This window comes from Fulvivirga sedimenti (genome assembly GCF_020328055.1).
In genome coordinates this window covers 57,672-288,357 of record NZ_JAIXNE010000003.1, presented here as the reverse complement: position 1 = coordinate 288,357, position 230,686 = coordinate 57,672, and the positions used below count along the sequence as shown (strand labels likewise).

Genomic DNA, 230,686 nt, shown 5'->3' with positions numbered 1-230,686 from the left:
AGAAGTGACGAGGAAACGGTTTCAGAAGAACCCCAAAAGAAACCGGAAGAAAAGTCAAAGAAAAAGACAGATGAACCTGCTCCGGAAGAGAAGGGCGTAAATGTAGTGATCGATGTTGACGGTATTCAGCAACGTATAGTCCCGCTGGAGCTTCCCGACCGAAACTATGCCGGACTTGTTGCAGGCCCGGAGCATGTTGTATTTGTAGCAGAAAGTGTTCCCAATACTCCCGGGTTGACCATTCATCGGTATGATGTGAAAAAACAAAAAGCCGAAGACTACCAGTCGGGCGTACAGAGCGGCGTCGTGTCTGCCGATCGGAAACAAATGCTGATCCGAAAGGGCAACGCATGGAGTATTATCCCGACAACAGGAAAGGCAGATAACGGAACCTTAAAAATGGATGCGCGCATCAGGGTTGATCCGCAGCAGGAATATCATCAGATATTTCGTGAAGGCTGGCGGTATATGCGTGATTTCCTGTATGTGAATAACGTTCATGGGGCACCCTGGGATAAGATTTACGCGTGGTATTCACCATGGATCGATCACGTTCGTCATCGCAGTGACCTGAATTATGTTGTGGATATCATGAGCGGTGAGGTGTCCATCGGGCATTCCTATGTACGCGGTGGGGATATGCCTGATACAGAGTTCGTTCCTGTGGGTTTACTGGGGTGTGACTTTGCAGTGGTGGACGGATATTACCGGATTGCAAAGATTTATGATGGAGAGACATGGAACCCTAATTTAACTGCGCCTTTGGGTGTTCCGGGCATTGGGGTGAAAGAGGGTGATTATCTGCTGGCAGTAAATGGAATTGAACTGCGGGCCCCGATGAACCCGTACAGTCTGTTTGAGCAAACCGCAGGTCGGGCGGTGACCATAACGACAAATTCCAACCCCGCTATGAACGGAGCCAGGGAATCACTGGTGGTTCCTGTTGCCAATGAATCAATGCTTCGTGGTATGGATTGGGTGGAAGGTAACCGTCGCAAGGTTGATGAGCTTTCCGGTGGAAAGCTTGCATATGTGTATGTGCCAAACACCAGTGGTCCCGGATTCACCTATTTCAACCGGTATTATTTTGCGCAGCAGGATAAAAAAGGTGCTGTGATTGATGAGCGCAACAATGGAGGGGGATCCGCGGCAGACTATATGATCGATGTGATGAACCGTAAGCTTTTTGGCTTCTTCAACAGCAAGGCAAATGATAACCGGCCATGGACCACCCCAATGGCGGGTATTTGGGGACCAAAGGTAATGATCATCAATGAGCGCGCCGGTTCCGGGGGGGACCTTTTGCCCTACATGTTTAAAGAGGCTGAAATCGGCCCTTTGGTGGGTACACGCACCTGGGGCGGACTTGTAGGCACATGGGATACTCCACTCTTCATAGATGGCGGCCGCATGGTTGCACCCCGCGGCGGTTTCTACGACGCAGATGGAAAATGGGCTGTGGAAGGTGTTGGGGTAAGTCCGGATATTGAAGTTATTCAGGATCCGAAGCGCATTCTGGAAGGCCACGATCCCCAGTTGGAAAAAGCGGTTGAAGAGGCTCTTCGTCTATTGGAAAATAATGAATTCCAGCTGAAGCCGGAACCTCCGGCTCCGGTAAAATGGCGCCGTCCCGAAGGTATGAAGGAATAAATGAAAGCGGTTGTAATTTCTGAGCCGGGAGGCCCGGATGTTCTCGAACTTCGGGATGCACCTCTGCCAGATCCCGGCCCGGGGGAGGTTAGGATCAGGGTATACGCGGCCGGAGTAAACCGACCGGATGTTATTCAGCGGCAAGGGCGTTATCCGGCTCCCCCAGGTGTTCCGGCAGACATTCCCGGCCTTGAAGTGGCTGGAGTGGTTGATATGGTGGGTAAGGATGCCCCTCGCTGGAAAGTGGGTGACCGTGTCTGCGCATTGCTGGCAGGAGGGGGTTATGCAGAATATGTCACAGTTCCATCGGGTCAGTGCTTGCCCGTTCCAGCCAACTGGGATTTCATACAGGCGGCATCGGTTCCTGAAACGTTTTTCACGGTGTGGGCCAATATATTTCAGCGAGGCCATTTTCAAAAAGGCGAAACTGTGCTCGTCCATGGAGGTTCATCAGGCATTGGTGTGGCAGCCATTCAGATGATCAGCACTATGGGAGGGAAAATAATCATTACCGCAGGTACGGATGAAAAATGTGCTTTTTGCAAGCGGCTTGGAGCAGACAGATCAATTAACTACAGGACCGAGGATTTTGAATCGGTCATTCGTGAGGAATTCGGAGGCGTTGATATAATTCTTGATATGATCGGAGGGGATTATACACCGAAAAACCTGAACTGTTTGCGTGAAGAGGGACGGCTTATCATTATCAATGCGATGAACGGTCGTCAGGCAGAGGTGGATCTGATGCGGGTGATGGTAAAACGGCTTACGATAACGGGTTCGACGCTGAGGGTTCGTTCGCCGGAGTTCAAGCAACGGATTGCTGAAGAGCTGGAATCGAATATCTGGCCGCTGATGGCCGACGGATCCATTAAACCGGTGGTTTTTCGCACATTTTCGTTCGGTAATGCTCTGTCTGCACATAAACTCATGGAGACATCGGAACATATGGGTAAGATCGTTTTAGAAATGAATTAATTCTAAGATTTTGATTTGAATTGTTCTTTCCCGAATTTGAGTTAAACCAAAAACCAACCTAAAATGGAAAATCGTAATACCTCTGTAATGTCCATTCAGGACTGGATCATCACCATCCTGATCACTTCAATCCCGGTTGTAAATATTATTATGCTCTTTGTGTGGGCCTTTGGCAGTGATACGAACGAAAACAAAAAGAACTGGGCAAAAGCGACCCTGATCTGGTTAGCCATCATATTTGTGCTCTACTTGATCATTTTTGTATTTCTGGGTCTTGCCTTATTTACGGGCAGCAGATAACAATTAGTCATAGTTGAAAATCATGGAATACACCGGTTTTATCGGTGTATTTCTGTATGAATCGTTCAGACGAGAAGTGCATTTATTGCTTATTTAAGGACATACAGGTTCAAAATTTAATATCTTTGCAACAGTTACATTGAATGAATGGAGATGGGCAACCTTGAGAACATACGCCAGGAGATAGTAGGTATTGATCATAAATTTCAAACCCCCTTCGGTGAAAAGAAGATCATCTATGCCGACTGGATCGCGGGCGGCAGATTGTACAAGCCCATCGAAGATCTGATGACCCATCATTTCGGTCCGTATGTGGCTAATACCCACTCCGAATCCAGTTTCACAGGCGCTACCATGACCCAGGCCTACCATGAGGCGTTAAATCAGATCAAGCGTCATGTGAATGCATCGCAAGACGATGTTATTCTTGCGACCGGCACAGGTATGACAGGTGCCATTTCCAAATTACAGCGTATACTGGGCCTTCGTCTTCCTGAACAGGTAATTCAATATTGTGATATTCCCGATTCATTACGCCCGGTAATCTTTATTACTCACATGGAGCACCACTCCAACCAGACTTCATGGATTGAATGTATGGCTGATGTGGTGGTGATTCCTCCGGATGAAAACTTACTGGTTGATCCCGCGAAACTGGAAGATGCGTTGAATGAATATCAGGACCGGCCTGTAAAGATCGGATGCTTCACGGCATGCTCCAATGTTACGGGTATTCGTACACCCTATCATCAACTTGCAGGGCTGATGCACGCCCATGGAGGCTGGTGCTTTGTTGATTTTGCAGCATCGGCGCCATATGACGAGATAAATATGCACCCCGAGAATCCTGACGAGCGACTTGATGCCATATTCTTTTCGCCACATAAATTTCTGGGCGGACCGGGAAGTGCCGGAATTCTGATCTTCAATAAAGAACTATATCATAACACTATTCCGGATCAGCCGGGTGGGGGTACCGTGAAATGGACCAACCCATGGGGTGGGAGAAGTTATTTTGATGAAATTGAGATTCGTGAAGACGGTGGAACTCCGGGTTTTCTTCAGGCAATCCGGACGGCGCTTTGTATTAAGCTGAAAGAAGAATTGACCATTGAAGCGATTCACCAAAGGGAGGAGCAATTACTGAAATCTACTTTTCAGCGACTCAGAAAAATTAAAGGACTTCATATTTTGGCTGATCAGCCCGTTGCCCCTGAAGACCGGCTTGGTGTTGTGAGCTTTTATCTTGAAGGAGTTCATTATAATCTTGTTGTGGCGTTGCTCAATGATCATTTCGGTATTCAGGTAAGGGGAGGCTGTTCCTGTGCGGGTACGTATGGCCATTTACTGCTGAATGTCTCCAAAGACGTGTCGGATGCGATTACCTGTAAAATTGACCAGGGTGATCTGAGCGAAAAGCCGGGATGGGTGAGACTATCACTTCATCCTACAATGACCGATGAGGAACTCAATTTTGTTCTGGATGCCATCGAGCAGGTTGCATCAAATGCACCTGAATGGTCACTGGACTATAAGTTTGATGCACATCGCGGTGAATTCTTCCACAAGGATTATCCCGTTCGGTCAGAAAGTTTTGATTTCGACAATCTGTTGAAACAGGCGACAACTATCCATACCGGTAACTAATTAACATTACATATTTAGTGAGTCCAGCGAACTGAAAAGGAGGCTGATGAGTGCGACAACTCCGTACACCAGTAAACCGATCAAAAGGAGTGTGATTGCAAGTATTGTTATGATAATTCCGAATCCGCTGCCGGTATGTTTACCTTCCTGGTAGTGTTCTTTAAGCAGTTTTAAATTTCGAATATTCGCCTTGTACCAGACATCTGGTATGATTCCCACATATGGAATGGATCCAAATATTGCATCAAGTATTACGTTACCGATCATTTTAATTGCCAGTTTTCCGCTCGCACCGTTCTTGTACATTTCAATCACCAGGTATGCGCCCACCAAATAACCAATCAAACTTCCGGCGAAGGGTATTAGCCCGAGGATTGGATCCAGTCCGAACCGTATACCTGTTCCCGGGATTTCAAATTGCGAATCCATTAATTTGGAAACTGCTTCGATACGCTTAAGTGCGGTTTCTCTTTTTTCTGTCATGGTCATGTTAAAAATACCTGAATGTGTCAGATCAATCAATGAATCTTCAGGATATTGTATCTTCGCACTATGAATATTCTGCTGCTGACCTACCAGGGTGGTATTGCCGGATCAACCCTGTCTATAACGTACCTTGCCCGGGGATTGGCGGAAAGGGGACATGCAGTCTATGTTGGATGCCCGGCAGATGCCCTGCTGGCCGGTTACTTTGAAGACTCGCCTGTAACAGTGATTCCGATGGTCTTTAGGGGTAAGCTGGACTTCAGGAATGCCCGCAACCTGAAGAGTATCACGGATACCTATGATATTGATATTGTCAATGCCCAGTCTTCGCTCGACAGATACACCAGCCTGATAGCCAAAAAAATTTTTGGCATGAAATCAAAACTTGTCTTCACGCGGAGACAGGTTTCCAAAAGTATCGGGGGGCCACAAAGCTGGCTGTACCAATGGGGTGCCGACCGGTTTGTGGCCGTAAGCGACGGCATACGTGATTCACTGATTTCTGATGGTATCAAAGCGAAAAATATTTCGGTGGTTTATAACGGAACCCCTGCCTCCAAATACGATACTGTGGATACAAACGCAGCCGAAAATATACGCAGGAGGCTGAATATCAATCCGGACGATTTTGTGATCGGTTGTGTTTCCCGACTTAAGAACCAGTTGCAAATCCTGCAGGCCCTCGCACAAATTGATGATCCTGTAACCATGATCTTTGTAGGCGTTGAGGAAATTCCGGGTTTTGATATTCAAAAATTAAAAGAGAAAGGCCACCGTATATTTTTCGAGGGCAGGCTTCCTGCCAAAGACATATTGCCTTATTATCTCATTTTTGACATCATGATATTGGCATCAACGATGGAGGGTCTCTCGCAATCCCTTTTGGAAAGTATGTTCATGAAAGTTCCTGTGATAGCAACTGCAGCGGCAGGTAATCTTGACCTGGTAAAAGATGGTCGCAACGGTCTGCTCTTCAACGACCGAGATATTGATGCGCTTGTTGAAAAGATTGTGCTGCTACGCGAAAACCCGGAATTACAGGAAAAACTCGCAGAAGGCGGTTATAAAACTGCCCGTCTTGATTTTTCCATAGAAAACACCCTGGATGGTTATGAAAGGCTCTTCTCCAGTTTACTTGATGAATAAAGTGTCTTTCGCTGTTCCTCGATTGCTTCATCATTGATATAGTCATCAAATGACATCAGTTTATCAAGGTATCCGTTCGGGCCGATCTCAATGATCCTGTTGGCAACCGACTGGGTAAAGGTATGATCATGTGATGTGAATATGACCGTACCCGGGAAATCGGCCAGCGCGTTATTAAATGCCTGAATGGATTCCAGGTCCAGGTGGTTTGTAGGCTCATCAAGCATCAGGAAGTTTGCTCCTTTCAGCATCATTCGTGAGATCATGCAACGTACTTTCTCACCTCCGCTGAGTACAGTGGATTTCTTGAAAACCTCTTCCCCGGAAAACAACATTTTACCGAGGAAACCGCGGATATATACATCATCGGCTTCTTCGCCATCCGCATATTGGCGCAACCAGTCCATCAGGTTATGATTTGACTGGAAGTATTTTTCATTGTCATTTGGCAGATACGCTGTTGTAATGGTTTGACCGAAACGGAATGAGCCCGCATCCGGCTTGATTTCTTCAGCAAGAATTTTGTAAAAGGCCGAAGTTGCCTGACTGTCTTTTGAAATAATGGCGATCTTATCACCCTTGTTAACCATAATATCCAGGTTTTTGAAATAGGGCTTTTCTTCCCCAAATTTCGTAAGGCCTTCCACCTGCAGAATTTGGTCACCTGCAGTACGGTTCTGAGTGAAGATGATGGCCGGATATTTTCTTGAAGAGGGTTTAATTTCTTCCACATTGAGCTTATCAAGCAATTTCTTTCTGCTGGTTGCCTGTTTCGACTTTGACGCATTGGCTGAGAAACGAGCGATAAATTCCTGTAGTTCTTTTTTCTTTTCCTCAGCTTTCTTATTGGCAGATGACCGTTGCTGCAGGGCCAGCTGACTTGATTCGTACCAGAAGCTATAGTTACCCGTGAATAAACGAACTTCTTTGAAGTCGATATCTACAATATGGGTACAAACGGTGTCCAGGAAGTGACGGTCGTGAGATACTACGATCACAGTATTTTTAAAATCCAGCAGGAAATTTTCCAGCCAGGTTACGGTGTGGATATCAAGGTCGTTGGTAGGTTCATCCAATATGAGCACATCCGGATTTCCGAACAACGCCTGGGCCAGCAATACACGAACTTTCTGATGTCCGCTTAATTCCTTCATGTCGGTATAATGAAGTGATTCATCGATCCCCAAACCACTCAGTAATGCCGCTGCGTCCGATTCGGCGTTCCAACCGTCAAGCTCTGCAAATTCACCTTCAAGTTCGGAGGCCCTTACACCGTCGGCTTCTGAGAAATCGGGCTTGCTATAAAGTGCATCTTTCTCCTGAATGATCTGCCATAGCCGCTCATGACCCATCATGACCGTATTAATTACCGAAAATTCATCATATGCAAAGTGATTCTGTCGCAGCACTGCCATGCGTTTTCCTGGCTCCAGGCTCACATTACCACGATTTGGATCCTGTTCGCCGGAGAGTATTTTCAAAAAAGTTGATTTCCCCGCGCCATTGGCACCGATAACGCCATAGCAATTTCCCTGGGTGAATTTGATGTTTACTTCATCAAACAGGACGCGTTTTCCAAACTGTAACGATAAGTTGTTTACTGCAATCATAGAATCTCCATTAAAGGCGCAAAGGTACTTCTTTTTGGGGAAGTAGCATTGCCTAGTCTATAATAAACCTGATCGTCTGTGTTGCATGATCGCTTCGTACCCGGATGAGATACATGCCTGCAGGTAATCCGGCAAGCCAATGGGTAAGGTTCAATTCATTTGTTTCAATTCGATCATGCAGGGTTCGAAGGTGTTGCGCCTGGCTGTTCAACAAAGCAATCACCACGTTTCCGGGTTCGGTGCCAGGATAATTCAGAATGTAACGGTTCTTTCCGATCAGAAGGGAAGCATTTTTCCCAGGGGTTATTTCAGGCACACGGTCGGTCAGCAGAATTTCATAGTTACCCTTAAAACTAAGCTGACGAATACGAATATATTGAAGGTTGGAAGCCAAAGAGATTGTCTGAGAATAAAAACCTCCCGATGTGGCCGGAATAAAAGATAGTGAATCAAAGATGATTCCGGATTCCGATGACTCGAGGACAAATCCAAAATTTTCAGGACCAGTGGTTGTTTGCCAGGATATTTCCACCGAAGAATCATTAATGCGCCGCAAATTATAGGAGAGCAAATGTATCGGAAGAATCTGTTGCAGGTTCACTTCACCCATGGTATGATTGCCGGGCACCAGTATCCATTCAAAGCTATCGGCATGATCACCTTTTCCAATACGTTGAATGGATGATAAAGGAGGTGTTTCGCCGCTTTCTTCTGGCAATAGCGGCGAGGAATTAATGCCCGCTGCCGGTCCTTCAGACGCTGTAAAAGCACCCTCATAGGAAATAAATTCACTGGTGAACTCACCAAAGGAAAGTGCAATACCATCAGGTGATCCGTTCTGTATCCCTGAAATGGGAAACACAAAAAGTTGAAATCCAGGGTCATCCTTTTCTCCTGCCCATGCATCATTCAGGTCGAGGGAACGATACATAAGCCCACTGGATCCATTGTAAAGAGACAATCGTACTTTACTAAGATCATATCTTTCAGGATACTGGATTACGATTTCGACAAATTCAAGCGTGTCTGTACTTACATTGTCGTAGTGAAATTCATTGATCCACATGTTGGGGAGTTCAGGAATTCCTTCGGTTCCCCTGACAGCGATTTGCAGCGAGGTAATCCCCGGGGTTTCATGAACCACAAAATCATCATAGCTAAGGCCGTCCGGAGAAGGCGGTTTGAAGCGCACATAAATACGCTGGTAAGGAAGGCAATCGGTCGTTGCAGATAAAATCAGGGGCAGCAGGAACGTATGCGATTCAGCAAAATCCGGAAACAAAGAGATCTCATATCCGAGGGGAGGATAAACCGACACATCGGAAGAAATATTCACTGCGGTAAAGTCATACGACTGAACAGACGAACTCGTGCCAAATGGGACGATTCCAAAGAAAAGCGTGTCACTTCCAAATGAAACCAACGTTGGAGCGAAGGTTAACCATTGATCTTTGTTCAAGGTTCCGGGCGAGGCATTTGACTGGAACTTCCATGTAAAATGCGGTCCGCGGCTTCCCGGACCAGTTCGTTGAATGGAATAGGACAGGGGTGAGGTCCCCGTTTCCGACACCAAAACAGCTTCAAATATAAGTCCGGCTGCCGGCCCCCCTAAACCAGTAAAATCGCCTTCGTAGCTGAGAATATCGAGCACTCCCGAAGGAGTTGAGAGTGCAAACCCATCCGGTCCGTTTTGTATGCCCGGCTTAAACCAGACTGTCGCTTTGAAGCCCGGTGATACCGGGTGCCACGACAACGTATCCAGGAGTGCGCTGTCGTAGGGCAGGCCGTTGACGCCGTTGTACAGGTACAAAGTTAGATTGGCTATTGAATCCCCGGCAATGACTTCTATGAATTCCTGCGCATCAATGCCGGCGTTATCATAATGAAATTCATTGATCCAGGCAGTTTGAGCTGAAATTGAGTGGCTAACGAGCAACAGGAAATTTAGTATTCTCCACATAGGAACAATGTGGGGATTGGGGCGGACAACCTGTTACCGTTAAATGACCGGAAGAAAAAATTCAGGTGAAACCGTGATCTTTTTATAGTAAAATGTGTTATAACTTGTACTATTGACTACTACTACAGACATGCTTAAGAAACTGATTCGCTGGATTCAGTCTGTTGTTGGCAAACGGCCCAAGGAAACACCTGAGGAAACCCCATGGCTCGACCGCTCTAAAACCCTGAACGGCTGGGCAGACCGTAAGTAGCCACCCATCTGTTTTCTCATCAGTACCTTCTCTTTTCCAGGATAACCCCTTGTGCGATTTAAAAATACAGGGGTATTGTGTATATTCCGTTGGTTTGATGAAAAATGAATAATAGGGATCTTTACTTCAATATTATGAGGGACAAAAAACAAATGGGAATTGGGATGGCCATTGGAATTGCGATTGGCAGTGCGATAGGTGTTGCGTTGGATAATATTGGAACATGGATAGGCATAGGAGTGGCATTGGGAGCAGGAATTGGAGCACGACTTAGTCAGAGCAAAAGGGATGATGCATCGTAGACAATAAGATCCGGCATGAATTTGATTACGAGCAAAAACACAGGGTCCCGTCATTTACAAAAACCAATCATGATTTGAAGGAGGTATCATGAAACAAAATGAAGGAATTTTCCGATTTACGTACTTTACTGATAAATACCCGGAGACCTTTGATTTCTACGAGAACAAATTGGGCTTTGCCCTGGAGCATTCATGGGACCGAAGTGATGATGATAAAGGAGCACTTTTTAAGATAGGACAGGGTGTCATCGAAATTCTGCAACGGCCTGAAAATCCTCAAAATAATCATATTGCACTCGACTATCGCGTACCTCAGGGTGTTTTTACCGGAATCCAGGTTTCGAATATTGATGAATTATTCGGCATCTATAAGGAAAAAGAACTTCCATTTATTCAGGAGATCATTGATCAGCCCTGGGGGCACAGAAGTTTTTATATTCAGGAACCCAATGGACTGGTATTGGGCTTTTATCAGGAGCAATTTTAAACAATAAAAAGGTTATGGAATTTAGAAGTGCACGACATACGGATAACTTAGGGCGGATCAAAAATTTTTATACGAATGTTATGGGTCTCACCGTCCTGTTTTCCTTTGAAGATCATAACAGCTATAGTGGTGTATTCCTTGGCAAGGAAGGGCATGACTGGCATCTGGAGTTCACTACCTCCGGGGACAAGGCTGAACATAAATTTGATGCGGAGGATATATTAGTGTTTTATCCCACGCATCAGGAAGAATATGATGAGATAATTCATCAAATTGAGGCGAATAATATTGAAAAGCTGAAAGCCAGGAATCCATACTGGAATGACAATGGAATAATGATTCAGGATCCTGATGGATTTCATGTGATTGTCAGTAATTTAAAAATTAAATAATCAGGCGAATAAACCCTGATTTTCAAACGATACATTTTCAATGAAAAAACTCATTCCCGTTCTTTTTGTATTTCTCACATTTGCCGCATTTTCCCAGGATCAGGAGGGCTTTCAGAATTATGACTGGTTTCAGGCCAAATATGTCAAATTCAAACCGGGGAAAGCAATGGAGGCGCGGAGACTGCTCCAGGAATACCTTTACAGAGCCAATGAAATATCGGGAAGACTCGTACTTACATTTGAGTCTGATATGGGTGAATGGGATCATATCGCCTATTTGCACCTCAAGGATGGCCCGCAGCAATTAAGTGAGCCAAATGCCGATATAGAGACAAAATGGTGGAATGGTGTGGTTAAGCTTGCGGGTTCGGAGCAAAAAGCAAAAGAAATAATAGAGGCGTATACCAACTGTATTCTAACAGAAGAATATAACCTTGTCAGAATGCGGGATATGCAAAGTCAATTTAGCAGAAAGTGATAAAATTCTTCAGAAAGATCCGCCAGCAATTGCTTTCAGATGGCAAATCCGGAAAGTATTTAAAATATGCCCTTGGTGAAATTATCCTGGTTGTCATCGGTATCCTGATTGCCCTCCAAATCAACAACTGGAATGAGCAAAAGAAGATCGAAAGGTCCATAAAAAGTCACCTCGAAATTCTCAGGCAAAATCTGCAGGAGGATCAGACTCAACTGGAAAGCCTTAAGCAGAATATGACTGTAAATATTCAGTGTGCAGATTCCTTAATGCTCCAGATTAAGACCCTGATTCCGGTAAATAATAACGTAAAGAGATATCTGATTACGCTGGTTCAGGAATTTCAGTTCAGTCCGAATACCAATGCCATTGAAACCATTACCCAATCGAATGAGATGCCTTCCCTGGATATTGATTTACGTACAGCCATACTTGATCACTATGCGCTGATCGAAAAAACGAAGGAGCGGGAACATATATCCAATACACAGATCCAAACTAAATACGAGACTTATATTAACAACGAGTATGCAGATATTTTCCAATCTGACAATGACTGGGATTTTGTAAAATCATATTACGCGAATGATCCGCGGCCTGTGTATATGATGGATGCCGATAAGTTTTTAAAAGATAAAACCCTGGAGTCACAACTTGTTTCGCGATATTACCAGTGCGTAGCACTACAGAAATTTTATAGTGATTTAATCGAGTCCTCAAAATCTATCATCGCTTCGATAGATCAGTTGGAATAAAAAAGTGAACAATGAAATTTAGAAACCTCTTTACAGTTACAGTGATTTTCATCTGTTGTTTCACTGTTGGTATGAAGTCCAATCTGTCCAAAAATTTTGATCGGAAAAGGGATCTGCTGTTGGTACAGTTTGATTGCAAGACCGATGTGGATGACCTTCAGTCGGCAGCGGCTCTTGTCACCTTACTTAATCACCCTGATTATTCAGATATTCAATATCATGCAGTTGCCGGTACGTATGGGATTCAGGACGGACTATACGTGCCGCCTAATTCATTATTTCAATTGGCTTTTGGAGATAACTGGACCGATGCGCATGAAAATGTGAATGCGGCTGTTGATGAGGTGATGTCAGTAGTTATTAAAACACTGGATGAGAAGGGAGATATCTGGATCGCGGATGCAGGGCAGTCTGATTTTACGGCAATGCTTGTCCGAAGACTCCATTCTGATTTACCCGGAATTAATACCCGAAAACGGATTCATGTGGTGCAGCACAGTGATTGGAATGAAGAAGTCACTTCACCGGAAAAACTGAAGTTCGTGAAGGAAAACGCCGATTATCATAAAATTCCGGATGGCAACGCTGTGGGTAACGGTACACCCGGATTCCGGTCCCCGGATTACAACAAACTCATGGATATACTATCGGATCCAGGCCTTAGGGGTATCTGGCAGCTGGCCATTGATTTGTCAAACCAATATAACGGAAAAGAGGGTAGATATAATAATGAGGCCATAGCGGCCGGGGGTCTCGATTTTTCTGATTTATCGGAGGTTTGCTGGATTTTAGGGTTACAGGATATCAGGGATACTGAGGCCTTTTTTGAAATGTTTTCGAATTAATTATGACCGAGTTGACTAATCATCGGTTCTGCTTTTGATTATCCCAATTGATGCGTAATGATAAAAACCGCCATTTTCTGTCTTTTCCTGTTCCTGAATGTCCACTACTTAGTCGGGCAAACCTCCAAAAATAACAGGGTTATAATACTCACAGACATTGAGGCAGATCCTGATGATACTCAGTCGCTGGTTCGGCTGTTTTTATACTCCAACCAGATCGATATTAAAGGTATCATTGCTACAACTTCCTGTTGGCAAACTTCAGCGATTCACCCTGAGTCCATCCAAAAAGTAATCGACGCTTACGGCAAGGTTCAGCCAAACCTTTTAAAACACGAGCCGGGGTTTCCGGATGCAAAGGAATTATCTATGTTGATCAAGAGTGGCTTACCGATATATGGTATGAATGGGGTCGGTGAGGGTATGGATTCTGAAGGGTCGGAGTGGATTATTCAAACTCTTGAGGATGACGACGATCGGCCTTTATGGATCTCAACATGGGGCGGAGTGAATACCCTTGCCCAGGCGTTGCATAAGATAAACAAGACCAAAAGTAAAAAAGAGGCCGACAGACTTATTTCCAAACTGCGGGTTTATACCATTTCAGATCAGGATGACAGCGGTATCTGGATACGGGATAATTTCCCTGACTTGTTTTACATCGTGAGTCCGGGAGATGATTATGGTAGTGCGACCTGGACGGGCATCAATAGTTATATTCAGGGTATAGATAATACTACTATCAGCAATAGCTGGTTAGCGATGAATATACAGCAAAATCATGGCCCTCTCGGTGCTGCCTATCCGGATGTCGCCTGGGGAGTAGAGGGTGATACACCGGCGTTCCTTTCCTTGATTCAAAATGGACTTAATGATTCAGAACATCCTGAATGGGGTGGGTGGGGAGGTCGATATGAACTCTATAAACCTGACTTTTCAACAATGAAGGATGGAAGTTCAATAGTCACCATTGCTCCTGAAACAAGGGATATTTGGACAAATGCGGTGGATTTTTATCAACCTTATATTGACAATGAATATGGCAGGTCTTTAAAACAGGACACACTAACATTTCTGGATTTCAAAGCTACACTTTGGCGCTGGAGAGATGATTTTCAACATGATTTTGCCGCCAGGATGGATTGGTGTATCATGTCCGTTGAGCAAGCAAATCACCCGCCGGTCCCGGTCTTATCTCATCCTGCCCGCATATCGGTGGAGTCAGGCGCTGGTTTTATTCTGGATGCTTTTGAATCATATGACCCTGATGGTGATAACCTGAGCTTTTTGTGGTTTAATTATGCTGAGGCCGGCACGTATAAAGAACCGATAAAGGTTAACGGAGCAGAAAATGTGTACAAGGCATATTTCACAGCACCTGAAGTACGTGAGCAGAAAACGGCTCATTTCATTTTGAAAGTAACTGATAAAGGGGAGCCTCAGCTATCAAGGTATCAAAGAGTTATCGTAACTATTAATCCAAAATAGAAATTTCGTAAATGAGCTGTTATTTATCCGGATCAATAACTAATCAATGATAAACTTTTTCAGAAAATTCAGATATCACCTTATGGATAAAAACAAAACCGACACGCCTTCCTACCGGCCAGGCCGGTATATTAAATATGCCATGGGCGAGATCGTCCTTGTAGTAATTGGGATCCTGATCGCCTTGTCTATTAACAACTGGAATACGGAACGAAATAATCTTCAACAGGCTAAACAACACCTGTCCACAATCAATCTCAACCTTCTTGATGATGTTGCTCAGGCGGAAATGCTTTTGGCAGAAACCGATAGTGCCATGAAATTTTCAAGCATATTTTTAGATCAGTTCAAAACGAAAATACCGCCGGATAATAATATTCAGAAGTATTTGATCTATCTCATGTATGAACGCAACATTGAGGTGAATGACAGTGGAATAGGGGCACTGCTGAATTCCAATGGTCTGTCCTATATTGAAGAAAACCTGCAAACCAAAATCCTGGAGTATTACAGGCATATAGAGCAGCTGGAAAGCCGGGAGATAAATGCGAATGCAGAAATAAAAACGATGTTTGAGCCCTATGTGAAGGAAAATTACTACTGGATCTACAATAAAACGAATCCCTGGCCCAGCCAGGCGAATTTTTATGTGGATGATCCGAGACCCGTTGATAATATTGATTTGGCAAGTGTTATCGCTGACAAAAGACTGGAGATTATGGTGAATGGCAGAAGATATCAGGCAATCAGGCTGGCGCAGTTTTATTCAAAGACCATTTTACTGGCCAAAGAAATAATTTCGGTAATTGAAAATGGTCAAAGTTAATTCCCCAAATACCTTCCTGCTTAACATGGATAAACTATTATAGCAGTAAGAAAATATCGTTTGCCTGGCATCATTTGTCTTCTTCTTTGCCCTGTGATATGGAGCATGTGGAAGTGTCCGCTTCGTTAAGGTAACTACGATTTAATTATATTAGAAAGACGATAGAGATAGCATTGACTTGAAGCGGACGGCCTGGGAGGCGACCTTATCTTTAAAAGTATACTGAAGCAATATGAAATGGAGTAATGTCCATTTCATTACCGGGTAGAATGTTTATATTATCACCATTAATCAGTTCATTTTGTCTCGTAACAATACCAAGATATGACAGATCAGCGCAAGCTCACCCTTATTAATTTTGGTATCGTTCTATATTTTGTCCTGATTTACCTGGCCTATTATTTTCAGCTTGATTTTCAGCTGATTTCCGTGCTGGGAGAATTACTTTCGATCCCACTTCTCCTGGCACAGATCGTTTTCCTGGTCATCGGAATACGATTTGCTGTTCGAAAGAAAGCGGATATATTGATGATCGTAAGTCTTTTATTCCTGGGCATTTGTACCATCCTCACATTCAGCGGCTTCTTTTAACATGATTCAATTCTTCCGAAAAATCCGACAACGTTTACTGTCAGAAAGCAGGTTAGGAAAACCTGCCACGCCCTTTGGCAGGTATCTTGTATACGCGATTGGCGAGGTTGTGCTGGTAGTGATTGGGATTCTTATCGCCCTGTCCATCAATAACTGGAATGAAGGCAGGAAAGCGCAACTGATGGCCAGGGATGTGTATGCAAATCTGCTTACATCGTTAGAGCAGGATTCTGCTGAAGTGGAAAACATAATTCGTATTCAGACCCAAAGCCTTGAAGTCCACAGAAAGTTAATTTTAAGTGGATCAAACCAACTGCAAATAAACAGGGACAGCCTGGATCTTTTCGTTACACATATTGCAAGTGCTTCACTGAGTTTTTTTCCAAAGACAGGGGTCTATGATCTTATCGTTTCGAATGATGGCATCGATCTTTTGAAATCAGCGCGAATAAAGGAATTGTTGATAAACCTGTATGATTTTCAATACAAGCGGTATGAAAATGTGGATGCGATCATTGATCATAAATACCACTATCAACTTGGTCCGGTACTTCGTCAGAAGATTGGTTTTATTGGTGAGTACAACCCGGATTTTGTCATTCTGAGTCATGCTGATCCTGATCTCTTCAGGGAACACTATGTTGAGCTCACCAATGAGAGCAAGGATATCTTTGGCATTTTTTCAACTGGCAGAAATTATCTTGTTGAGATCAGTGCCTCCATCAATGAACTGTTGCGGCTGATCCGTATTGAATTGAAAAAATAAGCCTTTGTGATATCATGGAACAGTTGGAAATTAATACGAGCCCGGAGGTAGAGCGAATTTTTGACAGCTATCCTGACCACATCCGAAAAAAGATGGGCATTCTGAGAGAACTGGTATTCCAGGCAGCTCGCGAAACAGAAGGAATTGCAAGGCTTGAAGAAACGCTGAAATGGGGGGAGCCTTCCTATCTTACCAAACATGGTTCTACCATTCGGATGGACTGGAAGCCCAGATCTCCGGATCAGTATGCGATCTACTTTAAATGCACGAGCAGGCTGGTGGAAACTTTTAAAACAGTTTTCGGGAATACCTTCAGATATGAAGGGAGCAGGGCAATCGTTTTTGCTTTGAACGATCAGATTCCGGTGAGGGAATTGAAATCATGCATTAAGGCAGCTTTAACCTACCATAAGGTAAAACATCTCGATACCCTTGGGATGTGATATTCGCAGTTAAGTATCCGGAAAGTACTGGGTGCCGGGATGTCCCACATCACTTCTGTGGTGAACCGGGGTTATATCTGGACGCTGATGTTGGAATTTTAGGCGGTTTGCTCTCCGCTCAGAATAGTTACATGAAGTAATTGGCAACGCGGCCCATAAGGCGAAGTAAATTTATCTCTACTGCCTTCAAGGTAAAGAGGGCCTGTTCGCGGTTGTTACGCACGTTGATGAGTGTAAGCTGTACGACCCGGAAATCAACCCCGTTGATGGCCCCTTCATTCAGCTGGGCCCTTGCGACATCAAGTGCCCTGCCGGCAGAGATGACATTTTCATCGGCTATGGCCAACCTTTGGATCAAAGCCTGATAAATGATCATTTGCTGATAGATTTCCGCGCGAATATTCAGTTCTGCCGCCTCGCGGTTGAGTCCGGCCACATTACGCTGCATTTGCGCATTGCGAATCTCACGATTAATATTCCCGCCGTTATAGAGGTTCATCCGGATGCGGACTCCCACCTGGGGCCCATAGCTCCGGTTGGATTCCACGAATCCAATTTCACTTGTAGACCGGTTATAGGTATAATTTCCGAACAGATTTACCGTGGGGTATCGGTCGGATTGTGCAATGCGGATATCAGATTCTGCAATGAGTTCATTCAAGCGGGAAATTTCCAGATTCTGATTGTTCTCCATAGCAAGTGCTTCCATTTGTTCGCGCGATGGAAGATTCATCTCGAGCGGTATATCGTTGGTGTGCTGTAATGAATCATCAAGGTTCCGGTTTGATATCCGGTTGAGTTCTACTTCCAGCTGACGGATAAGTCCCTTCTGCTGGATGATCAGGCTGCTGTCGCTCCTGTAATCAACGAGGGCCTGGTTGTAATCAAGAGCGGTTCCTGCGCCCACTTGCTTTCTTGCATTTTCCAGTCTGAACCGGTATCGGGATACCTCGAGGGAGGACTCGAGGATATCAAGAACACGGTATTCCTTTACGATCTGATAATAGACGGCCGTCAGGTCTGCCACGGTTTGATCGATGAAAAAGCGAACGTTTGAACGCCCGATAGATTCGAGATATCCAAACCTGTCCTGATTGGCAAACATTCGAAAGCCATCGAACAGTGTCCAGTTGAGGCTTATATCTCCGTTAAGACCGGTATTTCGTGCGCCGGCTCCTTCTCGTGTTGATCCGTCGAAGAAATTCTGAACCGTATTATTTTCACTAATCTGGTATTGGCCACCGGCATCAATCACCGGAAGAAAGCCCGCATTGCCAGGAGTATTGTTGTTGGCGGCAATATCCGATTCAACACGTACGATCCGGATATCGTAATTAGCTTCAAGTGTTTCCTGAATAAAAAATTCAAGCGGTTGTGCGCCGGCTGAAATTGACAGGCAAAACAGGATCAGGAGAAGGAATCTATGCATTTGTCTTTTCCTCTAAATTTCTCGGTGCAGAACTGGCCAGGAACGAGTAAACCGCCGGGATAATATACAATGTGAGTAATAATGAAAAGAGCAGTCCGCCAATGATCGCAATTCCCATAGGTATACGGCTGGTCGATGATTCTCCCAATGCAAGTGCAATGGGCAATACACCCAATACCGTAGAAAGACTGGTCATCAGGATCGGCCTGAAACGCTGCTCCGCGGCCTCAATGGCAGCGTAGTATCGGCTCATGCCGGCATCGCGTTTCTGATTGGCAAATTCAACGATGAGTATACCATTCTTTGTTACAATACCGATAAGTACGATCATACCGATCTGACTGAAAATGTTCAGGGTATGTCCGAAGAAATACAGCGACAACATTGCACCGGCCAGCGCCAGGGGCACGGTGAACATAATGGTTAACGGGTCGCGGAAACTTTCGAACTGACCGGCAAGCGTGAGATATACGAGCGTGAGGGCAAAAACAAATACCAGCACGATATCGGCAGAGCTTTCCTGGAAATCAGATGAACTTCCTGCCAGTTCGGTACTGAACGCTTCACCCAGTACTTCATCTGCCAGGGATTCCATTTCTTCAATTCCATCGGCAATAGAGTATCCAGCAGCTGGCGAGGCTGATACCGTCGCAGATGAATATCGATTATACCTTAAAAGGCTGGGAGGGCGGCTGACTAATTCCATTTGCACCAGGTTATCGAGAGAAATCATGTCGCCCATATTATTCCGGACACTCATATTACGAAGGTCCATAGGCTCATTTCTGTTCATCATCTCCGCCTCGGCAATCACATAGTATTGCTTGCCATCTTTTACAAAATAACCGATCCGCTGTTCTGAGAGGTATGTCTGCAATGTCTGTGAAATATCCGCCACACTGATGCCCATTCCCAGGGCCTTATCACGGTTGATCTCAATCTTATATTCCGGCTTGTTAAACTTAAGGTCCATTGTAACAACCTCAAAGACAGGGCTTTGTCGGGCTCTTTCCAGGAATGTGGGTATTTTATCCCGCAGTTGTTCGAAATCCGGCGCCTGAAGAACAACTTGTACAGGCAGACTTCCTCCGGCACCACGGCTTGCGCTGATCGTGGGCTCCTGAATGACGAATGACTGGGCAAAGTTGTAATTTCTAAGCCGGGCATTAACGTCGGCCACAATTTCCATTTGTGAACGTTCACGATCCTCCGGAGGGGTGAGAGCAACGCGCACAAAAGATGTATTGGCAGAAGTTGAACTTCCGTAGGACGGAGCCGTTAATCCCAACAGATTTTCCCGCTCCGGCAAAGAATCCAGTAATTGCATGAGCTGTATCTGGTAGGCATCCATCGCGTCATATGATGTCCCTTCGGGTGCGGTGGATACAACTCTGAAACGCGCTTTATCTTCCAGTGGCGCAAGTTCCGAAGGAATGAACTGGGCAAGGAAGTAAATTCCACCAGCCAGAACCGCCACAACCGGGAATGCAATCCAGCGGTTTTTCATAAACCTTTTGAGTGTGTAGCCGTAACGCCGGCTTAGCTGTTTTACGAAATTCCCCAGCGCCTGTTGAATTTTGAGCTTCTGCTTGCTTTTCTTAAGCATTTTTGAGCTCATCATCGGGGTAAGCGACAGGGTTATGAAAGTGGAGATTACAATGCATCCCACGACCACCATAGCAAATTCACGGAAAAGCCGCCCCGTAAGTCCGCCCAGGAAAAAAATGGGCAGAAATACACACACCAAGGAAATCGAAGTGGCAATTACTGCGAAGAATACCTCGCGTGAACCTTCCATAGCTGCCTTTACGGGATTCATCCCATCTTCAATCTTAGAGTAAATGTTTTCCATTACCACGATCGCATCATCCACAACCAAACCCGTTGCGAGTACCAGTCCGAGTAACGTCAATATATTGATGGAAAAGCCCACTGCATACAATACAGCCATACTTCCGATCAGTGAAATTGGGATCAGTATAACGGGAATGAGTGTTGTGCGCCAGTTTCGGAGGAAAAAGAAGATCACCAGTACAACCAGTCCGAAAGCAAGAAATATCGTTTCACGAACTTCTTTCAATGCCTTACGAATAGGGGTGGTGGTATCCCAGGATACATCCAGCTGGATGTCCGCAGGCAAATCCTTCTTAATTTGCTCGATACGGCGAAATGCCTCATCAACAATTTCAATATAGTTAGATCCGGGTTGTGTCTGGAGAACCACGCCTAACATCGGGATCACGCCGTTCCCTCGCAGAACCGAACGCAATGAGGCAGGTTCGAGCTTTGCTTCACCCACATCCTTTAGGCGGATTAACGTATAACCCCTGTCGGAGATAACCATATTATTAAAGTCTTCCGGGGTATTCAGCCGGCCAACGGTGCGAACAGAGAGTTCTGTTTCACTTCCTTCGAGTCGGCCACTCGGAAGCTCAATGTTTTGCTGGTTCACCGCATTCCGTACGTCAAGTGGTGTTACGCGCAGGGCACGCATTTTTACCGGATCCAGTTTGATGCGCATTGCATACTCCTTATCCCCCCAGATCCCTACGGAAGAAACACCGTTGATGGTCTCCAATCGTTCTTTGAACAGTTTATCTGCAATACGTGTAAGCTCCAGCAGGTCGCGCCGGTCGCTTTGTATGGATACACCGAAGATATATTGTGAATCGGCATCTGACTTGCTTACGATAGGTGGTTCCGTATCGGGCGGGAGACTGCGAACCGCTTGTGAAACTTTATCGCGCACATCATTGGCAGCATTATTCAGATCGATATCGGTAAGAAACTCAACAGTTATTGTACTCCGTCCGTCAGTGCTCACGGAACTTAAGTTTTTAATTCCTGGAACCTGATTGATGGATTCCTCCAGTGGTTCAGTAATCTGATTTTCAATGATTTCAGCATTCGCACCCACATATGTGGTTGATACCGTAACTACGGGTGGGTCCACGCTGGGATATTCACGAACACCCAGGGAGAAATATCCTACGGTACCCAGCAGGACGATGACAATGGCGAATACCGTCGCCAACACAGGCCTGTTAACACTTAATTCTGATAGGGTCATGGCGCTAATGTATTTGTACCTTTAACCAGCGAAACGGGTAAACCGTCCTTCACCTGCAATAAACCGGTCGTGATGACCGTATCTCCGGGCGAAATGCCCGAAACTATCTGGACCATGTCCGAATTCCGGCCAGCCAGTTCAACTTCCCTCCGAATGGCTGTTCCATTCCTGGCTATATACACTGTTTGTACATTTATTTCCGGCACCACTACCTGTGTAGGCACCAGCAGAGCACTTTCCGATACCTGGGTTGGTAAAATCACAGTTGCAAAAACTCCGGGCCGTAGTGATCCTTTGTCCTGGTTCGAGATACGTGCTCTCGCTCGCAGTGTTCTTGATTCGGGATTAATGATCGGATCAATGGCATATATGGAGGCAGGGAACGTATCGGTATCAGCGATAACACTCAGGTCCATATTCAAACTCACTTCATCCTGGTAACGTTCCGGCAGGTTGAATTCAACCTTGAGTGACTGAACATCGGCGAGTGTGGTAATTTCGTCACCCTGGCCCATGTATGAGCCCACACTGAAATCACGCAATCCCACCTGTCCGCTAAAAGGGGCTGAAACATTAGCAAGTTGAATATTCACCCGCAGTTCTTCCATCTGTGCTTCTATTGAGGCCATTTCTGCGACAATTACATCGACCTCCTGCTGTGTAGCTCCTTCAACTTTCAGCAGAATACGCTTTCTTTCAAGGTCACTTTTTAACCGATTCAGTTCTGCCGCCAGTCCGCTGATTTGCGCTTTCCATGCCCTGTCGTCCAGCTGAATAATCGACTGGCCTTTCTGTACATAGCTGCCTTCCCTGAAATTAATAGCCAGAACTGTTCCGGAAACAGGAGCACGCAGCATAACCGCCTCAGAAGGAATGATTTCCGCCGTGGTTGAAACGGTGCTTTGAAAGTAAGTGGGCCGGGCTATAAAATATTCTACAGCCAATCCGCCCGATGACCCCTGTGATCGGGAAACTGTAGGTTTTTCTTTACTGCAACCGCTGAAGATCAGGGCACAGCACAGACCGAGAAATGGCAAATATTTCATAAAATCCTCATCGCTTTATGTAAAGATGAACAAATTACCAGCGCTTTTGTATGTGATTTTTCTGATATTCCGCCCCTTTTATGTAAACGGTAAAAAGGAGGTGTGGATTTATGCCGGAGGGGTATATTCAAGCTGTTTTACGGGCCATCCGGCAAGTTTGGCTCCCGCCCGATACGTCGATCTCAGAAAGTCAAGCAATATGGCATCTGTATTCTCATACCGAATCAGATCGTCGTACATCAGAACCGCCATAGGTGAGCCTGACGACATATCCCAGGCGGCCTCAGCGGGTGAAACAGGCTCCTTTTCTAAGCCGTCGGGTGAAGGGTAGGTATAACTGTAGAAAGCAGCGCCCCGCACCTGCTCATCTCCCGCCCAGAATCCAGCGCTGATCACTTCATGTGAATAGGCATCCCTGTCAGAAATGCGTGCAGTTTCAGGCATGGCTGGTGCCTCGTTGCCATTAAATCGTGCAACGGCGAGATCCATATGGTGCCAGTAGAGCTGCACAGGAGACACTTTACCCGAAAATTCGCCGGAAAACTTCTCAAATACATAGGCGATATGCCGTAGTACTTCCCAGTAGCGCTGTATATATTTCTTATCGTAGTGATGATGGGTGGTGCAAACATCAAATGGCTCCTTGCATGGATGATCAAACGGTACACCCACAATTGTTGGGTTGATATTTAATGAATGGAGTGAAGCAAACAGCTTATCATGGAAAAACGCCACTGACAATCCATCATGAAGAGCGAATGCCACTGTCCCGTTTGTGCTGGTGGTAATTCTTAGCTGATGATTTACAAGGTCAAAAAGAATCGTAAAATAACCTTCTGAATAGGGGACGGGTCCAGTCGTTAATCCCCGGTCGGTGAACTTGAAGGTCATATGCCACCAGTGATTCTTCCGCACATTCATGTCAAGCATGATCTTACCGACGATCTGAAGATACAAATGAAGGGTTATTTTGCTGTCTTCCCAGGCTTCAAGTGGTAATGGCGGATAGGTAAAATTCATATCAGAATGCGTTCATGTTATAATACTTATCGACATAGCAGTAAGACCAGTGTTCATTAGGTTCCGCGGAAATGATTACTTCGTGACCTGTACTATCAAAATGTTTTCGGGCGTGCTGATTCACTGATGAGTCACAGCACAGGGTTTGCCCGCAAACCTGGCATTTACGCAGGTGTACCCACTCGTCTCCTGATGGAAGGCATTCCTCGCAATAATCCTTATCAGGAGGGATAACCTTCAAATCTTTAAGATGACCACATAATACTGTTTTCAGAGGCATTCTTAAAAGATACGAACATTACGAACGTTCTGCTACTTTTTCGATTGAATATCCCGCCCTTACTACGGCATCGATAATTTCACCAGGCCGGTCCTCATCAGCGACAACAGTTAAAACGGTGTTGGGTGGATTCAGATCTGCCTGCCAGTGGTCGACAAAATCCAGTTCATTCAGAAATGGGGTGACCGTCATGATGCAATGCTGGCAGGTCATATTGGTTTTGAATTTATAGGTATACATTCAGATCTTACTTTTTTTAAGTCTTAAACTATTCAGTACAACAGAAACAGAGCTAAAGGCCATCGCGGCTCCCGCAATCATCGGGTTCAGTAAAATCCCAAAGAAGGGGTACAGTAAACCTGCTGCCACAGGAATGGCAATTATATTATAGAAAAATGCCCAGAAAAGATTCTGGTGGATCGTTTTAATACTGGATTTGGATAAACGTATCGCCGAAACAACATTCCCAATTCCCTGACCTACGATGGTGATGGAAGCACTTTTGATTGCCACATCTGTGCCTGTACCCATCGCTATCCCAATATCAGCTCTGGCGAGCGCGGGTGCATCATTAATGCCGTCACCAACCATGGCCACAATGTTTCCTTCCTTTTGCAGCCCTGCTATATACTGTTCCTTGTCAGCAGGCAGAACCCCTGCACGTACATGGGTGATGCCACTTGCTTCAGCCATGTGCCGCGCAGCCATCTGATTGTCACCGGTGAGGAGATGAACCTCCAGCCCCATCCTGTGTAATTCATCGATATGTTTCCGGGTGTCAGGCCGCAACTGGTCCATTAATGAGATAACCCCCATTACCTCGGTTTCATTCGCCAGGTAAACGATCGTTGCACCTTTTTCGCCGTCGCTGATTACCTCGTTCATCCAGACATCTTTCGTAGATAAACCGACAGAATCCATGAGGGCAGCATTGCCCGTATAGTAGGTATCATTATTAAATGAACACTTTAATCCTTTTCCGGTAACAGATTGAAAATCAGTAATATTAATTTCATTATAATCATTGAAGTGCTCGATGATCGCTTTTGACAGTGGATGTTCGGAATGTGTCTCCATGGTCTTCCACACCGCTGCGCTGGAGGCATGATCTGTGCCGGGTTTAAAAGCCAGATTTTGCACGGAAATTTCACCGGTAGTAATGGTTCCTGTTTTATCAAGGACGACTGTATCAAGTTTGCCCGCAATTTCGAGAACAGAAGCATCACGGATCAGAATTCCATTCATTGCACCCTTGCCGATTCCTACCATAATGGCCGTAGGCGTTGCAAGACCGAGGGCGCACGGACAAGCGATGATCAAAACAGTAATGAGTATGATGATTCCATGCGTAATCCCGGGTTCGGGTCCGAATACCCACCAGGTAATACCTGCCAGTATTGCCAGGACGATAACCACCGGCACAAAAACCGCTGCGATCTTATCGACCATTTTTTGAACGGGGGGCTTGGTTGATTGGGCTTCTTCAACGAGTTTAATGATTCCTGAAAGCATGGTCTCGCCGGCGATCCCGGTGGTGAAAATGCGTAAATGACCGTTTTGATTAATGGTTCCCGCATATACTTCATCACCCTTTTCCTTCGCAACAGGCACAGGTTCTCCCGTGATCATACTTTCATCAACAAAGGAAGAACCCTTCCTCACCTTTCCATCGACGGGTATTCTTTCTCCCGGTTTTATGATAACAAGGTCCCCAACCATGCCTTCTGTTATGGCAATCCGCATTTCTTCACCATTCCGGATTACAGTCATCTCATTTGGCTGAAGACCCATTAAAGCCCGGATAGCTTCTGTGGTTCCTTTCTTAGCCCGTTCCTCCAGGTATCGCCCCAGAAGGATCAGGGTAATAATGATTACTGCAGATTCATAATAGACATGAACGGGCAGACCACGGTCTGCCAGGAAGGAAGGGAAAAAAGTATTGAATGCACTAAACAGGAATGCGATGCCTGTACTCAACGCTACCAGGGTATCCATGTTGGTAGAGCCGTGCCGCAAGCGGTTCAAGGCATTGACAAAGAATTCGCTGCCGCTGTATATCATTACCGGGAGTGACAGCAGTAACAGCAGGAAGTGCGAGCCCTGAAATACGTTTGGAAAAAACATGGAAAGAATAAAAACAGGTACTGAAAATAGCACAGCCACGATGAGTTTTCTTCTCAGGGTGATCATCCTCGACTTTTCCAGTGTTTCCAGCTCCTGCTTTCGCGCATTGTCTTTCCCTGTGATTATATGATATCCAATCTCCCGGGCCTTGTCATCCAGTATTTGCGGGTTTACCTGGTCGGCATCGTATTCGATTCGAAGTGATTTGCCCGCATAGTTGACCGAAACGTTCAGCACACCCTTCACATGACTGAGGTAGGACTCAAGACTTGTGGCACAGGATGCACAGGTCATCCCGTCAATAGCAAATTGTTCTTTCGTAGCCTTCATGATTACTATGTAAAAGTACGAAGAATGGCTGAGGACGGTCTTTCAGAATACTGATAATAGTTTACGAAATTTTGTCTAAATCTCGTCGAGCGAGGACCGGGGCGGATTTTGCAGCGCCTTGAAATCTGACGGCGTCATTCCGGTTTCCTTCTTGAACTGGGAGGAAAGATGCGACACGCTGCTATACTCGAGTTGGTCTGCAATTTCGGTAAGGGTTAGTTCCTCATAGGTAAGTAGTTCCTTCACTTTTTCAACTTTCAGCCGTATGATGTAACGTTCAATGGTGATACCTTCAACTGAGGAGAAGAGACGGCTCAGGTAGCTGTATTCGTGGTTAAATAAATCCGACAGGAATGAGCTGAAATTAATGTGAATGGGAGTATGCGATGAATGGATTTGTTTTAGTAACGCATTCTTGATGGCCGTTACCAACTTGGCATTTTTATCCTCCAGTAACTCAAAACCTTCATTCTTTAATGAAACAGCCAATTTTTCGTATTCGCCTTCCTGAAGCGGCCGATCGATGATCACCTTTCCGAGGTCAATCTGTTTCACCGGGATATCCAGATTCAAAAATGTCGATTTAACCGCTTGAATGCAGCGGGGGCAGACCATATTTTTAATTACCAATTCTGTTCCTTCGATCATAAGGTAAAGGTACGCATTAGAATTTACTCGGCATTCGGCCAGGTTCTGAATTCGCCAAAGATTCTGAATCACAAGGAATGTCCGTTTACTGCCTGGTTTTTGCGCAATGAATCATGTGCCGTATTCAATTTTAGTTGGCCATCAGAGGATCGTTTCAGGATTTTCAGTATCTTTTGAATACTTCAGGTATTGAGGCGATTCCTGATTTTTGTAACCATTGAACTAAAAACAACGAATTGCAAACCCGCAGAAATTACTCCATTACCCAAACGATATTGTGGTCATCAAAATACCTGGTGATCATGTTTATTTATTCCAGCGTCGTTGTTGCCCTCTATGAATTATTGGGTAAAGACTGGCTGAAGATTCCCTGGTTACCGATGTCGGTGATTGGTGTCGCTGTTGCATTCTTCCTGGGATTTAAAAACAACGCTTCATACGACCGACTGTGGGAAGCCCGAAAGATCTGGGGTGCGATCGTAAATACGAGCCGTTCCTGGGCAATTTCAGTGCGTGACCTTATTACCGACACCTTTACAGACGTGGATCAGGAAGAACTGGATCGTATTCATAAGGAGTTGGTGTATCGGCATATTGCATGGCTTACTGCTCTCCGGCATCAGCTTCGTGAAAGGAGACGATGGGAGCACAGGAATAAAGCGAAGGAGGAAGCCTATTTCAAGGGAGTTGTTCCTGAATACAGGATTTCCCTGGAGGATGATCTTGGCAGTCTGATTCCATCAAAGGAAAGGGAATCCATTATCAAAAGTGCCAACGCTGCAACCCAGCTCATTTCAAGACAGAGTGAGCGTCTGAAAGTTCTCAGAAAAGAAGGGCTTATCGACGAGTTCCGCCATATGAAGTTGCAGGACCTGTTAATAGATCTTTATACTCAGCAGGGTAAGAGTGAGCGGATCAAAAATTATCCCTTTCCCCGGCAATATGCCACCTACAATACCATCGCGGTCTGGATTTTTGCGTTTCTGCTTCCACTTGGAATGATCGATACCTTTCACGATGTCAATGTATGGCTGGCCATTCCTTTCAGTTCTTTGATCGGTTGGCTTTACTTTACAATGGAAATGATTGGTGATTACAGTGAGAATCCGTTTGAGGGCAGCTATAATGATATTCCTATAACTGCCCTCAGCCGGACTATTGAAATTGATTTACGGGAGATTCTTGGAGAGGAAGATCTTCCCGAACCGATCAAACCGGTGCATGATTTTCTCTATTAGGGGGTTGTTTCTCCGGTGCCCTTAAGGTAGGTGTCCAGGAATTCCAGTACCTTTTGCGAGGCTTCAATATTATTCTCCTTCTTCAGGAATCCGTGTCCTTCATCATCGAAGATTACATATTCTACCGGAACACCATTCGCCCGCGCCGCTTCAACAATCTCGTCCGATTCCACCTGTAGCACGCGAGGGTCATTTGATCCTTGTAATACGATAAAGGGTTTCGTTATATTTTCTGTATGGAAAAGCGGAGACTTGTTGTAGAGCATAACAGAATCAGCTACCGGGTCACCCATTTCCGTGTAGAGCGCTTCTTTGAAGGAAGTCCACCATGGTGGAATGCTTTTAAGTGTTCTTAGCCAGTTCGTAACACCGAAATAATTTACGCCTACTTCGAATTCCTCAGGAGCAAACGCAAGGGCAGCCATTACCATGTAGCCCCCGTAACTTCCACCAAGAATTCCAATCTTGTCGGCATTAATGTAATCGAGCTGAGCCAGAAACTTCTTCGATTCAACACAGTCCTGAAGGTCATCCTGACCATGTTTACGGTCATCTGCCTTAAAGAATGATTTGCCATAACCGGAACTACCCCGGTTATTCACTGCGAGAACCGCATAACCGTGATTCACCAGGTATTGCAAACTCGCCGAATAATTTAATCGGGTTTGTCCCCCCGGACCTCCATGTATCCAAAGGAGGGCAGGAACCTTATTTTCAGCGCTGGCTGTTTTAGGCTTGTAGAGCAGCGCGGGAATTTCCATTCCATCAAATGATTTGTACCGGATCACCTCCCCGGACACCAGGTTGTCAGGATTGATTTCCTGATTCATGGTATCGGTTAATTTTTTTAATTCCCCGGTTTCGAAATTATACAGGTACAGATTATTGGGTGATTTCGAGTTACTCGCGTAAAAAGTCATGTATTTTTCGCTTTCAGAAATATTTACCGATGTTAAATCACCTTCCGGAAGGTCGGGAAGTTCAACCAGTTTGCCGGTTTTGGTATTCAATATTTCCATTTTGGTACGCGCATCTTCGTTGATCGCCGTTACACGATAGGTGCCGCCATGTGACAGGTATGAATACCAGATATCCCAGTCTGCTTTTTGAATGACCGATGTGCTGCCGTCCTTGAGATTATACGATTTCAGATACATGAATTCGTTATCCTCGTCTGTCAGGTATATCAATTCAGACCCGTCTGAACTGAAGTACTGTGGCTGATATTGAACATCACCTTCATGTTCTGATAATAGCCGGGTTTCACCAGATTCCGTATCCAGGAGATACATGTTGCTGTTGTTTGTGGTAATGGTTTCCACCAGGGCTATATAACGCCCGTCGTCGGAAATGGACGATGGGTCGAGACCTTTAACATTTTCATAGATGATACTCGACTGGGAAACATTGTCTTCGCCAATCTCATCAACATTCACCTGGTACATGTCAAAAAAACGCGGATCCCGCTTATTGGAGACCAGGTAGAATTTCTGACGGTCATGGCTCCAACCACCGAACATCGATTTGGCCGTGCTGTCAGGAGTAAGTGTAAGGGTGGATCCATCCGGTTCGCGGATGAATACCTGTGTAAGCTCATTGCCTCCCTGATCACTTGAATAAATGATCCGGTCATCCTCCGGGAAATAACTCTGTCCGAAAATTGCATTGTCTTCTGAAGAGGTCACCTGGGTAATCTCTCCCGTTTCGATGGAAATTTCGTACGCGTTGAATACACCGGATTTATTGCTGTTGATTAATATTTTTGATTCGTCCGGTGAAAACGAACTTCCGTTGATCGACTCTACATCCATGAATTGCTCGATGGTATACAACGGAATGTCTGCTGCTTTTTCGGAATTCTCCGTTTTGCTGCAGGAGAATAGCAGTCCGAATAACAGAAAGAAATAAATGTGTGATTTCATATGAATGGATTGTTGGTTAAGTAGGTTGATAAGTTAATCAATTTGTATCAGATCATGCACTGTGCCGTATTTGAAAGTTGCCGACCGGGGATTGTTCCATATGATAAATCGCTACAATCGTAAGTTTCATTAGAGTATTTAAAGCGCTATATTATCTGCAAATCAATACTCAACCTAACTATGAAATCTCTATTTACACTTAACTGGTGGGTTTGGCTGCTGCGCGGACTCTTGTTTGTGGTTTTCGGAATCATCGCATTTGTAAGTCCGGTAGTTACCGCTGCAACCCTGGCAATTTGGTTTGCCGCCTTCCTTTTCATTGATGGGGTCTTTGCCCTGATTCACACTTTCCGGCACTGGAAAGATAATGACGACAAGTGGCTGATGTTTGCCGAGGCGGCTATCAGCATTGTACTGGGTATCCTGTTGATTCGAAATCCCAGTATTACCTTATTATATGTATCGCTGATGCTTGCTTTCTGGTTTATTTATTCGGGTGTCGTTAAGATCGGTCTGGCGATCCAGGTTCGAAAGGAAATAAAGGGGGAGGGCTGGCTCATTGCCGGAGGTGCAGTTTCAGTTATTTTGGGAATTGTGTTACTCGCCCGTCCTGATATGGCCATTGCAGGACTCATCGGTCTGTTGGCATTTTTTGCCATTGTCATGGGGATTCTGATGATCGTGATTTCATTCAAGATCAGGAAAGGAAGCAAATGGATTGAAAATAAAGTGGATCATGCGCGTGAAAAGATTGAAGACGCGCGTGAAGCATTTGAACAGAGGGGCCAGGGTTAAGACTTTAATTCAGGTTTGAAAGGGGCTGGCGTCTGCCGGCCCTTTTTTATTTGGCGGGCCAAAGGATCGTATACATTAGAGAAATACTCACATAGTCATTTTTTGGATATTCATAGGTCTCGCCGGGCAGGGCCTGTGGGAAATTATACGTGTAGTTAATGAAGAGATTCCAGTTTTTCTCACTAATTGATATGGCTGTATTCAGCGCGAAGTTCATAATGCCATAGGAATTGTCGGTTGTGATCAGGTTTGACTCATAATCATCGTAAATGTTTTGTATGTCATTGTTTGTGAAGCCTTTTTCCCGTAGAAACTGGTAGGCTCTCAGATCATAACCCTGGTATATAAAATAGCTCAACCGCAAAAATTCACGGTCGCTGAGGGGAGGATAGGAGCCTTCCTGCAATACCTTGTACAGGTCCTGCAGCGGAGTTTCCGACTGGCGATAATAAATTACGTCAGAATTGCCCCACTGAACGGTTGCCCCGGGAATAATGCTGACCCGATCAATAAATCCAACATTTTTCCAGCTGATTCGCCCGTTGAATATACCCACTAACCGGTTGGCTTTCTCCCTGCCATAGAGATAGCGGTAGTCAAGCCCTGCCTCCCAGTTTTTTCGCTGATAAAATACCGATGCACGCGCGGCTTTATCAAACAGGAATTCAATTTCTTTATCGTAGAGCATGAAATCGTGGCCGATACTAAGGGTCCAGTAATTGCTGAAATTATGCCAGTACCCCAGACCAATATTTGTCAGATAGTAGGTCGGGTTATATTCGCTGTTCCAGTATCCTGAAAAATCCGCGAACATTCCTGAAGGGTGAAAGTAGGAGAGACCGGTGTTGAATCCATGCTGATCAATTCCCAGATCCCTGCCGGCCGTAAGTACATTGCTCATATAACCGGCACGCATTCCAAGACTGTGATATTGGATATCCATCAGACGCATGAGGCTGTCAGCCTTTTCCAGTAAGCCAATCGGCAGATCTGCTTCTTCAAAAAGCACATCCAGTTCGTCGTACAGTGAATCCAGGGCAGACCGGTCCTGTGACATAGCCCAGAGGGGTATGAATACAAGAAGAACGCCTGTAAAAAAGGCGTTCCTCAGGGGGAATCGGTTTATTGTATTGTTCAACAATTATTGATTATCAATCTGATCCTTTCGGTTTTGCAGTCTCTGCTGCATTTCACGTCGTTTTTCCAAACGCTCAAGGAGCATCCGTCGGAAGTCATCCTCTGCCTTTCGGAGTGCCAGCAACTGTCGGCTTGTAATGATTTTTGTTAGCCGTTCGGAATAGGTCTTCTCCATTCCGAGTTGCTGTTCCTTCATTTTCATCCCGAGTTCAAGAAGTCGCTGACTTTCTTCCTCTGTCAGGTCCTGCCGGCGAACATTTCCGCGTGCCTGTTGATATTCCTGGCGGAGACCATTCATCTTTTCCTGATATTCCCGATAGATCGGCCAGAATTTTTCGGCCTGATCTGGTGTCAGTTCAAGGCGTTCAGTGATCAGCGCTATTCGGGCGCTTTCAATTTTTTGCCGTGCTGCTTCGTCCTGCGCTACCAATCCGGTAGTGAAAAAAACAGCAAGTATAAGAGTGAATAAATATTTCATTTTCGTGCATTATTAAGTTTATAACTTATTGCTATCTAAGTCATAAAGACTATATTCTTCAAGCAATACATCAATTTCTTCGATCGTTAATTCAAGCGGATTCACCGTTTGCAGACTATCTGCCTCTGAAAGAGTAAATGAGGCAGCGTCCATGATTTCGTCGGCAGTAAGATCACTGAAGGCCAGGTAATCCACAATTGCATCGTCAGGGATGTCGGCCAGGATTTCTTCTGCGGTTGGGGCGGCATCCTGGTTGGTATTCAGGATAAAGAAAATCGCCAAAATTGAAATGGAAGCTGCCACGGCGTATTTAATCCATGTATTTATTTTGATCACCTTAGGGTTCGCTTCCTTCTTCTGCTCTTCCTCCACCCGGGCCATAATCCTGTCCTCGAGACTATTGAAATAGCCTTCAGGAACATTGAATGGCTGTTTTTTGTCAATATCGTTTAAGTCTTTTTTCATATCCTGCTTATTAGATGCTTTTCCCGGTTAATGGTTTAATCCCGCCTTTAAAGAATTTTCAATTTTTTTCACGGCATGATGATAACTGGCCTTCAGACCCCCCACGGAACCACCCATGATATTAGCCATTTCCTCATATGGAACTTCATCATAATATTTCATTATAAATACTGCCTTCTGCTTCTCAGGCAGTAATGCAATGGCCTTCTGCAGCTGAAACTGCACTTCATCTGCATCCAGTGATAATTCTGATTTCAATTTACGTTCGATCATGTTATCCTCTTCGTCAATTGGAATGAGTTGTTGCCGTTTCTTTTTACGAAGAAATTGCAGGGCTTCATTCACCGCGATCCGGTAGATCCATGTAAACAATTGAGATTCGCCATTAAAACTGTCGCGTTTTTGCCAAACCTTGACAAATACCTCCTGTACAAGATCATCCGTATCATCATGGTCAATGACCATTTTACGGATCACGTGGTACACACGTTCCTGGTGTGCACGAACGATCTCTCGAAAATTCTCGGTGGATATCGCGTTATACAAAAGTCTTAATTCTGGCCTAACATAAAAAATGGGTGCCGGTTAACTCCCGGCACCTCAAAAAACGCTCTCTGATAGATACTTATTCTTCGGTAATGGTAAACTCTCTTCCGTTGATTATAACGGTGATTGTATTATCGCAGATATCATCACCATAAAGAATAGTTCGTATACGTTCCTTGCTGAAGTTCTCATTTTTTCGGATCATTTCTATGATTCCGGCAGTCCGAAGGAACCCTCCCTGGGCTCTGCAAGCGAAACGGGCAATTACGGGTTCGGTGATCGTGTGGGTAAAGCGAACGCCGCGTGTTGATGTTCCCTCATATCCACCTGTAATCCGGATCACATTGGTTAAAGGATCCCCGTCACCCTCGCCTTCAATCCATTCTCTGAGTGTGCTGCCGTTTACAGTTACTGAATTTCCGTCAGGATAGGTTACTGTATACCCTACGAGTGCACGTGTTGCAGTAAGAAATCCTTCTTCACTGCGGTTAAAATTCCTTAGTTCAATTGTTCCGGAGATCTGACGATTGTTCACAACATAATTATCGAATGAGATTACCCTGTTGGCCATTTGATCATTGAACTCCCCTCCATAGGAAATAATGATTTTCCCACTGCGTGTCCGTCCGAAAGGTCCGATGCATTCCTCACCAAAATCTATGATGACCTGCTGGTTCTCTGCATCGCGGGTTACCACAGCACATTCAGGCAGGTGGTGATTTGACGTTTTCCCTCCGGAAATACTTGCTTCGGTAACGAGTTCAACCATTTCCAGGTCTTCGTCGGCTAACGTGTTGGTGAAACTTGCTTCTGAAACGATTTCCAGATCTTCTGCGCTGGTATCGGCCTGCACGGCATCTTCGTCGTTGTTACACGCAGTGAAGTAAGTTGCCGTAAGTAAGATGGCTATCAGGCGAAATGTGTGATTAACTGACTTTTTCATAATTTCTTTGTTTGATTTGGGTCTTTGATGCAGCCCGCAAACAAAGGTTTAATGAAAGCCTGAAAAAAATTATATGGTACCCGTCAGAACCCAGAGGTTTGGTTCCAGTTCAGACAGGATCTCAGTGTGAGAGTCGGTTTCCTTTCCAATCCGTATTTCCATCCTCCGGAATGTTTTGGGCCATTTTTCGTCGTCAGAAGCCAGTATATATGCCTGGTCACCTGATCTGCGAATGGCTTGTGCAGGCAATGATGGTTTGATCTCTTCGGAGATTAGTATGTCTGCCTCGATATACATGCCGGGTGTTAATTTTTCCTCATCAGATTCATTATTCAGGTGGGCATGTACCAGTGCAATCCTGTTATCCCCGCTAATATTTTTGCCTACCAGGTAAACGGAAGCATGGTAGGTAGTCGTATCACCCGCAGAGGGAAGCCTCATGCGGATTGGCTGTCCGATACTGATATTAGTAAGGTCCTTTTCAAATACCTGCAGTTCCAGGTGAATGTGATCTGAATTCACAATGCTGACCGCTGGTTGAGCAGGGGGCAGGTATTGGCCGATTACTGCCTGTACTTCGGTGATATGACCGGAAATGGGTGACCGAAGATGAACGACGGGTGTGAATTTTCCGCTGGTTACATCAGAGACGGAGATACCCAGCATGGTTAGTTTCTGCCGGAGAGCTTCCAGCCGGGCACGTGCATTTAAGTATTCTGATTCTGCTTTCAGGAAAGATTTTTTAGAAGTGATATTTTCATCCATGAGCGTCTTTTGTCTTTCATAATCATCTGATAGATAGGTCATTTGATCAAGTGTGCTCAAGTATTCTTGTTGCATTTCCAGGTATTCCGGGTTTTCAAGGGACATCAGAATCTCTCCCTTTTTAATTGTTTGCCCCGGGATTAATTCCAGCCTTTTTACATAACCGCCGTAGAAGGCGCTAACCGACGCACGGCCTTCCGGTGGAACATCGATATAGCCATTAACGCGAACGTAATTCCCAAAATTGAAATTATCAGGCTGTACTATTTTAAGGTTACGTGCGGCAAGTTGTTCTTCATTGAATGAGAGATCCTGAGTTGCCGGAATTATTCCCGCTGGTTCGCTCTTCGCCGGCTCCCCGTTTTGAGGTCCGCAAGATGCCAGGATTAGTATAAATAATAACGTTCCGTATTTCATGGTTTGTTAGTAAGGTATTGTAATTCAACAGCCGTCAGGTTATAATTCAGCAGGCTTTCAAGGTAGGTCATCTCAATGCGAACTGCATTGTCAATGCTTTGAATAAACTGAAAATAATCAATCTCGCCTTCCTGAAAGCTTCTTTCCGAGGCTCTGATTATCTCTCTTGACAGCGTTTGTCCGTTGTTTTCGTAGTAATCCAGTGATTCCTGGATCTGGGCCAGTTTATTTTGAAGTATTTTCTGCTGTGATTCCAGTCCGATCAAATAATTTTCTTTCTGTCGTGAATAAATGTTCTGCTGGATTCTTCCTGCACGGATCTGGCCCTTCTGCGTGCCGTAGAGCAATGGAACTGCGATACCTACTTCAAAGCCCTGATAAACCTTTGACTCCGGCTGATTATTCGTTCCCTGAAAATAGGATAGCTGCAAGTCGGGAAGAAGCTGATTCCGGGCGGTACGGGTTTGCCAGTCGGCCATTTCCTCATATGCATTCCAAATCTCGACTCCGGGATGAATCGAAAATTCAGCGGATTGGGGTGGTACTGTTTTCCTGAAACTGTCATCGGGGATACCGATAAGGCTGTCGGATTGGATACGGGTCTGAAGTTCGAGCCGGGCCGAGGCCAGTTCCTGACGGTTCTTGTTCATCATCAGTTCAACTTCTTTCATCTTCGCTTCTGCCGTAATCCGTTCCAGGTAATTGCTCTCGCCTGTTTCAAATCTTCTGCGGGCAGCTGTTGAGAAATTACGGTAGAGGCTGTCGAGGTAGACAAAACGTTTCTGGAGTTCGGAATAATATCCCAGTTGATGAAAAGCCCTGGAAACCTGTTTCTTCAGTTCGAATTCGCGCAATGTATATTCATGCCGGGTTAAGGAAACGTTTGCCATTAGTGCCTGCTTACTGGCATTATATACCGTTGGGAATGCAAAGGATTGCCGAACACCCCATACGCGTACCGGGAAACCATTCTCGGCGATGTTATTTTCATCGTAATGGTAGAACAGGCCTGTTTTATCCCAGTTGTACCCCTGGCGAACCAGTTCTTCCTGCCGGTCGACTTCAAGAGCACCGGCCCGAAGACTGGCATTATTCTGTATAGCAAGGTCAATGATTTCGGGCAGATCGAGGATGACGCTGTCCTGTTGCGCGGCAAGGGGTGCAGATACGGAAATTATCAATATCAGGATAAAGGTACAAGAGATCTGTTTATTCATGGGTATCCTGAGGTTTATGAAAATAGGAGTAAAGAATTGGAAGAACAACAAGCGTAAGCATGGTTGCGGAGATCAATCCACCGATTACTACAGTCGCTAGCGGACGTTGCACCTCGGCGCCGGCAGACCCTGAAACAGCCATCGGCAGAAATCCAAGTGCAGCAGCCGATGCTGTAAGCAATACAGGCCGTAAGCGCTCCCTGGTTCCCTTGATGATTCGTTTCCGCAGATCACTGTGGCCGTCATCCTTAAGTTTTTTAAAATGCTCAATAAGAACAATACCATTCAAAACTGCTATACCAAACAAAGCAATGAACCCGATACCTGCGCTGATACTAAAGGGCATGCCACGTATCCAGAGCAAAAGAACTCCACCAACAGCAGAAAGGGGTATGGCGCTGTAAACCATTAAGGCATCTCGCAGGGAATTGAAGGCAAGGTATAACAGGATAAAAATCAAGAGCAGGGCAACGGGAACAGCAATCATTAAACGTGCGCGCGCTGAACGCAGGTTCTCAAACTGTCCCCCGTAAGTGACAGAATATCCTACGGGTAATTGAACATTCGCATCTATGATACCGCTCACTTCCTCCACGACAGATTCCAGGTCCCTGTTTCGTACATTTACGCCGACTACAATCCGTCGCCGTGTGTTGTCCCTGGAAATTTTGGCCGGACCTGTCGCATAATCAATGGTGGCAAGCTCGCGTAAAGGTATTTGTCCGCCCGAAGGAAGCGGAACATATAAATTCCGCAGGTTATCAATATCCTTCCGGAAGGTTTGCTGAAAGCGGATCACCAGGTCGAATTGTTTTTCTCCCTCATAAACGCTTCCGGCCGTTAATCCCGCAAAACTTAGGGCAACCATTTGATTCAGGTCAGAAATATTCAATCCATACTGCGCGATCTTTGTTCGGTAATACCGGACGGTCATTTGCGGAAGGCCTACGACCTTTTCCGTTGTGATATCCGAAGCTCCTTCTACATTCTCTATCAGGCTTTCAACTTTTTGGGCCAGTTCATTCAGCACATCCATTTCCTCACCGAATATTTTAATGGCCAGATCGGCCCTAACCCCGGTTATAAGCTCATTGAAACGCATTTCGATGGGTTGGGTGAACTCATAATCGATTCCTGGCAAAGCCGATAAGGCCTCCTTAAATGATTCGGCAAGCCCATCTTTGGTATCGGCCGTTACCCAATTCTCTTTCGGAAGCAGTGTAATGATAACATCACATTCTTCCATTGACATCGGATCGGTGGGAACCTCAGCGGCTCCGATTCGGGTGACAACCTGATCCACTTCGGGGAATTGCCGGAGAATATTTTCAATGTCGGTCATAATCTCCACCGTCCGTTCCAGGGACGTGCCTGTTTTCAGTACGGGCTGGATCACAAAATCCCCTTCATCCAGTGTAGGTACAAATTCACCGCCCATGGTAGAGAAGATGAAGCCGGTAGCAACCAATGCTGCTGAAGCAGCTGCCAGTACCAGTTTCCGGTTTTTAAGTGAAAAAGTAATCACAGGCTCATACTGCCGTTGTATCCAGTGGATAAGTCGCCTTGAAATATTTTTATCTGTTTGTTTGCCGGGTCGGATGAACAACGACGACATGACCGGTACATACGTAAAACAGAGCAACATGGTGCCAATAAGCGCAAAACTGAAGGTAAGGGCCATCGGGCGGAACATTTTGCCCTCAACACCCGAAAGCGAAAGGATGGGAATAAAAACAATTATAATGATCAGCTGACCGAAAATCGCAGAATTCATCAGTCGTGAAGTGGCATTATACGTCACATCATCCATCGCGACGCGACGGTCGGCCTTATTTAAACCAGTAAGCTGATCAGAATTCTGGGCAATTCGAAATGCAATATATTCCACAATAATGACGGCCCCATCGATGATAATTCCGAAGTCAATGGCTCCAAGGCTCATCAGGTTTGCATCCACGCCAAAAATGAACATCATTCCCAGTGCGAATAACAGGCTTAACGGAATAATGGAGGCTACGATCAAACCTGATCTGAGATTACCCAGCAGGAGGACCACTACAAAAATTACAATCAAACAACCGAGTACCAGGTTTTCGATGATCGTATGGGTGGTTTTTTCTATCAGGACACTGCGTTCCAGGAATGGATTGATAAAAATCCCCGGAGGAAGATTATCCTGAATTTCAGCAACCCGCTCCTTAACACGCCCGATAACCGCTTTTGAGTTGGCATCTTTCAGCATCATAACCTGACCAAGAACTTTTTCACCCTCTCCATTGCCGGTAATGGCCCCAAAGCGAATAGCATTGCCATAACCTACCTCTGCGATATCATGGATATATACAGGATTACCAGCGCGCATGGTAACGACGATGTTGTTGATGTCATTCAGAGATTCTATCTGGCCTTCGCCACGGATAAAATAACTTTCTCCGCCCTTTTCAATATACCCGCCACCAGCGACGCTGTTGTTCTTTTGAAGCACACTAAATACTTCCAGCAAGCTGATATTCATCGACCTGAGCCGTTCCGGATTTATGGCCACCTCATATTGCTTCAGGTAACCTCCCCAGGTATTGATCTCAACCACGCCGGGTATTCCGGACAATTGCCGCTTTACGATCCAGTCCTGTATTGTTCGCAGGTCGGTAATGGAATACTGATCCTTGTATTCAGGTTCAACGTCCAGCACGTATTGATAAATTTCTCCCAGACCCGTTGTTACAGGTCCCATTTCAGGCGTTCCGAAACCACTGGGAATTATGGATTCTGCATTCTTAAGCTTTTCTGCGATTAACTGGCGCGGCAGATATGTATCCATATCATCATCGAATACAACTGTAACGACCGACAAACCAAATTTTGAAATAGAACGAATTTCCTTTACACCGGGCAAATTGGCCATTTCAAGTTCGACAGGGTAGGTTACGTATTTTTCAATGTCCTCCGTTGAAAGGCTTCTTGAAGTTGTAATTACCTGAACCTGGTTATTGGTCACATCCGGCACCGCACCAATTGGAATATTGTATATGGCGTAAAGTCCAAATCCCAAAATACCCGATATCATTAAAAATATCAGAAGTTTGTTTTTAAGACTGAAGCGTATTATTGAGTCGAGCATGTGGCGTAATTAGATCATAAAATTATAATATGAGCGTTGTCAATGGCCTTATTAATGCTTAAAGCTTTCTTAATTTTCACTTTCATTAAATATTAGTGTAAAGGAAATTGCATCAGCGCTGTCAAATTTTGGCTCAATTTCGATTTGCAAAACATCACAGACCTTTTTGGTAATCGATAATCCCAGTCCTTGTCCCGGACGGTGTTTTTTCTGGTGGGTAATGTTCCCGCGAAAAAAGGGTTGGAAGATATGTTCGCGATCCTCCATGGCAATTGAATTTCCTGAATTCCTGATACAGATGAAGGGTAGATCGTTCTTCCTTCCAATCACTATACTGATCTCCTCACCGGTTTCGGAATATTTTACGGCATTGGAAATCAGATTGTCCATGGCAATCTGAAGCAATGTGGGATCGGAAGTGACCGTGACCTGATCAGGGTCTGAAATTCTGATGGAGAGATTTGAGTTTTCAATTTCTGTTCTGAAGTGGAGGATACTTTCATCAACAATCTCATTCAATAGCACCGGATGCTTCTTAACCGATGTTGTCATGTTGTCAAACCGGGCCAGCAGGAGGAGCTGTTCCACCATGACGGACATGCGATCAACTTCATTGATCATTTCCGATATTTTTACCTGATATTCTTCGCTCGTCCGTGGTTTTCGGACCAATACTTCCAATGTTCCTTTCATAACAGAGAGAGGTGTTCGCAACTCATGAGAAGCATCCGAAGTAAATTGTTTTTCCCGGATCACAGCGCCTTCAATCCGGTCCAGGAGATCATTGATCGAATTGGTTAATGTATAAATCTCGTCGCGTGACTTTGGCAGTGGAATGCGCTCGTTTAGCTTTTTACGTGTAATCCGGTCTGCGGTACTTGTAATAGTCTGCACAGGCTCAATGCTTTTTCCAGCCAGCATGCGCGTGCTGAAAAACAGAAAAAGGAGAATAAGCGGGTAGGAGGTGAGTAAGATCCTTTTCAGACTGGATAAAACAAGCTGTGCATCTTCCAGTGGGATGGCCGCGATCAGATAGCCGGTTTCATTTCCGTCCTTTTCCAAAGGAATATACACCTGTCGGATGGGTTTGCCCTGAAGACTTGCACTGTGATGCTCATATGCTGGAATTTCCGTTCGAAGTGTTAATGAATCAGTTTTAAGATTGGGTGACTTATCGGTTATTGATTTCGTATCATCCAGTAATTGAATAAATACAGGATTAACCTGTACTTCGCGGTGTTCCCGTTCTTCCCATTCTGCTTTATTGATGAAGACTACCTGGTTATCTACGTACATCACCTCTTTCTCGTGTTTCCGGGCTTCGTATTCCAGGTCATTATCCAGGTGCTCATATACATTAATTCGAACTATCATGTAAACCATCGCGAAGACAAGTGCCATTATTAACGCGGTGGCGAGTAAGAAATTAAATGCAATCCTGTTTCTGTATGACATACCTCCTAATCCTCGATAATATAGCCCAATCCACGGACGGTTTTAATAAAGTCCCCGGAAACATCCAGTCCGAGTTTCTTTCTCAACGAGTTGATGTAGACATCGATCACACCCGTGTCGTATTCAAAATGAATGTCCCAAACGTCTCTGATGATATCCTTGCGCGAACATAATTTGTTTTTATTCTTCAAAAGGTATTCCAGCAGGGCGAATTCCTTCTGCGTGAGACTCACGGGCTTTCCATCATGATCTACTGAATGCTTTACCGTATCCAGGGTAAGGCTACCATGTTTGTATGCTTCCCCAGTTCGCTGGATGGGTCGCAATTGAACGCGTATTCGTTCCAGTAGTTCTTCAAAATGGAACGGCTTCTTGATATAATCATTTGCCCCTGATTTTAGTCCTGCAACGGTATCCTCCAGGGTATCCCGCGCAGTTACAAATATGATCGGGACGTTCTTGTCACGTTTTCGTATTTCTTTGCACAGATCCAGACCGGATAGTTTTGGAAGCATCCAATCGATGAGCATTATGTCATAGTTGGCAGACCGGCTCATTTTCAATCCGTCCTCACCGTCCCCTGCAAGATCCACGCTAAAATCCTCTTCCTCAAGTCCCTCCTTAAGAAATGACGCTATACCCGGTTCATCTTCCACAATGAGAATTCTCATATTCCAAAATACGCATGAAATAACCCGATGTCCAATCAGGACACCTTAATATTCCCTTAAAAGATCAAACCAAATCACTGATTCACATAATAATTTCCCGTTACCAGTTTCCGGGGTTGTTGCTTAAATCGAATGGGTATTGACTGGTCATCGTCGTGCACAGCGAAGTGAAGGTGTGGCATGGTTGAAAACCCGGAATTGCCACTTAATCCTATAGGGTCGCCTTCCTCAACCTTTTCTCCAATTTTCACCAATACGCCATTTTTCACCAAATGCACATAGAAGCCGATGGTTCCGTCATCGTGCATGATGAGGATTCTGTTCGCCTTGTTGATCAGGTTGCGGTCGTTGCCCCCTTCTTCAAACTGGTCCTCGGTCCAGACCACCATCCCGCCCCGTGCAGCGCAGACAGTATCTCCGACAGGCATCGAGAAGTCCAGCGCATACCTGCTGGCTTCTGAGTCATGTGAGAAAGCACCATTAAATCCCTGGATGAGTTTATAACGGCTTCCTTCCTTGAAAGGAAGCGTGTACCTATACCGTTTGATTTTTAACTGTTCTCCACTTCCGATCCGCACGGTGAAATTAAAAGAATCAAGAATGGCCGTAGTATCCGGCTGATTTTTCAGAGGCAACTCAAGCACAGTCTCAGGCACATTTCCGGAAGGTAATAAATATGTCTTAATATTTGTTGAATCTTTGATTATCAGTCTGATATCAACAGGTAATTCATTTTTAGCTTTAAGTATAAATTTCTCCTCTGAAATACTCTTTTCAAAAGTGACCTGCGAGAATGAGATATTACAGAGCGAAACTAATAACAGGAAAAGGATAATGCACTTATCCGACATTGGCAACTTCGGATACGGTTAATTTTCCGGTTGCTATTTTTTGAAAATAGCCTTGCAGGCGAGTCGTATTTGACTGAACCTGGCATTTAAAATATCCACCCCTTGGGCTGAGTTGAACCGCTTTCAGTTCCGTCTTCCCGAGGCGTTCTGCCCAGAATGGGGCGAGAGCAGCATGGGACGACCCGGTGGCATGATCCTCCAGTTGTTGAACATGGGGCACAAGTGTTCTGCTTACAAAATCCGCTACATTACCGGGGGCGGTTACAGCGTACCCAAAGACTTTGATTTGCCGCAGGGCGGCGAAGTCGGGCTCCATATTAAAAACGTCCTCTTCAGTTTCCAGAAGAACGATATCTTTGTTTGGAGTCGGGAAATACCCGACGATTTGTTTGCCAAGTGCTTCCTGAAGTCCGTCAGGGGCGTCAGTTTGTCCGCTCACCAGGATCGAATCGAGTTCCATGACTGCTTGCGATTCAGCAGTGATCTGACCGTATAATTTTTGTTCACCCGCAATCAAACGGACAGTTGTGCTGGTGTCATTTGCGAGATGAGCTATGGCAGCGAGCGTTCCATGCCCACACAATCCGATCTCTGCATCAGGTGCAAACCATCGAACCAGGTAATGAACATCGTCACCTGCAGGAGCAATGAAGGTTGTTGCAGGTTGATTCAGGTCGGCGGCAAGCCGTTGCATATAATCACCTGAAGGCATAATTTCCTGGTAAACCACTGCCGCCGTATTTCCGAGTAATCCCGCTTTGGGCTGATTAAATACCGTGTAAATTGAGAATTCTTCCATACCATTAAATTACTGGTAACTCAATTTCTCACCAAGGGTTTGGAAAAATAAAACGCCCCTTCATTCAAAGGGGCGTTTCCTAAACAAAAACCAATCGGTTTATCAGGTACCTTCATCACTGAAGGTGACAGCTTTGGTATTATCAGTCGGGTTACGGTCTATTAGTTTATTAATCGGGTCTATTCCCGCTTTTACCGGATCCTCATTCACTGTTATAGTAATCGTTTGTTCATTACTCTCAAACTTGTGTTTTTTGAGGTACGTAAGTTGTTCCTTGCCGTCCTTGAAGGTATATACCCCAATGTCGATCCAGTCCCGGATAGGAACCTCGGTTTCCGTACCAAGCGTATCGGCCTCGAGTTTTTTTGCACTCAAATCCAGTGTTACTTCCCATTCCTGATCTCCCTTCTTAACGACGGAAGCCTCATTAACCTTGTTCTCGAAAAGAACTATTTTTTCGAAGAGATCCGTAACAAGAAATTGCAGACTATCGGGAGTAACATCTCTGAGGTAGGGGATGAGGTCCTTGGTTGACGGATAACGGTCCTTGTCTCCATAGGCATGCCATTCTTCCACAAAACGCCGTAATGCCGTATTAACACTGTCTTCGCCAATATAATCCTGTAATGCGAACATGTTTACCGCACCCTTTCCGTAATGGATATAGTTTTGTGATTCCACCTTTGTAAGGGTCATTTCACGCTTTTGTTCGCCAGACCGTCCTGAAAGATACCTGTTCATCTCTTCCTTCAGGAACTCCTTCATATTTTCCATGGAGTATTCATTCTTCATTACCATAAGAGCCGAATACTGTGAGAGAGACTCAGAAAGCATGGCGGCTCCCTGCACATTCGCAGGTACGATCTGATGTCCCCACCACTGGTGAGCGAGTTCATGAGCCGTTACAAAATAGGCGACATCCACATCATCATCATCTTCTATCTCCAGCATAAAACCAATGCCTTCGGAAAAAGGAACAGTATTGGCAAATGACTGCGCAAAACTTGAATACCTGGGAAATTCCATAATTCGCATCTGACGATATTGATACGGCGAGAAATTTTCGGAGAAATAGGCGAACGATTGCTTCATGGCTTTCATCATACGGTCCAGGTTATATTCATGGCCCTTATGATAATATATTTCAAGAGCGATCTCCTTCTCACCACTGTCAAGCGGAATCGTCATTTTATCCCGCATCACTTCGTACCGTGCTGAAACTACATTGTAGAAATTGGCCATGGGTACATCCATTTTGTAGTGGAAGTATCGCCGGTCACCTTCTTCCCATTCTTTTTGCAGGTAACCCGGAGCAATGGCAATCTGGTCCGGGCTTGTGCTTACCACCATTTCGAACATAATGCCATCGGCGTCATCTCCGAAAAAGCTGTTTGCCAGCCCTCTTGGATCATCCCGGTCAAGATTCCTGTCCTTTGGTTTCAGATCATAATCCTTACGGTCGCTGTCGGAGAATAGTTCGAATCCTTCGTTATATCCGAGCGATGGGAATTGAGACGAATTGAAGAAAGTTCCGTTGAATACGACGGTGTTATTCGGACTGCCCTCAACGAATCCTCGTGTGATGAAAGAGGTCTTAAAATGCATTTCCATTTCTTCACCTGGTTCGAGTGCCTGATTCAATGAGTAAATCCGATACCCGAATTTGCTGAAGTTCTCAGATAATACTGCCGGTCTGTCGAAATAGATGGTATCGGTATGAATCTGGAAATCTGTACTCAGCTGAACATGAATGTCCCGAATAGGTTCATTACTTTTATTTTTCAATATATAGCTACCTGTTGCCTCATAATCACGATTATACGGGTAGATATCTACATCCATGGTAACATCGGTGATCTTGGGCTGAATCAGGTATTCATACTGTTTCAGCTCTTTTTCATAATCTGTCTGCAATTCCTCCTGGTCATCTGAGTTTTGATATTTATTCAGCATGTTGGTGTTATAAAATATATAACATCCGGAGAGCAGGAATACGATAACGGAGGTCATAATAAAAATAGATAGTGACCTTGATAGTCTGAGTTTTCCTATTCGGAATCGGATCTTCAGCAGTGCCTCAGACCCCCTGACAGCAAACAAAGTAGCGACTGCAAACAGAAGGGTTGCCAGGCCGAACCAGTAAACATTGAACCAGCTGAATCCGGGTACATAATGACCGAAACCGTTCATATCGGAGTAAGGACCCAGATCGGAACTGCCAAACCTGAATAACCGGTGTTCAACACCCAAATTCGTTAATACGAGGGTCGAAATAAAGAAAACGATCATCATCGCGTAACCGAGGAATTTATTGTTGACCATTACCTGGATGAAGAATGCCAGCATGGTAAACAGAATCAGGAAGAACAGTGTGTCACTAAATAGTGTCGAGAAATATACACCCAGCTCAAAGTTATAATATCCTCGTGCTGCCTGGATAATAATTGCCGTCACGATCAGTGCCAGCAGAAGTGTGACGTAGATCAGGACCATGCCAAAGAATTTTGCCAGCAAATTGGTCATATCCCGCACAGGCATGGCATCATAGATCAGGTTGATCTTTACTTCCCGTTCTTTCCATATGAGTTCACCGCTGTAAACGACCAGGATGATCATCATGAACAGTTGGAAACCGCTGATAAGCTCCAGCATCAGGTACGTTGTGGGGTAGGTATACGTACCAAATGTGCGACCCATGTAAAACGAATTCACAATCAGAATGAACATCCCGAAAAAGACGATGGCCTGAAAGGGAATACTTTTTAATACCTGGTTAAAATAGAACCAGGTCTGACTTGTGAGTTGTTTCAAAGTCGTTTTGAAGCCAAAAAGCTGTGTTGCTGCCGGAATCGGTATGGTGGCTGCCACCGCGTCTTTAACCGCCCTTTGAATTTTTCGGCCTTTTCGTGAGCGTACCACGTTAAAATTGAAAGCAAAGTATCCGCCGATCAGTGCCAGCACTCCAATGGTGGTCCAAAGAATCCGGTTTAACAGGAAATCCCCGGCGATTGGAATGGTAAGACTGTTCTTTTCATCCACTGTCCAGTATTGTGTTTCCACGTTTATGGTGCTGATCCCAAACGGATCAAGTATTGATGCGAGGCTCCGGTTATCTATCTCTTCGAAAAGAATGGCTGTAATCTGATATACAATGAATAAAATAATCCACTGGAGGTATACATACACCATTTTTCGCGAAAGCGCCCCGCTGACAAAAAAGATGGCTCCCGAGAAAAACAGACTCGGAATAACTATCCAGACGAAAGGATGGAGGTAATTCCAGAGACTGAAGGGAAGAAGTTTGTCAACATCTCTCCACCACATGAATTCACCGAGGATGAATCCAAACAGGATACCGCTGAAAACAAAAAGAAGCGTGATGAATGACCCTACAAATCGTCCTGCCAGGTAATCAAATTTTGAAATCGGATTCACGAACATGATGGAGGCCATGTCGTGTTCATAATCACGAAGGACAGCAACCCCCATGATGGCAGACGGGATCATCATGAAAATGGCGGCCAAAATGGCCATCATGGTAGCGATGGTTGTAGGCGCGTTCTCCTTTACCAGTCCGGCTCCACCGCCAATCTGTACCACGTCGGTGGATATTGCCAGGAATGAGAGCAGGAACAGTATGGCAAAATAAATATAGGTTGCCGGCCGCTTGAAGCGGTATTTGAGTTCGAAAGCAAGAATCTTAAGCCACATAGTTCTCCTCGTTTACGGTTGAGTTCTCCGACAGGATGGTTGTGAAGTAAACATCCTCAAGATGTGATTCCACCGCCTCGAAGGAGGGGTCCGGCTGAAGATCGCTCATTACACGTATTTCCGGCTGTCCGGCAAACATTTTTTCAGAAATGACGTGATATTGTGAACGGTAGCCCTCAATCTCACCTTTTTCAATCCGTTTCCGCCAGATCTTTCCTTTAATTGCATCAATAGCTTCCGCGGGGTTTCCTTTTAACAGTACCTGACCCTGGTGTATAATAGCCATATCGGTACATAGTTCACGTACGTCATCTACGATATGGGTTGACAGGATCACTACTGTATTTTCCCCCAATTCAGCCAGGAGATTATGGAAACGGTTTCGTTCCGCCGGATCAAGTCCCGCGGTAGGTTCATCCACGATGATCAGTTTTGGGTCTGCAAGCAACGCCTGTGCGATACCAAATCGTTGCTTCATTCCACCAGAAAAACCTCCCAGGTTCTTTTTTCTGTGTTGATAGAGATTGGTTTTCTTTAATAAAGCTTCCACAAGATCTGCACGTTCTCCCTTGTTTGAGATGCCTTTAAGAATTGCGAGGTGATCCAGTAAAACCTCGGCTGATATCTTAGGGTATACACCAAATTCCTGCGGCAGATATCCGAGTACCTTACGGACTTCATCTTTTTGCCGTAGCACGTCAATATCGCCGAGGGTAATTTCGCCGGAATCCGGTTCCTGGAGAGTGGCAATGGTTCGCATGAGACTTGATTTTCCGGCACCATTGGGGCCGAGTAATCCAAACATACCTTGAGGGATTGTCAGGGTTACATCCTTAAGTGCCTGGATGCCATTAGAATATGTTTTAGAAAGATTTGAAATGGTTAGCTGCATGGGTTCATATTTTCAGTTCTTCCGAACATACACCCAGAAACTTCATTTTCCATCGAAACTTTAGTGAACAGCCAATTTTAACCTGTGAACGGTGAGGTATGCTGACGATTCGTTGTTCCCGAAATAAATATTAACTTCAGGTCAGTGAAATCCTGTATACTATTTAGTGTAATCATAGTATTACTCTCCTTGAGTCGTTCATTAACAGCACAGGATAAAGTATTCTCTGATATTGATACGACGTATATACAAACATTTCCGGACCAGGTAACGGCCAGATTCTATTTTTCAAGGAAATACACGGGTTTCAATATTAGCTATCCATTATTGGTAGATCAAACGTTCAAATATCTTCCAAATACAACGCGTAATCTTGGTATTGGTGCCACCTATAAATGGGCTACGTTAAACCTGGCGTATGGATTCGATTTCATGAACCCCGATCAGGGCAAGGGTAAAACAAGGTATCTCGACCTGCAGGCACATCAATACCTGGGAAAAATGAATATCGATTTGTTCGGTCAGTTTTACCGGGGTTATTACCTGAAAGACTACACGACCGCATCCGGAGAAAAATATCTGAGGGAAGATTTACAGGTTCGTGAATTTGGCGCGGTTTATCAATACATTTTTAATCACCGGAAATTCTCTTTTCGGGCTGCGATGATGAATTCCGAATATCAGAAGCGATCTGCAGGTACCTGGATTCTGGGTGGAGACTTCTTTTTTGGAAAAGTAAAGGCAGACAGCAGTCTTATTCCTGGTTCATTTGAAGTAGAACAGTTAATTGAATATGATGAACTGGATTTTTTTAAAATTGGTCCGAACGGTGGTTACGCCCATCAATTTGTGTTGAAAGAACACTTTTTTTTCCTGATTTCAGCCACAGCGCACCTGGGTATTGGATACTATAAGCTGGGTGCAGAAAATGACGAATTCCGTGAAAGCTATGCTTGTATTGATCTGGGCTTAAAAACCGCTATCGGCTACAATTCCAACAGGTTTACGGTAAGTGCATTTTTCGTAACCCAACGCGTACAGGTTAGTAATAATTACCGAAACCTTCTGAATACAGGTAATCTGAGATTTATTGTAGCCTATCGCTTTCATAAAAATCAATGGTTCAAAAAGAATTCGCCGAACTGATTATCAATTACCAATCAATTCAATGAAAATTCCATCCGGATCCTGGATGAGCACAAAGCGGCGACCGTCGGGCAGCGAAGTGGGCGATTCGCCAAGTAATTCAATGCCAGCTGCTTCAAGTCTGTTCAGCAGTGTGTCGAGGTTGTTCACGAAAAGCGTAATGTATCGCATGCCCAGGTGATCCTGAATGTGATTATTCTTTGCCTGTCGTGCAGGATTTTTAAAACTCATTACTTTCCATTGACTGGCTGATGGATTATCCGAGGTTCCTAAAACCACCACATCGAAAGGCTCACCATTGCTTAGTCCGGAACGTTTGCCGAAATCCTCATCGATCGAGAATTCACCCGTTTTCACCATCCCCAAAACATTCGTATAGAAGTTCACCGATTTTTCAAGGTCACTGACGACCACTCCGACCTGTATGTCGCTCCGAACAAAATCAGGCTTCAGGTCGCGGCCCGGATAGGAGTCATAAATTTGTACCCGCTCCCAAAGGTGGCTGGCTTCCTCGATGAAGGTCAGGTGCACATCTTCCTTCTGGTAGAGATCCTGCAGCTCGGCGCTTTCGAAAGTTGCGACAAGGTTGAAGGTATAGGAATTATCAACCACCTCCCGCGGGGTACCTGCAGGTGGGGCAATGTGATAGGAAGTTATGTATTTACTGCTTTGTATGAATTTTTCAAGTGAAGCCAAAAACTCCTTCTTGTCGGATTCGCTGTCGGGGTTTTTCAGCCAGAAATAAACTGAGTGAACAAATTTTCCCGGAATAGGTGCAGGTTGTGAAAAGGCAGTCATACAGCAAACGCTAAGGATGAGAATGAGGCTGAATTTTAGCATAATGTAGTAGCTTGATCAAGGTTTAATCCCTAAAAATAGAAAAAACATCGACGATATATAACTATTTAATCTTGCCTTCAGAAATAAAGGACAAATGACTTGGGTTATTGGGCAGACATAAATATGTTATGATCCAATTAACATATTCTACGAATTCATAAATTCCACCTGATGATATTTAACCCAGGAAAGTATGTTCTGTTCTTTCTGTTGTTTTCGCTCTCAGTCTCAGGGTCAGGCCAAACGCTGAAGGACGGCAAACTCACCCTTAATGAAGACGGTACTCATTATGTGAAATTCACCTTGCTTGCACAGGTTTGGAACCGCTATCAGAAATTCAATCCGGGGACAACGGTATACGGGGAGCCGCAATCCGATGGATATGATATTGGAATACGGCGTTTCAGGATTCAGTTTTATGGGCAATTAAGCGATCGCGTATTTATTTACAGTCAGATTGGAGAGAATAACTTCAACTTTCTCAGTGACCGAAAGGCTGGTTTTTTTGTCCATGACGCCCTGGGAGAGTATGAGATAGTGGCTGATAAATTTACCATGGGAACAGGGTTGACTGCCTGGTCCGGACTTTCAAGGTTTTCCACCCCATCGATAACTTCCATTATGGGAATTGATGTACCGCTCTTCCTGCAGTCGACGAACGATATCACTGACCAGTTCCTGCGAAAGCTGTCAGTATATGCCAAAGGAAAATTAGGTCGTTTTGATTACAGGCTAACCATTGCCCATCCCATGGCGATTCAGAAATCAGGTTTTTATAATCCGGAGATTTCATCTGTATCAACTTTCTCTGCCAAACCTCCTAAAAAACAGTGGAACGGATACTTTCAATATCAATTCAGGGACTCTGAATCAAACAAAATGCCCTATATGACCGGAACCTATCTGGGCAAGAAGGATGTATTCAATATTGGGGCAGGGTTCATTTTTCAGCCCGATGCCATGTGGCATACCGTATCCCCGATGGATACCGTTACGACCGACTTGCTTAACGTGGCGGTCGACATTTATTATGACAGTCCCATTGGTAATGAAGGAAAGACATTAAGCTTCTATGGCGTCTTTACCCATTACGACTTCGGACCGAATTATACCCGGAACCTTGCCCTCATGAATCCGGCAAACGGGACCAGTGATAACACTCTTTTGAATGGGGGAGGAAATGGATATCCGGTGGGCGGAACTGGTAATATGCTGTATGGGCAGCTGGGGTATAAGCTTAAAGACAATGCATTGTGGAAAACTTCATTTATGCCATATATCGCCACTGAAATAGGGTTTTTCGAACGACTGAACGATACGATGGTCTTTTATGATGCCGGTATTAACTGGTTGCTCGATGCAAATACATCAAAGCTGACCATTGCCTATCAAAACAGGCCCTTGTTTCGCACCAACGGTGATCTGGATGGCAGGAGAGGAGCCGTTCTGTTACAATATCAGGTGTATTTTAATTAGTGAATTTTCCCGATCAGGATTATGATTCAGGAAATCCGGATCAGAGGAATATCCTCTGCCGGTGTCTGCAATTCACCGAAAGGCCACAAGTTCATTCCCTGCTTAGACATCACAGATTCAAACTCCTGCCGGAAGGCGCTGTCTACGGAGATTAGTAATCCTCCTGACGTTTGTGGGTCCGCAAGAATATCCAGCCAGTCGGTATTCTCTGCTAATATTTTATGTCCATAGCTACGCAGGTTGCGCTTAGTTCCGCCAGGAAAACATTTCCCGGCAATGTAGGGCTCCAGAAAACTAAATTTTGGGACCTTTTCGAAATCAATCATGGCACTTACGCCCGAACCTTCACACATCTCGACCAGGTGTCCGAGTAATCCAAATCCGGTAACATCGGTGAGGGCGTTTACATAGGACAATCCGGCCAGCATTTCCCCTGTTTTATTCAGTGTAAGCATGCTGTCACGAACCACTTTCAGGTCTTCATCGCGCACGATCCCCTTTTTTTGTGCAGTTGTAACGATGCCTACTCCAATAGGTTTGGTCAGGTATAGCAAGGAGCCGGGAAGTGCACCATCATTCTTTTTTATTTGCCCTGTTTTTATACGCCCTGTTACGGCCAATCCGAAGATCGGTTCGGGGGCATCAATACTGTGACCTCCGGCAAGGGGTATTCCGGCAGATTCACAAGCTGTCCTGCTCCCTTTTAATACAAGAGCGGCGATATCCGGAGAAAGTTTATCCACCGGCCATCCGAGAATCGCTATCGCCATGAGGGGAGTACCGCCCATCGCATATATATCTGAAATAGCATTTACAGAAGCGATACCACCAAAATCCTCCGGATCATCTACGATGGGCATGAAGAAATCAGTCGTGCTGATGATTGCTTCACCATTACCCAGGTCAAAAACGGCCGCATCGTCCTTCGTACTGTTCCCAACCAGGAGTCCAGGAAACGTTAAGGAGTTTGGATTATGCTGCAGGATTTGTTCAAGAAGGTCAGGGGCAATTTTACAGCCGCATCCCGCACCGTGACTAAATTGGGTTAGTTTTATTTTTTCCATTGTAGGATCGACGCATTTTGTTTATTGGGTATTTCCGAAAGGACGGATGCCGTCTCAGCAATTGAATCGTGCTGTAAGGTGAGAATATCAACTATATGCTGATTTCTTCGATTTTTAACATAGTCATATGACTTATCATAGTACGTAAGCAGAATTTCCGCAACTATAGCCAGTTCCCCTGATTTGAGTGCTTCCATGGCCCTTTTTTCATGTTGGCCGCCAAGTTTCTTTCCGATCTTCTGAATAGCTTCCCCAAGGGTGGCTCGATCAAATTCCCCATATTCATCTACGAGCCGGCGCACCCGCTCTTTTAGTGGAATATCCAGCATTACAACCGGCGCATGGGACATCTGTTTCCATAGGTCCTCAGGCAGGCCTACCTTCCCAATCGACGATGATTCATCCTCCAGCCATATGGGTTGATCATGATCCATGACATACATAGTCATGAATAATTCATTCTGAAATTGTTCAGTGGAAGGTTGCGGCGGGAGTCCGAGACTGCCAAAAGCAGATCCGCGGTGATTAGCAAGGCCCTCGAGGTCCACTACCTGATGCCCCTGTCGCATAAGTTCGAGAAGGATCTCGGTTTTGCCGCTGCCCGTTTTGCCACCGAGGATTATGATCGGAAGGGGTTGCGCGAAGTATTCAAGAAGGGCACGCCTGAATGCTTTATAACCATCTTGCAGAACCATGACTTCAAGGCCTGCGGTTTGAAGGAGCCATGCCATGCTTGCGGATCTCATTCCGCCACGCCAGCAATGAATCATCAGTTTATCACTTTTGAGCGCTTCCGCAGATTCAACAAAATGAACCATCTTTGGGCCAACCAGTTTGAGCCCTAATTTAATAGCGGCTTTTTGTCCTTCCTGTTTATAGCAAATGCCTACGCGCCGTCTTTCCAGATCTGTAAATAAGGGTATATTTATTGCTCCCGGGATATGGGCAAATGTATATTCCGATGGCGATCGCACGTCGATGAGCGGAATCTCTTGGATACTTTCCAGTACGTGTGTTACATCAATCTTCTTCATAGGAGCAGACTTCGCCTGACCAAAGATACAAGTAAATTGTGCAATCCCTGTTGCGATGAATTATCCGGGCTGATCAGAACGAAGTTGTTCCTTTAAGTTTTAGCGATGTGAATTTCGATCGACTTCGCTTACTTTCTTCGAAAGGAGAAAGTGCTATAATCAGATCGATTCGCGTCGAACTCATATCCTTCAAGGTTAAAACCCTTCAGATCTTCCGGATCGGTGAGTTTATTTTCCGCCATATATCGAACCATCAGTCCGCGTGCCTTCTTTGCGTAAACAGCAATGAATTTGTAGTCGCCCTGACTGAAATCCCTGAATTCAATATTGATGAGTCTGCCCTTTACTTTTTCAGCATCGACGGCTTTAAAATATTCCTGGGATGCAAGATTGATCAGCACAGGGTTATCCTGTTCTTTCAGGGCCTTATTCAGTTTACGGGTAATCTTGTTTCCCCAATATTCATAGAGATTTGAATAACCATTAACAGCTACTCTTGTGCCCATTTCAAGACGATAGGGCTGTATAACATCAAACGGACGGAGCAATCCATACAGGCCGGATAATATTCGAAGGTGCTCACCAACATAATTCCAGGCTTCTTCATCAAGTGATTCGATATCCAGTCCCCGATACACCTCACCTTTAAAAGCAAAAACGGCCTGTCGTGCATGTGCCGGGTGGCGCGTAAGGGAAAAGTTATCGAAACGTTCAACATTGAGCGTAGCCAGGTCTTCGCTGATGTCCATCATCGACTGCAGATCTCCTGCCGATTTCTGACGCATCTCTTTAACCAGCTTATTAGCCTCTGTTTTAAAGTCAGGTTTTGTCTGAACGAAATCGGTCTGATTTTCAAAGTCAAGTGTTTTAGCTGGTGAAATAATTGCAATCATAGAATAGGGTAATGAATTAAATTAGTTTTCAAGTTTAACAAGTGTTAGGCAAAATTGATCTAATTTTTGGCATATTTTCCTGCAATGCGTGAGAAAAGCATTTTGTCAAAGATCGCTTACGCATTTTCGCTTTTATAAACCACTATGCGAACTCCCGAATCAATAAAAGATAAGCCAGAATTGAAAGGATCTTTCAGGGCCCTGCGATTTATCCCCAGGTTTTTTATGGAAATCTGGCGAACAAATCGCTTTTTATTCCTGTCAAATCTGCTGTGCCGCCTGCTCAACGCCTTCGTGCCGATCGCACTATTATGGGTTGGGAAATTAATCATAGATGAAATTGTGCTCCAGGTTTCACTGGACGAAACAGATCTTTCTGCTTTATGGATGTATGTGGGTGCCGAATTAGTGCTCGCGCTGCTTTCCGACCTTTTAAGCAGAGCTATTGGTCTTACTGACGGCCTGCTCGGTGACCTGTATGCCAATGCATCATCGATCATTATTATTCGTAAGACCAAGGATATTACGATCAGTCAGCTCGAAGACCCTGATTTTTATGATAAGCTGGAAAGGGCAAGGCAACAGACGACCAGCCGCGTAAACCTGATGTCAGAATCTCTGACCCAGGTCGAAAACATCATTTCTATGATCTCGCTCATCGCCGGACTGATCTACTTTGAACCATGGCTACTTATTTTGCTCGTGTTAAGTATCATTCCATCATTTATCAATGAGATCAAATTCAGTTCCAGGCGTTATTCACTGGCCCGTTCATGGACTGCTGAACGTCGTGAGCTGGATTACCTGCGTTATATAGGAGCGAATGACCAGACGGCCAGGGAAGTTAAATTATTCGGAATTTCTGATTTCATAGCAGGGCGATTCCAAAAGGTTTCCGATGAATACTATCAACTCAATAAAGCACTAGCTATTCGTCAGACTTCATTTGGTGCCGTTTTTAATATGCTGGGTGTTCTTAGCTATTATGGAGCCTATGTTCTGATTATTTTACGGGTGATAGCGGGCGTTCTGACCCTGGGGGATCTCACGTTCCTGTCGGGCTCTTTTAACCGCTTACGGGGAAACCTGCAGGGATTTTTTCTTCGTTTTACACGTATCACCGAGCGGGCATTGTACTTACGGGATTACTTTGATTTTATTGATCTGGTCGTTGAGGATCCTTCCGATCAGTCGCTGCCGGTTCCCAAGGTTATCAGGGAGGGATTTAAGGTGAAGAACTTATCCTTTGCCTATCCCGGTTCAGCTCAGAACGTGCTGACCGATGTTAGTTTTACACTGCGGCCCGGTGAGAAAATGGCATTTGTCGGACAAAACGGGGCAGGTAAGACCACCCTCATCAAATTGTTTCTTCGGTTTTATGAACCAACATCAGGAGAGATCACCTTGGAGGGGGTTAACATCAGCCGCTACAACCGAGATCAATACCAGCAGCTCTTCGGCGTTATTTTTCAGGACTTCTTCAAATATGAATTTACGATGAGGGAAAATATTGCGGTCGGCAATATTGATGAACTTGAAAATATGGAGCGGATTGAGGTCGCGGCCGAAAGGAGTCTGGCAAGTGAGGTTATATCGGAGCTTGAACTTGGTCTGGATCAACAGCTGGGCAGGCGCTTTGCTCAGGGAAAGGAATTGTCTGGCGGACAATGGCAGAAGGTTGCTTTAGCGCGGGCATATATGAAGGACGCGAATGTGCTGATCCTTGACGAACCAACAGCGGCGCTGGACGCTAAAGCCGAGTACGAAGTTTTTCAGCGTTTCATAGGACTTACGCAGGACAAAACCAGTATCATCATTTCTCACAGGTTCAGCACGGTTCGAATGGCAGACAGGATACTGGTTCTTCGCGAGGGCCGGCTCGAAGAACTCGGCACCCACGAAGAACTCATGCAGAATAAAGGGCTTTATGCCGAATTATTCGAGCTTCAGGCGGCAGGATACAGATAGAAGTTATTCTGCCACCAGTTCGGCTGATTTTTCAACAGTTGTTGACAAAGGGATGCCAACATGAAGGATTCCCGATGGCTCTCCATTCACGTCTGTGATCATTGAATAAGATCCCTGGAAAGCAATTATCTTTCCCGTTGATGCAATCTTCTCAAATCGTCCGTGTAGTGGTTCTCCGGGACGCACATTTCGAATCAGTGCCTGGAAGGTATCAAGATCTTTTTCAGACGTGCTGATAAGTGAAGAATATTTCTGACCAAGAAGATCGTCCGGTGCAAAGCTGAGCATCCTGGCAAATGCCGTGTTGGTATTGATGATCTTACCGCTCATATCGAATTCAACGAATCCAAGATTACTTTCATTGAGCGCCTGAAAACGGCTTTCAAATTCCTTGGATTTACGCTGCATTTCTTCCTGTGTTGCGGATAATTCTTCCATGTTCTGTCGCATTTCTTCGTCCTGTGACCTTAACATTTCAGTCTGCTCCTGTGATTTCTCGAAAAGCATTTTTGTCTTGCTGTTTACCTTTGCAGAGGCAATTACTGAGGCAATACTTTCACATACCTTGATCAGGAAATCGATCTGGAACTGTTCAAAATCCTTGAATGTGGCTATTTCAATAACCCCTTCAATGATTTGGTCAGTTTTTATCGGGAGTACTGCCAGAAAGCGGGGAGAGGCTTCACCCAAACCGGAAGTGATATTGAGATAACCCTCGGGAATTTCCTTCAGGAGGGTTGGCTCACGCTCAAGGAAACATTGTCCAACCAATCCTTCTCCAATTTCTATTTTTTTGTTGAGGAACTTCTTGCGATTGTAGGCGTAGCATCCTTTTAGCTCAAGATATTCTCCGTCTTCATTCTCAGTGTGTATGAAAATAGCTCCCTGGTTCGCCTTCAGGTATTTGACCAGGTAACTTATTACCTGATATGAAAGTTCGTCCAGATCATTATCATGTGCACGGATAATTTCACTCAATTCGGCGATGCCCAGGTTTATAAATCGTTCTTCTTTTTCCCGCTCGCTGCTTTCCTTCAGGCTGTTGCGCATTTCCATCAGTGCCGCTCCTAACAAATCGCCTTCACGAAGTTCTATTTCAGTTTCCAGGTTTCCATTAGCAATCTCATTAGCAATTTCAATGTTCTTGGAAGTGATTGCATCGGAAGCGCGAAGCTTTAAGATATTTTCAGCATTTGAGATGGTATGTTGGGCAAGGTTATGCGCATAGATTGCCGCCAGTATAACACCAAAAGCATACAGCCCGGCATGGAACAGGAATGTTTGGAAATCCATGAACTCCAACTGGGTAAAATAGATTTGCTGATAAGCAATATTCTCATTGACTACTCCCAAATATTGTATGTATGCAAAGGCAGAGTGATGAACGACCACAAACAGCAATTGCGGCAGGAATGCCCATTTGTTCTGATATGTGATCATGGCTATGATGGCAATGAATGCAGTAAAATGCATTTCAAACAGCCCATGCATCTGATAAATGAATTGTGCCATGAATATTCCGAAGACAAGGCTGCCAACGTACTGAAGAATATAATTCTCCTTAAAAATTGCCTTCGTTCCGAAATAAAGTATCAAACAGAGTGATCCTACGCCGATACCTACGATCCAGGTGTCATAAAAGAATGACAGCAGGATGCCAAATGCAAAATATCCAAACAGGACTTTCTCAATAATACGGTTCGACTTGCCGTGAACCTCATTAAAAAATTGACGTATTTCCTTTTTCGTAGCCATTTTTAAAAAATTGATAAAAGGTTTGTACTGTTATTTGCTTCAGAGTTGGAGGGTAATTCGCAGCCATATGCGGTTAATGCCACTTCAGGGAAATAGGGAGGTTCTTCCCCATTGAGCATTGCATCCAGGGCAATTTCGGCAAACTTGGTATTGCGTGAAACGCAAAAGCGTGCCCGGTTGTAATTGCCTTTATAATAAATCTTATGGTCCTGTATTAAAACCGCCTGTGGTGTGCTGTAAATACCGAGGGCATCTGCGATGCTTCCATCCGGGTCATCGATTACTTCTATGCCCAGATCATATTTCTTTTTGAATTCTTCGATTTTCAGAGGATCCTGATCTTCGCTTTGCAATACCGCAATAAACTGAATGTCATCTGAATACCTGCGAACCATAGATTGGAATTCAGTGATGTTGAAACGAGAACACGGACAATCATAATTGTAAAAGTGAACGAATACTCCCTTTTTGCCGGGAAGCCGGGGCAGGATCGCTTCTACACTGTCGCCTGTTTCTACCTGTTTAAGGTTTTGCGGGATGGGTGTGGGAAGGGTATACTTATATTCCTGCTCCCAAAAAAGGAATCCAATACCGCCAAGTGCAGTAAGTGTGAGCGCAAGAAAAAGTAAAATTTTTTGCATATAAGTATACCAATTTAAAAGAGGCATAAATATAGGCCACACATACGTCCAATCGATTTAAATCAGACGTTCGAATATACTCATGTAATAAATGCCTCGGATTTGAGCATAAACGGGGTTTTAAGCAACAAAAAAGCCCTGTGTTTGAACAGGGCAAATGTGAAATGGTCAGAACCGGATAACTACTGTTCTTCTGTCTGTTCCAGGCCATTTTCATAATCGGCCATCACAAAGTCAAAATTTTCGGTGGTATTGATTTCTATGATCTTCATGGTGGTGTCACCGTCGCCTGTTTTAGAGACATAGTTCATTTCAAGCACATCACCTTCAGGAAGCTGGTCGAAATATGTGGCATATTTCTTTTTCATTTGCTGAGAGAAAAGGAAGTTATTTTTGGACCAGTAGGAGGAATATCCCTGAATAGGTTCTTCACTGACCCAATAGCGGGCCGTATACTCATCTGTTTCTGTCTGATATTCATTACATGTATAACCCATGATGGTTTTTGTATTACCTGTTTTGGTTATGTTAAAATCTGCAACCTTCATTGAATCCATGGTGCTTTCAATTGAAGAATCCATCATTTTACTCCAGTCAAGCCCATATGCCACACGGGATTTCTCGCCCTTCTTGTTTTCCAGTAGCATGATTGTGGCTTTATGAGTGTTATCAAAAATCATTACAGTTCTTTCCAGGTCCTTATCATCCGTTTCCAATTGCATGGCCCAAACCTCGGCGTTGGTACTCATAAAAGTTCTGAACTGTGTGGGGTCTATTTCTTTTCCCTTTTCATCAGTGCCAGAAATTTCCATATCTGTAAATCCTTCGAAATGATAACTATCTTCGGTTTCAACATTCAGGTCGATGCCCTTTAACATTTCACTGTAATCATATCCTGCACCCTCATACTGGGTTGGCGGTCCGAAAATTTGTTCCAGATAACGGTCTGTCTGTTTCTGAGCGGCCTTCTCTATTTCATGGGCAACACGTCGTTCTACAGCTTCCTGCACGCCATCCTCAGCCGCCTGTTTGAGTTTTTTCAGTAGCTGTGCATCGGCGGATGTTGTTATGAAGAATGCGGCTAACAGAAATAAAATGACGTTCCTGGTTTTCATGGCTTATGCGGTTTTAATCGTTAAAGGAATATACTTAATAGGCGATTAAATCTCTAATATTCAGACTGCTAAAAGAATTAAATCATGAAAATTCACTAGAATTAGGTAGAAATCTTTAATAGTTTTTTTAGGGTAAAGCTTACCGCATGTTTATTGATTTAATTATTAATTCTTCAATGATTGAAGTAACAGCCTGAATATCTGACGGGATGATAAGGGAGGAGATTATCTGTTTAAATTTGTCTACAAGTGTAATTCCGCCAATACTTATGAGCGCGTTTTTTGAGATTGGTATTTCACCAAAAATCTTGATATGGGGAACAGGTTCACAATGAACCGAATTGAATTCTAGATGAATGAATCGTTGAGGTCAGTTTTGCGACTATTTTAGAAAATTGTACACCGCCCTTCATGGAGGTCCTCAGCAGAAACGTTGAAAGCATTGCTTTCACATTGAAACTCCAGCTGGGCGCTTTCGCGCTGAAACAACTGTGCAATCCCGCAAAAGTCGGTGAGTACGGGGTTGGACCATATATAAATACAATTAACATGCTCCACATTCTCCAGACCGGAAAGAGATGTGAGTGTTTTGTTGTTCTCAATGTAGAGACAACTCATCCTTGTCGCATTTTCAAGTGCATAAAGGTCAATAAGAGATTTATTGTTGACAATATCTACATTATGAAATTCACGGATTCCCTGAAGCCCTTCAAGGCCGGTAAGTGATTCATTTTCATAGATGGTAAGGGCGACATGATCATTTGTAATATTTCGAAAAACACTCAGTGATCGAATCTTAGGATTACCATATACAAGGATACTTTCGCTTATGTTCTTTATGTTTTCTAATCCGGATAGCGAAGAGAGTGATTGATTGTTTACGATATGAACGCTGTTGGCGCGTACGATTGACCGGAGGGGAGTCAGGTCGGTGATGGCATTGGGATCTGTTGAAACAAATGCGCCGATCTGCAGCATACCATCCACACCGGTATAACAGGTATTAGCGAATTTGATTATGTCATTCTGAGTTTTCAAAATGACATCTCCCTCATAGGTGGCAGACCGGCAGGCTGTCTCATCGAGCTCGGGTGATGAACAGCCCGAGATTACGCCAAATGCAACCGCACATACCGAAGCCAGCAGTCTGAAACTGATTTTAGATCTCAACAAGTCTTATTTAGTAGTAGTGGTTTGAAGTTCCGCTTCAGGTCTTGAAAAAGGAACATTCAAGGTTCAATATACACAATTTTGATTTGAAATCACCAATATTAATTCTTTACCTGGGTAAATTAATATGATAATTATAGCCATCAGGGTGGCTTAGCGGCTCTTTTAGGCTTCGTACAGCTTCCTCATTACATAGTTATGCAATCCACTGGCCCAGCTTCTTGGCAAGATATATGACATGAAAAAATGAGATATTCTGTTCATTCTTCCAGGCATAATGAAGAGTTGCCCGCCAAATTTCCGAAGTGTGTATTCGGCAACGTCCGATGGTTTGGACGGGATTGGAGCGAGCCAGAAAGGCCGGGGTTTTGTGCCCAGGTAATTAGGTGTACCAATAGCACCGGGACAGCACACCGCGAACGTATATGGTTTGTTTTGGTATTCATAATGGAGTCCTTCGGTGAAATTCCATAGATAGGCTTTTGTGGCCGCGTATGGCACAACCAGCCGGGTTCCCCTGAATCCTGCCAGGCTGGATAGCAGTATTACGCCAGTTTTTTTATCCTGTCTTCCTTCAAGCCACATTTGTATAAGTCGCGTAGGGGTTCCCAGGTTAACGTTGATCGTGGTATCGATATCCTTTTCCGATAAATCCTTAAAAAGCCTTACCGGACCGAATGCGGCATTATAGATCAGCAAACCACAATCATGTTGCTCCATGACATCCCGAAGGAGTGAAGGACTGTCAGACTTTGCCAGATCCGTTATAATGGTCTCAACACGGATATTGAATACCCGGCACAGGTCTTTTTTTAGCGATTCAAGTGCAGATTCATTTTGATCAACGAGAATTAAATTCAATCCCCGTCTCGCCAGGCTTCGTGAAAATGCCGCGCCCAGGCCTTCCGCTGAACCGGCTACCATTGCCCATTGACCGAAGTTTGTGATTTCCACGTTTATTCTCTCAAAGTTCGCTGTTAAAGTATTGCTGCAACTTGTCCCGGTAACTATCCGAAACCGGTATTTCATGGCTACTAATTGTAAGGGTATTGCGTCCAAGGGTATTAACCTCGTCGAGATTGATGATGAAGGATCTGTGCACCCGCATGAATTTATTGTCAGGCAAGCGCTCTTCCAGGGATTTCAGGCTCATCAGTGAGAGCAGGGGTTTTGTCTGGTTTTTGATATGGACCTTCACATAGTCTTTCAGACCCTCGATGTACAGGATATCATCATGAAATACTTTGACATGCTGATATTCCACTTTGAACATGATAAAGTTGCTGGCTGGCTGTGAGGCGGAAGCCCTCGCATTGCGGAGGTTCAGGGCTTTAGTAGCTGCCTTAACAAAATCCTCGTAGCTGAAGGGTTTCAGCAAATAGTCAATCGCGTCTACTTTATAGCCCTGCAAGGCATACTGATCATAAGCTGTTGTGAAGATTAGTAAAGGCCTGCCCGTACCTTCCATACCACTTATAACGCGTCCGAACTCGAGCCCCGACAGATCATTCATCTGAATATCGGAGAAGATCAGATCGATTTTTTCATTTCTCACGATTTCAAGCGCTTCTATGGCATTTTCACATGTGCCAACGAGTTCAAGGAAAGGGGTTTTTAAAATGAATTCCTTAATTAAGGCCAGTGCCAGTGGCTCATCATCCAGTGCAATACACCGTAATTTTGTCATAATTCAATTTGCAGTGAGACTTTGAAGGTATTGTCTTTATCGTCAATCTCAAAATTATAACGGCTGGGATAAAGTAATTCCAGTCTTCTGCGGGTGTTGGCAATTCCAATTCCGTGTTCTTCGTGCTGTTCACCTGACTTTGGGAAAATCGGGTTTTCCACGTATAAGTCAAGAACATTGCCTGTCAATTGAATGGTAATAATCACTTCGCTGGCCACTGTAGAGGAGATACCATGCTTGAAGGCGTTCTCTACAAAGGGAAGGAGTAACATTGGTGCAATTGGCTGATCGTACGTACCTGATGGCTTGGTGAACTTCAGGGTAACCTTTTTTGAAAGGCGCAGTTTCATCAGTTCAATATAATTTTCGATAAAATTGATTTCATCGGAGACAGTGGCATGTTGTGAATCACCGTCATAGATAACATAGCGCATCATGGCGGATAACTTCAGTATCGCCGTACGGGATGCCTCTACATCGATAGATGTAAGCGCGTAGATATTATTAAGCGTATTAAAGAAGAAATGTGGATTGATCTGCGCTTTCAGGTAGGAAAGCTCTGTGCGAACCTGCAGCTGCTCCAGTTCCTTTCGGATCTCCTGTTCATTCTGTTGTTTGCGGACAAGAAAAATAATGACACCCAAACTGAGATCGAAAAGGATCAGGAAGAAGCTTGTAAAATCGAATGGACCTCGCCGGTTTTCCGGATTATAAGGTTTTTCAGGCCTGAATAACTCATGCATTCTTCGGGGTAATTCAATCTGGTCTTCAAAGAAATGTACCAGAAGAAGGATAGCTGTAATAACTCCGATTACAGACAAGCCGTAAATCAGGAATTTGTTCCTGTCCAGAAGTTTTGGAAGTAAGTATTGCGAGTGCAAAATATACCCGACGGTGAGCAGCAATGCCAGAAATAGCTGACGGTACCAAAATTCCACAGGCCAGTTGACATCCACGCTGTTCGGGGTAAGCGTTAGAATCAGTACCCACAGAATACCGACGGATACATATTCAAATCCTTTTTTTCGTTGCAACATAATGTAAGAACGCGATTTAGGGTTGAAAAGCTTCAATCCATCTATTCAAATCGACCAGAGAGCGTTCTTGATCGATGACTACCACACTTCCATAGATGAAGGGATTTCATAGGTGCTAAATGCCAAATGGTCGATACATTGGGCTCAACTGTCGAGTTTAAGGCACTCTCCATCTATCGGTGTAAACAATAAGGCTAATTATGCGTCTATACTGTTGACGAACAAAACAACTGATGAAAAAGATTAACATTAAATTACTTATTACGCTAAGCGCAATTTTTACTATGCTGGCCCTGGATAACGTTCAGGCACAGAATGGACCGCCTCCCGGCGTAACTCAACGTCAGCAGGAAAAAGTAGGATACGGCAAGATTTCCGGAACCATCCTCGATGAAAATCAGGAACCGGTACCATACGCGGCCATATCAATCGTTGATCAAAAGAGTAACCGGATTGTAGACGGAACAGTGGCTGATGACAAGGGGTCCTTTGTTATTCGAGACATTGTTGAAGGTACCTACACACTGAGCGTTACATTCATTGGTTTTCAGACCCTTGAGAAGGGGCCGTTTGAGATTACCGGAAAGGGAGAGTCCTATGATGTCGGTACATTGAACATCACAAGTGTAAGCACTCAACTGGATGAAGTTGTGGTAGAAGGAGAACGTGAGCTAATTGAAGATAAGGTAGACCGTATTGTGTACAACGCGGATCAGGATAAAACGACAATGGGTGGAGATGCAACCGACGTGCTGCGAAGAGTGCCCTTGCTTACAGTTGATCTCGACGGTAATGTTTCCCTGCGGGGAAGCAGCAATATAAAGGTGTTGATCGATGGAAGGCCCTCAACCATCACAGCATCCAGTATCGCTGACGCCTTAAAACAAATACCTGCAGATCAGATTAAGACAGTTGAAGTAATTACCTCGCCATCAGCTCGTTATGATGCTGAAGGAACGGGTGGAATTATAAACATTATTACCAAGAAAAATGACCTTCAGGGAGGATCATTGTCAGTCAATTCCAGCGCAGGGTTAAGAGGATCCAGCTTAGGATTGAATGCCAGTTATCGTACGGGTCGACTCGGTTTGTCCCTGGGTGGCTATGGCAGAGCCGGCTACAATGTGGTAGGTGAATTTGAGAATGAACAAACGACTAAGGATGAATTCGGTTCGATTGTTTCAACGACCAGTCAGTTCGCGGATACCCGTAACAACTATCTTTTTGGGCGTTATAACTTCGGTGCCGACTATGCCTTTAATAAATACAATTGGGTCGGCGCTTCTGTGAACCTGGGAATCAGGAATTTTAGTTCGAACCAGGATGGTCGTCTGACACAAACCAATAATTCAATGGGTCTGCGCTCATCAACAGAAGATGTGGGGATCGATAATCTTGGCAACCAGGTTGATGTTAGTTTGAATTACCTCAGGACCTTTGAAGAAAAAGGTAAAGAAATCAGCCTGCTTACGCTGTATAGCCAGAACAAGCAAACCAATGATTTTGACATTGCTACTCTTCAAAGCAGCGAACCGATAGATAACGCATTTATCCGGAATAATAACGACAGTTACAACAAAGAATTCACGATCCAACTGGATTATGTGGAGCCCATCAATGACAAGATCATCGTTGAAATGGGTGCCAAGAATATTATGCGTGATGTAACAAGTGATTTTCTGTACCTGGTGGGAGATGATGAAAATTCATTAACACCAGTAGAAGGTGTAAATCTGAGCAATAATTTTGATTACGTTCAGAATGTACTTGCTGGATATCTCTCTGGTACCTTTGATTTAGGTAAGGGTTACACGCTGATGGCCGGCGGTCGGTATGAGTATACAACGATTGCTGCGAACTTTTCGGATGAAGCAGATCTTGAGATTCCGGATTACGGAACATTCGTGCCCAGCATAAACTTCTCGAAGAAGCTGACTCCGTTGAAAACAGTTAAATTTGCCTACAATCGAAGAATCCAGCGTCCGTCACTACGCTTTTTGAACCCGAATATCGACGCATCCAACCCACTGAATATTTCACAGGGTAATCCTACACTTGACCCTGAATTCACCGATAATTTTGAAGTGTCTTACAGTACGTTCAAAAAAGGAACTTCGATCAATATTTCAGCATTCTGGAGAAATACAACAGGATCAATCCAGCAGGTACGTGAAACTATCGGACAGGATACGATATTCTCAACGTTCCAGAACATTGGTCAGGAAGATGCCCTGGGTGTGAGTATTTTCGCGAATGGCAAGATTGGTAAATTACAACTCAGCGGAGGTATTGATTCTTATTATGCCATGTTGGATAATAATTTGGAAGACCCACTCTTCAACGCATCTAACGAAGGTTTTGTCGTATCAGGCCGATTGTTTGGTAGTTATGAATTAACTGAGCAGTGGGCACTGCAGTTCTTCGGATTCATTCGTGGCCGTCAGGTACAGCTTCAGGGTTATCAGACAGGGTACTATGTTTACAGTCTCAGTTTGAACCGGATGTTCAAGGAGAAGCGCGGTAGTGTCGGTATTGGAGCTGAAAACTTCCTGAATAACGGAATGAAGATGACCAGTGAAGTGACAACGCCATTTGTAGATCAGTTTAATACCAACATCATGCGGAATATGAACTTCAAAGTGAATTTCAGCTACCGTATCGGTAAGCTCACAACCGGTCAGACACGCAGAAGACAGCGTAAGGTCGAAAATAACGATCTGAAAGATGGTGGTGGAAATCAGGATATGATGAATAACTAGTTTTCAAAATGATTCAAGAATCCAGGGTTGGTTTGGTTTAGGCACTGGGATTCACTGAGAAAGGGGCATTTGCCCCTTTTTTATTTGCCCCCATAAAAGTAATATTAGGTTATGAAAATCACGGTAAAATCCAGCCGATACTATTTTTCTCCTGTGTTACTGATCTTGTCAGTTCTTTTTTCATGTGATTCACAAAAAAAGGAATCTGAGTTGGATGAAGTCTATTTGAATTCACTGAGCAGTTATCGGGAGACACTTGCAGAAAAAAGCCGTATGGAATACCTACAGTTGATTGGTCGTTATCAACTTTTCCCGGATCAACAGAATTATATTGGTACCCGCCCTGACAAGGCCATTATGGTTGAATATGAGGATTTTCCGGAGGAATTGGGCATGGTACACTTCACTCCGGACTCATTGATTTTTGTTTCAGCCGGGTTTTTATTCGAAACTGCCGATGGATCCTCAGACTCTACCGTGCAACTGCCACGTACAGGCTGGTTCAGGTCGGAGGATTATCAATATGGCCGGTTCAGCTGGCATTTTTTAAACCGTGAAGGAAATTTCTTTTTACGGATCCGTGATCATGAACATCCTGAGGCAATGAATTTCAAAGGATATCATTGGTTTGAACCGAATGCAGAATTTATACTGGATGGAGAGTTTATATACTTCGATCAGCCCCTGATCGAGGAAGTTCCGTCGACCCTGGACTTCAAGGAAAATTCAGTCTTTATTGGACAGGTTAAATTTAATTATCGTGATGAGACTTATACACTGGATGTGGGGGAGGAAGGGTTCACCACCTTCGCCGATGAAACTTCGGCAGACCAAACATATGGTGCAGGACGGTATTTATATATTACACTTCCGGAGAAGAATGGTCCTGTACAGGTTGATTTTAACTATGCCTATAATCCCGCATGTATTTTCTCTGAGTTCACAACATGCAAATTTGCCCCTCCACAGAATCGCCTTCCATTCAAAATCCTGGCAGGTGAACTATCAGATCCGATAGACACCGGGATGGCCGGTGTTCATTAGTATTTAGTGTTAATCAAAAATTGCATGTTCAAAAATCAATTGTTTTTTTTACCTTGATCTGTTTAATTCAATAAACTATGAACAAAGATTACTTCAACCGTGTAACCGTTCTCACCATTACCCTTGCCGTGTCAGCTCTTTTCATTGCCATGATCAAGGGGTTTTTTATGACCATATTATTATCGGCCATTTTCAGCGGTCTGCTTTACCCGTTATTTCTACGACTTAAGAAACGGTTTGGCGGTCGGTCTTCAGGGGCGAGTATCGTCACCCTTCTGATTTTTGTTTTTCTCATTTTACTCCCCGTTAGTGGTTTGCTGGTTGTAGTCGTGGATCAGGCGATCAATGCCACTGAAACAATAGGGCCGATCCTCAAGGATAAAATTGGAGATCAAAGTACGTTGCTCGACCGGATCAATGATATTCCGATTGTGGAAAAGTTCTTCCCGGACCACGAAAAATTTGTCGACACAGTAGAGGGTCTCATTGCCGGTATCGGGAAATTCGTGATTAATAACCTTGGACAGATCTCTTCAGGGGCGGTGAGTTTGTTTTTTCATTTTTTCGTGATGCTCTTTTCAATGTACTACTTCTTAATCTATGGAAAGAATTATCTCGCCTGGGTCCTTTATATGCTTCCGCTCAATTCGGAAGAAGAGAATTTATTACTATCAAAGTTTATTACGGTTTCAAGGGCAACGCTCAAGGGAACCTTTGTTATTGGTGCAGTACAGGGAGCTATGGGAGGTGTGGCAATGTGGATTGCCGGAATACCTAATACACTCTTTTGGGGGGTTATTATGGCAGTTTTTTCCATTATTCCCGCGGTAGGACCGGCGATTGTCTGGTTGCCGGCAGGCATTTATCTGTTAATCACAGGAAACATAACCGCAGGAATAGGCTTATTGCTTTTTGGTGCAATCGTGATTGGAAACATCGATAATCTCATACGGCCTAAACTGGTTGGTAAAGAAACTGAATTGCCGGATCTGATGATATTCTTCAGTACACTGGGTGGTCTGGCATTGTTCGGAGCATCGGGTTTGATCATTGGTCCGGTCGTGGCTGCATTGTTTATAACCATGTGGGAGATTTACGGTGCCACCTTCAGTGATTCTTTGGATCCTTCGAGCCTTGTTGTTAAAGGCGAAAAAGTAATAGATCACATGGTTCCTGCCGGTGTTGAACATATGAAGGAGGGAATGCAACATCTGGAGGAGGAGGAAAATAAAGAACAGGGTAATTCAGAAGCCGGGCATCAGGATTAGGTGTTCATTTGATTCCTTTCATGGTACAATAGCAACAATGCGTAGTGGGCCGCCACTGCCACCGTTTATCTTCATAGGTAAAGCAATGATCTGAAAACCAGTTTCAGGCAGCTTGTCCATGTTCGCGACATTTTCAAATCCGGGAATGTTGGCGCTGAAGAGTATGCGATGTGATTCAAAGAGAGATGATTGTCCGTAATCAAGGCTAGGTGTGTCAATGCCTGTTGCCGAGATTTTACGATTTGTTATTAACCATTCAGCTGTTTCGGGATGGATGCCCGGGAAATGCAATTTCGCCACAGCGTCAGGTCCCTTTTCGTCGGTTCCCATATATCGTTTTGCATCCGGCCAGAATTTCCCAAACCCGGTTCGAAATAACAGGATGGTCTGATCTTTAATTGTGCCATGTTCCTTTTCCCACTGTTGTATATCTGCTATACTGATCTGGTAGTCTGGATTCAACACACAGGAGTCAGAAATATCAATTACGATGGCCTTACCTATCAGGTTTTCCAACGGGATCTCATCAACAGATTGTTTTCCTTCTGAAAAATGGACGGGTGCATCGAGATGGGTGCCTCCATGCTCAGCTGAGGAGAAGGAATAGGCTGAATAATAGAACCCCTTATCTGTAAGACCAGCAGATCCGGAGAGATGAAATCCATCGGCTGTAGGCCAAAACAAGGTTGTACTGTCAAAGGGATACGTCAGGTCGATAATGGTACCGTTCAGGAGGCTTCCATTTTTAGATTCTGAGTCAGACTTCTGCTCAGAAAAGCATCCGGTGAGGAGAATTATAAGAAATGTATACAATGCTGGTTTCATTCGGATGAGATTAGTTGATTTTCAATTTACGATGGCTGTCAATAAATTCAAACCTATGAATGATCATTCCACCAGTGGGCACCGGGACTGGTCTCCAGGTTGAACTGTTCGCCGAGGCGCGGGGTCAGGAATTTCAGGTTCTGTTCCATTGCTGCCTGAACAAAACGTTCCGCGGGATCTTTCCAGGTGTGCTGAGCCAGGGAGAAGGCACCCCAGTGAACCGGAACCGCTCGCTTAACACCCGAGTCCAATCCGGCCTGAACAGCTTCTTCAGGAAACATATGTATCTGTCGCCAGTGCTCATTGTATTGTCCGCATTCCATAAAACCAATATCGAAAGGCCCCAGGCGGGAGCCTACTTCTTTAAAATGATCTCCATAGCCACCGTCGCCACTGAAATATATACTGGAACCATTTTCTTTCAGAACCCATCCTCCCCATAGTGATTTTGCCCTATCTGTAAGACCTCTGCCGGAAAAGTGACGGGAAGGAGTAAAAGTGATCTGGATTTCATGAAATATTTCCTGGTCCCACCAATCAAATTCGGTTATATTTTTTCCTTGTACACCCCAGTATTTAAGATGTCTGCCAACGCCAAGGGCCGTATAAAAGTGTTTTACTTTGGGAATCAGCCGATGCATGCTATCCAGGTCAAGGTGATCATAATGGTCATGGGTGAGTAAAACCAGGTCGATTTCAGGAAGAGAATCGATGATCTCCAGTGACCCGGCTGAAAATCGTTTTGTGGCAAATGGCGCAATGGGGGAGGCATTCGAGCCAAACATTGGATCTATCAATATGGTCTTACCACTCACCTGCATCAGCAGTACTGAATGACCATACCAGATGAATTTGGGTGTCTCTGTTGGGGTAAGAAATTCACTGGCTCTGAAAGGCTGGATCGGAAGGGGAGACCCGGGCTCCCTTCCAGCTGTCTCAAAAAATTGCCTGTAAAGTATTTTGGGAAGGGTCTGGATGTTCACATCCATTGTTGTCTTTACCAGGTTCTGGAATTTGTTTTCCGACCAGTTGTCTGACTTCGAATATCGTTCCTTTAATTCCTGTGTTATTTTACCGCCGAATTGCTTCATTTCATTTCCTGTTTGCTGCGATAATTAAACAACAGATTCTGCCAATTGATTAATATCGCGGTTATCAAGAATCTTCTTTGTTGACGGGTGAAACAGCGTTGCGATCATCGCCAGCCCTAATTTCGTTGTGGTTGTAACGTTTTTCGACTTTCTCAATAGCGGGAAAAAAGGTTTAGCGATCTTGTATATTATATTGTAAAGCCTTGTTCGTGAGGTAATATCTTTTTCAGGCAGTATAAATCCGGGACGAAACGCATAGGCATCGTAAAAGCCTTTGGAAAAAATCATATTCTCGGTACGGCCCTTCACTCTTGCCCACATAATGCGGCCGTTCTCCGTACTATCTGTTCCCTGCCCGGACACATAAACAAATACCATCTTTTTATTCAGATCATAAAGTATGTCAACGAATGCTTTTGTGATTGTATAGGTTATTTCCGTGTATTGTTCTTCACTCAAACCAACCGCTGAAATTCCCATACAGTAGAAACAGGCATCATATCCGGCTAGCCGGTCCTGAATCTGTGCGATGTCCTGAAAATTCTCAAGAAGGATTTCTTCAATTTTCGGATGGGAAAGATGTATACTCTTTCGGTTTATGATGAGGACATGTTCAATTTCCGGATTGTCGAGGCATTCCAGCAGTACCCCTTTTCCAACCATTCCGGAAGATCCTGTGATGATCACTTTTTTCATATAGTAAGTTATTGAATAATTTGATCATGCACTTATATCATTTATCTGGCCGCAGGCATTTTCATGCCGGGGAAACCTTTTTTTAAGTATTAATTAACTTCAGTTAAACCCAGTTTATTGAGCAATAATTTATCCGGGATTTGATTAAAATATCCAGATCAGATTCAAAAAACAAGGAGAGCCGTTATTGCAAGGAGTACAAGAAACAGCACGCTAAAGATGATCAGCCGGATTCGAATGATCTCGCGTCGTTTTTCCCGTTGCCAGGTAATGAGCTTTTCGTATTCAGTTTTATTGGTATTTGATTCCCTCAAATCCTCCCGATACGGATCAGGTTGGGCAGCACCTTTCCCTCGCCTGAGAAGGTTCAGGCTTTTATCATTAAGATATTTCCCCAGTCCGGCAAATCCTATTCCATTACTCATGATCGGTATACTTAGTATTATAGTATACGAATATTAATTAAGTAATGTTCTGTGACATGATGTTTGAATCGGGCTGTTTGGCCGGGTTTTGCATTCTTATCAGGATTATTACAGCGGATACCAGGGTAATGATCGCTGTAAGACGTACGGAACTGAAGATTCCGAATTTGTCGGCTACAATACCTGTCAGAATTGCGCCAATGGCATATCCCAGGTCACGCCATAACCTGAAGACACCGATGCTCCTGGCACGCTGCAGTGGATTGGTATAATCTGAAATTGCCGCCATAAACGTTGGGTATACGATGGCGGTTCCTAAACCGAGGGTACAACTTAGTGCCAGGAACTGATTCAGGGTTAAGGCGAATGACATTCCCAGAATTGCAATTCCCTGGATCACCATTCCCCAAATCAACATTGATTTTTTATTGAGATGATCGGCAACTTTTCCTGTGACTAACTGACCCAGCCCCCAAACAATTGGATAGACCGCCACAATTTTCCCAACCTCTTCCAACGTAAAGTCTTTACTTACCAGGAGAATTGGAAAGAGTCCCCAGATCATTCCATCATTCAGGTTATTCACTAACCCTGCCTGAGTGATTGATCCAAGATTGGGGTTAAGCCATGTTGTATCCAGAAAAACGTTCCTAAGAAGAGGTACACTACTGGTTTCGGATTCGATACTCACATGATGAATGGTATCTTTAACCAGTAGGATACTTCCGAATAGCCCAATGAGTACAAATGCGATACCCATATAGAAAGGATAGGGGCGCAGGCCATATTCAGAGGCAATCCATCCTGTAAGAAAAGCTACGACCCCTACAGCGAGATATCCTGCCGATTCATTCAGGCCCATCGCGAAACCCCGGTTCCTGGGACCAACCAGATCAATTTTCATGACAATGGTGCTGGACCATGTGAGTCCCTGGTTTATCCCCAGTAAAATATTTGCTGCGATAATGGCATTCCAGCTGCCTGCATAGATCAGGATCAAGGGTACTGGCAAACCGAATAACCATCCCAGGACAAGAAGTCTTTTTCTTCCAAAACGGTTGGCGAATGCACCTGCATAGTAGTTGGTTATTGCTTTTGATACTCCGAATACAATGATGAAGGAAAGTATGGCTGTTTTGGCCGCAACCGCAAAATCAGCCTCCGCAATTTGAGGTAGGATCGTTCTTTCCAATCCGACCATTCCACCTACAAAAGCATTGATCACAAGAAGTATAGTGAATTGTTGCCAATTCCTCCGAAGACCCAGCGCAACTTTCATTTTAATTGAGAAGTTGGTATGTCGGCAAACTTCCGATAATTTATTGAACTTTCCCGTACATAGTAAACAATAGATTCATTGGGTTATTTGATACGAAAGAAGGTATGACGCTTAATTTCTTTGTGTTTCTAAGCCCCGCCAGTACTGGAAGAATTTTTCTATATTGATCGTGAAGTAATCCTTCCGTTATGAAAGATCAATATGTAGACCTGTCTACCCTCAAATTCCTGCTGTTTGATGTGCATAAGCTGAGTCGCATCCTCGAAATGAATCGTTTCAGGGAATATGACACATCGGCAATCAATGATTACCTCGATTCGGTAAAGGAGTTCTCAGATAAGGAAATGTATCCATACTTTCGCGAAATGGACCGGGACCCTGCATTTTACAGGGATGGTGAAATCATTGTTCATCCCCAGGTAGTCAGGTTTCTGAAACTGTGCGGTGAATCGGGATTCATAGGGGCAACTTTTGAGCAGGATACTGGTGGTTTACAGCTACCGAATATGGTGCTTTCAGCAGCTGCATTTATTAAGGAAACGGCAAATAATCACTTGCCGGGATATGCCGGACTAACTGCAGGAGCTGCAGAACTTATTCAGCACTTTGGCTCTGAGTCACTTAAAAAAATGTACGTCCCGAATATGCTGGCAGGTGAATGGTCCGGTACAATGTGTCTGACTGAACCACAGGCCGGAAGCTCATTATCTGATATTGTGACCTCAGCGGTGCCTGATGGGGAGGCTTATAAAATTCACGGACAGAAAATCTTCATTTCAGGAGGGGACTATCGGGGTGTTAAGAATGTTGTGCATCTTCTGCTCGCACGGATTGAAGGCGCGCCTGCAGGAACAAAGGGTATTTCCTTGTTTGTGGTTCCTAAATTACGACCCGAAAAAGACGGAACACTGCATCCCAACGATGTGAACACGCTGGGTGATTTTCAGAAACTCGGCCAAAAAGGTTATTGTACGACGCATCTGTCATTTGGTGACGGGGATGATTGCCGGGGGTGGCTTGTAGGAAATGCAAATGAAGGGCTTAACTACATGTTCAAAATGATGAATACAGCCCGTATAGCGGTGGGTAGGGGCGCAGCTGCCATAGCAACAGCGGCATATCATTCATCACTTACCTATGCCAGGGAACGTCCACAAGGCCGAAAGCTTTCTTCCTCAGGGGATAAGAACCCGCAGGAGGAACAGACGCTGATTATCAATCACCCTGATGTGAAACGCATGCTGATGTCACAGAGAGTTGTGGCCGAGGGCTCGTTAAGCCTTGTCCTGCTATCAGCCCGGTACCAGGATCTGGCTGAATCTCATTCAGATCCTGAAACCCGAAAGAAGTACAATCATCTCCTTGATATTTTGACCCCACTCACCAAGACATACCCCGCTGAAAAGGGTATTGATTCGGTGAGTGCGGGGTTGCAGGTACTTGGTGGTTATGGCTTTTGTGAAGATTTTGTGCTACAACAGTATTACCGGGATATACGAATATTCTCGATCTATGAAGGTACTACCGGCATACAATCACTGGACCTGCTTGGCAGAAAAATGACCATGGAGAATGGCATGGCGTACAAACTTCTCATGGATGAGATTCGCGAAACTGTCAGTCGGGCCTCCGAAACAGAAGTCCTGAAACCCGCTGCCGATGTTCTCAGATCAACAATTAGTTTAACGGATGAAATTGTGAATTTTCTCATGGAGTTTGCCCAAAAAGGTGACTACGAGCGATTTTTGTCGGACGCTACAATCCTTATGGAATATATGGGGATCATCGTAGTGGGCTGGCAATGGCTTGAAATTGCGTTGACGGCCATAGATCCGGAAAAAGGTGGTAACGAATCAACAGCCTTTACCCGCGCTAAATTACAAGCCATGAAATTCTATTTTCGATATGAAATGCCAAAGGCGATAGGTCTTTCCGTTACATTGATGGATAAGGAAGCGATTACACTCCAGGATGATTCTGAACTATTTTCATAGGACTTTAAGTATAAACCTGCATGACAAAAAATATTAAATCACAGTTTGATCTGGATGGAAGGGTCGCTATTGTTACCGGGGCATCAAAGGGTATTGGAAAGTATATTGCACAGGGCCTGGCGGAGAGCGGTGCACGCGTTATCATCAGCAGCCGAAAACAGGAGGCTGTCGACGCGGTTGCTGAAGAATTTAATGCCATGGGGCTCGAAGCCATCGGTATTGAATGCCATGTAGGAGATGCCAAACAACGGGAGTCCCTCATATCGGCAGCAATGAAGCATTACGGTCGGATTGATATACTGGTAAATAACGCGGCAATTAATCCGTTTTACGGTCCGCTGGAAAGCGCCGATGAAATGGTTTTTGACAAGATAATGGATGTAAATGTGAAGGCGCCCTGGATTCTTTCGAACCTTGTGTTACCGCATATGAAGGCTAATAAAGGGGGCAGCATCATCAATATTTCTTCAGTAGAAGGGATTCATCCCGGGTTTGGTCTTGGGTTGTACAGTGTTACCAAATCAGCCCTCATTATGCTTACAAAAAACCAGGCGAAGGAGTGGGGGCCCTATGGTATCCGGTCAAACGTGGTATGTCCCGGCCTGATAAAGACAAAATTCAGCGAAGGGTTATGGAAAAATGATAAACTCGTTGAGGGATACATGAGTGCGGTGCCCCTACACAGGATTGCTGAACCAGAGGAAATGGCCGGGTTGGTAATGTTGCTGGCTTCCGATGCCGGATCCTACATGACCGGCGGAGTATACGCTGCAGACGGGGGATACCTGATTTCAGGCTGATCTCACTTACCTGAATGAGAATGGATTTGTTGCCGGGATATTTGTTACCGGTATGTTCGGAAAATTTGCTCCCATCCACTCGGCCATAAATGCCGAACCCGGCTCTTCACTATCAGCATGACCGAGCACGATCAGGGATATGGAATCGCCTTTGGAACGTGCATCACGAATGTATTCTGCCGTTTCCCATTCGGATATTTCTCCGCATATCAGCACATCCGGCTTTTCAGCGCTCGTAAGTGAAATTTGCCGTCTTCCCCCTGAAGCCCCCGGCATAAGCAATATCCTGCTGCAGGATTGATCCGGATTTCCTATATAACGGACGGTCTTGATTCCGAGACTCTTTTTTAAATGTTCAATCAGTGATTCCAGCGTCATGGCAGGTATCCTGTAACGGTTTCGGTTGTCCGGGTCAAAGTAATCATTCCACTCCAGCCGATCGACTACTCCCTGCTGAACGCCGTCTGGATATAGAGTATGGACATAATCATGATTACGCCAGACCGACATGGCATACTTTTCCAGAAGTTCCTTTTTGTACAGGTAAACATCATCCTGCTCGAGCCATTCTGTATCATCGAGGTGGTTATAAAAAGTCGGCTCATGAGCAATGATGAAATTGGCATTCAGGCTGTGTGCCTTTTCAATAACATCGATGGTTGCGAACATGGTGGTCACCACACCGGTCACTTCCATATCCCGCCGGCCGGCTTTAAGTGTGTCTACCGTTTGTGAAAAGGGTGCACCTGATACCTCTCCGATAAACCGGTCGATGATATCACCCACCGTTGTTGACCAAATCGGGATCCCTCCGAAAACCCCGGATGGCAGTAGAAGGGAGGAGGCTGATGCGACTCCAAGTGATTTAATGAACATTCTGCGATTCGGGGTTAGTTCTTTCATGATTTGATTATTAAGCGGATTACAAGTTAATGCATATCGGTAAAGATTAAAATCTCACAAGCAACTGGTTTCTTCACTTACACATTTTGCTGAAAAAGAATTCGGTTTCTGTATTCGGACTGAATTGACTATTTTGTATCAGAATAATCCCTGTCCTATGATAATCAGAAATCTCTTTACAATCCTTTTTGCACTTATCGTGTTTGTTTCCTGTTCAACTTCGGAAGAATCACCCGAAGAGCCTCAGCGGCCAAACATATTATTTATCATGTCGGATGATCATGCCTATCAGGCCATCAGCGCGTATAGCAATCACCTCATCGAGACACCAAATATTGACAGGATAGCAAAGGAAGGTATGCTGTTCACGAACGCCAGCGTGACGAATTCGATATGCGCTCCTTCACGTGCAACGATCCTGACAGGAAAACATACTCACATTCATGGGAAGGTCGACAACCGGCGGCCATTTGATTCCACGCAGGTTACATTTCCGCAACTGTTTCAGAAGGCGGGATATCAGACAGCCATGTATGGCAAACTTCATTTCGGTAATAATCCGAAAGGTGTGGATGACTTTATGATTTTGCCCGGGCAGGGTAACTATATCAATCCGAAATTTATCACCCCGGAAGGCGATACTACCATTGAAGGCTATGTTACTGATATAATTACTGATCTGACACTCGGCTGGCTCGAAGAAGGCAGGGATAAGGAAAAGCCTTTCATGATGATGTACCTGCACAAAGCTCCCCACCGACCCTGGTGGCCTCGTCCGGATAAGTTTGCCGAATTCACTAAGAAGCAGTTTCCTGAGCCTCCAACTCTGTTTGATAACTATGAAGGCAGGGGTACGGCTGCACGTGATGCAGAAATGAATATCCTGATGCACCAGCGATATAGTCATGATTCGAAAATAAGACCGGAGACGCTTGAAGCTATGGGAGATGTGGAACCCTATGTGGAGCCGTTGCCCTGGGATGAATTCTACGGTCCGTATAACAGGGCCACTCCGGCGCAGAAGGCGTTGTACGACCCCACCCTTGATTCGATCAATTCCTGGTTTAAGGAGAACTGGGCAGGTCTCAGTATGGAAGATAAAATGCGGTGGAAATATCAGCGGTACATGCAGGATTATCTGGCATGCATATCATCTGTGGATGATAATATCGGCCGGGTGCTGGACTATCTTGAGGAAAGCGGGCTAGCCGAGAATACAATCGTGATATATACGTCAGATCAGGGATTTTACCTGGGTGAGCACGGCTGGTTTGATAAACGATTTATCTATGATGAATCATTCAAAACACCTTTGCTTATACGTTGGCCGGGAGTAGTGACGCCGGGCAGTCGGACCACCGAAATGGTTCAAAATCTTGATTTTGCCCAAACGATGCTTGAGATGGCAGATATTCCGGCGCCTGATGATATGCAGGGAGAAAGCCTGGTTCCGCTTTTAAAGGGTCAGAATGATCTGTGGACACGGGAGGAAGTCTATTATCATTATTATGAATATCCCGCAGTGCACATGGTAAAACGGCATTATGGCATTGTTACTGAAGAGTATAAACTCATTCACTTTTACTATGATGTGGATGAATGGGAGCTGTTTGACAGAAAGAAAGATCCCATGGAAATGCACAACGTCTACAATGATCCGGATTATGCCGAAGTGGTGGCAGATCTAACGATCCGCCTGGGTAAGTTACGCCAGAAATACGGCGATTCAGAAGCGCTCGACAGCATGTATATTAAGCTGCACTTTGAGGAGTAGATCAATTCTTTCAAATGCCTGAATACAGTTGTATATTTTAGTATATTTCCGTCATGAAATATTTTAAGTACCTGTGTTTAGTCATTTTTCTACAAGCCTGTAGCCAGGAACCCAATGATCTTCCTTCAATCCCGGTGAAGCTTATCGATGGCTCCACAATGCAAATGGATGAATTAGAGGGGAAGAGCATGGTTGTCCTGTATCAGCCAGGGTGTGATCATTGTCAGCGGGAAGCAGTTCAGATTCAGAAAAACCTGGAAAGTTTCAATGACTACCAGGTATACTTTGTATCAAGCTCTTCCAATTATGAGAACCAGCAATTTGCCATTGAATACAAATTGAATGGCCTGACCAATTTCCATTTTGGATTTGCGCTGCCCGAGCATATTGTTGCCCACTACGGATCGATACCCACGCCGTCGGTGTATGTATATTCGGGAGACGGGAAGCTTCAGAATGAATTTATTGGTGAGACACCCATAGATAAGATCCTTTCTGTTCTATAGATCGTGAAATGTATCCGGCACAAGAAACTACCGGATACGATTTTCTGATATTCAATGAAATTTGGGATTTTCATCCTTATCCCAGATACCCCAGTATGCACCAACGTCACCTTCTGCACCTACTTTCCAGGATTCATCAAAGGATGAAAAATAGAAGATCTCAATATCGTCTTCTTTGGACCATTGCTGGGTATTGATGAAGTAACTCATGAAATTCTCTTCTGAAGGATCTGCCCCGTTCAGACTGGTTCCCTGGCTCGGCCACCCGGTTTCGGTGATGATCACCTTTTTTCCTTTGCCCGCGTTCACCGCCATGTTGTACATTTCCTTCATGTACAGAAGGGAGTAATCGCTGTGGCATCCTTCCCAGAACGGATAGCAGTTGGCCAAAAGGACGTCACAAGCATCCGTGATTTTAGGCCTGTCGGCAAATTCGTAGTATGCGTCCACATAGCCAACCTGAACATCCGGGAGCGCTTCTTTCACCCGGTGTATAAATTGAAGCAATTCCTCTTCAGTCAGATCACCGCGGTACATTACCTCGTTACCTACGGCAGCGATATCGACATAGCCTTCTCTTGCTACCTTGATTAAATTTTCAATTTCCCGGTTATTGATCTCCGGGTCATCGCCAAGCCAGGCACCCACCAGGGTTTTAATCCCGTATTCCTTTGCTATTTTGGGAATGAGTTCATTTCCGTCGGTACAGGAAAACGACCGTACCCATTTGGTGTAGGGCTTTATGATTTCCATCCTGTGACGAATCTGACTTTCTGAAAGCTGATCTCCAGGTTGTTGCCCTTCCGTGTACGGACTGAAGCACAATCCATGCATTCCCTGTTCAAGGGTTTTTTTATACAATTCAATTAATTCCTGACGGTTCGCAGTTGATAGCTTTACAGCCGAAAGAGATAAGAATCGCTCTGAACGTTTTGACATCGTTAACTGTATTTTAATTTTTCATTTTTGTCCCAAATTCCCCATCGCTGGCCTACGTCACCTTCATGGTGAACTTTCCAGGATTCATCGAATGAGGAGAAGTAGAATACTTCGATGTTTTGTTTTTGTCGCCAGTTATTCACATTGACGAAATATTTCATCGCATTTTCAGGGGATGGTTTGGCGCTTTTGTGATCTTCACCACCTCCCGGCCATCCGGTTTCTGCAATAATAACAGGTTTTCCCTTTGAAACCTTGTTCACAACCTGATACATTTGATCGAGGTAGACAGTGGCCTTGTCAATGTCGCAATCTTCCCAGAAAGGATAACAGTTGGCAAGCAGAACATCACAGGCATCAGCCAGGTCCGGATGTTCGTAGAATTGATAATAGGTATCCACACATCCGACCTGGATATTTGGCAAAGCCTCTTTCACACGCTTAATGTAATGGATTAATTCATCCTTGCTTAATTCACCGCGAAGCAAAACTTCGTTCCCAACTGCAGCGATATCCACCACTCCCGACTTTGCCAGTTCAATTAGTGAATTGATCTCTTTTTCATTTTGTGCCTTATCCTTGCTGATCCAGGCTCCTACCATGGTCTTCAAACCCCTTTCACGGGCGACCTTCGGAATGAATTCATTACCTTCTGTACAGGAGAAGGAACGCACCCATTTGGTATATGGAGTAATCACACCCATACGTCGACGGATTTGGGATTCTGTTAAAATATCGCCGATATCCTGGCCCTCTTCATACGGACTGAAACACAATCCGTGCATACCCCTTCTTAAGGATTCAGCATAGTGCTGTTTGATTTCCAGATGGTTCATCGCAGCAAAATCCATATCCGTCTCAAGGCCATTTTTGATATCGAGCCTTACAAGAGACAGCAGCTTTTCCGCTTGATAATATGTGAGGGGTTTCTCTTCCGGACCTTCTTTACGTTTGTCAAGTTCTGCGCGAATTTCATGAGCTCGATCTTCAGTTACATCATAATTCCACATGACAATCATTGCAACCAATGTACCTAGTATGGGAACGCCAGAATAGAATGCTCTGAGTCCTATAATAGCTCCTTCAGTTTGAGATGCGGCATCCGGATCAAATCCAACAACGGATAGGATTGCACCGCTTAACAGTCCGGCAATGGCAAAGCCGAACTTCACCATCCACCAGTAAATTGCCCCGAATATACCCTCGCGTCGTTTTCCGGAGGTGAGTTCATCGAGATCTATCACATCGGCTGTCATTGACATCATCAGAACAAACAAACTGCCTATGCCGAAGGAGAAAAATGGCAACGCGAAAATGAACATGTATGGTTTGCCAGGTATAAATAGAAACCAAAGCATAATGTATCCGATAATGGAGATACCCTGCGAGATGAGGAAAGCTTTTTTCTTTCCTGTCTTCTTCGACATGCGCGCCACTACAGGTATCACAGCAAAAGTTGTGACCAGCGCGCCGATACTTCCGAAAAGGGTAGGCCAGACTCCTGCTGCTGCTGCATCACCGTTGAAAAGATAATAAACAACTATAAAGAAGGAGAATGCTGCAATCGTATTGAACGCGTTGAAGATGAAGAATGTGGCAATGCACAGTTTTCTGAAAGGCTTTATTTTAAATGATTCGACAAATCCATTTAAAATTTCCTTCAGACCTGTGCCGATATGCTTCAAGGTGAGAGGCGAATAATTTTCATTCAGCGTTGATCTGCTCTTAATAAATATGGCGGGCACCATAGCAAATATCATACAGATCACGCCAACCCAGATCGCAAGCGTTCGTGTGGCCACATCGGCAGATTCAAACCAGTCGGGGTCGTACATTACAACCCAGAACCAGGGTGCAATAACCCATGCCCACTGACCGATCCACTGGGCGACAGCCATTATATCGGTTCGTTCATGGAAATCGGTACTCATTTCATACCCCATGGCCACGTACGGAACACTGAATATGGTTAACCCGAGGTAGAATATGAATGACCAGATCAGGAAGAATGTAAAATTATAGGTTACACCGTTAACCCTGTACAATTGCCACATGATAATAAAGGAAATACCCATGACCAGGGCTCCCAGAAACACGTATTGTCTTCGTCTGCCCCATGTTGATTTAGTGTTATCGGAAATAAATCCCATAATCGGATCACTAAAGGCATCAAATACCCGGGGCAGAAAAAACAGGACGCCCCACATCCATCCCGGGAAACCCAGGTCCTGAACCAGAACAACCATGAAGATGCTCAATGCGGCCGGAAACATTTGGTTGGCAAGCATACCAATACCAAAGGCAACCTTAAGACCAAAGGGTACCTGTGCGACGCTTGTTTGGGTTGATTTAGTCATATTGTCGGGGGTTAAGGTGCTATTATGATGGTTTGAATGGCTTGTTGGTTAATAGAAATTAATGATGATTCTTCACCGATATTCAATGAAAAATTCTTCTTCTCTGTTGTTGGATTGAAAACCACTGCCACAATGGAACCGTCTGGATTCTTCGCTGCTGTTACCATCATCTCCTTATCTTCCGATTCAAATCCAATTCTTTTCGCTCCCGGTCTGATAAACCGGCTGAAATGGCTCATCACATAGTAGAGTGGTGTGAAGTACACTTCATCATTTTCTGTATCTGCAATTACCGGAGCAACGCACCAGTTCTTAAACCAGTTTGGACCGCCCTGGGTGTTCAACACCATATTCCAGTCAACCCATCCGTCCACCCAGTTATTGAGGCAACCAATGATGTCACGAGCATAACGATATGTTGGTACATACTTTGGATGAAGGTGCTTGTCTTCCTCCGGCGCCCAGTCCCAACCCCAGTCGGTGGCTTCCTTCGACCAGTACCAGGCATCATCCTTCCATTTGGGAACTTCAGCATCGATGCAGGCCTCTGTCTGTATCAGGTGTTTATCAGGAGCCTTTTCGTGGGCGTAGCGCAATTCATCCGGGAATACCTCGAAAGTGCTCGCATACCAGTGGATGGCCGTACCGCTGAAATATTTGGAGCTTTGCTCATTGCGGTACATGTCGTCTACCCATTCCCGAAGGTGCTCACGGTTTTGGTCGTAACCCAAAATCTTAATGTCTGCCTTTCCTTCTCTTTCCAGAATCGGACCGAGGTGATTTTGAACGAAGAGTGTCATCTCCCCGGGTGTAAAATGCATACTTTCCCAGTTGTTGCCATTTCCCAGTGGCTCGTTTTCGACAGTAAACGCCCAGATATCAATTCCCTCCGACTTCATAGAGTCTGCATATTTTGCGAAAAACAAAGCCCAGACATCATTGTATTCCGGCAGAAGTCTTCCTCCAACCCAGTTCTTATTGTCTTTCATCCATGGAGGGGCAGTCCAGGGCGAGGCAATGATTTTGAAGCCTTCCGTCGATTTCTTCATCGCATCCCTGATCATCGGAATGATGTCATCCTTATCCTCATCCAACGAAAAATGGGTCAGTTCCATGTCATTTTCCATTGGTGCGTAGGAGTAATTGCCCAGCGAAAAGTCACTGGAGTTCATGTGCGTCCGCGTGAGGGAATATCTGGCGCCGGAATCTCCGAAGTATGCTTCGAGTACAGTGTCCCTGTTTTGAGGACTCAGCTGATTGAGTACGTAAGCCGATGCCTCTGTAAATGATCCGCCGAAACCGGTAATGGTCTGATATTCATCTTCGGGGATCAGTTTGATAACCGATCTATTGCTTTCTTCATCAAAGGAGGTGAGCCGGGTAAGCTTATGGCCATCGGCAGAGGTCTCATATACTTCAATCGCAGGCGCTTTCATATCGGTTTTACATCCTCCCATCATGAGGATAGATAACAGGACGGGAATATATTTTGTGATCAATTTCATTTATTCATTTCAACTTCCGGATGGGAGGGTGGCACCATTACATCGGCAAACAATGCAGTGCTGTCACCATTATAAGTGTTTGAAATTCGGTTTCCGCCCCTTGTCAACTCACCGAAAACTCCCTTATCCACCAAATTCCACAACGGATATTTAGCATGGCCGTCCAGCGTAAACAGGCCGAAATGGTTTTCCGAACCCTTGGGATTTCCGGCATCTTTCCATTGTTCGTCAAAGGCTTCGAAATAGAAACATGAAATCCCTGCACTATTGGTCCATTCACGCATGTGTTTGTAATACAGCCCCTGTTTATATTCATCCGTTGCTTTAGAACCGTGCGGACCGTAATGACCGTTTGAAGTGGTTGCCCAACCTGTCTCGCCGATATGGATTGGTTTATTGACACCCAGACTCCTGACATACGTTGAAACCGAATCATACTGTTTCTGAGCAAACTTCAGTGCGCGCATCATCGCAGCATCAATCTTTTCACGGTCAGAGAGATCCACTTCTTCTTCGGGAACAAACCAGAATTCCGGGTTATAATGAGAGTTGTGATATGGATAGGTATGCATTGAAATATAATCGACCTCTCTGATCAGGTCTTCCAGATCTTTGGTGTGGTAAAGCGGGTCACCGCCACCCCAGGAGGCAAAATCATCAGAACATGTGATCCAGAGGCTTTCAGGTAATTTCCCTTCAGCTTTCAGCTTCTGAAGATGACGAACCCATTTCAGGATAACGCCGGGTTGTACATAATAGCTTTCCGCCCATTTCACCATCGCCTCATTTCCAACAGCCAGTATCTTTACGATGTCGGGGTACTGATTCGCAAGCGCAACAGCACGGGCGATTTCACCCTCATTCTGCTCGCTTTCCACATTATGATCCGGCGCCTGATCTGTCCATGCATTTTTGCAGTCGATCCATGCTCCCAGCATGACGTACATCTCAAAACCGGGATCCTCTTTCTTCAATTCACTGATCGCCTTCAATACATTGGAGGCGTGGGGAAGCTGGACATTGTATGTCCGAAGGATTTTTATTCCCATTGCCGACAAGATCAGCATATCTTCCTTCAATTGTCCCACAGTAGGCTGGATCTCCCTGGATTTCTCCCGGTATCCTCCAAAGGAAATCGCCTGGTAGTCGGGATTTCCCAATATATCTTTTGCAGTCACTTCGTTGGTTTTAGTCTCTTTCACTTGATCGGTTTCGCCTTTTTTTGGATTACACGCAACAATAAAGAACGCTCCTGCGATTATTAAATTTATAATCAGTTTCATAATAGTTCTTTTTTATCGGAGTTACCCATGTTGTTCTCATTTACATCATTTCAACAGAGTAACCTGTCTGGACTTATTTCTACGGTAATACTTGCTATCATTCCGTTTCTTTCAAATATATCTTTGCTCACTTGCTGGTCAAGTGCCAACCCAGAAACCTCACGGGTTGAGCCATCATTTAAATTCAGCCGGATCCCTTCAGTACTTGAAAGTTTATAGATTACAGGCACCTGGCAATATGTAAAACAAAGGCATCCCTTTTCCACCGCATGCTTATTCCAATTCTGATTTATATCGATATATTCAAAATCAGCACTTTGGGAAAGGAACTCTTCTTTCTTTAGAATACGCGGGTTAAAGCGCAATTTCCCATGATCTACCTCGATTCCCAGCTCTCCGATCCGGCAGAGGATATCTTCCTTAACCTGTCCGGTCATTCCAGGCTGTTGAGCACCCTTACCTTTTGGTGTATGCGAATAGGGATCAGTAGGAAATGCTCCATAAAGCTCGGGCGATTTATGGACTCCAATGCCGTCAAGAATCTCATAATAATGTGTAATGAGTCTGTCAATCACATCTTTGTTTTCATTTCCGTGAATGGCGGCAAGGCAACATTCCTGTACCGCGAGCAATAGCTTTGAAACCATATGCCAGTAAATGGAACCAAGGCCTTCGTATCCGTAGAAGGTGCCCGATCTGCCCGTAAATGCTTTGTGATTAAAAACCGCTTCAAATATTTGCAGGACTTTTGCCTTATCTGATTTAGCCAAATCACCGTACTTTCCGTCGCTCAGGCTGTTCAATGATTTTTCCAGATCTGCGGCATTCCTGAAATTGCCATTGAAGTGGAATGTTCCTTGTATGTCCTTTTCAATGATGTGCCTGTTTCCATCCTCTACAAGTTTCTTCAGGAGAGGAGATTCTGCAACGGCCGCTGCAGGAATATTATTCTTTTCCATAAATCCCGGAAGAGTTTTTTCCGGGTACAGAAGGTAACTGTTTTGATCCTCCCGGTATAACTTACTTGACTTCATAGCATCCAGCAAATCAGCTGTTTCTTCCGCGGAAAGGAGGCCGCTGCTTAGCACCGAGACCTGGCCTTCCAGCATTTCACTCAGATATGAGATCGAAACCTCATCCGAACCGTTAACGGACATCAAATTATAAGCATGATATAGTTTGTCGGCCCGCTTGTTTGACTGGAGTGACCTGATCAAATATTGCAGGCTAAGGTCATTAAAGTCTTTCAGCTGCCTAAGATCCAGCTCGGATTTCCTGCCATCGAAGGATTCTGAATATACCTTCTCCCTGAAGCTGCTTGCAGCAGAACCCAGGCCATCCAATACTTTTTTACGGTCTTTATCAGAGACAGATGTAGAAAGAATGCTTCTATGTTCACTCAGAACCTGATGCATTTGTTCCAGGAGCGAATTCACTTCAGCCGAAACATGAACTTTTTCGACATCGGTATTCTCCAGAAGGTTGTTGAAGAATTTTAAAAAGCGAATTAAGTAGTAGAGGGTGACCATTGAAACACCGTTTCCAACGAGGGCGTTATTCGCGTCATTCCACTCCGGTCGCTGCGTATTCATCCAGATTCCGCCATCGGGAATGAAATTAGACATTTTTGCCAGCACGGTGGCAAGTATTTTTTCGATGAAATTAACCTGGTAGATGTCACCATTTTTATCACTTAAAAGTGCACCATCCGCACCAATTTTTGATATTCTGCTCAGGATAGCCTCATCCTTCTTATGATCGAAATCAATGGTGTCTTTTGGGTTGGCTAAGAGTTGAGGATAACTCTTAATCTTATATGGAACATTGGCATAGACAAACAGGTCCTGGTTGAAGTAGCTGCTAAGTTTACCGGGATAGTGGGCCTCTGTAAATTCAAGGAATTTGAGTAGATAAATGATCTGGTGGTCACCCCAGTAGCCGATATACGACCATGGATCATCTTCCTCGATGCGTTCCCAGTCAATGCCATTCTTGGTAATGCGGTAAGGATTGTAACCGTCGAAAGTGGATGCGTTCAGGAAGCGGAAAATCATTCCCTCACTGAACTCAGGGTAGGAGTAGGCCAATGCTTCCCAGTTCTGGAAAATATCGCGCCAGTTGCCCTCATAGTCCAGTATTTTCGACCCGTCATTTTCATCCGTTGTATTGATGGAAAACTGGTTCCACGGACGACTAGGGTCTCCATGGCGCCGACTGAACTTGAGTGGCAGATATTCCAGGCATAGTCGTTTCAGAGTAGTGCTATCTGTCCTTGAAACGAGTTCAGTCAAGGAATCAAGAGAAAATACTTCCGGAAGATTGTCGAGCATGGTTTTACCCTGTTTGGCCACTTCCTTGTTGGCATTCGCCAGGTAACGGTACAAATCATTCTTTTCAATCAGATAATTCTGATCAAAAATGCCACCGCGCATGATATTGAATAGTGTATTCGAATAGTGCCGGGTGTTCCTGAATTTATCTTCTGAGAGTTGTAATGCATCTGCAGCAGCATTTAACTCAAGCAGCCTCCTGGTGCCCTTGTCGATATCGTTTTGAATTTTCTCTGCCAGATCACCTCCCTTTTTTATTTCTTCTGAAAGAGCCACAATAGCTGAAATAGACAGGTTCACGTTGGCCACAATCATCCAGTCTTTTTGTGATCCGCCGTTAAGTGTCATTTCACTGAACACAAAATATGCACCCTTCTCAGCCTTTACATCCTTTTCCTGGTGAATGGGAAGGCCTTTCCGAAATGAATCGAGCTGTAATGAAGAAAGCAGGTATGAAGGATTATCCATTCCTGCTGACCAGGCGATATTGGCTTTCAGCGCTTCACTTGGCTCAGCTTTATCTACAATGATTGAGCTGAGGGCAAAAATACCAATACCGCCCTCCCCGATGAGTTCATTGCGCTTGTAGGCATCAACGAGGTTACTGCTTGAATTTTGCACTGCAGCCCCAACACCGCTGGGCATAATATTCTGGATACCGTCCAAAACCTTTACTTCAACCGGGTCATTTGTGTTATTGGTGAGTTGAACTTTCTTCACAAAACCATAGATATCACTGGAGTTCCATTGATACCGATAGGCAAGACCGAGGTCATGATTGATCTCTTCGAATAGAATTTTGTTGCCATGAACATTCTTGTAGAGATTGCGGGTGGTGGAATAGAGATGTGCAAATCGGATTGAGAATGGCTCCCAGATATGATTTTTTCCGTTTTTAGTGACATTAAATATCGACTTGCTTCCGGTTATTTCTGCGGACTCGATGATCTTATCATCCGTATAATAAGGGAAGAGAGCATAATCTGAATTTTTCCTGCCTGCGCTTATTCCTCCATTGCTTCCAATGAACATCCAGTGATTTGAATCACTTACGATACTCATGAAAAATGGCCGCATCCTGTCTGAATTTGAAATGAAATAATACGTTTCATTTTCAAATTGTGCTTCCTTTAATTCAACGTTCCTGAATGTAGTCTCTGTCATTAATATGGTGTTAGTTTCCTGGTAGTTTTAAAAGGGTCCATTTCTGATTGAACGTGCCTGACGGCTGTGAGCTATCCACCCAGGTTTCAAAAACCAATATTGGCCGTCGACAAAAAAACCGACGGCCAATATATCATAATTTTGGTTTAGTTCTTAACCAGTTTGATATTATCCACCAGAACAACTCCACCGGCACCTACAACAGCTCCGCTTGCGATATTGAAATGTATCATCATTGTAGAACCCGCTGCGTCTACACCCGAAAAATCGAATGTCAGGCTTGTGTAAATAGATTCATTCAGACCCTGTGCATGAATTTCATAGTTGTTTGTCACGCCAACGCCAGGGATGTTGGTTTGGAGGTGAACAACGGCTGCAACAAGGGGAGCCCCAAGTTTCATATCAAACGTCAGCCGGACGTTCGACGCCCCGTCATAGTTCAGGTCCGTTAAATCGAGCTGGAAGATATATGCTTTTCCGGCTGCGTCTGTTGGATTAAGACCCGACAGCCTCATTGCTCCTCCCTGTACACCGCCGTCTGCAACCCACTCTATACTTGCTTCGTCGCTATTGGCATCGGCGAGGCGCATCCAGTTGGTAATGGATGCAGCATCATCGAAAGTCAGGTTAATGATGCTTCCGGATGGCATTGACTCCTCTTTGTAGAAGAAGATATTGTCGATGTAAACCTCTCCTGAATTTACAAGATCGATAACCAGTTGCTGGATATTGCTGCTTGCGGCAAGTCCGTTGCTTTGGAGTACCGAGAACGGAATATCGAACTGTAGCCACTGGCCCTTTTTGATTGCCGGGCTTGATGAAGCGTTTACATTGATCAACGCTTCAGATGTAACGGCTCCAAAATCCACCAGTTTCATCAGGAATGCCGAATTTGCATCCACATCATTAGGGAACCAGAGATCAAACCGGAAGTTGGTCATACCTGCTGCTGCAGCATCAATCTGGTTGGCGCCTCCAAGTTCAATTACCTGGAAGTTACCGCCATCCACTTCAGCGAAAGTATATTTCAATGCGCCGTTTCCGGAAATACTCACCTCTTCAAATGTTGCGTTTCCGTAAAAATTAAAGCCTTCTCTGGCTACGTCAGTATATGCGTCGCTGTAAATTGAGATTACATTAGCCGCAGATTGGGTAGGGGTAGGTGCCGGTGAAGTCGGAGGCACCGGTCCACTACTACCGGCAGGCTTATAGAAATAGATGTTGTCGATATACACTTCGCCTGAATTGATAAGGTCGACAACTACCTGCTGAATATTACTGCTTCCGGCGAGACCGTTGCTTTCCAGTTCAGTAAACGGAAGATCAAACTGGAGCCATGTGCCCTGGGCAATTGCCGGGCTTGATGAAGCATTGATGTTGATCAGTGCTTCAGAAGTTGTGGCGCCGAAGTCAACCAGTTTCATCAGGAATGCCGAATTCTCATCCAGTTCGTTCGGGAACCAAAGGTCAAAGCGGAAGTTTGTCATTCCTGCTCCGGCAGCATCTATTTGATTCGCACCTCCAAGTTCCATTACCTGGAAATTGCCGCCGTCCGTTTCAACGAATGTATACTTCAACGCTCCGTTACCCGAAATACTCACCTCTTCAAATGCCGCGTTTCCGTAAAAATTAAATCCCTCTCTGGCAACATCGGTGTACGCATCGCTGTAAATGGATATCACGTTCTCCGGAGCATCTGTAGGTGTTGGCGCCGGAGAGGTAGGAGGTATGGGGCCTCCGCTGCCTGCTGTTTTGTAGAAGTAGATATTGTCTATGTAAACTTCACCCGAAGTAAGCAGATCCACCACGATTTGCTGAATGTTGCTGCTTTCTGTAAGGCCATTCGATTCTAACTCACTGAAAGGGATGTCAAACGATAACCATGATCCCTGGGCGATTGCCGGGGATGATGAAGGATTCACGTTAATGAGACCTTCTGAAGTTGATGTGCCGAAGTTTACCAGTTTCATGAGCATTGCCGATGTTTCGTCAACCTCATTGGGAAACCAAATATCGAAACGGAAGTTGGTCATTCCTGCGGCTGCCGCATCAATCTGATTAGCACCACCCAGCTCAATAACCTGGAAGTTTCCTCCGTCGCCTTCCACGAAGGTGTATTTCAATGCTTTATTACCAGCAATATCAACTTCTTCAAAGGCTGCAGCACCGTAGAAATTAAATCCTTCAACCGGAACATCTGTATAAGCGTCACTGTAAACCGAGATCACATCCGATTCGGGCTGTGAAGGGGTAGGAGCTGGAGATGTAGGCAATACAGGTCCGCCGGAAGAAGCTGATTCCTGGATGATGTCGTCTATGTAGAATGTTCCCGCGGTAGTGCCCGGGCCGTCTACGAAGATGGTGAGGCGGTTATATTCTGCAATGGATGTGAAGTCAAATGAGATTTTTTCCCAACCGGATCCTCCGTGATTTGCAGTGGTTTCGATGGCTGCTGCTGTTCCTTCCTCAAGTTTCATAAGGACAGATATAGGAGCTTCCGACCAGAAATTCATGGATATTCTCTTGTCGGTGGTGAGATCGATAGATCTTCCAAGATCGAAAAACAACCCTTCAAATTCTTCGCCGTTGTTCGTTATGGCCCCTACATTGGTTTCCTTATCGTTTGATCCCGACTGGTCAGGATTGCTCACTACCTCAAAGGAAGTTCCACCGAAAACAGTTGGATCATAGTTGACACCACTGTTATCGAAGGTGATGGGCAGGGCAGCTGTTTCAGGAACCGCGATGGTAAAGGTGTCCTCAAAGGTATCGGATGCACCTGCAAAATTTATTGCTGTAAGCGTTACCGTGTAGGTTCCGTTTGAAAATGTACGTATCGGATTGATTTCTGTGGATGTTTCATCATTTCCAAAATCCCAGAGGTATTGGTCAGCATTTTCTGAAGTATTGAAAAATGTGACAGTTCCGGATTCCTGGTTGATCTTTTGCGTAAAACCTGCAATTACCTTGGGAAGATTGTCTTCGTCATCTTCCGAGCAACCGAAGAAATTAGTCGCCAGGATCAGGAAGGCAAGTAAGGTGATGTTTTTTAGTAGAGATTTCATGGTCATTTCGTATAGTTCCTAATTCTTATTGATATATCCGCACGTAATCAACCAGCATGGTTTGCGGGAAAACAGTTTCACTATTGGGCGGTCCAACGAATGATCCGCCAACGGCAAGATTTATAAGTATGTAAAAAGGCTTGTTAAATACCCATTCACCGGGTACATCGTCGGGTGTGATCTGATTGTACAGAACATCATCCACATAGAAATTCACAAATTTCGGCCCCCATTCGATTCCGAAAATATGGAACCCTGTATCAAAACGGTCGTTCTGAAGGTCATAGCTTTTCGTGATGGCATTACCGGCAGAATAACCCGGTCCGTGAACACTCCCTAACACAATAGTTGGAGCCTGGCCACGGTATTCCATGATGTCGATTTCGCCGGCTCCGGGCCACGGATTGGTGTCTATGTCTGCACCCAGCATCCAGAAGGCCGGCCACATGCCCTGACCGTAAGGCAGTCGCATACGCGCTTCAAACCGGCCATAGGTCTGCTCGAATTTGCCCTTGGTAATCAACCGCGCTGATGTGTATCCTGAGCCTTCAAAAGACTCTTTTTGTGCGGTGATCAGCAACATGCCGTTCTGAACTTCAACGTTTTCAGTTCGATCAGTGTAATACTGTAATTCATTATTACCCCAGCCATTGTTACCTGTGCCAATTTCATAGCTCCACAGGGACGGGTCGGGCGCGCCATCAACATCGAATTCATCCTGGAGGACGAGGTTTTTATAGGTAACGACGGTTTGCGTATCGTCGGAATTACATCCGGTTAATACTGAAATGATCAGTATCAGTCCGATTGATAAATACCGAAGAGATCTTAATCTGTCAGGTGTATTTTTACTCATCATCATAATTATTTATAGAAATACATGTTGTCGACCAGAATTTCCGTGATGTTGCCCGGAAGGGCAGGGTTTGTTCCGTCGGTGATAAAGAATATCTGGGCCAGATTATTTCGGCTTGAAAGACCAAAATCTGCCAGTGGGATATCAAAACTCAGCCAGGTTCTGGTCGATAATTCGTCAGCAGAAATTGTTACTCTTCCACTCGAGTCATCACCACCACCAAATTCTCCATCAGGGCCAAAATCTCCCAGCTCAATTGTAATGAAGTCCCCGCTTGCGATCGGGTTTTCTACCTGAATATCAACGTGCAGGTGTGTCATGCCTGATGCATTTACGGTCGGGTTCTTGAATTCAGTTGCAACAAAGTTCAGTTGCGTGTAACGGATAATGTTATCTCCACCGATATTCAGGTCTGCTCCGCCAAGGGTGGTCTGAAATGGTGCGAAGAAACCATTATAGAAGTCGACAGGTACATTGGTATAGGCATCGCTGAATATGGAAATAACATTTGCAGGGTCGCGTGTTGGGGTAGGTGCAGATACAAAATTTCCGAGTGATTCAATGGTAAGAGATCCTGCCGCCCGTACATTTCCCAACATTGCCGTGATGACGGCCTCACCTGCCCCTAAAATGGATACCTGTCCAATCTCATTAATCCTGGCCACATCCGGATTTGTTGATGTGAAGGTATAATAGGAGGGAGCAGGAGAAATAGTTTGATTCAGACCGTTGCCGAGATTGAAGGTTTGTGTCAGGCCAGGCATTGAGAAATTCACACCTATGAAGGCCTGAATGGACTCGTCGTTTCCATTCAGAATGGCAGGGCGGGATTGTGCGACTGTTCCAAGTTTTTCAAATTTCAGCTCATCAATCCAGAACGAATATCCCTGGCCATCTTCAGGTCCTTCGGCATACCAGAACATACCCTTCTGCAATGTCAGTTTAGATGGATCAGGAATGGGAATTGTATATTTCTTCCAGCCTGTACTTATTTGCAGATTGTTGATGGTTACCTGAAACTTGTTTTCTCCGAAATCATTTCCAAAGCCGATTTCATTGATCGTGGCGGCTTTACTGCCCCTTGCCCAGAAGGTGAGTGCGTCATAGCCCGTAAGGTTTCGGCCGCCGTAATCAGGGAAAATAGCCCCTGCAAATGACCCTGTAGGATCACCGACGTTGGGTACATCAAATCGCATGGAAGCGGAACCCTGATAGACTGTCTCATTGTCAACGGTGAAAGCATCGGGTTTGGAACCGTCAAAAGGAAGGTATTCCAGGCCTCCGCTGAATCCATCTATAAATACTTCAGGCCGATCCGGAAATTTAGCGAAATCCACATCATCTGATGGGTTTCGTTCGCAGCCCGAAAAAATCGCAGCGACGAATAAGACGGGGATACAAATGCCTGGTTTTAGAATTTTTAACTTCTTCATTGTCTGTCTACTTATTTCCCAATATTTATATTAACATATGTCCTGATTTCCCATTCATTTCCATTAGGAAATCCCACAGGGCTTACTATAGGAGCATTTGCAAATTCATTTGCAGTGGCATTCGGCAGGTAGCGGGGAGAATACTCATTTAATGAACGCCATGTAAATCGTAAGCCAAGCGTTGTGCTCGGTAATATGAACCAATCCTGCTTGGCGATTGAAGTTGATATATCAGCCATCACCTGAAGTGGGAAAGTGAGGTTGAAATCCCTGTGATAATCGAAAGGACCCCAATCGTTAAATTTCAGGTGTGATGTGAGTTTCATTGTTTTGTAAATCACCCGCACTTCACCTCCGTACCGCTCGACGGTTCGGGTATCAGGTCCGTTTGCCTGTCCGTTACCGCCATAGAGGTTGGCGATAATTCCTAATTCGGGATTGATTTTTGAAACAATTCTCGCATTCACTTCCCATAAGTCCAGTGCCGGGGGCGCTCCGTCGGCAGCAACAGGCACACGGCCGGTTCCGGGAAAAATAACGGCCGCATCCTGGGAGGTCGGCAAGTGTCGATAAACTACTCCTATACTCGCGGCAAATCTGGAATCTTCTGCCCTGTCATTGTCCCATTCGTACATCCATGTACCTGGTGTTGGGTCGAATGTCAGAAGTAATTCACCAGCAACTGTTTCCCTGTTGTTTCTAACCACAAACGGGTCATCCAGAATATTTCTAAGTCGTCCGGGATTTTGAACATCGCCTGGCATTGGGTCAACAAGAGGCTTTTGCCAGAGGAAATTTGGTGCGATTTGCCAGTTACCCACACTGTAGGTAAATCCGGTAAGGAAATTGTTTTGGTTTCCACTGCCGCTGTCCTTGAGTCTCCATCCTGTGAACGTTTGAGTATAGTCACCGCCACCGTTGGCTACCAATCCCATTGAAGCGGCCTGTGCATACCAGTTAATTTTACCAGCTGAATAGGACAGTTTAATTTTTCCGCCCCAGGTATCTGATGATTGAATTTTATCTACAAAGATTTCATAATCACCGTCACTTCCTCGCGTGAATTGGAATTCGCGTCCAACCAACGGCTGACCTCCCCAAATTCCTCCGGCTTGCACTTTCAATTTACCTAAAGAAGTTTCTACCGCCAGGGATGCCCGTCGTGTTCTCGGTTGCGGAACAGCAATGGAACTAACAGCTACCCCAGGCTCTTCAAGGTCCTCATGAAACATCCCTGAAAAGTTGAAATTCCCGACTTCCCGTGTGTATTTGAGCAAAACCGCAGGATTGGCTCCCCACCACAGTTCGCGGCCGTAGGCGACTTTCAAGCCTTCCAACATTTTCTTGCCTTCTATTTCCAGTCCCTGCGGAGCCAGTCCATTGTAGATGTCTATATTCGGACCGTAATTCGCTTCCGGATAGAGTCCGAAGAAATCACCTTCATATCCCCAGTGGTAATGCCCTGTACGGTAGAACCCGGTCAGGTTAAAATATTTGTTATTCCAACTGTATTCAGCCTGGTAAACCTGAAGTCGCCCGAGTGCGTCGAGTACAGCATTACCGGTAGGGGTGGTGACTGCCAGCGGCCTTCCCCGGTTTTCGTAGAAGATCTCATTAATGGGGTTTTGGGCCACATTACCGAGGATGTTAAAAGTAACATTTGCATGCACGTTGGCAGCCGGATTGGCTTCAACACCAACGAAAAAGGATTCCATATGATCGAACCCTAATTGGTTTGGAATGGTAGGGTTGTTCGGATCGGGTTGGTCAGGCGTTGTAATGAGTTTACCGCCGGTATTGTAGGTGCTGAATTCGGCACGAAGTTCACTTATACCAACGAGACTACCCCTTTCTCCAATCATAGCGGCTTTATCACCCCGGGCCCTGAGAACGGCATCCATTAACTGGATGCTGGAAAAATGATCTTCCAGCGTGCCCAATGTCACACCCTGTGCGAACGGATCAAAGGTATGTGCATCTTTCAAGGCGTAATATGCAGCTCTGGGATATAATTCATATAATCCCCGCGGACTCGTTTGCCCTTTTGCACATATACCAAACCACTCCTCATTCATATTATTCTCACCTTCAACCAAGTCAATTGTGTAGCCGCCGCCGACCCATGATGCATTATTATCATGAACATCGAGGTTCTTGGTTTGACCGAATTTCCACCAGCCATCACTAAATTGAAATGTGAAGCCGCCTATTGAATTGCCTACCTTACCTAATCCATAGGCATTTTCATAAATCTCTTTCCAGTTACCCAGCATATAATACGCCTGCGATTCCTGATCTTCCTGATTTTCTTTGGCATTGAAAGCGTCAGCGCCAAATTCAGTAAACATAATTGGTTTGTTCAATTGATCTTTCACCACCTGAAAGGCATCTCCAAATGAGATTCCACGGTACATGTTGGTGCCGTAAATGTCGATATCAGGGCATTCTTCCTTTATAATTTCAATGAAAAGCACATCCCCGTTACACATCGCGATGGGATGGGAAGTATCCATTCCTTTCATGGCCAGGGTTGCCTCATTAAACAACTTGTACATTGCTCTGGCACGTTCAGTGGATTTCCGGTCCTCTATAGGAATATCTTCGGTTTCCGCACCTCCCCAGAAAAGGCCATAGTTATTTTCATTGCCCAGTAGATACATCAAAAGGCCGGGTGTGTCCTTATAGTCATTTACCATTTGGGTTACTTCCGCCAGCAGTAATTCCCTGACACGTGGATCTGAATACTCTGTATTGGCCATCCATACACCATCTATCGTTAATCCATAGCGTCCAAAGGAGTGGTTGAGCATCGTATAAATGCCATAGTTTTCATAGATATACTGAATCCACCTGGCTGGAACACCTGTATATTGGCGGATTGTATTAACTCCCATGTTTTTGAGCATCGACATTTCCCGGTCCAATGCCGCTTTAATAATGTCATCCGGCTGATTCCATAGACTGTAGGAGAAGTTGGTTCCCACAGGGAAATAATCCCAGTTCATACCGTTGATCATGAAATCCTTGTCATTGACGACTAACTTCATGCCATTGCTATTTTCCAGGATGGTCACCCGATCAGCCTGTGCTTGCACGAATGTGGATGCCAACAGAAGAAGTAATGCTGAATAGATATTTTTCATATTCGGAAGGCGGTTTATTTTAAATTGATTCTATTCATTGCATTGAGACAAAACCTGTACGCCGTTAAATGCATATGTATAGAATTGATCGTAATTTGTTCTAAATTAACATCTCTTCCTAAAAAGAGACTACATCAATTTCCCACAAATACTACTACAAAACTATCACCAATAGCCCTTTATAAGGCTTATTTGCATATATTTACTATACAACATGTTATACATGAATGTGGTTATGAAATTTCTCAAGCAATTTTGTTGCGTAGCGATAATCCTTATTGGGGCCTTGAACATGCACGCCCAGGTAGGTAAGTACCCGATCAAGAACTTTACGCCTGAGGACTATCTTGCGGGTATCCAGAATATAGATTTCGCACAAAACCGGGACATGAATTTATTTGTGGCCAATAACCTTGGTGTGTTATCATTTAATGGAAGTGAATGGAAAACATATGCGCTGAACACTGGAAAAAAGCAACGGTCACTGGCATTTGATGAACATACCGGCAGGTTATATGTAGGGTCACAGGGTGATTTTGGCTATTTTGAAGGGAAGTGGAACTATGTTTCCCTTGTTGATGAGATACCGGAAGATGAGCGTGATTTTGATGAAGTCTGGAACGTATTTATCTTCAATTCTGATGTTTATTTCTGCACGTTTCAGGCAATTTTTGTTTTTGACGGCCAGTCTATTAAAACGATCCGTCATGAGCCTGGATTGAACAAGTCATTTTTTACAGGAAATAAAATCTTCACCCAGTCAGCCACCGGGAAACTGTTTGAAGTTAATGACCTTCAGCTGACGGAATCGTTTCCTCAAAAACGTCGTAATGATATAGTTGCCGGTATTATACCGAAGGACGAAGGGATTCTGGTGTTTTATAATTCAGGAGCCATAGAGTTCTCTGGTCCATTAGGTGTAGAGGAAGTTTTTCCGGAATTACAACAATCACTCGAAGGGAAATATGTAAATCATGTAACAGAATTATCAGATACACGGCTGGTCATTACAACACAACAGGAAGGAATTTATTTCTACGATCTGCAGTCAGGCGCCATTGAAAATATTTCGATTGAGGACGGCCTTCAGACTAATGCCTGTCTGAAAACTTTCCAGGATCATACGGGTAACCTATGGGTGGGTATGCAAAATGGTATTGCATTGATCGATATTAATTCAGCCTCAAGGCTGATTAATGAGGATATTAACCTGCAAGGCAGTGGCTACGAAGCATTTGAAACCGATGAGGGAACCTATTATACCACTTCAAACGGAATCTATTTCCTGGCAAATAATGCCGCCAGCAGTGTATTTCTTTCAGGTACGGAGGGGCCTGCCTACGGCATGCAGATTATCAATAATAAACTGTATGCAGGTCATCATACCGGATTATTTATTTTGGAAAATGGGCGTGCCAGACGGCGTGCCAGTACCGATGGATTGTGGCTTGTCCGTCAATTACGATCCAATCCGGGTTATGCTGTTGGAGGAACCTATTCCGGATTATTTCTATTCAGGTTCAATGAAAACGATGAGCTTGAAGGTGTTGGGAGGATAGGCGGGTTTAACGAATCAAGTCGATTTTTCGAGGAAGACCGAAAAGGGCGTATCTGGGTGGGGCAATTTTACAAGGGACTTTATCAACTGCAATTATCTGATGACCTTAAAACAGCCACGGTAAACAAAATTTCTGACTTGACAGGCTTACCTATAGACCGGCACTTGATTCTCAGCCGTATTGATGACGAGATTTATCTGGGAACTGAAAAGGGAATATACCGGCTTGATCAGACGACTGATGACATCGTAGAAGCTGATAATTTTAGTGAGGTGATTGGAAAGAACTGGGTCTATTTTCTGGCACAGGATAATCAGAAACATGTTCATGTATATACTGAAAATCTTGTTGGATTTTTTAAGCAGGTAAGTAAGAATAATTATGCCTACATTCCGTCATCTCTATTCCTTTTACGCAACTCTTTCAACAATGATCTGCTGAATGTGTCCAGGAATATTTCCAATGGCGTCGTGATGAATGCTAATGAAGGGTTTATTTATTATTACCCTCAATTTGAGACTCGTCTTGATCTGGAAAGAAAACCAATAGTCAAACAAATCTACAATGTGGGGGAAGATTCAATTTTGTTTGAACGACTGCCATTCAGGAATTATGAACCGGGATCTGATCCGATTTCCATTAGTCAGGGGACTAAGATTATTCAGTTCAAAGTAGAATCCTTCAACTTCAAAGGTGTGAATAATGCTCAATTCCGTTATTTTTTGAAGGGTTTTGATGATCACTATAGTGAATGGAGCAATACTGTTTTCAAAGAATACAATAACATAGGAGTAGGTGATTACGAGTTTTATGTGCAGACCCTCAATAATGTAGGTGAGCTTGTTACAAGTGACCCGATTTTTTTACGTGTTAGTCCGCCTTTTTACAAGAGTATACTTGCAAGGTTCATCTATTTGATATTAGCACTTGTCGGATTATATGTGTTTTATCGTCTTCAGCGGAAGTATTATAAATCCAAGGAGATAAAGCTGGAAGAGGATAAGAAAACTGCCCTGGCACAAAAGCAGTTTGAATTGAAGGAATTAAAGGAGGAACAGGTAAAGAGCGAGCTTCGACATGTGAACAACCTCCTGGCAGCCTCAACCATGAACCTGGTCGTAAAGAACGAATTCATGGAGAATATAAAAGAAGAGATCAAGTCGATCAAGGTGAAAGGTGATGTTGCAGAAACGCGCAAATCTCTTGACCGTTTAGTACGTGAAATTGATTCTACGCTGAAAGTTCAGGAAGACTGGAAGCAGTTTGAGCACCATTTTGATCGGGTCCATGGAGATTTTCTCACCAGGTTAACCACAGAATTCACAGACCTTACGCCGGGGGAGCAGAAACTTTGCGCCTTTTTACGACTAAATATGGATACCAAGGAGATTGCCAACCTGATGGGGGTCTCCCTCAGAGGCGTTGAAGTAGCCCGATACCGGCTTCGTAAGAAACTCGGACTCGATACCCATCAAAACCTTTCGAAGTTTGTGCTGGAATACTGACCAGAATTAATGATTTAATTCCTGGCCTGGCCACTGTATTAAATATCTTCCAGATTCCGCTTTCGCTTATCCCTGAGCTGTTTGTAGAACGTAGGGGTGAGTCCGGTAATCTTTTTGAATTGATTTGACAGATGGCCTACACTGCTGTAGTGGAGCATATTTGCAATCTCGGATAGGGTCAGTTCGTCATAAATCAACAGTTCTTTTACCCTTTCAATTTTATGTATGATAATATATTGCTGAATGGTAACGCCCTTTACTTCCGAAAAAATATTGGACAGATAGGTGTAGTCATAGTCTAATTTTTCAGCGATATAGTCGGAATAATTTACTTTCGGAAGTTCATCAGAATGATGGATCATTTCGATGATTACATTTTTGATTCGCTCAATCAGAATACTTTTCTTGTCATCCAGCAATTCAAGCCCCGACTTAAGAAGATTTGCTTTCAGAAGGGCCCGTTGTTCGGCCGTGATTTCCTCCAGTAATTCAACCACACCTAAATCTACGATCACATAATGAAGGCCGAGTTTTTTCAATTCCTCTTTTACCATCATTTTGCATCGCAAACTCACCATATACTTAACATACAACCTCATACTTCCTCTTTGCAGTCATGAATACCCAATTTAGCGTTTATTTCGCCAAAACGTGTGATAGATGTAACAATGAATTGGTGCTATGTAAGGCTTTATGTAGTTGTTAATCGCACCTTTGAGTTGTTGTAAAAATACTTTTACAATTAAAAATAAGATCATGGAACATTCTAAAGATCAAAAACCCGCTGCAGCCTTCAAAATGACAGGTGATTGGAAAGAACAATCTAAACAGTTGAAAGCAAAGTACTCACAATTAACAGATGAGGATTTGAAGTATGAAGCAGGTAAAGAAAATGACCTTTTTAAACGAGTGGAAAAACGACTCAATAAAAATCATGATGAGGTTGTAAACATCATCAGAAAAGTGCAGCCTGCACAGGCTTTATAAAAAGTCCGGTCAGCCAACACGAAGGGGGGGCAATCCCCCTTTTTATTTATTGATATTCAGGCCCATAATCAATGTCGAAACATAAACCAGGAAATCATGTCAAAGGAAAGAGAAGGCAAGGCGAAATCTGATAAGACGGCCCCTGCCAAAAACTTAAAGGAGAAGCGCGCTGCCAAGGAAGCGAAGCGTAAGAAGAAGCGAAGTGAAGATTAGATGATCAATTCCTCAATCGGGGAATTTATGATTGGTGGTCTTTAGGATAGTTATTGTACGAAGCAGAATAACATTATGAGCAAACGATTTTTCCAAAACAACTACATTGCCGGGGATGTGGTGTATGCCAAAACTGATCCCGGGAGAAAACTTGTTATCAGGCGGTATATTGACCAGGTATATTACTGTAACGTGGAAGATAACCGCGAAGGAAGGGAACTTGTCTATTTTGAGCGGGAACTGGTGGAAGACAGGAAATTAGCCGCAGAAAATAAAAAAGCCAGAATGGCAACAAAGTAATGGAAATTTTAAGAAGTTGGCGGGAACAAAAGGTCATGCTGAAGCGGAGGTTTTCCGTTTTATCAGATGAGGATTTTGAGTTTAAAGAAGGTCACCGTGACTGCATGCTGGAAAGGCTTTCGGTAAAGCTGGAGAAGACGCGGGCTGAACTTCAGTTAATTTTTGCAGAGCTGCAGACATATTAAAGAATCAGAACATAATTTAGGCTCCAGCGATCAGTCTTAAATACGTCGAGGAAAATGCCGGTTAGCATTTTTATTTTTTTGATATAAATTACGGTAAGCAAAGCAGGAGAGAATAACGGTAACAAATGCAACCAGTGCCATTTAGTGACCCCCATCTTTGACCATCAAATGCCCGGTTAGTGCCAGTAGTGTATTAAAGAAAAATTCTGCATACGCCGATTCGGTGAGCGGTCTCGATTTTTTCAGCCAGATCGCCAGCAGTCCTAGTCCCTTTGCCAGTGCCAGCGGGTACATGATATATGTAGGGAAACCCATACATGTATAAAACCAAAGGTGCATTCAGCTCCTCAATACATAGTTACTGGTTATATCGCTGACAGATGGAGTTCCGGCAAGCTGCATATCCCGAATCAATTCCGTCTTCAGAATTTCAAGGGCCAGTTCAACGCCCTGTTGTCCAAGTGCACCCAGTCCCCAGCAAAAAGGACGGCCGATACATACAGCCGATGCACCGAGGGCCAGTGCTTTAAAAATATCTGTTCCTCTCCGTATACCTCCGTCAATTAAAACGGGGAATGCTCCGTTCACTTCCTCTGCGACTTCCGGCAGACAATCGATGGTTGCCCGGTTGCTTTCCAGTTGTCTGCCCCCATGATTTGATACCACAATACCGTCGACGTTGTGTTGTACAGCCAGGCGGGCATCCTCCCTGGTAACAATCCCTTTGAGCACTATTTTCATATCACAGTTTTCCCGAAGCCAGCCGATCATTTCCCAGGTCATTCCGGGATCATTTATCCCCATACCTTCAGGTAAAATATCCCTGAAATTGCCCATTTCAATTTCTCCCGATTCGATCATTTTTGCGAGATTTGTTCCGTGGTTTTCCCTGTTTCCAAGAACAGGCGTATCAACCGTTAGGAAGCATACCTTGCAGCCAGCAGCCATAGCCCGGTCCAGCAACTTTTTAGTAATGGCACGATCTGAAGTTGGATAAAGCTGAAACCATAAATCCGCGCCTGATTCTTTTGCTATTTCGTTTACCGAGAAATTGGATACGGAAGAGACAATCATTTGATGATTTCTGTTTACAGCTGCTTTTGCGCTGGCAATTTCTCCATCGGGATGAAATACTTTCTGAAATCCTACCGGACAAAGGATGATGGGATTATCCAGTTCCTTGCCAAAAAGCTCGATTTTGGTGGAAATATTGCGGACATCGACTAATCTCCTGGGACGGATTTGGATGTTTCCGTATGCCTCGTGATTTGCCCGTACCGTCTTCAGGTCGTCGGCACCGCCATTCAGGTAGGACAAAGCATCTTCTCCCATAGCTTCGCCGGAAAGCTTTTCAAGGTCAAATATATTCTTCAGAAGGGCCAGATCTGCCTCCTGTATTTCCTCGAGTAACACGGGTCTGTCCTTGATATCACATCCGACATACGGTAATGCCAGCGCGAGAGAAGATAAACCCATCCACCGGATGAACTGTCTACGTTGGCTAATAATTGATTTGTTCGGATTATTCATTATCTGTTTTCAGGGGTTCGGGTTTCGTATTCATTTCTTTTTCAATCAGTGAAATAATTTCTACAATTCGTTTTCGCAGGGCGTAGGACTGTAAATTGGCAATCTCATTCAATAATTTGCCCCGGGCAACCAGATTTTCAAAAACGGGTATATCAAGAATTGCAAAAAGATTGTCGGCATGTTGAGATGGTGTGGCTTTGATACCCAGACTATCATTCCTGTCCAGTAAAAAGGCCGAAATAGAATTATTATTCCACCTGTAAATATCGATATTCCGGACATTGAAATTTAAAATGACAAACTGCATAAAATGATCATCCCTGAAACGAAGCCAGTTTTGTTCTTCTTCAGTGAGCTGTATGATTTCACTGGTCCATAGGGACAGTCTTTCTTTTAATTCCTGGTTTTGGAGAAGCTGTAATTTTCCCGAACCGATCAGATCATTGATGATCGGATCAAATGTAGGAGCAATGCCGAGTGTGGATACATGCGAGTATATGCTGTCGGTTGATCTTAATTCCGGGTGATCAATATAATCATACAGGCGTAACGAGGAATGTATGATGGATTTTCTGATACCAATTTTTTCGTCCAGCTGATCCAGGTTACTCATAAACTCCTGATGAAGTTGATTCAGTATTATTTGCTCCTGCTGACGATCCTTTCTTTGCTGATTCCACGAATTGATCTGAAGGGCGATGAGGATTCCGATCACAACCAAAACGATCTCACCTGAGGCATACAAAATATAGCGGGTAAATGAATTTTGCGTGAGAAGTTTGCGTCTGATTTTACGAAAGAGTGTGATCATAAAGATAGTAGGAAGGTGCTGATGATTCGCTTATTCAGGCTGTTGTTGGAAATGAATATTTAATTTGGAATGAATACAGTTGATAAGATACTATGTTCATGGAATAAATAGTTATTTGGGAGATTATTATTTTCTGAAATAGTATCGCGACAAATGAGCCGGAGTCATTTGATAAATCTGATTATCCTAAATTTTTCATCCAGTTGACGGGATTGTTCCTAATGTACCTTGAAATATTTCGGTAAGCCATTTCGTCCCGGATTATACGGTCATAATACCTGGATTGCCACATGAAATCCGGGTGAATTTTCCTGGCATTTTTTGTCACCCCGATTTTGTAACCCCGGATGATTGATGCCAGGTTTTTGGATTGTGGGCCGAAAATATTATTGGATTGTAATAATGGTTTTTTCGGCATGGCGACTAGAGGCGCAAGATCTTGCGCCTCCGCAGGATTGCCAATGTCCACAGGCCTGTCAATAATTATTATCCCATGCACATGATCCGGCATGATGACATGATTGCCCAATTTGACAAAAGGAAAATGATCCGGTATCGATAGCCAGCATTGGTCTGCCAATTTTCCGATTTCAGATAATTTCATCTTGCCATCCCGGACATTTCCAAACCAGTGAAACCTGTTTTTTGTGCATATGGTTACAAAATATGCCCCATTCCAGCCATAGTCCCAGTTTGATAAGCGGATTGTATCGATACGATATTTTCCTCTGAATAGACGAACCATAAACCTTAAGATTAAGCTTTGTGACGGTCACCGAATGTCCATATTCATTGTAAAATGTCTTTTTTTCTATTACTTAGTCTAATCAACAATAGTTTCCATTGTACTTAACCTTCAACCAATGATTACACACAATAAGATTAACTGGCCTTTCATTTTTAAATTCAGCTGGAAGAATATATTGTTCAGCCTGAGTGTAACTGTACTGGCCACCGTTCTTCATTTTAATTATGGTGTTAATTCATGGCAGATTCCAATGGCGATTATTGCTACGCTGGGTACGGCGCTGGCGATAATTCTGGGGTTCCGCAATGGTTCGGCATACGATCGCTGGTGGGAAGCACGGAAGATCTGGGGCGGAATGGTAAATGACAGTCGGTCCTATGCCCGACAGGTATTGTCAATGATTAATCTGGACAATGCCAATGATCCTGAAACCATTAAGTTGAAAGAGATTCAACGAGATATCGTCAATACTCACATAGGTTTCATCAATGCGCTCAAACTGCAGTTAAGAGGCATTGCTGATCAAGACATGTGGAATGATAAAGTTTACAGTACTCTGAATGAGCATACGCTGGCACAGGTCAGGGACAAATCGAATAAGGCAACGCAGCTGCTCATCCAGCAGGGAAAAAAACTGGAAGACTGTCAGCGTGCCGGACTCATCGATGACTTCCGTCATATGCAACTTGATAACACCCTTACGCGGTTTTCAGATTACCAGGGTAAATCGGAACGTATAAAAGGGACGCCTTTTCCGAAGGCTTACGAACTATTTAACAGTATCCTGCTTGACTTATTTATCCTGTTTCTTCCCTTTGCACTGTTGCCCATTTTCGATCAAATGAATGGTTGGTGGCTGGTCTTTCCTATTACGGTAATGATTTCATGGGCGTTTTACTCGATACACCGGTTGGGAATTCTAATTGCCAATCCGTTTGAAAACTTCAGATGGGACGTACCCCTGGATGCTATTTGCAATACAATCGAAATAGATATGCTTGAAGCTGTAGAATCCGATGTAATTCCGGAAAAACTGAAACCTGTTGATGGGGTGTTGATGTGAGGAAATTAATGATCTGTGCTGGCAGTCAGAAATTTGTTTACATCCAGCCAGTGGATGAATGCTTCAAACCAGCGATTACTGGTGCGATCCGGATTGCCGAGACCAAAACCGTGGCCGCCATTCTGATATAAATGGAACTCAACAGGTATGCCTGCCTTATACCAGGAATCAATCACTCCAAACTGACCTCGGAAAAGAAAATCATCCGTGGCGATCACGTTGAACATCGGCGGGGCGTCTTCAGGCACATCAACAGGTCCCATTCCACCATAGATAGGACCAATAAAAGCCAGCTTCATGGTCTTTGAATACAAGGTAGAATGCATGGTGAGGCCTGCACCGGCCGAGAAACCAATCATCCCGATTCTGTCGGTATCCACACCCCATTCTTCAGCACGGTCGACGATGATGGCATAGGCAGCTTCGGCATCTTCAAGCTGGTTGGAAAGATCCACTTGTGGCGGTCGGGAGGGAGGCGTATCGGATGAGTTATCTGAAGGTGCTGGTCTCGGACGGTTCATCCAGTCGGAAAAGTCCTCGAGTTTCTCCGCGGTAGGAAAGAGGCGGTATTTCAGGACAAAGGCAGCAATTCCCTGCTTTGCCAGCGCCTCTGCTACTTCCCATCCTTCGTTGCCCATGGATAGCCATCGGAAACCTCCGCCGGGAGCTACAATCACGGCTGCGCCTGTTGCTTTTTCCGGGTCTGGAAGGAAAGGAGTGAGGGTGGCAATTGAAATATTCCGAGCCATCGGATCTCCCCACTGCCGGAACCAGGTTTCGGGAGAAGTCTGGTCCTCCACGCCGCCAGTATTTAAAAGAATTGCATTTGGTTCATCAGGAGCTTCCAGGGGATAAATGGTTCCGTCCTGGGCGTTGATGGTCGAAGTGATACAGATTAAATACACTGCTATGGATAGCCAGTGAATTCGGGATTGAAAACCTTTCATTTGTATGCAGGTTTATGATTTATATGATGAGAAAGAATCAATTTAGTATAAATTCCATAAAATGACTTCAATCAAATGGAAGGGAATTAATTCTGAAAACCAAACAATGAATCAACAAACAAGCAGTTACAGCCTGAATACGGCAGACTTATGTGATTTAGAAAATTAGTTTATATTAGTAAAGGGCATATTCTTTGCTGTAGAACTATCAGGTTGTTATATCGTTAAGGCCATTGCCGGAAGACCGGTTTGAGCCTTTTGAACAGGAATTAAATGTTATGCATATATGAAATGGAATAATAAGTTCTTCCGGAAATTAAAATTACTTGCTGCGCTGATGCTGGTGTTTTTGTTGGTTCTGGCGACCAATATGATGGATAATCATCATTTTGAGGTTGTTAAGAAAACGCTTAAAACAGTTTATGAAGACCGGCTGGTAGCAAAAAATTATATTTTCCGAATGTCGGCACAACTCAAGCATAAGGAGCTGGCCATTATGACTGGGGATGAGGAACATATTCCTGAGGTTTTAACTACGGCCAATGATTCTTTACAGATTCTTATGGATCTGTATTCCGGCACAAAGCTCACTTCCAGGGAGGCCGGACTACTGCGAGATGTCCGTGATAAATTAGCCACGCTGGAAAAGGTTGAAAACCAGTGGGAAGCTATGGATGACAGTCTTCGGAATGATGTGACAAAACAGTACCAGGAAATTGAGAGCCTCCTTGCCAAACTATCAGAAATCCAGTTAACGGAAGGGAAGCGGCAGATTGAGTATTCAAACCGGGCAATTGCCAACAGTGATCTCATTTCGAAAATTGAGATCGGGGTATTGATTGCCATCGGCCTGATTGTGCAGATTCTGATTATCTATAAAGTGAACGGTTGAAAACCTACCTGCATTAACTATGTATTGATAAAAGTGGCTCTTTCTTTTAAATTATTTTATTGTCATTCTTCAGTGAAACTTTGACCAGTTAAATCCTTAATAGTGGGGTAGATCTTTGCCGGTTTATCACTATTTTCAAGAAACTCCCTGAACTCCCGGGCAAAAGCCACCCTCCTGTGTTTCCACCATTCCTGGGTTCCCTTATGATGAAAATAGCCGATCATCGTATTGCGATGACTTGACCAGAGCCGTTTGTCCAATACAGAAAGCTCGTGTTGATAATACATGTTTTCCCAATGCCTGAAGAGTTGTATGAACATGAAGTTGGAAGTTCTTTTTTCATTTTCTTCCAGTTCATCCCAGCCATTGCATGCCCTTTCCATCAATTCACCCAACTCGCTGTTTTCGATCATTTGTCTCAAATACTCCATGTTGGTCCTGTTTAATGAATCAGAGTAATTGGCTTTAACAGCAGTAGTATTTTTCTTTATCTGGTAGGCAAGAAAAAATACGGATAAGATGACTCCCAAACTTGCGACGGAATTTATGATAAGTTCGTAATCCATGTAAATCAATGTTTTAGGCTCATTACAACCTATATTGATAGCAAACAGCCGGTTATATTTAATTCTTAATCAATATAATATATTTGATTTAAGGAATTTGCCTTTGCTATTATGATTCACCTACAGGACCAGGCGGTTAAATCAACTTGTTTTTGTTCCCCGCGGTTGACGTTTCGCACAGTGAGAATAAGAGCTGCGGTCATACATCTTTAGTGTCAGACTCCATATCAGCCGAAAAAAGCTCGGTCCGAATGCTTATATTCGATTAATGAAAATTTTATGTACGCTCACTTTAATCCTTTTTTCAATCGTGGCAACATCACAGGAAAATCCAATGACCATTCATCGAACTTCTGATTTTGAAATAACCGGCCATGGTTCAGCCGGAGAATGGGGAAAAGCAGACTGGTTTGAGATACCTCAGCGAACCGGTAACGGAGAAAAGATGCGTACTCAGGCTAAGGTGCTTTATTCGGATCAAGGAATGTATTTCCTGGTTGAATGCGAGGACCGCAAACTCACATCATCACTCACTGAAGACAATACTGATCTGTACAATGAAGATGTTGTAGAGGTATTTCTCTGGACAGATGAAGAACATCCCTTATATTTTGAATATGAGATATCCCCGCTGAATTATGAGCTTGTTCTTATTATTCCAAATTTTGACGGCGACTTTCTGGGGTGGATTCCCTGGCATTATGAAGGAGGACGTCGGATCAAACATCAGACAAGCGTAAAAGGAGGGGAGAAGAAAAGTATGGCTTCGGTGGAATCGTGGACGGCAGAGTTCTTCATTCCTTATGAATTACTTAAGCCACTGAGAAACGTGCCTCCCTCCAGCGGTATGGAATGGCGAATGAATATTTACAGGATGGATTATGATTCCGGCATGCGCGACCGTTGGGAATGGAAACCCATCGTAAAGAATTTTCATGAATACAAGTTATTCGGAAGAGTCAGGTTTGAATAGAGGGTTTCTTTCAGCCGTTTAAGCGTGACGCCGCAGTCGTTTTGGTCACCTCTCCGTACAATCACCACATAAAAACAACCTCCTGCAAAGCAACTATGGGGATCACACTTTTCCTCCAGGTATGACAATCGTCATTGCCTTTCAATTCATGCTTTTGTAAATTTTTTCAAGGCAGTTATACGGATAATGCTGAATAAAAAATTCGTAAAAAATATGCGTACATATGAAAACCATTACTACCCTCTTTCTTATCTTCTTCATGGGGATTTATGGTGTTCAAAGCCAGTCCATATGCAGTGAAGATATTAAAATTCAGAACCAGGAAGACCTGGACAATTTTAATTGTGCTATTGTTGACGGGAACTTAACCCTGATCATAACGGAGGAGTTGAATTTAGAACCCCTCTCAATTCTTACCGAAGTCCATAAAACCCTGTATATCGAGTTTTCTCCTGAAATATCCCCTGACCTGAGCGGATTAAGAAACCTCAAACAAGCCCGGGAGTTAAAGATTTCCTCCCGCGGCGGATCCAGCGGTGATACCCGAATTGAGATTGGTTCATTACAGAAGCTGGACAGCCTTTTAAGCCTCTCTGTAAACGAGGTGACACTGGTTAATTCATTTCCTGCCCTGAAGTATTTGCGCCATCTGTCCATGTATGCTTCTTATTTTCAGGATATCACATGGCTGAATAATATTGACACCATTCAGACGCTGGTTCTTAACAGTACGATCGCCGCTGATCACAATGAAGCGTTTCTCTCGAGGATTCCGGAAGGAGGGGAGTTAACGCTGAACTACTCCGCATTTTCTAAACTGGATGGACTGAAAGGAATTCATCATCTAAAAAGGCTGGATTTGACCGGGGCATATGGTCTCAGCCTGGACGGTCTGTCTGAGCTGGATTCGGCAGATTATTTCATTGTTTCGAATGTGCGGACATCAGAAGGGTGTTGTGGCCTTTCGCATTACCTTCGGGGAGATCCCCAACCTCTTGAGTTTGTTTTTTCCAACAATTCCTGTAGCCTGGAAGATATTCTGTCAGGGTGTTATACATGTTCGGGTGATATTGTACTGAAGAGCCAGGAATACATCGATAATTTCACTTGTAAAACGGTTGAAGGTAATCTCACTTTGAGGACGATGGGAGAAGAGGTAGATACCTCGCCGCTGCTGGTCCTGGATTCCATAAAAGGGGACCTCATAATTGATGTTGATCAGGCGGATCATTCCGGGTTTTCTAACCTTGCCTTCATTGGGAACAGACTCTACATTAATAATGGAATTAATCCGGATATAAAAATTTTTGACTTTTCGTCGCTTGCCAGCCTGAATCATGTGAGGCAAATCTGTCTTGATAGTATATTTCAGAAAGGTAAGCTTGTGGAATTAACCCATAAGGTTGAGTCAGTACATTTAAATGGAATCTGGGGTGATAAAACCACCGACTGGATGCCATTAGTACCCTCAGTTGATACAATTGCCATTTACAACACCCCTTATTTTGGTAATGATTATATTTTGAAATATTTAAGTGATGATGGACATTTCTTTGCTTATAATGTCGGGGATCAATTTGCTTATTTTAACTCATTTGATGGATTTAAAGGCAGAACTAAAATTGGGGGGATTCATTTGCAAACAGCGTTTGTAAACACATTTAGAGGACTTGAATCGCTGATGGAGATTGATGAACTTGAATTAATTGCAGTGGAGTCTGAAGATTACTCGGCGTTATGTAATCTGCTGTCCAAAGGTGAGATAACCGGAAATTTGATCTTTGAATCAAATGCCATTGAATTGAATGATCTGATGCATTTGTGCGATTTTCCATGTGAAGGGGATTACTATGTCTACACCCAGGATGATGTGGATAAATTTGCGTGTAAGACGTTAGGTGGCAGCCTGTATTTAAGAAGTAATGAAGCTATTGAAACAACACCTTTCCTTCAACTCGATTCCATTATAGGAAGTCTTGTTTTCTATGGTTATAGAAGCTATGATCAGATGGAATTCCCCGGATTTCAAAATTTGAAATTCATAGGGGAATCATTAAATATTACAGGCACCTTTATTGATCTGGGCTCATTTTCAAATCTCTCCTCGTTAGGCAGAATTGACTTCAAATGGGCTAAGACCAAAGGTCAAATAGTATCGTTGATGGATACTATTGATTATGTTTTCATCGAAGATAATCTATCTATTGATAAGGATGAGTTGCATTTGAGCAATTCAAACTGGCTGCCGAACGTTCCTTGCATTGATACACTTCGTCTATATTGGGTATTTGATTCTACACTGTATACGGGAATTATTCCAAAATTGGGAGAAAATAGTTTTCTGCATGTGGAATACAATGGCCCGAAAGACATCCTTGTGGGTTTGAAAGGAAAATCGAAGGTGGGAGGATTGCGTCTTAATAATTTATATCTGGAATCTTTTGACGACCTGGAGGATCTGGAATCTGTAGGCTCATTGGATATCCAGGGAGTAAATGTTATCCGAGACTGTTGCGGATTGTACAACCTGTTGAAAAATGGATCAATCACAGGTGAATTTGTGTTTAAAAATAATTCCTGTACCATTGAAGAAATCCTGGCCGGCTGTGCCCCGGAAGAAGTTAGCTCGATGAGCATATATCCCAATCCGTCCAATTCGGGTAAAGTGACTGTTGACTGGAAACAGGATCCATCTCATAAGACCCATATCCAGGTGTTGGATAATTCAGGGAAGATGGTTTATGAGTCTTGGCTTGATCCGGGTAACGGCCTCGGCAATGTACAACTTGATATTTCCCAATACCCCAGCGGGGTTTACCTGGTCAGGATCATTACCGGGGATAAAGTGGAACTGAAGAGGTTGGTGAAGCCGTGAAATAATAACCACTTGACGGTATAGTTGTCAACGTCTGACGGAGATCTTTGACATTTGCGTATGGCAATGAGCCAATTCAATTTCCTGCCTTACCCCCTGAAGCAGAAGGCAGTGCAATGGACTGTGAAAGTTAGGTGGATTTAATATATTTAGGCAAGTTTGAAGAGGGTCATCTTCATTATCACCATCCGCATTCTATGATAACATTCTTTAGAAAAATAAGGCGAACGCTTCTTTCAAAAGGTAGAATAGGGTACCTGAAATATGCATTCGGTGAAATTGTACTGGTAGTTATTGGTATTTTGATTGCCTTGGCAATCAATGACTGGAATGAACACAGAAAGGGAATTGATAGAAAGAATGCACTTCTAACATCGATCCAACGCGAATTCACTCAGAATCTGCAACAACTGGATACCGTTCTGAGATATGATGACCTGGTCGTCAGGAGTTCATATGAGTTTCTGAAAATTAGTCATACCGACTCAATTTTAAATGATGCTGATTACATAAGGAATTTACTGCAAAATACCAGCTGGACGTGGACTTTTGACCCGCAAAATGGGGCGCTGCAGTCCGGAATTTCGTCTGGCGAAATCAACCTCATCATTAACGAAGACCTGACGAACATGCTTTTTAGCTGGAAAGACCTGGTGGCGGATGCCCGCGAGGATGAGTTAAGATCGTTAGATACGAGGTTGGCTGCAAAGCCGGTGATTGAGAAATACGTTAGAAATGTTGATTACAGAAGCACAGACCGAACGGAGATGGGGAAAAGCAAATTTTCTTCGGACTACAGAGGGTTAGTTCAGGACCCTTTGTTCGAAGATTATATTTCAGATCGTTATTCCAGAATGACGGATGCCGTTAACGAATTGAAGAGCGTCAGGGAATTGAATTTGAAAATAATTCAATTAGCGGAAGAGGAGCTGAGTGAAAGTAAATGATGAGCACGCTGTGAATTTCTTTGGGAATGCATAATGTTCAATTTTCTTTTCCATCAATAAAAAATGGAGACGCAAGATTTTGCGTCTCCAAAACGTGGTTGATCCGGTTTCCCGGGAAGGTTAGGGAATTGGTAATTTACTCTTCAAAAATAAAAGCAATGCCATCCGCATAGGCTGTTGGATATGAATTGATGAAAGTCATATCAGGATATTCTGCCCACTCAAATTCCAGCCAGGGATAGGCTTTATCGCTTAGTGTATTTATGAATCTCATATTTAAGTCATAGTTACTTTCTCCATCAAAGGAAAAGTGTAGCTTTTTATCGGACTTTTCCGGCGGGAAATTACCCTTGTCCATTATTTCGTTGAAATATGCAAGGCCTGGCACTGTAGTTGCAATATAATGTTGGAAAAGTGTGGTCTCTTGTTTTTCCATAAAAAGCGTCGCTAGTACCAAGCTGGCAGCACTTCCCCGTCCTATTAATGTCCTGGAATCATTGTCTGTGTAGTTTGTTTCAACGTAAGAAACAATGTCCTTGTAAATGTCATAGAACTCTTGAAAGTCATTAACCACATTCATGTTCGGGTCCAAATCTGCCACTGTAATTACGAGGACATTCAGACCACCTATCCGTTGGCATCCTTCAATTACCTTTTCAAATTCATCAGTAGCCACAGGATAGTGTTGTTCTTCATCATCTACTAGGTAAATAGAGGGGAGGTCCTTGTTTGTTTCGTATTCAGCAGGGATCCATATTTTTGCTTCCCAACGCTTACCATTGGACGTAATAAGAAAAGTTTCCACCCTATCAAAAATTATGGGGCCACAAGGCGGAGTGTCACAAATCTGTGGTGGTTCTGTCTCGACTTCATCATCGGAACACGCCAGAAAAAATCCAATGAAGGCATAAGCAAACATCTGCAATATCAATTTCGTTTTCATAATGACTACCTGTTTAATTTCACTTTGATTTTTTTTGAGAAGACAAATCAGAAAATATCCGGAACAACCGGATAACTTAAATTAACAGATACTTAAGAGACTCATTTTCACTATTTAATCAATCGATGTTGCTATTTGGTCATAGCCTTAAATAGCCTGAACATTTACATCAGGTGTTGAGACTGTTAACATGGAGCGTTTGATTATTTGCGCACTTCAGTGGGCGGAAAGCCAAATTCCTCCTTAAAAATTCGGCTAAACCAGGACAGGTTTCTGAAGCCTACTTCATATGCGATTTCGGTGATGGTCAGATCGGTTGATCTCAGCAGATTTCTTGCTTCCTGTAAACGTACGTACCGGATAAACACGGCGGTTGATTTCCCACTTAAGGCTTTTAATTTTCGATATAGCTGGGATTCGCTCAGGAACAATTCGGACGCAAGTCTGGACGCACCGAAAGTATCATCCGATAAGTTATTATGAATATAAGCGACGGCCTTTTGAATGAATCTGGTTTCCGGGTCTATTCTTCGGCCCTGGTTTTGTTGTCTGAAACCGGAATATTCAAATTTACTGATCAGTTTTTTTCGAAGTAATATCAATTGCTCTATACGCGTTAACAATTCTTCTTTGAGGAAGGGTTTCGCCAGGTAGGCATCTGCACCAAGCGAAAGCCCATTCAGACGATCTTCCGTTGTTGCCTTCGCAGTAAGCATGATAATTGGGATATGGTCGGTAAGTTCATCCTCTTTAAGCGTTTTGCACACCTCATAACCGTCCTTGCCAGGCATCATAATATCCGATATCACGATATCCGGGAGGTGTGTAGATGCCAATTCCAGGCCAGTATCTCCATTTGCAGCATATAACGTTTCATATGTACCAGACAGACATTGAATGATATAACCGGCCACATCCTTGTGGTCTTCAATAATCAGAATTAACGGACGTTCGGGATTTGAAGTGGAAATAGTATTTTCTTCCTCCAGTTCATTTTGAAAACCTGGGAAGTCCTTCAAATTCAGGTTGAGGTTTTCCTGGCTTTTAATTGGCGCATTACGGGTAATGGGTATCAATACAGTAAATACACTGCCCCTGCCTGGAGTGCTTGTCACTGAAATTTCACCGCCGAGTTTGTTTATTAACTCTTTTGTAAGCGCGAGTCCAATGCCTGTGCCCTCTGTTTTTTTTACGGTTGCTGAATCACCTTGATAAAAACGGTCGAAGATATGAGGCAGATCTTCCCTGGATATACCCACTCCGGAATCGCGTACCGATATTTTAAGAAATCCGTCATTATTACGTTGAAAATGCAGTTCAATAGTCCCATGAGGTGGCGTGAATTTTATGGCATTTGAGAGGAGATTCGAAAGTATGGCCGAAAATCTCTCGGTATCCACATCCATCAGGAGTTCATCTATTTCAGAAAACACATTGAGCTGAATATTCTTTTTGTTGGCATAGGTGGAAAAACTGTCACCCAAATATTTAATTAGAAGAACAACATCGATTTGCACATAATCAGGATGTACATGTCCGCTTTCCAGTTTGCTCAGTTCCAGCATTTCATTTACGAGCATCAGTAAACTTTGACTATTTCTCCGGATCAATTCCAGTGTATTAGTAACGCCGTGTGTGGCTTTATTATTAAGTTCCTTCTCCAGGGTGTCTGTCATGCCCAGAATGACGGTTAGTGGAGTCCGGAATTCATGTGAAATGTTTGTATACAGATTATTTTTTAATTCATTGATTTGTTTCTGACGTTTACCTTCTTCGATAGCTAATTTTCTGGAAAGCAGAAATCTGTAAATGTTATAGGCGAGAAAACAGAGAATAGTTGCGTACAAGAGATATGCCCACCATCTGGACCACCACGCTTTTTTAATCACAAACTGAAGTGATGCACCTTTTTCGCTCCATACGTCATTATCGTTGGATCCAATCACGCGGAAGGTGTACGTACCCGGATCGATATTGGTATACTGAGCTACTCGCCTGGTACCGGCATCAATCCAGTCAAGATCAAAGGGTTCCAGCTTATATCTGTATTGATTCTTTGAAGGATCGCTAAAATGTAATCCAAGGTATTCGAATGTCACATCATTCTGTGAATGGGCCAGTATGATCTTCTCTGAATTGGAAGCATTTCCTATGTCAAGATCATAAGGTTTCCCAGATATCCTGAGGCCGCTAACCAATACACTCGGGGCAATCTGATTACCACTTGTCTTATCGGGAACTATTGAAAACAATACACTGCTTCCTCCAAAATAGAGTTCGCCATCACTGGCCTTATGATTAGCCTTGTCGAATCGATGACTGGGCAATCCCTTAAAAGTGAACTTGGCTGATTCAGGATCAAACCTGGATAATCCCCGGTAGGTTGAAAACCAGAATGTACCCGGTGGACCTTCCAGTATTCCAACTACTGTATTGCTGGGCAAACCATCATCCTCAGTATATTGACGAAAAATACGTTTGTCCTTGTCAAAGTGAAGTACCCCCTGGTTTTCAGTGCCCACCCAGTATCTGCCGGAAGAATCTTCATAGAAGCTTTTGACTTTGTAACCTTCCAGAAAAGGTTCGAACCTTTCATTCATGCTATTTCGCCGAAACAAGGTTCCGGCCCCTGACACATCTCCAACCCAAAGTGTCCCGTGCGAATCCTTTTCTATCATATAGATCTCAGGCCGAGACTGCCTGCCCGTCATGGGTAAATTATACCGATTGAAAATCGAATTCTTTTTATCAAAACCGAAAAGACCGTTTTTACCCATCCCGAGCCATAAATAGCCATCCTGATCTTCACAAATTCTGTAAATTGATTCACTTGTTACTTCCGATTTTTTATCCTGTTGGAACGGATGGAGCATCAATTTGCCTGTTTCAGGATCAAAACTAGCCAACCCTCCCTTATCTATCTTTGAAACTGATGTTGCAGTTTCCTCAGGGTGCTCCTCACTCAGGCCTAACCATAACATCCCATTGGAGTCCTCGAGAATATCATTGATAATGCTTTCTTTAAACTTGCTTCGTTGTAATTCATCAGAATATATTTTCTTTATTTCATCTGTTTTGATATCCAATTGCTGAAGACCATGTTTACTGGTTCCAATCAACAGATTTCCCGGCTTGGATCTGTACTCCTGGATGCATATAACATGCATATTATTGGACGTGGTATACCTTGTGATTTTTGATTTGAATGGGTCCATTTTATGAAGCCCCCCCTGAGCCAGTGTTCCCAGCCAGTATTGACCAGATTTATCTTCAAAAAAAGACCAGAGTTTATCATTTGAAACCCCGTTGGGATCTTCGGGATCGTGGACATAATAACTCACTTCATTGGTGTCAGGATTAAAATAATTTATTCCTCCTCCACAGGTACCGATCCAAAAACCACCAGCCTGGTCTTGATATAGCACGGAAATAAATGGAGGAAGTTCCCACGCTTTTTGCCCGGGAGATGGATATAACCGGCTTGAATGGGAAGGATCGTTTACCATTCTGGCAAATTCTTTTCTGCCTGGATCGTAACGATGCAATCCGTTCTGATAGGTACCAACCCATATGTTGCCATCCCGGTCCTCCATAAGAGCGCTCACCCTGTTATCCATCAAACTGTTTGGATTATCCGGCTCATGCATAAACCTCGATGAAATTCCGGATACAGGATCAAAACGAATAAGACCGCCACCATTTTCTATGGCTCCATAACCAGTTCCAATCCAAATATTGTTTTTGCTGTCTGCCAACACCACCCTGATAATTTCACCAGTTAGTGAATTCGGATCTTCTGAATCATCCAGAAACCGTGTAAAGCGATCGCGGTCACGATCATATCGAAACAGTCCGCCCTCCTGCATTCCAATCCAGAGGTTATGAGACGTATCTTCAGACATTGATGTAATAAATCCCGAAGGCGCCGGATTACCTGGTCTGGAATGATATTGGATAAAGCAATCGCAACTATGTTTATAACGACTTAATCCACGGCCTGTTCCGACCCATAAATCTCCGTAGAAGTCTACAAGAAGGGATTCGGTAGTATTATGAATTAAAGAGGTTGAATCTCCGGGAATATTGCGGTACAATTCAAATTCATAACCATTATATTTAAGGAGTCCATCCCCGGTTGTCATCCATAAGTACCCTAGATCATCTTGTACAATAGAAATAATGCTGAAATCATATGCAACATTATTGATTTCAATAGTAAATCTTTTAAAAGCATGCGCAGGTTGTTGTGAGTAGACATAAGAGGGCACGGAGACAAGAATCCAATACATAAAAAATGCATGGACGAATTTTACCGATAAATGTATCTTTTGTACCCGCATAATTGTCGCTTAATCAGGTTGGGATTACCAAGCAACCAAAATTGATACCTAGATAAGGTACAAATACTCAGAGTATTATTAGCAAAAGGATGCAAAAATTTGATTTTTAAAAAGAGCGTTCTATAACTAAAACCCATTATTAGTAGTCATTGCAAAAGAACGTCATTTCTGAATTCACTATTCTTTCCAAAGCATCAGAATTACTTAATGTTTGGAGTAATCAAATTTAGCCTAAAATGGAATCAGCCGCGATCACTTAGAAGGCCAACTGCTATTTGATGTTAAATGATGAGGTCTTAAGAACTACAGTTTGACCTGGATAATTGCTAAGGGCATCATCTTCCGCGGTGATGAAAAAGCTCGTGGGCTGGTAAGGTGTAACGGTCTTTAATGAACTGGAAAGCATTTTGGAGAATCCTTTTGTGGAAGTTTCTAACTGGCCAAGGTTTTGAACGCCGCTTTGAGTGGTTTCCATCCAAACGACATACACGGCCATCGGAGGTGATAACCTGTCAGGTTCGGCCAGTCGTTTCACATTTAAATCAATGTTGTAATTGTTGTTGTCGCCTTTCTTTACACTGACTGAGCCTTCCGCAGAGGGTACTACTGAAGAGCTTTGAAAAGCAAACTCCTGGGAGCATCCTGTAAATAAGAACACTGTTGTAATGAAAAAGAAATTATATACAAGTGTTAAATTCGTCCTGGTTTTCATGTTATTCTTTATTCGTTGTGACCTGGTAAGGTCGCCATTTCCAACATGTAAAGCCTTACACATATCCCTGTATGTTTTGTGGATTTCACAGGTGTATTCAATGAAAAAATTTGACAATGTATCACTTCCCAATTCAGTAACTAAAGTTTCGACGAAGCATCGAACTTGTCTTTAATGATGGTTGTAATTTTGATATATTATTTGGGAGAATTTATCAAAGAGCGATGTTGTTGCCGGATGATTAAAAGGTAAATATTGCGTATAGATACTTCCGGCAATCCCTGATTTTTTATCAATGAACCAATAGGTGTTAAAAATTCCGCCCCACAGTAAAGTGCCTTCTTTCCGGCCATATGCAGTCGTTTCTGTATCGATTAAGCCTGCTAAACCCCAATTTGAAGTAGGTTTAATTAACCCCTTGAAATTGCAACAAAGGCCCTGCTGGAAATAATTCTGTTCAATGTCCATAGAAATACCTTCCAGCTGTTCGGTAAATAGTTGATTAACGGTCTCTTCTTGTAGTATTCGTTCTTGTTCAAAGATTCCATTATTCAACAAACAGTATAACAACTTTGTATAGTCTTCAGGAGATGAAAACATACCGCCACCACCGCTGTAAAATTGAGTCTCATTTTCAGGAATTCTATCCGGGTACTCAGACAGCTCTTTAGTTCCATCGTCTCCCATATGACCATATGATACAATTTCATTCTTTAGAGAATCAGGGACATTGTACCAGGTTCGGTTCATACCCAATGGTCCTGTTATGTTTTCGCGAAAATATTCTTCCAAAGTACGCCCTGATATTTTTTCGACCACCTTGCCCACCCAATCGGTACTGGTTCCGTATAGAAACTGGCTCCCGGCTTCAAATCTTCTCGGTAAGTCCTCATAATTCCAGTCAGTGGCATCATGCTCTGCCAATAATGAGTCCGTAAAGAAATAGCCAAACCCTGAGGTATGGGTTAATAGACTTCTGAGTGTAATAGGCCTTTTTCCATGAATATATTCCTTTTCGGTTGTCAAAATTGGTATGGATGCCATTTCAGGTAAAAGACCGGTCAGGTCCTCATCTAATTCAAGAGAATCCTTTTCTACTAATTGAAGCGCGGCAATACTCGTAATCAGTTTTGTCATAGATGCAATTCTGAAAATGTTATTGGCTCTGATCGGGGACTCTTCATTCCATATTGCATTCCCAAACGTGTAGGTAATGCTTTCTCCTTCATTATTTACAGCAATGGCAACAAAGCCAGGCAGTTCACTCGCCTTTACTAAGGAATCCATTTGACTGACCACTAATTCCTCTGATGGAAATCGGTTTGCCTCATGCGGATTAGACTGACATGCGGATACTAAAAAAAGTATCCACAGGCAGCGGATTATATTATTGACATTCATATGAAATTAGAAAGGATTTAAACACCTGTAAAGTTGATTATTGATCAGCTCAGTACTGAATAAGCTTAATTAATGCAATACACAAATTGATAATATCCATCTGAATTTCAAAATTGCAGATCAACCTTAGAGCAAGCCTGATTCATATGCGCAAATCATTCGACATGGTCATTTAGCCTGTAGTGTCAGGTAGATTCGTTTCAATCAGTTGTAATTAAACTTCAATTTTGTTGAAAACATTGGCTGTTATCTGGCTGCTTCAATGCACTTCATTCAGACAAACTTTCGTATCTGGAAATTTTTGGGTTTTCCACAACGTATTTAATTACTATTGAATCGCCCGTTTCTGTCTTCGATGAAGAAAGGTTTTTTTCATCATATGTGCCCGTATAAGTATTATTTTCAGCTTCGAACAGATACGTGTATTTATTAGTGAAAATACCATGTCCTCTATGAATTCGCTGTGTTTTTATAACGATTGCTTTGCTTTTCGAAGTTTTCTAATAGTAAGCAGGAGTTGATCCTTGAAGAATAGATATCCAACTGATGCAATAGAAATCGAGGAAAAACAGATTATTAAAATCAATTTTTTAATGCCATATGATGTTTTCGAAATTTTATTGTAACCAGATTTCGTAGGCATAGACCTTTTTGAATTTTAAACTAATCGTTTTGTCTGATATTTAAATGAGCATCTTGCTGTTGTTGTCCTAAACGAAACACCCCCAACCCCCCTAAAAGGGGGACGTATTGTGTGTCACTTTCCGATACATAATTTACAGAACCCAGGATTTTCAAAATAGTCTACTCATCATCTTCTTCGTTATAGTATCCTTCAGCAGGAATAAGGCTTACTAAAAAACAACTGCCGAAAAACACCCATAAATCAATAATGGCGAATAGCAACCCGTACGGTATATTTGTCTGAATCCTAATAAACATTTTCTAAGTTGTGATCTTTCATTTCTAAATAGTCATCAATACAGAAACTAAAGTACGTTTTGCTTAGTAAAACCTTGCAACGCAACATAAAGGACTCATTTTTTACGAAATTTTTCAAAAAATTGCTTAATCCTGCTAAAGGGTGAGAGAGTCTGGTACCAGAGAAAATATCCGAGTATTCCGAAAAAAATCATATAAACTCCTCCGTATGCGGTGTAATCTTTCGTATACCAATTCCGACCTTGAACATACAATTGGTTGACTTCAAACAATATTCCTAAGGCAACCAGAAAAGTTGAGAAAATGAAGCAGAAATATGTAAAAGATTTGTCCATTATATAGACTTATTTCCCAATACAGAAACTAAAGTAGTTATTCCCAAACAAATGGTCAATGTGTGACTCGTTTTGTGAGTTTAATTATGGTATCGAATATCGAGCGAACATAAATGTTTTCGAAGGGATGCTAAAGATTGCTGAACAATTAAAAAATGGCTTTAATTTTCAACGAAGGATGTTTTTTGTCAAATTCTTGGCTAGCACCTGTCCCGCTGGACTTGCTCAATCACGCTGGAAGAGTTACTTTTGTGGGACATTTATAATAACAAATAAAAAATAATTGACGGGAAGATAGTATGAAATTTTTAGGTGGGTTTATTACTGGAGTAATCGTGACATTTTTAGGATTATTCCTATTATTCAAGTCATCTCAATCTGATGTAAACACTCTTAGTCCTGAAGATTCTATACCAGGACTTTTAATGTTTCCTGAAAAAGGAGAATGCTTAACTAAATCGGAACTCAAAATTTTTCAAACCATAAAGCCTAATATGGCTTTGGCAGAATTTGGTGAATTTCCAAACACGACACTTGTTTTACTGGTGAACTATAATGGAAAATCCTATTATGATAGTGAAAAAATTCAAGTTCCTCCGGAGATGTGTGCAAGGCAAATAGGCACATATCAATATGAAACCAAAATGGAAATACATAAAACTGTTCCAGTTGTTTCAATTGAATGAATTAGTTAAATATTGATAATGAGCTACAGAAAGGATCGTGACTCGGCGCTGTATGAGCCTGTAGTGAGGCTTTAGCATCAACTACAGGGGAGTTTCGGCGAGTCACTAGATTTTTTGCTTACTTTTTGATCAATGCAAAAAGTGAGGCCCAGCGGCGAGCGTCTCTATTTCCCAATACAAAACTTTGAAAAAATATTCGCCAGCAGATCATCGGTCGTAATCTCGCCGGTGATCTCACCTAGGTAGTGCAGCGACTGACGAATGTCCATCGCCAGGAAGTCGCCGGTGATGTTATTGTCCAGTCCGTTCAATACGTCCTGCAGCGCCTGCTTCGTTTTGAACAGGTTATCATAGTGCCGTACATTGGTCACAATCGTGTCGCCTGTTTTGAAATCCTCCAGGTGCACAACCTCCAGGATCCGGTCCTTCAGACCTTCCAGGTTTTCCTTTGTTCCCGCCGAGATCACGATGCTGCCCGGTATTTTTTCCAATGCAGTCCGCATTTCAGGTTTCGCAGAATCACCCTTATTTCCGATCAGTAAAAAGGGGATGCCCAGGTTCTCCAGCTTATTCAATGCACGGTGTAATTCAACTACTGTATCATCTTCTAAGTCAATGAGATATAGAATGAGTGAGGCTTTTTTCATCTGCTCTTCAGTACGCGCCACACCGATCTTCTCAATCGTATCCTCGGTATCACGCAATCCGGCTGTATCAATAAACCGGAATACCACACCGCCGATATTCAGCTCATCCTCAATGAAATCGCGCGTTGTTCCCGGAATGTTGGAGACAATCGCTTTCTCCTCGTTCAGCAGGGCATTTAACAATGTTGATTTTCCCGCATTCGGCTTACCGGCAATCACGGTGGGGATACCATTCTTGATCACATTGCCCAGTGCAAAACTGTCGATCAGCGGATTGATGGCCGACAGCAGCTGGTTGATCAGTTTCTTCAGGTCATCGCGATCGGCAAACTCCACATCTTCCTCACCGAAGTCAAGCTCCAGTTCGATCATCGATGCAAAATGGATCAGCTCCTCGCGCAGTGCTTTGATTTGATCCGAGAACCCGCCGCGCATCTGGTTCATCGCCGCCCGGTGGGATGCCTCGCTGTCGGCATTGATCAGGTCCGCCACTGCTTCCGCCTGGGCAAGGTCGAACTGTCCGTTCAGAAAAGCCCGCTGGGTGAATTCACCCGCCTTTGCCAGCCGGGCGCCCTGCTTCAGCAAGAGCTGAATGATTTGGCGAACGATATAGGGAGAGCCGTGGCATGATATTTCTACTACATTTTCCCGTGTGAAGGAACGGGGCGCAATAAAAAGCGATACCAGCACCTCATCAACGATCTTGCTCCCATCACGCAGCGTTCCGAAATGGATAGTGTGGGACTCCTGTTTGGTAAGATCCTTTCCATGAAAAACGTGGTTTGTCAGCTCAATGGCTTCCGGCCCTGATAATCGTATCACTGCAATGGCACCTATACCCGGTGAAGTCGATAATGCCACAATGGTATCCTGATTCATCCGGCAAAGTTAGCTTGAAACAGGTCAATCCACAATTATTGCGTTTGATATGCATAAACCGATAAAAATGATTCAAATGGAAGCACGAGCAATTTTAAATTCTGGATTTTATCGTACATTACTTTCCATGAAAAAATGCGTACTTATTTCACTCGCGATTTTAACGTGTATGGCGTGTGACCCGATCATTTATGCCCCCAGTTCTCAGCACGTTCCTGTTCTTAAAGGTAAAGGTGACATGGAAATCGAAGCTTCCTATGCCGACACCGGGTTTACCCAGGGCGCGGCGGTTGCAGCTGCAGGAGGCGTGGGTGAGCAGGATGGAATAGGTGCCTCATTGAATATTCTGCGGGGTATCGAAAACGATACGGAACAGAGAAGTGCATTAAACTTTTTCGAGGCTTACTATATCCGTCATGGTTTGGTTGGTGAAAACCCCAAATTCGTATGGGCCATTGCCCCGGGGATAGGTTATGCTGGAACAAGGGCGGAGGATGATCAATTAATCGAATTCAAAGCGTCTTTCATCAGACCCTTCGTGCAACCAAGCATTGGGTTTGCCAGTAGAAATTTCGAGGCAATCCTGTCGGCCCGTCTTGGCTATGTTGGTTATCTGAGTGCTAAATCAGAACCCCTGAGCCAGGATTTTATGGAGCTTTTCAAAGAAAATGGGAATCAGGTTATTTTTGAACCTGCACTTACATTGCGCGCAGGCGGAGAGTTTGTGAAGGTACATACACAACTGGTTCTTTCAACGTTCAATTTTGATTATGAGGATGTTTCACAGCTGTTCTTCTATGATAATGCATCTTTTTCACTCGGTTTGCAGTTTTACATTGCTAAGTCCAGGGAATGATTGCCCATCTCTTGAGTTTAAAATCATCAAAACTTCGAAGGATAATTTGATTTTTTATCTGCCCTGCTCATATTGTAGCCCGGAAATAAATCAAATCAAAATAACGAACTAGAACCATGAATAGAAAATTACGAATGGGTATGGTTGGCGGAGGGTCCGATGCCTTTATCGGAGCCATTCACCGGCTAGCGGCCTTTATGGATAACCAGATAGAATTGGTTTGCGGATGTTTTAGTGTGCACCCTGAAGTATCACAGGCATCAGGGAAGCTTTATTATCTTCCTGCTGATCGTGTTTATGACACATACCAGGAGATGTTTGAAAAGGAAGCTAAACTGCCTGAAGGTGACCGCATGGATTTTGTCACCATCGTAACACCCAACTTTGCCCATTACGATCCTGCGGTCATGGCACTGGATCATGGTTTTCATGTGGTTATTGACAAGCCCATCACGCTTACGCTGGAACAAGCTGTAAGTTTGAAGGAGAAACTGGATGAGACTGGTCTGCTGCTGGCACTCACACACGTCTATGCCGGTTATCCAGCCGTGAAAGAAGCAAAGGAGCGTTTCCGCAGAGGAGATTTTGGTGAAATCAGAAAGGTGATTGTTGAATATCCGCAGGGATGGCTTTCGGCCAAACTGGAGGATACCGGCAACAAGCAGGCATCCTGGCGTACCGATCCCAAGAGATCAGGAAAAGCTGGGTGCATGGGGGATATCGGAACACATGCGCATCACCTGGCTGAATACATTACCGGATTAAAAACTACCCAGATCAGTGCAGATCTCACTGCCTTCATACCAGGACGTCAGCTCGATGACGACGGTACGGCCATGCTGCGTTTCAACAATGGAGCCAAGGGCGTACTCATTGCGTCCCAGATCGCAGCCGGAGAAGAAAATGCCGTGAAGATTCGCGTGTATGGAGAAAAGGGCGGAATTGAATGGGCACAGCAGGAACCCAATACACTTTGGGTGAAGTGGACCGATAAGCCTACCGAAATGGTGCGCACTGGCCTTGGCTATATGAGTGACATTGCAAAACACAATACACGCACGCCAGGCGGACATCCGGAAGGATACCTCGAGGCGTTTGCCAATATTTATCGCAACTTCTCACTTACCCTTCGTGCACGCATGAATGGTGAAGAACCCCAGCCCGAATGGCTCGATTTTCCGGATGTGGAAGATGGTATCCGCGGTATGCAATTCATCGACAAGGTAGTGGAAGCCGGGTATGATGACAGTAAGAAGTGGGTGGACTTTTAGTAGTACGTAGTCAGCGCCGTTGGCGTCCGCCTTTTGCGGATAGTCAGTAGTCAGTAGTCAGTAGTCAGTAGTCAGTAGTCAGTAGTCAGTAGTGGCACTATTACGTTTATTACTGCCTCCCGGTTTACTTTCCGGGGCTATGGCGCAGGTAGGAACTCCGTGGAATCGCGGAGTCGGGCCGGGTGCGTGCCGGGAGGCAGGGATCTCCTCATGGAGGTAGGCCGTCCTGTGCCAAAGGCATCCCTTCGGGGTAGGGACGGCATATGGATAACGTCCCCCCTTGAGGGGGGATTAAGGGGGGTGTTCCTGTATCCTGTATCCTGTATCCTGTATCCTGTATCCTGTATCCTGTATCCTGTATCCTGTATCCTGTATCCCGTATCCCGTATCCTGTATCCCGTATCCCGTATCCTGTATCCTGTATCCCGTATCCTGTATCCTGTATCCCGTATCCTGTATCCTGTATCCTGTATCCTGTATCCCCTAAACGCTCGCCTCTGCACCCAACTGCATATTCCTTTTTCGCTGATATAAATGATAAACAAAGGCCATGGCAAAGAATAATCCGGCGACAGATGCCATGCCACCGGCAATGCTGCCGTCGAAGGCAGCGCCCAGGTAATAACCGCCTATGGAAATGAGTATGGCGATGACCACCGTGATCATCATCATGCGGTCCAGGCGATCGGTGAGCAGGTAGGCCGTGGCAGGAGGGGCGATCAGGAATGCTACTACCAGGATAGCACCAACTGTCTCGAATGATGCGACCGTAGTGAGCGAAACAGCCCCCATCAGCAGGTAATGCCATAGGCCGGTTGAAATTCCGATTGCGGCCGCGTACGCAGGATCGAATGTCGTGATATATAATTCCTTGTACCCGATCGTGATGAAGGCAATGACCAGTACGAGTATACCTCCGCTGATGTACATCGCACGAGGTCCCATGATCAAACCGTCGGGAAGGATCCACAAATCAATCGGGACGTAGGCAATTTCTCCGTACAGCACACATTCCTGATCGAGGTCGACCTTGCCCGCGAGTGCGGAAATCAGGATCACACCGATGGCGAACATGACCGTGAAGGTCACCCCGATGGATGCATCCGTCTGTAGTTTCCCCTTTTTATGGAAGAATTCGATTAGAAATGTGGTGAGTATTCCAATTGAACCGGCGCCGATGAGCATGGGGAGTGATTCGCGGGAACCCGTTATCAGAAACGCGATCACAATGCCGGGCAGGACGGCATGGGAAATGGCATCGCCAATCATGGCCATTTTTCGCAGGATAAGAAAACATCCCAACAGGCCGCACGAAATGGCCACGAGAGATCCGGTGAATATGATTTGTAGTGCCTGCATATCAATAGGGGATTTCTGATTGGTGAGGATCTACCTTTGGATAATCAAGCAATTTCTCAAGTCTCGCTTCAAGCTCCGGCGTAAGAATATGCTCGATGGTATCTGCATCATCATGCACATGATCGGGGGCAATCCGCAGGTATTGAGTTAGGTACAATTCCCAGAGACGATGCAGTTTTACAGTTCTCTTTCCTTTATTCATCCCATCTGTGGTGAATGCATAACCAGATGGTGATCGTACAATAAATCCGTCCCTGGAAAGTCGTTTGAGTCCGCTAAGCAGCTCTTCCTTTTCAAAAGACCGCAGGGCAAGCAGGTCCTCCAGTGAGCGGGACTCTTCGAAATTGCCGTCGCGTTCACCCAGGTTATAGAATGTCTTCAGAATATTCTCGTCTGTCATTGAGTGCCGGATCCTGCGGCTGACAAGCAGTCGGTGAAGTATTCCTTTACCAGGTGCGAAGAAGAACGAGAAAAATGCTATGGCCGAAACGACCACAACAATCCAGGGGCCCGTTGGCATGGATGGAGCAGTATAGCTGATAAAGGCACCAGCGAAGCCGCTTACTGCTCCGAAAATGGCAGCCAGGATGACCATTACATGGACATTCTCAGTCCAGAATCGTGCAGCTGCCGCGGGTGTGATCAGCATGGCAGCCATGAGAACGACTCCTACGGCCTGAATTCCAATCACAACTGCCAGAACGGTGAGTGTGGTGAGCACCAATTCAATCGCACGGATGGGAATCCCGATTGTCGCTGCAAAATCTGCATCAAAGGCTAAAATGGTGAGCTCCTTGAAAAGAAAGAAAACAGTTATAAGGAGCAGGAATGCAGTAATGGAAAAGACGATCAGATCCTGACCAATCAGGGAGGCCGCCTGTCCGAACAGGAACGCATCCAGTCCCGATTGCGCCGCATTACCGCTTTTCTGGATAATGGTTAAAAGAAAAATTCCGATACCAAAGAAAACAGAGAGAGTAAGGCCGATTGCGGTATCTTCTTTTATTTTACTGTTGGCACGGACGTAATCAATGATCACAAGCGACAGCCACCCGGTCGCAAAGGCCCCGGGAATGAGTATCAGGGGATTTTTTTCACCCCAAACCAAAAACGAGAGACAAACTCCGGGCAGTACCGAATGGGCGACAGCATCACCTACAAGTGCTTTTTTCTTGAGAAAGGTGAAGGTGCCTACCACCGCCGATGTTGCCGTAAGCAATATGGCGCCGATGACGACATACCGTACGTTCGGGTCGGAAAAGGTGAAGAATGACAAAATATCCTTATCCATGGCTACGGGTTTTCTCTGTGTGGAAAACGTTTCTTTTGCATCAGGTCACCTACATCTGAGAGCAGGGTAAGTTTACCGCCATAGGTTTCCTGGAGAAGTTCCTGTGTGAACGTATCTTTTGTCGGACCATACGCGGTGAGCCGCATATTCAAAAGTATCACCCAGTCGAAGTAAGTCGTTACCGACTGCAGATCATGATGAACCACGATAATGGTCTTGCCTTGCTGCGTCATTTCACGAAGAAGGGTAATGATCGTTTTTTCCGTGGCAGCATCCACTCCAGCGAACGGTTCATCCATCAGGTAGATATCGGCCTGCTGTGCCAGGGCCCTGGCGAGAAATACACGCTGCTGCTGTCCGCCGGATAACTGGGAGATCTGCCTTCCTGCGTAAGCCTCCATTCCAACCTGCCTGAGTGCGTCCATGGCTGCCATCATATCGGCCTTTCGGGGCCGTTTGAATAACCCTAGTTTTCCGTAGCGCCCCATCAGCACCACATCTTTCACCGATGCGGGGAAGTCCCAATCCACCGATTCGCGCTGTGGAACATAGCTTACCCGTTGCCGGATCTCTTCCAGCGGCTGATCAAACAGGCGGATAAACCCGCTCGTATTGGGGAGAAGGCCCATTACTGCTTTGATAAGGGTCGATTTGCCCGCTCCGTTGGGACCTACAATACCAACCAGTTTACCCTCGGGGATTTTCAGATCGATATCCCAAAGGACCGGTTTGCGGTCGTATGCCACGGTAAGATCATGTACTTCGAGCGCTATATTTTTGTTTTTCATAGGAGTGAATCAACAATTGTGTTAACATTCGACTGCACCATTCCCACATATGTGCCTTCTGGAGTTCCCTCGGCACCCATTGCGTCGGAAAACAGGTTGCCGCCGATTCTGACATCAAAACCGCGTTCACGACAACCGGCTACTACAGCATCGATACTGCGCTTCGGAACGGAGGTTTCGACAAAAACTGCCTTTACACGGTTTTCTACAATATAATTTACCAGGTCTGATACATCTTTTAAACCGAATTCCGAAAGGGTAGATAATCCCTGCAGTCCGCGTACAGTGAAACCATAGGCGTCACCAAAATACCCGAAGGCATCGTGGGCGGTAACAAGGATCCGGGAAGAGGGGGGGAGTTCTTCAATGCGCATTCGTACCCATTGATCCAGTTGAGTGAGCTCATTGAAATAAGCATCAGCATTTTGCTTGAAGTACATTGACTTATCTGGTTGAATATCAGATAGTATAATTTCAATAGAGCGTATCGCATCCCGCCAAAGCAGTACGTTAAACCAGAGATGCGGATCATAGGTGCCTGCAAAACCTGCAGCTTCGCGCAGCCGTTCTTCATCCAGGCTTTCGCCAATGGCAATGACCCGTTTCTGGCGCGACAACTTTTCGAGGACTTCACCCATTTTACCTTCAAGATGAACCCCGTTATAAAAGATGATGTCTGCCTCAATTAACTTTTTCAGATCCCCCTGGGTGGCTTTGTAGAGGTGCGGGTCAACTCCCGGTCCCATCAGTGATTCCACACGAACGGAGTCGCCGCCTATGTTGGTTACCGCATCGGCAATCATGCCGGTGGTGGTAACGATGTACAGCTGACCGTCACTGATAACCTGGTCCTGCACCCGTCCGCATCCTGCGAATACAACGATTAGCAGTAGATATGACAGGAATGATTTCATATTCGCACCCTTTGAACCCACAGGTTTCCGGCTACCTGTTGTGAAATGAATATTGTATTGGTGTCGTTCACCCGAATCTCCAGGGAATTGTCGTAGGCCACCTGATCCACAATACGTATGAATGAACCGATAGAGATGCCTGTTTTATCGAGATATTGCAGAAAGGCACTTGATGTATCCCTTACAGCGGTAACCTTACCTGCCTCGCCCGGCCTGAGCTCCAGCAACTGGACCTGCTGTACGTCGGCTATTTCACCGTCTTCGGTGGGAATGGGGTCCCCATGGGGGTCAAATCTCGGGCTCCCCAAATATTCATCCAGGCGTTTTATGAGGAGCTGGGACTGGATGTGTTCCAGTTGTTCAGCCACTTCATGCACCTCGTCCCAGTTGAAACGCAGCTTCTCCACCAGGAAAGTTTCCCAAAGCCGGTGCTTACGGATGATACGTAGCGCCAGCGTGGTTCCCGATTCGGTGATCATTACCCCATAGTACTTTTTATAGCTGATCAGTTTTTTAGAGGCAAGACGCTTTAACATGTCTGTTACAGACGCGGCCCTTGTGTTCATGGCTTCGGCGATGGCATTGGTCGATACCGGTTTGCCCGTCTCAGAGTAAAGATGGTAGATCGACTTCAGGTAGTTTTCCTCGGCGAGGCTTAATTCGATTAACGACATATTCAAATATAGATATTTAGACGAATCTAAAAAATATTTAAGATGTATAAAAATTGATGAATTATACCATTTGTATCCCAATTTAAGCTTAACTCAAGTAAAGTTAAAGTCATTAATAGCTGTATTTCAGCTGTTTAGTAAATTATCTACAAGCGCCCTGAAATCCAGGGCTTCATGCTCCCAATGAACTTCGGCCCCGGGTTTATCCATATAGAATCGGGAATCTGCCAGTTCTTTAATCAGCTGTTCAGGATCCGATTTATAGACGACAGACGCCCGATAGGTATCGCAGAATGACTTCCATATGCTACTGTACTTAATAAAAACAATGGGGATTTCGTGCGCCAGGTATTCATAAAGCTTAGAGGGCATTTTATCGTAAACCCAGGATTCGTAACTGATGACGGCAGCATCAGCTTTCACGAGTGTTCTCAGGATCTGATCGTAGGGTAATGGTGCTTCGCTGATATTTGCTTCGATCCAAGGATATTTTGTGATCCTGTTCCTTAGCTTATTGAGAAACGAGGTGTCAAAACTATTTCCGCAAATCAGCAATCGAGCCGAGGGATCGATCTTCCTGACTTGTTCAACCATTTCAATACATTCTGATATACCGGTATGGTTTGCAAGTGTACCAGTAAAAACAAATGTGAGTGGATTACGGGCAGTTCCTGGAAAAGTTGCGGATTCAGGCATAATGGCCTTGTTTTCCAGTATTGTCGCCTTGTTCCGTGTGAAAGCCAGTTGATCTGCATAACATCGCTCGGCAAGAATGTAATGATCGATGAATTTAACAGAACCTGTTTCCTTGCGACGGGTTAACCTGGCCAGGGGCCGACTGAAGAAATGTTTCCGGTGAAGGATATTTTGATAATAATTCTCGCGGACATCATAAATGATCCTGAGATCTTTATTTTTCAGTCTTTTGGCCATACCCAGTAATTCATGGGTGTTGATGATCAGCAGATCTGGCTCAAGACGCCTAATTAATTTCTCGATTTTAGTGGTTATCAATAACCGTTTAAGGCTTTTTCTTGGGAAGGGCTCAAGGGGGATGAAGTTGATTTCCGGGTCAATTATAGGCGCTTTGCCCGGGAACCCTATTATATTTACGTCATATTTGCCGGAAGGCACAAGCGATTTTGCCAGCTTAAGATATGTGCGCGGGTCATCGACCGGTTTCAGCACCGAAGCAAAAACAATTCGCTTACGTTTCATATTACAGTATAAAGATAAACCTACGTTGTTAATGGACAATAAAAAAGAAATCATTGAGAAGGCATGGGCAGACCGTGCATTACTAAAAGAAAAGGATGTACAGGAGCTTATCAGGTCGGTAATTGAGGACCTGGATAAGGGTGATTTGCGTGTAGCAACCCCAGGAGCTGAGGAATGGACCGTGAATGAATGGATAAAGAAAGCCGTAATCCTTTATTTTCCAATCCAGCAAATGCAGACGGTAGAGGTTGGTCCGTTTGAATTTCACGATAAAATACCCCTCAAACGAAATTATCAGCAGCTTGGCGTACGAGTTGTCCCGCATGCGGTAGCCCGGTATGGGGCTTATATTAGTCCGGGAGTCGTCCTCATGCCATCCTATGTAAACATTGGCGCCTATGTCGATGAGGGTACAATGGTGGATACCTGGGCCACAGTAGGAAGCTGCGCGCAAATCGGAAAGCATGTACATCTCAGTGGTGGCGTTGGTATAGGTGGGGTACTGGAACCAGTTCAGGCGGCGCCTGTAATCGTGGAAGACAACGCATTCATCGGATCGCGTTGCATTATCGTCGAAGGGGTTAGAATTGGGAAAGAGGCCGTCCTGGGTGCAAATGTGACGCTTACGGGCAGTTCTAAGATCATCGATGTAACCGGGAGTGAGCCCGTTACGTATCAGGGGTATGTGCCACCCCGTTCTGTTGTAATCCCAGGAAGTTATACGAAGAAGTTTCCCGCGGGAGATTACCAGGTGCCATGTGCCTTGATCATTGGACAACGGAAGGAGAGTACCGACAAGAAAACCTCTTTGAATGAGGCATTGAGAGAAAATAATGTAGCGGTTTAGCCGTTTGGCATATTAGTTGTTCATCTTACCACAGATGAAAAGTTTTATAATTCAGATATCGGCCACATTGTGTGCGGTAATTTTGTTTACCGCCGCATCTCCCCGCGTTTATCAACCGGTGGATCATGACAGTTTTGGTCCGGGTGAAGAGCTTCAATATCGTGTTTCCTTTGGAATAATCGGTATTGGTGATGCCAGGATGGTCATCGACAGGGAGGTTCGTAGTGTCAATGACCGGCCCGTGTACAAGGTGGATGTCTATGGTAAAACGACTGGAATGGTTGACTGGGTAGCACGTGTGGATGATCATTGGGGTTCCTATGTGGATACCAGCGCATTGGTTCCCCACATCAGCTACCGGAATATCCAGGAAGGAAATTATCGGAAAAATGAGATCACCCGGTTTTATCATGACCGGGGTGTTATTGAAACCCGTACACTGGATCAGAAAACAGGAAAATATAAAGAACCTAAAGTCTTTCATAATCAGCGCCGGGAGATCAGGGATATGCTGGCTGGCTACCTCTACCTGAGGACCGTGGATTTCTCAGGTATGAAAAAGGGTGATTCGTTTGAAATCAGCGGATTCCTGGAGGATACCTTCTATGATATGAAAATGGTATATGGCGGAGTTGAAAGGATTAAGACCAAAGCGGGGAAATTCAGGGCCATTAAACTGGTACCTGTTATGCCTGAAGGTGGTGTGTTCGACGGTGAGAAATCTGTGACATTATGGATTTCAGCTGATGAAAACAAAGTTCCGCTAAAGATTGAAGCAAAAATGTTCGTGGGTAATACAACCCTTGAATTAAGCGGATTCAACAATTTGAGACATCCGGTTTCAGGATTGTAATTTTCCTGATGTAAGAATTTAACCATATCTACCTAACTGCTTTCATTTCAATTTTGTATAATAGCACATGCTTTTAATTGTATTGGCCATATTAAGTCTTCCGTTGCCGGGTAAGGAAACCATTACGTTTCCGTCATCAGACGGTGTGACCATTACAGCAGACCTGTATGCTCCACATTCCAAAGATGCCCCGATGATCATCCTGTTTCATCAGGCAGGCTGGAGCAGGGGTGAGTATAATGAAATTGCTCCAAAGCTGAATGAAATGGGGTATAACTGCCTGGCAGTGGATTTAAGGGCCGGGGGTAGCATCAATGGCGTGATCAATCAGACCCATGAATCCGCTAAAGGTCTTTATAAAGAAACGCGGTATATCGACGGACTTCAGGATATTGAAACCTCGATTCAGTATGCCAGAAAAAATCTGAGTACCGGGAAATTGATCATCTGGGGCAGCTCGTTCAGCGCAGCCCTCGTTTTAAAGGTAACGGGTGATCATCCGGAATGGGTTGATGCTGCGGTTGCGTTTTCACCGGGAGAATATTTTACATCGCAGGGGCAATCACGCGATTATATTTCCAGTAGCGCTGCAAACATTACTAAACCCGTTTTCATCACTTCTGCCCATAATGAAAAGAGCAATTGGTGGGGAATTTATGTGGCAATATCGGATATGGACAAAAGCTATTTCTGGCCCAATACGACAGGAAATCACGGTTCGCGTGCACTTTGGTCGAAGTTTCCGGATTCGGCGGATTACTGGGAAAAGGTGAAATCTTTTCTGGAATCGGTAAAATAATCAGTTTTTGATCTATAAATTTGCAGGAAGTGGCCTTTTCCTGCCACTTTTTTTGTTATCGAGCGTAGTATACTTATGAGACAATTTGTTTTTATTTTTTTAACCTGGGCCTTATGCCTTACGGGATGTTCCAATGATCAGTCAGAAATAGGAGACCGTATGTTTCGTAAAGGCAATTATGAACAGGCCATTGCTGCATATACAGAATACCTTCGATTGAATCCGAGTGATATTAAAACTATATATAACCGGGGCAGGGCATACCAGGAACTGGGTAAGAATGAAAAAGCACTGGAGGATTTTCAGCGGGTGATTAAGGAAGACCCGCTCAATGTGAATGCGCTGCTGAGTGTATCCAATGATTATTTTAACCGCCTGCGCGACTACGAGAACGCCATTTTCTATGCGGATAAGGTCCTGAAAGCTAATCCGAATGCCATTGCATTTACTGTGAAAGGCAAATCTTATCAAAAAATGGGTAAGCTCACCGAGGCAATGGCAGCCTACAATGACGCATTGAGCACCAACGATTCCTATGCTGACGCATACCTTTCCAGGGGAAGCTTGTTCATTTACCTCAACCAGTACAACAAAGCGTGTTCAGATTTTCAAAGAGCCAAGGCGCTTGATCAGGAAGTCTCCCAATACATCGAGAAATATTGCAAATAATCCGCCTAATGCGGTGAGGATTATAATTTAGGACATTTGGATGTTGATATATTTAAGGTTAATGGCTAACTTCCAGTCTCTTAACCTTCATCAACCATTTATGGTAAACATTCTAAACCCTAAATTATGCTCGATGATTTAATCAAAAGCCTGGATGGCGATGTAGGTAAACAACTCACAAATCTGGGTATCCCATCAGACAAGACTTCAGATGTTCTGTCGATGGCGACTTCCGCACTCACAGATCAATTCCAGCAAAATGCCAAAAGCGGTGACATGTCTGGCATGTTAAATCTGTTTAATGGCAACCAGGCCATTGGAAGCAGTTCACTGGTCGATGGTATGGTTGGAAATTTTGCAAGCCAGATAGCCTCAAAGCTTGGCATCTCGCCTGAAATTGCCAAAAGTGCTGCTGCCATGCTCATTCCCATGTTATTGTCGAAACTTGACTCAAGTACCCCGTCGTCGGGGCTAACTGAAGATCATCTATCGCAAATTCTGGGGGGCGAACAGAGTATGGGAGGTATAACGGACGCCCTGAAGGGATTATTTAACTGAGAAACTAAATCAAACAATTATAATAATTACATACTATGGCTAAAATTTCGGATATCGAAGGAATAGGCCCTGCATTGGAGAAGAAGCTCGCAAAGGCAGGCATTAAATCAGTAAATGGACTTTTGAAGACATGCTGTGACAAAAAGGGACGTAAGGCAGTGGCTGAAACTACTGGCATTGATGAGTCTAAACTCCTCAAGTTTGCCAACATGGCCGACTTATATCGTGTGAAAGGGGTAGGAAGCGAATACTCAGAATTATTGGAAGCAGCAGGTGTGGATACCGTAAAGGAATTGAGAACACGCAAGCCTGAGAATCTGCACGCTAAAATGGTTGAAGTGAACGCTAAGAAGAAACTGGTGCGTCAGCTTCCTTCATTGTCCAAGGTTCAGGCGTTCGTTGAACATGCGAAAACGCTTGACCCTGTAATCACTCACTAATTAATTTTAGTACAAAAGGCTGAAGCACCTCTCACCAAAGGGAGGTGCTTCTTCTTTTTCTGCGTGGTTTCACTCCAAGCGCCCCCATCAGTCCCCTTGAGATTTCCCGCATGAGGGTGTTGCCCAATTGACGAACCATTGTATTCTTCGACAACTGTTCCACCAGTGATTCATCATTGGAAGATTCTGACTTTTTGGTAGTTTTTTTCGTCTCGGGTTCCGGAGCAGCTGCAGCCTCGATTTTCTCATTTAACAATTCATAGGCACTTCTGCGATCGATCTCCTCATTGTACTCATCAAGTATCTCCGATTTTGAAATAATCTTTTTTAGCTCATCATCTGTAAGTATACCCATGCGTGATCTTGGGGCCGACATCAATACTGCCGCCAACGGGGTGGGTATACCTTTTTCATTCAGCACGGTAACAAGTGCTTCACCAATACCCAATGTGGTAAGCAGTTCATCGATGTCATAATACTCGGAAGGAGGAAAATTTTCTGCCACAAGTTTGATCTTCTTACGATCGCGTGCGGTGAACGCCCGTAAGGCATGCTGTACGCGGAAGCCAAGCTGACTCAATATGTTTTCAGGTATGTCATCCGGCACCTGGGTACAGAAATAGATACCCACACCTTTGGAACGAATGAGTTTAATGATCGAGTCGAGCTGATCCAACAGTGCGTCTGAAGCCTCCTTGAAAAGAAGGTGAGCCTCATCAATGAACATGATCAGCCTGGGTTCATCTGAATCACCCTGTTCAGGGAACGTCGAGTAAATCTCAGCCAGCAGGCAGAGCATGAAGGTTGAAAACAGCTTTGGACGATCCTGAATATCCACAAGACGTAATACACTGATCATTCCTCTTCCGTCCTTGTCGGTGCGTAGCAGATCGGCCGGATCGAACGACCGTTCACCAAAGAAACGTTCTGCTCCCTGCTGTTCTAGCTCGATGATCTTCCGGGTGATCGTTCCAACCGAAGCCGTAGATATTCTTCCGTATTCTTTTTCAACGCTTTCCTTTCCTTCATCGGTCACATATTGAAGAATCTTTTTCAAATCCTTCAGATCCAGCAGGGGCAATTTATTGTCATCACAATATTTGAATACAAGGGCCATAATACCCGACTGTGTATCATTGAGTTCAAGCATCTTGCTGAGCAACACGGGCCCGAATTCAGAAACAGTTGCACGGAGCCGCACACCGGCTTCATCCGACAGTGTGAGGGGCTCTATCGGGAATCCCTGCTGCACATATTCTATACCGATATGCGCCATTCGCTCGTCAATCTTGGGGTGAGGGGAGCCCGGTGCAGCAAGCCCGCTAAGGTCTCCCTTAATGTCCATGAGTAAGACAGGTACGCCCTGTTCAGAGAGCGCTTCGGCCATTACCTGCAGACTTTTGGTCTTTCCGGTACCGGTAGCGCCAGCAATCAGGCCATGGCGGTTCATGGTTTTAAGAGGGGCCTTTATTAAAGCCTTATCAAGGGGAGCACCATCGATCATCGCGGTTCCCAGGACAATTTCTCTTCCTTTATTGGTATGCGCCTTTTCGATGATGGAGCGAAAGTCTTCCTTACTCATATGTTAATGTTATTTTTTGAACTGCGATGCGACGATTAATTCCTTTGTTTTATGGCTCCAGTCATAAAATCCGCTGCCACTTTTAACGCCTTTATGTCCGGCAGTAACCATATTCACCAATAATGGACATGGCGCATATTTAGGATTGCCAAGCCCGTCGTGGAGCACATGGAGGATTGATAGACAAACATCAAGGCCGATGAAATCTGCCAGCTGCAACGGGCCCATCGGGTGTGCCATACCAAGTTTCATGACCGTATCGATCTCTTCCACGCCAGCCACACCTTCAAACAGACTGTATATTGCCTCGTTGATCATTGGCATCAGAATACGATTTGCAACAAATCCGGGATAGTCATTCACTTCAACCGGAACCTTGCCCAGTTTTTCAGAAAGGTCCATTATCGTATTTGTGGTGGCATCCGTGGTATTGTAGCCACGTATAACCTCAACTAACTTCATCACTGGAACAGGGTTCATGAAATGCATTCCGATCACCTTATCCGGACGATTGGTTACAGCAGCAATTTTCGTAATGGAAATCGAGCTGGTATTGGTGGCAAGAATCGTATGGTCAGAACAAAATTTATCCAGATCACGGAATATATTTAATTTGAGTTCAACATTTTCGGTAGCAGCCTCAACCACCAGATCCGCTTTTGCAACACCTTTTTCCAACGCTGTTTCAGTTGAAATTCGTAACAGTGTTTCCTGTTTCTGGCTTTCATTGATCAGTTCCTTATTTACCTGTCGATCAAGGTTCCTGGAAATGGTTGCAAGTCCGCGTTCCAGAGATTCAGCGGATATGTCGATAAGCGTTACCTGAAAACCATTTTGAGCAAAGACATGTGCAATTCCATTTCCCATGGTTCCGGATCCAATTACCGCAATATTTTTCATCATGTGTAGTGTTTTTGATTGGATTCAAATATAGGAAGAAATGAACAGGACGGAATAATCAATTCAACAGTTCATATTTTGCTCCCTCAATATAAATTTAATTTATATATTGGAGACGGTAAATTTTAATCTAACTAACTATGTTCAAAGAATTTAAAGAGTTTATTTCTCGCGGAAACGTTCTGGAGTTGGCAGTAGGTTTGATCATGGCAACCTATTTCGGAGCTATCGTAAAATCATTTGTCGATGATATCATTATGCCTCCTGTAGGAAAGATGATTGCAGGCGTCGATTTTTCTGAGCTGAAACTGAAAATTGGTGAAAATGTACTGGCAGATGGCACGGTGGAAGCTGTTAGCATCAATTATGGTAATTTCATAAATACCATCATTACATTCATTATCGTTTCCTTTGCGGTTTTCATGGTAGTAAAATCGTACAATCGTTTCCTGAAAAAGCAGGAAGAAGCGGCTCCGGCTGCGCCTCCGGCACCCAGCAATGAGGAAAAATTACTGACTGAAATAAGGGATTTACTGAAAAAACAATAACATCAAAGAGCGGTTCAGCCGCTCTTTTTTTTTAACCTTGCAGTATGATTGAAATCGGGAAACATCAGTTGCTTACAGTAAACCGGGAAGTTGACTTTGGTCTTTACCTTGGGGACGGAAATGAGGAAATACTGTTGCCGACCAAATATGTTCCTGATGGACTCAGCATTGGTGATAAACTTCGTGTTTTTGTTTACAAGGATTCCGAAGACCGTCCGATAGCCACTACACTTCAGCCTGCAGGGGAAGTTGGAAGTATTGTTTCCCTGAAGGTAAAGGATAGTAATCCGCATGGCGCCTTTATGGATTGGGGACTGGAGAAGGACCTGTTTGTTCCTAAGCGGGAACAGCATGTTCCATTTCAAGTGGGCAAGTTTTATGTGGTTCGCATCCTGCTTGACCATAAGACTAACCGGCTTATCGGCACCAGCAAGATACGGGCATTCCTGAAAAAAGATGCTGATGGACTTGAAGAAGGGCAAAAGGTAAATCTCTTAATCTATTCTGTTACCGATCTGGGTTTTCAGGCGGTAATTAACGGGACCTATTCCGGTTTGTTATATCGAAGTGAGTGTCCTGTCGAATTTGCCATCGGAACAGAAACGGACGGGTATATCCGCGCAATACGGGAAGATGGAAAAATTGATCTGCGCCTGAGCCTGGGAGGACGTGAGGGTGCTGATGAGCACAGGGAAATGTTGCTGGATGCTTTGCATAAGAATGACGGATATCTTAATCTGACCGATAAATCCAGTCCGGAAGTCATCCAGCAAACACTGGGTATGAGTAAAAAGGCATTTAAAAAAGCCCTGGGTAATTTGTACAGGGACCGGCTGGTACTGCTTGAAAGTGAAGGCGTCCGGCTGGCTGCTAGCGACGATAAAGCATAACTTCTGTGGCCCTGTTGGTGGCTGAAAAGCGAATTTGAAGGTCCATTCCGGAGGTGCTGTCACCTTCTCCACAGTCTGGCCCGGGATCCAGCAAATAGATATAGAATTTCTGATTACGCTTGTACAATTCATTTTTATCCGGTTTTCCCAGCCAGAGCAAAATGGTTTCTTCCGACTGCCCCTTCAGCGCATCGATGAAATCAGGATGCTCCTGCATGAAAAGCGAGCGGTAGCCCATGCATCCGTTACGGTCAGATTTCCATTCATCTTTATCAAGATAACCGGGAGCAGGAGTCGAACTGCAGGCCGAAAGGCCCGCGATGATCAGGATGAAAAGGACATTTTTCATGAAAGACTTACGGATGAAGATTTAAGAGCTCTGTTCAAATAGAAAAACCAACCGGCGGAGACTATGGCATATAGCATGGCAGCCGGCAACAGGTAAAACGGAAAATCTAATGCATAGTGCATAACTGTAACAATGCCTGCCGACAGTGATAAACGAATGAACTCGAATGGCGTAACCCACGAACGGTTTTCCAGCATGCCTCCACAGGATACCACCAGCATGATAATAAGACTTACAATCATTAAATTCTCGTACCAGGCACTTGATTCCATTGTGAAGAGAAATACCGCCGTAATGAGCAACGCGATCACATACTGGGTCATTACATAGGGGATCACACCCCGCTGAAAACGCGGATTATATTTGATGTAGGAAGTGCGATCTACTTCGGGGATTGGCTGCATTCCACCCATTTCTGCAGGAAGCCATCCTGGTTTGTAAAATATATACCGGACTTTATCGCTGGAAGAGGGGATGGCCTTCATTGTTTGCCACATTTGATGGTAATGGGCCAGGTTGACCCACAAAGGGTTCCATGAATTGGTTGGTTTTGTAATTCCATAAACCGGTCTTTCTTCCTCTTCCTGGAAGGTTCCGAACAAACGATCCCAAACAATAAAAACACCCGCATGATTGCGGTCTATATATTTCGGGTCACGACCATGATGTACGCGGTGATGGGAGGGAGTATTGAAAACATATTCCAGCCAGCCCAGTTTTCCGATGGTCTCGGTATGGATCCAGAATTGGTAAACCGTAACGAGCGCAGATACAAATACGAAGGTGGTGGGATTGAAACCTATCAGCGCTAACGGGAGATAGAAACTGAATGTCCATAGGATTTGGAAAGACCCCTGTCGAAGTGCCACTGAAAAATTATAATCCTCACTCTGATGATGTACTACGTGACCGCCCCAGAATAAATTGATCTCATGCGACATTCGGTGCGCCCAGTAATAACAGAAATCCACTGCTATAAATAGTAAAATGAAGGTAAGGGCATTTTCCGGAATGGTGAAAAATCGATATTCGTAGACGAATGCGAAAGCGGCAACGCCCAATACCTTGAAGAAGATATTGGTGAGTTGCTGGGTGACGCCGCAGCTGATATTTGTTATGGCATCGTTGAGCCGGTAAAGCTTGCGTTTTGAGAACCGTTCGATCAGTAATTCAATACCGATCAGCAGGAAATAAATGGGGATGGATAATATAATCGGATTGAAATCCATAGGTGGTTTAAAAACTCAAAATAATTGAAATTAGTTTAAGAATAAAAATATAACTTCGCACAGCTAGGATGTTACGACTTATAAAATTTATTTGGTTGGTTACCCTGTTGGTGGCACTGGGCTCATTGCTCTACACGTATGCGGCGGTGGGTGAAATGCTTACATTCGGGTCCTATACATTTTCAAGGGAATGGTATTTTTACCTGGCTCTGCTAATCCTCGTGATTTTTAATTTTACTTTTTATACCCTATCAAGAAATATGGGCTACCGGGATGAAAAGCTGCGGTCTACGCTCATCAGCTGGCAGCTTAGTTTCGCAGGGGTACTGAATCTCTTCTTTATAACCAGTGTTTTTTTTCTGATGCTGGTCAATAGCGGAGAGGCTTTTGATTACAATAATTTCGGCTACCTGGTATATGTATGCCTCGGGCTCATCGGGCTCTGGATCCTAATGCTGCCATTTGTATTCTCCCGAAAAATACTTAGCTAAGTAGTTTATTGTCCTGATTATAAATACTTAATATACAGGTAATTATATCAGATTAATTCATTTTTTTGTTTAGAAGAACAGCCTGATTAAATCAAAATCATTGCTTGAATAAATGGTGTTTTTCGTGTTTATTCGCTTACAAGCCATGTGTTGAAAAGGAAATTTATGTCTGAAGAAAATCAAGTTCAATATACCGAAGATAGTATCCGGTCACTCGACTGGAAAGAGCACATCAGAATGCGTCCGGGAATGTATATCGGAAAGCTCGGAGACGGATCAGCGCAGGACGACGGAATTTATGTGCTGGTGAAGGAAGTGATCGACAATTGTATTGATGAACATATGATGGGATATGGCAAAACCATCGATGTGAAAATCACCGATCACAGGGTTGAGGTGCGCGACTACGGTCGGGGAATTCCCCTGGGTAAAGTTGTTGACTGCGTGTCGAAGATCAATACCGGGGGTAAATATGATTCCGGGGCATTTCAGAAATCAGTCGGATTGAACGGGGTGGGAACCAAGGCCGTGAACGCGCTGTCGAACTATTTCAAGGTTCAATCTTACAGGGAGGGACAAACGAAGGTTGCTGAATTTAAGCAGGGAGAAATTATTACGGATCACAAAATCGGTTCGTCAAGCGGGAGGAATGGTACCCTGGTCGCATTTGAGCCTGATGGAACCATTTTTAAAAACTTTCATTTTATTCCGGAATACCTGAATGACCTGATCTGGAATTATGTATTTCTGAATGCGGGTCTGACTATAAATTTTAACGGACAAAAATTTCACAGTGAGAATGGGTTGCGTGATCTGCTGGAGCGGAAAACCGATGTCGAAAATATCCGTTATCCCATCATTCATCTCAAGGGCAACGATATAGAACTTGCACTTACCCACAGCAATCAGTACGGCGAAGAATATTACTCCTTTGTGAACGGACAGTACACGACGCAAGGAGGAACGCACCTGGCCGCGCTGCGTGAGGCGCTTGTGAGGACTGTACGTGACTTTTACAAAAAAGACTTTGACGCGACCGACATCCGGGCCAGCGTGGTAGCTGCGATCGCTGTACGTGTTCAGGAACCTGTATTTGAATCTCAGACAAAGACCAAACTGGGTTCACAAAATGTGGCGCCCGACGGACCCACTATGCGAACTTTTGTCAATGATTTTCTGAAGACAGAGCTCGACAATTATTTACACCGGAATCCTCCGGTCGCCGATGCCCTGCTGAAGCGTATTTTGCAATCGGAACGGGAACGCAAGGAGATTGCCGGAATTAAGAAACTGGCCAACGATCGTGCTAAAAAAGCAAATCTTCACAACAAGAAATTACGCGATTGCCGGGTACATTTCAGTGATAAGAGCAAGGAACGTGCAGAGGAGACGATGATCTTCATTACCGAGGGAGACTCGGCCAGCGGGTCTATTACCAAATCAAGGGATGTGGAAACCCAGGCGGTATTCAGTTTGCGTGGTAAGCCCCTGAACTGTTTTAACCTGACGAAAAAAGTAGTGTATGAAAATGAAGAATTCAATCTTCTTCAGCATGCACTGAATATCGAAGACGGTATCGAAGGTCTGCGATACAGAAAAATCATTATCGCCACAGACGCGGATGTCGACGGGATGCACATTCGCCTGTTACTGCTGACATTCTTTCTTCAGTTCTTTCCCGATTTGGTCCGGCATAACCATGTTTACATTCTTGATACGCCTTTATTTCGCGTACGTAACAAGAAGGAAACGATCTACTGCTATTCGGAAGAGGAGAAACGTGCAGCCATCGCCAAGCTTGGGAACAAACCTGAAATTACCCGATTCAAGGGGTTAGGGGAGATCTCACCTGATGAGTTTGGAAAGTTTATCGGTGATGAGATGCGACTGGAACCCATCATCATTAAGAAGGACACAACCATAAAGCAATTGCTGTCATTCTATATGGGTAAAAATACACCGGAACGTCAGGATTTTATTGTGGATAACCTGAGGATTGAAAAAGACCTCGTCGAAGAAACAGCTGCTTAAATTGTAATAAAATTGCAAAATATAAATAATTGTAATTATATTGCAATATGAATTATTTAATAATGATGGCGGATATCATTGGCAGTTCCCGCGAGGAAGGGGCAGCGTTGATGAATGCATTTTCCGGAATTGTAGAAGCGGCTAATAAAAAGTTTGAGTCAGGGATCCTGTCTCCACTGACGATTACGCTGGGTGATGAGTTTCAGGGGATTATTTCAGATGTGCAAACGGCCACAGAAATTATATTTTTTATTGATGAACAGTGCCTGATTGCAGATCCGGTCTTTCGTTTGCGTTATGTATTGCATTACGGCGAGATACAAACCCCTGTTAATACAATCGAATCATACGGAATGCTGGGCCCTGGCCTCACCAGGACACGGGAATTGCTTGGGGAGATCAAAAATGGTGATCTTGAGATAGTTGTATCCGGCCTGTCGGCACCGAACAGTAAACGTCTCGAGTTGGCATTTAGGTTATACCGGGCATTTTATAATGACTGGCATGAAAAGGATTTGTCGGTAGCCTCTGATTTTATTAAGCACCAGGATTACAAGATCCTTTCCTCGATGTATGGCAAAGATCCGTCGACCATGTGGCGGAAAGAAAAAACACTAAAAATGAAAGACTTTTACGCCTCTAGGGAATTGATAACTTTAATGGCAAGCGATGCATAGGGCCTGGATTCATGTCGGATTGATTATTGTCGTTTGTGAATTGCTGGCGGCACTGGTATTTTATTTGCTGGCCCGCTGGAATGCCAAACCCCCTGAAGTGCGTCGATCTTCACGGCTTACCTGGAGAGGTTTATTTAAAGGCTGGGTGGAGCGTGCGTTCCTGGTTTATGCCCTGATAAGTGGCTACCCCCAGGCACTCACATTTTTCGCAGCCCTGAAAATTGCAACCCGCATTAAGGATGACGACCGTATTACCAACGATTTTTATCTCATAGGCAATATTTTATCTGTCTGCCTGGCAATTTTATACTCACAAGTTTTAAGCAAATATTTAGTATAGCATGGATAATCACGAAGAGAACGGAAAACCTGAAAAATATAGTGGTGAGGATCAGATTCATGATGTTATACCTGTATCCGGTATGTACGAGGACTGGTTTCTCGAATATGCGTCCTATGTGATCCTTGAAAGGGCAGTACCTGCGATTGAAGACGGCTTTAAGCCTGTTCAGCGCCGAATTATGCATGCCCTGAAGGAAATGGATGATGGTCGTTTCAATAAGGTCGCCAATGTGATCGGACAAACAATGCAATATCACCCGCATGGTGATGCTTCCATTGGTGATGCCATGGTGAACATGGGTCAGAAGGAACTGCTGATTGAAACCCAGGGTAACTGGGGAGATATTCGTACAGGCGACAGTGCAGCGGCCCCGCGTTACATCGAGGCACGTTTGTCAAAATTTGCTCTTGATGTGGTTTTTAATGCTCAGACCACCAATTGGCAGGTATCTTACGACGGAAGGAAAAGGGAGCCGGTAACCTTTCCGGTTAAATTCCCCCTGCTGCTTGCACAGGGTGTTGAAGGGATTGCAGTTGGGCTTTCCACAAAAATACTTCCGCACAATTTCTGTGAACTGATCAAAGCCTCGATCGATATTCTGAAAGGAAAGAAACCCAAAATTTATCCGGATTTCCCGACAGGGGGCATGGCCGACTTTTCTGATTACAACCAGGGTATGCGGGGTGGTCGCATTAAGGTTCGTGCACGGATTGAGGAATATGATAAGAAGACCCTGGTCATCCGTGACATTCCGTTCAGTACAACGACTACCAACCTCATTGAATCGATCATAAAAGCCAATGATAAGGGTAAGATCAAGATTAAGAAGGTGGTCGACAATACCGCACGGGATGTGGAAATTCTTGTTTCGCTTGCTCCGGGTCAGTCACCCGATATTACCATAGATGCGTTATATGCATTTACCGATTGCGAATTATCCATATCGCCAAATTCATGCGTGATCATTGACGACAAACCTCATTTCATGCCGGTCGGTGAGATTTTACAGCGCAATACGGATCAGACGGTTGACTTACTGACAAGGGAACTTGAAATTCGCCGGCACGAGCTTATGGAGAAGATACTTTTCTCTTCGCTCGAGAAAATATTCATTGAAAACAGAATTTACCGGGATATCGAGGAGTGTGAGACATGGGAGGCGGTTATTTCCACGATCGACAAAGGTTTGGATCCATTTAAGCCTCAGTTCTACCGTGAAATCACGGAGGATGATATTGTACGCCTGACAGAGATCAAAATCAAGCGTATATCCAGGTTCGATTCCTTTAAAGCCGATGAATTATTGAAAAGGCTTCAGGATGAACTGGCAGAAACGGAATACAACCTGGCCAACATCACTGAATATGCCATCAATTACTATCAGGGACTCCTGGAGAAGTATGGAAAGGGACGTGAGCGCAAAACTGAAATTCGTTCTTTCGACGCGATTAATACAACCGTGGTAGCCGCCAACAATCAGAAGCTTTACGTGAACAGGGCTGATGGATTCGTTGGTTACGGACTGCGTAAGGATGAGTTTGTTTGTGACTGTTCAGACCTGGATGATATCATTGTCATCCGTAAAGATGGTAAATGTATGGTCTCCCGGATTGCAGAAAAGGTCTTTATGGGCAAGGATATTCTGCATGTAGGTGTTTGGAAAAAGGGTGATGACCGGATGACCTATAATATGATCTACCTGGACGGAAAAACCGGCAGGTCCATGGTAAAAAGGTTCCAGATCACTGCCATTACCCGGGATAAGGAATATGACCTCACAAAAGGCCATAAGAATTCACGCGTCCTTTACCTGAGCGCCAATCCGAATGGAGAGGCAGAAATTGTGACAGTGAAACTCACATCAGGATCCAAAGCCCGAATCAAAATCTTTGATTATGATTTCTCAGAACTTGAAATAAAAGGGCGTGGCGCAGGAGGAAATATATTAACGAAATATCCGGTGAGGCGTATTGACCTGAAAGCCGAGGGCGTTTCCACGTTGAGTGGCCTCGATATCTGGTACGACGATTCGGTAGGCAGGCTCAATAAAGATGAACGTGGACGTCATATTGGAAACTTTAATGGTGATGACAGTATTCTTGTCATTTATAAGGATGGTTCTTACGAGCTCACCTCATATGAACTCACCAATCGATATGAGCCTGAAAAAATTATCCTAATTGAGCGATTTGATTCCGAAAAGGTTATTTCTGCGGTCTATTATGACGGCGAAAGCAAAACTTATTATGTGAAGCGTTTTCAGATCGAAACATCCACTCTTAACAAGCGGTTTGGATTTATCAGCGAAGCCGGGGGCTCCAAATTATTGCTGGCATCCACGGCAGAATCTGTTGAGGTTGAAGTTTCTGTTCAGAAACCAAAGTCGAAATCGCATGATAAGGAAATCGTGAAGCTCGAGGATATCATCGATGTTAAGGGATGGAAAGCGATCGGGAATAAACTTTCCTCCGAAAAAGTAAAAAAAGTAGAGTTACTTTCAGAAAGCGGAACAGATACAGCTAAGAAAAAAAAGGATAAGGCCCCTTCAAAGGCTGAAAGTGAACCAAAGGAGGACAAACCTGATAATAATGAATCGGGTTCTGAAATAAAGGAGATTGAGAATAAGGAGCCGAAGAAATCGGGTGGAAGTGGAAAAGGTAAGGAAGAAGGAGGTTACAATATCGGTGAAACCATAGAATTTGATTTTTAATGAACAGGGAAGACCGTCTGCTACTGGAATATTTCAGCGGTTTTGTAAGTGAATCACGGAAAGAGCTGATGGACCAGGTACTTTCAGACCGGACAAGACAGGTCACAGTTGTTCTGGAAGATATTTACCAGTCACAAAATGCCAGTGCAGTCGTGCGCACATGTGATTGCTTCGGGATACAGGATCTTTACATTATTGAAAACCGGCATGAATATAACCTCAATCCACGTGTTGTTCACGGCGCTTCCAAATGGATTAATATGTACCGGTTCAATACTTCCGAGAATAATACATCGGAATGTCTGACTTTATTGAAGCAGAAAGGTTATACAATTGTCGGCACTACCCCTGATAAAACCGCCATGTCTATTTATGATCTGGATCCGGAGGTAAAACCAGCGATTTTATTCGGAACCGAGGCACTTGGATTATCTGAAACAGCCATTGATTTATGTGATCAGATGGTTACCTACCCAATGTACGGATTTACAGAAAGTCTGAATATTTCAGTGAGCGTTTCGTTATGTTTGAGTGCGGTGATACCCGCATTGCGAAATTCCTCGGATTCGTGGCAATTAACTGATGCCGAAAAGGATGAGCTTCGATTATCCTGGTACCGGCAGTCGGTAAATCGTTATGACATACTGGAAAGAGAATTTCTCAAAAAGTTGAAATAAGTTATTAGGTTTACGGTGTATGGTTAGGCGGATAATTAAAGTTGCAGGAATTCTCACGGGTATCGTAATTGTATTTATGAGCGTTACGAATATCTGGGTCTATAATTCAACCCGTCAACAGGTTTTTGAGCAATCCGCCGATGTTCCATTTGCAGCTGTTGGAATTGTATTGGGTACAAGTCCGAAAACAATGCAGGGAGGTCCTAATCCGTATTTTGAAGAAAGGATATCAGCAGCAGCCGACCTGTATGAGATGGGAAAAATTAAGCACATTCTTGTGAGCGGTGATAATGCCACGGTATATTACAATGAGCCCGAAAAGATGAAACAGGCATTGCTGAAGCGCGGTGTGCCGGAAACTGCCATCACACTGGATTATGCAGGTTTTCGAACACTCGATTCGATGTTCAGGTGCCAGAAGGTCTTTGGGCAGAATGAAGTAACTGTGATAACGCAGCCATTTCATACCTACAGAGCCCTTTTTATTGCTAATTACCTTGACATGAAGGCGAATGCCTATGCAACCAAAAAGGTCCACTCAGCCAGCTTTAAAATGGCTGTGCGGGAATACCTGGCCCGGTCACTGGCTGTTTGGGAGCTTTATGTTGTCAATAAGGAGCCGAAATTTCTCGGCAAAAAGGAAACCCTTAACCTCTGATTTGAGTTCAATACACCGGTAATACATTTCAACTTGCGGTTCTATATATCCATATTGTTTCTGATTCTTTCAATTCCTGTTCTCGGACAGGAGCGGATCATCTTTGGCAAAGTCACCGATGCCAATACAGGTGATCCGATACCGTTTGTGAATGTTTTTCTCAAAGGCACTAATACAGGGGTAACTACCGACTTCAATGGCAAGTACGAATTGGTTATCAGGGAATCGGCAGACTCGCTTACTGCTTCCTACATCGGGTATGTGACACGGACAAAGCCTCTGACGAATGCTCCGCGGCAGGAGTTGAATTTTCAATTAGCGGAGGATGTGATCAGCCTGGATGAGGTAGTATTTATAGCCGGTGAGAACCCAGCATTCCCGATTCTTCGAAAGATTGTTGAAAATAAGCGTCGGAATGACAAGAGCACCCTGGATGCGTACGAATACGAGACTTATACAAAGATCGAGGTAGATGTCGACAATATTTCCGAGTCATTTCGCGAAAAGAAATTCATGAAAAAGATCACAAGCGTGATGGATAGTGTTGATCAGCTGGCAGGGGAAGACGGTAAGCCGATTCTTCCGTTATTTATTTCAGAGACCTTGTCGCAATATTTTTTCCGGCGGGATCCCCGTATGCAGCATGAAAAGATCATCAAAACCAAGATCACCGGTGTTGGTGTTGAAGACGGCAGCCTGGTGTCGCAATTTATTGGCTCTTCGTTTCAGCAATATAATTTTTACGAGAACTGGCTCAATATTGTAAGCAAGGAGTTTGTTTCTCCGATTTCGGTAGGATGGAAGACCTACTATGATTATGAGCTTAATGATAGCCTTTATGTAGATGATGACTTCTGTTATCGCCTGGATTTTTACCCCAAGAGTGAGCAGGACCTTGCTTTCTCAGGAACGATGTGGATTACGAAGGAGGATTATGCGCTAAAGCGGATTGATGCCACAGTTAGCCGTACGGCTAATCTGAATTACATCGAGAAGATCAAGATCCAGCAGGAGCTTCAGAAGACGTCTGGAGGTGCATGGCTGCCCTCGCAGACACGTGTTTTACTTGACATTGGTGAGATAACCGAAAATATGGCTGGAGTGCTGGCAAAATTTTATACTTCCAACCGGGAAATGGTAGTAAATCAGCCCAGGGAACCAAAGTTCTATGCCAGGCCTATTGAATTGAATGAAGATTACCGTCTGGATGCCAAGAGTGAGGATTATTGGGATCAGCATCGGCATGAACCGCTGTCAGAAACTGAAAAGAACGTATATCAGATGATCGATACGCTCAAAAGTATCCCTGTAGTTAAAACTTATACAGACATACTTAAAGTAGCGATCAACGGATACCGGAAGATTGGCAAGATTGACCTTGGACCTTATCTGGCCTTGTATGCCAACAACAATGTGGAAGGAAGCCGTTTTCACCTGGGTATGCGTACCAACATCGATTTCAGTAACAAATGGATTTTGGGTGGATATCTGGCCTATGGTATCAAGGATGAGGAGTTCAAGTACCGGATGTTTGTGGAGCGAATCCTGGACCGTGATCACTGGACAACCCTCCGCCTGGCACACGGACATGAAATTGACCAGGTGGGGCTTTCAGCAGAGGACCTGATAGGAAATAACATTTTCCTTGCGGCAACGCGTTTTGGAAGGCTTAATCGTCCTTACTACCAGGATTATTTCAGAATGACCTTTGAGCGTGAAGTACTGAAGGGATTTACCCCCAGTGTTTCTTTTACCCATAAATTCTACAAACCGGAATTTGATTTTGCCTACTACACGAGTGAATCCCGGCAACTTGATGAAATCGCAACTAATTTTACCACGAGCGAATTACGCGTGCAGCTGAGATTTGCCAAGGATGAACTGTACGTGCAGAACGACAATGAGCGTTTGAGCCTGGGAACCCTGAAGTGGCCTATCTTTACAGTTCAGTATACACGTGGGTTTGAGGGTCTGCTTGGGGGAGATTTTAATTATAACAAACTGAGTATTAACATTACCGATAAGTATAAAGTGGGCTTTTTAGGGACAACATCTCTGTCCCTTACTGCAGAAAAAATATTTGAGGTTATTCCGTACCCGCTCCTTAAAAACCACGTAGGTAACGAATCAATTTTTTATACTACTGCAGCATATAACCTGATGAACTGGTCGGAATTCACAAGTGACCAGTATGTGACGTTGCGATTGAACCATTACTTTGAAGGTTTCATTCTCAATCGAATCCCATTAATGAAAAAGCTGAAGTGGCGATTGCTGGCGACCGGTAATGTCTTGTTTGGATCTTTAAGGGAGGAAAACCTGAATAATCTGCCACAATTAACCGAGGAAGGAAACCTTACGGCACCCATTGGATTTCTCGACCCGAATCGACCGTATGTCGAGATCGGGTATGGTATCGAGAATATATTTAAGGTGATTCGTGTAGATTTTATCCACAGATTGACATACCGCGAAGTAGAGGACGCCAATAAATTTGGAGTAAAGATCAGTTTTCAATTCATCCTGTAATTGCCTGGTTGGCTAAATCGCAGAGAGTGATTTCAAATAATCATATAGAGCGGTAACCTCATTGCTGGATAAATCCTTATTAAAGATCATCAGCGTTTCAATTCTTCCCTTGAAATCCGGGTCTTCATCACACCAATTTGATCGCCCGATGAAATTGCTGGTCCTGGGAATATTAATCACAGGATGTCCGTTGGATTTACGATTGATTCGAACCCCATCAACATAAATAGCCATTACTCCATTTTCGGATATGGTACCAGCAATAAACATGGGCTGTCCATTTTCGATAACGTCTGCTGCGACAACACGGCCACGTGTTCTGTTTAATAATGAATCTGAATTGATCCAGCTCGTAAAGGCAAGACTGTTACTTTCCTGAAGTCTTGAAAGGGTAACATTAAAACCTTCCTGTTCTCCCGGACCATTTCCAAAGTCAATGATGCGCTCGAAGTATCGATTTTCTGAAAACTCAACGATTGCAACAACGGAAAAACCATCGTTCCATATTGGCCCGATACTATCGATTGTCATATAGCTGCTGGGGCTTTCTTCACATCCCGGAAGATCGGAAGCCTGGTTGAATTGATATCCTGTTGTACCCAACCCATTGGTGAACGGGGTTACATTACCTACGATATTGAAGATTCCGTCCTTATCGAAATCGATCACAGACTTCATGAGCAGTTCCTCAACATTCACAGGCTCCTCATCAGCGCCGCAGTTCATCAGGCCCAAGGAAAAAAACATCAACAATAAGCCGTTCAAGAAAATTTTACTAAAGGTTCTCACCATTTTAATCGGTATAATTGTAAGGTGTAACACGAATTTACACTTATTAATAGTATAATTCTTCCGGTAGTAACCGGTAAATGTGGTTATTTATAATATGAGACAAATAACTCGAATAATTGTTTACACGGCTTTATCGGGCATTTTATGGGGTTGTTTTAGTCGATCTAATGATCAAATGTCTGATATTCAGGTAGATTGGCAGTCAAGTGATTTCCTTTTGGAGCAAAGTGGAAATTCACGTGATCTTCTGTTAAAACAGGCGGAAATATTGATTCAAAAAAAAGAATATGATCAGGCCTGGACACGTCTCAATCGCGAAGTATTCAAATTTGTCAGTAATCCGCAACATTCATTCCTGAAGGGAAAAACTGCCTTCTACCTCGGTTCCTATGCGGATGCGCAGCGATACCTGGAAGATGCCCGTGAATTGGGCTTTACCGAGGATGAATTATTTTATTTATCTGCAGCAGCATCTTTGAAACTGGGCGATAATAAAGCCGCCATTGAGTCTGTTAATACACTGCTGGCACTACAGCAAAAACCCGAATTCCATACGTTAAAGGGGCAGGTACTACTCGAAGCGGGCGATACTGTGCGTGCAGAACGTGAGTTTCAGGTATCCATAGGTCAGGATTCATCTATACGCGAAAATTATCTGGGGCTCGGTACGTTGTACTTGAGTCAGAATAAGCCTGAAAAGGCAGGGCAATTGACGGATCTTTGGCTTTCAAGGGAGCCCCTGGACCGGGATTTTCTTATGATAAAAGCACAAATGCTGGAGAAAAGCGGAAGCTACAGGGAAGCCGGTGATCTTTACCGGCTGCTGAATAATCCTTCAGACCCTGAATTTCTGAGACTTCGGGCTGAAAATTTTTACAAACAAGGCAAGTATGACAGCGCAGCCATCCTTTCTAACCAGGCCCTGATGCTGCAGGATGAACCCCTGGCACGGTTGATTCTGGCCCGGTCCTTTGAAGCTCAGCGATTGTATTCCGAGGCGGAAAACGAGTACAAAATAATCCTGGAACGTGATTCTACCGTTTCTGAAGCCTCTGAAGCGATCACCCGGCTGGAGCGTAGAAGCGAGTATTTAAGATATTTACGGGAACAGGAAGAAAAGGCCAGTCAAATGACACCTCCAGAGCCCGACAGGATCGATCTGAATGATTCCATCAGGTAACCTAAATTTTCCCATCATATCTTTTTTTATGCATCTTTGCGGAACAAAGCAAGAATAACACGAACCTATGATCAATATCACATTGCCGGATGGAACGGTAAAGCAATACGAACAGGGCGTTACAGGACTGGATATTGCCTATGGTATCAGCGAAGGCCTCGCCAGAAATGTACTGGCGGCACGAGTTAACGGTGAAGTATGGGATGCCTTCAGGCCGATTAAGGAAGATGCCACCGTGGAATTGTTAACCTGGAATAATGATGAAGGACGAACGACCTTCTGGCACTCTTCGGCGCATTTACTTGCAGAAGCACTGGAAGCCCTCTATCCGGGGGTTAAATTCGGTATTGGTCCGCCTATCGACAACGGCTTCTACTATGATGTAGACCTTGGCGATCAGGAATTCGGTGAAGATGACCTGGTACGTGTAGAGCAGAAAATGGTGGAGCTGGCCCGTGAGAAAAACGAATACAAACGGGAGGAAGTTTCCAAAAGCGATGCGCTGAAATATTTCACTGAAAAAGGAGACGAATATAAGCTTGAGCTCATAGATGAGTTGGCCGACGGTACCATCACATTTTATCAGCAAGGAAATTTTACCGACTTATGCCGCGGGCCGCATATTCCGAATACAGGATTTATTAAAGCGGTTAAGCTCACCAATGTGGCAGGTGCTTACTGGCGGGGTGATGAGAAGAGGAAGCAACTCACCCGAATTTATGGCATTACTTTTCCAAAGCAGAAGGAACTCACCGAATACCTTGAGCGGCTCGAGGAAGCTAAAAAGCGGGATCACCGTAAACTGGGAAAGGAACTTGAACTGTTTACTTTTTCCGAAAAAGTTGGGATGGGTTTGCCGTTGTGGTTGCCGAAAGGAACCATTCTCAGGGATCGTCTGGAAAATTTTATGCGACGTGCGCAGATCAAATCAGGTTACGATCCGGTAGTTACGCCCCATATCGGGAGTAAACAGCTTTATATAACATCCGGTCATTACGAAAAATATGGGCAGGATTCGTTTCAGCCTATTCATACGCCCCACGAAGGTGAGGAATTCCTGCTGAAACCCATGAATTGTCCGCATCATTGTGAGATCTATGCCTCCAAACCACGGTCATACCGTGATTTGCCGGTTCGCCTGGCAGAATTTGGAACCGTTTACCGGTATGAACAGAGCGGGGAATTACACGGATTAACCCGGGTACGGGGATTCACGCAGGATGATGCACATATCTTTTGCAGGCCAGACCAGGTAAAGGAAGAGTTCATTAAAGTGATCGACCTGGTTCTTTATGTTTTTAAAGCACTCGGATTTGAGGATTATACAGCGCAGGTTTCATTGCGGGACCCTGACAATAGGGAAAAGTACATCGGTGCCGACGAGCTGTGGGAGAAAGCAGAGCGAGAAATACAGGAGGCAGCTGATGAGCGCGGACTTACAACCGTTGTGGAGTTGGGAGAAGCAGCTTTTTATGGCCCGAAGCTCGATTTTATGGTTAAAGATGCACTCGGCCGAAGCTGGCAGCTGGGGACCATCCAGGTTGATTACACACTTCCTGAACGATTTGAACTGGAATATACCGGGGCAGATAACCGGAAACACAGGCCCGTGATGATACACCGTGCACCATTCGGATCCATGGAACGCTTTATTGCAGTGCTCATTGAACATTGTGCGGGTAACTTCCCGCTATGGCTGGCCCCGGATCAGATCGCCGTTTTACCGATCTCAGAAAAATATCAGGCCTATGCTGAAAAGGTATTCCAGGAGCTGAGTGAGGCTGATATTCGCGGATTCCTTGATAACCGTGATGAGAAAATCGGCCGGAAAATCCGTGATGCGGAAGTAAGTAAAGTTCCTTTTATGCTGATTCTGGGTGAAAAAGAGCAGGAAACTGGTACGGTTTCCATACGAAGACATGGTCAGGGAGATGTAGGAGGTATGGCACTTGATGAATTTATTTCTTACTTTCAGGGGGAAAGGGATGAAACCCTGGTGAAATTATAAATGAAATATGCGGAGTCGTTGAATAATACAAATTATATCACGATATTTGCAACTTATTTTTGTCGAACAAAACAAGGGAGGTAACAATTAGCAAACAACGTAATACAAGGAGAGGCTACCGTGGAAGAGTAGAGGAGCCTTATCGGGTTAACGAACGAATCACTGCGCCCAAAGTAAGGGTCGTGGGAGATAACGTGGCAGTGGATGTATATCCGATCAACCGGGCGCTTCAGATGGCTAAAGAGCAGAATCTGGACCTGGTAGAGATATCGCCGAAGGCGGATCCACCTGTTTGCAAAATAATTGATTACTCGAAGTTTAAGTACGAGCAGAAGAAAAAGCAGAAGGAGATCAAAGCGAATGCGCAGAAGACGGTTATCAAGGAGATACGTTTTGGTCCGAATACTGAAGAGCATGATTTCAATTTCAAGTTGAAGCATGCCCAAAATTTTCTGGCGGATGGTGCCAAGGTAAAGGCTTACGTTCATTTTGTGGGACGTAGTATTGTTTTCAAGGAAAGGGGAGAGATTCTCTTGTTGAAATTTGCCCAGGCACTGGAGGAGTATGGAAAGGTAGAACAATTGCCAAAGCTTGAAGGGAAGCGGATGACGATGTTTCTATCCCCCAAACCGATCAAGAAGCCGGGAAAGAAATAAAGAGAATATACAGATCATAAACAGATAGGAAAATGCCTAAAGTAAAAACAAAATCAGGAGCAAAGAAACGCTTTAAGCTCACTGGTACGGGTAAGATCAAACGCAAGCATGCGTACAAGAGTCATATCCTGACCAAGAAAGAGACAAAGCAAAAACGCAATCTGACGCATATGACATTGGTTCACAAGGCCGATGAGTCAAACGTCAGGGATATGTTGAGAATCTGATTCTCAATGTTATCAACAGGTTTTAGTGTTTAACCAGGTAACAGGTTTTTAAGCGCGTAACAGCCGCCTTTTACCAAAAAATTTTAATAAAATGCCTAGATCAGTAAATCATGTTGCGTCAAAAGCACGCAGAAAAAAAATCCTAAAAGCCGCGAAAGGCTATTTTGGAAGAAGAAAAAATGTTTGGACCGTTGCAAAGAATGCCGTAGAAAAGGGATGGCAATATTCTTATCGTGACAGAAAAGCGAAGAAAAGAGATTTCAGAAAACTTTGGATTCAGCGGATCAATGCAGGTGCCCGTCAGCACGGCATGTCATATTCGCAGTTAATGGGTAATCTTAAAAAGTCAAATATCGATCTGAACCGCAAAGTTCTGGCCGACCTGGCAATGAATCACCCTGAAGCTTTTGAAGCAATTGTAAACAAAGTAAAATAAGGAATCAGATCTGTATATTATGAAAGCCCGGTTACGCCGGGCTTTTTTTATGGAGTTCGGTGAGGATTTCCTCTCTGAAAACTTCAGCGGGTTTTGTATCAATTTTAGCCTTTTCAAATTCGTGAATAACAACGAGGCCAGTTGCACGGGTAATCAACATAGCCGAGGCGTTCGTTAAGTCGGAAGTTTTAATACTTTGTTCCTGAACAGGCACTGACCAGTGATCTTCGTTCTTAAGAATGAAGGAGCGCATTGTACCTGCCACACCTCCTGCCGAAAGCGGCGGTGTGATCCAGGTTCCATCAAACAGGACGAAAAGATTGTGAGAAATACATTCGGCAACTTCGTCCTTCTGATTACAAAGGATGAGTTCATCGAGTGCACGGTCCTGGCATTCAATACTGGCCATGATATAGGGGAGGGCATTCATGTTTTTGGTAAAGGACCAGGGATATGGGCATATCCTGATTTCTTTGGAAATTCCAAGTGAATACAAACCATTTCCCTCAGTGAAGGGGCGAATTGTTAGCAGTGAATCGGTGGTGGTGGCATCTGCTCCATATCCGGGTTTGTCGGAGGCATGTCTCCAGAACATGAGCTTGGCCGTCACCTGTGTCTCCTCCGGAAAGTTAAGCTGACTTAATGTTTCAATATTGGCTTCAAGATAACGTAGTTCATTTGGGGAGATATCCAGTCGTAAAACCTGGGCTGCACGCTGCAGCCTCATTTTGTGAAATTCAAGGAGCGGAGCTTTACCGTTGCGGAACCAAATCGTTTCAAAAATGCCGTCACCATATTGAAATGCGCGGTTTTCCGGCATAATCGGAAGTGGTGTATCTATCAGGTTATTGTTAAATAATGCCTTCATCTATTGTAGTGTTTGTCCTGTTCAGTACCCTTTATTTGAGACTCAAATGGGAATTTAACCATTTATAATTTTCATCACACACTATACAGCAGATATGCTTAATATTGGAATATAAATCATCCTGAATGAGCGAAAAAAGTGGAATTTTTGATATGATCGGACCGGTGATGATCGGCCCGTCAAGTTCACATACCGCAGGCGTGGTACGAATGGCCAGGGTGGCAATCCGTGTTTTAGGAGAAAGGCCTGATGAAGCCACTATCACGTTCTACAATTCCTTCGCACGTACGTATGAGGGACATGGCAGCGATAAAGCGGCAATTGCCGGATTGCTTGATTTTAAAACGGATGATGAACGCATCAGGAATTCTTTTGATCATGCTGAAAAGGCAGGTTTAAAATATACGTTTAAATCGGTTGGTAACGCTTCTACCGTTCACCCGAATACGGTGAAATTCGTTCTTCAGAAAGGTGATCATAAAATTGAGATCATCGGTGAAAGTAAGGGTGGCGGTGTGATTAATATTGCGGAACTGGATGGATTTAAAGCTGATTTCTCGGCGAGCCTGCACACATTGATCATCAAGGCACATGATGTAAAAGGGAGTATTGCACATATTTCCAGCGTCCTTTCCCATGACCATTGCAATGTTGCGACTATGTCGGTTTCACGGAAAGCTAAGAATGATCTGGCATGCCTGGTGATTGAGATGGATTCGGGGTTAAAGCCTGTGTCGCTGGAATATATCAAAGGACTTGATTGGGTAACGGAAGTAATTTATATCCCTGATATAGATGTATAATAACAATTGAAATGAAACTCAAAATATTAGCAAGCTGTTTGGTTTTTTTCTCACTTGGTGCAATGGCACAGGAGGAAAGACCCCAGGTGTGGACGCTGGAAGAATGTATTAACTATGCTCTTGAAAATAACCTGGACATCCAGCGGTCTGAATTGAATCTTCAGACATCTGAAATTGGTTATCAACAGGCTAAGATGCAGCGCTTCCCTGATCTTACCGGCCGGGCATCCGCAGGAAGAAACTGGGGTCGTTCTATTGACCCGGTAACAAACCTTTTCGTGAGCCAGGCGATTAATTCTGTGAATCTGAGCGCTTCCAGTTCTGTCGTACTTTTCAATGGTATGACGATCAACAACACGGTGAAACAAAACCTGTTTCAGTATGAGGCCTCACGGAAAGAAGTGGACGTGACAAGAAATAATGTGATGCTGAATATAGTAGGGTTTTATACGAATGTTCTGTTTACCAGGGAGTTGGCCGAAAATGCCAGGAAACAGCTGAATTCTATACAGCAACAGGTGGAGCGAACAAGGATCCAGGTTGAAGCCGGAGCATTACCACAGGCCAACCTCCTGGACCTTCAGGCACAGCTCGCTACGAATGAATTTAACCTGGTGACAGCCGAGAACAATTATCAGCAGGCCAAAGTACAGTTAATGCTCGCCATGCAGCTGCCCCCGCAGGCATCAGTTGAGATTGAGGTTCCGGAAATGGATGTAGAGACAGACTTGATCCTGGAATTGAGCGCATATGAAATATACGAGATCGCACTTGCCAACATGCCCGAAATACAAGCGGCAGAATTGAATGTGGAAGGCAGTGAATATGCTGTGAAATCTGCTAAGGGGGCCTTTTACCCATCACTTCTCCTGTCAGGAAATATTTTCACCAACTATTCCGACCGGATTAATACAAGAACGCTGCCGGATGGGACGTCAACTCCAACGACCGTGGTGATTGGTCAGGTACAGGGCACCGGTGATCCGGTAATTTCGACCATAGATGTACCCAATGTTTCTGAAGAGGCATTTGGTTTCCCTGAACAGATGAATGAAAACCTGAGTCAGTCGGTTTCGCTGGGTATGAATATTCCAATCTTCAACCGCTTTTCAGCAAAATATGACTATCAGCGTGCAATGATCAATCAGGATCGTGCCATTATCGATAAAAAGAATCGTGAATACGTACTGTGGCAACAGATTCAGCAATCGTATAATGATGTGGAAGCTGCCTCCAAATCATATAATTCAAGCCTTTCACAGGTACGTGCAAGAGAAGAATCTTTCAGGGTAATCGAAAAAAGGTATAATAGCGGAGCTGCTAATTTTGTGGATTACCAGGTGGCTGAAAATGATTTCTATAATGCGCAATCTGATTTGTTAAGAGCGAAGTACGACCTAATATTTAAACAAAAAATACTTGATTTCTACCAAGGCAAACCTTTAGAATTTTAAAAAATGGCAAAGAAAAAATCATCAAACCGCTGGTTATATTATGTTATCGGAGCCCTTGTACTTATCGTGGTTTTACTATTTGTTGGAAGATCACAGGGCTGGATAGGCAAAGCAAAGGAAATCGAGGTTGAAATGGCAAAAGCCACCCGGCAGTCGATTGTTGAAAAAGTAAGTGCATCGGGAATGGTGCAGCCGGTTGTGGAAGTAAAACTCAGTCCGGAAGTTTCCGGCGAGCTGATCGAATTGAATGTCGAGGAAGGAGACTCTGTGGTTGAGAATTTTGTGCTTGCGAAAATCAGGCCTGACAACTTCATTGCTGCCCGTGATCAGGCACAGGCAGCCCTGAATCAGCAAAAGGCAAATTTAATGTCCTCACAAGCATCGCTCTCGCGTGCTCAGGCCACCTATCAGCGGGCAAAGCAGGATTATGACCGTCAAAAGAAGTTGTACGATGAAAAAGTGATCTCTGAATCAGATTGGGAATTGGCCCAGCAGAATATCATCGTTGCCGAAAATGATCTTAAATCGGCTCGGCAAAACGTTCAGGCAGCATCTTTCATTGTAAAAAGCAGCCAGGCATCCCTTGAACAGGCCACCGAAAACTTGCGGAGGACTGCGGTTACCGCCCCTATGAGTGGAATTGTTTCAAAGCTGAATGTGGAACAGGGTGAAACCGTTCTGGGTACCCAGCAATTCCAGGGAACCGAGATCATGCGGATCGCAGACCTGAATAAAATGGAAGTTCGTGTAGACGTGAATGAGAATGATATTATTCGGGTGGCAATTGGTGATACGGCTGTAATTGATGTGGATTCCTATTCTTACCTGGACAAGGAGTTTACGGGGATTGTAACTGCCATTGCCAATACAGCGAACGATAAAGCCTCGGCAGATGCCGTAACAGAATTTGAAGTACGCATTCGCATACTGAACTCCTCATATCAGGATCTGGCTTCTGAGGGGAATAAATTTCCTTTCAGACCTGGAATGACAGCCAGTGTGGATATTATCACGCAGCGAAAGAACAATATACTTACAGTTCCCTTGTCATCTGTAACCACACGAAATCCTAATTCTATTCGGTCACGATCCGGAAAAGAGTCTGAAGAGGAACCGGAAAATGAGGCCCGGCAGCAGACTTCCAAGAGTGAAGATCAGGAGGTTGTATTTGTTAATGAGGGCGGTGTTGCAAGAAAGCGGGTGGTCAAAACAGGGATCAGTGACTTTGATAATATCGAAATCATCGAAGGCGTAAGTGAAGGAGAGGAGATTGTGACTGGTCCGTTCCTGGTAGTGTCAAAACGCCTTGAGGATGGCGACAATGTTACAGCCCGCAAGTCAAGGGGCAATTCACCGGTTAGAGAAAATACCGAATCAGATTAGCGTATTTGATTTTCAAAAAGAAACCCGGCTAACTATTGGTCGGGTTTTTTTATGGGAATGCAGTACCTTCGTAATCTATGGCGGACACTTCCGGATTTTTCAAAAGAATTCTGTTCATACCGGCATCAGGACCGAAAGGTTCGGGTGAATATATCCGTTCACTCAATATTGCGAATCACATCAATAGTCGATTTCCCTCGGCCCATATTCAGTTTTTGCTGAGCAGGCAATCTCCTGCTTCTGAAACATGTCCATATTCTGCGGTCATGCTGCCAGATACGCCTACATTCTGTACAACAGAGGTAAAGCAGGCAATAGCCGATTATAAGCCTGACCTGGTCATCTTTGACGCAACGGGGCGTTCATCCCAACTTCGGTTGGCTAAGAAATCAGGTGCGCGTACGGTGTTCATTGCCCAGAATTCCGCAATCCTGAACAGGGCTCTGGGGCTTCTCCGTCTTGGTTTTACCGATGAAATATGGATTGTTCAGCCGGAATATGTCCTTCCGCTCAGCGGTTGGAATGCCCTGAAAGCAAGGCTTTTTCATCAGACCGTTGTCCATACGGGACCCGTTTTTCCGGTTATAAACCCAGAAAAGAAAAGAGAGATTCTTGATAACTTCACGGTGTTGAAGGAAAAATATATTCTTTGCAACCCCGGGGGTGGCGGTCATGAGATTTCCGGTGTGCCGGCGGTAAAGTTATTTGAGGATGCTGCGAAGAGAATCCACCGACAAAGCGGCCTTCCGGTGGTTTTTGTATATGGACAAAATTATACCGGAGAATTGCTCGATCAGGAAGGAATTACTGGTATCTCTAAACTTTCACCTGAGGCTTTCCATGTTGCCATCTCGCAGTCCACTGCATTTTTAAGCGGAGGGGGTGGGGCCGTTTTTCAGGCTATGGCTGAGGATATACCTTGTGTGGCTGTGGCATTATCGGCTGATCAGGAGGAAAGAATTCGCAAGGCAATGCGTAAAAAAAATATCCTCACCTGCAAAGCAGATCCGGAGAATATGGCTGATACGGTCCTCAAGGCATTAGGTTTTCCACCGGCTGGCATTATGGATAATGATGAAATTCTTGTTTCTTTAGACATTATTTTGGACAGACTTATTCAATTAACTACTTCTTTTGATCATGCATAAGAAATATGATTCGGAATTTTATGGTGACAGGGATGCCAGAACCCGTTATTCGGCAGAAAGGTTAATCGGAAGGGTATTGGAGCTGACAGATCCAAATAGTGTTGTAGACCTGGGTTGCGGCGTGGGTACCTGGCTGAAGGTTTTCAAAGAGAAGGGAATAGCTGAAGTAATGGGATTAGAAGGATCCTGGGTTAATGTGGATAATGTTGTGATCGGTAAAGATGAATTCATGCATGCCGAATTAAAGCAACCGCTTTCATTACAGCGAAAGTTTGATTTGGCGATTTCATTGGAAGTAGCCGAGCACCTGGAGGAAGAATATGCCGAACAATTTGTGATCAATCTCACGTCTCTTGCGCCCCTTATTTTGTTTTCAGCAGCGATCCCATTTCAGGGAGGCGTAAAACATTTCAATGAGCAGTGGCCATCATACTGGCAGTCGATATTCAAAAAACATGGTTATATTCTCCTGGATACCATTCGGCCCCATGTTTGGAATGATCCCAGGGTGGAGAGTTGGTATGCACAGAATTCATTCATGTATGTGAAGGAATCAGAGCTGGATAATTATCCGAAACTCGTTCCATACAAAGATTTGAATCAAAATATGGTAGACGCCGTATTGCCGGAAGTTTTCGAGCGAAAGATGCGGAACTATACGCTTACCAAGTGGTTCAAGAATAAACTGGGACTGCTTCGCTGAATTTAATGAAATTGCTGTAGTTCATACCAGACCCTGTTGATGGGCAATCCTACCACATTGAAGTATGAACCTTCAATTCTGTCAATTCCTATGAGCCCGATCCATTCCTGAATTCCATAGGCCCCTGCTTTGTCGTAGGGCATGTAGTTTCTCACATAGTAGTCGATTTCCTCCTCGGTAATGTTTCTGAATTTAACCCGCGTGGTTTCTGAAAAGGAAACTTGCAGTGTACGTGAAAGCAAACAAACGCCAGTTATGACCTCATGCCATTTCCCTGAAAGAGACTTCAACAGCTCAGTAGCTTCTGGCGTGCTATTGGGCTTCCCAAGGATCTGATCATTGAGTTTAACAATGGTATCTGCTGTAATAAGAATTTCATCACCTTCCAGGATTTCTTTATTGAATTCAGCCTTTTGCTCTGCAAGGTAGCGTGGAACCTCTTCCGGAGGCATATCCTGTGGGAAAGTTTCTTCCATCAGGTTTTGCACTACAGTGAACCCCAGTCCGGCCTGACGCAGCAGTTCATGTCGCCTGGGTGAGTTAGAGGCAAGCAATATGGTTTTGCTGAAATTCTTCATTTTCTATTGAACTAAAAAGATAGCCACAAATCGCTTTAGGATAGAAGTAAGTGGATTTTTGAGGCATGATATAACCGGAATAACATACATTCTTTACTTCCTGCATAGAAATTCCATTGGTAATGATGGCAAGTTGCTTATCACCGTGCTGAACCTGGTTCAGGCATTCACTGAAACTTCGTTCAAAGGAAACATTTTCTGAACTACGCTGATCTTTTCCCCGAATACCCAGGAGTTTCTCCAAAATGAAGTAGTGCATTACGGTTAGATCCAGCTTTTTTACAACTTCCGGGAATTTCCAGGGAATTTCCCCAATTCGCTCTGGCTTCAGCCGCACTTTCCACGCATTTTCCTGAAACATGAGCGCGAACGCCCATGGTTTTCCGGCAATAATTTCAACAGCAGAATGCGGGTCATCAATTGGTTTAATGATAAAGTCATTGGCAGCCTGCTCCAAAATTTTCGTTTCATTGAGGCTGGTTAAACCCTGGATCAATCGGTGTGTTGGTAAAATCCTGAGGTCATCGGCTTCTGTATTGGTGAAGTACATGAGGTGGAAATTATAACCCTCATTTCCTGAATGGCCGGGATTGGTTTCAATCATTTCATGTTTGTAGATCAGAGACCCTTCATACCGGTGATGACCGTCGGCAAGTATTACAGGCTTTTCTTTCATCAGGCTGATAAATTCCTGGATGGCCTGTCTGTCGTGAATTACACTCAGAACGTCACGAACCCCCTGATAATCTTCCACATCGTAAATGGGATTTTTCATGCTTTCATCCATATACTTTTCCAGGGTAAACGATGGATCAGTATAAAGGCCATGGGTTGGGCTTACATTCAACTGGGTGGATCGAAGAACATCAACCCTGTCATTTACAGCTTTAGGGATGGTATTCTCATGTCTCAGGAGAACGTTATCTTTCCAGTCATATGCCCTGATGTTACATATAAACCCTTTTCTGCAGAACGTACGGCGGTTACCCGGCAGGGAGAAGTACTGATAATAAACATAAATCGACGGCAATTCATCTCTTTTCAGGGTTCCATCGAGCTTCCATTGTTTTAAACGTTCAGCAGCATTACTGGCTGCATTATCGCCCCTGGGAACAGAAAGGTGAATACTATTAAGCGGATTCAGGTATAATTTTTCGCGCTGCCGGTCTGATACAACGTCAAAAAGGGGAGAAGTGAACTCTTCTATACGGGAAGAAAACTCCGGATTATATCTCCACGCCCTGAGCGGTTGAATTTCTGCCATAACTAATTACCCGGGAAGCGGGCTCTTTTTTTCCAATTGCCCGATGTTGATGTTACCTTGGATTCTGCTGCAGATGATTTTGCGCCATTGCCATAGATTTTTGCTGTTAATGCAGCTGCAATTTCTTCCATCTCCGCATCGGGTACCCCGTCGAGTACATCCGGTGTAAAATATCGTTCCACAAATTTTGTGTCGAATTTACCGGATCGGAAAGCCTCATGTTCCATTACGAATCTGCCAAAGGATAATGTTGTTTGTACCCCACTAATGAGGTATTCATCTATTGCACGGATCATCCTGTTGATGGCCTCTTCGCGGCTGTCTGCATGAACCGCTAATTTGGCGATCATCGGGTCATAATGGATAGGAATGGTCATGCCCTGTTCAAACCCGTCATCAACACGTATTCCGGGGCCCTGTGGGCGAACATAGGTATTGAGCGTGCCGGTATCCGGTAAAAAGTTATTAGCCGGATCCTCTGCATAAACCCGAAGTTCAATAGCATGGCCGTGAATTTTGAGATCATCCTGCGCAAAGGGTAACGGATTACCTTCGGCAATTCTGATCTGTTCTTTTACAAGATCCAGTCCGGTGATCAGCTCGGTTACCGGGTGTTCAACCTGAAGGCGGGTATTCATCTCAAGAAAGTAGAAATCCAGTTTTTCATCAACGATGAATTCCACCGTACCTGCACCACGGTATTTACAGGCCTTGGCCACTCCAATAGCGGCATCGCCCATTCGCTTTCTCAGTTCAGGCGTGAGGACTGAAGACGGTGCTTCTTCAACAACTTTCTGGTGCCTCCGCTGTACAGAGCATTCCCGTTCGAAAACGTGAATGATATTTCCATGGGAATCTCCCAGGATCTGAAATTCAATATGACGCGGGGATGTGATGAATTTTTCGATAAATACGCGACCATCACCAAAAGCCGATTTCGCCTCACTCACCGCACGATTCATCTGAGATTCAAACTCCTCTTCGTTTTCTACTACACGCATTCCTTTTCCTCCACCACCTGCGCTGGCTTTGATCAGTACGGGGTACCCGATCTGACCGGATATCTTTCGCGCTTCATCAATATCGCCGATCGCACCATCCGTACCAGGAATAAGCGGCACGTTATAATCGGCGACGGCGGCTTTTGATGCAAGTTTATCGCCCATAACCCTGATAGCATCGGGGGTGGGTCCAATGAAAATGATACCAGCTTTTTCTACTTTTTCGGCAAATACGGCATTTTCAGAAAGGAATCCATACCCTGGGTGTATTGCATCTACCTGGAGGGATTTACAAACATCGATAATACGATCCATTTGCAGGTAGGATGCAGAACTGGCTGCTTCACCAACCCAGACGGCTTCATCCGCATTACGAACATGCAGGGCGTTCCGGTCTGCCGAAGAATAAATGGCGACGGTCTTAATTCCCATTTCTTTGGCCGACCGGATTATCCGAAGAGCGATCTCTCCGCGGTTGGCAACCAGAATTTTCTTAATCTTTATCATAATAATCGTGGGTGTCCTTACAATGCTACTTAATAAATTATTATTTTCGAAACAGAGCCTTATTAAACAGGGTCAGGTTTGCCAAGATGCACAATAGTGTTAACTTTGTGTGTTTTTTGATGAACAGGAAAAACGAACTAAATACATAAGACGTGGATCTATTTGATAAATTAAGAGTGGAGCGAGGGGAACTAGGTCAGCATTCCCACCTACCCAAAGACTATTTTATGTTTCCAAAGCTTGAAGGGGAGATTGCGCCCCGGATGAAGTTTAACGGAAAGGAAGTGCTAACCTGGAGCCTGAATAACTATCTCGGCCTGGCCAATCATCCTGAAGTAAGAAAAGCGGATGCAGATGCCGCGGCCCAGTGGGGTCTGGCGTACCCTATGGGGGCGCGTATGATGTCGGGTAATTCCGTTCATCACATTGAACTGGAAAAACAACTAGCATCTTTCATCAATAAAGAGGCGGTTCAACTGCTGAATTTCGGTTACCAGGGCGTTTTATCTATTATCGATGCGGTGGTGGACAGGAAGGACGTCATTGTTTATGACGCGGAGTCACATGCATGTATCATAGATGGTGTTCGTTTGCACATGGGAAAACGTTTCGTTTATCCGCATAACAACATCGAGAACCTTGAAAAACAATTGCAGCGTGCACAGAAAATCACTGATGAGACCGGTGGTGGAATCCTTGTGATTACAGAGGGAGTTTTTGGTATGTCTGGAAACCAGGGTAACCTGAGAGATGTCGTAGCCCTCAAAAAGAAATATCCATTCCGTCTGCTTGTTGATGATGCACATGGTTTCGGAACGATGGGTAAAACTGGTGCGGGTACCGGAGAAGAGCAGGGTGTTCAGGATGGCATCGACCTTTATTTCTCAACGTTCGCGAAATCAATGGCCAGTATTGGCGCATTTGTAGGTGGAGACGCCGGTGTAATTGATTATTTACGATATACGGTGCGATCTCAAATATTTGCGAAGTCTCTTCCAATGCCCCTGGTTATCGGTGCATTAAAACGCCTGGAGCTGTTGCGTACACAACCTGAACTTAAAGACAATCTTTGGAAGGTCGTGAATGCACTGCAGAGCGGACTTAAGGCACATGGATTTGATATTGGAACAACACAGTCTCCGGTAACGCCTGTTTTATTCAAGGGTGGACTTGGAGAAGGTGCTAATATGGCCATGGACCTTCGTGAAAATTATAACATCTTCTGTTCGATGGTGATCTATCCTGTGGTACCACGCGATGTGATCATGCTTCGGCTTATTCCAACGGCTGTTCACAGCCTGGATGATGTGAAAGAAACCATTGATGCATTCGCAGCAGTCAAACATAAGCTGGATAATGGATTCTATCAGAGGGAAGAACTGGTTGCAGTGACCAAATAAAATAAAAAAAGTGTGTTTTTAGTTGATTTAATCACATTTTGAGTATATTGCCAACGCTAAATAAATCAACAGAAACTTTTTAAATAAACTATTTTAAACCAATCAAGCATGAAAAGATTTAACGAAATCAAAGACCTTGTAATGTCGTTGGAGGCTGACTTCGAGAAGTTCTATGAAAAAGGAAATAATGCTGCAGGTACCCGCGTAAGAAAGGGTATGCAAGAATTAAAGAATCTTGCTCAAGATATCAGAGTAGAAGTTCAAGATAAGAAAAATCAGGGATAACAAATTCTCAAAAGAGAAAGGGAGTGTGAAAGCACTCCCTTTTTTTTTGTTCAAATGTAAATATTCAGATACCTATTAATCAGGGGTTTATGAATTAATAAAGTACCCTGAATTTAATAGTATGCTCAATCTTCCGTAAAGCCTTTATTACATCCCTGTCATAGGCCTTATCGATGTCGGTAATTACATATCCGATCTTCTCATTTGTTTTCAGGTATTGCCCGACAATGTTGATGTCATGATCAGCCAGCACCTTATTGATCCTGGCAAGAATACCCGGCATGTTCTGGTGAATATGAATCAGGCGATGTGCATTCTTCAGTGTTGGCAACTGAAGGTTCGGGAAGTTTACACTGTTTGATGTACTACCGGTATTGATGTATTCCATGATTTTTCCAGGCACAAAGGATGCAATATTTTCCTGTGCTTCCATCGTGCTTCCTCCGATATGGGGAGAAAGTATTGTATTGGGTAAACCCCGCAAGCGTGACGAAAATTCCTCATCGTTACTTTTAGGTTCCTCAGGAAATACGTCTACTGCTGCTCCGCCAACTTTTCCGGATTCAATATTTAAGGCAAGTGCTTCAATATCCACTACATGCCCGCGGCTCAGGTTCAGGAAAATGACCCCATCCCGCATGTGAGCAAATTCTTCCGGACCAATCAGGTCTTTGTTTTCCTTTCTTCCGTCAACATGAAGGCTGATGATCTCTGCTTTTTGGAGTAACTCTTCGAGGGAATCACATTTCTGAGCATTACCCAGTGCCAGTTTTTCCTCGACATCGTGGTAAATAACTTTCAGGCCCATGGATTCGGCCAGGACGGATAATTGTGCACCGATATTACCATAACCGATGATTCCCAGCACCTTACCGCGAATCTCAAAGCTCCCTTTAGCTGATTTATCCCAGAGACCCTGATGCATCGAGGATGATTTATCTGCAAGCTTGCGCATCAGAAAAATCATTTCTGCAATGGCCATCTCCACCACCGAACGTGTGTTGGAAAAGGGTGCATTAAATACGGCAACTCCTTTGTCAAGACATGCATTCAGGTCAATCTGATTCGTGCCAATGCAGAACGCCCCAATTGATATCAGGCGGTTTGCATGCTCAAGTACCTTGGCAGTCACATTGGTTTTACTCCGGATACCCAAAACCGAGACATCCCTGATTTTTTCGCAAAGTTCGTCTTCATCCAGTCCTGCAGGATATACAGAAACGTTGTAACCTTCTTCCTGCATGAGCTTGATGGCCTGCGGGTGAATGTTCTCCAGTAATAATACGTTGATTCTGTTTTTGGGGTAGGAAATGGCAGTATTCAGCTTGTTCATATAAAGGAATTCATCGAGACTTGGGGCGACGTGATCGGCTTTTTCAGTCACAGATTCACGTTCCACATTCTCGGTAAATGCATAAAATTTATTGGCCAGACCGGCTGCCTTGATCTCATAATCCGTGTAGCCGTCTCCAATTACATAAACATCTCCTTTCAGATTTAAGTGCCTCAGTTGCTCAACCTTTCCGTTATTGGAGGCAAGTACATTGTCCTTGTCATAACCGGTAATCTTCCCGGTGTCATCAAAGGTGAAACTATTAGCAAAAACATTTTCCGGCTTAATGTGAAATTCCTCTACGATCGGTACAATGAAATCACGGAAACCGTTTGATATGATATATACCCGATCAGAATATTTCTCAAAAAATTCACGGTTTCGGCGGAATGAGGACGATACCTTTTCTTTCAGGGATGAAATAAGCTCCGGCAAATGATCCCGATGGGCATCCAGCAGCTCAAGTCTCCGTTCGATGGAATCCTTGAGGGAAAGCGTACCCTCCATGCCCCTGTCTGTAATTTCCTGTATTTCTTCCACACGTTCCTTTTTTCGCGCATGGTTTTTCAGTGCAATCTCTGCGAGCAGATCCATGGCTTCGACCTGGGTGAATGTGGAATCAAAATCTATGATAAAATATTTCTTCACGGAATGAGGTATTTCTATTTAACGACGAAATAAGCAGATTCAGGGGCCATTTAAAAGGGATTGAAAGAATTAATTACAGATACACCAAGGTCAGTTCGTTTCAATCGATTGCATATAAGTAAACCGTTCCTGTAATTTCACGTTGAATAGTTGCAGGATAAGATAATTCGTTGAAAAATTGCATTTGATATGATACTTAAGAAAACAATGATCCGATCTATTTTTCTGCTTGTCTCGATTGTATCAATGCACTTCTTTCCGCTTTACGGACAGCGGCAACAACCAGCGAGTGCGTCTGAAATCCTTCTGAAATTAGAGCGTCTGAATTTTTTGGGTACAGTTCTATATGTGGCTGCTCATCCCGATGACGAAAACACAAGACTTATTGCCTACCTGGCTAACGAAAGAAAGGCCCATACAGCTTACCTTTCAATGACGCGGGGTGATGGCGGACAAAACCTGATTGGCCCTGAGATCCGGGAGGGACTGGGCATTATACGCACACAGGAATTACTGGCAGCGCGTCGGATTGACGGCGGGAAACAATTCTTTACCCGGGCTAACGATTTCGGATATTCCAAGACCGCTGAAGAAACACTTCAGGTATGGGATCAGGATCAGGTACTGTCTGATGTGGTGCGCACTTTTCGAAAATTCAGACCCGACGTGATTATCACCCGGTTTCCGCCGGATGAGCGCGCCGGGCATGGACATCATACTACTTCGGCAATCATGGCTGAACGCGCCTTCGATATATCGGGCGATAAAAATTATTATCCTGAGCAACTGCAAGACCTCACTGTTTGGTCGCCCAAGCGTCTTTTTACCAACACAGGCCGTTGGTGGAATCCAAATATGGATGGGAGTGAGCCGGGCGTTCTTACCATCGATGTGGGTACATATAATCCGTTGCTTGGTACGACTTATACCGAAATGGCTGCACTCAGCAGAAGTCAGCATAAAAGCCAGGGATTTGGAGCGACAGGCAGCAGGGGCTCAAGCGAAGAATTTCTGGAATATGTAAAAGGAGTTGAAGCGAAATCGGATATTTTCGAGGGAATTGATACCAGCTGGTCCCGCGTAAGCGGTGGAGATAAGATTGGCAAATCGATCAACGAGCTTATCTCCAATTTCGATCCCAGAAAGCCTTATGCCAGCGTTCGGGATATGTTGCGCATCCGCAGGATGATCTCAGAAATTGAGGATTCCTTCTGGAAATCCCGAAAACTGGAACAGGCTGATGAAATAATTTCAGATATGACCGGCCTGTATCTGGAAGCACGCACCAGCGAAGGACAGGTTGTTCCTGGTCAGAATATACGCATGGAACTGGAAGCCATCCAGCAATCACCGCTGTCAGTAGTTTTGAAAGGATTCAGGAGCGATATTCTTGGGATGAATCTGAACTTGCAGATGACCGCAGGTACTGATATAGTATTGGATACTGCTGTTACGATCCCAGCCGGAATTCCATACTCAGATCCATACTGGTTGAAATTGCCACAAAAGAAGGGAATGTATACAGTTGAAGACCCTCAATTGATAGGGCTTCCTGAAAATAATCCGAGTATCCCTGTAACTGTGGATGTTGAAATAGAAGGAGTGGCATTTAGTTATGAAATTCCGCTGCAGTACCGGTGGAATGATCCTGTGCAGGGTGAAAAACATGAGCCGCTGGTGATAACGCCACCTGCGCTCGTTTCAATCAAGGAGGCGGTATATCTGTTCCCGGATAATAATTCGCGTGAAATTGAAGTACTCGTGAAAGCGGGAACTGCGAATGTGGCAGGAGAGGTTCAGCTTTTAGGAGCTGATGGATGGGAAGTAACACCTTCAACGCGGTCATTTAACCTGCAACAGGATGGGGAAGAATCCATTGTAACCTTCCGGGTAAGTCCGCCTGAAGGACAGATTGTAAGCGATCTGGTTGCCCAGGTAAGAACGGCAGGTGCCACCTATTCGAAGAATATGGAAGTAATTGATTATGAGCATATTCCAAAGCAGGTATTACTGCCTGATGCAAAATCAAGGTTTGTTCATATCCCACTTAATAAGAAAGGGGATCGCGTTGGGTACATTGCAGGGGCAGGGGATGCCATTCCGGCTACACTGCGTGAGATCGGTTACCAGGTTTGGGAGATGCGTGACGAGGATGTGACACCCGAAAATCTTGGCCAGCTTGACGCAATTATACTGGGTGTAAGGGCTCTCAATACCAATGAACGTATTGCTTTTCAAATGCCTGCCTTGCTGGATTATGTGAAAGAGGGAGGTACGCTGATCGTTCAGTATAATACCAATTTCAGATTGAAGACCGGGGAGTTTGCCCCATATCCACTTCAGCTGTCACGGGATCGTGTCGCGGAAGAGGATGCGGAGATCCGGATACTGACCCCGGAACATCCCGTGTTGAATACGCCCAATAAGATAACGCAGGCAGATTTTGAAGGATGGGTCCAGGAGCGCGGATTGTATTTTCCCGGCAAATGGGATGATCGGTACACGGCGATTCTTTCCAGTAATGATTCCGGAGAGAGCCCTCTTGATGGAGGATTACTTGTAGCCCAATACGGCAAAGGTTATTATATTTATACCGGTTACAGCTGGTTCAGGGAATTACCGGCCGGTGTACCAGGGGCAATTCGGTTATTTACCAATATGGTTTCACTGGGAAATGCCGATCTGATTGATAATTCAATTAACGTAAAAAAATGACTTCCGAGGAAAAAGAGATCTACCCGGAAGAGCCACCGCTCTTCAAAAAATGGAAGTCCTGGTATATCCTCGTGCTTGGCAACCTGCTGGCACTGATTCTACTTTTGTATTTCTTATCAATTAGTTTTTCATGAGCAATCTCGATTGGCTTGTATTATTCGGCACACTGATTTCTATTGTTGTGTATGGAGTCTATGCAAGCCGTGGCAGCAAGAACATTGAAGGATTTTTACTGGGTGATAAGAGTATGCGATGGTGGACAATCGGTTTATCCATTATGGCCACCCAGGCGAGCGCAATTACATTTTTATCTACACCCGGACAAGCCTATGATGACGGGCTCAGGTTCATTCAGTTTTATTTTGGTCTGCCCATTGCAATGGTCATTTTGTCGGTGACCTTCATTCCGATCTACTATCGTTTGAAGGTATACACCGCTTATGAATTCCTGGAGAACAGGTTCGACCTGAAAACCCGAACACTTGCTTCGTTTCTCTTTCTGGTCCAGCGGGGACTGGGCGCCGGAATAACCATCTTTGCGCCGTCCATTATTTTGTCAAGTATCCTGGAAGTGAGCCTTACATTCACTACACTGATTATTGGAGTCCTTGTAATAATTTATACGGTATCAGGCGGGACAAAGGCGGTAAGTGTTACGCAGAAACAGCAAATGGGAGTGATGATGGGAGGTATGATTCTGGCAGGAATCATGGTTGTTAAAATGCTCCCGGATGGCGTGGACTTCGGTGATGCTATTACCGTTGCGGGGAAAATGGGTAAGCTTGAAGCCGTTGACCTGGAATTCGATCCCACCAACAGATACAATATCTGGTCGGGAATCATTGGCGGACTCTTTGTTGCCCTGGCGTATTTCGGAACGGATCAGTCGCAGGTTCAGCGTTACCTGTCGGGCAGAAGTATTCGTGAAAGCCGTCTCGGATTAATCTTTAACGGACTTCTTAAGGTGCCGATGCAATTCATCATTCTGTTCATCGGAACGATGGTATTTGTTTTCTACCAGTTTTATCAGCCACCCGTTTTCTTCAACGATGCGGCCATTGAGGTGGTTAAAAATTCGGAATACCGGGAGCAATTCGAAGAGGTTGAAGCAGCGCATCAGGACCTGTTTGCCCAGAAGCGACAGGCCATAGAAGGACTCATACAGGCGGAGAATGCGAATAAGGCTGATGAATCGGAGGCATACCGAACCCAGATTGAGAATTATCTTGATCAGGATGAGGAAATCAGGAATAAGGCCAAGGAAATCATCGTAAAAGCCGACCCCAAGGCTGAAACAAACGATACGGATTATGTATTCATATCGTTTGTCATGAATAATTTACCCCATGGGCTGATTGGAATTTTGCTGGCAGTGATCTTCTCTGCGGCAATGTCCAGCACCGCATCGGAACTGAATGCCCTGGCATCTACCACTACAGTGGATATTTATAAGCGATCCGTAAAGCCCGCGCAGTCGGAGCAGCACTACCTCAATGCATCACGTCTTTTTACGCTCATGTGGGGCCTGATCGCTATTATGTTCGCCACTTTTGCCTCACTGCTCGAGAATCTGATAGAGCTTGTGAATATCGTGGGATCAATTTTCTATGGAAGTATCCTGGGTATATTTCTGGCCGCTTTTTACATTAAATACATCAGAGGTAATGCCATATTTATCGCGGCGGTTATCTCCCAGTCCATGGTCATATTCCTGTTCATGACAACTCCGATCGGATATCTTTGGTATAATGTAATTGGCTGCGGGATGGTTGTGATACTCGGGTTTATTATTCAAAAGATCATCAACAGCAATTAAAAAAAGCCGACTGTAGAGCCGGCTTCTTTATCTTGGTGATCTTCTGATCTTTATTTGAGACTGTTAATCAGATCCTGATTTCTTTTCACATATCCGAAATCATTTCCCGACGCTTTTGCTTTAGCCATTGATTCATTCGCTGTTTCGATGGCTTCTTTCTTTTTACCCATTTTGGCGAGGATCTGTGCCTTCATGTGAATGTTCCAGAAAGCGTTAGGGTTTGCCTGAAGCCCCATGTCCATCCAGGCAAGAGCCTGCTCAAGGTCACGTCCGGTCGTATAGTAATAATTGGCTGCCTGAATATAAACGTTTGGATCAACCTGTGTTTTAGCCTTAATGTCGGCCATGACGATGTCATCAAAACTTACCTTTACTGGAATGCGCAGAGCAACATTTTCCCATGCCATAGCAATTTTTGCCTCTGTATTGTCGGCACTGATGTCATGGATCTGAAATGTAAGTGATTCAACGGTATTGGATGTCTTGTTTGATTTAACGCCAATGTTAAGTACTTCATTATCTTTATTGTAGGCAGCAGTATTTCCACCAATGCTTAAGTCTTTGTAAAGCATGAATCTCCATTCATCGGCTCCGGGTACGGTAAATATCAGGTATTTTCCGGCAGGGACCGACTGGCCACCAATCATGGCATCGGTACTCAGGGTAAGTACTGATCCGTTGTTGGCGCCTGTACGCCATATCTGGCCATAGGGCTGGAGATAATCACCACCTTCTCCAAAGATTTTTCTTCCTTTAACACCGGGGCGGAAATAATCAATGGTAATATCTGTAAGGCCCACTGTTGTTGAAACTGAGCCGGCAGGGCTTGGCTGCGGCATTTGGATTTGCGCATTCGCGCTTGAGAATGCGATCAATAGCGCAATGGAAAGGCAATTAATGAGTAGTATTCTTTTCATGGTTCATTTATTTTTGGTCGTACGAATCTACACAATTTTAACGGAGTACGTGAAACTGAAAAAATCATTTTATTTCAATGACGACGTTTGCGACGCCGCACGTAACCTGCTGGGCAAGGTCCTTTATGTTGAAGGTCCCGAAGGAATATGTGGTGGCATGATCGTGGAAACAGAGGCATACTCATATCGGGAACGGGCTTGCCATGCCTACGGGAACAGGCGTACAGCGCGGACGGAAACACTTTTTTCTGCCGGAGGCTCCGCCTATGTATACCTGTGCTATGGTATTCATCGTTTGTTCAATGTTGTAACGAATGCGGAAGGTATTGCCGAAGCGGTTCTGATTCGTGCTCTTGAACCTGTTACCGGAGTCGAACTCATGAAGTCACGCAGGGGGAATATAGCCTATACCGGACTAACCTCCGGTCCCGGTAAACTCTCTGAAGCATTAAGTATATCACTGGAGCATGACGGCAGACCCCTTTTAGGAGACCAGATCTGGATCTCCGATGAAGGCGTTGGTGTACGTAAAATTGTAGAAGGACCGAGAATTGGTGTGGATTACGCAGGGGAGGATGCCCTGTTGCCATGGCGCTTTGGAATTGGCGGGAACCGGTTTTTAAGCCGGCCATTTCCACGGTGATATCGAGATATTGGTTGATTCAACGATTTATTTCTAATATTGTAACTGAGCGTCCATAACTTAGCTTTTTAACCTAAACTACTGTATTGTGAGATTTTATTTTTTAGGGCTTCTGATATTCTGTTTATCCGCAGGCCAGGCTCAGGACATATTCCGCGAAGTCAATTCATCGTATGATGAACAATTACCCGTACTTTCACCGGACAATAAGACATTATACTTCACCCGCACACGCCATCCGCAGAATGTCGGTGGAGTTCAGGATCCGGGAGACATATGGTACAGCGAATTGCAGGAAGATGGAAGCTGGTCTGCTCCTGCAAATGCTGTGGAATTGAATAACAGGGGTTACAATGGTGTAATCGGATTTACAGTCGACTCAAGAACCATTTACCTGCTCAATCACTATAATAAAGATGATTCACGGGCTGCCACCCAGGGGGTTTCGCGATCCATACGGCGTGGAAATAAGTGGGGTAATCCTGAAAACATCACAATTCCTTATTTCCTGAATCGTTCAGAGAATCACGGAGGATATATCAGTGTGGACGGACAGGTCCTTCTTTTTTCAATTGAAGGATACAATACAGTAGGTGGTGAGGATATTTATGTAAGCTTCAATGAAGGGAACGGCAAATGGAGTGAGCCCAAGAACCTTGGGAGAACCATCAACACCAACGCCCAGGAATTCACGCCCTACCTTTCCGGAGATAAGCAGACGTTGTATTTCGCAACGAATGGTCATGGCGGAAGTGGAAGCAGCGATATTTTCATGTCGACACGGCTGGATGACACCTGGAAGAACTGGTCGTCACCTGTTCCGGTGCCCAATATCAACAGCCAGGGAAGAGAACTGGGATACCGTCCGTATGAAGGATTTGCACTTTACACCTCTACTATGAACAGTGACGGCTACAGCGATATCCGGATGTATACAGATTCCCCCGAGCAGCGCATCGAACCGCTGGTGGTGGATGTCCCTGATTCAGTGCTGGAAGAAGTGCAGACGACCGTAGAGATCGATAAAAACGTGATTTTCGGTACTGTAAAGAGCGCAGATAACAGGACACCGATAGGCAACGTTACGCTTCGTCTTACTGTTGGAACACAGGAGCAGGTTGTACCGGTAGATGCCGTGACGGGTACATTCAGTGTACCCATTATCGAGGAAGGCAGCTATCTGTTTTCGATGGATGCACCCGGGTTTATCAGTAATAATGAAACAGTTCTGGTGGAAGGAGATCGTAATTCCAGTGCTATTGAACGACAGTTTTTACTTCAGCCCATAACAGTGGGTACAACGGTTCAATTACCGAATGTGCTCTTCAAACGATCGTCACCTGATATTTTATCCGAATCATATCCGGAGCTTGACCGGGTAGTGGATTTCATGCGGACCAATCCATCCGTACAGATTCGCCTGGAAGGACATACGGATAATACAGGCGTACCCAAGCATAATCTTCGACTATCAAAAGCACGCGTGGAATCAGTAGAGGCGTACCTGGTGAGCAAGGGGATTAATCAGAAGCGAATTACAGGTAAAGGCTATGGGGGAACCAAGCCGATCGCTGATAATGGCAATGAAGAGACGCGTCGTCTAAACCGAAGGGTGGAATTCACAATCGTAAAGGAATAATGAATGCTCTTTATATGAGGAAGCTTCCATGAACAGTCTCGCTTTGCAACTTATCCTGGCCCTTTTCTGGAATGTTCAGCAAGTTCCCGTGCTGGCACCGTGCCCCGACTCACCCAATTGTGTGAATTCCTATCAGTCTGATGAGGAGCATACTCCTATGGAGCCACTCCGCTACAGTGGTGATTATGACAAGGCCATGGCAGTGCTGAAGGATGTGATAAGGGAAATGCCACGAACGGATATAACCGACTCATCGAACGTTTATCTGAAAGTCGTTTTCACCATTGCTCTTTTTGGATTTGAGGATGATGTTGAATTTCTGGCAGATACACTCCGGAATGAGATTCATTTCCGTTCTGCCTCAAGGGTAGGTTATTACGATCTGGGAGTGAACCGCAGACGGATGGAATCTATTCGGGAAGCGTGGATGGAGATTGCCGGGGACGGACAATAACTAATTTTAATAATGTAATTCTTGTCCGCCTCGACCGGTAATATGCAGTAAAACATATTACCATGAAGATAATCAGAAATCAACGGAACCACCCTTTGTATGTCAGGGAACACCTGATCATGTGGAAATTACTTAATGAGCACCGAACCCTGAAGCATTTCAATTTTAAGCAGTATCATTCCTTTGGTTGTTGCACTGCCCAATTCTGTAGTTTTGCAGCTTCCCTGGTCGTTGAACTGGAGGGATATGAGGATATGATGTTATCTTCTTCCGCCACAAGGGATTGTCATCTTAAGACGCTCGGTTTTCACATCCTTCGCTATGAGAATTACCTGGTAAATGAATTTCCCGAAATTATCATTGAAGACATTCAGAGTCAGATCAAAGGTATCAGGAGGGTACGGTCATGATCCTGGCCGGCCTTCATTTCGTTGCTTTGCAAGAGCGGCAACATACCATTCAAATTCATTAATGAATCGGGTGGTTTGTTTTAGCAGCCATTCTTCCTGCGTTGAACCTTCAGCATCAATTGTTTTTTGAATTTGCGGAACGGATAAAATAGTGGGAATCGAAGGTGTTCCCAGCTCTGCCAGGGTAATTCTTGCCTGGATAGCCGCACGGATCCCTCCAAACCTGCCTGCAGAATAGGAAAGGATTCCTGATGGCTTGTAATGATATTCCTTTTGATAATGGTCCAGGAGGTTTTTAAGTGCGGGAGGCATGCTGTGGTTGTATTCCCCGGTAACGATTATGAAACCATCCGACTGGCTGAGATGATCACCTATGATCTGCATATTTTCAGGAGCAGTACCATCCGGATATTCCTTAAACATTTTATCCAGGAAAGGAAGTGGTAATAACATAGGATCGATCACCTGAACATCAAAGCCTTTCGATCTTAGTTGATTTGAAATGAATGTTACAGCACGAATACCCTGTCGGTTGGTGCGTACAGAACCATACAAAACACTGATTTTATACCTCATACGATTGTGTTTTTATTGAACCAGTCAGCAACCTCATCACGATAGGTTTGGCCGACGGGAATTTTTTGATCGTTCAACATCACGTAACCTGTATGGAGACTGTTGGTATACCTGATATTGACAATAAAGGATTTATGAACTCTTTTAAACATAGGGAATGGAAGAGATTCCTCCAAATGTTTCAGGGATACGAGCTCCATATACCAGCTGTCTGAGGTGTGATATCGCACATACTCGCGCATTCCTTCGATATACAGTATGTCGGAATAGCGTACGCGATAGACGCTGTGTCCTGATTTGATAAGCCGTTCACCAGACCCGGGAGTACTGTAACTGTGGTGTGTTGCGCGAACTTTATTGATCGCCTTTAAAAACCGTTCGTAGGAGATTGGCTTGAGTAAATAATCGACCACATCAAGTTCATAGCCCTCAAGGGCAAATTGCTGGTAGGCGGTGGTGAGAATGATATTGGCCGGCTTGTCAAGACGTCTGATAAATTCCAGTCCGGAAATCTCTGGCATTTGTATGTCGAGCAGGATGATATCAGGACTATGTGTTTTCACATAGTGTAAGCCGTCGGCTGGATTTTTGAACGAAGCAACCAGCTCAAGTCCTTCGCATTGTTCGATATAGCCTTTTAAGAGCGTGCGGGCAGGGTATTCATCTTCTATGATTACGCAGCGTAAATTATTCATGGCAGATCAATATGGAGATGGATTCTGAATTTGCCTTCCGGCTTCTCTATGATCAGCTTGTGACAGTCGGGATATAGAAGTTCAAGGCGTTTCTTCACATTGATCATACCAATACCACCTTCATTATCCTTAGAAATCAATTTTCCCGGATTGCTGTTGGAAACTTTAAAATCCAGCATGCCATGTTGAATTTTCAATGAGATTTCTATCCACCCGTTTCCATCGTCTTCAATATGGCTATGCTTGAAGGCGTTTTCCACGAAGGGCAGGAGAATCATAGGCGCGATCTGTGAACCGGGATCTATTTCACCTTCCACGCGTAAATTCACCTCGTCTTCAAATTTCAGCTCCTGCAGCTGAACAAAGTTGAGAATATATTCCCATTCCTTTTCCGCCGGCACAAGGTCTGTATTCGATTCGTAGAGCACATACCGAAGCATTTCCGATAATTTGAGAATCAGGTCGGGAGTTTTTTCCTGATGGCTGATGGCCATGGCATAAAGATTATTAAGTGCGTTGAAAAGGAAATGTGGATTGATCTGGCTCCGCAGTAATTTCATTTCTGTTACGAGTTTCTCCTGGATGCGCTGCGCATCCATGTCCTTCCTTTTTCTTGATTCATCCATTAAAAACTGGAGGGCGCTGAAAAATAATACGCCGAAGGAAAGCGACATATTCTGAACGATCCAACGGGAAGACCGGAAAGTACGTGGCACCCTCATCTGTACACCTTCAAGACGGTTGATTGGCAGGAACTGATTGGTGACGGTGAATATATAATACACAACGATCATGAGCAACGTTATTCCAAGCAGATAGTAACCCCAGGAATTACGTTGTATCAGGAGTGGAAGCAGCACACGAGTATTGATGTAAAAGATGATTATATGAATGATCAGCATCCTGCCGGCATGCCAGGCGGCGGTTTCATAGGTGAACGGTATTGCAAACCAGAAGAGCAGTAATACAAAGTAAGCACACCATGATATCACATGGAGATAAATTCCCTTGGGTAATGCTGAATTCATGCAAGTAAGATACGCATTTACAAAAATGTGTCTTTGTTATTTTCAACAAACAACCGTTTCGCTCAACGAACATCAGGCGTATCTGCGTTGGTTGAATTTATCGCTTCGTTGATTGAAATAATCAAGAACTGACCATAAAACGCGGTAAATTAGATTCATGAAAACCATTATTCTATTCTCGCTGATTATCCTTGGACCCTTGTTCATTACCGAAACGAACGGCCAGCCGCCCCAGCGCAATCCATCTGAAATGGTGGCCCGTGAAAAACAAATGGTGCTTGACAGTATTACGGATCTTTCTGAAGACCAGAAGCTTGTAATAGATGAAATTTACAAGACCTACTCCGAAGAAATAACAGCTGCATTTTCAGAGAACCAGGGAGACCGTGATAAGATGAGGGGAGCCATGCAGGAAATCAGGAAAAAAAAGCAAACCATGCTTAGTGAAATATTAACTGATGAGCAAATGGCAAGGCTTACCTTCATTATGCAACAAAACCGCCGACAGCGCAGACCTCCGCCAAATGAATAAGTCATTCATTCTACTAGCGATCCTTTACCTCTGCGGCCAATCGCTTTTTTCCCAGGTGAATGTTTCGGGGGTTATTAAGGGCAATGATCAGGTGCTCCCGGGAGCGACTGTTCAGTTCAGGCTGGTAAAAGACACCACTATTACGACCTTTGCTTCCAGTAACGCAAAAGGCAACTACGAAGTGAAACTGCCGGAAGACGGCTTTTACAAATTACAGGTTTCATTCATTGGCTATCAGCCGTTCACAAGGATACTCAGAATTACAGGACCGGATTATCGTGTTCCGGATATTCAACTGGTCGAACAAACTGAATTACTTAAGGAGGTCAGGATTACAGACAAGCCCATCGTGGTAGTTCAACAAGGTGATACCACGGCATTCTTAGCCAGTGGCTTTAAAACGAATCCCGATGCCACGGCGGGTGATCTGCTTAAAAAAATGCCGGGAGTGGTGGTTGACGGGAATGGTGTTCAGGCACAGGGAGAGTCTGTCCAGCGTATACTGGTGGATGGCCGGGAGTTTTTTGGTAATGATCCTGCGGCCACCCTCAGAAACCTTCCTGCAGATGTTATCGAGAAAATCGAGGTGTTTGATCAGTTAAGTGAACAGGCTCAGTTCTCCGGTTATGATGACGGGAATACGGTAAAAACAATCAATATTGTCACCAAACCTGAAACGCGAAATGGCAGTTTTGGACGTGTTTACGCCGGTGGCGGGACAGACGCGCATTACAATCTCGGGGGTAATATCAATTTTTTCAACGATCAGCAACGAATTTCAATCGTTGGTCTGAGCAACGATATTAACCTGCAAAATTTCTCTTCGGAAGACCTGGTAGGTGTGGCCAGCAGCAGTTCCAGCGGAAGAGGAAGGGGAGGTGGAAATTTTGGAGGGGGAAGAAATAATGGTGCCAATAATTTTCTCACATCCCAGCAAAATGGAATCAGCCAGGTTAATTCATTCGGGATAAACTATGTGGATGAATTTCTCAATGGTGACCTCAAACTATCTGCCAGTTACTTTTTTAATCACGCGACAAATACGAATGATCAGAAAAGCCTCAGAGAATACTTTCTGTCGGCAGATAGCAGTTATTTCTATGAACAGAACTCCATTCAGGATAATGTAAATTATAATCACAGATTTAACTCCCGCATCCAGTACAGTATTGATAAAAAGAATATGCTGATTGTGACACCTGCTCTGAGTTTGCAAAACAATACGAATCAGCTGACAACAAGTATTCTTACTTCAAACATGGCCGATGAGTTGATCAGTGGAAGTGAAAATATGCAGCTGAATGATCTGCAGGGCATTAATTTTTCGAATAACCTTGTCTTCCGGCATGCATTTGAAAGAAGAGGTCAGACCTTGTCGTTCGGACTGCGTAATTCCTATCTCAAAAGTGATGGGAATATTGACCTGAACGCTATTAATTACTATAACCGGACAACCGTAATTTCAGATACGCTTGCCCAGGAAACAGATCGTTTCAGTCTTCAAAAATCAGTACAGGGAAATGTGACCTACACCGACCGGCTTGGGGAAAAGTTTCAGTTACAACTGACCCAGACCATGGAAAGGAGGTGGAATGAATCAGATAATAAGAACTATGACCTGCGTTCTGAAGAAAGGGAGCTTAATCCGGAATTGTCCAATGTTTTTGAAAGTATCTATACAACTTATACCTCTACAGCCGGCCTGTCATACCGGGGCGAAATTGGCTCTGTTCGCGCAGGCCTGGCTTATGAACATGCAAGACTTGAGAATGAACAATTGTTTCCTCAGACGGATCAGCTAACCCGTAGTTTTAATAATATTCTACCGACCGTTTCGGGCCGGTTTAACCTGACAGAAGATAAAAATCTGCGGTTTTTTTACCGGACCAATACCGATGCCCCGTCCATCTCACAGTTACAGAATGTGATCGACAATTCAAACCCCCTGATACTTACAACGGGGAATCCGGCATTGGACCAGGCCTACAGTCATCGACTCGTTGTACGGTATTCCAATTCGAATCAACAATCTTCCGCCAGTTTCTTTGGTTTCATTTCTGCTCAAACTGCGGCCAATTACATTTCAAATGAAACCATTATCGCAGAAAATGAAGACATCCTTGTGGGTGATTATTTACTTCGAAAGGGCAGCCAGATAACACGTCCCGTGAATCTCGACGGATACTGGAATGTGCGAAGTCTGCTTACCTACAGTATCCCATCAATCCTGCTGAAATCCATTATAAACGTAAATGCCGGCATTAATTACAACAAAATACCGGGCCTTATCAATGAACAATCAAACACATCCAATAATTATGGGTTCAGCGCAGGTATTGTGATTGCCAGCAATATCAGCGAACGTGTTGATTTCAATATAGGCTATTCGGGAAATTTTAATATTGTGGATAATTCGATTCAGCCTGAATTAAACACAAATTATTTGAATTCGTCGTTTTCGGCCGGACTGAACTGGATTTTTGGACAGGGATGGGTGTTCAGAACAGATATTAATTACCAGCGGTATGATGGCCTTTCCGAAGGGTTCAATCAAAACTATGCCTTATGGAATGCCTCTTTAGGAAAGAAATTCATGGCCGATGATCGGGCAGAGGTTTCTTTACGGGTTTTTGATATTCTGAAACAAAACCAAAGTATAACGCGGACGGTCACAGAAACCTATATCGAGGATGCCACGAGTGTTGTATTACAGCAATATGTCATGCTGAATTTTATGTATAGGATCCGAAACTTCAAAACCACACAATAGAAAAGCCCTCACCGAAGTGAGGGCTCCCCTTAACCAACAATCAACCAACAATCATCTACCTCATTGAAGGAGGCAGGATGACCTTATCTATAACGTGAACTACTCCATTTGATGCGTTCACATCAGCTTTTAATACATTTGCGTCATTGATATAAACCTTGGGACCTACCTTTACAGTAACATCGCTTCCCTCAACGGTTTTTACCATTCCATTTTTTAAATCAGTTGACATGACTTTTCCGCCAACCACATGATACGTAAGAACGCTTACGAGCATGTCTTTGTTCTCAGGTTTTAATAAAGTTTCTAATGTTCCTTCAGGCAAAGCGGCAAATGCTGCGTTTGTCGGGGCGAATACGGTGAACGGACCATCTCCATTCAATACGTCTACAAGGCCAGCCGCTTTAACTGCAGTAACCAGTGTGGATAAATCTGAATTTCCTGCTGCCAAACCTACGATGGTTTTATCCTGTGACATGGCAGAAACAGAAATCATTAAGCCAACAACAACTACTGCTACTATTTTTACTAAGTTTTTCATGGTGTTTATTTGTTTGTATATATAATGCACAAGTGGCATACATTGTTTAATGTTTTGTTAAAAAGATTAAACATTTTTTATTCGATAGGCCCAAATGATGAGCAAAGGGTGAATTAGAAGAAGACGAACCCATGCTACCCACTCAGGAACGCAGAGCTTTCCAGCGCATCCTCCCAACTGAATAAAATAGATATGGGATGGGATAAAGCAGACCAGGAGGATTATAATCATCCAGCAGGCAGCTTTCCGGGTAGAGGAAATAGCGACCAGAATTCCAAGCAGAATCTCCACAATTCCGGCGCCAAGGTTAATTAATTCGGGATTGGGGAAATAGCCCGGGATGAGCGGCAGATAAAATTCCGGATCCCTGAAATGATTCAGTCCGGCAACAATGTAAAATATCGAAAGTGCGATCCAGCCAATGCGTTTCATGCTGATAAAACCCGGGAAGATCAAAGATGTTTTTGTATTTTACCTTAAAATTTTCACACATGAACGGACTTCGAACCATTGTTTATCGGGTACCAGACCTCCAGGCAGCACGGAAGTGGTACAGCGATGTATTTAATGTTTCCCCATATTTTGATGAGCCTTTCTATATCGGATTCAATATAGGAGGTTTTGAACTCGGTCTGCAGCCCGGCGACGGTACTAATCTGGACCCGACGCATCATGTTTCATATTGGGGAACTGACAACCTGGAAGAGTCGGTTGAATCCTTTCGTAAAGCAGGAGCAACCGTACTGGAAAATTTGGAAGATGTAGGGGGTGGCATCAGGGTCGCCGTGATGGGTGATCCGTGGGGCAACCCGGTCGGGCTGATCGAAAATCCACATTTCCGGCTGGGTGAAACGGAGAAACATCCTGTGCCTGCCAGGGAACCCGGGGTAACTGGCCCGGGTGGATTCTTCTTTAAGTGCAAAGATCCCGAAATGGTGAAGACCTGGTACAGGGAAAACCTCGGAATACTTACTGGTCAGTACGGGGCACAATGGCAATGGAGAAAAGAGTCGACGGGAAATGAGCCCGGGTTTACGGTCTGGAGTGCGTTTAAAGACGATACAGATTATTTTGAGCCTTCCCAACATGATTTCATGATCAATTATCGGGTAAATGACCTGGAGGGACTTCTCAGTAAAATGAAATCCAACGGGGTTCAGCAGGTTGGTAAACTGGAAGTCTATGATTATGGCAAATTCGCATGGGTCCTGGATCCGGAAGGGAGAAAGATAGAACTGTGGGAGCCTATTGACAAAGAATACATCAAGATACCCGGTGAAACCATGGCAGCTGAATAATCCCTAAATTTTATAGCCAACGGCCAGTTTTACCTTGCCGCTGTTGTAGTTGTAAATGTGGCTGTCACCCAGCCGTATGTAATTCGCTTCCAGGTTATAATTAAGTGTGGAGTAAAATTTTTGCCAGTTAAAACCGGCACCGGCCGAGATTGCCATCTTCATATACAATACTCCGTAATCGGGAATGATATCCGTTTCAGTGGTAATCTTTCCCCACTGGACACCCAAACCCGGGCGGACACTTCCAGCTATAAAAAGATTGTTTGATACCGGGTAAATATAAAGATAACCGGCTATTACGCCGATATTTCTGACAGTCAGGGATGTGAGATCATATTTTTCTGAAAAAATCTCATCCGCATAGGATGGTATAATTGAGCTGTCGGCTGACATTTTATGATACCCTATGAATCCACCATACAATATGGAACCGGAACCCTTTTTTTGTCTGTCGATGCCTGACTGAAGAGAACGAAATGAAATTTCCCTGTGGTTGGGGAAAACGGCTGCTTCAAGATTGATGGTGAAGGTCGTAATATCGCCCCGGAATGTTTCGAATTCATCCGGGTTTGTCTCTTCAAATCCTGTGTATTTTTGAACCGAGAGGTTAATGAAATACGACTTTAGCAATAAGCTTGTTTGAAGGTCGAAACGCTGGGATCCATCGTTATTGAACCGGAGCCCCAGATCGAGGAGAAGTGTTTTGTAGGAACCTCCGATTCCGCCTGAGAATGGACCCCGTGGCCGAAAAAAAATTCGACCGTCCCTGTTCTTTAAGCTGAAGCTTTGATATTTCAGATTTGAAAATAACCGGACCGTCCAGTCATTCTGATTCAGTTCAACAAAGGAAGAATCCACGTCAGGCGGCTTTACCATATTAGCCACATCATCCAGGGACTGTGCAAAAAGCACGGCAGGAAAAATCAGTAATAGGGATATAATTATAATCCTGACCATAAAAAAATTCCGGATTTCACGAAAAATTCAAAATTTTAAGGATAATTGTTTTGTTACCATCGTAACTTTCACATTACAATAATAACGTAATTCATGCATCGGTTCACATATTGTTTTATCATACTTTTATATTTCACCCAGTGTACTTCAAAGCCGGATCAACCGGCAATGGAGTCAACTGAAACCCAGGTCATGGAAGCACCTCCCGGTGAAGCGCCCGATGGGATGGTATGGATTCCGGGTGGCACGTTCATACGTGGTAACGATGGAAATGAAGCCAGCGTACATGAAGGTCCGGCGCATACCGTTGAAGTTAATGGTTTTTGGATGGATGAAACGGAAGTTACAAATGCCCAGTATCGTGAATTTGTTGAGGCAACGGGATATGTGACCGTTGCTGAACGGCCCATTGACTGGGAAGAACTAAAGAAAAATCTTCCTGCGGGCACTCCCAAGCCTGCCGACAGTATTCTCCAGCCCGGCTCCATGGTATTTTCACCGCCAAATTACCCGGTTCAGCTAAACGACTTTTCCCAATGGTGGGCATGGGTGGTAGGTGCGAACTGGAGGCATCCTTATGGCCCGGAATCCTCGATTGAGGGCAAGGATAATTATCCGGTTGTTCATATTGCTTATGAAGATGCGGTGGCATACGCCGACTGGGCAGGAAAAAGACTGCCTACTGAAGCGGAATTTGAATTTGCAGCAAAAAATGCAAAGAGCGGGGCTCCGTTTGCCTGGGGAGACGAGTTAACCCCTCAGGGAAAGTACCTGGCAAACTTTTTTCAGGGTGATTTTCCATACCGGATGACCGGTGAGGATGGCTATGCGGGTATTGCCCCTGTGAAAAGTTATCCGCCAAATTCATATGGTCTATACGAGGTGATTGGTAACGTGTGGGAGTGGACTTCCGACTGGTATCGACCCGATACTTACGCACAGCTGGATAAGATGACCATTTGCAAGAATCCAACCGGTCCTGAATCAAGTTATGACCCCACAGATCCCTATAACCCGAAACGGGTGATAAAAGGCGGTTCCTACTTGTGCAGCATTCAGTATTGTTCAAATTACCGTCCGAGTGCGCGCATGGCGACCGCCATCGACTCCGGGCAGGAACACCTGGGTTTTCGTTGTGTTAAATCCGAAACTTTCAATAATCCATGAAAACACTGAATTTTATAATTCTGGCTATTGCCGGATTCATGCTCGCATGCACTCCTGTGCGTGTTGTGTCTACTGAAATAATTGAGAAGGACTTCGAAGGTTACAAAACCTTTAACTTCTATGAAGTGCAAAACTCAACAAGCCCGTATCTTAATGATCTGAAAAAGGCGGTTGTGAGTCAGCTGGAAACAAAGGGATACGCTCTGAGTGACAATCCGGATCTTATGATCAACATAGGAAGCACTGTTGAAGAAAAGGTTCAGACCCGGGAAACCGACTATCGCGACATTGCATACATGGGCCAGCGTAATTATTCCTGGCAAAGCGAGGAAGTTGTGGTGAATCAGTATAAGGAAGGTACTGTTGTGCTCGATTTTGTCGACACCAAAACCGACAATCTCGTTTGGCAGGGTGTAGCAGCAGGAACAATTTCAGGGAAGGAAAGTGAAATGATCAAGCGTATCAATAAAGGAGTAGAAATGCTGTTCAGGGATTTTCCCGCTCAATAAGTTGGAATAAATGAAACCTTCGGTGGTTTGTTTGAGTATATTTAATGTATACACCAAACCACCACTTTTATGAAATCTATACTTACAGGCATCTTCTGTCTGATTGTGGTTATGGCTTATTCTTCAGATAAGCCTATGCCTCTCAGCGAAGAAGTACAATCCATCAATGCCCTTACATTCAGTCCGGAAGGCATTCTCTTTATTGGAGACAGTAAATCAGCCAAGATTTTTGCATTAGCCACCAGCCAGGAATCAACAGCTTCGTTCGGCGAAGTAAACCTGTCAAAAATTGATATCTCCATTGCCCAGGTTCTGGGGACAAGCGTTGATATGATAACGATTCAGGACATGGCAGTGCATCCGAAAAGTGGTGTGATTTACATGGCCGTTCATGCAAAAAATAATCAACCTGTTCTTCTCACAGTTGATCAGTCGGGAGCCATTAACCCGGTGGATCTTTCTACTGTGAGCTACAGCCAAAAGTCGATTGCCAATGCCGTAGAAGAGGACAGCAAAGACAGGAGAGGGCGTCCGCTTCGCCATTGGGCTATTTCTGATATACACTTCTCGGGGGACCAGTTACTTGTAACAGGCCTTTCAAACCAGGAATTCGGAAGTACGTTTCGAAGTATTAGCTATCCATTTTCAGATGATCAACAGGATGCTTCGCTTGAAATTTATCATGCAGCGCACGGCCAGTATGAAACTCACTCACCTGTTAAGACCTTCACAACTGCTACATTAAATAATGAAACCTATGTCATCGCGAGCTATACCTGTACCCCTCTTGTTTTATTTCCGCTTTCTGATTTAAAGAAAGGTGAACACATTAAGGGACGAACCGTCGCTGAATTAGGTGCCGGTAATACTCCGCTGGACATGGTGATACTTGAAAAAGACGGCAGGGAAGTACTGCTGATGGCTAATTCAAATCGCCCGGTGATGAAAATACTGTTGAGTGATATAGTCTCGTATGAAGGTAGCCTTACTGAACCGGTTGATATACCGGCAGCTACAGCAGGTGTTCCTTATTTAAATTTTCCGATGACCAATGTGATTCAAATGGATAAATGGGGGGATTCAGGCTGGATTATGCTCAAACGGCAATCCAATGGGGATCTCGATCTTATTACCGGGAATGATTTCTGGTTGTAAATATTTCATTACCGCCATTTTTACAGTAATAAGCCTGTCCGTCTTGGGGCAGGCTAATTTCCTCTTGGATCAAAGTGGCATATCGAAAGTTGATCTGGAAGTAGAAGTTTCAACGCCGGAGCATCTTAAACTATACCTGAAATCAGCAGAGCGGGAGGTCGCCGGCCGCTGGGAAGTCAGAAAACATTACATTACTTTCCTGCCTTTCCTGCCGTTGGATTTTGCTTCTGATTACGAGGTTACATACCTGGGAGAACGGATAGCGGCCTTTCGAACGCCTGATAACGTTTCCAATCCACCCCGATTACTTTCGATCCACCCAACGCCGGATTCATTGCCTGAAAATTTGCTAAAAATGCAGTTGGTCTTCGATCGTGAAATGCAGTCAGGCAAAAGTTCAGAATTTGTAATGATCCGTGAACAAGGGCAGAATGGATTTCTCGAAAATGTCTTCCTCGATCTATCCCCTGAACTATGGAATCCTGGTGGTGATACACTTACCCTGTGGTTAAATCCCGGCCGCATAAAGCGTGATCTTATCCCTAACCGGGAGGAAGGTAATCCACTCAGGCAAGGCACATCCTATGAACTACTTATTTTGAATGGATGGATGAGTGCACAGGGGCAGCCGTTACCAGAGGCGGTTTCAAAAAAATTTTATGTAACCCGGGCAGACCGCAGCCGAATTGACCCATCCCGTTGGAAAATGAAGTTTCCTGAGCTAAATACAAAACAGTCATTGATTATCATGTCCAATGAGCCGCTAGACCTTTTATCTGCGCCTGCTGCAATCCAGATCATGAAGGCCGACGGAGAGAAGGTTCAGGGTGTAGTTAGTATTTCAACTGAGCAAAGCCGAATAGTATTTACTCCTATAAGTAATTGGATAACAGGTAGATATATAGTTGAAATTAAAAATACAATTGAGGACCTATCCGGGAACAGGATTGATCGTTTATTTGATGAAGACCTAACAGATTCTTCTGCTCCTTCCGGGTTAATAAACCAACTTGAATTCACTATCAAGTAAACAACCATGCAGCTAACCCGAATAGCCAGATAAGTGACCAGATGATGGTTCGGTACCAGTTTGCTTTCACCAGTTCATCCACGATCGGCGCTTGATTGCCCTCCCGGGCAAGCGAATTATGCAGAGGCACTGCTTTAAAAAAAGTATGGAGCCAAACAGAAATGATCAATCCCATACTGGCTATGTTGATTATTGTGAGATTCATCCATAGCTGTATTCCAGTCAGGAAAACCTGTGCAAACATAAGAGGCGCAACCACAAAAGTGATCAGAACCATATATTTCCTGTGCCAGTTATCGAATGATGCCGGGTCAATAACATTAAACCCAGGGTAGATGATCATCTGTACCAACCAGATCAGCACGACAAGTCCAAAGTCGGCCATACTGCGGAAAATGTTTACATACTCCATGCAGTTCTTAACTTTTTTCTCCGCCAAATGTTCTTATCCGTGTTACATTACAAAATCATCAATCAGGATAGCCGACTTCCCTGGGCTGTATTTATTCATGGCGCAGGAGGAAGTATTGAAACCTGGAAATATCAGACCGATGCATATCAGGAGCATTTCAGGGTTCTTTTGCTGGATCTGAGGGATCACGGTAAGTCACAATCAGAGGGCAAGAATGAAAATTCGTATACCTTCGAATTAATCTCTTCGGATATACTCGAGGTTCTGTTTCACCTGGGTATTCAACGCGCGGTTTTTATATCTCTTTCATTTGGAAGTGTTCTGCTGCAGGATCTCTCTATGCGTGCGCCTGGGATGGTTCGCGCGGCAGTAATGGCTGGGGCCATATTCAGGGGTAATGTACCGATACGCCTGTTCGTCGCTGCGGCAAGGTTATTTAATGTTTTTCTTCCTTACAGAATGATGTATTCGATGTTCTCCTATTTGCTGATGCCAAAGGACAGTCATCAGCGATCCCGCAGGATTTACAGGCTCCAGGCAAGAAAAATTGATCCCGAGGCGTATTTGCGCTGGGTAACGTTGTATGATGAATTCTTCAGGCTGCTTACTAGATTCTGGAATCAGCAGATAGAATTTCCGGTTATGGTGGTAATGGGCTCTGATGATTATGTCTTTCTGAAAACAGCAAGAGAATTCGCCTCAAAAAACCGGCGTGTAATGATACATGAAATTGATGGTGCCGGACATATCTGCAACATCGATGATCCAAAAGAATTCAATCAAATCAGCCTGAAATTTCTACGCTCTTCTGATCTGCTTTTTAACGTACCTGTTGAACCAGGATCCGAAATTAAGCCAGAATACTGATAGCATACTATTCCATATACCTTTAATCCAGGGCCTCACATATGTGGTAAGACGTAATTCAAGGCCGGTGTTATCTCCTTGATCCACCACAAAAAATTCCAGCCGTGCAGGGCGAATCCATCGGACACTCAGAAAATAGCTTCCAAGGTAATAGTGGAGATCACGATATTCACGTTCGCGTATTTCCGTAAGAACTCCGGTAAACAGCATGAGAGGTCCGTGGTGGACATTATCCATACCCACTGTCATTCGGTCTTCTGCTCCGTCTGAATCAAATTCTACCCTGAAAGGCCATAATTGTGTATCTCTGAAAGTAGACTCGCGCATGAGCACGTTCCAAACCTCAGAAACCGGGGAGTTGATGATATATTTCTTTGAATAGACGTGCTCGTCGAATGAGGCCGGTCTGGTTTGTTTATATTTCATGATCAGTTGGTAGTTGTGCGTAAAGGCCAGCCCTCATTAGCGGCATTTTTAAGGATTATGTAGAACGGGATCCACCAGATAAAATCATTGGTGATCAGGGTTATAATAAAATTAAAAGGCACATTGCCCTGAAGGTAATTGATGACAAATCCCAGTGGACCAAAGAGCTTGCCCAGAAAACCCACAGCGACAATCGGCCAGTGACGGACCGGGTCGAACGAAGCCCACCAGTATCCCAGGCCGTAAACTCCGATTACCATTCCCATTCCCTGCCAAACCAACGGGTGATTAATTGGTGACATCTCTGCAAGTGAGAAAAAATGTTGTGGGAATAATACGACCCACGCACCCCATACAATGTTATAGATTGCGGCCGCCCTGAGGGTTATACGCATAAATGCCATCTGTTGCATAATCGTATAACCCAAAAAAGTTATTTCTGTTTATCCCCAGAGATATTCAAGGGTATACGGACTTCCCTGAGGCGTCCAGAATTTGCCATTCACGAAGCGGTAGGTGCCATCCAAAGCCTCCAGTTTCTTCATCTGATCACTGCTCAGGGATATGTCCTGGGCCCTGAAATTTTCTGCAATCCTACCCTTATTGGTGGATTTAGGTATCACCGCGGTACCTCGCTGTAATGCCCATGCGAGTAATACCTGGGCAGGACTACAGTCAAGATCACCTGCAATTCCCTGAATCACTTCATTTTGCAGGAGAGAGGGTTCATCATCTGCTTTCATGCCCGACGAACGATCCGATGATCCGAGCGGCGAGTAGGCTGTAACAAGGATGTCATGGTCTGAACAAAAGTGGAATAATTCTTTTTGAGCCAGAAACGGATGCATTTCCACCTGGTTCATTTCCGGCATGAGTTCGGCACTTCTGATGAGTTTATTCAGGTTTGGAATGGAAAAATTTGACACACCGATATGCCGCGCTAAACCACTTTTTTTCATTGACTCCATCGCTTTCCATGTAACGGTGAACGGGAGCTCTTCAGGACTTATAAAATCGGAACCTGTAAATGGAAAACCGGCATCAACCTTAATTGAAATGGGCCAATGGATTAAGTATAGATCCAGATAATCCAGCTGAAGATCCGAAAGGGTCTTTTTCAGTGCCAGATGCGCTGCATCCGGCTGATGCGCATTATTCCAGAGCTTGGATGTGATGAAAAGATCTTCCCGTTTTACAGATCCTGATTTAAGTAAATGGGTAAGTGCTTCTCCTATTTCCGACTCATTCCCGTAAATAGCAGCGCAATCGATGTGGCGATAGCCTGCATTTACAGCATCTATCACTGCCTGATAGACCTCACCTGGTGCTGATTTCCAGGTGCCGAGTCCGAGCTGAGGTATCTTTGTTCCGTCTGTAAATTGAAGGTATTTCATTGTATTTTAATCAGGTTCATTGTGAAGTTCAGTAAAATAACACAACCTGACAAAAATTGTCTTCGTAAAACTAAATTAAAGCCCAGAGGCATTGTCGCCTCAATTATTTATTCATCGACTAACCCAATTTACCATGAAGAATTCAATACTGATTACGCTCACACTGGCTTCAGCACTGGTCCTCACACTCGGGGCATTCACCAGTAGTACTAAAGAAACACCGGAATTTATTGTACTCACCATGCCACTGATGGAAACGGCCAAAAGCCACACGCTGGAAGTTTTGGATGCAATGCCGGCAGAAAACTTTAATTATCAGCCTACCGAAGTCAATAAGACCTTTGGAAGCCAGATGGTTCATATCGGCTATTCACTTCACTATTTCAGCGAGGCAATGATGAAGGGTAATCGCATCAAATATGAAGAGCCCGATGCCTCAACTATGTCTAAGGATGAGATCAGGGGTCTTGTTGCCAAAGGATTTGACGATATGATGGCTGCAATGGGCACACTGAGCAGTGAAGATCTCGCAGCAGAACTTCCTTTTGGAAAGAACACAACCATTACGCGCGGACAGGCAGTGATTTTTGCTCATGACCACGTTACCAATCATCGGGCAAAGGCGAACCTCTATCTTCGGATGAATGGTATAGAGCCACCAAATTATAAATTTCTGTAAGGTATAAGTTGTATCACGGGTCAGCCTGCTATTAAGTTAACCAGCTGTATTCTACAGGCGGCATTAATACGGAATTCCTTTTTACTCCGAGCTTAAAATTTATATTTTAACCGATTCCGGATTAAACCACGTCTAATGAATACACTCGATTACACGATCGTCATACTATATGCCATTGGGTTTTTAGGTCTTGGTTATTTTTTTAAGCAGCAAAACAACAAGGAAGATTATTTCCTTGGCGGGCGGTCTTTTGGCTGGTTTCCACTGAGTCTCTCGGTGATGGCAACACAGCTTTCCGCCATAAGCTTTATGTCTGCCCCTGCATTTGTGGGGATCCGGGAAGGAGGGGGACTGCAGTGGCTCAGCTACGAGTTTGCTGTTCCGCTGGCTATGATTTTTCTTGCCACGGTTTTAATACCAGCACTGTACCGGAGCGGCGTGGTGAGTATTTATGAATATCTCGAGAAACGCTTTGGGATTTCCACCCGATTGCTTCTGAGCCTGGTTTTTCAGATTAGCCGCGCATTTGCAACGGCCGTTATGATCTATGCGGTTGCTCTCATTATCATGAGCGTTATTGGTATTCCATTCTGGCAAACGATACTGGTAATCGGGTTGGTTACACTCATCTATTCATACCAGGGAGGAATGAAAGCCGTGGTTTACGGTGATATGATCCAAATGATCATTTTATTCGGCGGTATTCTCATATGTCTTTATTACGGTCTTGATCTGCTGGGTGGATGGAGTCAATTTACTGAATTAGTCGAAACAGACAGGTTAACAGCAGTGGATTTTGGATCACTCGGGTTTGCTGAAGGGGAGTCCTTTGGCTTCTGGCCCATGCTTTTTGGTGGTTTTTTCCTGTATGCATCCTACTATGGGACTGATCAGAGCCAGGTTCAGCGTCTGCTGGCAGCGGATAGCCTGGCGACTGTAAAAAAGACGTTGTTCTATAACGGTCTCCTCCGGTTCCCTATCACATTGAGCTACTGCATCATGGGGTTGATTGTTGGGGTGTTTGCAATGAATACCCCGGAATTTATCGCTCAGATCCCGGCAGATAAGCCTGATCTAATGATTCCTGTCTTTATCAGGGATTACCTCCCTCACGGGATCATAGGAATTCTGATTGTTGCAATCCTGTCAGCAGCTATGTCTTCATTAAGTTCTGCCATTAATTCGCTAAGCGCAGTCACAACTGAAGATTTTGTTTTAAGAGGTAAGTCCGTGCCACCCGACCGGTATGTTCGATATTCCAGAATGACATCACTTTTCTGGGGGTTGGTTTGTATCGGACTTTCATTTTATGCAGGTGATATAGCGCCAACGGTCATTGAAGCGATAAACAAAATAGGGTCCGTTTTTTTCGGGCCGATCCTTGCGACATTTCTCGTTGCGATCAGATTTAAGCGTGTAGGTGCATTTTCAATGAATACCGGCCTTTTGACAGGGGTGGGCGTAAATATTTTCATGTGGCTTGTCGTAGGAAATTCTATTTTCTGGTTTTGGTGGAATGCCATTGGTTTTTTTGTGAGCTTACTGGTCGCGCTGCTCATCTCCGCTTTCCGGTCTGCCCCGTCACGGGATGAAGCAAGCGGTGATACACTCGAGCCATTGCTTACCAGAATGAATTTAGGCCTGATCATTTACTTTGTTGCAATCGTCTCATTCAGTATTGCATTGCGCTATATGTTCTGATTTATCTCATATTTATTCTCATGAAAATTGAGTAAATTCTCTGAGGAAAATAAACCTGATAGCTATGTTATTAAAACGAATAATCCCAATCGTTTTCATGGGTGGTGCATTACTATTTGCCTGCAATCCACAGCCATCTGAAACCGAGGTGATCGATGCGGATGACATGGAAGAAGTAATGGACGACGCAGAAGAACAATCTGGCGTTATAAAAGAGGGTCAGGATTTCTTCATTGATGAGGAAGGAAATATGGTATATACCTTCCTCACAGAGGAGAATATGCCTTCTTTTGCCGGACCAGGAACGTTGAATGATTTTGTGCGCGAGAATCTCACTTATCCCATAGAAGCTCGCGAAAATGAATCGGAAGGTACGGTAGTAGTAGACTTTGTCGTTGCTCCGGATGGAAGCATTCGTGATGCCCGGGTTACAAAACCGGCTGAGGACGAATTGCTGAATACAGAAGCACTTAGGGTTGTTAATCTGATGCCCGCATGGAATCCTGCAATGAAGGATGGTGCACCTGTTGCATACAGATTCAGTTTGCCCGTTGTTTTTAAATTTGAGGAATAGGTAATTACTTTCTCAAGGAAGGGTGATTGGTTTCGGTCACCCTTTCATCGTTCATGCCGAATGAAGTTTGATAATATCCTGGTTCAGTAAATTTGACAGGGTTCGGTAGAGTTGCGGACTGTAAGCATTCAGTTCGTACGGTTTTTCAAAATATATTTCGATTGCCACTGCAAAGAACTCATATCGGTTTGTAGCTCCGTATTCCCTGAAGATCGATTGACCGTTGCGGATTCGTTCCATTTCCATCGTGGCCAGCAAGTCCCACGCGCGAAGATGCCTTCGTGAGAGGAACTCGTATTCCCCGTTCACAATTTTATCTTCAAGGAGCAACGCATGAGCCATTTCATGCAATGCAAGATTTCTTCCGTCGGTACGGTCGGTATACCCACTAAGGAAGTTTTTCCATGACAGAACGATAATTCCAGCACGGTTCACCTCACCCTGATGATATTTCTGGGTAATAAGCGAGTAATAGTTGTCCGGATAGATCAGGATCCGCTGAAAATGGGTGAAATATATTCCCGGAAAACCAAAAGTAAGCTGAATTGCACTTGCGGAGATCAGAACAATCATTTCATCACTCAGGGTTAGTGATTTTGACCTCACGATGAATTCCTTCATGTCGATGAATTGCTGCAGCCGTTTTTCGAAAAGCTGCTTGTCTTCTTCCCCTAATTTCAGATAGTAGATGAAGTAGTCCTGAAGAATAACCCTGTATTTTTCTTTTAGAGGACGGCGGATCATATGACGATGCCAGAGATGCTTGAACCTGTATTGCGTCGAATAATTGAAAATGATTTTAGTTACCTGAACAGATTCGTCAATAACTTTATATAAAATCCATCCCAATGCAAAAATTCCAAGACCGGATAAAATGTATTGAGTAGCACCCATTGATTGTCTTTAAGGCTCCAAAGTAAGAATTACCTGATTATTTAATAACCACACGCAACCTTTTTTTATAGTTTGCAGGTAGATACCAATACCTAACCAACCAGTAACCACTTTTGGACAAACCTGACAATGATATTGTCAACCTTATTAAGGGCTGCAGGGATAACGACCGGGCGATGCAGAAAAAATTGTACCAGCGTTATTACAGTTTTGCCATGAGTATTTGTATGAGATATGGTGAAAACCGCGAGGATGCTGTTGAAATCATGAATGATGGATTTTTCAAGGCTTTTAAATATATACGCTCCTTTGAACTGGATCAGCCATTTGAGCCGTGGTTAAAACGTGTGATGGTGAACTGTTCAATCGATCATTTTAAGCGAAAGAGCCGAATGCTTTTTGAGGATGATACATATCACACTGAAACGATTGCCGGGCAAAGTACTATTCTGGAATCTATCACTTATGAGGAAATGTTGTCGCTTGTGAAAAAGCTGCCGGATGCCTACAGAACCGTATTTAACCTGGTGGCTATTGAGGGTTACAAACATGAAGAAGTTTCAAAACTATTGAATATATCAACCGGGACATCAAAATCGAATTATTCACGGGCCAGAGCAAAGTTGCAGATTATGTTGAAAGAATATTTTGGCGTACGAAATGGATAAAGAAAATAACGATATAGAAAAATTCTTTGAGAAAAGGCTGAGACAGGTGGAGTTTCCATTTAATGAAGGAGATTGGGAAAACCTGGAGAAGCGGCTTGATGAGGATGATCTTCTTGCGGGAGGGATAAGAAATAATGGCGTACGTCCATGGGGTTGGATTGCATTGGTAATTCTTGCATTTCTTTCCGGCTGGATCATGCATAGTTATTTCACTGTGGAGAATGCTGGTGGGGAGGACAATAGCCCTCAGATTGCGGAGGAAAATCCGAAAACCGAAGAAATGGGAGATACCCGTTCTGATGCCGCTGTATCCCGTCAAGCGGATGATTCCCAAAATACGCAGCGTATCCGCTCGGAAATCACTGATAATTCTGAAGGGTCCAACCCGGCTACTGAAACCGATTCCGGGACAATCGCCCGCCCCGGGGATAGTAAACAATCTTCAGATTCCGGGGATCTGGCAAACAACCAGCCCAAACCAGGTTTTGAGAGGGAATCTGACGAGATAAATCACAATTTGAATCATAATAACCCGGGTAATACTAAGGTTGAAACAATTTCGGACGAGCAATTGAATGCCGGTGATATAAACCTCCGACAGGAGGGGGGCAAACTCCCTGAACTCCCGGCAGGGCTGCTTCATTCATGGGAACCTAAGCCATTTGAGCCATTTCCGCAAAGTCTGAATCTATGGATGCCTGAAAAAGTCTATATCAGTATTCCTGATAATACCATTCAACAATTATCTGTCGGGGAGAATGAAGATGAAGAGAGGGAAGATACCTTCAGCAATTGGAGTATTGGGTTGGGCATTTCACCCGACTTCAACAGTACAGGAAATGGCGATCCCTGGAGAGTATCCGGTGAGTTCGGGTTACAGGTCTTCTATACTTTCAGTCGACAGTGGTCGGTCAATACCGGATTATTGTACAGCAATAAGCGATATCTGGCATCAGGTGACCAGTATAATCCACCGGAAGGCTATTGGGATTATTATACCGATGGTATGATTCCGGATGAGGTACGCGCAGTTTGCGGCATACTCGATTTACCGATCAATCTGAATTTCATTATTAACCCTGATTCGAAAATCAGGTTTTTCATCGGCGCCGGGATCAGCAATTATTTCATACTCAATGAGGATTACAAGTATGACTTCAGTGTGCCGAATTATTATGGTTCAGAAGGATGGGAAACTACGGAGAATTCCAGTGCATGGCTTGGGTACTTCAATGGCTCATTCGGGGTCGAATCGACCATTGGAAGGAATTTATCACTGAGGCTCGAACCGTATGCGAAGATTCCGATGAAGCAAGTGGGGTTTGGAAAGGTCGACCTGTTCGGTTCCGGAATGATGTTTACAATTCGCAAACATTTTAAAATTAATGAATAACTAATAACTGGTTGATATGGTTAGTAGGGGGTGATATTCCCTGAATATCGCCCCTTCTTTAAACAAAACACTATGAAGAAACTTTCAATACTTTCGCTAATCATTCTTCTGTTCGGCTGTCAGAGCGAACAGGAAGAACCATCTGTAAACTGTTCCACATACGGACTTCAAATTCAACTCAGCAGCACAACCGATGCAAATTGCGGTAATGCGGATGGGGCGATAACCGTAAGTGCTACCGGAGGTGATGGAAATTACACGTTTTCACTTAATGGTGGAAACAGCAATACGAATGGTCAGTTCACCAACGTGGCTGCAGGCGTCTACACGGTTACTGTGAAGGACAATTCACCGTGCAGTGCGAACGTCACCGCAACCGTGAACAATCTCGATGGAGTGCAATTCGGTGCAGTTAGTCTTACTGATGCGGGTTGCAGTTCAGATAATGGCGCTATAGAAGTCACCGCCATAGAAGGTGTTCCCCCTTATTCTTATGCGATTGATGGAGGGCCGTTTCAGGATGAAGCCATATTCAGTCAGCTTACGGCAGGGGAGTATACTGTTCTTATCTCAGATGCTCAGGATTGCGAAACATCGCAGACTGTAAAGGTTTTTAATGGAACCAGCTGGGACGCTGAAGTGTCACCGATCATCGTTAACAATTGTGCAATATCAGGATGTCACGCTGGTACACAACCGCCTGATTTCCGTGAATTCGCAAATGTGGTTTCGAATGCAGACCGCATCAAAACCCGTACTGGTAATGGAACCATGCCGCCGAATGCCACCCTTTCTGAGGAACAGAAGCAATTGATCGCCTGTTGGGTTGATGACGGTGCGAGGGATAATTAGTGATGCAAAGAAAGAATGTTTATCTCGCTGTACTGGGGATGGCAATATTGTTACTGGTGCTGACAATCCTCTGGCCTGATCAGGAAAAGGTTGAGTATGAATTGACTGCGTCTGAGCTGGCAGAAGAATTTAGCCAGGATGAAACGTCGGCTATGGAGAAATTCAGCGGAAAACGCCTGGCTGTTTCGGGTCTGGTTGATAGTTATAACCCTGAAAGCGGAGTTGTCTTACTTAAATCAAATAATCAATTGCTGATAAGTTGTGCCCTAGTTATCAGCGAGTTACCGAAATCAATTGAAATAAATGAAATGATTACTGTCGAGGGAGTCTGCACAGGCATGCTCCTCGACGTCCAACTCAGTAAATGTATCCTCAGATGAAATTATTTTTAACGCTGCTTTTTGCAATATTCTCGATAGGAATTTCCCATTCCCAGCGTCTCATTGACCGGGAAGGGATTGTTCATTTTTACTCAAAAGCTCCGCTGGAAGATATCGAAGCTGTGAACCGTCAGGCACTGGCAGCAATCGATGGCACCACCGGAGAAGTAGCAGTGACTATGTTGATGCGTGGTTTTGAATTTGAAAAGTCGTTGATGCAGGAACACTTCAATGAAAATTATATGGAGTCCGGAAAATATCCCAAGGCTACATTCATTGGCAACATCCAGGATTTTAATGGGTCGCTGCTCAACCCTTCAGAAAAAATATCACGGGAAGTGATCGGTGATCTTACTATACACGGGGTCACCCGAAAAATTACAGCTGAAGTTATTTTTGAGAAGAAAAGTGGTGTTCTTCATGTGACGACTAATTTTAAAGTTACCGTGGCGGACCATGAAATAGAGATTCCAACACTGGTCATAAAGAATATTGCTGAAGTCGTAGATGTAACTGCGGAATTTTCTTTCTAAAAACCATAATCCATGTTAAGAACGTTTTTTTCTTTTGTCAGCCTGATGATCATTGCCCTTCCAGGCCTGGCACAGAATGATTTGTTAGAAAGCCTCGAATCTGAACAGGTTGAAGCCACTCAAATAATTGAATCGACCTTTAAGGGTACACGTCTGATTAATGGTCATTCTGTGGAAACAAGAGGAGCAGGGACGCTTGAGTTCATTATTTCGCATCGGTTTGGCGAATTGAGCAGCGGGGGCTATAACCTTTTTGGACTCGATAACAGTAACATCCGATTTGGACTGGAGTATGGAATATCGGATAAGCTCTACATTGGAATTGGCCGAAGTTCGTTTGAAAAAACTTTTGATGGTTTTCTCAAATACAGGGTCATTCGACAGAAGAGTGTTGGTTCACCTGTTTCAGTTACACTTTTTACTTCCGGAACAGTTAAAACACTTCGACAGCCCGAAAAGGATTTGTCTTTCAAGGACAAGCTTGCCTATACCACACAGTTGTTGATTGCACATAAATTCAGTGAATCGGTTTCCTTACAGCTTATGCCATCCTACATTCACTTTAACTTAATAGGGGAGAATGACCTGCGAAATGATATTCTGGCAATTGGCGCAGGGGGAAGAGTAAAGCTTAGCAAAAGGATCTCGCTAAACCTTGAATATTATTATCAGGTTGAACCGCTGAATGACGATAGTTACAATTCACTGGCCATCGGCATTGATATTGAAACTGGCGGACATGTTTTTCAGATTCAGCTGACAAATTCACGTTCTATGATTGAAAAGGGGTTTATTGCTGAAACAATGAATGATTTTTTTGCCGGAGATATCCACCTTGGATTTAATATTACACGGGCATTTCAGCTCAAGAAGCAATAAAGTTACTGATATTCAGACGTCTAAGTAATTACTTAGGGCATTCTTCACGCATACCTTACATGAAAGGTTACAGCAAAGGTGCGGGCGATATCAATGGACATGAAAACGATCAGAATTGCTATATCCTTATGTCTTTTGAGTGTGGCTTTATACGCAGCTGATGAAGATAATTTTATACCGGGACAGGTGCTTCGTGTTGATGGTAGTCGCCTGAGTACGCTTGTAAAAGTGCCTGAAACCGCCACTGCCAAGGCAGTTATTTTTAAGGATTCTGAAACCGGCCAAAATACGGAGGTCGAGAGCAGTGAGATTCGTTCAATCACGGTTGTGCTCAACGGTGAAACGGTGGAATACATCAATACACTCTATATCGATCAGTCGAGTAACCGTAGTGGGCAATCAGTATGGATCAGAACGTTAAGCTGGGGTGAAATTGTTCTTTATGCTTCCGAGCTAAGTGATGGCCGCAGTATCTATCTTCTGAAACGATCGGACGAATTATTGCCACGTGAAATCTCTTCTAACAGTTTCAAGACCACAATTGTAAGTTATATCGCTGATCATTCATATCTCACCAAAGATGTGGAAAGCAATAAATATTCCTTCAAGGATCTGAAGGTACTGATGGATGAATATAATTCATGGAAGTCATTTGAATAACTATTTTTTAGCCTGAACTACCAAACTTAATTTTTTATTCAGGGCCCAAATTTGGGCCCTTTTTTTTATCTGATTGATTTGCAAAAAATATTGATGTAACTTCTGGCATGACCTTGCCAGTACCTGTTTTACTTACTGTCGATATTATCGTACTCGCCAGTGGAGATATTCCTCAAATTTTACTCATACAACGTAAAAATGAACCATTCAGGGGATCGTGGGCGCTGCCCGGCGGATTTGTCGACCCCGACGAGGATATTCCGGAAGCTGCGAGAAGGGAGCTGCTTGAAGAAACGCATGTTACAGCGGGTGATGAACTCATCGAAGTAGGCGTATTTGGCAGACCCGGACGTGACCCCAGGGGAAGAACAGTCTCTGTTGCATACATGGTATACTTTGAGACTGCACCCGCCATTCAGGCCGGTGATGATGCAAAGGAAGCCGGCTGGTTCCATACGAATAATCTACCAGAACTGGCTTTTGATCACCAGGAAATAATAGCCCGTGCTCTAAACAAACTCCAAACACTATGACAATTCAACGACGCAGATTTCTCCAAAAAATGGCTGCCGGGGCTGCCGTACTTTCAACAGGCATTCCACTCACACGGATTTACGGTCAGCCATCCCGCAAGTTAGGCGTAGCTTTAGTCGGACTAGGATATTACAGTACCGATTTGCTGGCACCAGCACTTCAGCTCACAGAGTATTGTGAATTACGGGGCATTGTTACGGGCAGCAAGGAAAAAATACCGGTATGGCAGGAAAGGTATGGAATTTCGGACAGGAATGTTTACTCCTACGAAAATATGCATGAGGTGGCTGACAATGACGCTATTGATGTCATTTACATTGTCCTTCCTCCTTCGTTGCATACAAAATACAGTGTAATTGCTGCTGAGGCAGGTAAACATGTGTGGTGTGAAAAGCCTATGGCCCGTACGGCCGCTGAGTGCCAGACTATCATTGATGCCTGCAGGAAAAACAAACGTTATTTAAGTATCGGATATCGCATGCAGCATGAACCAAATACCAGGCAAATCATGAAATGGGCAGAAACACGACCTTATGGAAATATCATCTCACTTTCTGCGGAGGCGGGTTACCGTGAGGGTAGAACCAGTCATTGGAAGTTAAACAAGGAAATGGGAGGGGGAGCCATGTATGATATGGGAGTCTACCCGTTAAATGCGGTTCGTTACGCAACCAATTCAGAGCCCTTGTCGGTTAAAGCAACCTATGAATATACGCGCCCTGAAATCTTCAGCAAGGCAGATGAGATCACACATTTTCAATTGACATTCCCGGGAGGCGTTCAGGCAACATGCAAGACAAGCCTTGCAGAAAGCCTGAACACACTCCATGTTGATTGCAAGAATGGCTGGTATGAGCTCAGTCCGTTTCAATCCTATACAGGTATTCAGGGAACCACAAGTGACGGGAAGGTGCTGAATCAAAACATTCCCAACCAGCAGGCCCGACAGATGGACGATGATGCGCTGGCAATACTGCGAAATACAGAAGTTCTGGTTCCCGGGGAAGAAGGCTTAAAGGACATTCGCATTGTAGAAGCCATTCATCAGAGCGCCATGCAAAATGGCAGGGAGATAACTCTGTAGACCAAATAGTTCACCTTAGCATGATAAATGTACAGCTGATTATCTGATATCAATCAGGCTGACGAATTATACCGGTCAGTTTAAAACTGTGCTGAAATAGTGATATTCCTATATGATTAATGGAACAAAATTTCAGCGTTATGTTACCCTTACAAAAACCCGCACAAGAACCCTCGCTGATCATCAGTCATAAAAATACCAGAAAGGTATATGAGAGGGCCGATTTTGTTGGCGATCTGATCCGTCTGAAACGCCAGCGATATGAAGAGTTTAAAACCCGTAAAATGTTGTTTGCAAGTATAGGCCTCCTGGTGAGCATGCTTGCTATTGTTACGCTATTCAACTGGAAGTTTTACGACCGCGCAGACAATATAGATCTGCAGGCTAATATCTCTCAGGTTGAAGAATTGCTTGATATTCCGGTAACTGAACAACCACCTCCACCTCCCAAAAAAGTCATACAGCAACCCAATATAGTTGAAGTGAGTGAGGAAGAGATCATTGAAGAGATTGAGATCAATCTTGATATGGAGATTACTGAAGATATGGAAATTGAAGAGGTAATCATTGAAAACATGGATGCACCTGAAGAGGAGCATGCAGATGAGATATTTCTGATTGTTGAACAGGCACCTGAACCTGTAGGTGGAATGCAGTCCTTTATGACATACCTGGCTGAAAACCTGCAATATCCGTCAAAGGCACTTCGCATGCAGATCAGTGGCCGTGTTTATGTACAATTTGTTGTGAATGCGGATGGTTCCCTTCAGGATTTCCTTGTGGTAAAAGGAATAGGGGGCGGATGTGATGAAGAAGCGGTAAGAGTGCTTAAAAGCGCCCCTAAATGGATCCCGGGTAAACAACGTGGAAAGACAGTGCGGGTTAGAATGGTAATACCGGTCTATTTCATGATCAAGGAATAATTTGCCGGATGCCGTTCCATTATTAAACGGGAGCCTTTTGGTTCCCGTTTTTTATTTTGGCTGGAAAGAAAGTAGATTATTGCCATTTCCGCGAAGAACAAGACTTTCAGAGTTGACATCGAAATTATCCACTTTGGCCAGTGCATCCAGAAATTGTTGTTCACCGTCTCCGGGACACATTTTGCGGGTCATTGCACCAGGATCCAGCATAATTCCGTCGTCAGTAAGTGAAAAATTTCCATTGAAATTATTACACCCGGAAAATCCGGTAAGTCCGCCTCCATCACTAAATTCAAGAAATGGCAACTCACCTGTAAACAGGTCATCCTGAATTGATGCTCCATTCATTTGAGTCAGCACCCAGGCTTTTTGTGTGAGAAAATCAAAAGAACTCATAGTGTTGGTACTTTTGCAGGAACAAAAAGCCATGATAATACAAAAAACTAAAACAGACTTGGTCATAATTGAACCCGATTTATTTTTATTACAATATCAGTTCAATATACCTATCATCAATAAGAAAAACCAGTGTGTCTATGCCAATATTATCCCCTGATACACATGGAAGTGAATAGAAAATCTTGATAATCCATCATTTTTTTGTATTTTCAGAAAGGACCAAACTTTATAATCATGGTAAAGAGCTATCGGGGTGTCGCTGTCGTCAAGGAAAAAGGGCACAAAATGCAAGATGTTCATGTCGAAGATTACATGACACGTCGATTGATCACTTTCAGTCCGAATCAAACAATGGATATCGTAATCAAAACCCTGATCACAAAGAAAATATCGGGGGGGCCGGTCGTTGATGAGAATGAAAACCTGGTTGGTGTTATCTCCGAAGGTGACTGTTTGAAAGAGGTAGTTCGGGGAAAATATAACAATACACCGAATTTATCAGGCCGTGTTGAGGAACATATGACAAGGGAAGTGTATACCCTGCCTCCGGAAACAAATATTTTTGACGCTGCCAGGAAATTCCTCGAAATGAAGATTCGGAGGTTTCCCGTGGTAAAGGATGGTAAATTACTCGGGCAGATCAGTCAGCGTGACATCATGCGGGCTTGCCAGAACCTGAAAGACACAACCTGGTAGTATTACAGCCTGGATAAAATTATCAGCAGACCAACATGGTCTGCTTTTTTTATGCATCATTCTACTGACCAGAATCACTGCGCGCCTTGATGCGAATCAACAGCCGTCTGACTGCTTTTTTGTAACTTCATTGAAAAGAAAAGGCAATGATTGTCGCCGTATTTGGATTACCCGGTAGTGGTAAAAGCTATTTTGCCAGGAAGCTCGCAGAACGACTTGAGGGAACCTACATCAGTTCGGATAGCCTCAGGCGTGAATTATTTAATTCTCCCACCTATTCTCATGATGAGAAACTTGCTGTTTACCGTAAGATGCTGGCTATCATGTACGATTACCTGCATCGCCGAGAACCCCTTGTGATGGATGCAACTTTCTTCACCAGAGAAATCAGGGATCCATTCAATCATGAAGCTGAATCTATTGGTTGTCGAATTGCATGGATAGAAATAAGGGCTGAGGATACCCTTATCCGCACCCGGCTAAATGTTAATCGCCCCGAAAGTGATGCGGATTACCCGATCCACTTATTAATCAAAAAGAATTTTCAACCAATGCGCAGGGAGCATCTCACACTTGATTCAACCAATGAAAATCTTGATGAGATGATTAAGCGTGCCTTAAAATATCTCGAAGATTTTAAGCCCGCCACGACCGTTAAGAACTGAGAATACTTAAAAATGCTAATCATGGATTTTAATAAACATACAGAAAAAGGCAACCTGATTCTGGATGAGGTGGCTGAACAGTTAGGAATGGAAAATAACCGGGATCTCGCGTTTCGCGTACTTAGATCCGTCCTCCATGCACTCCGTGAACGCTTGCCTATTCAGGAATCATTTCATTTGCTGGCTGAATTGCCGTTCATTATCAAGGCACTTTATGTTGATGGCTGGAAATATCATGAAAAGCCCAACAGGACAATCCGGGATACAGGAAGCCTGATCCGGGAAATGATCCATGAGGACTATCCCGCAGGACACCACGATTTCATGACCCTGAAAGATGGTGAAAACGCGCTGAGAGCAGTGATTACTGTACTAAAAAGACATATTTCAGCAGGTGAAAGTGCCGATATTGAAAACGCGCTGCCGGCGAACCTTAAGGGTCTTTGGCATGGAGCAATTGCCTGAGCAGGCTTACCATGAACCGGGACGATATTGATAACCTTATTCAAAAGGGCTCCTTTTCCTGTGCCTGTAATCAACCAGAGTTACAGGAAACGCATATTTCCTGGATAATCCTGTGCGATCAGGATGTTTTCAAAATCAAAAAGCCAATCCATTATGATTTTCTGGATTTCTCAACACCGGAACAACGAAAATATTTCTGTCAGGAGGAAGTCCGACTGAACAACCGGCTTACTCAGGGTATTTATTTAGGGGTTGTTACAGTAAGCAGATTACAGGATCGATTTGCTATTGGTACATCCATGGGAGAAACCATTGATTTTGCCGTTCACATGAAGCGACTGCCCGATCAGCGCCGTATGGATTTGCTTCTCACACGAGGAATGGTTGGGGATCAGGATATTTTTGCCATTGCAGATCAGCTAATTACGTTTCACTCGAAAACCACTCGATTCGACAATCAGGATACGGAGGGGTTACTGGTAAAGGTTAATGCCATTCAGCAACACGAGCAGTATGTAACGCAAAAATTGGGAGAGGAATATGGGATTATCATCAGGCAAATGATTGATCTGAATACCCGTTTTCTGAATGAAAATCACCTGATGCTTCAGGAAAGGGGGCATTCTGGATTTGTCAGGGACTGTCACGGTGATCTGCATTCCAGAAATATTTTTCTGGCCGAAAGACCCATAATTTTTGATTGTATTGAATTTAACCCGGACTATCGTCGCATAGATCTTCTGAATGAGATCGCTTTTTTCTGTATGGACCTGGAGTCATTCGGCTGCCGTGAACTCGCTGAAGTCTTTCTTGAATATTATAACACAAATTACCCGATCTGCAGAAACGAAAGGGAATATGCCCTCTTTGTTTTTTACAAAGCCTACCGTGCCAACGTCCGCGCAAAAGTAAATCTTCTGAGAGCCATCAGCGATGCTCATAATGATGCTTATTTGGGCGAAGCTGCCCGATACCTGGATTTAATGCAGGGTTATTCGAAAGAACTGGGCGCAATTAATGAACGCTGAAATAATCCCTTATCTGAGCACGGATCTGGTTTTCGGTTAGAGAATCCAGCGGAAGATTATCTTCTACTTTACCCTTTAGTTTATGGTCTTCATTGATTGCCTTTTCAAGATGCTTGCGGGTTTCTGCAGGCCCCATTATAACAATCTTTTCGGCATGTTGTAATGCTGATATGATATCGGTAAAGTATTTTTTCTCCTGTTGTTTTTTCCGTTCAAGGTAGGTGCTTTCGGATGTCGCATCCTGGAACTGGTATGGTACCTGTGTCCCGTACCCACCTTTTGGATTATATTCTTCAATATCTGATTGGATTGTTATGAAATCATCCTTACCCAATTCAAAAATGTAGGCTTTCCTGGAATCAAGCCAAACACCATACTGTCTCTTTGCAGGTTTCATAATCGTAGTCTTAATAGTCTATTGGAAATGTTAGAATCGGTACCCTTGCGTGGAGCACCGTCTTTCTTGTTGTGCTTCCTTCAAACAAACGTTGAATGAATGAATGTTTTTCCGGACTAAGGACCATCAGTCCCATGTCATGATCTTCGGCATAAAGGTTCAGAGCATCAGGTACATTTTCCGCTTTGAGGTTAATGAAGTGATGTGGCACATCTTCAAGCTGACCTTTCAGCCATAATATGGAATCAGATGTGGCAAATGTAAGATCCACATGTTCTGAAGAAGAAACATGAACTATGTACAATTCGGAATTGAATTCCCTGACTATTCTCTTGAGGAAGGATAGCAGATAGATATTTTCTTTTTCCCGTAATTCAACAGCCAGCATGATTTTATTCAGGCTGCTGACTTTGCAATCTACGGGAACGGTCAGAACTGCACATTTTCCCTTTTTGATAATGTCATAGGCATTGCTGCCGAACACATCACGATCAAGCCAGGACATATCATTTTCCATTCCCATAACCACCAGGGAAATGCCGTCCTTTTCTATTCTGTGCAGAATTCGCTCAGTAGGAAATCCTACCTCAACAACCGTTTCAACGGAACCCATGCGTTTCTCCCTGATGGAAGACCGGATTCCGTCAAGACTTTTTTGAGCATCTGTGATCATCTGATCATAATCAGCCACAAAAGCAACATCGCCACCGACAGGTTCCAGAATATGCATGAGCATAACCTTACCATCCAATGCATCGGCCAGCTGTTCTGCTAATGTAACGGCCCGTTTTGAAGAGGGAGAGAAGTCTACTGGTACAAGGATTTTCATGGTCTTTTAGGTTTATTCCGGGATTGCTAATAAAGGAATGTCGGTATGAAACACCATATTCTTGGTTTCGCCTCCGTCAAAAACACGGTCAAACAATTTATGCTTCCGTGGGATCATGGCGAGAATGTCGATATTCTTTTTTGAACAGTAGTCGTTCAGAGATTCTTCAACATCTGTTCCGACGATAAGATGATAATGATGACGGTAATTCTTAAGATACCTGTCGTACTTCATCGCTTCTGTTTTTTCCTTTTCATTAAGATTGGCAGACTCTCCAACATGAACAATATGAATGTCGGCACCATCAATGCCGGCAAGCAGTTTCACCGGCTCCAGCATTTCTGCCATAATCGGTTTATAATCCCCGGCCAGTGCAACATGATGTATTTCATCAATCTGGGAGCCTTGTGGAATTACAAGGACGGGAATTTTACTTGTACGAACTACGGAGTACGCATTACTTCCCATGAGCACCTCGTATATTCCACTTGTACCCTTGGTGCCCATGATGATGAGGTCTGCTTCTTCCTCTGCTGCCAGGCGTGCGATCTCCTTGTCAACTTCACCAAGACGAGTGATATGCCTGTGTGGTATATTCCTGAGATCAGATATTTCCTTTTGAAGCCGTTTGAATTTCTTTTCCAGATCAGGATCCAGCAAGTCGTCTTCAAAATGTGAATGCTCATTATCCTGAAGAATCATTTCCTGTTTTACATAAAATAGAATGAGTTCACTTTTTAAGTGTTTTGAAATGTGAACTGCACTATTCAAGGCATTCATTGAACAACGCGAAAAATCAACAGGTACGAGAATTCTCTGGGCATCCATAACAACATTATTTTATCCGGAACTATTTCTTCCGGAGGTTCAAGATCGTTCGGAAGAAAATAGCATTTTTTAGATGGTATTAACCATGACTTGATTCAACCTGACAAATGATGTTAATCAGTCTGAATCATTTGTTGAGCCCGATAGCAATAAGTGATTACAATCAAAGCCGAACTTGAGTAAGGTCATAACCTATGCAACAGTTATTTCGGTACCTTCCATAACGATGTGGGACCAATTTGACTATTGGAAATTTCTTGCAGGTCTGGGCATTTTTCTATTTGGAATGTCGCAGATCGAGGTAGCGCTGCGCACGCTTGCAGGCAGGTCTTTTCGTGTATTTCTTCGCAATAATACCAATACCCGTATCAAGGCGATCCTTGCCGGAATTGTCATCACTGCACTTCTTCAAAGCAGCTCGGTGGTATCATTGATGACCCTGGCCATGGTAGGTGCAGGAATAATGACCATGACGAGCGCGCTGGGTATCATCATTGGATCGAACCTGGGCACAACACTGAAAGGCTGGATTGTAGCAATCTTTGGATTTAAATTCAGCATTGAAAGTTTTTCCCTGCCCATGCTTGCCATTGGTGGCATCACTTATCTGCTTCTTGGCAAGTATGAAAAGCCCTCGAATATCGGTCGCCTCCTCATCGGGTTTGGATTCATGTTTCTCGGACTTGATTTTATGAAGACCAGCATTGATTTTCTGGCCCAAACCTTTGATCTGTCGCCCTATGCCAATTATGGCCCGGTAGTTTTTCTGTTGGTAGGATTCATATTCACCGCGATAATTCAATCCAGTTCTGCCACGATGGTAATTACCTTAAGTGCGCTGAACAGTGGCATCATTACATTCCCTGCTGCTACAGCCATGGTGATTGGCGCTGATCTGGGTACCACTATTACTGCTCTGATAGGAGGTATGCCCGGTATCCCTATTAAGAAAAGGGTAGCCCTCGGGCACTTTCTCTTCAACCTTGTGACGGATATAATAGCCTTCATCTTTATGGTACCCATCACCAATTTTATCACGAAAGTACTAGGGATCGCCGATCCACTGATGGCAGTTGTGGCGTTTCATAGCTCGTTTAACCTGATTGGGATACTGATTTTTGCACCAACACTTTCATATTTCGCCCGGTTCCTTGAAAACCGTTTTAAAAAGTCAACACCATTCATGGGCAGATTCATTCACCAAATCAGCTCATTTGAATTATCCGAAGAAGCCATTCAGGCACTAAAGAACGAAACGGGCGGACTTCTTGAAGATGTAATACAATTGAATAGGCTGGCATTCAAACAGGTTCATTCGAGCTTCTGGCAGGGCAGGGATGCATTTAGCAAGCAGTACCTTCAAGTCAAACAGCTGGAGTCCGAAATTTTTGCCTTTTACAACAGTCTACAGCAGGAAAAGCTCCAACCGGAAGAATCTGTGCGACTCAATCAGATAATGCTTGTGGTTCGCTATGCGCTTCATTCCGCCAAGAGCCTGAAGGATATAGAGCCGAATCTACGGGATTTCGAAAATGCCGGCATCGACTCGTTGATGAATCTCTACCAGGCGTTCAAGTCAAACTCAGGCCAATTTATTGAACATGCCGTTATCTTTTTTTCTGCCACAGCGCATGACATGGAAATGCTGATTAAACTAAGTGCTGAAATTCAGAAGAACTACGACGACATACCATTGCTCATTTCTGAAAAGAAATTTCAAAAAGAGGTTCCACCGCTCGATATTTCTACCGCCCTCACAGTAAACCGGGAAATGTATTCTACGCACAGATCCCTCATTCTGGCGCTAAATCATTTCATTATGCCAAACGAATTGGCACGAGAATTCGCTAACATGGGAATCATAGGCAAATGAATAAGAATAAAACCATAGAGAATCCCTTCGCACTATCCATTGAGGATACACTGAAGGCTTTAGCTGTTACATCGGAAGGTCTTACAGACGCTGAAAACGAAAACAGACTGGAACAATATGGATATAATGAATTGCCAGGTTCCTTCGAAACTCCCAGGTGGCAGATATTACTTCGACAGTTCAAAAGTCCGATCGTTTACCTGCTTTTAATTGCAGCCGTCATTTCATACTTCTTTGGAGATATTGCAGAGTCCATTGCCATTGCCTGTGTGATCCTGCTGAACAGCGGTATCGGTTATACCCTGGAATCACAGGCCATCCATTCAATGCAGGCCCTGCGTAAGCTAGATAAGACATTTTGCCAGGTGAGAAGGAACGGCGAGTTAATAACCATAGAGTCACGTTTGCTAGTTCCGGGTGATATAATTCAGTTGCAGGCCGGAGACATGATTCCGGCTGATTCCCGCCTCATGGAAGATCAGCGACTTGAAGTAAATGAAGCCAGCCTTACAGGTGAATCAGTTCCTGTAGTGAAACAATCTAAAATTGTACTGGAAGAGGGTACATCATTGGGAGACAGGGTGAATATGCTCTATAAGGGCACCTCTATTACAAAAGGTAATGCGGTTGCCGTGATTGTTCATTCCGGAATTGATACCGAGATAGGCAAAATTTCTCAAATGGTTGAATCGGCAGATAAAGACGAAATACCGTTGAATGAAAAGCTGAATCAGTTTGGAAAAAAACTGATCTGGCTAACACTGGGGCTGATCCTCATTTTTATAGCTACCGGCTGGATTCGCGGAAATGAATTTTACCTGATCCTGGAGACAGCTATAGCACTTGCTGTGGCAGCCATTCCGGAAGGCCTGCCCATTGTGGCAACCATTTCACTTGCCCGCGGTATGATGCTGCTTTCACGCGAGAATGTGATCATTAAAAAATTGGCTGCGGTTGAAACACTTGGTGAAACAGACGTTATCATAACCGATAAAACCGGAACACTTACGGAAAATCAGCTGGTGGTACATACCGTCGTCCCTGTGGCCGATGATGGGGAAGTTTTGCAACTGCTGATGATGTCTGCTGTTTTATGCAATAATTCATCCATTTCTCAGGATGGAGACCTTCAGGGAGACCCGGTAGAGACAGCCCTATGGGATTACTTCAGAAAGGAAAATCCTGCGGATTTTGAAAAAATCAGGGATGAATGGAAAGAGGTGGATGAATTACCCTTTGATAGTGATATTCGGTATATGGCTAACCTTTACAAGCACGGGGAACAGTTTCTTTCGGTCGCAAAGGGAAGTCCGGCAGAATTGCTCGATAAATGTGTGTCTGCCGGGGACCACATCCCCATTACCGACGAATTTCTGGATGAATGGAATCAGCACACAGAACAATTGGCAAGAGAGGGTCTGAAAGTGCTGGCATTCGCAGCACATCGACATACAAAGGAGCCATCCGGCATTGATGCGGATCTTCACTTTCTGGGTCTGATTGGTTTTCTCGATCCTGCCAGAAGTGATGTGGAAAATTCTGTTATGGAATGCCATAAAGCCGGTATAACAATTATAATGGCCACAGGGGATCATCCTGCCACTGCAGAGGCGATCGCCCGGCAGATTGGACTTGGTTCCGGAGAATTAAAAATCATACACGGTTCAGATCTGGATAAAACTGAGGGGGCTCAATGGGAATCGATGGTTGAAGGTGCCCACATATTCTCGCGCGTTACTCCCTATCAGAAACTGCAGCTGGTGACCTACTATCAGGATAATGGCCATATTGTGGGAATGACCGGAGATGGCGTGAATGATGCCCCGGCACTAAAGAAATCTGATATAGGAATCGCTATGGGCAAACGGGGTACGCAGGTGGCAGAAGAAGCGGCAGACATGATCATTCAGGATGATGCATTTACATCAATTGTGAAAGCCATCCGACAGGGGAGGATCATTTTTGGGAATATCAGGGACTTTATAATTTACCTTCTCTCGTGTAACCTCACAGAAATTATGGTTGTGTCCATTGCGGCCTTTCTTTCCACTTCGTTACCGTTGCTTGCCCTTCAAATTCTTTTCCTGAATCTTGTTACCGACGTGTTTCCAGCGCTTGCACTGGGAATGGGTAAAGGAAATGAAAGGGTGATGGAACATCATAGCCGGGATCCCAATGACCCCATCCTGGATCGCTCAAGCTGGATATCAATATTCATGTATTCGGCAGTTATGACCCTGACTATCCTGGCGGGTTATTACTACAGTGTACATTTTCTCTCAGATAGTTACGCTGAAGCCAATACGATCGCATTCTTCTCACTGGCCCTGGCTCAGTTGATCCACCCGTTTAATCTTACCAGCTCAGGCGATTCCTTCTTCCGGAATCCAATTTTCAGGAACCGCTTTCTCTGGATCGCCATTGTGCTTTGTTTGATTCTTCTGGCAATAGCACTCTTGGTACCCTTCCTAAACGAAATCCTCAGCCTGGCAATGCCTCAGCCCAGGTCCTGGCTGATTATTTTGTTGGCAAGTGCTGCTCCATTGTTTATCATCCGGATAATAAAGAAAATAACGAAATCATGAATGATCAGGACTATACTGTCATTAAAGCTTCCGGCGATAAAGTAAAGTTTGATGCCAATAAACTAAGAAATTCATTAAAGCGAGCAGGGGCTGATGTACTACTGGCAGATGAGGTTGTAGAATACGTAATGAAAGGTATGCATGATCTTATTACGACGAAGGAAATCTATAAGCAGGCTTTTCGGTATTTGAAAAAACAGCAGAACAGTACCGCAGCAAGGTATTCACTGAAGTCCGCCATACTGGAGTTAGGACCTGCAGGATATCCCTTTGAGGGATTCATGGCTAAAATACTGGAAAATAACGGTTATGAAGTACAGACCAATCTTATTCAAAAGGGCAAATGCGTTACGCACGAGGTCGATGTTTTTGCGCAAAATACGGAAAAGGTCATATTCATGGAGTGTAAATATCACACCGATCAGGGAAGGAAATCAGATGTTAAAACCTCGCTTTATTTCAATTCCCGTTTCATCGATATTGCCGGCGGACTATCGGACGAAAACAGGAAAAAAGAGGGCTGGCTCGTGACCAATACCCGTTTTTCAGAAGATGCAGAGAAATATGGCCGGTGCTCGGACCTCAGGCTTGTTTCCTGGGGACACCCTAAAAAATATTCTTTGAAAGATCTGATTGAGTCCAGCGGATTGCATCCGGTAACCTGCCTTACAACCATTGCCAGGGCCGAAAAACGTGCACTGATCGACCTGGGAATATTGCTGTGTTCAGAACTTATAGCCCAACCCAATGTGCTCGACCGTGTGGTAAGAAGTAAACAGAGGAAAGACCGAATCATAGAAGAAGCCGAAGTATTATGTCAGAAATAATCAATAAAACAGACCGAAGACCTCTTTACAAGGAGCTTGGCATAGAGACCCTCCAGGAGCATATGATCTTCATTCGCAAGGACAGTGAGGTTTGTGTTTCTGAAGGCTTTGAAGCCCTCACACGTGTTCGTGTGAAGAGTGATAAAGGATCGCTGGTTGCCAGTATACAGATGGTGACGTCAGAATCATTGCTGAAAATTGGCGAAGCAGGTTTATCGAATGGTGCTGCACAAATGCTCAAGGTAAAGGAAGGTGACTTATTAGAAATCAGTCATTTAAGTGATATCAAGTCCTTACGCCATGTGCGCTCAAAAATTTATGGGAAAACACTGGACTTCGGGGCGATGACGGAGATAATTCAGGACATTGTGAAAGGGCGGTATGCGGCAGTTCATCTGTCGGCATTCATCACCGCATGTGCAGGGGATTCACTGTCGACCGATGAAATAATCGCACTTACACGTGCTATGGTGGATGCAGGAGACCGGTTGAAATGGAAAAAGTCGGTAATTGCCGACAAGCACTGCGTTGGTGGTTTGCCGGGAAATCGTACGACTCCCATTGTGGTTGCCATCGTCGCAGCTGCCGGAATCACTATACCAAAAACATCTTCACGGGCAATCACGTCACCTGCGGGTACGGCAGATACAATGCGTGTGATGACGCAGGTCGGACTGGACCTGGAAGAGATTCAGCGGATAGTCTATTTGCATAATGGCTGCATTGTTTCCGGTGAAAATCACCTGAGTCCGGCAGATGATACACTGATACGCGTCGAAAGATCGCTGGATATCGACAGTGAAGGTCAGATGATCGCCTCTGTTCTCTCAAAGAAAACCGCTGCAGGCAGCACACACCTTATTATTGACATTCCTGTTGGATCAACGGCTAAGGTTCGGAGTGAATCAGATGCTGAACGTCTAAAGTATTATTTTAAAGTTGTAGGGAAGGAACTTGGGTTTGTTCTCAAGGTTCTGATCACTGATGGCAGTCAGCCCATTGGTCGCGGTATCGGGCCCGCACTTGAAGCGCATGACGTCTTAGCGGTACTGCGGAATGATCCCCAGGCTCCCGGGGCATTAAAGGAAAAGTCTATTCAGCTCGCAGGTGAACTTCTTGAGCTGGTAGATCAGGAGCTGAAAGGAAAAGGCACAGATGCTGCCCGGCGAATTTTGGAATCAGGCGAGGCACTAGACAAGTTTATGGCAATTTGCATGGCTCAGGGGGGATTTACTGAACCTGGAATTGCCAAATATACCAGGAACATTTACGCGGAAAAGTCGGGAACGATAACTGAAATAGACAATCGTAAACTGGCCAGGATAGCCAAGCTGGCTGGCGCTCCTTCAGACCCGGAAGCTGGTGTTTGGTTTGATGCACCACTAGGGCGAAAAGTGCATAAGGGTGACCTGCTTTTTGTGATCCACTCCCAATCTACCGGTGAGCTGGATTATGCACTCAATTTCTTAAAGACAGAAGATCATGTTATCACAATTGCCTGAGAAACACATTCTTGCCAGTTTCCCGGGCTATGAGCATTCTGCCCGGGAAATTTCAGCTATGCTGGGCATTCAGCTAATACAGCTTGAAATCCGTCATTTTCCTGATGGGGAAAGTTACATACGCTTTCCGACAGACCTTAATGGCAGGTACCTCTGGATCTATGGCTCGTTATTTCCCGCTAATGACAGGATCATTGAGCTCATGCTCATTTGTAAAACAGCGAGAGAAATGGGTGCCGAAACGATCAGTATTATCACACCTTATCTGCCCTATATGCGGCAGGATATTCGATTTCAGTCGGGAGAGGTGATCACAGCTTCAATAATGCAGCAGTTTATTTCCCGAAGGATAGATGAGCTTATTTGCATTGAGCCGCATTTGCATCGGATAACAGACCTGAATGATCTATACAAGGGGAAGGCACGTGTACTGAGAGCAACCGGCATTGTTACAGACTGGATTAAACGGAATGTTCCTGACCCGGTTCTGATCGGACCTGACAGTGAAAGCAAGCCCTGGGTTTCTGCGATGGCTGATAAACTGGGCTGTCCCTATGTAGTGCTTGCGAAAATGCGGCAGGGAGATTTTTCGGTTTCTATTGATCCGCGTGGATTGGAATTGGCCGGGACAAGACAACCGATTCTTGTGGACGATATTCTTTCAACAGGAAGGACAATGAAGCAGGCAGCTTCAACAATATATAATCAGACGGGCCGGAAGGTCATCTGCATTGGTATCCATGCAATATTTGCCGGGGATGCAGAGCGGATTTTACATGATGATGCCATTCTTCGAGTGGTTACGACAAACTCTATTCCCCATGAAACCAATGAAATCAGCATTGATGCAATGGTTGCATCCGTTCTTAAAAGTGAAATTCAGCGTTCAATTTAAAACGGATTAATATCATTCTTTTCACAATTCTTGTAAATTAGGTTGCTATCTAACGAATAATCAATGAGTCAATTTATATTAACTGATAAGGCGCTGCAAAATAAGCTTGATCCTTCTCAGTTGCTTACGGCAGAAGATTTCAAACAACTAAAAGATAAAGATACCCTCAGGAAGAAGCTTAGGGATCGCAAACGCGACATAAGCAAAATAGAATTCAATATTCACTATGAGGAGCAGTTGAGGGATCTTCAGATAGAGCTGGTGAAATTACAGGCTCATGTGATCGCCAACAATTTAAGGGTGGCAATCATATTTGAAGGAAGAGATGCCGCGGGAAAAGGGGGTGCCATCAAGCGGTTTGCAGAACATCTGAATCCGCGTGCTATGCGGGTTGTGGCGCTTTCAAAACCTACCGATCTGGAGCGCAAGCAATGGTATTTTCGCCGGTATATAGGAGTAATGCCCAATGCAGGTGAGATCGTATTTTTCGATCGCAGCTGGTATAACAGGGCTGTGGTGGAACCGGTAATGGGATTTTGTAATGAAGACCAGTATCGTCAGTTTATGCGGCAGGTCCCGGAGTTTGAACATATGCTTTTTGAAGATGGGGTCATTGTAATTAAATTCTGGTTTTCGATCACCAAGGAAGAGCAGGCTAAAAGATTTCAGGCAAGGGGTAAGAATCCGCTGAAGCAGTGGAAACTGAGCCCGGTAGATCAGAAAGGCCAGGAATTATGGGATAAGTATACCTACTACAAAGATCAGATGTTCAGCATGACGCATACTTCGTTCAGTCCGTGGATTATCGTAAAGACTAACAAGAAAAAAATAGCGCGGCTTGAAAGCATTCGTTACGTCCTTTCTCAGTTCGAATACGATGGAAAGTCTGATACGAATGCACTCATATTGCCGGATCCGAATCTTGTGAACCGGTATCATCGCTCTGTTACATCCTTTGACAGTTAATAGTTATGGAAAAGAACCGATTAAAGCCGCTTGAAATAAAAAGCCTGAATTCAAATTCAGCCTTAATGCACATGCTGCAACAGTCCGGGAATGTATCCCCCGAAAAGGCACTCAGGTTTGTGCTTTACGAAAAGGAACTTGAAAAACTACAAGTGCGGCTTATTGCCTTGCAGAACTGGATTATTAATCACAGGAAAAGACTTTGTATTCTTTTCGAGGGAAGGGATGCAGCCGGGAAAGGCGGTGCGATCCGCAGGATTACACATCATTTGAATCCACGGCACTACAGGGTAGTGGCCTTACCTCAGCCCACTGAAATTGAGAAGGGGCAGTGGTATTTTCAGCGTTATATCCAGCGGCTGCCGAATCCGGGTGAAATAGTTTTCTTCGATCGGAGCTGGTATAATCGTGCTGTGGTCGAACCGGTTAACGGTTTTTGTACACCCGAAGAATACCAGCGCTTCATGAATGAGGTGAACGCCTTTGAAAAGATGATTACCAGCGACGGAATTCACCTGATTAAATTTTATTTTTCGATCACAAAGGAAGAACAGGCACTGCGTTTCGAAGATATCCGTAAAGATCCGCTGAAAAGGTGGAAGCTGTCTCCTGTAGATGAAAAGGCCCAGGAACTCTGGCCTGTTTATACGGAATACAAGGAAAAGATGTTTGCTGAAACAAATACAGAAGAAAACCCCTGGATCATCATAAAGGCAAACAAAAAGCCAAGAGCGCGAATGGAGGCAATCCGTTACATTCTGGACGCAGTACCCTACGTGAAAAAATGAAAACCATTAATATCTTAGAAAAATTCGGAAAATTCACCCATCAGTGGCACCCGCATATTATTGCCGAGTTGAACGGCCAGCAGGTAAAACTTGCCCGGCTGTCCGGCAGTTTTATGTGGCACAGTCATGAAAATGAAGATGAACTCTTTATGGTAATTAAGGGTGTACTGTATATGAAGTACCGTGATTCTGAAGAAGTAGTCCGTGAGGGGGAATTGATTGTGGTACCTAAAGGTGTTGAACATTATCCCTATACAAAAAATGACGAGGAAGTTTGGGTTTTGCTCTTTGAACCGGCATCCACATTGCATTCGGGAGCAATTGAATCGGAAAGAACCATAAATAACCAGGAGTGGATTTGAAGTCAGACCGGATCGAAGAGCTCATCCGAATGCTGGAACTCATGCCTCATCCGGAAGGGGGTTACTACAGGGAAACTTACAGGTCACAGGATCTGATGACTCCGACCTGGACATCAGACCAAAGGAATGTTTCAACCGGGATTTATTTCCTGCTTACTTCGGGTAATTTCAGTGCTTTTCACCGAATCAAGTCGGATGAGATGTGGCATTTCTATGAAGGCGGAAGCATGACGGTGTATGTGATTGATCCAAGGGGTAAACAAACTGAAATAGTGCTTGGAAGGGATCTTTCCAGTGGTGAATGTTTGCAGGCAGTTGTTCCGGCCAATCACTGGTTCGCATCAAGGGTAAATGACCATACCGCTTTCAGCCTGGTAGGATGTACGGTGGCACCCGGATTTGATTTTCATGATTTTCATCTTGCAATACGTGAGGAGTTAATAGCGGAATTTCCGCAACACGAGCATTTGATCACATCGTTAACAAGGTAAGGACATGAGAAATTGCTCTTCAGGAAAAGTCTGTCATGATAACCGTACAATAGCCGAGGAAGAATTGGTGCGTGTACTGGCGAAGTACGGGGAACGAGCGGGTAGTCCGAATGGGATCTATCTTTGTGAAATTTGCGGATTCTACCACCTTACATCCAGTAGCCGGGAGACCGGTTACATCCACACACCGGAATTCCGCGAACGAATCCGAAGAGCCGCACTGGAGAATGATTGGGATGATCGCTGGAAATAAGTCTTTCAAACACTTTACTAAACCGGTTGTTTCTTGGACATGGATAAAAAAGTAATAATTATCGGTGCTGGTATTTCCGGGCTGGTGGCCGCCATCGAACTGGAAAAAAGAGGATATTCGCCATTGATCCTTGAAGCGGATAGCAAGGTCGGTGGCAGGGTGCAGACCACTGTGCGTGACGGTTTTTACATGGACCATGGATTTCAGGTGTTACTTACCAATTATCCGGAGGCACGGGAATATCTTGACTTTGATGCGCTGGACCTCCAGTATTTTGAGCCTGGCGCTATGATATTCGGAGAAAATAAAACAACCACATTGCTTGACCCGCGAAGGAACTGGGCGGCGGCCATTCCAATGCTTTTTTCCGGGATCGGAACACTTTCAGATAAATTGAAAGTGATAAAACTTGCGTCACGGGTGACATCCCTTTCTATCTCCGAAATATTTGAACAGCCTTCTGTTGCCACAATCGATTTTCTTAGATCCTATGGTTTCTCAGAGCGCATTATCAGCCAGTTTTTTAAACCATTTTTTGCCGGGATATTTTTGGAAAATGAGCTGGAAACCTCCAGCCGCATGTTTCAATTTGTTTTCAAAATGTTCGCAGAAGGAAAAGCTGCCATTCCTGCTGAAGGGATTCAGGCCATCCCCGGGCAGTTATCAGATAAACTAAAGAGAACCGAGATTAAATTCAATGTGAAGGTCGATCAGGTCGAACCCGGGATTGTGAGTGCCGGGGATCAGACATTTGAATATGACGATCTGATTATTGCTACACATCCGGCAAAAATCCTGAACGGCCTGGGGCATGAAAGAGCTGAATTTCATGAGGTGACCAATTTCTATTTTAGCGCCGAATCCTCGTCAATTGGAAAGCCGTTAATCGGACTTTTGCCGGGCGAGGACCGACTGGTCAATAATTTTTGTTTTATGACGGATATTTATCCGGGATATGCACCCGCTGGAAGTTCGCTTCTATCGGCTACGGTCATTGGGCCGGTCGCAGACACATCTTCGTTTTCTGAAAGGGTACGTAAGGAGATGGAAGATGTTACCGGCCGTCGTTTAAAGGAGGTCGGGGTATTTACGATTGCTCAGGCTCTTCCCGTTATTGACGATATGCAATGTTTCATACAGCCAACGGAAGCTAAGATACAGGAGCATATTTTTCTTGCAGGAGATCACCTTCTGAATCCATCGCTGAATGCCGCCATGACCAGTGGGCGAATTGCAGCAGAGGCAGTTGCCAATTCAAATTATTAGAAATAGATCCTGAACATCACGTTTGGCGTAAATCCAAGTGCATTCTGCCTGATCTCTTCAATTTGGTCGTTATCATCGACCCTGTAAAATATATTGGCGGTATTGGTTCTGTCCAGAATATTCCACACAGAAATGCCAGTCTCCGCACGCACTTTTCCGCCGAGACTGAATTTATAAGCCGCAGAAGCATCCAGCCGAAGATAATAGTCGAGCCTTGAATTATTGACCGATTCAAAGGTAATTTGTCTTGCAGGCCCGATCTCAACGGGTCTCGAGTAAGGCTTCCCGCTGTGCCAGTTAATCCCAGCTGCAATTTTGATGCTGGTTGTTTCAAATGACAGTCCGGATGAAACCGTATGCCGGATATCCAATGTGTTAGGGAAGGAGGAAGGAGATAGAGAGTCTGAAGAAAAAGTGTTTTCACCAAGGGTATAGGTGATCCATGAATTCCAGTTCTCACGACGATAATTCAATAAAACATCCACGCCACGTACCTCATATTCTCCTGAAATGCGGTCAAACTGATATTCATTCTGGAAGCCCTGACTAGCGGTGGTTACACCTTCCACATATTTGTAGTAGGCAGAGGTGCGCACAATGAAATTATCTGTTTTAAATTGAACACCAGCTGATGCCTGGCTGCCAATAATTACCGGAATGTCTCCGTCATTGGCCAGAATCCACCTTCTTTTTTCCACGCCCAAAAAATCTGTCTGGTAATCAATTACCTGGGCCAGCGTTTGCGACTTACGTTCTCCCGCAATTTCAAGAAAGAGCTGTCCGTAGATTTTCTGTCTAAATGAAAAGCGTGGCTCGGGGATCCACCGGTTAAACTTGTCCAGATAATTCACCCGCCCGCCTGCGCGCAGCCAGGTATTTTTACTGGATGACTGATAGGTAATGTCGGCATATCCGGCATGTGTGCGCAATACACGTTTTACATATCGCCTGAATTCCGGATTGTTAAGGTCTTCCAGGTTACTTACCCCAACTTCGGTAAAATGATATCCGGCCTCCAGAAGGAGATTGGGATTCAGTGCATAACGCAGATCAAATTTCAGACCTGTATCAAGTACGTCGTTTTCCTGGATAAGGCGCTGATTATTGAATATGTCATTATTTGTGGCGCCCAGTGAATAAGACGAATAATACATTCGTCCCCTTAAAGTCAAATCGCCCGTGATATTCCTTGAAACATCCAGTCCAAGAGCAGTGCTCTGCTGGTTCAGGCCGCTGATTCGGGTTTCTTGCTCGTTACCTACCAGCGCACTCTCTTCATAGGAGATCTCATTGGCTGCACGCATGAAGTTAATTCTGATTGGCGTCTTTTTATCGGGATTAGCCAGGATTTTTACAGAGATGTCATTAAACACGAAGTCTTCCTGTTTTGATACCAAACTCGTGTCACTACCGCCGGTAATATCCGAATTTTGAAATGCCCTTTCATAGTATGACCTGTAGGTGGGGGATCTTACAAGGTCGGCAATCGATCTTCTGGCAGAAAGGAGTACTGACAGTTTATTCGGAATGATCGGAACATGTGCAAATACATCTCCGCTGATCATATTTATTCCTGCACCACCGCTAAATTCATCGGCGATGGTATTTTCCGTTCGTATATCTAATGTACCTGAAACACCATCGCTATACCAGGAGGGGGTTCCGTTCTGAATGAGGCTTACCTCGTTAGTGAGGTACGGGTTGAAAGATGTGATCAGGCCAAAAAAATGGCCGGTCTGATACATGCGAATGTGATCCCACAAAATAAGGTTCTGATCATGTGTGCCTCCCCGGATATTGATGTCACTTACCAACTCCTGAACACTTTGAATCCCGGGAAGGGTCTGAATCGACTGCAATACATCCGGATCTATGAGCCCCGGCAGCATACCCAGGCGCTGACCGGACACCTTGTAAATTCCTCCTGCGGTAAGGTCGATTCCTGCTGTAAGATACTCACGAATAACAATTTCATCCAGGGTAGTCACCGAAGGAGTCAGCTGAACAGGGTTACAGGAAGTCAAACTATCTGCACTTCCTTCAAATGCAATGTATCCCAATGATCGGATCTGTATGATCGCATCCGCCTGAACTTCCATTTGAAAATTTCCATTGCTATCGCTCGTGGTGAATTTATCGCCTGCAACAATGGAAGCAAAAGGTATCGGTTCACCTGAAATGCGATCCATGAGTTTGCCGCAGATGCGTACTAGTTCAGGTTTTTTGTCAGGAGCTCTTTTTATCGCAATAAACCTGTCATCAATCTTTTCAAAGACCAGCTTTGTTTCCGAAGAAATATATTGAAGGACTGCATCTAATGATTGTGAATAGTCGGGTGTCTTACAGGAAAGATTCACAAGTATGGAATCGGCATACGAAAACGAAACGTCAAATTTCTGTTCTGTTTCCTGGAGAATCAGTCGGAGGGGACGGCTTTCCGGATTATTCGGATCCTGGCCAAATGCCTGGAAACAAAGAAGAAAGCCTGCAAGTACCAGTGGGTAATACTTTAGAGCAGTCAAGTTATTTTATAATCACACGATTCTCTGATATTTCAAAATTCAAATCCAGCGGGATACAAACAGCCCGTAGTGCCAATTCAAGGTTTTCATGCGTAAAGGCACCCGTAAATACGATATCGCGTTTCTGGTTATTCAACTCAATTTCAATATCAAATTGTCTGGACAGCTCATCAACAACAGCAAATAACGGAACACTCTTGAAGTGGCTTTCCTCATAACGTTGTATGCCATTTCGAGCCGGTTCCAGTTCAATCTTATCAAGTGTCAGTTGGCCATTAAAAACACGAACTCTTTCCCCGGGTGTAAGCAGCTCAGCTGTCTTTCCTCTTATAACGGATACCTTTCCTTCATAGCATGTCACTTCGAAATAATTATCGCGTGAACGAATGTTGAACTCAGTTCCGACGACCCTGATGATCCCGTTGGATGTGTTCACGTCAAAGACTGATCCCGGAATTACATCAAAATATGCTTCTCCCTGCAGGTTCACAGTCCGTTGCGCCTGCCATTCGTTTTTACTATAGCTAACAGATGATTCAGCATTCATATCTACCTGCGTTGAATCTGGAAGATAAAACGACAACGCCTCTCCGGCACGCGTCTGATATTCTGTGAGCGGGTTATTGAAAAAGACAGCATATGCGCTGATCAGCAGCAAAACAGCCGCTGCCACGCGGAATACAGGCAACAGCCAGCGTTGTTTTGAAGCTTTGCGGTGCTGTTTCGATTGTAATACTGAAAGTTGTTCCTCCACATTAAATTCAGGGGCACGAAAATTTGAAAGTGCCTTCATCATGCGCTGAAGTTCTTCCCAGTCGCCTGAATCAATAAGAATTTGCTTGTCCGCATCGGTCAGCTCATTCCGCAGCCATTTCTGTATAATTTCCTCGTTTTTCATGGTATTCTGGTTATATAACCGGCGGAGGTTCGGGATTCCTACCCTCATCATCACTTTTTTCGAGAAATTTTCTGATTTTTTTCAGGGCGCCGTAGATTCTCTTCTCAACTGCCTTTCTGGATATATTCAGCATTTCTGCGATTTCCTTATGCGATTTATCCTCAATTCTGTTCAGTAAAAACGCAACCCGCTGTTCTTCACTCAGCGAATCTATCGCAGCTTTGAGCCGGTCACTGTATTCACTTTCTTCCATTTTATAGTCAGGTGATTCCTTGTCGATATGCCTTAAATCTGCCTCATTCCTGTATTTGAGAGCTGTTTTAGCGCGGTCCAGGTCATTAAGCATTTGGTTATTCGCCACTGTAAAAAGAAAAGACCGGGCCTTTGAAGGAGGTACCTTTGCACAATTATTCCATAATTTCAGGAAAGCTTCCTGTACAAGATCTTCGGGATTCCGGTCTGCACCGAACTTATAATAAAGGAACTGATACAGATCTTTCGAGTATTTCCGAAAAATACCATTAAAAAGCTCTTCCTTACAAACACCGGATTCTTCTGCCATCAGGATAATTTTGCTACCAATTTAAAAGTTTTTTTTATCCAAGGGTAGGAATCTGGTTACTCAACCGGTTTAGTATGTGAAAGCACAAAATTTTTAACATGAAAATAAACTTTACACTCATTTTCGCCTTGCTCGTTGCAGCACTATCAGGATGCCAGGAGGAAGTTGTTGAAATCACCGATCCATCACCACAAAATGTGGTTACGGCCAATTCCCAGACAGCGATCCTTATACAGCGTACTGCTACCAATGATGGTTCATTCGACAATATTGTTGATGGCTCGAGTTGCATATATCTCGCCTTCCCATACAGCGTATATCTGAATGATATTGAATACCTGGTAAGTTCTTCCGATGACCTGGATGACCTGGAAAAACTCATTGAGGAGAGTGATGATGACGATTCCTTTGATATTAAATATCCAATTACGGTTGTCACTTCAGACTATTCAGAGATTCTGGTAAACAATGAAGATCAACTGGAGGCACTTACTGAAGATTGTACCGAAGGTGGAGCCGATGATGACATCGAATGTCTTGACTTCGAATATCCTTTTACGATATCGGTTTACGATGCTTCAAATCAACTGGCTGATGTAATTACAATCAACAACGATAAGGAACTCTATGAATTGATTGATAACCTCGATGATGACGACTTTATAAGCTTCAACTTCCCAATAACTATTGTGCTTTGGGACGGACAGGAGATAGTAGTAAGGGACAATGACAGTCTGGAAGATCTTATTGAAGATGTGGCCGACGACTGTGATGAAGATGATGATAACGATTTCGACGATGATGATGTCGATGATAGTGAATTTGTATCTGTAATCACCGATGGTCGCTGGATGGTCTCGCTTTTGAATGATGAGATCGATTATACCTCAGATCTTCAGTCGTATATCCTTGAATTCAGGCCTGATGGGATTCTGCATCTGAAAAATAATGACCGCGAAATCGTGGGTACATGGGAGTCTGATGGAAACTCCGGAAATATTGAACTTGAAATATCCATAGAAGACAATGGTGTAGATCTGGATGATGCCATAAAGGCACTAAAGAATAGTTGGGAAATCATTTCTTACGACGAAACAGAAATAAAATCAACCGACGACCTGGAAGAACAGACGGATGAAGACACCGCATTTTTAACCTTAAAGAAACTAAATTGATGAAATCTCTGAATTACCTGCTGGTGGGAATGATAATGATATTAGCCGCCTGCGACGACAACGAAGTTACACCTGATATACAATCTCAGATTGAAGATGTCCAGTCATTGGCTAAGTCGGGCGACTGGATCATTACCTACTATTTCGATGATAAGGATGAAACGGCTGACTATGCCGGCTATACGTTTACTTTCAACGAAAATGGTTCGATTATTGCAAAGAATGGATCAACAGAAGTATCCGGAACATGGTCGGTAACACGTGACGACGACAGCAATGATGACAACCCGGATGAAGGAGATATTGATTTCAATATTAATTTCATTTCGCCGGAAAAATTCGCCGAGTTAAGCGATGACTGGGATATCAAATCACGGACCTCTTCAAAAATTGAGCTGATCGATGTGAGTGGCGGCAATGGAGGAACTGATTTTCTGACGTTCGAAAGAAAGTAAATAGATACTAAAGAGAACCATTTCGTCTCGATGTGGTTAGTGGGTAACCTGCCTCTGTAAAAAGGGGCAGGTTTATTTTATTTTAAGCTAATGGAAAGTAAACCTGCCAAAGGTCGGGATTATTACATCGAAAACGGCAACCTGGTATTCACAGAAGAATATCTTCGCCGACGAGGGTTTTGCTGTGGAAGCGGTTGTCGTCACTGTCCGTATGACAAACCACCCCAAAGACGTTCAAAGCCTGAAAATCCCTGGGGCGCTTAGTTGCTGAACATAAGTGTACGTATGGCTGTTTTTGAATTATGAAGATTATACTGCGCTCTGATGTCAAAGGAGACTGGCAATCGGTCTTTCGTGCGTTTGACCGAACATTATTTGAATTCCTGTTACCACCAGGGGCAAAGCTTC

Annotated in this window: 215 protein-coding genes (2 of these 215 only partly in view); 116 read left to right on the top strand and 99 right to left on the bottom strand. The window is 44.3% G+C overall.

The genetic code is table 11. The features are described from left to right. The 4 genes from LDX50_RS13595 to LDX50_RS13580 all read left to right on the top strand — a co-directional run. Positions 1-1,650, top strand: partial view of a S41 family peptidase gene (locus LDX50_RS13595; RefSeq protein WP_225697846.1) — the 3' portion only. The gene continues 1,605 nt to the left of window position 1, outside the view; 1,650 of the gene's 3,255 nt are visible here — the last part of the coding sequence; its start codon lies off the left edge, out of view; it ends in the stop codon at positions 1,648-1,650. Next, the gene (locus LDX50_RS13590) at positions 1,651-2,628 is read left to right on the top strand and encodes an NAD(P)H-quinone oxidoreductase (protein ID WP_225697845.1); all 978 of its coding nucleotides are present in this window, start codon (positions 1,651-1,653) and stop codon (positions 2,626-2,628) included. Positions 2,629-2,691: 63 nt separating this feature from the next. Beyond that, positions 2,692-2,928, top strand: a complete 237-nt coding sequence (locus LDX50_RS13585; protein WP_225697844.1) for a hypothetical protein — start codon at positions 2,692-2,694, stop codon at positions 2,926-2,928. A 147-nt stretch (positions 2,929-3,075) separates the two neighbouring features. After that, a complete protein-coding gene (locus LDX50_RS13580) occupies positions 3,076-4,575 on the top strand; it encodes an aminotransferase class V-fold PLP-dependent enzyme (RefSeq protein WP_225697843.1) in 1,500 nt (499 codons plus the stop codon). Between the two features lie 6 nt (positions 4,576-4,581). On the opposite strand, the gene LDX50_RS13575 is transcribed toward LDX50_RS13580, so the two are convergent. Next, entirely contained in the window at positions 4,582-5,058 is a 477-nt protein-coding gene (locus LDX50_RS13575) for a DUF4112 domain-containing protein (RefSeq protein WP_225697842.1), read from the bottom strand. Between the two features lie 69 nt (positions 5,059-5,127). Between LDX50_RS13575 and LDX50_RS13570 the strand changes: the two genes are divergently transcribed. Continuing rightward, a complete protein-coding gene (locus LDX50_RS13570; RefSeq protein ID WP_225697841.1) occupies positions 5,128-6,207 on the top strand; it encodes a glycosyltransferase family 4 protein in 1,080 nt (359 codons plus the stop codon). Here the strand turns inward: LDX50_RS13570 and LDX50_RS13565 are convergent. Then, positions 6,171-7,817 carry an ABC-F family ATP-binding cassette domain-containing protein gene (locus tag LDX50_RS13565; protein ID WP_225697840.1) on the bottom strand — a complete coding sequence of 549 codons (1,647 nt, stop codon included), beginning with the start codon at positions 7,815-7,817 and terminating at the stop codon, positions 6,171-6,173. The two genes, LDX50_RS13570 and LDX50_RS13565, sit on opposite strands and share 37 nt — an antisense overlap. A 52-nt stretch (positions 7,818-7,869) precedes the next feature. Continuing rightward, entirely contained in the window at positions 7,870-9,777 is a 1,908-nt protein-coding gene (locus LDX50_RS13560; RefSeq protein WP_225697839.1) for a T9SS type A sorting domain-containing protein, read from the bottom strand. A 130-nt stretch (positions 9,778-9,907) separates the two neighbouring features. Here LDX50_RS13560 and LDX50_RS30795 point away from each other — a divergent pair, with 130 nt between their 5' ends. The 12 genes from LDX50_RS30795 (at position 9,908) to LDX50_RS13505 (ending at position 17,400) form a co-directional block, all read left to right on the top strand. Further along, on the top strand, positions 9,908-10,030 hold the full coding sequence (locus LDX50_RS30795; protein WP_255647353.1) for a hypothetical protein: 123 nt from the start codon (positions 9,908-9,910) through the stop codon (positions 10,028-10,030). 134 nt (positions 10,031-10,164) lie between these two features. Continuing rightward, positions 10,165-10,332 (top strand): glycine zipper domain-containing protein, encoded by a 168-nt coding sequence (locus LDX50_RS13555; RefSeq protein WP_225697838.1) that lies wholly within the window; start codon positions 10,165-10,167, stop codon positions 10,330-10,332. 88 nt (positions 10,333-10,420) lie between these two features. Beyond that, complete coding sequence (locus LDX50_RS13550; protein WP_225697837.1) at positions 10,421-10,819, top strand: VOC family protein; 399 nt, start codon at positions 10,421-10,423, stop codon at positions 10,817-10,819. 14 nt (positions 10,820-10,833) lie between these two features. Continuing rightward, a complete protein-coding gene (locus LDX50_RS13545; RefSeq protein WP_225697836.1) occupies positions 10,834-11,211 on the top strand; it encodes a VOC family protein in 378 nt (125 codons plus the stop codon). 40 nt (positions 11,212-11,251) lie between these two features. Continuing rightward, positions 11,252-11,689 carry a hypothetical protein gene (locus tag LDX50_RS13540; protein ID WP_225697835.1) on the top strand — a complete coding sequence of 146 codons (438 nt, stop codon included), beginning with the start codon at positions 11,252-11,254 and terminating at the stop codon, positions 11,687-11,689. Next, a complete protein-coding gene (locus LDX50_RS13535; protein WP_225697834.1) occupies positions 11,686-12,441 on the top strand; it encodes a DUF6090 family protein in 756 nt (251 codons plus the stop codon). Before LDX50_RS13540 ends, LDX50_RS13535 begins: the two co-directional genes overlap by 4 nt. An 11-nt stretch (positions 12,442-12,452) precedes the next feature. Beyond that, the gene (locus LDX50_RS13530) at positions 12,453-13,286 is read left to right on the top strand and encodes a hypothetical protein (protein WP_225697833.1); all 834 of its coding nucleotides are present in this window, start codon (positions 12,453-12,455) and stop codon (positions 13,284-13,286) included. 57 nt (positions 13,287-13,343) lie between these two features. Next, positions 13,344-14,774: a DUF1593 domain-containing protein gene (locus LDX50_RS13525; RefSeq protein ID WP_225697832.1), complete on the top strand. Its 1,431-nt coding sequence runs from the start codon at positions 13,344-13,346 to the stop codon at positions 14,772-14,774. An 82-nt stretch (positions 14,775-14,856) separates the two neighbouring features. Next, a complete protein-coding gene (locus LDX50_RS13520) occupies positions 14,857-15,600 on the top strand; it encodes a DUF6090 family protein (RefSeq protein ID WP_225697831.1) in 744 nt (247 codons plus the stop codon). A gap of 324 nt (positions 15,601-15,924) precedes the next feature. After that, complete coding sequence (locus tag LDX50_RS13515; protein WP_225697830.1) at positions 15,925-16,191, top strand: hypothetical protein; 267 nt, start codon at positions 15,925-15,927, stop codon at positions 16,189-16,191. Between the two features lies 1 nt (position 16,192). Beyond that, positions 16,193-16,957: a DUF6090 family protein gene (locus LDX50_RS13510; RefSeq protein WP_225697829.1), complete on the top strand. Its 765-nt coding sequence runs from the start codon at positions 16,193-16,195 to the stop codon at positions 16,955-16,957. A 14-nt stretch (positions 16,958-16,971) separates the two neighbouring features. Next, positions 16,972-17,400, top strand: coding sequence for a DUF1801 domain-containing protein (locus LDX50_RS13505; protein ID WP_225697828.1), 429 nt, complete (start codon positions 16,972-16,974; stop codon positions 17,398-17,400). A gap of 127 nt (positions 17,401-17,527) precedes the next feature. On the opposite strand, the gene LDX50_RS13500 is transcribed toward LDX50_RS13505, so the two are convergent. The 8 genes from LDX50_RS13500 to LDX50_RS13465 all read right to left on the bottom strand — a co-directional run bounded on the left by LDX50_RS13500 (position 17,528) and on the right by LDX50_RS13465 (position 27,347). Next, positions 17,528-18,829, bottom strand: a complete 1,302-nt coding sequence (locus LDX50_RS13500; RefSeq protein WP_225697827.1) for a TolC family protein — start codon at positions 18,827-18,829, stop codon at positions 17,528-17,530. Continuing rightward, the gene (locus tag LDX50_RS13495; RefSeq protein WP_225697826.1) at positions 18,822-21,899 is read right to left on the bottom strand and encodes an efflux RND transporter permease subunit; all 3,078 of its coding nucleotides are present in this window, start codon (positions 21,897-21,899) and stop codon (positions 18,822-18,824) included. Before LDX50_RS13495 ends, LDX50_RS13500 begins: the two co-directional genes overlap by 8 nt. Next, positions 21,896-22,945, bottom strand: coding sequence for an efflux RND transporter periplasmic adaptor subunit (locus LDX50_RS13490; RefSeq protein WP_225697825.1), 1,050 nt, complete (start codon positions 22,943-22,945; stop codon positions 21,896-21,898). The genes LDX50_RS13495 and LDX50_RS13490 overlap by 4 nt, the downstream gene beginning before the upstream one ends. Positions 22,946-23,053: 108 nt before the next feature. Beyond that, positions 23,054-23,965: a DUF5996 family protein gene (locus LDX50_RS13485; RefSeq protein ID WP_225697824.1), complete on the bottom strand. Its 912-nt coding sequence runs from the start codon at positions 23,963-23,965 to the stop codon at positions 23,054-23,056. 1 nt (position 23,966) lies between these two features. Further along, complete coding sequence (locus tag LDX50_RS13480; protein ID WP_225697823.1) at positions 23,967-24,245, bottom strand: UBP-type zinc finger domain-containing protein; 279 nt, start codon at positions 24,243-24,245, stop codon at positions 23,967-23,969. Between the two features lie 18 nt (positions 24,246-24,263). Then, the gene (locus tag LDX50_RS13475; RefSeq protein ID WP_225697822.1) at positions 24,264-24,485 is read right to left on the bottom strand and encodes a heavy-metal-associated domain-containing protein; all 222 of its coding nucleotides are present in this window, start codon (positions 24,483-24,485) and stop codon (positions 24,264-24,266) included. Next, positions 24,486-26,699 (bottom strand): heavy metal translocating P-type ATPase, encoded by a 2,214-nt coding sequence (locus tag LDX50_RS13470; protein WP_225697821.1) that lies wholly within the window; start codon positions 26,697-26,699, stop codon positions 24,486-24,488. Between the two features lie 75 nt (positions 26,700-26,774). Further along, positions 26,775-27,347 carry a helix-turn-helix domain-containing protein gene (locus LDX50_RS13465; protein WP_225697820.1) on the bottom strand — a complete coding sequence of 191 codons (573 nt, stop codon included), beginning with the start codon at positions 27,345-27,347 and terminating at the stop codon, positions 26,775-26,777. 236 nt (positions 27,348-27,583) lie between these two features. Between LDX50_RS13465 and LDX50_RS13460 the strand changes: the two genes are divergently transcribed. After that, the gene (locus LDX50_RS13460; protein ID WP_225697819.1) at positions 27,584-28,585 is read left to right on the top strand and encodes a bestrophin family protein; all 1,002 of its coding nucleotides are present in this window, start codon (positions 27,584-27,586) and stop codon (positions 28,583-28,585) included. Here the strand turns inward: LDX50_RS13460 and LDX50_RS13455 are convergent. After that, positions 28,582-30,507: a S9 family peptidase gene (locus LDX50_RS13455; protein WP_225697818.1), complete on the bottom strand. Its 1,926-nt coding sequence runs from the start codon at positions 30,505-30,507 to the stop codon at positions 28,582-28,584. The two genes, LDX50_RS13460 and LDX50_RS13455, sit on opposite strands and share 4 nt — an antisense overlap. A 180-nt stretch (positions 30,508-30,687) precedes the next feature. Here LDX50_RS13455 and LDX50_RS13450 point away from each other — a divergent pair, with 180 nt between their 5' ends. Then, a complete protein-coding gene (locus tag LDX50_RS13450; RefSeq protein WP_225697817.1) occupies positions 30,688-31,302 on the top strand; it encodes an HdeD family acid-resistance protein in 615 nt (204 codons plus the stop codon). A 46-nt stretch (positions 31,303-31,348) separates the two neighbouring features. On the opposite strand, the gene LDX50_RS13445 is transcribed toward LDX50_RS13450, so the two are convergent. The 14 genes from LDX50_RS13445 to LDX50_RS13380 all read right to left on the bottom strand — a co-directional run bounded on the left by LDX50_RS13445 (position 31,349) and on the right by LDX50_RS13380 (position 48,770). Beyond that, positions 31,349-32,440, bottom strand: a complete 1,092-nt coding sequence (locus LDX50_RS13445; RefSeq protein ID WP_225697816.1) for a hypothetical protein — start codon at positions 32,438-32,440, stop codon at positions 31,349-31,351. A gap of 3 nt (positions 32,441-32,443) precedes the next feature. Next, positions 32,444-32,917, bottom strand: a complete 474-nt coding sequence (locus LDX50_RS13440; protein ID WP_225697815.1) for a Spy/CpxP family protein refolding chaperone — start codon at positions 32,915-32,917, stop codon at positions 32,444-32,446. A gap of 18 nt (positions 32,918-32,935) precedes the next feature. Continuing rightward, positions 32,936-33,382 carry a hypothetical protein gene (locus tag LDX50_RS13435; protein WP_225697814.1) on the bottom strand — a complete coding sequence of 149 codons (447 nt, stop codon included), beginning with the start codon at positions 33,380-33,382 and terminating at the stop codon, positions 32,936-32,938. A gap of 27 nt (positions 33,383-33,409) precedes the next feature. After that, positions 33,410-33,928 carry an RNA polymerase sigma factor gene (locus tag LDX50_RS13430; protein WP_225697813.1) on the bottom strand — a complete coding sequence of 173 codons (519 nt, stop codon included), beginning with the start codon at positions 33,926-33,928 and terminating at the stop codon, positions 33,410-33,412. Positions 33,929-34,007: 79 nt separating this feature from the next. After that, the gene (locus LDX50_RS13425; protein ID WP_225697812.1) at positions 34,008-34,871 is read right to left on the bottom strand and encodes a hypothetical protein; all 864 of its coding nucleotides are present in this window, start codon (positions 34,869-34,871) and stop codon (positions 34,008-34,010) included. Between the two features lie 69 nt (positions 34,872-34,940). Continuing rightward, positions 34,941-36,053 carry an efflux RND transporter periplasmic adaptor subunit gene (locus LDX50_RS13420; RefSeq protein WP_225697811.1) on the bottom strand — a complete coding sequence of 371 codons (1,113 nt, stop codon included), beginning with the start codon at positions 36,051-36,053 and terminating at the stop codon, positions 34,941-34,943. Further along, on the bottom strand, positions 36,050-37,270 hold the full coding sequence (locus tag LDX50_RS13415; RefSeq protein WP_225697810.1) for a TolC family protein: 1,221 nt from the start codon (positions 37,268-37,270) through the stop codon (positions 36,050-36,052). Before LDX50_RS13415 ends, LDX50_RS13420 begins: the two co-directional genes overlap by 4 nt. Then, complete coding sequence (locus LDX50_RS13410; RefSeq protein ID WP_225697809.1) at positions 37,263-40,391, bottom strand: efflux RND transporter permease subunit; 3,129 nt, start codon at positions 40,389-40,391, stop codon at positions 37,263-37,265. The genes LDX50_RS13415 and LDX50_RS13410 overlap by 8 nt, the downstream gene beginning before the upstream one ends. 69 nt (positions 40,392-40,460) lie before the next feature. Continuing rightward, a complete protein-coding gene (locus LDX50_RS13405) occupies positions 40,461-41,846 on the bottom strand; it encodes a sensor histidine kinase (RefSeq protein WP_225697808.1) in 1,386 nt (461 codons plus the stop codon). A gap of 5 nt (positions 41,847-41,851) precedes the next feature. After that, the gene (locus LDX50_RS13400; protein ID WP_225697807.1) at positions 41,852-42,517 is read right to left on the bottom strand and encodes a response regulator transcription factor; all 666 of its coding nucleotides are present in this window, start codon (positions 42,515-42,517) and stop codon (positions 41,852-41,854) included. Between the two features lie 74 nt (positions 42,518-42,591). Next, positions 42,592-43,368: a M23 family metallopeptidase gene (locus tag LDX50_RS13395; RefSeq protein WP_225697806.1), complete on the bottom strand. Its 777-nt coding sequence runs from the start codon at positions 43,366-43,368 to the stop codon at positions 42,592-42,594. Beyond that, positions 43,358-44,167 (bottom strand): PhzF family phenazine biosynthesis protein, encoded by an 810-nt coding sequence (locus LDX50_RS13390; RefSeq protein WP_225697805.1) that lies wholly within the window; start codon positions 44,165-44,167, stop codon positions 43,358-43,360. The genes LDX50_RS13395 and LDX50_RS13390 overlap by 11 nt, the downstream gene beginning before the upstream one ends. A gap of 102 nt (positions 44,168-44,269) precedes the next feature. After that, positions 44,270-47,878, bottom strand: a complete 3,609-nt coding sequence (locus tag LDX50_RS13385; protein ID WP_225697804.1) for an ABC transporter permease/M1 family aminopeptidase — start codon at positions 47,876-47,878, stop codon at positions 44,270-44,272. Further along, complete coding sequence (locus LDX50_RS13380) at positions 47,868-48,770, bottom strand: ABC transporter ATP-binding protein (RefSeq protein WP_225697803.1); 903 nt, start codon at positions 48,768-48,770, stop codon at positions 47,868-47,870. Before LDX50_RS13380 ends, LDX50_RS13385 begins: the two co-directional genes overlap by 11 nt. Before the next feature lie 189 nt (positions 48,771-48,959). On the opposite strand from LDX50_RS13380, the gene LDX50_RS13375 reads away from it, so the two are divergent. Beyond that, a complete protein-coding gene (locus LDX50_RS13375) occupies positions 48,960-49,916 on the top strand; it encodes a DUF4421 domain-containing protein (protein WP_225697802.1) in 957 nt (318 codons plus the stop codon). 3 nt (positions 49,917-49,919) lie between these two features. Here LDX50_RS13375 and LDX50_RS13370 read toward each other — a convergent pair whose 3' ends face one another. After that, positions 49,920-50,756, bottom strand: coding sequence for a VOC family protein (locus tag LDX50_RS13370; protein ID WP_225697801.1), 837 nt, complete (start codon positions 50,754-50,756; stop codon positions 49,920-49,922). A gap of 171 nt (positions 50,757-50,927) precedes the next feature. Here LDX50_RS13370 and LDX50_RS13365 point away from each other — a divergent pair, with 171 nt between their 5' ends. Continuing rightward, the gene (locus LDX50_RS13365) at positions 50,928-52,232 is read left to right on the top strand and encodes a hypothetical protein (protein ID WP_225697800.1); all 1,305 of its coding nucleotides are present in this window, start codon (positions 50,928-50,930) and stop codon (positions 52,230-52,232) included. Positions 52,233-52,258: 26 nt separating this feature from the next. Here the strand turns inward: LDX50_RS13365 and selD are convergent, their stop codons facing one another. From selD to yaaA, 3 genes are all read right to left on the bottom strand, one after another. Next, a complete protein-coding gene (gene selD, locus LDX50_RS13360) occupies positions 52,259-53,296 on the bottom strand; it encodes a selenide, water dikinase SelD (RefSeq protein ID WP_225697799.1) in 1,038 nt (345 codons plus the stop codon). Next, positions 53,284-54,330, bottom strand: a complete 1,047-nt coding sequence (gene mnmH / locus LDX50_RS13355; protein WP_225697798.1) for a tRNA 2-selenouridine(34) synthase MnmH — start codon at positions 54,328-54,330, stop codon at positions 53,284-53,286. Before mnmH ends, selD begins: the two co-directional genes overlap by 13 nt. A 128-nt stretch (positions 54,331-54,458) precedes the next feature. Continuing rightward, on the bottom strand, positions 54,459-55,223 hold the full coding sequence (gene yaaA, locus LDX50_RS13350) for a peroxide stress protein YaaA (protein WP_225697797.1): 765 nt from the start codon (positions 55,221-55,223) through the stop codon (positions 54,459-54,461). Between the two features lie 144 nt (positions 55,224-55,367). On the opposite strand from yaaA, the gene LDX50_RS13345 reads away from it, so the two are divergent. Continuing rightward, positions 55,368-57,191, top strand: coding sequence for an ABC transporter ATP-binding protein (locus LDX50_RS13345; protein WP_225697796.1), 1,824 nt, complete (start codon positions 55,368-55,370; stop codon positions 57,189-57,191). Positions 57,192-57,194: 3 nt separating this feature from the next. Here LDX50_RS13345 and LDX50_RS13340 read toward each other — a convergent pair whose 3' ends face one another. The 7 genes from LDX50_RS13340 to LDX50_RS13310 form a co-directional block, all read right to left on the bottom strand. Then, positions 57,195-58,946 carry a PAS domain S-box protein gene (locus tag LDX50_RS13340; RefSeq protein WP_225697795.1) on the bottom strand — a complete coding sequence of 584 codons (1,752 nt, stop codon included), beginning with the start codon at positions 58,944-58,946 and terminating at the stop codon, positions 57,195-57,197. 2 nt (positions 58,947-58,948) lie between these two features. Next, entirely contained in the window at positions 58,949-59,587 is a 639-nt protein-coding gene (locus tag LDX50_RS13335; RefSeq protein WP_225697794.1) for a TlpA family protein disulfide reductase, read from the bottom strand. 182 nt (positions 59,588-59,769) lie between these two features. Then, positions 59,770-60,702, bottom strand: coding sequence for a DUF4412 domain-containing protein (locus tag LDX50_RS13330; RefSeq protein ID WP_225697793.1), 933 nt, complete (start codon positions 60,700-60,702; stop codon positions 59,770-59,772). A 387-nt stretch (positions 60,703-61,089) separates the two neighbouring features. Continuing rightward, the gene (locus LDX50_RS13325; RefSeq protein ID WP_225697792.1) at positions 61,090-61,872 is read right to left on the bottom strand and encodes a hypothetical protein; all 783 of its coding nucleotides are present in this window, start codon (positions 61,870-61,872) and stop codon (positions 61,090-61,092) included. A 165-nt stretch (positions 61,873-62,037) separates the two neighbouring features. After that, the gene (locus LDX50_RS13320; RefSeq protein WP_225697791.1) at positions 62,038-62,826 is read right to left on the bottom strand and encodes an SDR family NAD(P)-dependent oxidoreductase; all 789 of its coding nucleotides are present in this window, start codon (positions 62,824-62,826) and stop codon (positions 62,038-62,040) included. Between the two features lie 10 nt (positions 62,827-62,836). After that, a complete protein-coding gene (locus LDX50_RS13315) occupies positions 62,837-63,559 on the bottom strand; it encodes a LytR/AlgR family response regulator transcription factor (RefSeq protein WP_225697790.1) in 723 nt (240 codons plus the stop codon). Beyond that, positions 63,556-64,596: a sensor histidine kinase gene (locus LDX50_RS13310; RefSeq protein ID WP_225697789.1), complete on the bottom strand. Its 1,041-nt coding sequence runs from the start codon at positions 64,594-64,596 to the stop codon at positions 63,556-63,558. Before LDX50_RS13310 ends, LDX50_RS13315 begins: the two co-directional genes overlap by 4 nt. A gap of 233 nt (positions 64,597-64,829) precedes the next feature. Between LDX50_RS13310 and LDX50_RS13305 the strand changes: the two genes are divergently transcribed. The 3 genes from LDX50_RS13305 (at position 64,830) to LDX50_RS13295 (ending at position 69,667) form a co-directional block, all read left to right on the top strand. Continuing rightward, positions 64,830-67,355, top strand: a complete 2,526-nt coding sequence (locus LDX50_RS13305; protein ID WP_225697788.1) for a TonB-dependent receptor — start codon at positions 64,830-64,832, stop codon at positions 67,353-67,355. Between the two features lie 111 nt (positions 67,356-67,466). Continuing rightward, complete coding sequence (locus LDX50_RS13300; RefSeq protein ID WP_225697787.1) at positions 67,467-68,399, top strand: DUF1684 domain-containing protein; 933 nt, start codon at positions 67,467-67,469, stop codon at positions 68,397-68,399. 77 nt (positions 68,400-68,476) lie between these two features. Then, positions 68,477-69,667: an AI-2E family transporter gene (locus LDX50_RS13295; protein WP_225697786.1), complete on the top strand. Its 1,191-nt coding sequence runs from the start codon at positions 68,477-68,479 to the stop codon at positions 69,665-69,667. 18 nt (positions 69,668-69,685) lie between these two features. Here LDX50_RS13295 and LDX50_RS13290 read toward each other — a convergent pair whose 3' ends face one another. The 5 genes from LDX50_RS13290 to LDX50_RS13270 form a co-directional block, all read right to left on the bottom strand. Further along, positions 69,686-70,492, bottom strand: coding sequence for a cyclase family protein (locus LDX50_RS13290; RefSeq protein WP_225697785.1), 807 nt, complete (start codon positions 70,490-70,492; stop codon positions 69,686-69,688). Positions 70,493-70,545: 53 nt separating this feature from the next. After that, positions 70,546-71,583: an MBL fold metallo-hydrolase gene (locus LDX50_RS13285; RefSeq protein WP_225697784.1), complete on the bottom strand. Its 1,038-nt coding sequence runs from the start codon at positions 71,581-71,583 to the stop codon at positions 70,546-70,548. Positions 71,584-71,607: 24 nt separating this feature from the next. Beyond that, on the bottom strand, positions 71,608-72,279 hold the full coding sequence (locus LDX50_RS13280) for an NAD-dependent epimerase/dehydratase family protein (protein ID WP_225697783.1): 672 nt from the start codon (positions 72,277-72,279) through the stop codon (positions 71,608-71,610). A 164-nt stretch (positions 72,280-72,443) separates the two neighbouring features. Further along, entirely contained in the window at positions 72,444-72,704 is a 261-nt protein-coding gene (locus LDX50_RS13275) for a hypothetical protein (protein WP_225697782.1), read from the bottom strand. Between the two features lie 37 nt (positions 72,705-72,741). Beyond that, positions 72,742-73,983, bottom strand: a complete 1,242-nt coding sequence (locus LDX50_RS13270) for an MFS transporter (RefSeq protein ID WP_225697781.1) — start codon at positions 73,981-73,983, stop codon at positions 72,742-72,744. A 188-nt stretch (positions 73,984-74,171) separates the two neighbouring features. On the opposite strand from LDX50_RS13270, the gene LDX50_RS13265 reads away from it, so the two are divergent. Together LDX50_RS13265 and LDX50_RS13260 are read left to right on the top strand one after the other, a co-directional pair. Beyond that, positions 74,172-75,977, top strand: a complete 1,806-nt coding sequence (locus tag LDX50_RS13265) for an acyl-CoA dehydrogenase family protein (RefSeq protein ID WP_225697780.1) — start codon at positions 74,172-74,174, stop codon at positions 75,975-75,977. Positions 75,978-75,997: 20 nt separating this feature from the next. After that, entirely contained in the window at positions 75,998-76,777 is a 780-nt protein-coding gene (locus LDX50_RS13260) for a glucose 1-dehydrogenase (RefSeq protein ID WP_225697779.1), read from the top strand. A gap of 6 nt (positions 76,778-76,783) precedes the next feature. Here LDX50_RS13260 and LDX50_RS13255 read toward each other — a convergent pair whose 3' ends face one another. Continuing rightward, positions 76,784-77,680, bottom strand: coding sequence for a Nif3-like dinuclear metal center hexameric protein (locus LDX50_RS13255; protein WP_225697778.1), 897 nt, complete (start codon positions 77,678-77,680; stop codon positions 76,784-76,786). A gap of 157 nt (positions 77,681-77,837) precedes the next feature. On the opposite strand from LDX50_RS13255, the gene LDX50_RS13250 reads away from it, so the two are divergent. Continuing rightward, positions 77,838-79,454 carry a sulfatase family protein gene (locus LDX50_RS13250; protein ID WP_225697777.1) on the top strand — a complete coding sequence of 539 codons (1,617 nt, stop codon included), beginning with the start codon at positions 77,838-77,840 and terminating at the stop codon, positions 79,452-79,454. A 53-nt stretch (positions 79,455-79,507) separates the two neighbouring features. Next, positions 79,508-79,960 carry a peroxiredoxin family protein gene (locus tag LDX50_RS13245; RefSeq protein ID WP_225697776.1) on the top strand — a complete coding sequence of 151 codons (453 nt, stop codon included), beginning with the start codon at positions 79,508-79,510 and terminating at the stop codon, positions 79,958-79,960. 51 nt (positions 79,961-80,011) lie between these two features. Here the strand turns inward: LDX50_RS13245 and LDX50_RS13240 are convergent, their stop codons facing one another. The 9 genes from LDX50_RS13240 to LDX50_RS13200 all read right to left on the bottom strand — a co-directional run bounded on the left by LDX50_RS13240 (position 80,012) and on the right by LDX50_RS13200 (position 98,035). Further along, positions 80,012-80,899, bottom strand: a complete 888-nt coding sequence (locus tag LDX50_RS13240) for a glycoside hydrolase family 17 protein (RefSeq protein WP_225697775.1) — start codon at positions 80,897-80,899, stop codon at positions 80,012-80,014. Between the two features lie 2 nt (positions 80,900-80,901). Next, a complete protein-coding gene (locus tag LDX50_RS13235; RefSeq protein WP_225697774.1) occupies positions 80,902-83,256 on the bottom strand; it encodes an MFS transporter in 2,355 nt (784 codons plus the stop codon). 11 nt (positions 83,257-83,267) lie between these two features. Continuing rightward, entirely contained in the window at positions 83,268-84,761 is a 1,494-nt protein-coding gene (locus tag LDX50_RS13230; protein ID WP_225697773.1) for a glycoside hydrolase family 30 protein, read from the bottom strand. Then, entirely contained in the window at positions 84,758-86,044 is a 1,287-nt protein-coding gene (locus LDX50_RS13225) for a glycosyl hydrolase family 17 protein (RefSeq protein ID WP_225697772.1), read from the bottom strand. The genes LDX50_RS13230 and LDX50_RS13225 overlap by 4 nt, the downstream gene beginning before the upstream one ends. A gap of 50 nt (positions 86,045-86,094) precedes the next feature. Beyond that, complete coding sequence (locus LDX50_RS13220) at positions 86,095-89,538, bottom strand: hypothetical protein (RefSeq protein ID WP_225697771.1); 3,444 nt, start codon at positions 89,536-89,538, stop codon at positions 86,095-86,097. Positions 89,539-89,684: 146 nt separating this feature from the next. Continuing rightward, positions 89,685-92,603 carry a PKD domain-containing protein gene (locus LDX50_RS13215; RefSeq protein WP_225697770.1) on the bottom strand — a complete coding sequence of 973 codons (2,919 nt, stop codon included), beginning with the start codon at positions 92,601-92,603 and terminating at the stop codon, positions 89,685-89,687. A 25-nt stretch (positions 92,604-92,628) separates the two neighbouring features. Further along, positions 92,629-93,465 (bottom strand): glycoside hydrolase family 16 protein, encoded by an 837-nt coding sequence (locus LDX50_RS13210; protein WP_225697769.1) that lies wholly within the window; start codon positions 93,463-93,465, stop codon positions 92,629-92,631. Positions 93,466-93,467: 2 nt separating this feature from the next. Next, positions 93,468-94,892: a hypothetical protein gene (locus tag LDX50_RS13205; RefSeq protein ID WP_225697768.1), complete on the bottom strand. Its 1,425-nt coding sequence runs from the start codon at positions 94,890-94,892 to the stop codon at positions 93,468-93,470. Between the two features lie 11 nt (positions 94,893-94,903). Continuing rightward, positions 94,904-98,035, bottom strand: a complete 3,132-nt coding sequence (locus LDX50_RS13200) for a glycoside hydrolase family 2 TIM barrel-domain containing protein (protein WP_225697767.1) — start codon at positions 98,033-98,035, stop codon at positions 94,904-94,906. Between the two features lie 292 nt (positions 98,036-98,327). Here LDX50_RS13200 and LDX50_RS13195 point away from each other — a divergent pair, with 292 nt between their 5' ends. After that, positions 98,328-101,099 (top strand): hypothetical protein, encoded by a 2,772-nt coding sequence (locus LDX50_RS13195; protein WP_225697766.1) that lies wholly within the window; start codon positions 98,328-98,330, stop codon positions 101,097-101,099. 38 nt (positions 101,100-101,137) lie between these two features. Here the strand turns inward: LDX50_RS13195 and LDX50_RS13190 are convergent, their stop codons facing one another. Beyond that, positions 101,138-101,698 carry a helix-turn-helix domain-containing protein gene (locus LDX50_RS13190; RefSeq protein WP_225697765.1) on the bottom strand — a complete coding sequence of 187 codons (561 nt, stop codon included), beginning with the start codon at positions 101,696-101,698 and terminating at the stop codon, positions 101,138-101,140. A 157-nt stretch (positions 101,699-101,855) separates the two neighbouring features. On the opposite strand from LDX50_RS13190, the gene LDX50_RS13185 reads away from it, so the two are divergent. The 3 genes from LDX50_RS13185 to LDX50_RS13175 all read left to right on the top strand — a co-directional run bounded on the left by LDX50_RS13185 (position 101,856) and on the right by LDX50_RS13175 (position 102,784). Continuing rightward, complete coding sequence (locus LDX50_RS13185) at positions 101,856-102,086, top strand: hypothetical protein (protein ID WP_225697764.1); 231 nt, start codon at positions 101,856-101,858, stop codon at positions 102,084-102,086. Positions 102,087-102,374: 288 nt separating this feature from the next. Continuing rightward, on the top strand, positions 102,375-102,599 hold the full coding sequence (locus LDX50_RS13180) for a hypothetical protein (RefSeq protein ID WP_225697763.1): 225 nt from the start codon (positions 102,375-102,377) through the stop codon (positions 102,597-102,599). Then, on the top strand, positions 102,599-102,784 hold the full coding sequence (locus LDX50_RS13175; protein ID WP_225697762.1) for a hypothetical protein: 186 nt from the start codon (positions 102,599-102,601) through the stop codon (positions 102,782-102,784). The genes LDX50_RS13180 and LDX50_RS13175 overlap by 1 nt, the downstream gene beginning before the upstream one ends. A 141-nt stretch (positions 102,785-102,925) precedes the next feature. Here LDX50_RS13175 and LDX50_RS13170 read toward each other — a convergent pair whose 3' ends face one another. The 4 genes from LDX50_RS13170 to LDX50_RS13155 form a co-directional block, all read right to left on the bottom strand. After that, entirely contained in the window at positions 102,926-103,123 is a 198-nt protein-coding gene (locus LDX50_RS13170; RefSeq protein WP_225697761.1) for a hypothetical protein, read from the bottom strand. Continuing rightward, complete coding sequence (locus LDX50_RS13165; RefSeq protein WP_225697760.1) at positions 103,124-104,260, bottom strand: alpha-hydroxy acid oxidase; 1,137 nt, start codon at positions 104,258-104,260, stop codon at positions 103,124-103,126. Positions 104,261-104,306: 46 nt separating this feature from the next. After that, entirely contained in the window at positions 104,307-105,125 is an 819-nt protein-coding gene (locus tag LDX50_RS13160) for a DUF6090 family protein (protein WP_225697759.1), read from the bottom strand. Positions 105,126-105,306: 181 nt separating this feature from the next. After that, entirely contained in the window at positions 105,307-105,870 is a 564-nt protein-coding gene (locus LDX50_RS13155; protein WP_225697758.1) for a transposase, read from the bottom strand. A gap of 118 nt (positions 105,871-105,988) precedes the next feature. Here LDX50_RS13155 and LDX50_RS13150 point away from each other — a divergent pair, with 118 nt between their 5' ends. Beyond that, complete coding sequence (locus LDX50_RS13150) at positions 105,989-106,936, top strand: bestrophin family protein (RefSeq protein WP_225697757.1); 948 nt, start codon at positions 105,989-105,991, stop codon at positions 106,934-106,936. Positions 106,937-106,941: 5 nt separating this feature from the next. Here the strand turns inward: LDX50_RS13150 and LDX50_RS13145 are convergent, their stop codons facing one another. Then, positions 106,942-107,883 (bottom strand): alpha/beta hydrolase, encoded by a 942-nt coding sequence (locus LDX50_RS13145; protein ID WP_225697756.1) that lies wholly within the window; start codon positions 107,881-107,883, stop codon positions 106,942-106,944. 286 nt (positions 107,884-108,169) lie between these two features. Between LDX50_RS13145 and LDX50_RS13140 the strand changes: the two genes are divergently transcribed. Beyond that, entirely contained in the window at positions 108,170-108,775 is a 606-nt protein-coding gene (locus LDX50_RS13140) for an MCP four helix bundle domain-containing protein (RefSeq protein WP_225697755.1), read from the top strand. A 62-nt stretch (positions 108,776-108,837) separates the two neighbouring features. Here the strand turns inward: LDX50_RS13140 and LDX50_RS13135 are convergent, their stop codons facing one another. Beyond that, complete coding sequence (locus tag LDX50_RS13135) at positions 108,838-109,341, bottom strand: hypothetical protein (protein WP_225697754.1); 504 nt, start codon at positions 109,339-109,341, stop codon at positions 108,838-108,840. A 268-nt stretch (positions 109,342-109,609) separates the two neighbouring features. On the opposite strand from LDX50_RS13135, the gene LDX50_RS13130 reads away from it, so the two are divergent. From LDX50_RS13130 to LDX50_RS13120, 3 genes are all read left to right on the top strand, one after another. Further along, the gene (locus tag LDX50_RS13130) at positions 109,610-110,314 is read left to right on the top strand and encodes a carbohydrate-binding family 9-like protein (RefSeq protein WP_225697753.1); all 705 of its coding nucleotides are present in this window, start codon (positions 109,610-109,612) and stop codon (positions 110,312-110,314) included. A gap of 223 nt (positions 110,315-110,537) precedes the next feature. After that, positions 110,538-113,189, top strand: a complete 2,652-nt coding sequence (locus LDX50_RS13125; protein WP_225697752.1) for a T9SS type A sorting domain-containing protein — start codon at positions 110,538-110,540, stop codon at positions 113,187-113,189. 197 nt (positions 113,190-113,386) lie between these two features. Further along, positions 113,387-114,136 (top strand): DUF6090 family protein, encoded by a 750-nt coding sequence (locus tag LDX50_RS13120; protein WP_225697751.1) that lies wholly within the window; start codon positions 113,387-113,389, stop codon positions 114,134-114,136. 136 nt (positions 114,137-114,272) lie between these two features. On the opposite strand, the gene LDX50_RS13115 is transcribed toward LDX50_RS13120, so the two are convergent. The 4 genes from LDX50_RS13115 to LDX50_RS13100 form a co-directional block, all read right to left on the bottom strand. Beyond that, positions 114,273-115,079, bottom strand: coding sequence for a hypothetical protein (locus LDX50_RS13115; RefSeq protein WP_225697750.1), 807 nt, complete (start codon positions 115,077-115,079; stop codon positions 114,273-114,275). A 203-nt stretch (positions 115,080-115,282) separates the two neighbouring features. Continuing rightward, positions 115,283-119,221, bottom strand: a complete 3,939-nt coding sequence (locus tag LDX50_RS13110; RefSeq protein WP_225697749.1) for a hybrid sensor histidine kinase/response regulator transcription factor — start codon at positions 119,219-119,221, stop codon at positions 115,283-115,285. A gap of 469 nt (positions 119,222-119,690) precedes the next feature. Further along, on the bottom strand, positions 119,691-120,194 hold the full coding sequence (locus LDX50_RS13105; protein WP_225697748.1) for a hypothetical protein: 504 nt from the start codon (positions 120,192-120,194) through the stop codon (positions 119,691-119,693). A gap of 108 nt (positions 120,195-120,302) precedes the next feature. Next, positions 120,303-121,532, bottom strand: coding sequence for a serine hydrolase domain-containing protein (locus LDX50_RS13100; RefSeq protein ID WP_225697747.1), 1,230 nt, complete (start codon positions 121,530-121,532; stop codon positions 120,303-120,305). A gap of 1,576 nt (positions 121,533-123,108) precedes the next feature. Here LDX50_RS13100 and LDX50_RS13095 point away from each other — a divergent pair. Further along, positions 123,109-123,495 carry a hypothetical protein gene (locus LDX50_RS13095; RefSeq protein WP_225697746.1) on the top strand — a complete coding sequence of 129 codons (387 nt, stop codon included), beginning with the start codon at positions 123,109-123,111 and terminating at the stop codon, positions 123,493-123,495. Between the two features lie 164 nt (positions 123,496-123,659). Here LDX50_RS13095 and mnmE read toward each other — a convergent pair whose 3' ends face one another. Next, positions 123,660-125,021 carry a tRNA uridine-5-carboxymethylaminomethyl(34) synthesis GTPase MnmE gene (mnmE, locus tag LDX50_RS13090; RefSeq protein WP_225697745.1) on the bottom strand — a complete coding sequence of 454 codons (1,362 nt, stop codon included), beginning with the start codon at positions 125,019-125,021 and terminating at the stop codon, positions 123,660-123,662. Positions 125,022-125,148: 127 nt separating this feature from the next. On the opposite strand from mnmE, the gene LDX50_RS13085 reads away from it, so the two are divergent. After that, positions 125,149-125,877: a hypothetical protein gene (locus LDX50_RS13085; protein ID WP_225697744.1), complete on the top strand. Its 729-nt coding sequence runs from the start codon at positions 125,149-125,151 to the stop codon at positions 125,875-125,877. Between the two features lie 116 nt (positions 125,878-125,993). Further along, complete coding sequence (locus tag LDX50_RS13080; RefSeq protein WP_225697743.1) at positions 125,994-127,148, top strand: Gfo/Idh/MocA family protein; 1,155 nt, start codon at positions 125,994-125,996, stop codon at positions 127,146-127,148. A gap of 483 nt (positions 127,149-127,631) precedes the next feature. On the opposite strand, the gene LDX50_RS13075 is transcribed toward LDX50_RS13080, so the two are convergent. The 6 genes from LDX50_RS13075 to LDX50_RS13050 form a co-directional block, all read right to left on the bottom strand. Next, positions 127,632-128,507 (bottom strand): metal ABC transporter permease, encoded by an 876-nt coding sequence (locus LDX50_RS13075; RefSeq protein WP_225697742.1) that lies wholly within the window; start codon positions 128,505-128,507, stop codon positions 127,632-127,634. A 1-nt stretch (position 128,508) separates the two neighbouring features. Next, positions 128,509-129,798, bottom strand: coding sequence for a metal ABC transporter permease (locus LDX50_RS13070; RefSeq protein ID WP_225697741.1), 1,290 nt, complete (start codon positions 129,796-129,798; stop codon positions 128,509-128,511). A 2-nt stretch (positions 129,799-129,800) separates the two neighbouring features. Further along, positions 129,801-130,586 (bottom strand): metal ABC transporter ATP-binding protein, encoded by a 786-nt coding sequence (locus LDX50_RS13065; RefSeq protein WP_225697740.1) that lies wholly within the window; start codon positions 130,584-130,586, stop codon positions 129,801-129,803. Beyond that, positions 130,583-131,500 (bottom strand): metal ABC transporter solute-binding protein, Zn/Mn family, encoded by a 918-nt coding sequence (locus LDX50_RS13060; RefSeq protein ID WP_225697739.1) that lies wholly within the window; start codon positions 131,498-131,500, stop codon positions 130,583-130,585. Before LDX50_RS13060 ends, LDX50_RS13065 begins: the two co-directional genes overlap by 4 nt. Continuing rightward, positions 131,497-132,174 carry a metal-dependent transcriptional regulator gene (locus tag LDX50_RS13055; RefSeq protein WP_225697738.1) on the bottom strand — a complete coding sequence of 226 codons (678 nt, stop codon included), beginning with the start codon at positions 132,172-132,174 and terminating at the stop codon, positions 131,497-131,499. The genes LDX50_RS13060 and LDX50_RS13055 overlap by 4 nt, the downstream gene beginning before the upstream one ends. Before the next feature lie 126 nt (positions 132,175-132,300). Then, on the bottom strand, positions 132,301-133,392 hold the full coding sequence (locus tag LDX50_RS13050) for a glycosyltransferase (protein WP_225697737.1): 1,092 nt from the start codon (positions 133,390-133,392) through the stop codon (positions 132,301-132,303). 31 nt (positions 133,393-133,423) lie between these two features. On the opposite strand from LDX50_RS13050, the gene LDX50_RS13045 reads away from it, so the two are divergent. The 6 genes from LDX50_RS13045 to LDX50_RS13020 all read left to right on the top strand — a co-directional run bounded on the left by LDX50_RS13045 (position 133,424) and on the right by LDX50_RS13020 (position 137,558). After that, entirely contained in the window at positions 133,424-134,239 is an 816-nt protein-coding gene (locus LDX50_RS13045; RefSeq protein WP_225697736.1) for a 2,3,4,5-tetrahydropyridine-2,6-dicarboxylate N-succinyltransferase, read from the top strand. A 34-nt stretch (positions 134,240-134,273) separates the two neighbouring features. Next, positions 134,274-135,092 carry a DUF3108 domain-containing protein gene (locus LDX50_RS13040; protein ID WP_225697735.1) on the top strand — a complete coding sequence of 273 codons (819 nt, stop codon included), beginning with the start codon at positions 134,274-134,276 and terminating at the stop codon, positions 135,090-135,092. Positions 135,093-135,159: 67 nt separating this feature from the next. Next, a complete protein-coding gene (locus tag LDX50_RS13035) occupies positions 135,160-135,891 on the top strand; it encodes an alpha/beta hydrolase (RefSeq protein WP_225697734.1) in 732 nt (243 codons plus the stop codon). Between the two features lie 159 nt (positions 135,892-136,050). Next, a complete protein-coding gene (locus tag LDX50_RS13030) occupies positions 136,051-136,560 on the top strand; it encodes a tetratricopeptide repeat protein (protein ID WP_255647352.1) in 510 nt (169 codons plus the stop codon). 126 nt (positions 136,561-136,686) lie between these two features. After that, the gene (locus tag LDX50_RS13025) at positions 136,687-137,118 is read left to right on the top strand and encodes a DUF937 domain-containing protein (protein ID WP_225697732.1); all 432 of its coding nucleotides are present in this window, start codon (positions 136,687-136,689) and stop codon (positions 137,116-137,118) included. Positions 137,119-137,153: 35 nt separating this feature from the next. After that, positions 137,154-137,558, top strand: a complete 405-nt coding sequence (locus LDX50_RS13020; protein WP_225697731.1) for a DUF4332 domain-containing protein — start codon at positions 137,154-137,156, stop codon at positions 137,556-137,558. Positions 137,559-137,589: 31 nt separating this feature from the next. On the opposite strand, the gene LDX50_RS13015 is transcribed toward LDX50_RS13020, so the two are convergent. Both LDX50_RS13015 and LDX50_RS13010 read right to left on the bottom strand, forming a co-directional pair. Then, positions 137,590-139,140: a helicase HerA-like domain-containing protein gene (locus tag LDX50_RS13015; protein ID WP_225697730.1), complete on the bottom strand. Its 1,551-nt coding sequence runs from the start codon at positions 139,138-139,140 to the stop codon at positions 137,590-137,592. Between the two features lie 9 nt (positions 139,141-139,149). After that, entirely contained in the window at positions 139,150-140,040 is an 891-nt protein-coding gene (locus LDX50_RS13010; protein ID WP_225698745.1) for a 3-hydroxybutyryl-CoA dehydrogenase, read from the bottom strand. A gap of 140 nt (positions 140,041-140,180) precedes the next feature. Here LDX50_RS13010 and mscL point away from each other — a divergent pair, with 140 nt between their 5' ends. Together mscL and LDX50_RS13000 are read left to right on the top strand one after the other, a co-directional pair. Continuing rightward, on the top strand, positions 140,181-140,588 hold the full coding sequence (mscL, locus tag LDX50_RS13005; protein ID WP_225697729.1) for a large-conductance mechanosensitive channel protein MscL: 408 nt from the start codon (positions 140,181-140,183) through the stop codon (positions 140,586-140,588). A 44-nt stretch (positions 140,589-140,632) separates the two neighbouring features. Beyond that, on the top strand, positions 140,633-141,478 hold the full coding sequence (locus tag LDX50_RS13000; protein WP_225697728.1) for a CvfB family protein: 846 nt from the start codon (positions 140,633-140,635) through the stop codon (positions 141,476-141,478). Here the strand turns inward: LDX50_RS13000 and LDX50_RS12995 are convergent. Continuing rightward, entirely contained in the window at positions 141,459-141,827 is a 369-nt protein-coding gene (locus tag LDX50_RS12995; protein WP_225697727.1) for a hypothetical protein, read from the bottom strand. The genes LDX50_RS13000 and LDX50_RS12995 overlap by 20 nt on opposite strands. Continuing rightward, positions 141,824-143,056, bottom strand: a complete 1,233-nt coding sequence (locus tag LDX50_RS12990) for a sterol desaturase family protein (RefSeq protein ID WP_225697726.1) — start codon at positions 143,054-143,056, stop codon at positions 141,824-141,826. Before LDX50_RS12990 ends, LDX50_RS12995 begins: the two co-directional genes overlap by 4 nt. Positions 143,057-143,124: 68 nt before the next feature. Between LDX50_RS12990 and LDX50_RS12985 the strand changes: the two genes are divergently transcribed. From LDX50_RS12985 to LDX50_RS12950, 8 genes are all read left to right on the top strand, one after another. After that, positions 143,125-143,547 (top strand): hypothetical protein, encoded by a 423-nt coding sequence (locus LDX50_RS12985; protein ID WP_225697725.1) that lies wholly within the window; start codon positions 143,125-143,127, stop codon positions 143,545-143,547. Between the two features lie 165 nt (positions 143,548-143,712). Then, complete coding sequence (locus tag LDX50_RS12980) at positions 143,713-145,578, top strand: DNA topoisomerase IV subunit B (protein WP_225697724.1); 1,866 nt, start codon at positions 143,713-143,715, stop codon at positions 145,576-145,578. A 47-nt stretch (positions 145,579-145,625) separates the two neighbouring features. Next, positions 145,626-146,255, top strand: a complete 630-nt coding sequence (locus LDX50_RS12975; RefSeq protein WP_225697723.1) for a SatD family protein — start codon at positions 145,626-145,628, stop codon at positions 146,253-146,255. After that, a complete protein-coding gene (locus LDX50_RS12970) occupies positions 146,248-146,595 on the top strand; it encodes a hypothetical protein (RefSeq protein ID WP_225697722.1) in 348 nt (115 codons plus the stop codon). The genes LDX50_RS12975 and LDX50_RS12970 overlap by 8 nt, the downstream gene beginning before the upstream one ends. 1 nt (position 146,596) lies before the next feature. Beyond that, complete coding sequence (locus LDX50_RS12965; protein WP_225697721.1) at positions 146,597-149,308, top strand: DNA gyrase/topoisomerase IV subunit A; 2,712 nt, start codon at positions 146,597-146,599, stop codon at positions 149,306-149,308. Then, positions 149,308-149,985 (top strand): TrmH family RNA methyltransferase, encoded by a 678-nt coding sequence (locus LDX50_RS12960; RefSeq protein WP_225697720.1) that lies wholly within the window; start codon positions 149,308-149,310, stop codon positions 149,983-149,985. The genes LDX50_RS12965 and LDX50_RS12960 overlap by 1 nt, the downstream gene beginning before the upstream one ends. A 76-nt stretch (positions 149,986-150,061) precedes the next feature. Further along, positions 150,062-150,643 carry a SanA/YdcF family protein gene (locus LDX50_RS12955; protein WP_225697719.1) on the top strand — a complete coding sequence of 194 codons (582 nt, stop codon included), beginning with the start codon at positions 150,062-150,064 and terminating at the stop codon, positions 150,641-150,643. Between the two features lie 33 nt (positions 150,644-150,676). Further along, the gene (locus LDX50_RS12950) at positions 150,677-153,172 is read left to right on the top strand and encodes a DUF5686 and carboxypeptidase-like regulatory domain-containing protein (RefSeq protein WP_225697718.1); all 2,496 of its coding nucleotides are present in this window, start codon (positions 150,677-150,679) and stop codon (positions 153,170-153,172) included. 12 nt (positions 153,173-153,184) lie between these two features. Here the strand turns inward: LDX50_RS12950 and LDX50_RS12945 are convergent, their stop codons facing one another. Then, a complete protein-coding gene (locus LDX50_RS12945) occupies positions 153,185-153,898 on the bottom strand; it encodes a LamG domain-containing protein (protein WP_225697717.1) in 714 nt (237 codons plus the stop codon). A gap of 241 nt (positions 153,899-154,139) precedes the next feature. On the opposite strand from LDX50_RS12945, the gene LDX50_RS12940 reads away from it, so the two are divergent. The 5 genes from LDX50_RS12940 (at position 154,140) to rplT (ending at position 158,471) form a co-directional block, all read left to right on the top strand. After that, positions 154,140-155,144 (top strand): tetratricopeptide repeat protein, encoded by a 1,005-nt coding sequence (locus tag LDX50_RS12940; protein WP_225697716.1) that lies wholly within the window; start codon positions 154,140-154,142, stop codon positions 155,142-155,144. Positions 155,145-155,211: 67 nt separating this feature from the next. Further along, positions 155,212-157,152 (top strand): threonine--tRNA ligase, encoded by a 1,941-nt coding sequence (gene thrS, locus LDX50_RS12935; RefSeq protein WP_225697715.1) that lies wholly within the window; start codon positions 155,212-155,214, stop codon positions 157,150-157,152. A gap of 59 nt (positions 157,153-157,211) precedes the next feature. After that, entirely contained in the window at positions 157,212-157,808 is a 597-nt protein-coding gene (infC, locus tag LDX50_RS12930; RefSeq protein WP_225697714.1) for a translation initiation factor IF-3, read from the top strand. A 32-nt stretch (positions 157,809-157,840) separates the two neighbouring features. Beyond that, positions 157,841-158,035 (top strand): 50S ribosomal protein L35, encoded by a 195-nt coding sequence (gene rpmI / locus LDX50_RS12925; RefSeq protein WP_225697713.1) that lies wholly within the window; start codon positions 157,841-157,843, stop codon positions 158,033-158,035. Positions 158,036-158,126: 91 nt separating this feature from the next. After that, on the top strand, positions 158,127-158,471 hold the full coding sequence (gene rplT / locus LDX50_RS12920) for a 50S ribosomal protein L20 (protein WP_225697712.1): 345 nt from the start codon (positions 158,127-158,129) through the stop codon (positions 158,469-158,471). A gap of 31 nt (positions 158,472-158,502) precedes the next feature. Here the strand turns inward: rplT and LDX50_RS12915 are convergent, their stop codons facing one another. Continuing rightward, the gene (locus LDX50_RS12915; protein WP_225697711.1) at positions 158,503-159,339 is read right to left on the bottom strand and encodes an aminotransferase class IV; all 837 of its coding nucleotides are present in this window, start codon (positions 159,337-159,339) and stop codon (positions 158,503-158,505) included. 125 nt (positions 159,340-159,464) lie between these two features. Here LDX50_RS12915 and sdaAB point away from each other — a divergent pair, with 125 nt between their 5' ends. The 5 genes from sdaAB (at position 159,465) to LDX50_RS12890 (ending at position 164,830) form a co-directional block, all read left to right on the top strand. Then, positions 159,465-160,142 (top strand): L-serine ammonia-lyase, iron-sulfur-dependent subunit beta, encoded by a 678-nt coding sequence (sdaAB, locus tag LDX50_RS12910; protein WP_225697710.1) that lies wholly within the window; start codon positions 159,465-159,467, stop codon positions 160,140-160,142. A gap of 11 nt (positions 160,143-160,153) precedes the next feature. Further along, positions 160,154-161,596, top strand: a complete 1,443-nt coding sequence (locus LDX50_RS12905; protein ID WP_225697709.1) for a TolC family protein — start codon at positions 160,154-160,156, stop codon at positions 161,594-161,596. Between the two features lie 3 nt (positions 161,597-161,599). After that, positions 161,600-162,979 carry an efflux RND transporter periplasmic adaptor subunit gene (locus LDX50_RS12900; RefSeq protein WP_225697708.1) on the top strand — a complete coding sequence of 460 codons (1,380 nt, stop codon included), beginning with the start codon at positions 161,600-161,602 and terminating at the stop codon, positions 162,977-162,979. Between the two features lie 77 nt (positions 162,980-163,056). After that, the gene (locus tag LDX50_RS12895) at positions 163,057-164,127 is read left to right on the top strand and encodes a glycosyltransferase family 9 protein (RefSeq protein ID WP_225697707.1); all 1,071 of its coding nucleotides are present in this window, start codon (positions 163,057-163,059) and stop codon (positions 164,125-164,127) included. Beyond that, a complete protein-coding gene (locus LDX50_RS12890) occupies positions 164,120-164,830 on the top strand; it encodes a methyltransferase domain-containing protein (RefSeq protein WP_225697706.1) in 711 nt (236 codons plus the stop codon). The genes LDX50_RS12895 and LDX50_RS12890 overlap by 8 nt, the downstream gene beginning before the upstream one ends. A gap of 2 nt (positions 164,831-164,832) precedes the next feature. On the opposite strand, the gene LDX50_RS12885 is transcribed toward LDX50_RS12890, so the two are convergent. Genes LDX50_RS12885 through accC form a run of 3 tightly spaced genes read right to left on the bottom strand, consistent with a single transcriptional unit; the run spans position 164,833 to position 168,180 of the window. Continuing rightward, entirely contained in the window at positions 164,833-165,408 is a 576-nt protein-coding gene (locus LDX50_RS12885) for a Maf family nucleotide pyrophosphatase (protein WP_225697705.1), read from the bottom strand. Further along, entirely contained in the window at positions 165,371-166,672 is a 1,302-nt protein-coding gene (locus tag LDX50_RS12880; RefSeq protein WP_225697704.1) for a DUF1015 domain-containing protein, read from the bottom strand. Before LDX50_RS12880 ends, LDX50_RS12885 begins: the two co-directional genes overlap by 38 nt. 2 nt (positions 166,673-166,674) lie before the next feature. Further along, positions 166,675-168,180 (bottom strand): acetyl-CoA carboxylase biotin carboxylase subunit, encoded by a 1,506-nt coding sequence (gene accC, locus LDX50_RS12875; protein WP_225697703.1) that lies wholly within the window; start codon positions 168,178-168,180, stop codon positions 166,675-166,677. A gap of 152 nt (positions 168,181-168,332) precedes the next feature. On the opposite strand from accC, the gene LDX50_RS12870 reads away from it, so the two are divergent. Together LDX50_RS12870 and LDX50_RS12865 are read left to right on the top strand one after the other, a co-directional pair. Continuing rightward, complete coding sequence (locus LDX50_RS12870; protein WP_225697702.1) at positions 168,333-169,580, top strand: aminotransferase class I/II-fold pyridoxal phosphate-dependent enzyme; 1,248 nt, start codon at positions 168,333-168,335, stop codon at positions 169,578-169,580. A gap of 108 nt (positions 169,581-169,688) precedes the next feature. Continuing rightward, positions 169,689-169,865 carry a histone H1 gene (locus LDX50_RS12865; protein WP_225697701.1) on the top strand — a complete coding sequence of 59 codons (177 nt, stop codon included), beginning with the start codon at positions 169,689-169,691 and terminating at the stop codon, positions 169,863-169,865. A gap of 94 nt (positions 169,866-169,959) precedes the next feature. Here LDX50_RS12865 and serA read toward each other — a convergent pair whose 3' ends face one another. Further along, entirely contained in the window at positions 169,960-171,846 is a 1,887-nt protein-coding gene (gene serA / locus LDX50_RS12860) for a phosphoglycerate dehydrogenase (RefSeq protein WP_225697700.1), read from the bottom strand. 189 nt (positions 171,847-172,035) lie between these two features. On the opposite strand from serA, the gene LDX50_RS12855 reads away from it, so the two are divergent. The 3 genes from LDX50_RS12855 to LDX50_RS12845 are packed head-to-tail and all read left to right on the top strand — an operon-like array spanning position 172,036 to position 176,377. After that, complete coding sequence (locus tag LDX50_RS12855; protein WP_225697699.1) at positions 172,036-174,561, top strand: PIG-L family deacetylase; 2,526 nt, start codon at positions 172,036-172,038, stop codon at positions 174,559-174,561. Beyond that, a complete protein-coding gene (locus tag LDX50_RS12850) occupies positions 174,558-174,695 on the top strand; it encodes a hypothetical protein (protein ID WP_225697698.1) in 138 nt (45 codons plus the stop codon). The genes LDX50_RS12855 and LDX50_RS12850 overlap by 4 nt, the downstream gene beginning before the upstream one ends. Continuing rightward, positions 174,692-176,377, top strand: coding sequence for a sodium:solute symporter family transporter (locus LDX50_RS12845; RefSeq protein ID WP_225697697.1), 1,686 nt, complete (start codon positions 174,692-174,694; stop codon positions 176,375-176,377). The genes LDX50_RS12850 and LDX50_RS12845 overlap by 4 nt, the downstream gene beginning before the upstream one ends. Before the next feature lie 50 nt (positions 176,378-176,427). Here LDX50_RS12845 and LDX50_RS12840 read toward each other — a convergent pair whose 3' ends face one another. Beyond that, positions 176,428-177,294 (bottom strand): DUF2911 domain-containing protein, encoded by an 867-nt coding sequence (locus LDX50_RS12840; protein WP_225697696.1) that lies wholly within the window; start codon positions 177,292-177,294, stop codon positions 176,428-176,430. Positions 177,295-177,343: 49 nt separating this feature from the next. Between LDX50_RS12840 and LDX50_RS12835 the strand changes: the two genes are divergently transcribed. From LDX50_RS12835 to LDX50_RS12820, 4 genes are all read left to right on the top strand, one after another. Beyond that, a complete protein-coding gene (locus LDX50_RS12835) occupies positions 177,344-177,937 on the top strand; it encodes a DNA-3-methyladenine glycosylase (protein ID WP_225697695.1) in 594 nt (197 codons plus the stop codon). 88 nt (positions 177,938-178,025) lie between these two features. Continuing rightward, positions 178,026-179,576 (top strand): OmpA family protein, encoded by a 1,551-nt coding sequence (locus LDX50_RS31015; RefSeq protein WP_225697694.1) that lies wholly within the window; start codon positions 178,026-178,028, stop codon positions 179,574-179,576. A gap of 28 nt (positions 179,577-179,604) precedes the next feature. Further along, positions 179,605-180,030 carry a DUF1499 domain-containing protein gene (locus LDX50_RS12825; protein WP_225697693.1) on the top strand — a complete coding sequence of 142 codons (426 nt, stop codon included), beginning with the start codon at positions 179,605-179,607 and terminating at the stop codon, positions 180,028-180,030. A gap of 62 nt (positions 180,031-180,092) precedes the next feature. Beyond that, positions 180,093-180,440 carry a DUF559 domain-containing protein gene (locus LDX50_RS12820; protein ID WP_225697692.1) on the top strand — a complete coding sequence of 116 codons (348 nt, stop codon included), beginning with the start codon at positions 180,093-180,095 and terminating at the stop codon, positions 180,438-180,440. Here the strand turns inward: LDX50_RS12820 and LDX50_RS12815 are convergent. Genes LDX50_RS12815 through LDX50_RS12805 form a run of 3 tightly spaced genes read right to left on the bottom strand, consistent with a single transcriptional unit; the run spans position 180,435 to position 182,739 of the window. Beyond that, positions 180,435-181,016 (bottom strand): NADPH-dependent FMN reductase, encoded by a 582-nt coding sequence (locus tag LDX50_RS12815; RefSeq protein ID WP_225697691.1) that lies wholly within the window; start codon positions 181,014-181,016, stop codon positions 180,435-180,437. The genes LDX50_RS12820 and LDX50_RS12815 overlap by 6 nt on opposite strands. Continuing rightward, entirely contained in the window at positions 181,013-181,711 is a 699-nt protein-coding gene (locus LDX50_RS12810) for a LytR/AlgR family response regulator transcription factor (RefSeq protein ID WP_225697690.1), read from the bottom strand. Before LDX50_RS12810 ends, LDX50_RS12815 begins: the two co-directional genes overlap by 4 nt. Further along, entirely contained in the window at positions 181,708-182,739 is a 1,032-nt protein-coding gene (locus tag LDX50_RS12805) for a sensor histidine kinase (protein ID WP_225697689.1), read from the bottom strand. The genes LDX50_RS12810 and LDX50_RS12805 overlap by 4 nt, the downstream gene beginning before the upstream one ends. Before the next feature lie 157 nt (positions 182,740-182,896). Here LDX50_RS12805 and LDX50_RS12800 point away from each other — a divergent pair, with 157 nt between their 5' ends. Both LDX50_RS12800 and LDX50_RS12795 read left to right on the top strand, forming a co-directional pair. After that, positions 182,897-183,271, top strand: a complete 375-nt coding sequence (locus LDX50_RS12800; RefSeq protein ID WP_225697688.1) for a hypothetical protein — start codon at positions 182,897-182,899, stop codon at positions 183,269-183,271. After that, on the top strand, positions 183,264-186,041 hold the full coding sequence (locus LDX50_RS12795) for an outer membrane beta-barrel protein (RefSeq protein WP_225697687.1): 2,778 nt from the start codon (positions 183,264-183,266) through the stop codon (positions 186,039-186,041). The genes LDX50_RS12800 and LDX50_RS12795 overlap by 8 nt, the downstream gene beginning before the upstream one ends. Positions 186,042-186,096: 55 nt before the next feature. Here LDX50_RS12795 and LDX50_RS12790 read toward each other — a convergent pair whose 3' ends face one another. After that, entirely contained in the window at positions 186,097-186,582 is a 486-nt protein-coding gene (locus LDX50_RS12790) for a fasciclin domain-containing protein (RefSeq protein ID WP_225697686.1), read from the bottom strand. A gap of 66 nt (positions 186,583-186,648) precedes the next feature. Continuing rightward, a complete protein-coding gene (locus tag LDX50_RS12785) occupies positions 186,649-187,014 on the bottom strand; it encodes a DoxX family protein (RefSeq protein ID WP_225697685.1) in 366 nt (121 codons plus the stop codon). 59 nt (positions 187,015-187,073) lie between these two features. On the opposite strand from LDX50_RS12785, the gene LDX50_RS12780 reads away from it, so the two are divergent. Then, a complete protein-coding gene (locus LDX50_RS12780; RefSeq protein WP_225697684.1) occupies positions 187,074-187,880 on the top strand; it encodes a VOC family protein in 807 nt (268 codons plus the stop codon). 3 nt (positions 187,881-187,883) lie between these two features. Here LDX50_RS12780 and LDX50_RS12775 read toward each other — a convergent pair whose 3' ends face one another. Beyond that, complete coding sequence (locus LDX50_RS12775; RefSeq protein ID WP_225697683.1) at positions 187,884-188,837, bottom strand: DUF4421 family protein; 954 nt, start codon at positions 188,835-188,837, stop codon at positions 187,884-187,886. A 168-nt stretch (positions 188,838-189,005) separates the two neighbouring features. On the opposite strand from LDX50_RS12775, the gene LDX50_RS12770 reads away from it, so the two are divergent. The 4 genes from LDX50_RS12770 to LDX50_RS12755 all read left to right on the top strand — a co-directional run bounded on the left by LDX50_RS12770 (position 189,006) and on the right by LDX50_RS12755 (position 192,698). Next, positions 189,006-190,004: a formylglycine-generating enzyme family protein gene (locus LDX50_RS12770; protein ID WP_225697682.1), complete on the top strand. Its 999-nt coding sequence runs from the start codon at positions 189,006-189,008 to the stop codon at positions 190,002-190,004. After that, positions 190,001-190,513, top strand: coding sequence for a DUF4136 domain-containing protein (locus LDX50_RS12765; protein WP_225697681.1), 513 nt, complete (start codon positions 190,001-190,003; stop codon positions 190,511-190,513). Before LDX50_RS12770 ends, LDX50_RS12765 begins: the two co-directional genes overlap by 4 nt. A 69-nt stretch (positions 190,514-190,582) precedes the next feature. Continuing rightward, on the top strand, positions 190,583-191,668 hold the full coding sequence (locus LDX50_RS12760) for a hypothetical protein (protein ID WP_225697680.1): 1,086 nt from the start codon (positions 190,583-190,585) through the stop codon (positions 191,666-191,668). Next, positions 191,625-192,698, top strand: a complete 1,074-nt coding sequence (locus tag LDX50_RS12755) for an Ig-like domain-containing domain (protein WP_225697679.1) — start codon at positions 191,625-191,627, stop codon at positions 192,696-192,698. The genes LDX50_RS12760 and LDX50_RS12755 overlap by 44 nt, the downstream gene beginning before the upstream one ends. On the opposite strand, the gene LDX50_RS12750 is transcribed toward LDX50_RS12755, so the two are convergent. Next, entirely contained in the window at positions 192,691-193,110 is a 420-nt protein-coding gene (locus LDX50_RS12750) for a hypothetical protein (protein WP_225697678.1), read from the bottom strand. The two genes, LDX50_RS12755 and LDX50_RS12750, sit on opposite strands and share 8 nt — an antisense overlap. Positions 193,111-193,149: 39 nt before the next feature. Between LDX50_RS12750 and LDX50_RS12745 the strand changes: the two genes are divergently transcribed. Next, positions 193,150-193,977, top strand: a complete 828-nt coding sequence (locus LDX50_RS12745; RefSeq protein WP_225697677.1) for an alpha/beta fold hydrolase — start codon at positions 193,150-193,152, stop codon at positions 193,975-193,977. Here LDX50_RS12745 and LDX50_RS12740 read toward each other — a convergent pair. The 3 genes from LDX50_RS12740 to LDX50_RS12730 are packed head-to-tail and all read right to left on the bottom strand — an operon-like array spanning position 193,909 to position 195,797. Continuing rightward, positions 193,909-194,403 (bottom strand): hypothetical protein, encoded by a 495-nt coding sequence (locus tag LDX50_RS12740; RefSeq protein ID WP_225697676.1) that lies wholly within the window; start codon positions 194,401-194,403, stop codon positions 193,909-193,911. The two genes, LDX50_RS12745 and LDX50_RS12740, sit on opposite strands and share 69 nt — an antisense overlap. A gap of 2 nt (positions 194,404-194,405) precedes the next feature. After that, on the bottom strand, positions 194,406-194,831 hold the full coding sequence (locus LDX50_RS12735; protein ID WP_225697675.1) for an alkyl hydroperoxide reductase: 426 nt from the start codon (positions 194,829-194,831) through the stop codon (positions 194,406-194,408). Positions 194,832-194,846: 15 nt separating this feature from the next. Next, positions 194,847-195,797 carry an aldo/keto reductase gene (locus LDX50_RS12730; protein ID WP_225697674.1) on the bottom strand — a complete coding sequence of 317 codons (951 nt, stop codon included), beginning with the start codon at positions 195,795-195,797 and terminating at the stop codon, positions 194,847-194,849. Between the two features lie 133 nt (positions 195,798-195,930). Here LDX50_RS12730 and LDX50_RS12725 point away from each other — a divergent pair, with 133 nt between their 5' ends. The 3 genes from LDX50_RS12725 to LDX50_RS12715 all read left to right on the top strand — a co-directional run bounded on the left by LDX50_RS12725 (position 195,931) and on the right by LDX50_RS12715 (position 198,751). Next, positions 195,931-196,476, top strand: a complete 546-nt coding sequence (locus tag LDX50_RS12725) for a DinB family protein (RefSeq protein WP_225697673.1) — start codon at positions 195,931-195,933, stop codon at positions 196,474-196,476. Between the two features lie 135 nt (positions 196,477-196,611). Further along, complete coding sequence (locus LDX50_RS12720) at positions 196,612-198,177, top strand: sodium:solute symporter family protein (protein ID WP_225697672.1); 1,566 nt, start codon at positions 196,612-196,614, stop codon at positions 198,175-198,177. A 64-nt stretch (positions 198,178-198,241) separates the two neighbouring features. Next, positions 198,242-198,751, top strand: a complete 510-nt coding sequence (locus LDX50_RS12715) for an energy transducer TonB (protein WP_225697671.1) — start codon at positions 198,242-198,244, stop codon at positions 198,749-198,751. Positions 198,752-198,802: 51 nt separating this feature from the next. On the opposite strand, the gene LDX50_RS12710 is transcribed toward LDX50_RS12715, so the two are convergent. Then, positions 198,803-199,645: a zinc-dependent peptidase gene (locus LDX50_RS12710; protein WP_225697670.1), complete on the bottom strand. Its 843-nt coding sequence runs from the start codon at positions 199,643-199,645 to the stop codon at positions 198,803-198,805. Positions 199,646-199,758: 113 nt separating this feature from the next. On the opposite strand from LDX50_RS12710, the gene LDX50_RS12705 reads away from it, so the two are divergent. The 10 genes from LDX50_RS12705 (at position 199,759) to LDX50_RS12660 (ending at position 207,551) form a co-directional block, all read left to right on the top strand. Next, the gene (locus LDX50_RS12705; protein WP_225697669.1) at positions 199,759-200,313 is read left to right on the top strand and encodes an RNA polymerase sigma factor; all 555 of its coding nucleotides are present in this window, start codon (positions 199,759-199,761) and stop codon (positions 200,311-200,313) included. Further along, positions 200,306-201,706: an outer membrane beta-barrel protein gene (locus LDX50_RS12700; protein WP_225697668.1), complete on the top strand. Its 1,401-nt coding sequence runs from the start codon at positions 200,306-200,308 to the stop codon at positions 201,704-201,706. Before LDX50_RS12705 ends, LDX50_RS12700 begins: the two co-directional genes overlap by 8 nt. Before the next feature lie 72 nt (positions 201,707-201,778). Continuing rightward, positions 201,779-202,558, top strand: coding sequence for a SprB repeat-containing protein (locus LDX50_RS12695; RefSeq protein WP_225697667.1), 780 nt, complete (start codon positions 201,779-201,781; stop codon positions 202,556-202,558). 2 nt (positions 202,559-202,560) lie between these two features. After that, complete coding sequence (locus LDX50_RS12690; RefSeq protein WP_225697666.1) at positions 202,561-202,938, top strand: OB-fold putative lipoprotein; 378 nt, start codon at positions 202,561-202,563, stop codon at positions 202,936-202,938. Further along, entirely contained in the window at positions 202,935-203,471 is a 537-nt protein-coding gene (locus tag LDX50_RS12685) for a YceI family protein (RefSeq protein ID WP_225697665.1), read from the top strand. Before LDX50_RS12690 ends, LDX50_RS12685 begins: the two co-directional genes overlap by 4 nt. A gap of 12 nt (positions 203,472-203,483) precedes the next feature. Then, positions 203,484-204,350 (top strand): DUF5777 family beta-barrel protein, encoded by an 867-nt coding sequence (locus LDX50_RS12680; protein WP_225697664.1) that lies wholly within the window; start codon positions 203,484-203,486, stop codon positions 204,348-204,350. Between the two features lie 99 nt (positions 204,351-204,449). Further along, the gene (locus LDX50_RS12675; RefSeq protein WP_225697663.1) at positions 204,450-205,010 is read left to right on the top strand and encodes a hypothetical protein; all 561 of its coding nucleotides are present in this window, start codon (positions 204,450-204,452) and stop codon (positions 205,008-205,010) included. 107 nt (positions 205,011-205,117) lie between these two features. Next, the gene (locus LDX50_RS12670; protein WP_225697662.1) at positions 205,118-205,543 is read left to right on the top strand and encodes an NUDIX domain-containing protein; all 426 of its coding nucleotides are present in this window, start codon (positions 205,118-205,120) and stop codon (positions 205,541-205,543) included. After that, positions 205,540-206,628: a Gfo/Idh/MocA family protein gene (locus LDX50_RS12665; protein WP_225697661.1), complete on the top strand. Its 1,089-nt coding sequence runs from the start codon at positions 205,540-205,542 to the stop codon at positions 206,626-206,628. Before LDX50_RS12670 ends, LDX50_RS12665 begins: the two co-directional genes overlap by 4 nt. 140 nt (positions 206,629-206,768) lie before the next feature. Then, a complete protein-coding gene (locus tag LDX50_RS12660) occupies positions 206,769-207,551 on the top strand; it encodes an energy transducer TonB (protein WP_338029999.1) in 783 nt (260 codons plus the stop codon). Between the two features lie 51 nt (positions 207,552-207,602). Here the strand turns inward: LDX50_RS12660 and LDX50_RS12655 are convergent, their stop codons facing one another. Next, the gene (locus LDX50_RS12655) at positions 207,603-207,947 is read right to left on the bottom strand and encodes an META domain-containing protein (RefSeq protein WP_225697660.1); all 345 of its coding nucleotides are present in this window, start codon (positions 207,945-207,947) and stop codon (positions 207,603-207,605) included. 237 nt (positions 207,948-208,184) lie between these two features. Between LDX50_RS12655 and LDX50_RS12650 the strand changes: the two genes are divergently transcribed. The 4 genes from LDX50_RS12650 to LDX50_RS12635 all read left to right on the top strand — a co-directional run bounded on the left by LDX50_RS12650 (position 208,185) and on the right by LDX50_RS12635 (position 210,804). After that, the gene (locus LDX50_RS12650; protein WP_225697659.1) at positions 208,185-208,646 is read left to right on the top strand and encodes a CBS domain-containing protein; all 462 of its coding nucleotides are present in this window, start codon (positions 208,185-208,187) and stop codon (positions 208,644-208,646) included. 146 nt (positions 208,647-208,792) lie between these two features. Then, complete coding sequence (locus tag LDX50_RS12645; protein ID WP_225697658.1) at positions 208,793-209,311, top strand: P-loop nucleotide/nucleoside kinase family protein; 519 nt, start codon at positions 208,793-208,795, stop codon at positions 209,309-209,311. Between the two features lie 21 nt (positions 209,312-209,332). Further along, the gene (locus LDX50_RS12640; protein WP_225697657.1) at positions 209,333-209,776 is read left to right on the top strand and encodes a DUF2267 domain-containing protein; all 444 of its coding nucleotides are present in this window, start codon (positions 209,333-209,335) and stop codon (positions 209,774-209,776) included. Continuing rightward, positions 209,755-210,804 carry a hypothetical protein gene (locus tag LDX50_RS12635; protein WP_225697656.1) on the top strand — a complete coding sequence of 350 codons (1,050 nt, stop codon included), beginning with the start codon at positions 209,755-209,757 and terminating at the stop codon, positions 210,802-210,804. Before LDX50_RS12640 ends, LDX50_RS12635 begins: the two co-directional genes overlap by 22 nt. On the opposite strand, the gene LDX50_RS12630 is transcribed toward LDX50_RS12635, so the two are convergent. The 3 genes from LDX50_RS12630 to LDX50_RS12620 are packed head-to-tail and all read right to left on the bottom strand — an operon-like array spanning position 210,791 to position 212,858. Beyond that, the gene (locus LDX50_RS12630) at positions 210,791-211,201 is read right to left on the bottom strand and encodes a hypothetical protein (RefSeq protein WP_225697655.1); all 411 of its coding nucleotides are present in this window, start codon (positions 211,199-211,201) and stop codon (positions 210,791-210,793) included. The genes LDX50_RS12635 and LDX50_RS12630 overlap by 14 nt on opposite strands. Positions 211,202-211,211: 10 nt before the next feature. Further along, positions 211,212-212,030, bottom strand: a complete 819-nt coding sequence (locus LDX50_RS12625) for a universal stress protein (RefSeq protein ID WP_225697654.1) — start codon at positions 212,028-212,030, stop codon at positions 211,212-211,214. Positions 212,031-212,042: 12 nt separating this feature from the next. Next, entirely contained in the window at positions 212,043-212,858 is an 816-nt protein-coding gene (locus LDX50_RS12620; RefSeq protein WP_225697653.1) for a universal stress protein, read from the bottom strand. A 175-nt stretch (positions 212,859-213,033) separates the two neighbouring features. Between LDX50_RS12620 and LDX50_RS12615 the strand changes: the two genes are divergently transcribed. The 11 genes from LDX50_RS12615 to LDX50_RS12565 all read left to right on the top strand — a co-directional run bounded on the left by LDX50_RS12615 (position 213,034) and on the right by LDX50_RS12565 (position 224,666). Continuing rightward, positions 213,034-214,731 (top strand): Na/Pi cotransporter family protein, encoded by a 1,698-nt coding sequence (locus tag LDX50_RS12615; protein WP_225697652.1) that lies wholly within the window; start codon positions 213,034-213,036, stop codon positions 214,729-214,731. Continuing rightward, a complete protein-coding gene (locus tag LDX50_RS12610; protein ID WP_225697651.1) occupies positions 214,728-217,316 on the top strand; it encodes a cation-translocating P-type ATPase in 2,589 nt (862 codons plus the stop codon). The genes LDX50_RS12615 and LDX50_RS12610 overlap by 4 nt, the downstream gene beginning before the upstream one ends. Then, on the top strand, positions 217,313-218,143 hold the full coding sequence (locus tag LDX50_RS12605; protein ID WP_225697650.1) for an ATP cone domain-containing protein: 831 nt from the start codon (positions 217,313-217,315) through the stop codon (positions 218,141-218,143). Before LDX50_RS12610 ends, LDX50_RS12605 begins: the two co-directional genes overlap by 4 nt. Next, entirely contained in the window at positions 218,131-219,645 is a 1,515-nt protein-coding gene (locus LDX50_RS12600; RefSeq protein WP_225697649.1) for a thymidine phosphorylase family protein, read from the top strand. The genes LDX50_RS12605 and LDX50_RS12600 overlap by 13 nt, the downstream gene beginning before the upstream one ends. After that, entirely contained in the window at positions 219,626-220,540 is a 915-nt protein-coding gene (locus tag LDX50_RS12595) for a ribose-phosphate diphosphokinase (protein ID WP_225697648.1), read from the top strand. Before LDX50_RS12600 ends, LDX50_RS12595 begins: the two co-directional genes overlap by 20 nt. A gap of 63 nt (positions 220,541-220,603) precedes the next feature. Continuing rightward, positions 220,604-221,506 carry a polyphosphate kinase 2 gene (gene ppk2 / locus LDX50_RS12590; RefSeq protein WP_225697647.1) on the top strand — a complete coding sequence of 301 codons (903 nt, stop codon included), beginning with the start codon at positions 220,604-220,606 and terminating at the stop codon, positions 221,504-221,506. Between the two features lie 5 nt (positions 221,507-221,511). Next, positions 221,512-222,294, top strand: a complete 783-nt coding sequence (ppk2, locus tag LDX50_RS12585; protein WP_225697646.1) for a polyphosphate kinase 2 — start codon at positions 221,512-221,514, stop codon at positions 222,292-222,294. Further along, entirely contained in the window at positions 222,291-222,656 is a 366-nt protein-coding gene (locus tag LDX50_RS12580; protein WP_225697645.1) for a cupin domain-containing protein, read from the top strand. The genes ppk2 (LDX50_RS12585) and LDX50_RS12580 overlap by 4 nt, the downstream gene beginning before the upstream one ends. Then, entirely contained in the window at positions 222,647-223,147 is a 501-nt protein-coding gene (locus LDX50_RS12575) for a cupin domain-containing protein (protein WP_225697644.1), read from the top strand. Before LDX50_RS12580 ends, LDX50_RS12575 begins: the two co-directional genes overlap by 10 nt. A gap of 4 nt (positions 223,148-223,151) precedes the next feature. Further along, positions 223,152-223,400: a hypothetical protein gene (locus tag LDX50_RS12570; RefSeq protein WP_225697643.1), complete on the top strand. Its 249-nt coding sequence runs from the start codon at positions 223,152-223,154 to the stop codon at positions 223,398-223,400. A gap of 39 nt (positions 223,401-223,439) precedes the next feature. Next, entirely contained in the window at positions 223,440-224,666 is a 1,227-nt protein-coding gene (locus tag LDX50_RS12565) for a protoporphyrinogen/coproporphyrinogen oxidase (RefSeq protein ID WP_225697642.1), read from the top strand. Here the strand turns inward: LDX50_RS12565 and LDX50_RS12560 are convergent. From LDX50_RS12560 to LDX50_RS12550, 3 genes are read right to left on the bottom strand one after another with little or no spacing between them, the layout of a single operon-like run. Continuing rightward, positions 224,663-227,188: a TonB-dependent receptor gene (locus LDX50_RS12560; protein WP_225697641.1), complete on the bottom strand. Its 2,526-nt coding sequence runs from the start codon at positions 227,186-227,188 to the stop codon at positions 224,663-224,665. The two genes, LDX50_RS12565 and LDX50_RS12560, sit on opposite strands and share 4 nt — an antisense overlap. Before the next feature lies 1 nt (position 227,189). Further along, a complete protein-coding gene (locus tag LDX50_RS12555) occupies positions 227,190-228,086 on the bottom strand; it encodes a FecR family protein (RefSeq protein WP_225697640.1) in 897 nt (298 codons plus the stop codon). Positions 228,087-228,096: 10 nt separating this feature from the next. Next, a complete protein-coding gene (locus tag LDX50_RS12550; RefSeq protein WP_225697639.1) occupies positions 228,097-228,648 on the bottom strand; it encodes an RNA polymerase sigma factor in 552 nt (183 codons plus the stop codon). 98 nt (positions 228,649-228,746) lie between these two features. Here LDX50_RS12550 and LDX50_RS12545 point away from each other — a divergent pair, with 98 nt between their 5' ends. From LDX50_RS12545 to LDX50_RS12530, 4 genes are all read left to right on the top strand, one after another. Further along, positions 228,747-229,823, top strand: a complete 1,077-nt coding sequence (locus LDX50_RS12545) for a hypothetical protein (protein WP_225697638.1) — start codon at positions 228,747-228,749, stop codon at positions 229,821-229,823. Beyond that, entirely contained in the window at positions 229,823-230,278 is a 456-nt protein-coding gene (locus tag LDX50_RS12540) for a hypothetical protein (protein WP_225697637.1), read from the top strand. The genes LDX50_RS12545 and LDX50_RS12540 overlap by 1 nt, the downstream gene beginning before the upstream one ends. 90 nt (positions 230,279-230,368) lie before the next feature. Next, on the top strand, positions 230,369-230,542 hold the full coding sequence (locus LDX50_RS12535) for a C1orf53 family protein (RefSeq protein ID WP_225697636.1): 174 nt from the start codon (positions 230,369-230,371) through the stop codon (positions 230,540-230,542). Between the two features lie 38 nt (positions 230,543-230,580). Then, positions 230,581-230,686 carry the beginning of an SRPBCC family protein gene (locus LDX50_RS12530; protein ID WP_225697635.1) on the top strand. 320 nt of this gene lie beyond the right edge of the window, so 106 of the gene's 426 nt are visible here — the first part of the coding sequence; the start codon lies at positions 230,581-230,583; its stop codon lies beyond the right edge, outside the window.

Coding starts and splice junctions, on each gene's coding strand:
- LDX50_RS13590 (WP_225697845.1), top strand. CDS start 1,651: ATGAAAGCGGTTGTAATTTCTGAGCCGGGAGGCCCGGATGTTCTCGAA.
- LDX50_RS13585 (WP_225697844.1), top strand. CDS start 2,692: ATGGAAAATCGTAATACCTCTGTAATGTCCATTCAGGACTGGATCATC.
- LDX50_RS13580 (WP_225697843.1), top strand. CDS start 3,076: ATGGAGATGGGCAACCTTGAGAACATACGCCAGGAGATAGTAGGTATT.
- LDX50_RS13575 (WP_225697842.1), bottom strand. CDS start 5,058: ATGACAGAAAAAAGAGAAACCGCACTTAAGCGTATCGAAGCAGTTTCC.
- LDX50_RS13570 (WP_225697841.1), top strand. CDS start 5,128: ATGAATATTCTGCTGCTGACCTACCAGGGTGGTATTGCCGGATCAACC.
- LDX50_RS13565 (WP_225697840.1), bottom strand. CDS start 7,817: ATGATTGCAGTAAACAACTTATCGTTACAGTTTGGAAAACGCGTCCTG.
- LDX50_RS13560 (WP_225697839.1), bottom strand. CDS start 9,777: ATGTGGAGAATACTAAATTTCCTGTTGCTCGTTAGCCACTCAATTTCA.
- LDX50_RS30795 (WP_255647353.1), top strand. CDS start 9,908: ATGCTTAAGAAACTGATTCGCTGGATTCAGTCTGTTGTTGGCAAACGG.
- LDX50_RS13555 (WP_225697838.1), top strand. CDS start 10,165: ATGAGGGACAAAAAACAAATGGGAATTGGGATGGCCATTGGAATTGCG.
- LDX50_RS13550 (WP_225697837.1), top strand. CDS start 10,421: ATGAAACAAAATGAAGGAATTTTCCGATTTACGTACTTTACTGATAAA.
- LDX50_RS13545 (WP_225697836.1), top strand. CDS start 10,834: ATGGAATTTAGAAGTGCACGACATACGGATAACTTAGGGCGGATCAAA.
- LDX50_RS13540 (WP_225697835.1), top strand. CDS start 11,252: ATGAAAAAACTCATTCCCGTTCTTTTTGTATTTCTCACATTTGCCGCA.
- LDX50_RS13530 (WP_225697833.1), top strand. CDS start 12,453: ATGAAATTTAGAAACCTCTTTACAGTTACAGTGATTTTCATCTGTTGT.
- LDX50_RS13525 (WP_225697832.1), top strand. CDS start 13,344: ATGATAAAAACCGCCATTTTCTGTCTTTTCCTGTTCCTGAATGTCCAC.
- LDX50_RS13520 (WP_225697831.1), top strand. CDS start 14,857: ATGGATAAAAACAAAACCGACACGCCTTCCTACCGGCCAGGCCGGTAT.
- LDX50_RS13515 (WP_225697830.1), top strand. CDS start 15,925: ATGACAGATCAGCGCAAGCTCACCCTTATTAATTTTGGTATCGTTCTA.
- LDX50_RS13510 (WP_225697829.1), top strand. CDS start 16,193: ATGATTCAATTCTTCCGAAAAATCCGACAACGTTTACTGTCAGAAAGC.
- LDX50_RS13505 (WP_225697828.1), top strand. CDS start 16,972: ATGGAACAGTTGGAAATTAATACGAGCCCGGAGGTAGAGCGAATTTTT.
- LDX50_RS13500 (WP_225697827.1), bottom strand. CDS start 18,829: ATGCATAGATTCCTTCTCCTGATCCTGTTTTGCCTGTCAATTTCAGCC.
- LDX50_RS13495 (WP_225697826.1), bottom strand. CDS start 21,899: ATGACCCTATCAGAATTAAGTGTTAACAGGCCTGTGTTGGCGACGGTA.
- LDX50_RS13490 (WP_225697825.1), bottom strand. CDS start 22,945: ATGAAATATTTGCCATTTCTCGGTCTGTGCTGTGCCCTGATCTTCAGC.
- LDX50_RS13485 (WP_225697824.1), bottom strand. CDS start 23,965: ATGAATTTTACCTATCCGCCATTACCACTTGAAGCCTGGGAAGACAGC.
- LDX50_RS13480 (WP_225697823.1), bottom strand. CDS start 24,245: ATGCCTCTGAAAACAGTATTATGTGGTCATCTTAAAGATTTGAAGGTT.
- LDX50_RS13475 (WP_225697822.1), bottom strand. CDS start 24,485: ATGTATACCTATAAATTCAAAACCAATATGACCTGCCAGCATTGCATC.
- LDX50_RS13470 (WP_225697821.1), bottom strand. CDS start 26,699: ATGAAGGCTACGAAAGAACAATTTGCTATTGACGGGATGACCTGTGCA.
- LDX50_RS13465 (WP_225697820.1), bottom strand. CDS start 27,347: ATGATCGAAGGAACAGAATTGGTAATTAAAAATATGGTCTGCCCCCGC.
- LDX50_RS13455 (WP_225697818.1), bottom strand. CDS start 30,507: ATGAAATCACACATTTATTTCTTTCTGTTATTCGGACTGCTATTCTCC.
- LDX50_RS13450 (WP_225697817.1), top strand. CDS start 30,688: ATGAAATCTCTATTTACACTTAACTGGTGGGTTTGGCTGCTGCGCGGA.
- LDX50_RS13440 (WP_225697815.1), bottom strand. CDS start 32,917: ATGAAATATTTATTCACTCTTATACTTGCTGTTTTTTTCACTACCGGA.
- LDX50_RS13435 (WP_225697814.1), bottom strand. CDS start 33,382: ATGAAAAAAGACTTAAACGATATTGACAAAAAACAGCCATTCAATGTT.
- LDX50_RS13425 (WP_225697812.1), bottom strand. CDS start 34,871: ATGAAAAAGTCAGTTAATCACACATTTCGCCTGATAGCCATCTTACTT.
- LDX50_RS13420 (WP_225697811.1), bottom strand. CDS start 36,053: ATGAAATACGGAACGTTATTATTTATACTAATCCTGGCATCTTGCGGA.
- LDX50_RS13415 (WP_225697810.1), bottom strand. CDS start 37,270: ATGAATAAACAGATCTCTTGTACCTTTATCCTGATATTGATAATTTCC.
- LDX50_RS13410 (WP_225697809.1), bottom strand. CDS start 40,391: ATGCTCGACTCAATAATACGCTTCAGTCTTAAAAACAAACTTCTGATA.
- LDX50_RS13405 (WP_225697808.1), bottom strand. CDS start 41,846: ATGTCATACAGAAACAGGATTGCATTTAATTTCTTACTCGCCACCGCG.
- LDX50_RS13400 (WP_225697807.1), bottom strand. CDS start 42,517: ATGAGAATTCTCATTGTGGAAGATGAACCGGGTATAGCGTCATTTCTT.
- LDX50_RS13395 (WP_225697806.1), bottom strand. CDS start 43,368: ATGTCGGATAAGTGCATTATCCTTTTCCTGTTATTAGTTTCGCTCTGT.
- LDX50_RS13390 (WP_225697805.1), bottom strand. CDS start 44,167: ATGGAAGAATTCTCAATTTACACGGTATTTAATCAGCCCAAAGCGGGA.
- LDX50_RS13385 (WP_225697804.1), bottom strand. CDS start 47,878: ATGTGGCTTAAGATTCTTGCTTTCGAACTCAAATACCGCTTCAAGCGG.
- LDX50_RS13380 (WP_225697803.1), bottom strand. CDS start 48,770: ATGCAGCTAACCATTTCAAATCTTTCTAAAACATATTCTAATGGCATC.
- LDX50_RS13370 (WP_225697801.1), bottom strand. CDS start 50,756: ATGCTAAAATTCAGCCTCATTCTCATCCTTAGCGTTTGCTGTATGACT.
- LDX50_RS13365 (WP_225697800.1), top strand. CDS start 50,928: ATGATATTTAACCCAGGAAAGTATGTTCTGTTCTTTCTGTTGTTTTCG.
- selD (WP_225697799.1), bottom strand. CDS start 53,296: ATGGAAAAAATAAAACTAACCCAATTTAGTCACGGTGCGGGATGCGGC.
- mnmH (WP_225697798.1), bottom strand. CDS start 54,330: ATGAAGAAGATTGATGTAACACACGTACTGGAAAGTATCCAAGAGATT.
- yaaA (WP_225697797.1), bottom strand. CDS start 55,223: ATGATTGCAATTATTTCACCAGCTAAAACACTTGACTTTGAAAATCAG.
- LDX50_RS13345 (WP_225697796.1), top strand. CDS start 55,368: ATGCGAACTCCCGAATCAATAAAAGATAAGCCAGAATTGAAAGGATCT.
- LDX50_RS13340 (WP_225697795.1), bottom strand. CDS start 58,946: ATGGCTACGAAAAAGGAAATACGTCAATTTTTTAATGAGGTTCACGGC.
- LDX50_RS13335 (WP_225697794.1), bottom strand. CDS start 59,587: ATGCAAAAAATTTTACTTTTTCTTGCGCTCACACTTACTGCACTTGGC.
- LDX50_RS13330 (WP_225697793.1), bottom strand. CDS start 60,702: ATGAAAACCAGGAACGTCATTTTATTTCTGTTAGCCGCATTCTTCATA.
- LDX50_RS13315 (WP_225697790.1), bottom strand. CDS start 63,559: ATGACAAAATTACGGTGTATTGCACTGGATGATGAGCCACTGGCACTG.
- LDX50_RS13310 (WP_225697789.1), bottom strand. CDS start 64,596: ATGTTGCAACGAAAAAAAGGATTTGAATATGTATCCGTCGGTATTCTG.
- LDX50_RS13305 (WP_225697788.1), top strand. CDS start 64,830: ATGAAAAAGATTAACATTAAATTACTTATTACGCTAAGCGCAATTTTT.
- LDX50_RS13300 (WP_225697787.1), top strand. CDS start 67,467: ATGAAAATCACGGTAAAATCCAGCCGATACTATTTTTCTCCTGTGTTA.
- LDX50_RS13295 (WP_225697786.1), top strand. CDS start 68,477: ATGAACAAAGATTACTTCAACCGTGTAACCGTTCTCACCATTACCCTT.
- LDX50_RS13290 (WP_225697785.1), bottom strand. CDS start 70,492: ATGAAACCAGCATTGTATACATTTCTTATAATTCTCCTCACCGGATGC.
- LDX50_RS13285 (WP_225697784.1), bottom strand. CDS start 71,583: ATGAAGCAATTCGGCGGTAAAATAACACAGGAATTAAAGGAACGATAT.
- LDX50_RS13280 (WP_225697783.1), bottom strand. CDS start 72,279: ATGAAAAAAGTGATCATCACAGGATCTTCCGGAATGGTTGGAAAAGGG.
- LDX50_RS13275 (WP_225697782.1), bottom strand. CDS start 72,704: ATGAGTAATGGAATAGGATTTGCCGGACTGGGGAAATATCTTAATGAT.
- LDX50_RS13270 (WP_225697781.1), bottom strand. CDS start 73,983: ATGAAAGTTGCGCTGGGTCTTCGGAGGAATTGGCAACAATTCACTATA.
- LDX50_RS13265 (WP_225697780.1), top strand. CDS start 74,172: ATGAAAGATCAATATGTAGACCTGTCTACCCTCAAATTCCTGCTGTTT.
- LDX50_RS13260 (WP_225697779.1), top strand. CDS start 75,998: ATGACAAAAAATATTAAATCACAGTTTGATCTGGATGGAAGGGTCGCT.
- LDX50_RS13255 (WP_225697778.1), bottom strand. CDS start 77,680: ATGAAAGAACTAACCCCGAATCGCAGAATGTTCATTAAATCACTTGGA.
- LDX50_RS13250 (WP_225697777.1), top strand. CDS start 77,838: ATGATAATCAGAAATCTCTTTACAATCCTTTTTGCACTTATCGTGTTT.
- LDX50_RS13245 (WP_225697776.1), top strand. CDS start 79,508: ATGAAATATTTTAAGTACCTGTGTTTAGTCATTTTTCTACAAGCCTGT.
- LDX50_RS13240 (WP_225697775.1), bottom strand. CDS start 80,899: ATGTCAAAACGTTCAGAGCGATTCTTATCTCTTTCGGCTGTAAAGCTA.
- LDX50_RS13235 (WP_225697774.1), bottom strand. CDS start 83,256: ATGACTAAATCAACCCAAACAAGCGTCGCACAGGTACCCTTTGGTCTT.
- LDX50_RS13230 (WP_225697773.1), bottom strand. CDS start 84,761: ATGAAATTGATCACAAAATATATTCCCGTCCTGTTATCTATCCTCATG.
- LDX50_RS13225 (WP_225697772.1), bottom strand. CDS start 86,044: ATGAAACTGATTATAAATTTAATAATCGCAGGAGCGTTCTTTATTGTT.
- LDX50_RS13220 (WP_225697771.1), bottom strand. CDS start 89,538: ATGACAGAGACTACATTCAGGAACGTTGAATTAAAGGAAGCACAATTT.
- LDX50_RS13215 (WP_225697770.1), bottom strand. CDS start 92,603: ATGAAATCTCTACTAAAAAACATCACCTTACTTGCCTTCCTGATCCTG.
- LDX50_RS13210 (WP_225697769.1), bottom strand. CDS start 93,465: ATGATGATGAGTAAAAATACACCTGACAGATTAAGATCTCTTCGGTAT.
- LDX50_RS13205 (WP_225697768.1), bottom strand. CDS start 94,892: ATGAAGAAGTTAAAAATTCTAAAACCAGGCATTTGTATCCCCGTCTTA.
- LDX50_RS13200 (WP_225697767.1), bottom strand. CDS start 98,035: ATGAAAAATATCTATTCAGCATTACTTCTTCTGTTGGCATCCACATTC.
- LDX50_RS13195 (WP_225697766.1), top strand. CDS start 98,328: ATGCACGCCCAGGTAGGTAAGTACCCGATCAAGAACTTTACGCCTGAG.
- LDX50_RS13190 (WP_225697765.1), bottom strand. CDS start 101,698: ATGAGGTTGTATGTTAAGTATATGGTGAGTTTGCGATGCAAAATGATG.
- LDX50_RS13185 (WP_225697764.1), top strand. CDS start 101,856: ATGGAACATTCTAAAGATCAAAAACCCGCTGCAGCCTTCAAAATGACA.
- LDX50_RS13180 (WP_225697763.1), top strand. CDS start 102,375: ATGAGCAAACGATTTTTCCAAAACAACTACATTGCCGGGGATGTGGTG.
- LDX50_RS13175 (WP_225697762.1), top strand. CDS start 102,599: ATGGAAATTTTAAGAAGTTGGCGGGAACAAAAGGTCATGCTGAAGCGG.
- LDX50_RS13170 (WP_225697761.1), bottom strand. CDS start 103,123: ATGCACCTTTGGTTTTATACATGTATGGGTTTCCCTACATATATCATG.
- LDX50_RS13165 (WP_225697760.1), bottom strand. CDS start 104,260: ATGGGTTTATCTTCTCTCGCGCTGGCATTACCGTATGTCGGATGTGAT.
- LDX50_RS13160 (WP_225697759.1), bottom strand. CDS start 105,125: ATGATCACACTCTTTCGTAAAATCAGACGCAAACTTCTCACGCAAAAT.
- LDX50_RS13155 (WP_225697758.1), bottom strand. CDS start 105,870: ATGGTTCGTCTATTCAGAGGAAAATATCGTATCGATACAATCCGCTTA.
- LDX50_RS13150 (WP_225697757.1), top strand. CDS start 105,989: ATGATTACACACAATAAGATTAACTGGCCTTTCATTTTTAAATTCAGC.
- LDX50_RS13145 (WP_225697756.1), bottom strand. CDS start 107,883: ATGAAAGGTTTTCAATCCCGAATTCACTGGCTATCCATAGCAGTGTAT.
- LDX50_RS13140 (WP_225697755.1), top strand. CDS start 108,170: ATGAAATGGAATAATAAGTTCTTCCGGAAATTAAAATTACTTGCTGCG.
- LDX50_RS13135 (WP_225697754.1), bottom strand. CDS start 109,341: ATGGATTACGAACTTATCATAAATTCCGTCGCAAGTTTGGGAGTCATC.
- LDX50_RS13130 (WP_225697753.1), top strand. CDS start 109,610: ATGAAAATTTTATGTACGCTCACTTTAATCCTTTTTTCAATCGTGGCA.
- LDX50_RS13125 (WP_225697752.1), top strand. CDS start 110,538: ATGAAAACCATTACTACCCTCTTTCTTATCTTCTTCATGGGGATTTAT.
- LDX50_RS13120 (WP_225697751.1), top strand. CDS start 113,387: ATGATAACATTCTTTAGAAAAATAAGGCGAACGCTTCTTTCAAAAGGT.
- LDX50_RS13115 (WP_225697750.1), bottom strand. CDS start 115,079: ATGAAAACGAAATTGATATTGCAGATGTTTGCTTATGCCTTCATTGGA.
- LDX50_RS13110 (WP_225697749.1), bottom strand. CDS start 119,221: ATGACAACCGGGGATGGACTCCTTAAATATAATGGTTATGAATTTGAA.
- LDX50_RS13105 (WP_225697748.1), bottom strand. CDS start 120,194: ATGTGTAAGGCTTTACATGTTGGAAATGGCGACCTTACCAGGTCACAA.
- LDX50_RS13100 (WP_225697747.1), bottom strand. CDS start 121,532: ATGAATGTCAATAATATAATCCGCTGCCTGTGGATACTTTTTTTAGTA.
- LDX50_RS13095 (WP_225697746.1), top strand. CDS start 123,109: ATGAAATTTTTAGGTGGGTTTATTACTGGAGTAATCGTGACATTTTTA.
- mnmE (WP_225697745.1), bottom strand. CDS start 125,021: ATGAATCAGGATACCATTGTGGCATTATCGACTTCACCGGGTATAGGT.
- LDX50_RS13085 (WP_225697744.1), top strand. CDS start 125,149: ATGAAAAAATGCGTACTTATTTCACTCGCGATTTTAACGTGTATGGCG.
- LDX50_RS13080 (WP_225697743.1), top strand. CDS start 125,994: ATGAATAGAAAATTACGAATGGGTATGGTTGGCGGAGGGTCCGATGCC.
- LDX50_RS13075 (WP_225697742.1), bottom strand. CDS start 128,507: ATGCAGGCACTACAAATCATATTCACCGGATCTCTCGTGGCCATTTCG.
- LDX50_RS13070 (WP_225697741.1), bottom strand. CDS start 129,798: ATGGATAAGGATATTTTGTCATTCTTCACCTTTTCCGACCCGAACGTA.
- LDX50_RS13065 (WP_225697740.1), bottom strand. CDS start 130,586: ATGAAAAACAAAAATATAGCGCTCGAAGTACATGATCTTACCGTGGCA.
- LDX50_RS13060 (WP_225697739.1), bottom strand. CDS start 131,500: ATGAAATCATTCCTGTCATATCTACTGCTAATCGTTGTATTCGCAGGA.
- LDX50_RS13055 (WP_225697738.1), bottom strand. CDS start 132,174: ATGTCGTTAATCGAATTAAGCCTCGCCGAGGAAAACTACCTGAAGTCG.
- LDX50_RS13050 (WP_225697737.1), bottom strand. CDS start 133,392: ATGAAACGTAAGCGAATTGTTTTTGCTTCGGTGCTGAAACCGGTCGAT.
- LDX50_RS13045 (WP_225697736.1), top strand. CDS start 133,424: ATGGACAATAAAAAAGAAATCATTGAGAAGGCATGGGCAGACCGTGCA.
- LDX50_RS13040 (WP_225697735.1), top strand. CDS start 134,274: ATGAAAAGTTTTATAATTCAGATATCGGCCACATTGTGTGCGGTAATT.
- LDX50_RS13035 (WP_225697734.1), top strand. CDS start 135,160: ATGCTTTTAATTGTATTGGCCATATTAAGTCTTCCGTTGCCGGGTAAG.
- LDX50_RS13030 (WP_255647352.1), top strand. CDS start 136,051: ATGTTTCGTAAAGGCAATTATGAACAGGCCATTGCTGCATATACAGAA.
- LDX50_RS13025 (WP_225697732.1), top strand. CDS start 136,687: ATGCTCGATGATTTAATCAAAAGCCTGGATGGCGATGTAGGTAAACAA.
- LDX50_RS13020 (WP_225697731.1), top strand. CDS start 137,154: ATGGCTAAAATTTCGGATATCGAAGGAATAGGCCCTGCATTGGAGAAG.
- LDX50_RS13015 (WP_225697730.1), bottom strand. CDS start 139,140: ATGAGTAAGGAAGACTTTCGCTCCATCATCGAAAAGGCGCATACCAAT.
- LDX50_RS13010 (WP_225698745.1), bottom strand. CDS start 140,040: ATGAAAAATATTGCGGTAATTGGATCCGGAACCATGGGAAATGGAATT.
- mscL (WP_225697729.1), top strand. CDS start 140,181: ATGTTCAAAGAATTTAAAGAGTTTATTTCTCGCGGAAACGTTCTGGAG.
- LDX50_RS13000 (WP_225697728.1), top strand. CDS start 140,633: ATGATTGAAATCGGGAAACATCAGTTGCTTACAGTAAACCGGGAAGTT.
- LDX50_RS12995 (WP_225697727.1), bottom strand. CDS start 141,827: ATGAAAAATGTCCTTTTCATCCTGATCATCGCGGGCCTTTCGGCCTGC.
- LDX50_RS12990 (WP_225697726.1), bottom strand. CDS start 143,056: ATGGATTTCAATCCGATTATATTATCCATCCCCATTTATTTCCTGCTG.
- LDX50_RS12985 (WP_225697725.1), top strand. CDS start 143,125: ATGTTACGACTTATAAAATTTATTTGGTTGGTTACCCTGTTGGTGGCA.
- LDX50_RS12980 (WP_225697724.1), top strand. CDS start 143,713: ATGTCTGAAGAAAATCAAGTTCAATATACCGAAGATAGTATCCGGTCA.
- LDX50_RS12975 (WP_225697723.1), top strand. CDS start 145,626: ATGAATTATTTAATAATGATGGCGGATATCATTGGCAGTTCCCGCGAG.
- LDX50_RS12970 (WP_225697722.1), top strand. CDS start 146,248: ATGCATAGGGCCTGGATTCATGTCGGATTGATTATTGTCGTTTGTGAA.
- LDX50_RS12965 (WP_225697721.1), top strand. CDS start 146,597: ATGGATAATCACGAAGAGAACGGAAAACCTGAAAAATATAGTGGTGAG.
- LDX50_RS12960 (WP_225697720.1), top strand. CDS start 149,308: ATGAACAGGGAAGACCGTCTGCTACTGGAATATTTCAGCGGTTTTGTA.
- LDX50_RS12955 (WP_225697719.1), top strand. CDS start 150,062: ATGAGCGTTACGAATATCTGGGTCTATAATTCAACCCGTCAACAGGTT.
- LDX50_RS12945 (WP_225697717.1), bottom strand. CDS start 153,898: ATGAACTGCGGCGCTGATGAGGAGCCTGTGAATGTTGAGGAACTGCTC.
- LDX50_RS12940 (WP_225697716.1), top strand. CDS start 154,140: ATGTCTGATATTCAGGTAGATTGGCAGTCAAGTGATTTCCTTTTGGAG.
- thrS (WP_225697715.1), top strand. CDS start 155,212: ATGATCAATATCACATTGCCGGATGGAACGGTAAAGCAATACGAACAG.
- rpmI (WP_225697713.1), top strand. CDS start 157,841: ATGCCTAAAGTAAAAACAAAATCAGGAGCAAAGAAACGCTTTAAGCTC.
- rplT (WP_225697712.1), top strand. CDS start 158,127: ATGCCTAGATCAGTAAATCATGTTGCGTCAAAAGCACGCAGAAAAAAA.
- LDX50_RS12915 (WP_225697711.1), bottom strand. CDS start 159,339: ATGAAGGCATTATTTAACAATAACCTGATAGATACACCACTTCCGATT.
- sdaAB (WP_225697710.1), top strand. CDS start 159,465: ATGAGCGAAAAAAGTGGAATTTTTGATATGATCGGACCGGTGATGATC.
- LDX50_RS12905 (WP_225697709.1), top strand. CDS start 160,154: ATGAAACTCAAAATATTAGCAAGCTGTTTGGTTTTTTTCTCACTTGGT.
- LDX50_RS12900 (WP_225697708.1), top strand. CDS start 161,600: ATGGCAAAGAAAAAATCATCAAACCGCTGGTTATATTATGTTATCGGA.
- LDX50_RS12895 (WP_225697707.1), top strand. CDS start 163,057: ATGGCGGACACTTCCGGATTTTTCAAAAGAATTCTGTTCATACCGGCA.
- LDX50_RS12890 (WP_225697706.1), top strand. CDS start 164,120: ATGCATAAGAAATATGATTCGGAATTTTATGGTGACAGGGATGCCAGA.
- LDX50_RS12885 (WP_225697705.1), bottom strand. CDS start 165,408: ATGAAGAATTTCAGCAAAACCATATTGCTTGCCTCTAACTCACCCAGG.
- LDX50_RS12880 (WP_225697704.1), bottom strand. CDS start 166,672: ATGGCAGAAATTCAACCGCTCAGGGCGTGGAGATATAATCCGGAGTTT.
- accC (WP_225697703.1), bottom strand. CDS start 168,180: ATGATAAAGATTAAGAAAATTCTGGTTGCCAACCGCGGAGAGATCGCT.
- LDX50_RS12865 (WP_225697701.1), top strand. CDS start 169,689: ATGAAAAGATTTAACGAAATCAAAGACCTTGTAATGTCGTTGGAGGCT.
- LDX50_RS12855 (WP_225697699.1), top strand. CDS start 172,036: ATGATACTTAAGAAAACAATGATCCGATCTATTTTTCTGCTTGTCTCG.
- LDX50_RS12850 (WP_225697698.1), top strand. CDS start 174,558: ATGACTTCCGAGGAAAAAGAGATCTACCCGGAAGAGCCACCGCTCTTC.
- LDX50_RS12845 (WP_225697697.1), top strand. CDS start 174,692: ATGAGCAATCTCGATTGGCTTGTATTATTCGGCACACTGATTTCTATT.
- LDX50_RS12840 (WP_225697696.1), bottom strand. CDS start 177,294: ATGAAAAGAATACTACTCATTAATTGCCTTTCCATTGCGCTATTGATC.
- LDX50_RS12825 (WP_225697693.1), top strand. CDS start 179,605: ATGAACAGTCTCGCTTTGCAACTTATCCTGGCCCTTTTCTGGAATGTT.
- LDX50_RS12820 (WP_225697692.1), top strand. CDS start 180,093: ATGAAGATAATCAGAAATCAACGGAACCACCCTTTGTATGTCAGGGAA.
- LDX50_RS12815 (WP_225697691.1), bottom strand. CDS start 181,016: ATGAGGTATAAAATCAGTGTTTTGTATGGTTCTGTACGCACCAACCGA.
- LDX50_RS12810 (WP_225697690.1), bottom strand. CDS start 181,711: ATGAATAATTTACGCTGCGTAATCATAGAAGATGAATACCCTGCCCGC.
- LDX50_RS12805 (WP_225697689.1), bottom strand. CDS start 182,739: ATGAATTCAGCATTACCCAAGGGAATTTATCTCCATGTGATATCATGG.
- LDX50_RS12800 (WP_225697688.1), top strand. CDS start 182,897: ATGAAAACCATTATTCTATTCTCGCTGATTATCCTTGGACCCTTGTTC.
- LDX50_RS12795 (WP_225697687.1), top strand. CDS start 183,264: ATGAATAAGTCATTCATTCTACTAGCGATCCTTTACCTCTGCGGCCAA.
- LDX50_RS12790 (WP_225697686.1), bottom strand. CDS start 186,582: ATGAAAAACTTAGTAAAAATAGTAGCAGTAGTTGTTGTTGGCTTAATG.
- LDX50_RS12785 (WP_225697685.1), bottom strand. CDS start 187,014: ATGAAACGCATTGGCTGGATCGCACTTTCGATATTTTACATTGTTGCC.
- LDX50_RS12780 (WP_225697684.1), top strand. CDS start 187,074: ATGAACGGACTTCGAACCATTGTTTATCGGGTACCAGACCTCCAGGCA.
- LDX50_RS12775 (WP_225697683.1), bottom strand. CDS start 188,837: ATGGTCAGGATTATAATTATATCCCTATTACTGATTTTTCCTGCCGTG.
- LDX50_RS12770 (WP_225697682.1), top strand. CDS start 189,006: ATGGAGTCAACTGAAACCCAGGTCATGGAAGCACCTCCCGGTGAAGCG.
- LDX50_RS12765 (WP_225697681.1), top strand. CDS start 190,001: ATGAAAACACTGAATTTTATAATTCTGGCTATTGCCGGATTCATGCTC.
- LDX50_RS12760 (WP_225697680.1), top strand. CDS start 190,583: ATGAAATCTATACTTACAGGCATCTTCTGTCTGATTGTGGTTATGGCT.
- LDX50_RS12755 (WP_225697679.1), top strand. CDS start 191,625: ATGGGGATCTCGATCTTATTACCGGGAATGATTTCTGGTTGTAAATAT.
- LDX50_RS12750 (WP_225697678.1), bottom strand. CDS start 193,110: ATGGAGTATGTAAACATTTTCCGCAGTATGGCCGACTTTGGACTTGTC.
- LDX50_RS12740 (WP_225697676.1), bottom strand. CDS start 194,403: ATGAAATATAAACAAACCAGACCGGCCTCATTCGACGAGCACGTCTAT.
- LDX50_RS12730 (WP_225697674.1), bottom strand. CDS start 195,797: ATGAAATACCTTCAATTTACAGACGGAACAAAGATACCTCAGCTCGGA.
- LDX50_RS12725 (WP_225697673.1), top strand. CDS start 195,931: ATGAAGAATTCAATACTGATTACGCTCACACTGGCTTCAGCACTGGTC.
- LDX50_RS12720 (WP_225697672.1), top strand. CDS start 196,612: ATGAATACACTCGATTACACGATCGTCATACTATATGCCATTGGGTTT.
- LDX50_RS12715 (WP_225697671.1), top strand. CDS start 198,242: ATGTTATTAAAACGAATAATCCCAATCGTTTTCATGGGTGGTGCATTA.
- LDX50_RS12710 (WP_225697670.1), bottom strand. CDS start 199,645: ATGGGTGCTACTCAATACATTTTATCCGGTCTTGGAATTTTTGCATTG.
- LDX50_RS12700 (WP_225697668.1), top strand. CDS start 200,306: ATGGATAAAGAAAATAACGATATAGAAAAATTCTTTGAGAAAAGGCTG.
- LDX50_RS12695 (WP_225697667.1), top strand. CDS start 201,779: ATGAAGAAACTTTCAATACTTTCGCTAATCATTCTTCTGTTCGGCTGT.
- LDX50_RS12690 (WP_225697666.1), top strand. CDS start 202,561: ATGCAAAGAAAGAATGTTTATCTCGCTGTACTGGGGATGGCAATATTG.
- LDX50_RS12685 (WP_225697665.1), top strand. CDS start 202,935: ATGAAATTATTTTTAACGCTGCTTTTTGCAATATTCTCGATAGGAATT.
- LDX50_RS12680 (WP_225697664.1), top strand. CDS start 203,484: ATGTTAAGAACGTTTTTTTCTTTTGTCAGCCTGATGATCATTGCCCTT.
- LDX50_RS12675 (WP_225697663.1), top strand. CDS start 204,450: ATGAAAACGATCAGAATTGCTATATCCTTATGTCTTTTGAGTGTGGCT.
- LDX50_RS12670 (WP_225697662.1), top strand. CDS start 205,118: ATGACCTTGCCAGTACCTGTTTTACTTACTGTCGATATTATCGTACTC.
- LDX50_RS12665 (WP_225697661.1), top strand. CDS start 205,540: ATGACAATTCAACGACGCAGATTTCTCCAAAAAATGGCTGCCGGGGCT.
- LDX50_RS12660 (WP_338029999.1), top strand. CDS start 206,769: ATGTTACCCTTACAAAAACCCGCACAAGAACCCTCGCTGATCATCAGT.
- LDX50_RS12655 (WP_225697660.1), bottom strand. CDS start 207,947: ATGAGTTCTTTTGATTTTCTCACACAAAAAGCCTGGGTGCTGACTCAA.
- LDX50_RS12650 (WP_225697659.1), top strand. CDS start 208,185: ATGGTAAAGAGCTATCGGGGTGTCGCTGTCGTCAAGGAAAAAGGGCAC.
- LDX50_RS12645 (WP_225697658.1), top strand. CDS start 208,793: ATGATTGTCGCCGTATTTGGATTACCCGGTAGTGGTAAAAGCTATTTT.
- LDX50_RS12640 (WP_225697657.1), top strand. CDS start 209,333: ATGGATTTTAATAAACATACAGAAAAAGGCAACCTGATTCTGGATGAG.
- LDX50_RS12630 (WP_225697655.1), bottom strand. CDS start 211,201: ATGAAACCTGCAAAGAGACAGTATGGTGTTTGGCTTGATTCCAGGAAA.
- LDX50_RS12625 (WP_225697654.1), bottom strand. CDS start 212,030: ATGAAAATCCTTGTACCAGTAGACTTCTCTCCCTCTTCAAAACGGGCC.
- LDX50_RS12620 (WP_225697653.1), bottom strand. CDS start 212,858: ATGGATGCCCAGAGAATTCTCGTACCTGTTGATTTTTCGCGTTGTTCA.
- LDX50_RS12610 (WP_225697651.1), top strand. CDS start 214,728: ATGAATAAGAATAAAACCATAGAGAATCCCTTCGCACTATCCATTGAG.
- LDX50_RS12605 (WP_225697650.1), top strand. CDS start 217,313: ATGAATGATCAGGACTATACTGTCATTAAAGCTTCCGGCGATAAAGTA.
- LDX50_RS12600 (WP_225697649.1), top strand. CDS start 218,131: ATGTCAGAAATAATCAATAAAACAGACCGAAGACCTCTTTACAAGGAG.
- LDX50_RS12595 (WP_225697648.1), top strand. CDS start 219,626: ATGTTATCACAATTGCCTGAGAAACACATTCTTGCCAGTTTCCCGGGC.
- ppk2 (WP_225697647.1), top strand. CDS start 220,604: ATGAGTCAATTTATATTAACTGATAAGGCGCTGCAAAATAAGCTTGAT.
- ppk2 (WP_225697646.1), top strand. CDS start 221,512: ATGGAAAAGAACCGATTAAAGCCGCTTGAAATAAAAAGCCTGAATTCA.
- LDX50_RS12580 (WP_225697645.1), top strand. CDS start 222,291: ATGAAAACCATTAATATCTTAGAAAAATTCGGAAAATTCACCCATCAG.
- LDX50_RS12570 (WP_225697643.1), top strand. CDS start 223,152: ATGAGAAATTGCTCTTCAGGAAAAGTCTGTCATGATAACCGTACAATA.
- LDX50_RS12565 (WP_225697642.1), top strand. CDS start 223,440: ATGGATAAAAAAGTAATAATTATCGGTGCTGGTATTTCCGGGCTGGTG.
- LDX50_RS12555 (WP_225697640.1), bottom strand. CDS start 228,086: ATGAAAAACGAGGAAATTATACAGAAATGGCTGCGGAATGAGCTGACC.
- LDX50_RS12550 (WP_225697639.1), bottom strand. CDS start 228,648: ATGGCAGAAGAATCCGGTGTTTGTAAGGAAGAGCTTTTTAATGGTATT.
- LDX50_RS12545 (WP_225697638.1), top strand. CDS start 228,747: ATGAAAATAAACTTTACACTCATTTTCGCCTTGCTCGTTGCAGCACTA.
- LDX50_RS12540 (WP_225697637.1), top strand. CDS start 229,823: ATGAAATCTCTGAATTACCTGCTGGTGGGAATGATAATGATATTAGCC.
- LDX50_RS12535 (WP_225697636.1), top strand. CDS start 230,369: ATGGAAAGTAAACCTGCCAAAGGTCGGGATTATTACATCGAAAACGGC.